The organism is Saccharopolyspora elongata (assembly GCF_004348985.1).
Lineage (GTDB): Bacteria > Actinomycetota > Actinomycetes > Mycobacteriales > Pseudonocardiaceae > Saccharopolyspora > Saccharopolyspora elongata.
In genome coordinates this window covers 115,344-287,420 of sequence record NZ_SMKW01000003.1, presented here as the reverse complement: position 1 = coordinate 287,420, position 172,077 = coordinate 115,344, and the positions used below count along the sequence as shown (strand labels likewise).

Annotated in this window: 161 protein-coding genes and 1 pseudogene (1 of these 162 cut by a window edge); 70 read left to right on the top strand and 92 right to left on the bottom strand. The window is 70.8% G+C overall.

Annotated elements, in window-relative coordinates; translation table 11 throughout:
* The first annotated feature begins 562 nt into the window (after positions 1 to 562).
* Positions 563 to 1,912: an HNH endonuclease signature motif containing protein gene (locus E1288_RS04370; protein WP_132481035.1), complete on the top strand. Its 1,350-nt coding sequence runs from the start codon at positions 563 to 565 to the stop codon at positions 1,910 to 1,912.
* Between the two features lie 391 nt (positions 1,913 to 2,303).
* Here the strand turns inward: E1288_RS04370 and E1288_RS04365 are convergent, their stop codons facing one another.
* The gene (locus E1288_RS04365) at positions 2,304 to 2,699 is read right to left on the bottom strand and encodes a hypothetical protein (RefSeq protein ID WP_132481032.1); all 396 of its coding nucleotides are present in this window, start codon (positions 2,697 to 2,699) and stop codon (positions 2,304 to 2,306) included.
* 150 nt (positions 2,700 to 2,849) lie between these two features.
* On the opposite strand from E1288_RS04365, the gene E1288_RS04360 reads away from it, so the two are divergent.
* Positions 2,850 to 3,431 carry a peroxidase-related enzyme gene (locus tag E1288_RS04360; RefSeq protein WP_132481029.1) on the top strand — a complete coding sequence of 194 codons (582 nt, stop codon included), beginning with the start codon at positions 2,850 to 2,852 and terminating at the stop codon, positions 3,429 to 3,431.
* A 6-nt stretch (positions 3,432 to 3,437) separates the two neighbouring features.
* Here the strand turns inward: E1288_RS04360 and E1288_RS04355 are convergent, their stop codons facing one another.
* Positions 3,438 to 3,932, bottom strand: a complete 495-nt coding sequence (locus E1288_RS04355; RefSeq protein ID WP_132481026.1) for a MarR family winged helix-turn-helix transcriptional regulator — start codon at positions 3,930 to 3,932, stop codon at positions 3,438 to 3,440.
* An 85-nt stretch (positions 3,933 to 4,017) separates the two neighbouring features.
* On the opposite strand from E1288_RS04355, the gene E1288_RS04350 reads away from it, so the two are divergent.
* The 3 genes from E1288_RS04350 (at position 4,018) to E1288_RS04340 (ending at position 7,679) form a co-directional block, all read left to right on the top strand.
* A complete protein-coding gene (locus E1288_RS04350; protein ID WP_132481023.1) occupies positions 4,018 to 4,752 on the top strand; it encodes an SDR family NAD(P)-dependent oxidoreductase in 735 nt (244 codons plus the stop codon).
* A 440-nt stretch (positions 4,753 to 5,192) separates the two neighbouring features.
* Positions 5,193 to 6,269, top strand: coding sequence for a tryptophan dimethylallyltransferase family protein (locus E1288_RS04345; protein ID WP_132481020.1), 1,077 nt, complete (start codon positions 5,193 to 5,195; stop codon positions 6,267 to 6,269).
* 33 nt (positions 6,270 to 6,302) lie between these two features.
* Positions 6,303 to 7,679 (top strand): tryptophanase, encoded by a 1,377-nt coding sequence (locus E1288_RS04340; RefSeq protein WP_132481017.1) that lies wholly within the window; start codon positions 6,303 to 6,305, stop codon positions 7,677 to 7,679.
* Positions 7,680 to 7,738: 59 nt separating this feature from the next.
* Here the strand turns inward: E1288_RS04340 and E1288_RS04335 are convergent, their stop codons facing one another.
* The 4 genes from E1288_RS04335 to E1288_RS04320 form a co-directional block, all read right to left on the bottom strand.
* Positions 7,739 to 8,281 carry a GTP-binding protein gene (locus E1288_RS04335; protein ID WP_408012912.1) on the bottom strand — a complete coding sequence of 181 codons (543 nt, stop codon included), beginning with the start codon at positions 8,279 to 8,281 and terminating at the stop codon, positions 7,739 to 7,741.
* Between the two features lie 85 nt (positions 8,282 to 8,366).
* Entirely contained in the window at positions 8,367 to 8,726 is a 360-nt protein-coding gene (locus E1288_RS04330) for a DUF742 domain-containing protein (RefSeq protein ID WP_093259859.1), read from the bottom strand.
* Positions 8,727 to 8,728: 2 nt separating this feature from the next.
* Positions 8,729 to 9,145 carry a roadblock/LC7 domain-containing protein gene (locus E1288_RS04325; protein WP_132481011.1) on the bottom strand — a complete coding sequence of 139 codons (417 nt, stop codon included), beginning with the start codon at positions 9,143 to 9,145 and terminating at the stop codon, positions 8,729 to 8,731.
* Between the two features lie 37 nt (positions 9,146 to 9,182).
* Positions 9,183 to 11,684, bottom strand: coding sequence for a sensor histidine kinase (locus tag E1288_RS04320; RefSeq protein ID WP_132481008.1), 2,502 nt, complete (start codon positions 11,682 to 11,684; stop codon positions 9,183 to 9,185).
* A gap of 479 nt (positions 11,685 to 12,163) precedes the next feature.
* Between E1288_RS04320 and E1288_RS04315 the strand changes: the two genes are divergently transcribed.
* Positions 12,164 to 12,994 (top strand): polysaccharide lyase, encoded by an 831-nt coding sequence (locus tag E1288_RS04315; protein WP_235883327.1) that lies wholly within the window; start codon positions 12,164 to 12,166, stop codon positions 12,992 to 12,994.
* A 27-nt stretch (positions 12,995 to 13,021) separates the two neighbouring features.
* On the opposite strand, the gene E1288_RS04310 is transcribed toward E1288_RS04315, so the two are convergent.
* Positions 13,022 to 14,161, bottom strand: coding sequence for a hypothetical protein (locus E1288_RS04310; protein ID WP_132481005.1), 1,140 nt, complete (start codon positions 14,159 to 14,161; stop codon positions 13,022 to 13,024).
* Positions 14,152 to 15,681, bottom strand: a complete 1,530-nt coding sequence (locus E1288_RS04305; RefSeq protein WP_132481002.1) for a sodium:solute symporter family protein — start codon at positions 15,679 to 15,681, stop codon at positions 14,152 to 14,154. Before E1288_RS04305 ends, E1288_RS04310 begins: the two co-directional genes overlap by 10 nt.
* 145 nt (positions 15,682 to 15,826) lie before the next feature.
* Here E1288_RS04305 and E1288_RS04300 point away from each other — a divergent pair, with 145 nt between their 5' ends.
* From E1288_RS04300 to E1288_RS04290, 3 genes are all read left to right on the top strand, one after another.
* Positions 15,827 to 16,615: an IclR family transcriptional regulator gene (locus E1288_RS04300; RefSeq protein ID WP_132481124.1), complete on the top strand. Its 789-nt coding sequence runs from the start codon at positions 15,827 to 15,829 to the stop codon at positions 16,613 to 16,615.
* 20 nt (positions 16,616 to 16,635) lie between these two features.
* Positions 16,636 to 17,433, top strand: a complete 798-nt coding sequence (locus E1288_RS04295; RefSeq protein WP_268951792.1) for an NAD-dependent epimerase/dehydratase family protein — start codon at positions 16,636 to 16,638, stop codon at positions 17,431 to 17,433.
* A gap of 135 nt (positions 17,434 to 17,568) precedes the next feature.
* On the top strand, positions 17,569 to 18,372 hold the full coding sequence (locus E1288_RS04290; RefSeq protein WP_132480999.1) for an IclR family transcriptional regulator: 804 nt from the start codon (positions 17,569 to 17,571) through the stop codon (positions 18,370 to 18,372).
* Between the two features lie 13 nt (positions 18,373 to 18,385).
* On the opposite strand, the gene E1288_RS04285 is transcribed toward E1288_RS04290, so the two are convergent.
* A complete protein-coding gene (locus E1288_RS04285) occupies positions 18,386 to 21,352 on the bottom strand; it encodes an AfsR/SARP family transcriptional regulator (protein ID WP_165967979.1) in 2,967 nt (988 codons plus the stop codon).
* A 154-nt stretch (positions 21,353 to 21,506) separates the two neighbouring features.
* Here E1288_RS04285 and E1288_RS04280 point away from each other — a divergent pair, with 154 nt between their 5' ends.
* The gene (locus E1288_RS04280; RefSeq protein ID WP_132480993.1) at positions 21,507 to 22,418 is read left to right on the top strand and encodes an endonuclease/exonuclease/phosphatase family protein; all 912 of its coding nucleotides are present in this window, start codon (positions 21,507 to 21,509) and stop codon (positions 22,416 to 22,418) included.
* Between the two features lie 92 nt (positions 22,419 to 22,510).
* Here the strand turns inward: E1288_RS04280 and E1288_RS04275 are convergent, their stop codons facing one another.
* The 3 genes from E1288_RS04275 to E1288_RS04265 are packed head-to-tail and all read right to left on the bottom strand — an operon-like array spanning position 22,511 to position 27,016.
* Complete coding sequence (locus E1288_RS04275) at positions 22,511 to 24,064, bottom strand: zinc-binding metallopeptidase family protein (RefSeq protein WP_132480990.1); 1,554 nt, start codon at positions 24,062 to 24,064, stop codon at positions 22,511 to 22,513.
* Entirely contained in the window at positions 24,061 to 25,674 is a 1,614-nt protein-coding gene (locus E1288_RS04270) for an amidohydrolase (protein ID WP_132480987.1), read from the bottom strand. Before E1288_RS04270 ends, E1288_RS04275 begins: the two co-directional genes overlap by 4 nt.
* A gap of 34 nt (positions 25,675 to 25,708) precedes the next feature.
* A complete protein-coding gene (locus tag E1288_RS04265; protein WP_132480984.1) occupies positions 25,709 to 27,016 on the bottom strand; it encodes an MFS transporter in 1,308 nt (435 codons plus the stop codon).
* Positions 27,017 to 27,137: 121 nt separating this feature from the next.
* Here E1288_RS04265 and E1288_RS04260 point away from each other — a divergent pair, with 121 nt between their 5' ends.
* Together E1288_RS04260 and E1288_RS04255 are read left to right on the top strand one after the other, a co-directional pair.
* The gene (locus E1288_RS04260; RefSeq protein WP_132480981.1) at positions 27,138 to 28,688 is read left to right on the top strand and encodes a PucR family transcriptional regulator; all 1,551 of its coding nucleotides are present in this window, start codon (positions 27,138 to 27,140) and stop codon (positions 28,686 to 28,688) included.
* Between the two features lie 60 nt (positions 28,689 to 28,748).
* Positions 28,749 to 29,513 (top strand): SDR family NAD(P)-dependent oxidoreductase, encoded by a 765-nt coding sequence (locus tag E1288_RS04255; protein WP_132480978.1) that lies wholly within the window; start codon positions 28,749 to 28,751, stop codon positions 29,511 to 29,513.
* A gap of 52 nt (positions 29,514 to 29,565) precedes the next feature.
* Here E1288_RS04255 and E1288_RS04250 read toward each other — a convergent pair whose 3' ends face one another.
* Positions 29,566 to 29,898: a LapA family protein gene (locus E1288_RS04250; RefSeq protein WP_235883326.1), complete on the bottom strand. Its 333-nt coding sequence runs from the start codon at positions 29,896 to 29,898 to the stop codon at positions 29,566 to 29,568.
* Between the two features lie 218 nt (positions 29,899 to 30,116).
* The gene (locus tag E1288_RS04245) at positions 30,117 to 30,428 is read right to left on the bottom strand and encodes a hypothetical protein (protein WP_132480972.1); all 312 of its coding nucleotides are present in this window, start codon (positions 30,426 to 30,428) and stop codon (positions 30,117 to 30,119) included.
* Between the two features lie 97 nt (positions 30,429 to 30,525).
* Between E1288_RS04245 and E1288_RS04240 the strand changes: the two genes are divergently transcribed.
* The gene (locus tag E1288_RS04240; protein WP_132480969.1) at positions 30,526 to 31,356 is read left to right on the top strand and encodes a helix-turn-helix domain-containing protein; all 831 of its coding nucleotides are present in this window, start codon (positions 30,526 to 30,528) and stop codon (positions 31,354 to 31,356) included.
* Between the two features lie 18 nt (positions 31,357 to 31,374).
* A complete protein-coding gene (locus E1288_RS04235) occupies positions 31,375 to 31,569 on the top strand; it encodes a DUF397 domain-containing protein (RefSeq protein ID WP_132480966.1) in 195 nt (64 codons plus the stop codon).
* Between the two features lie 59 nt (positions 31,570 to 31,628).
* Here the strand turns inward: E1288_RS04235 and E1288_RS04230 are convergent, their stop codons facing one another.
* From E1288_RS04230 to E1288_RS04220, 3 genes are all read right to left on the bottom strand, one after another.
* Positions 31,629 to 32,288 (bottom strand): hypothetical protein, encoded by a 660-nt coding sequence (locus E1288_RS04230; protein WP_132480963.1) that lies wholly within the window; start codon positions 32,286 to 32,288, stop codon positions 31,629 to 31,631.
* 156 nt (positions 32,289 to 32,444) lie between these two features.
* Positions 32,445 to 33,005, bottom strand: a complete 561-nt coding sequence (locus tag E1288_RS48560; protein WP_132480960.1) for a tetratricopeptide repeat protein — start codon at positions 33,003 to 33,005, stop codon at positions 32,445 to 32,447.
* A complete protein-coding gene (locus tag E1288_RS04220) occupies positions 33,006 to 34,640 on the bottom strand; it encodes an NB-ARC domain-containing protein (RefSeq protein ID WP_132480957.1) in 1,635 nt (544 codons plus the stop codon).
* A 281-nt stretch (positions 34,641 to 34,921) separates the two neighbouring features.
* On the opposite strand from E1288_RS04220, the gene E1288_RS04215 reads away from it, so the two are divergent.
* The gene (locus E1288_RS04215; RefSeq protein WP_132480954.1) at positions 34,922 to 36,481 is read left to right on the top strand and encodes a phosphodiester glycosidase family protein; all 1,560 of its coding nucleotides are present in this window, start codon (positions 34,922 to 34,924) and stop codon (positions 36,479 to 36,481) included.
* A 126-nt stretch (positions 36,482 to 36,607) separates the two neighbouring features.
* On the opposite strand, the gene E1288_RS04210 is transcribed toward E1288_RS04215, so the two are convergent.
* Complete coding sequence (locus E1288_RS04210; protein WP_132480951.1) at positions 36,608 to 37,630, bottom strand: Lrp/AsnC family transcriptional regulator; 1,023 nt, start codon at positions 37,628 to 37,630, stop codon at positions 36,608 to 36,610.
* Between the two features lie 159 nt (positions 37,631 to 37,789).
* Here E1288_RS04210 and E1288_RS04205 point away from each other — a divergent pair, with 159 nt between their 5' ends.
* Both E1288_RS04205 and E1288_RS04200 read left to right on the top strand, forming a co-directional pair.
* Positions 37,790 to 39,292: an AbgT family transporter gene (locus E1288_RS04205; protein WP_207954169.1), complete on the top strand. Its 1,503-nt coding sequence runs from the start codon at positions 37,790 to 37,792 to the stop codon at positions 39,290 to 39,292.
* A 29-nt stretch (positions 39,293 to 39,321) separates the two neighbouring features.
* Complete coding sequence (locus E1288_RS04200; protein ID WP_132480948.1) at positions 39,322 to 40,470, top strand: M20 family metallopeptidase; 1,149 nt, start codon at positions 39,322 to 39,324, stop codon at positions 40,468 to 40,470.
* 45 nt (positions 40,471 to 40,515) lie between these two features.
* Here the strand turns inward: E1288_RS04200 and E1288_RS04195 are convergent, their stop codons facing one another.
* Genes E1288_RS04195 through E1288_RS04185 form a run of 3 tightly spaced genes read right to left on the bottom strand, consistent with a single transcriptional unit; the run spans position 40,516 to position 43,365 of the window.
* A complete protein-coding gene (locus tag E1288_RS04195) occupies positions 40,516 to 41,304 on the bottom strand; it encodes a sugar phosphate isomerase/epimerase family protein (RefSeq protein ID WP_132480945.1) in 789 nt (262 codons plus the stop codon).
* Between the two features lie 7 nt (positions 41,305 to 41,311).
* Positions 41,312 to 42,235 (bottom strand): sugar phosphate isomerase/epimerase family protein, encoded by a 924-nt coding sequence (locus E1288_RS04190; protein WP_235883325.1) that lies wholly within the window; start codon positions 42,233 to 42,235, stop codon positions 41,312 to 41,314.
* Positions 42,235 to 43,365 (bottom strand): Gfo/Idh/MocA family protein, encoded by a 1,131-nt coding sequence (locus tag E1288_RS04185; RefSeq protein WP_132480942.1) that lies wholly within the window; start codon positions 43,363 to 43,365, stop codon positions 42,235 to 42,237. Before E1288_RS04185 ends, E1288_RS04190 begins: the two co-directional genes overlap by 1 nt.
* A 160-nt stretch (positions 43,366 to 43,525) precedes the next feature.
* On the opposite strand from E1288_RS04185, the gene E1288_RS04180 reads away from it, so the two are divergent.
* The 6 genes from E1288_RS04180 to E1288_RS04155 all read left to right on the top strand — a co-directional run bounded on the left by E1288_RS04180 (position 43,526) and on the right by E1288_RS04155 (position 50,010).
* Positions 43,526 to 44,761, top strand: coding sequence for an ROK family transcriptional regulator (locus tag E1288_RS04180; RefSeq protein ID WP_132480939.1), 1,236 nt, complete (start codon positions 43,526 to 43,528; stop codon positions 44,759 to 44,761).
* 131 nt (positions 44,762 to 44,892) lie between these two features.
* Positions 44,893 to 46,140, top strand: a complete 1,248-nt coding sequence (locus tag E1288_RS04175; protein WP_165967978.1) for an ABC transporter substrate-binding protein — start codon at positions 44,893 to 44,895, stop codon at positions 46,138 to 46,140.
* Positions 46,141 to 46,342: 202 nt separating this feature from the next.
* Positions 46,343 to 47,263, top strand: a complete 921-nt coding sequence (locus E1288_RS04170; protein ID WP_132480933.1) for a carbohydrate ABC transporter permease — start codon at positions 46,343 to 46,345, stop codon at positions 47,261 to 47,263.
* Positions 47,264 to 47,358: 95 nt separating this feature from the next.
* On the top strand, positions 47,359 to 48,156 hold the full coding sequence (locus E1288_RS04165; RefSeq protein WP_207954168.1) for a carbohydrate ABC transporter permease: 798 nt from the start codon (positions 47,359 to 47,361) through the stop codon (positions 48,154 to 48,156).
* Positions 48,157 to 48,184: 28 nt separating this feature from the next.
* The gene (locus E1288_RS04160; protein ID WP_132480927.1) at positions 48,185 to 49,270 is read left to right on the top strand and encodes a Gfo/Idh/MocA family protein; all 1,086 of its coding nucleotides are present in this window, start codon (positions 48,185 to 48,187) and stop codon (positions 49,268 to 49,270) included.
* Positions 49,267 to 50,010, top strand: a complete 744-nt coding sequence (locus E1288_RS04155; RefSeq protein WP_132480924.1) for a ThuA domain-containing protein — start codon at positions 49,267 to 49,269, stop codon at positions 50,008 to 50,010. The genes E1288_RS04160 and E1288_RS04155 overlap by 4 nt, the downstream gene beginning before the upstream one ends.
* Before the next feature lie 88 nt (positions 50,011 to 50,098).
* Here the strand turns inward: E1288_RS04155 and E1288_RS04150 are convergent, their stop codons facing one another.
* Positions 50,099 to 51,298, bottom strand: coding sequence for a helix-turn-helix domain-containing protein (locus E1288_RS04150; RefSeq protein ID WP_132480921.1), 1,200 nt, complete (start codon positions 51,296 to 51,298; stop codon positions 50,099 to 50,101).
* Positions 51,299 to 51,351: 53 nt separating this feature from the next.
* Here E1288_RS04150 and E1288_RS04145 point away from each other — a divergent pair, with 53 nt between their 5' ends.
* On the top strand, positions 51,352 to 51,621 hold the full coding sequence (locus tag E1288_RS04145; RefSeq protein WP_207954164.1) for a zinc finger protein: 270 nt from the start codon (positions 51,352 to 51,354) through the stop codon (positions 51,619 to 51,621).
* Positions 51,608 to 52,132, top strand: a complete 525-nt coding sequence (locus E1288_RS04140; protein WP_235883324.1) for a hypothetical protein — start codon at positions 51,608 to 51,610, stop codon at positions 52,130 to 52,132. The genes E1288_RS04145 and E1288_RS04140 overlap by 14 nt, the downstream gene beginning before the upstream one ends.
* Before the next feature lie 174 nt (positions 52,133 to 52,306).
* On the opposite strand, the gene E1288_RS04135 is transcribed toward E1288_RS04140, so the two are convergent.
* Both E1288_RS04135 and E1288_RS04130 read right to left on the bottom strand, forming a co-directional pair.
* Positions 52,307 to 53,329 (bottom strand): PQQ-dependent sugar dehydrogenase, encoded by a 1,023-nt coding sequence (locus tag E1288_RS04135; protein ID WP_207954163.1) that lies wholly within the window; start codon positions 53,327 to 53,329, stop codon positions 52,307 to 52,309.
* A 92-nt stretch (positions 53,330 to 53,421) separates the two neighbouring features.
* A complete protein-coding gene (locus tag E1288_RS04130) occupies positions 53,422 to 54,345 on the bottom strand; it encodes an oxygenase MpaB family protein (RefSeq protein ID WP_132480913.1) in 924 nt (307 codons plus the stop codon).
* 134 nt (positions 54,346 to 54,479) lie between these two features.
* Between E1288_RS04130 and E1288_RS04125 the strand changes: the two genes are divergently transcribed.
* Positions 54,480 to 55,055, top strand: a complete 576-nt coding sequence (locus E1288_RS04125) for a TetR/AcrR family transcriptional regulator (protein ID WP_132480909.1) — start codon at positions 54,480 to 54,482, stop codon at positions 55,053 to 55,055.
* Between the two features lie 67 nt (positions 55,056 to 55,122).
* Positions 55,123 to 55,881, top strand: coding sequence for an SDR family NAD(P)-dependent oxidoreductase (locus E1288_RS04120; RefSeq protein WP_132480906.1), 759 nt, complete (start codon positions 55,123 to 55,125; stop codon positions 55,879 to 55,881).
* A 71-nt stretch (positions 55,882 to 55,952) separates the two neighbouring features.
* On the opposite strand, the gene E1288_RS04115 is transcribed toward E1288_RS04120, so the two are convergent.
* The 7 genes from E1288_RS04115 to E1288_RS04085 all read right to left on the bottom strand — a co-directional run bounded on the left by E1288_RS04115 (position 55,953) and on the right by E1288_RS04085 (position 66,039).
* The gene (locus E1288_RS04115) at positions 55,953 to 57,266 is read right to left on the bottom strand and encodes a WXG100 family type VII secretion target (RefSeq protein WP_132480903.1); all 1,314 of its coding nucleotides are present in this window, start codon (positions 57,264 to 57,266) and stop codon (positions 55,953 to 55,955) included.
* A 30-nt stretch (positions 57,267 to 57,296) separates the two neighbouring features.
* On the bottom strand, positions 57,297 to 57,566 hold the full coding sequence (locus E1288_RS04110) for a hypothetical protein (RefSeq protein ID WP_132480899.1): 270 nt from the start codon (positions 57,564 to 57,566) through the stop codon (positions 57,297 to 57,299).
* Positions 57,566 to 57,919, bottom strand: coding sequence for an SAV_915 family protein (locus tag E1288_RS04105; protein WP_132480896.1), 354 nt, complete (start codon positions 57,917 to 57,919; stop codon positions 57,566 to 57,568). The genes E1288_RS04110 and E1288_RS04105 overlap by 1 nt, the downstream gene beginning before the upstream one ends.
* Before the next feature lie 168 nt (positions 57,920 to 58,087).
* Positions 58,088 to 59,311 carry a TIGR02679 family protein gene (locus E1288_RS04100; protein WP_132480894.1) on the bottom strand — a complete coding sequence of 408 codons (1,224 nt, stop codon included), beginning with the start codon at positions 59,309 to 59,311 and terminating at the stop codon, positions 58,088 to 58,090.
* On the bottom strand, positions 59,304 to 63,326 hold the full coding sequence (locus tag E1288_RS04095; RefSeq protein ID WP_132480891.1) for a TIGR02680 family protein: 4,023 nt from the start codon (positions 63,324 to 63,326) through the stop codon (positions 59,304 to 59,306). The genes E1288_RS04100 and E1288_RS04095 overlap by 8 nt, the downstream gene beginning before the upstream one ends.
* A complete protein-coding gene (locus E1288_RS04090; RefSeq protein WP_132480888.1) occupies positions 63,323 to 64,534 on the bottom strand; it encodes a TIGR02678 family protein in 1,212 nt (403 codons plus the stop codon). Before E1288_RS04090 ends, E1288_RS04095 begins: the two co-directional genes overlap by 4 nt.
* Entirely contained in the window at positions 64,531 to 66,039 is a 1,509-nt protein-coding gene (locus tag E1288_RS04085) for a TIGR02677 family protein (protein ID WP_132480885.1), read from the bottom strand. The genes E1288_RS04090 and E1288_RS04085 overlap by 4 nt, the downstream gene beginning before the upstream one ends.
* Before the next feature lie 226 nt (positions 66,040 to 66,265).
* Here E1288_RS04085 and E1288_RS04080 point away from each other — a divergent pair, with 226 nt between their 5' ends.
* The 4 genes from E1288_RS04080 to E1288_RS04065 all read left to right on the top strand — a co-directional run bounded on the left by E1288_RS04080 (position 66,266) and on the right by E1288_RS04065 (position 67,932).
* Complete coding sequence (locus E1288_RS04080; RefSeq protein WP_132480882.1) at positions 66,266 to 66,496, top strand: hypothetical protein; 231 nt, start codon at positions 66,266 to 66,268, stop codon at positions 66,494 to 66,496.
* A 68-nt stretch (positions 66,497 to 66,564) separates the two neighbouring features.
* Positions 66,565 to 66,846, top strand: a complete 282-nt coding sequence (locus E1288_RS04075; RefSeq protein WP_093259926.1) for a metal-sensitive transcriptional regulator — start codon at positions 66,565 to 66,567, stop codon at positions 66,844 to 66,846.
* A gap of 26 nt (positions 66,847 to 66,872) precedes the next feature.
* A complete protein-coding gene (locus E1288_RS04070) occupies positions 66,873 to 67,232 on the top strand; it encodes a hypothetical protein (RefSeq protein ID WP_132480879.1) in 360 nt (119 codons plus the stop codon).
* A 79-nt stretch (positions 67,233 to 67,311) separates the two neighbouring features.
* Positions 67,312 to 67,932 (top strand): DUF305 domain-containing protein, encoded by a 621-nt coding sequence (locus E1288_RS04065; RefSeq protein WP_132480876.1) that lies wholly within the window; start codon positions 67,312 to 67,314, stop codon positions 67,930 to 67,932.
* An 82-nt stretch (positions 67,933 to 68,014) separates the two neighbouring features.
* On the opposite strand, the gene E1288_RS04060 is transcribed toward E1288_RS04065, so the two are convergent.
* Positions 68,015 to 68,296 (bottom strand): metal-sensitive transcriptional regulator, encoded by a 282-nt coding sequence (locus E1288_RS04060; RefSeq protein WP_093259932.1) that lies wholly within the window; start codon positions 68,294 to 68,296, stop codon positions 68,015 to 68,017.
* 223 nt (positions 68,297 to 68,519) lie between these two features.
* On the opposite strand from E1288_RS04060, the gene E1288_RS04055 reads away from it, so the two are divergent.
* From E1288_RS04055 to E1288_RS04045, 3 genes are all read left to right on the top strand, one after another.
* Positions 68,520 to 68,804, top strand: coding sequence for a WhiB family transcriptional regulator (locus E1288_RS04055; RefSeq protein ID WP_132480873.1), 285 nt, complete (start codon positions 68,520 to 68,522; stop codon positions 68,802 to 68,804).
* Positions 68,805 to 69,188: 384 nt separating this feature from the next.
* Positions 69,189 to 70,400, top strand: coding sequence for a multidrug effflux MFS transporter (locus E1288_RS04050; protein WP_235883323.1), 1,212 nt, complete (start codon positions 69,189 to 69,191; stop codon positions 70,398 to 70,400).
* Positions 70,401 to 70,494: 94 nt separating this feature from the next.
* Positions 70,495 to 71,304, top strand: coding sequence for an SAM-dependent methyltransferase (locus E1288_RS04045; protein ID WP_132480870.1), 810 nt, complete (start codon positions 70,495 to 70,497; stop codon positions 71,302 to 71,304).
* Here the strand turns inward: E1288_RS04045 and E1288_RS04040 are convergent, their stop codons facing one another.
* From E1288_RS04040 to E1288_RS04020, 5 genes are read right to left on the bottom strand one after another with little or no spacing between them, the layout of a single operon-like run.
* Complete coding sequence (locus E1288_RS04040) at positions 71,305 to 72,867, bottom strand: N-acyl-D-amino-acid deacylase family protein (RefSeq protein WP_132480867.1); 1,563 nt, start codon at positions 72,865 to 72,867, stop codon at positions 71,305 to 71,307.
* A gap of 14 nt (positions 72,868 to 72,881) precedes the next feature.
* On the bottom strand, positions 72,882 to 74,315 hold the full coding sequence (locus tag E1288_RS04035; RefSeq protein WP_132480864.1) for a Na+/H+ antiporter NhaC family protein: 1,434 nt from the start codon (positions 74,313 to 74,315) through the stop codon (positions 72,882 to 72,884).
* Positions 74,312 to 75,430 (bottom strand): o-succinylbenzoate synthase, encoded by a 1,119-nt coding sequence (gene menC / locus E1288_RS04030; protein WP_132480861.1) that lies wholly within the window; start codon positions 75,428 to 75,430, stop codon positions 74,312 to 74,314. Before menC ends, E1288_RS04035 begins: the two co-directional genes overlap by 4 nt.
* Entirely contained in the window at positions 75,427 to 76,101 is a 675-nt protein-coding gene (locus E1288_RS04025) for a MurR/RpiR family transcriptional regulator (RefSeq protein ID WP_132480858.1), read from the bottom strand. Before E1288_RS04025 ends, menC begins: the two co-directional genes overlap by 4 nt.
* Positions 76,098 to 76,883, bottom strand: coding sequence for a GNAT family N-acetyltransferase (locus tag E1288_RS04020; RefSeq protein WP_132480855.1), 786 nt, complete (start codon positions 76,881 to 76,883; stop codon positions 76,098 to 76,100). Before E1288_RS04020 ends, E1288_RS04025 begins: the two co-directional genes overlap by 4 nt.
* 140 nt (positions 76,884 to 77,023) lie before the next feature.
* On the opposite strand from E1288_RS04020, the gene E1288_RS04015 reads away from it, so the two are divergent.
* Positions 77,024 to 78,157, top strand: coding sequence for a M20/M25/M40 family metallo-hydrolase (locus E1288_RS04015; RefSeq protein ID WP_235883322.1), 1,134 nt, complete (start codon positions 77,024 to 77,026; stop codon positions 78,155 to 78,157).
* Here E1288_RS04015 and E1288_RS49775 read toward each other — a convergent pair.
* From E1288_RS49775 to E1288_RS03990, 5 genes are all read right to left on the bottom strand, one after another.
* Entirely contained in the window at positions 78,144 to 78,467 is a 324-nt protein-coding gene (locus E1288_RS49775) for an SDR family oxidoreductase (protein ID WP_408012920.1), read from the bottom strand. The two genes, E1288_RS04015 and E1288_RS49775, sit on opposite strands and share 14 nt — an antisense overlap.
* A gap of 72 nt (positions 78,468 to 78,539) precedes the next feature.
* The gene (locus E1288_RS04005) at positions 78,540 to 79,322 is read right to left on the bottom strand and encodes an enoyl-CoA hydratase/isomerase family protein (protein WP_132480852.1); all 783 of its coding nucleotides are present in this window, start codon (positions 79,320 to 79,322) and stop codon (positions 78,540 to 78,542) included.
* Positions 79,319 to 80,497, bottom strand: coding sequence for a CaiB/BaiF CoA transferase family protein (locus E1288_RS04000; protein ID WP_132480849.1), 1,179 nt, complete (start codon positions 80,495 to 80,497; stop codon positions 79,319 to 79,321). The genes E1288_RS04005 and E1288_RS04000 overlap by 4 nt, the downstream gene beginning before the upstream one ends.
* A 30-nt stretch (positions 80,498 to 80,527) precedes the next feature.
* Positions 80,528 to 81,913, bottom strand: coding sequence for a class I adenylate-forming enzyme family protein (locus E1288_RS03995; protein ID WP_207954162.1), 1,386 nt, complete (start codon positions 81,911 to 81,913; stop codon positions 80,528 to 80,530).
* Positions 81,910 to 83,037: an ABC transporter substrate-binding protein gene (locus E1288_RS03990; protein ID WP_132480846.1), complete on the bottom strand. Its 1,128-nt coding sequence runs from the start codon at positions 83,035 to 83,037 to the stop codon at positions 81,910 to 81,912. Before E1288_RS03990 ends, E1288_RS03995 begins: the two co-directional genes overlap by 4 nt.
* A 97-nt stretch (positions 83,038 to 83,134) precedes the next feature.
* Here E1288_RS03990 and E1288_RS03985 point away from each other — a divergent pair, with 97 nt between their 5' ends.
* From E1288_RS03985 to E1288_RS03970, 4 genes are all read left to right on the top strand, one after another.
* The gene (locus E1288_RS03985; RefSeq protein ID WP_165967977.1) at positions 83,135 to 84,196 is read left to right on the top strand and encodes a LacI family DNA-binding transcriptional regulator; all 1,062 of its coding nucleotides are present in this window, start codon (positions 83,135 to 83,137) and stop codon (positions 84,194 to 84,196) included.
* On the top strand, positions 84,193 to 84,603 hold the full coding sequence (locus E1288_RS03980; protein WP_132480840.1) for a RidA family protein: 411 nt from the start codon (positions 84,193 to 84,195) through the stop codon (positions 84,601 to 84,603). The genes E1288_RS03985 and E1288_RS03980 overlap by 4 nt, the downstream gene beginning before the upstream one ends.
* A 121-nt stretch (positions 84,604 to 84,724) precedes the next feature.
* On the top strand, positions 84,725 to 85,075 hold the full coding sequence (locus tag E1288_RS03975) for a DUF6879 family protein (protein WP_207954170.1): 351 nt from the start codon (positions 84,725 to 84,727) through the stop codon (positions 85,073 to 85,075).
* A complete protein-coding gene (locus E1288_RS03970) occupies positions 85,062 to 85,916 on the top strand; it encodes a helix-turn-helix domain-containing protein (protein ID WP_132480837.1) in 855 nt (284 codons plus the stop codon). The genes E1288_RS03975 and E1288_RS03970 overlap by 14 nt, the downstream gene beginning before the upstream one ends.
* 74 nt (positions 85,917 to 85,990) lie before the next feature.
* On the opposite strand, the gene E1288_RS03965 is transcribed toward E1288_RS03970, so the two are convergent.
* A protein-coding gene (locus E1288_RS03965) for an IS3 family transposase (RefSeq protein WP_408012918.1) occupies positions 85,991 to 87,204 on the bottom strand; the annotation gives its coding sequence in 2 pieces (ribosomal slippage) (positions 85,991 to 86,901 and positions 86,901 to 87,204; 1,215 coding nt in all).
* Between the two features lie 65 nt (positions 87,205 to 87,269).
* On the opposite strand from E1288_RS03965, the gene E1288_RS03960 reads away from it, so the two are divergent.
* Both E1288_RS03960 and E1288_RS03955 read left to right on the top strand, forming a co-directional pair.
* The gene (locus tag E1288_RS03960) at positions 87,270 to 87,695 is read left to right on the top strand and encodes a hypothetical protein (RefSeq protein ID WP_235883321.1); all 426 of its coding nucleotides are present in this window, start codon (positions 87,270 to 87,272) and stop codon (positions 87,693 to 87,695) included.
* A gap of 126 nt (positions 87,696 to 87,821) precedes the next feature.
* Positions 87,822 to 89,018, top strand: a complete 1,197-nt coding sequence (locus tag E1288_RS03955) for a cytochrome P450 (RefSeq protein WP_207954161.1) — start codon at positions 87,822 to 87,824, stop codon at positions 89,016 to 89,018.
* Here the strand turns inward: E1288_RS03955 and E1288_RS03950 are convergent.
* Genes E1288_RS03950 through E1288_RS03930 form a run of 5 tightly spaced genes read right to left on the bottom strand, consistent with a single transcriptional unit; the run spans position 88,996 to position 94,261 of the window.
* On the bottom strand, positions 88,996 to 89,880 hold the full coding sequence (locus tag E1288_RS03950) for an NAD-dependent epimerase/dehydratase family protein (protein WP_132480831.1): 885 nt from the start codon (positions 89,878 to 89,880) through the stop codon (positions 88,996 to 88,998). The genes E1288_RS03955 and E1288_RS03950 overlap by 23 nt on opposite strands.
* Entirely contained in the window at positions 89,877 to 91,379 is a 1,503-nt protein-coding gene (locus tag E1288_RS03945) for a class I adenylate-forming enzyme family protein (RefSeq protein WP_132480828.1), read from the bottom strand. The genes E1288_RS03950 and E1288_RS03945 overlap by 4 nt, the downstream gene beginning before the upstream one ends.
* Positions 91,372 to 92,523, bottom strand: coding sequence for a cytochrome P450 (locus E1288_RS03940; protein ID WP_132480825.1), 1,152 nt, complete (start codon positions 92,521 to 92,523; stop codon positions 91,372 to 91,374). The genes E1288_RS03945 and E1288_RS03940 overlap by 8 nt, the downstream gene beginning before the upstream one ends.
* Entirely contained in the window at positions 92,520 to 93,266 is a 747-nt protein-coding gene (locus tag E1288_RS03935; RefSeq protein WP_132480822.1) for a glycosyltransferase, read from the bottom strand. The genes E1288_RS03940 and E1288_RS03935 overlap by 4 nt, the downstream gene beginning before the upstream one ends.
* Positions 93,263 to 94,261: a 3-oxoacyl-ACP synthase III family protein gene (locus tag E1288_RS03930; protein ID WP_132480819.1), complete on the bottom strand. Its 999-nt coding sequence runs from the start codon at positions 94,259 to 94,261 to the stop codon at positions 93,263 to 93,265. The genes E1288_RS03935 and E1288_RS03930 overlap by 4 nt, the downstream gene beginning before the upstream one ends.
* A 102-nt stretch (positions 94,262 to 94,363) precedes the next feature.
* Here E1288_RS03930 and E1288_RS03925 point away from each other — a divergent pair, with 102 nt between their 5' ends.
* Both E1288_RS03925 and E1288_RS03920 read left to right on the top strand, forming a co-directional pair.
* Positions 94,364 to 94,519 carry an alpha/beta hydrolase gene (locus tag E1288_RS03925; protein WP_235883320.1) on the top strand — a complete coding sequence of 52 codons (156 nt, stop codon included), beginning with the start codon at positions 94,364 to 94,366 and terminating at the stop codon, positions 94,517 to 94,519.
* Between the two features lie 74 nt (positions 94,520 to 94,593).
* A complete protein-coding gene (locus E1288_RS03920; protein ID WP_132480816.1) occupies positions 94,594 to 95,322 on the top strand; it encodes a FadR/GntR family transcriptional regulator in 729 nt (242 codons plus the stop codon).
* An 11-nt stretch (positions 95,323 to 95,333) separates the two neighbouring features.
* On the opposite strand, the gene E1288_RS03915 is transcribed toward E1288_RS03920, so the two are convergent.
* Positions 95,334 to 95,642, bottom strand: a complete 309-nt coding sequence (locus E1288_RS03915) for a hypothetical protein (RefSeq protein ID WP_132480813.1) — start codon at positions 95,640 to 95,642, stop codon at positions 95,334 to 95,336.
* Positions 95,643 to 95,906: 264 nt separating this feature from the next.
* Between E1288_RS03915 and E1288_RS03910 the strand changes: the two genes are divergently transcribed.
* The gene (locus tag E1288_RS03910; protein ID WP_132480810.1) at positions 95,907 to 96,212 is read left to right on the top strand and encodes a hypothetical protein; all 306 of its coding nucleotides are present in this window, start codon (positions 95,907 to 95,909) and stop codon (positions 96,210 to 96,212) included.
* A gap of 116 nt (positions 96,213 to 96,328) precedes the next feature.
* Entirely contained in the window at positions 96,329 to 97,159 is an 831-nt protein-coding gene (locus tag E1288_RS03905; protein ID WP_132480807.1) for a nitroreductase family protein, read from the top strand.
* A 3-nt stretch (positions 97,160 to 97,162) separates the two neighbouring features.
* On the opposite strand, the gene E1288_RS03900 is transcribed toward E1288_RS03905, so the two are convergent.
* Complete coding sequence (locus E1288_RS03900) at positions 97,163 to 97,384, bottom strand: hypothetical protein (RefSeq protein ID WP_132480804.1); 222 nt, start codon at positions 97,382 to 97,384, stop codon at positions 97,163 to 97,165.
* Positions 97,385 to 97,707: 323 nt separating this feature from the next.
* On the opposite strand from E1288_RS03900, the gene E1288_RS03895 reads away from it, so the two are divergent.
* Positions 97,708 to 98,892, top strand: coding sequence for an acyl-CoA dehydrogenase family protein (locus E1288_RS03895; protein WP_132480801.1), 1,185 nt, complete (start codon positions 97,708 to 97,710; stop codon positions 98,890 to 98,892).
* A 463-nt stretch (positions 98,893 to 99,355) separates the two neighbouring features.
* Here the strand turns inward: E1288_RS03895 and E1288_RS03890 are convergent, their stop codons facing one another.
* The 6 genes and pseudogenes from E1288_RS03890 to E1288_RS47860 form a co-directional block, all read right to left on the bottom strand.
* Positions 99,356 to 99,877, bottom strand: a complete 522-nt coding sequence (locus E1288_RS03890; RefSeq protein WP_132480798.1) for a flavin reductase family protein — start codon at positions 99,875 to 99,877, stop codon at positions 99,356 to 99,358.
* Positions 99,878 to 99,884: 7 nt separating this feature from the next.
* On the bottom strand, positions 99,885 to 100,232 hold the full coding sequence (locus E1288_RS03885) for a cupin domain-containing protein (RefSeq protein ID WP_132480795.1): 348 nt from the start codon (positions 100,230 to 100,232) through the stop codon (positions 99,885 to 99,887).
* Between the two features lie 234 nt (positions 100,233 to 100,466).
* Complete coding sequence (locus E1288_RS03880; RefSeq protein ID WP_328592436.1) at positions 100,467 to 100,856, bottom strand: 4-hydroxyphenylacetate 3-hydroxylase C-terminal domain-containing protein; 390 nt, start codon at positions 100,854 to 100,856, stop codon at positions 100,467 to 100,469.
* Between the two features lie 58 nt (positions 100,857 to 100,914).
* Positions 100,915 to 101,118, bottom strand: a pseudogene (locus E1288_RS50275) (GntR family transcriptional regulator); the annotation flags it as partial.
* On the bottom strand, positions 101,115 to 101,660 hold the full coding sequence (locus tag E1288_RS03870; protein ID WP_235883319.1) for an MFS transporter: 546 nt from the start codon (positions 101,658 to 101,660) through the stop codon (positions 101,115 to 101,117). The gene E1288_RS03870 and the pseudogene E1288_RS50275, both read right to left, overlap by 4 nt.
* Positions 101,661 to 101,736: 76 nt before the next feature.
* The gene (locus tag E1288_RS47860) at positions 101,737 to 102,537 is read right to left on the bottom strand and encodes an RNA-guided endonuclease InsQ/TnpB family protein (RefSeq protein WP_235883318.1); all 801 of its coding nucleotides are present in this window, start codon (positions 102,535 to 102,537) and stop codon (positions 101,737 to 101,739) included.
* A gap of 64 nt (positions 102,538 to 102,601) precedes the next feature.
* Between E1288_RS47860 and E1288_RS48550 the strand changes: the two genes are divergently transcribed.
* A complete protein-coding gene (locus E1288_RS48550; protein ID WP_235883317.1) occupies positions 102,602 to 102,817 on the top strand; it encodes a hypothetical protein in 216 nt (71 codons plus the stop codon).
* 291 nt (positions 102,818 to 103,108) lie between these two features.
* Here E1288_RS48550 and E1288_RS03860 read toward each other — a convergent pair whose 3' ends face one another.
* The 6 genes from E1288_RS03860 to E1288_RS03835 are packed head-to-tail and all read right to left on the bottom strand — an operon-like array spanning position 103,109 to position 118,097.
* Complete coding sequence (locus E1288_RS03860) at positions 103,109 to 105,055, bottom strand: hypothetical protein (RefSeq protein WP_132480789.1); 1,947 nt, start codon at positions 105,053 to 105,055, stop codon at positions 103,109 to 103,111.
* On the bottom strand, positions 105,052 to 107,229 hold the full coding sequence (locus E1288_RS03855) for a hypothetical protein (RefSeq protein WP_132480786.1): 2,178 nt from the start codon (positions 107,227 to 107,229) through the stop codon (positions 105,052 to 105,054). Before E1288_RS03855 ends, E1288_RS03860 begins: the two co-directional genes overlap by 4 nt.
* Positions 107,226 to 110,348 carry a tubulin-like doman-containing protein gene (locus E1288_RS03850; RefSeq protein WP_132480783.1) on the bottom strand — a complete coding sequence of 1,041 codons (3,123 nt, stop codon included), beginning with the start codon at positions 110,346 to 110,348 and terminating at the stop codon, positions 107,226 to 107,228. Before E1288_RS03850 ends, E1288_RS03855 begins: the two co-directional genes overlap by 4 nt.
* A gap of 15 nt (positions 110,349 to 110,363) precedes the next feature.
* A complete protein-coding gene (locus E1288_RS03845; protein WP_165967976.1) occupies positions 110,364 to 112,619 on the bottom strand; it encodes a vWA domain-containing protein in 2,256 nt (751 codons plus the stop codon).
* Positions 112,612 to 115,332, bottom strand: coding sequence for a CHAT domain-containing protein (locus E1288_RS03840; protein WP_165967975.1), 2,721 nt, complete (start codon positions 115,330 to 115,332; stop codon positions 112,612 to 112,614). Before E1288_RS03840 ends, E1288_RS03845 begins: the two co-directional genes overlap by 8 nt.
* The gene (locus E1288_RS03835; protein WP_132480774.1) at positions 115,329 to 118,097 is read right to left on the bottom strand and encodes an acyl carrier protein; all 2,769 of its coding nucleotides are present in this window, start codon (positions 118,095 to 118,097) and stop codon (positions 115,329 to 115,331) included. The genes E1288_RS03840 and E1288_RS03835 overlap by 4 nt, the downstream gene beginning before the upstream one ends.
* 302 nt (positions 118,098 to 118,399) lie before the next feature.
* On the opposite strand from E1288_RS03835, the gene E1288_RS03830 reads away from it, so the two are divergent.
* On the top strand, positions 118,400 to 119,182 hold the full coding sequence (locus E1288_RS03830; protein WP_132480771.1) for a hypothetical protein: 783 nt from the start codon (positions 118,400 to 118,402) through the stop codon (positions 119,180 to 119,182).
* On the top strand, positions 119,179 to 120,915 hold the full coding sequence (locus E1288_RS03825) for a hypothetical protein (RefSeq protein ID WP_132480768.1): 1,737 nt from the start codon (positions 119,179 to 119,181) through the stop codon (positions 120,913 to 120,915). The genes E1288_RS03830 and E1288_RS03825 overlap by 4 nt, the downstream gene beginning before the upstream one ends.
* A gap of 250 nt (positions 120,916 to 121,165) precedes the next feature.
* Here the strand turns inward: E1288_RS03825 and E1288_RS03820 are convergent, their stop codons facing one another.
* Positions 121,166 to 123,142, bottom strand: coding sequence for a hypothetical protein (locus E1288_RS03820; RefSeq protein WP_132480765.1), 1,977 nt, complete (start codon positions 123,140 to 123,142; stop codon positions 121,166 to 121,168).
* Positions 123,143 to 123,244: 102 nt separating this feature from the next.
* Here E1288_RS03820 and E1288_RS03815 point away from each other — a divergent pair, with 102 nt between their 5' ends.
* Together E1288_RS03815 and E1288_RS03810 are read left to right on the top strand one after the other, a co-directional pair.
* A complete protein-coding gene (locus tag E1288_RS03815) occupies positions 123,245 to 124,231 on the top strand; it encodes a hypothetical protein (RefSeq protein WP_132480762.1) in 987 nt (328 codons plus the stop codon).
* 46 nt (positions 124,232 to 124,277) lie between these two features.
* Positions 124,278 to 124,568 (top strand): hypothetical protein, encoded by a 291-nt coding sequence (locus tag E1288_RS03810; RefSeq protein WP_132480759.1) that lies wholly within the window; start codon positions 124,278 to 124,280, stop codon positions 124,566 to 124,568.
* 60 nt (positions 124,569 to 124,628) lie between these two features.
* Here the strand turns inward: E1288_RS03810 and E1288_RS03805 are convergent, their stop codons facing one another.
* Positions 124,629 to 124,946, bottom strand: a complete 318-nt coding sequence (locus E1288_RS03805; protein WP_132480756.1) for a DUF6191 domain-containing protein — start codon at positions 124,944 to 124,946, stop codon at positions 124,629 to 124,631.
* A gap of 44 nt (positions 124,947 to 124,990) precedes the next feature.
* Entirely contained in the window at positions 124,991 to 126,082 is a 1,092-nt protein-coding gene (locus E1288_RS03800; protein ID WP_132480753.1) for a hypothetical protein, read from the bottom strand.
* Positions 126,083 to 126,342: 260 nt separating this feature from the next.
* Between E1288_RS03800 and E1288_RS03795 the strand changes: the two genes are divergently transcribed.
* Entirely contained in the window at positions 126,343 to 127,311 is a 969-nt protein-coding gene (locus E1288_RS03795; RefSeq protein WP_235883316.1) for an NAD(+)/NADH kinase, read from the top strand.
* Between the two features lie 16 nt (positions 127,312 to 127,327).
* On the opposite strand, the gene E1288_RS03790 is transcribed toward E1288_RS03795, so the two are convergent.
* Positions 127,328 to 127,795, bottom strand: a complete 468-nt coding sequence (locus E1288_RS03790; RefSeq protein ID WP_132480750.1) for a DUF6194 family protein — start codon at positions 127,793 to 127,795, stop codon at positions 127,328 to 127,330.
* Between the two features lie 169 nt (positions 127,796 to 127,964).
* On the opposite strand from E1288_RS03790, the gene E1288_RS03785 reads away from it, so the two are divergent.
* Complete coding sequence (locus tag E1288_RS03785; protein WP_132480747.1) at positions 127,965 to 129,428, top strand: xylulokinase; 1,464 nt, start codon at positions 127,965 to 127,967, stop codon at positions 129,426 to 129,428.
* 80 nt (positions 129,429 to 129,508) lie between these two features.
* Entirely contained in the window at positions 129,509 to 129,859 is a 351-nt protein-coding gene (locus E1288_RS03780; RefSeq protein ID WP_132480744.1) for a DoxX family protein, read from the top strand.
* Positions 129,860 to 129,965: 106 nt separating this feature from the next.
* Here the strand turns inward: E1288_RS03780 and E1288_RS03775 are convergent, their stop codons facing one another.
* A complete protein-coding gene (locus E1288_RS03775; protein WP_132480741.1) occupies positions 129,966 to 130,415 on the bottom strand; it encodes a hypothetical protein in 450 nt (149 codons plus the stop codon).
* A gap of 135 nt (positions 130,416 to 130,550) precedes the next feature.
* Here E1288_RS03775 and E1288_RS03770 point away from each other — a divergent pair, with 135 nt between their 5' ends.
* The 3 genes from E1288_RS03770 (at position 130,551) to E1288_RS03760 (ending at position 132,451) form a co-directional block, all read left to right on the top strand.
* Positions 130,551 to 131,690, top strand: coding sequence for an AI-2E family transporter (locus tag E1288_RS03770; RefSeq protein WP_132480738.1), 1,140 nt, complete (start codon positions 130,551 to 130,553; stop codon positions 131,688 to 131,690).
* Positions 131,691 to 131,762: 72 nt separating this feature from the next.
* Positions 131,763 to 132,176, top strand: a complete 414-nt coding sequence (locus E1288_RS03765) for a phage holin family protein (RefSeq protein WP_132480735.1) — start codon at positions 131,763 to 131,765, stop codon at positions 132,174 to 132,176.
* Entirely contained in the window at positions 132,173 to 132,451 is a 279-nt protein-coding gene (locus tag E1288_RS03760) for a hypothetical protein (protein WP_132480732.1), read from the top strand. The genes E1288_RS03765 and E1288_RS03760 overlap by 4 nt, the downstream gene beginning before the upstream one ends.
* Positions 132,452 to 132,458: 7 nt before the next feature.
* Here E1288_RS03760 and E1288_RS03755 read toward each other — a convergent pair whose 3' ends face one another.
* Positions 132,459 to 132,644, bottom strand: coding sequence for a hypothetical protein (locus E1288_RS03755; protein WP_132480729.1), 186 nt, complete (start codon positions 132,642 to 132,644; stop codon positions 132,459 to 132,461).
* A 168-nt stretch (positions 132,645 to 132,812) separates the two neighbouring features.
* Between E1288_RS03755 and dgoD the strand changes: the two genes are divergently transcribed.
* Together dgoD and E1288_RS03745 are read left to right on the top strand one after the other, a co-directional pair.
* The gene (gene dgoD, locus E1288_RS03750) at positions 132,813 to 133,958 is read left to right on the top strand and encodes a galactonate dehydratase (RefSeq protein WP_132481088.1); all 1,146 of its coding nucleotides are present in this window, start codon (positions 132,813 to 132,815) and stop codon (positions 133,956 to 133,958) included.
* 292 nt (positions 133,959 to 134,250) lie between these two features.
* Complete coding sequence (locus E1288_RS03745; protein WP_132480726.1) at positions 134,251 to 134,547, top strand: hypothetical protein; 297 nt, start codon at positions 134,251 to 134,253, stop codon at positions 134,545 to 134,547.
* A 135-nt stretch (positions 134,548 to 134,682) separates the two neighbouring features.
* Here the strand turns inward: E1288_RS03745 and E1288_RS03740 are convergent, their stop codons facing one another.
* From E1288_RS03740 to E1288_RS03725, 4 genes are all read right to left on the bottom strand, one after another.
* Positions 134,683 to 135,741: an LLM class flavin-dependent oxidoreductase gene (locus tag E1288_RS03740; protein WP_132480723.1), complete on the bottom strand. Its 1,059-nt coding sequence runs from the start codon at positions 135,739 to 135,741 to the stop codon at positions 134,683 to 134,685.
* On the bottom strand, positions 135,741 to 136,259 hold the full coding sequence (locus tag E1288_RS03735; protein ID WP_132480720.1) for an SRPBCC family protein: 519 nt from the start codon (positions 136,257 to 136,259) through the stop codon (positions 135,741 to 135,743). The genes E1288_RS03740 and E1288_RS03735 overlap by 1 nt, the downstream gene beginning before the upstream one ends.
* A gap of 107 nt (positions 136,260 to 136,366) precedes the next feature.
* Positions 136,367 to 136,864, bottom strand: coding sequence for a winged helix-turn-helix transcriptional regulator (locus tag E1288_RS03730; protein WP_132480717.1), 498 nt, complete (start codon positions 136,862 to 136,864; stop codon positions 136,367 to 136,369).
* Between the two features lie 51 nt (positions 136,865 to 136,915).
* Positions 136,916 to 138,130 carry a helix-turn-helix domain-containing protein gene (locus E1288_RS03725; RefSeq protein WP_132480714.1) on the bottom strand — a complete coding sequence of 405 codons (1,215 nt, stop codon included), beginning with the start codon at positions 138,128 to 138,130 and terminating at the stop codon, positions 136,916 to 136,918.
* 312 nt (positions 138,131 to 138,442) lie between these two features.
* Here E1288_RS03725 and E1288_RS03720 point away from each other — a divergent pair, with 312 nt between their 5' ends.
* The 4 genes from E1288_RS03720 to lpdA all read left to right on the top strand — a co-directional run bounded on the left by E1288_RS03720 (position 138,443) and on the right by lpdA (position 143,450).
* Positions 138,443 to 139,408 carry a thiamine pyrophosphate-dependent dehydrogenase E1 component subunit alpha gene (locus E1288_RS03720; protein WP_132480711.1) on the top strand — a complete coding sequence of 322 codons (966 nt, stop codon included), beginning with the start codon at positions 138,443 to 138,445 and terminating at the stop codon, positions 139,406 to 139,408.
* A 13-nt stretch (positions 139,409 to 139,421) separates the two neighbouring features.
* A complete protein-coding gene (locus tag E1288_RS03715) occupies positions 139,422 to 140,453 on the top strand; it encodes an alpha-ketoacid dehydrogenase subunit beta (protein WP_132480708.1) in 1,032 nt (343 codons plus the stop codon).
* Between the two features lie 2 nt (positions 140,454 to 140,455).
* Positions 140,456 to 141,934 (top strand): 2-oxo acid dehydrogenase subunit E2, encoded by a 1,479-nt coding sequence (locus E1288_RS03710; RefSeq protein WP_132480705.1) that lies wholly within the window; start codon positions 140,456 to 140,458, stop codon positions 141,932 to 141,934.
* Positions 141,935 to 142,055: 121 nt separating this feature from the next.
* Positions 142,056 to 143,450 (top strand): dihydrolipoyl dehydrogenase, encoded by a 1,395-nt coding sequence (lpdA, locus tag E1288_RS03705; protein WP_132480702.1) that lies wholly within the window; start codon positions 142,056 to 142,058, stop codon positions 143,448 to 143,450.
* Positions 143,451 to 143,488: 38 nt separating this feature from the next.
* On the opposite strand, the gene E1288_RS03700 is transcribed toward lpdA, so the two are convergent.
* The 3 genes from E1288_RS03700 to E1288_RS03690 form a co-directional block, all read right to left on the bottom strand.
* Complete coding sequence (locus tag E1288_RS03700; protein ID WP_235883315.1) at positions 143,489 to 144,901, bottom strand: cytochrome P450; 1,413 nt, start codon at positions 144,899 to 144,901, stop codon at positions 143,489 to 143,491.
* A gap of 210 nt (positions 144,902 to 145,111) precedes the next feature.
* Complete coding sequence (locus E1288_RS03695) at positions 145,112 to 146,731, bottom strand: amidohydrolase (RefSeq protein WP_132480699.1); 1,620 nt, start codon at positions 146,729 to 146,731, stop codon at positions 145,112 to 145,114.
* Positions 146,732 to 146,878: 147 nt separating this feature from the next.
* Positions 146,879 to 147,433, bottom strand: a complete 555-nt coding sequence (locus E1288_RS03690) for an FxsA family protein (protein ID WP_132480696.1) — start codon at positions 147,431 to 147,433, stop codon at positions 146,879 to 146,881.
* Positions 147,434 to 147,554: 121 nt separating this feature from the next.
* Here E1288_RS03690 and E1288_RS03685 point away from each other — a divergent pair, with 121 nt between their 5' ends.
* Positions 147,555 to 148,634 (top strand): GDSL-type esterase/lipase family protein, encoded by a 1,080-nt coding sequence (locus E1288_RS03685; protein ID WP_132480694.1) that lies wholly within the window; start codon positions 147,555 to 147,557, stop codon positions 148,632 to 148,634.
* A 202-nt stretch (positions 148,635 to 148,836) separates the two neighbouring features.
* Here E1288_RS03685 and E1288_RS03680 read toward each other — a convergent pair whose 3' ends face one another.
* The 7 genes from E1288_RS03680 to E1288_RS03650 all read right to left on the bottom strand — a co-directional run bounded on the left by E1288_RS03680 (position 148,837) and on the right by E1288_RS03650 (position 154,558).
* Positions 148,837 to 149,307, bottom strand: coding sequence for an Lrp/AsnC family transcriptional regulator (locus E1288_RS03680; RefSeq protein WP_281247343.1), 471 nt, complete (start codon positions 149,305 to 149,307; stop codon positions 148,837 to 148,839).
* Entirely contained in the window at positions 149,304 to 150,446 is a 1,143-nt protein-coding gene (locus E1288_RS03675) for a M24 family metallopeptidase (RefSeq protein ID WP_132480691.1), read from the bottom strand. The genes E1288_RS03680 and E1288_RS03675 overlap by 4 nt, the downstream gene beginning before the upstream one ends.
* A 142-nt stretch (positions 150,447 to 150,588) precedes the next feature.
* Positions 150,589 to 150,861 (bottom strand): HPr family phosphocarrier protein, encoded by a 273-nt coding sequence (locus E1288_RS03670; protein ID WP_132480689.1) that lies wholly within the window; start codon positions 150,859 to 150,861, stop codon positions 150,589 to 150,591.
* Between the two features lie 85 nt (positions 150,862 to 150,946).
* The gene (locus E1288_RS03665; protein WP_132480686.1) at positions 150,947 to 152,410 is read right to left on the bottom strand and encodes a PTS fructose transporter subunit IIC; all 1,464 of its coding nucleotides are present in this window, start codon (positions 152,408 to 152,410) and stop codon (positions 150,947 to 150,949) included.
* Complete coding sequence (locus tag E1288_RS03660; RefSeq protein ID WP_132480683.1) at positions 152,407 to 152,859, bottom strand: PTS sugar transporter subunit IIA; 453 nt, start codon at positions 152,857 to 152,859, stop codon at positions 152,407 to 152,409. Before E1288_RS03660 ends, E1288_RS03665 begins: the two co-directional genes overlap by 4 nt.
* Entirely contained in the window at positions 152,856 to 153,800 is a 945-nt protein-coding gene (gene pfkB / locus E1288_RS03655; protein ID WP_132480680.1) for a 1-phosphofructokinase, read from the bottom strand. The genes E1288_RS03660 and pfkB overlap by 4 nt, the downstream gene beginning before the upstream one ends.
* On the bottom strand, positions 153,797 to 154,558 hold the full coding sequence (locus E1288_RS03650; protein ID WP_132480677.1) for a DeoR/GlpR family DNA-binding transcription regulator: 762 nt from the start codon (positions 154,556 to 154,558) through the stop codon (positions 153,797 to 153,799). The genes pfkB and E1288_RS03650 overlap by 4 nt, the downstream gene beginning before the upstream one ends.
* Before the next feature lie 110 nt (positions 154,559 to 154,668).
* Here E1288_RS03650 and E1288_RS03645 point away from each other — a divergent pair, with 110 nt between their 5' ends.
* The 4 genes from E1288_RS03645 (at position 154,669) to E1288_RS03625 (ending at position 159,740) form a co-directional block, all read left to right on the top strand.
* A complete protein-coding gene (locus E1288_RS03645; protein ID WP_132480674.1) occupies positions 154,669 to 156,306 on the top strand; it encodes a phosphoenolpyruvate--protein phosphotransferase in 1,638 nt (545 codons plus the stop codon).
* Positions 156,307 to 156,554: 248 nt separating this feature from the next.
* The gene (locus E1288_RS03640; RefSeq protein WP_132480671.1) at positions 156,555 to 157,394 is read left to right on the top strand and encodes an NAD(P)H-binding protein; all 840 of its coding nucleotides are present in this window, start codon (positions 156,555 to 156,557) and stop codon (positions 157,392 to 157,394) included.
* A 25-nt stretch (positions 157,395 to 157,419) separates the two neighbouring features.
* Positions 157,420 to 158,352 carry an alpha/beta fold hydrolase gene (locus E1288_RS03635; protein WP_132480668.1) on the top strand — a complete coding sequence of 311 codons (933 nt, stop codon included), beginning with the start codon at positions 157,420 to 157,422 and terminating at the stop codon, positions 158,350 to 158,352.
* 467 nt (positions 158,353 to 158,819) lie between these two features.
* Complete coding sequence (locus tag E1288_RS03625) at positions 158,820 to 159,740, top strand: 5'-3' exonuclease (protein WP_132481082.1); 921 nt, start codon at positions 158,820 to 158,822, stop codon at positions 159,738 to 159,740.
* 159 nt (positions 159,741 to 159,899) lie between these two features.
* Here the strand turns inward: E1288_RS03625 and E1288_RS03620 are convergent, their stop codons facing one another.
* From E1288_RS03620 to E1288_RS03575, 10 genes are all read right to left on the bottom strand, one after another.
* Positions 159,900 to 160,487, bottom strand: coding sequence for a TetR/AcrR family transcriptional regulator (locus tag E1288_RS03620; protein WP_235883314.1), 588 nt, complete (start codon positions 160,485 to 160,487; stop codon positions 159,900 to 159,902).
* A gap of 88 nt (positions 160,488 to 160,575) precedes the next feature.
* Positions 160,576 to 161,769: a GNAT family N-acetyltransferase gene (locus E1288_RS03615; RefSeq protein ID WP_132480665.1), complete on the bottom strand. Its 1,194-nt coding sequence runs from the start codon at positions 161,767 to 161,769 to the stop codon at positions 160,576 to 160,578.
* 43 nt (positions 161,770 to 161,812) lie between these two features.
* Positions 161,813 to 162,319 (bottom strand): DUF4333 domain-containing protein, encoded by a 507-nt coding sequence (locus E1288_RS03610; protein ID WP_235883313.1) that lies wholly within the window; start codon positions 162,317 to 162,319, stop codon positions 161,813 to 161,815.
* Positions 162,320 to 162,485: 166 nt separating this feature from the next.
* Positions 162,486 to 165,263 carry a DEAD/DEAH box helicase gene (locus tag E1288_RS03605; RefSeq protein WP_132480659.1) on the bottom strand — a complete coding sequence of 926 codons (2,778 nt, stop codon included), beginning with the start codon at positions 165,261 to 165,263 and terminating at the stop codon, positions 162,486 to 162,488.
* 146 nt (positions 165,264 to 165,409) lie between these two features.
* Complete coding sequence (locus E1288_RS03600; RefSeq protein WP_132480656.1) at positions 165,410 to 166,291, bottom strand: diacylglycerol/lipid kinase family protein; 882 nt, start codon at positions 166,289 to 166,291, stop codon at positions 165,410 to 165,412.
* A 118-nt stretch (positions 166,292 to 166,409) separates the two neighbouring features.
* Positions 166,410 to 167,366, bottom strand: coding sequence for a twin-arginine translocase subunit TatC (gene tatC, locus E1288_RS03595; RefSeq protein WP_165967974.1), 957 nt, complete (start codon positions 167,364 to 167,366; stop codon positions 166,410 to 166,412).
* Between the two features lie 20 nt (positions 167,367 to 167,386).
* On the bottom strand, positions 167,387 to 167,659 hold the full coding sequence (gene tatA, locus E1288_RS03590) for a Sec-independent protein translocase subunit TatA (protein WP_132480653.1): 273 nt from the start codon (positions 167,657 to 167,659) through the stop codon (positions 167,387 to 167,389).
* Positions 167,660 to 167,737: 78 nt separating this feature from the next.
* Positions 167,738 to 167,938: a bacteriophage holin gene (locus E1288_RS03585; protein WP_132480650.1), complete on the bottom strand. Its 201-nt coding sequence runs from the start codon at positions 167,936 to 167,938 to the stop codon at positions 167,738 to 167,740.
* 19 nt (positions 167,939 to 167,957) lie between these two features.
* Complete coding sequence (locus E1288_RS03580) at positions 167,958 to 168,929, bottom strand: helix-turn-helix transcriptional regulator (protein ID WP_132480647.1); 972 nt, start codon at positions 168,927 to 168,929, stop codon at positions 167,958 to 167,960.
* The gene (locus tag E1288_RS03575) at positions 168,926 to 169,909 is read right to left on the bottom strand and encodes a helix-turn-helix transcriptional regulator (protein ID WP_132480644.1); all 984 of its coding nucleotides are present in this window, start codon (positions 169,907 to 169,909) and stop codon (positions 168,926 to 168,928) included. The genes E1288_RS03580 and E1288_RS03575 overlap by 4 nt, the downstream gene beginning before the upstream one ends.
* Before the next feature lie 146 nt (positions 169,910 to 170,055).
* Between E1288_RS03575 and E1288_RS03570 the strand changes: the two genes are divergently transcribed.
* The gene (locus E1288_RS03570) at positions 170,056 to 171,690 is read left to right on the top strand and encodes an SMI1/KNR4 family protein (RefSeq protein ID WP_165967973.1); all 1,635 of its coding nucleotides are present in this window, start codon (positions 170,056 to 170,058) and stop codon (positions 171,688 to 171,690) included.
* A 78-nt stretch (positions 171,691 to 171,768) separates the two neighbouring features.
* A protein-coding gene (locus tag E1288_RS03565; RefSeq protein WP_132480637.1) for an SRPBCC family protein crosses the window boundary here: on the top strand, positions 171,769 to 172,077 show its 5' portion. 543 nt of this gene lie beyond the right edge of the window; 309 of the gene's 852 nt are visible here — the first part of the coding sequence; the start codon lies at positions 171,769 to 171,771; the stop codon falls past the right edge of the window.

The window sequence follows — 172,077 nt, the reverse complement described above, 5'->3', positions numbered from 1 at the left end:
TTGGGGGGGTGTTCGTGGGGCGGGATTTGGTGTTTTGCTGGGGTGTTGTTCGGGGTTGGGACCTTTAGAGGTTCCGTGTGCCTTTGGGGCCATCCCCGCGATGGGTGGATCGTGGGGGCTGCGCGCCGGAAGTCAAGCCCGGCCTGGCGGCCGCCCCTTCGGGGTTTCAGGCTTGACATCCGACCCGCAGCCCCAGAGCGGCTTTGTATCGCGGGGATGGCCCGGAGTGGGCTAGCGGATTGGCGGCTTGCGTTGCGGGGCGGCCGTTTTCGGGTCGGCCGGGGCTGGTGGGGTTTTGGTTTCGGGGTGATCCGTCGCAGGGAGTGGGCCGTTGTGGGGATGGCGCGATTTCGTGGGAAATCGACCGCTCGGAAGCCGGGCGCATGGCACGCATGGCCGATGGTGGCGCGGTGGGTTTCGTGGTGGATGAGGTCGCCTTCGGCGTGTCGTGACACTTTCCCTTGGCACGTCGTGGTTTTCGCCGCTTTCGGCGGGGTGTTTCACCTGATCAAGCGACCATAAAAACAGTGCGAACACAAGTTCGAACCAGGAGAATGGAGGTATGACACCGCTACTGAACACCCAGGACACGACTGTGCAGGCCATGCCCGCACAGTCAGCGGTGTCATGCACCGATGCCGAGCTCGCGGCCCGTATCCAAGAGCTAGAAACCGAGATGCGGATGCTGATGTGGGAACAGCTGCAATACATCGCCGAGGCCGACCACCGGGCAATTCACGCCGAGACCACCGCCCGATCGCTGCAAGTCTGGTTGCAGGGACTGCTCAACATCGACCCGCGTGACGCGAAAACGCGTGTCACAGTCGCCCGCAATATCGAGGACCGGCAAACCTTCCACGGCGAGCTCATGCCTCCTGACCTCCCCGACACCGCCGCCGCCCTGGCCGAGGGGGCGATCGGACTGGAGCACTCGCGTGTCATCGTCAACGGCATCCGGCGGTTGCCCGACTACGCCCACTGCCACCAGGTCACCGACGTCGAAACAACTCTCGCCGGGTACGCGCGGACAATGTCGCCGAGGGAACTGGAGAAACTCGCCGAACGCATCCGCTACCTGCTGGATCAGGACGGTGCCTACCGCGACGAGGAAGCCCAGCACGAAGCACGCGAGTTGCACTACGCGACCACCCGGGACGGCATGACTGTCATCAAGGCGAAGCTGGACCGGGAGACGGGTGCGAAGTTCGCCGCGCTCATGCAACCGCTGGCCGCGCCCCGGCCCGAGATCGATGGAGAGAAAGATCCCCGCACTGCGGGGCAGCGCAACGCCGATGGGTTCGCAGCGTTGCTGGATTTGGCGCTGGACCACGACGGGATGCCTCGTACCGGCGGGCAACGGCCGCAGATGACCATCGCCATCGACTTCGACGACCTCAAGCGAGGCTTGGAGGTCATCGGCGAGGACGGCATGCCCGGCACACTCAACACCGAACGCGCCATCACCGCCCACAACGCACGCCGCATCGCCTGCGACGCCGAAATCCTGCCCATCGTCCTCGACGGCCACAGCCTCCCACTGGACGTCGGCAGGACGAAACGCACCGCGCCCACTCACATTCGAGCCGCGTTGCTTCGGCGTGATGGCGTGTGCGCCTTCCCCGGGTGCGACCGCCCGCCAGGGACTCCGGAAGCGCACCACGTCGAGCACTGGGTCGACGGCGGTGCCACAGACCTCAACAACATGATCATGCTCTGCGCACACCACCACCGCACACTCCACAACCAACGCTGGGACATCACCATGCACGACGGACGACCCGAATTCATCCCACCGCCCACAGTGGACCCCAGACGAACACCCAGACCAGGCGGCACAGCACTGCCCACCCAACACCGCGAACACCTCCGGGAACTCATCCCCCCACCACGGGACCCGGCGGGCGAATCGTGACGCCTGAATGCAGTTCAGATCGTTCCGGGTGGCGCTTGAGGCTTACTAGAGCGTCACTCGAGCCAATGACGCCGAGAACAGCAACGGGCCGTCCAGCAGTCCTTAACGCTCCGCAATTCGAACATAGTGACGAGAAGATCAGAATGGCGTCCTGATCAATCCGAACCGTGGCCCTCTTGCAAGATCGGCCGACACTGTGGTCGTGACGATCTTGTCGCTCGCGCGCTTCTCCTTGATCAACGGCCGGTCATTCGTCACCGCATAGGAAAAAAGATCTCTACGGCCGTCCGGGACCAGCTTTGCGAGCCTCAAGCAGCACCGGCGCACTGCCGATGTTCAGCAACCTGGGCAGTGCTCGCCCGCGCCCTCGATGTGACTGGGCGGGTGGCGGTCAGCGGCGCGGGCCGGGACGGCCACCTGCGGGGCGCTGCTGCTGCCTGGACCCCTGACCTGCCGGGTTGCGGCGCGGTTGGTTGGCGACGCGCGTTGCGCTGTTTCGGGCCGTGCCTCCGCGCGGGGCTGCCGCGCGCTGGGGCGGGGCCTGGCGCGCCGGCCTGCGGGCGGGCTCTCGGGCGGGCTCGCGGCGGCGGGGCGGTTCGGGTTCCGGCTCACGTCGCGGGCGGTAGGACTTGCGGCGGCTGTTCACCCACAGGTCGAAGCCCACCAGCACCAGTGCGCCGATCAGCAGCATCAAGCCCAGCAGTGGCACTCCGATGAGCGTCGTCACGAGCGCCAGGACCAGCATCGGCACCACGGGGATCCAGACGAACCGATCGATCCGGCTCATGACCCCCGAAGAACCGCCGCGGTCCCCATCACGTGCCATCAAGACTCTCGCTTCCACTCTTCGCCCCTGGCCGGGGAAGTCTACCGGAGCCCGTCCGGCATCAGCCCCGACGCCATCGACTGCTCGCCGCCGCAGTAATACCGTGCCTGCATGGGCAAAGAGATCAGCAGGTTCGGGTCGGTTCGGTTGACAGACCTCCCCGAAGACCTCCGGGACCGGATCGGCGCCATCGCTGAGAAGTCCGGGTTCGTGCCCAACGTGTTCCTCGCGCTCGGCCACCGGCCCGCCGAGCTTCGCGCGTTCTGCGACTACCACGACGCGCTGATGGAACGCGACTCCAGCCTGTCGAAGGCCGAGCGGGAACTCGTCGTGGTGGCCACCTCGGCTGCCAACCACTGCACGTACTGCGTCGTCGCGCACGGCGCGATCCTCCGGGTGCGGGCGAAGGACGACCAGCTCGCGGACCTGGTGGCCGCGAACCCGTGGGGAGCGGCGCTGAGCGACCGGCAGCGAGCCATCGTCGACCTCGCCCTGTCCGTCGCGCAGGATTCGGCGCGCTTCGGCGAGCGCGAGCTCGCTGCGGCCCGCGCTGCGGGATTGTCCGACGACGAGATCTGGGACATCGGCGCGATCACCGCGTTCTTCGCCATGTCCAACCGGCTGGCGCACCTGATGGCGCTGCGCCCGAACGACGAATTCTTCCTGATGGGTCGCGTGCCCCGGGAGAAGTGAGTCGCCTCAGTCCCGGCTCATCTGGGCCAGCAGGTCGCGCAGCAGCCCCTCCAGCTGTCGCTGATCGTCCACCGGCATCCCGGCGAGCAGCTGCCGCTCCCGGCCGATCAGCACCTCGATGTTCCGTTCGATGACCTCGTGCCCACGCGGCGTCAGCTCGACCGTCACCGTCCGCTTGCCGGACGCCGACCGCTGCGACCGCACCAGGCCCGACTCCTCCGCCCTGGTCACACGCTGCGTGATCGCCCCTCCGCTGACCAGGCAGTTCTCCGCGATCTCGGCCGGGCTCAGCCGGTACGGCGATCCGGCGCGGCGCAGCGTGGCGAGCAGGTCGAGGATCGCGTTGTCGATGCCCAGCTCCGCCAGCACCCGGCGCCGCTCGTCGGTCAGCAGCTTGGCTATGCGCAGGATCCTGGCGACCACACCGATGGAGTCCACCGGCATGCCCGGGCGTTCTCGCGCCCACTGGTCGACGATCTCGTCCACGGCGTCGCTGCTCATGCACCCAGTCTAGATCGGTTGTCTTTAGGCCTAAAGAAGAGCTAGCATCGGGTCATTCTTTAGACCTAAAGAACTAGGAGGAAGCATGCCTCGCAATGCAGTGATCACCGGCGGTGGGACCGGGATCGGCCGCGCCGCCGCCTCCCGCCTGGTGGCCGCCGGCGATCAGGTCGTGCTGCTCGGACGACGCCCCGAGAAGCTCGCCGAGGCGGTCGCCGAACTCGGCGCGACCGCGCGGGCGGTGCCGGTCGACGCCACCGATCCGGCCGCCTTGCAGGCCGCGCTGGGCGAGCTCCCCGAGCGGGTCGACGTGCTGGTCAACGCCGCCGGCGGGAACACCGATCTCGTCGACGGCGCTCCGGCCGCGAACGACCTCAAGGCCGTTCGCGACTCGTGGTCGGCCAACTTCGAGGCGAACGTGCTCAGCGCCGTGCTCGTCACGCACGCCCTGCTGCCCCGGCTCGCCGACGACGCCCGCATCGTCAACCTGGGCTCCGTCACCGCGCGATCCGGGCAGGGCAGCTACGGCGCCGTCAAGGCCACATTGGAGCCCTGGACGTCCGAACTGGCCTTCCAGTTCGGCGCCCGCGGCATCACCGCCAACGTCGTCTCCCCTGGCCCGACCGAGGGCACCGACTTCTTCCGCGGCGGCGACTTCCCCGCCGCGCGCAGGGAGTTCGTCGCCTCGCGGTCCGCCGACGGCCGGCTCGGCCGCGTCGACGAGGTCGCCGCACTCATCGCATTCCTGGCCTCGCCCGAGGCCTCGCACATCACCGGTCAGGTCCTGCACGTCAGCGGCGGCATGCACCTCGGCCGGTGACACCGGCGGCCCCGGCGGGACGGGTCGACCGCCGGGGCCGACCCGGATTCCGGATTGCAATTGTCGAGATTGTCGACATTACGACAAATTCATTGTTGACTTGGCCAACCAAACGGGCGTGAACACGGTCTTCCAGAACGGTCAAGTCGAGATGAACTTCGAAATAGTTACCAGCCGTGGTTAACGGTAGTTCCAATTGGAGTCCCTAGCAGTTTCAATCTGCCTGGTGAACCTTAGTTTCATTACAAGTTGATCTCGGAGATGCGTCCGCGAGCTGCCGTAACGCTACGTATTCGCTTCGAGTTCCGCCAGGCGGATTGGGAGATGTGAAAGATCACCCTGCGAGGGGTGGCGAGCCTGGAACCGGCGTATTATCGTGACCGGCCGTCACTTGAATCCGAAACTTGTCGCATGACGAAATCGCACGGATCGGGGTTCCAATGCGCGCTGTCGATGCCACGCTGGGTGAAGTAGCCGGAAACCAGTTGCAGAACCTCTGTCGCATAGTGGGCATCGACGAGACCGATCCCGTCCGCTTACTCGGGGACGTCCTCTCCGCCACCCGGTCCAGACCGCTGTCCCAGCCTCCCCTGTGGCCGTCCGATGTGGCCGACGACAACACCCCCGTCGAGTTCTCCGTCCAGTTCGAGGACAACGGCTCGCGGCACCTCCGGATCCTCGCCGAGACCATCCCCGCCGCCCCCGGCCCCGCCGCGAACCTGCAGGCCGCCCGCGACCTGATCGACGCCCTGGCCGGCCGGTACGACCTGTCCCTGGACCGGCTGCACTCCGTGCAGGACCTCTTCTCCAGCGCCTCCCCGCAGGGCAAGTTCTCCTGGTGGTTCTCGCTGATCTTCACCCCCGACGGCGCGCCGAAGTTCAAGGTGTACTTCAACCCCGGCGTGTGCGGCGCGGAGTCGGCCCCGCACCTGGTGGAGGAGGCGTTCGCCCGCCTCGGCCTGCCCGAGGCCTACTCGACGATCAGCAAGTACGCGCTGCGACGCGGCGAGCTCGACCGCCTGACGTTCTTCGCCGTCGACCTGGACCACAGCCCGCAGTCGCGGGTGAAGCTCTACGTCAGCCAGCACGCCGCGCGGCCCGCCGACGCCGAGTTTGCCGCCTCCGCCGTGCCCTGCATCGACCCTGGGCTGGCGCGCGCCCTGTGCTCGGTGCTCGCCCCCGGCACCGAGGTCTTCACCGGCCGGCCGCTGATCTCGAGCTACTCCTTCGTCGAGGGAGACCACGAGAAGCCCAGCAACTACAGCCTCTACCTGCCGATCCGCGACTACGTGCCCAACGACGCCGTCGCGCGGGAACGGGTGCAGCAACATCTCCGCATGCACCGCATCGACCCGGCCGTGGTCGATGAGGTGATCGATGCGGTCACGGATCGGCGACTGGAGGACAACGCGGGCCTGCTCGCGCACGTGTCGCTCCGGCTGAGCCCGAACCGCACCGGGACCACCGTGTACGTCTCCTCCGAGGCGTACGGCGGGACGCCCCGGCGGGACCGGTAACCCACTCCGAATCCACTTAGGAGCAACGCGAACATGCCGCACCTCCGCCCATTCGTCGCCGCCGTCGTGCGGCCGATCCCGATCACCACTCGGGAACAGCGGATCCAAGAACTGGACCGCGCCGGGCACAACCCGTTCAACATCCAGGCCGACCGGGTCAGCATCGACCTGCTGTCCGACTCCGGCACCGGCGCGGTGTCGGTCGACCAGCAGGCCTGGGCTCAGCGGGCGGACGAGCGATACGCGGGTGCGGAGTCGTACTACCGGTTCCGCGAATCGGTGCGCGACATCGTGCCGTACCGGCACGTGCTGCCGGTGCACCAGGGCCGGGCCGCCGAGCGGGTGCTGTTCACCGCGCTGCTCGGCCCCGGCAAGATCAGCCTCAGCAACACCCACTTCGACACCACCCGGGCCAACGTGGAGCGGCTCGGCGCCGCGGCCTGGGACCTGCCCTGCCCGGAGGCGCAGGACCTCGACGCCGACCTGCCGTTCAAGGGCAACATCGACGTCGAGGCGGTGCGCAACGTCCTCGCCGGACCGGACGGCCACCGCGTCGGGCAGATCCTGGTCACCATCACCAACAACGGCGGCGGCGGGCAGCCGGTGTCGATGGCCAACCTGGAGGCGATCAGCGCGGTCGCCCGCACGCACGGCGTGCCGCTGATCCTGGACGCCGCCCGCTTCGCCGAGAACGCCTGGCTGGTCACCCAGCGGGAGCCCGGCTACGAGCAGTGGAGCCCGCGGGCCGTGGCGCGGCGCGCGTTCGAGCTCGCCGACGGCGCGGTGGCGAGCCTCAAGAAGGACGGCCTGTCGCCGGAAGGCGCGTTCATCGGCCTGCACGACACCGACCTGGCCGACCGCTGCGAGGTCGACATCATCGCCACCGAGGGCTTCCGCACCTACGGCGGCCTCACCGGCCACACCCTCGAGCAGCTCGCCCAGGGCCTGCGCGAGGTGCTGGACCCGCACTACCTCGCCGACCGCGAGCGGGAGGCCGCGTTCCTGGCCGACCGCGCGCGCGAAGTCGGGGTGGACACGGTGCGCCCGTCGGGCCTGCACGGCATCTACCTCAACGCGGGCCGCCTGCTGCCGCACCTGCAGCCGCGCCACTTCCCCGGCCACTCGCTGGCCTGCGCGCTGTACCGGGAGGGCGGGATCCGCGCCGCCGAGCTGGGTTCGCTGTACCTCGGCGAGCTGGACGCGAACAACGAGCTGGTCACCCCGGCGCCGTTCGAACTCGTCCGGCTGGCGCTGCCGCGCCGCGTCTACGACCACAGCCACCTGGAGTACGTGGCCGACATCCTCGCCGGGATCGCCAAGAACCCCGAGCGGGTGCCGGGCTACCGGATCAGCCACGCGCCGCAGGTGCTGCGACACTTCCGCTGCCGCACCGAACCGATCGCGGTCTGAACACCGAAAAAGGGGCGTGGCCGGGATCTTCCCGGCCACGCCCCTTTTTGCCGCACACCTCAGCCGACGTCCGCCGGCGCCCGGTCGATCGCGTGGCGCACCAGCGTGATCAGCGAGTTCTTCGCGAGCTCGCGGTCCCGGGCGTCGCAGATCACGATCGGGACCTCCGGCGGGATGACCAGCGCCTCGCGCACCTCCTCCGGCTCGTAGTGGTACGCGTCGTCGAAGATGTTGACCGCCACCACGAACGGGATGCCGCGCCGCTCGAAGAAGTCCACCGAGGCGAACGCCTCTTCCAGCTTCCGGGTGTCGACCAGCACGACGGCGCCGACCGCACCGAGCGCCAGGTCGTTCCACAGTGGCCAGAACCGGTTCTGGCCCGGCGCGCCGAACAGGTACAGCACGATCTCTTCCGAGATGGTGATGCGCCCGAAGTCCAGCGCGACCGTGGTGGTCTCCTTGCGCTCGACACCGGTGAGGTCGTCGACGCCTTCGCTGGCGACGGTCATCTCCTCTTCGGTGGTCAGCGGCGGAATCTCGCTCACCGCACCGACGAGGGTCGTCTTCCCCACCCCGAAACCGCCCGCGACCACCAGCTTCACGGGAATCGGCGCCGCGTTGGACTCGCCGCTGCGGTCGGACGACGAGCCGCCGTCTCTGTTCTGGGGTGACCGGCCTCCGGCCAATCTAGAGTCTGCAAAGCCCACGGTAAACCTGCTCCAAGATGTCTCGGCTGACTTCTGTACGAGGCGAGCGCACGAAGACGGCGCCATGGTCGAGCAGGTCGCCGCACAGGACCCGGACCACGCCCAACGGCTGGGTCAGCATGACGCTCAGCTCCGCCAGCGACACCGGACGCATGCACGCGTCCAGGATCAGCCGGTGCTCGGGGGCCAGCTCCAGCCTCGGTGCCTCCGGACGCGGCTCGGCGGTGATCACCTGCGTCGCCGTGTCGAGCCGCGTGTGCTTGCCGGGGGTGCGACCGCGCGTGATCGTGTATGGGCGGACTATCGGGCCCGCTTCATCGTCATACCACGCCTCGTCCACGGTCAGAACCTTTCCGCCGCCACGCCGCGAAGTTCCCGCGGAGCGGCCGACAAGAAGGTGCCAACCCGGGTGATCAGCCGGCCCATCTCGTAGGCCACCAGTTCGATGTCCGCCTCGGACGCGCTGAGCACGGCCAGGCAGGCGCCGTTGCCGGCGGCGGAGATGAACAGGAAGCCGCGCTCCATCTCGACGTGCGTCTGCGCCACCACGCCGCGGCCGAAGTCCTTGCTGACGCCCTTGCCGATGCTGCGCATGCTCGACGACGCGGCCGCCAGCTTGTCGGCGGAGTCGCGGTCCAGCCCGGCCGACTTGGCGATCACCAAGCCGTCGTTGGACAACACGACGGCGTGGTCCGCGCCGTGCACGCCCTGCACGAAGTCGTCCAGCAACCAACTCAGTTTCGAAGCTGTTTCGGTCATGCCCACCTCACACACACTTGCTTTTTGTCTGGTCTGCTCACGAGCGGTCGTCGGGCGTGTCGCCGAAGCCGCCTCGGAACGCCCGCCGGAAGCCCGCCAGCTTGCTCGGAGAGGCGACGATGGCCTGCTCCTCCTGGTCCGGGTCCTCCCGCAGCCCATCCGCGAGATGGGTCTGCGGCACGCGCTTGGGCAGCGGCGGACGACCGCCCGCGGCCCGCCGCCGTTCCGACGAAGGCATCGGGGCCGGGGCCGGAGTCGGCTCCGGCGGCAGGGGCTCGAACTGCGTCGTGGCTGGGTTCGCTTGCGGGATCGGCTCCGACACGGGCCACTCGTAAGTGGTTTCAGCCGGTTTCGGCTCCGGTGCCGAGGGCGCTTGGGTGGGCTGGTCGGTCATGACACCATTCCAGCTCAACTCCCGCGGCCGCGGCACCACCGCCGGTTCGGCGAGTTGGTGTTTGCCGCCACTGTTGGTGTGACCGCCACCACTCCCGTTGCCGTTCAGCGCGGCGTTCCCACCGTTGCTGGGCGGCGGGAACGCGCCGCCGCCGTTGCTGGTGGTGACCGCCGTGTCGGCCTCCAGGATGCGGTCGGGGAACAGCACCGTGGCACGGGTTCCGCCGTAGGCCGAGATGCCGAACTCCACGGCGATCTCGCGGCGGTGCGCCAGTCGCGCGGCGGTGAACAGGCCCAGCTGCTCGGCCTTGTTGTTCTCCAGCACCAGCCGGTCGAACTCCGGCGGCTCGGACATCATCGAGTTGGCCCGGTCGCGGGTCCCCGGGTCCATGCCGAGGCCCTGGTCGGCGATGTCGACGGCGACACCGCGCGCCACCGCGGTGGCGTCCACGTGCACCTGGGTGTTCGGCGGCGAGAACGCGGTCGCGTTGTCGATCAGCTCGGAGATCAGGTGGATCGCGTCGCCGACGGCGGCGCCGTTGACCATCACCTCCGGGACGTGCCCGATGACCACGCGCGAGTACTGGTCGATCTCGGAGACCGACGAGCGCAGCACGTCCATCAGCGCGACCGGCCGGCTCCACCGGCGGCCCGGCTGCTGGTCACCGAGGACCAGCAGGTTCTCGACCGTGCGCCGGGCGCGGGTGGTCGAGTTGTCCAGGTCGAACAGCTTCGCCAGCTGCGCGGAGTTCTCCTCGTTGCGCTCCAGCTGGTCGATGGTGCCGTGCATGTGCCGCAGCAACCGCTGGATTCGGTGCGCCATGCCGACGAACACCACTCGCGCGCCCTGCCGGGCCCGGGTTTCACCGACGGCCGCGGTGACCGCTTCCTCCTGGAACAGCTGGATAGCTTGCGCCACCTGGCCGACCTCGTCGGTGCCGTAGTGCGCCAGCGGGACCATCTCGGTCTCCACGTTGACGGACTCGCCGTCGCGCAGCCGGCGCACGACGTCGGGCAGCTTCTCGGCCATCGCCAGCGACTCGGTGCGCAGGTCCTGCAGCCGGGTCAGCAGCGCCTCGTCGACGACCGTGCGGTAGACGCGGCGGGCGAAGAGGAACGACACGACCGCGACGGCGAGGGCGGCGAGGCTGCCCCACAGCACGTTCCACAGCGTGGCCGTACCGCTGGCGACACCGCCCTGCGAAACCTCGTCGGCCTGCTTGAACACCAGGTCGGACATGCCGGCGCCGACCTCGTTGGTGATGCGCTGCCATTCGTCCGGCCGCACCGGCGGGTTGCCGCCCTTGAACGAGCCCCCGGCGATGATCCGGTTCTCGGCGTCGATCAGCTGCTTCCAAGCCGGGCTTTCGACCAGGCGCTGGTAGTCGGCCTGCACGCTGGGCAGGAGGCTGTTCGCGTTCACCGCCATCGTCGTGTGGTGGGCGTCGATGTAGCTCACCAGCAGGCGGTACTGGTCGGGCGTCAGCTCATTGGCGGTCATCGCGGGGCCGACCAGCGCCGCTTCCCGGGAGAACATGTCGGAGGCCCGGAACAGCGAGGTCGCGGCGAGACCGCCCTGCAGCGTTTCGGGGTCCGGCACGATCCGGGACTGGACGTCGAACAGGCCGGTGGCGGTGTCGAACAGCCCGTTGTAGAACTCGTTGATCTCGTTGGCCGAGGCCTGGCCACTGGAGATCCGGGCACGGAGGCCGGGCAGCCGTTCGAAGTAGCCGGTCAGCTGTCGCATCGGCTGCTGGACTTCCACCGGGGCCGAGTCGATGAGCGAACTGGCCTCCGCCTGCATCGCGGCCAGCGCCTCGTCGGTTTCCTTCTGCTGCGCGGCGAGTTCGGGGCCGCCGGTGCCGGGCCGCGTGATCACTTCGAGGCTGCGCAGGCGTTCCCGCTGCACGTGGTCCAGGGCCGTCACCGCGGGCAGCGACATCTGCCGGACGCTGGCGGCGACCTGCTGGGTGTAGATGGCCTCGAAGGCGAACAGCGAGCAGCCGAAGACCCAGAGGACGCCGACGACGACCCACGGGATGGCGACCGCCCACGTGAGCCGGGATCTGATCGAGGTGTCGGAGCGTTTCGCCCGGCGTCTCCTCGCTTCTCCAGGGGGTGCGAAAGACTCGTTTTGGGTTGTCACTTCCAAGCACTTTCCATCGTCTTGCCTCGCCCGCGCCCGGGCGAAGCGATCTGAACGTCGTGCGGACGCGTGTCATGGCGCAGTGGTATCGGCGGGGCGCTCCTCTCCACTTCCACGTCCGTGTCCCCCTGGTGCGAACGCACTGTATCGGATCAAGATCACTCGATCGAGATCGGATTCACGCGTTCTAACCGTAACTCCGAGCACATCGCGTATACATCGTGAAAGTTCACCGAACCGACCCTGTTCTGTAACCGGATCGGTGGCGGTTGTTGCTGGATCGGTCGAGCACGATGCCCTTCGCTGAGTCTCGCCAATGCCGCGATCACATTCTTGAACGGCACGGAAATTCGGGTCGGAAACTGTTGCCGGGCTTGACCGATCGCCCTTTTCTGGTGTCTGCTTTGCGATTGCCGGGGTTCTCCCGGCAGACCGCACCGCCGCCCGGTCGACGTCGAATCGGATGCGAGGTGTACGACGTGACCAAACGACGTGCTTTCCGGCGGACGAGCGGTCTCGCCGGGTTGTCGCTGGCGGCCGTGCTGGCGCTGGCCGCCCTGCCCGCGGCCGCGGCTCCCGGCGCCCCGGCGGCCGAGCCGTGGACCGGCGGATTCGCCGATTTCCCCGGCGATTCCTGGAAGCAGCAGTGGGGGTTCGTCGCCGAGGGCGACTGGGGCTTCGACCGGATGCAGCCGCAGGGCGAGGAACTCGACGTGTTCTACGGCAAGGGCTCGTCGGCGCCGTCGTGCGGTGACTGCCCGAGCGAAGGCGGCGGGCAGTTCTACACCGACTTCCGCTCGATCGGCCGCGACGACCTGGCCGACGCCGCGGTCCTGAACCTCAGCTACCAGGTGCGATTCCCCAGCGACTGGGACTTCGGCGAACGCGGCGGCAAGCTGCCCGGCCTCTACGGCGGGCCACCCGGCCAGGCCAGCGGCGGCCAGCACGGCGACGCGTGGTCGACCCGGTACATGTGGCGGATCCGCAGCGACGAGCCGAAGGCCACGGTGTACGTCTACGACCCGTCGCAGGGCGACGGCTACGGCAAGGACGTCGGGCTGGGCTCGTGGGCGTGGCAGGCCGACGGGCAGTGGCACACCGTGGAGCAGTCGGTGGACCGCAGCAGCGGCACCATCGCGATCCGGTACGACGGCCAGGAGGTGCTGCGCGAGCAGGGCATCCAGGACGTCGCCGGAATCCCGTTCTCGGGAATCTTCTTCTCCACGTTCTTCGGCGGCCACGACACTTCTTGGGGCCCGAGCCGGGATGTGCACGCGCAGTTCCGCGACTTCCGGGTGAGCGCCGGCTGATTCGCAATTCGCGCGGCAATTCCCGGCTCACGTCGGCCGGCCGTGCGCCTGCTCGACGGCTCGGCGCAGGTCCGGCCAGCGGGCGGGCCCGGCCAGCCCGAGGTGGTAGAGGTGCAGTTCGGTGGCGCCCGCCCGCCCCAGCTCCCGGACGTACCCGGCGATGTCGGGCACTTCGGGCCCGGCAGCCGTCACGTAGGCGCCGATGTCCACTGCGGCCGGTATCGATCCGGCCGTGGCGGCGACGTTCGCGACCGTCGGCGCGCCCGGCACCCAGCAGGGCAGCACGACGGCGTCGACGTCGTGGGCGGCCTGCGGGGTGAGCCCCGGCAGCGCTCCGGTCACCCACGGGTCGATCGCGCCGTGCAGCACCACGCGGCGGTCGCCGCCGATCTCCTTGAGCACGTCCTGCCGCAGCCGGTCGGTCGCCCGCTGCCGGGTCGACAGGAACGCCGCGCGGAGTTCGCCGGGCAGCCGGTCCTCGGTGGCGGTGAGGTCGCCTTCGGCGATGAGCCGCCGGACCTCCTCCCGCAGCAGCGCGCGGGCGGCCTCCGGCAGCACGTCGTGCTCGGCCCAGCCGGCGGCGCACGCGGCGCAGCAGCACACCGAAAGCAGCCGGGCCGTGGCGGGCGACCACACCGCGTCGGTCTTCTCGTGCTGGTGCTGGTGGATCGCGCCGAGCTGCCCGCACGCCTCCAGCACGACGGACCGGACATCCAGCTCCGCCAGGGATTCCGCGGTCAGCCGGGCGGCGAACGCCCGCACCTCCGCCTGCGCAGGGCACAACGCCCAGGGATAGATCTCCCCGAAGCAGTTCTGCACCGCGAACTCGGGAAACTCCGCGCCCAGCAAGGAGTTGTGCGTCAGCACCAGCCACGCGGCGGCCGGGATCCCGGCCGCCGCCAGCGCACGGATCGCGTCTCCGGCGCTGTCGGCGGAGTCGACCCAGTCGGCGGGCGCGGGGCGCAGCCTGCCCCACCCGTCGCGGATCGGCCGGTAGAGCGCCGCGTACCGTGCGGTGACGCTGGTGCCCTGCTTCGACCACGGCGTCGCGGCCCGCGCGCTGTGGTAGGACACCGCGACCGCAACCTCGTCGACGCCGAGATCCCGCACCCGGTCGGCGAATTCCGGCCCCACGTCCCACGGATAGGCGTAGCCCGTCACGTGCACGTCAGCCCACCTCCGCCAGCGCGTCCAGGCTGGACGGTCGCCGGTGCGGCCGCGGCCGACTCCTGGTCCAGGGCTTCGAGCATCTCGTCGACCCGCTCGGTGCGCTCCGAGGCGACCAGGCCCAGGCCGACGTACAGCGCCAGCGACACCAGGATCGGGGTGGCGACGGTGGCGGTGGGTCCGGCGTCGAGGCCGTAGTAGAGGACGCCGTAGGTGAGCAGCCCGCCGGCCCAGGACGCGATGGCCGCCCGCGAGCCGCACCGCCGGAACCACGGCAGCATGCCCAGCAGCAGCGGCACCGAGATCGGACCCATCAGCGCGGCGACCCAGGAGACCACGATGGACAGCACGCCGCCGAGGTGCTCAGCCTGGGTGGCCACGACCATGCTCAGCGCGATGAAGCCGAAGGTGGCGATGCGGCCGGTGCGCAACCGCTGGAACTCGTCGAACCCGCGCGCCTTCCGCCACAGCACCGGCAGCATGTCGCGGGTGATCACCGAGGAGATCGCGTTGGCGTCCGAGGCGACCATGGCCATGGTGTGGGAGAACATCCCGGCCAGCACCAGCCCGATCATGCCCGGCGGCAGCAGCGCTTGGGTCATCGCCGCGTACGAGGTCGTCGGGTCGGCGAGGTCCGGCACGAACAGCGGCGCGGCGAACATCGGGAACATCAGCACCAGCGGCCAGACCAGGTACAGGGCGGCGGAGAGCACCGCGCCGCGCCGGGCGGCGCGGGAGTCGGGCGCGGCCATGTAGCGCTGCGCCAGGTTCCACATCCCGCCGTTGTACTCCAGCGTCTTCACCAGCACGTACACCAGCAGGAACACCGTGGTGTACTGCCCGGTGACCGGCGAGGTGTGCCCCGCTGGCAGCCGGTCCCAGAGCGTCCACAACCCGGAGACGCCGCCGAGTTCGGCCAGCACCGCCCAGATCATCACGATCCCGGCCGCCGCCTGGATGACGAACTGGCCGAAGTCGGTCAGCGCGTCGGCCCACAGCCCGCCGGCCGTGCAGTACAGCAGGGTGACGGTGCCGGTGATGACGATGCCCCAGATCAGCGGCAGCCCGGCGAAGGAGTGCAGCAGCACCGCCACCGCGAACCACTTGGCCGCGACGTCGAAGACCTTCAGCGACGAGCCGCTCCAGGCCAGCACCTGCTGGGTGGGGATGTTGTAGCGGCGGGCCAGGAATTCCAGCGGCGACGCCACGCCGAAGCGGGCGCGCAGGCGGTTCCAGCGGGCCGCGAACAGCCACGACCCGATGGCCACACCGATGCCGATGCTGGCGAATCCCCAGAAGTAGACCGTGATGCCGTCGGTGTAGGCCACGCCCGCGTAGGCGACGAACAGCACGGCGCTGTAGCCGGACATGTGGTGCGAGATCCCGGCCAGCCACCAGGGCATCCGGCCGCCGGCGATGAAGAAGTCCTTGTCGGTCTTGACCCTGCGGTGCGACCACCAGCCGATGACCAGCATCAGGCCGAAGTAGCCGCACACCGTTGTCCAGTCGAGAGCATGCACTGGGCCGATCCTTCCGGCGTTCACATACTTGAATGGATACTGGGTTGTGAATTAATTCGACTATCGGAAATCTGCCGGAGGACGCTAGTATGACCGCGATCACATGTCAACCGGCGTCTGGGCGCTGCCCGGGGAGGAGGTCGGCATGCCGGCCCGCATCGCCACCGCGACGGACTCGGCCGGGGTGAAGTCGGCGCGACGCACCATCGAGCTGCTGGAAACCTTCGCCGGGCACGAATCCTGGCTGTCGCTAGCCGAACTGCACGCCCGCACCGGCATCCCGCGCTCCAGCCTCCACGGCTTGCTGCGCACCCTGCTGGAAACCGGCTGGCTGCAGGCCGACCGCACGGAAACCCGCTACCGGCTCGGCATCCGCACGCTGATCTGCGGCACCGCCTACCTCGACCGCGACCCGGTGGTGCCCTACGCGACCGAGGCGATGGAGCAGGTCCGCGAGCAGACCGGGTTCACCGCGCATTACGCGCGCCGCAACGGCAACGAGGTCGTCTACCTGGAAAGCCGGGAATCCCGGCGCTCGGTGCACCTGATCTCCCGCGTCGGCCGCACGCTGCCCGCGCACGCCACCGCCCTGGGCAAAGCACTGCTGGCCGAGCTGACCCGCGACGAGGTCGCCGCGCTCTGCGCCGGTCCGCTGGCCGCGCTCACCGCGAACACCATCGTCGAACTCCCTGCCCTGCACGCGGAATGCGCATTGATCCGCGACCGCGGCTTCGCCGCGGAACTGGAGGAGGGCACCACTGGGATCCGCTGCGTGGCCGCCGTGGTGCCCTACCGCATCCCCGGCACCGACGCGATGAGCTGCTCGATGCCCACCGACCAGGCCACCGACGCCGACGCCCGGCACGCCGCCGAGCTGCTGGTGCGCACCACCGCCGAACTCGGCCAGCGCCTGCGCCGGGCCGGAATCCGCTGAACGCAGAAGGGAAAGCCACGTTGCAGCAACGCATTCTGATCACCGGCGCGGCCGGGGTCGTCGGCACCATGATGCGGTCCCGGCTGCGCCGCGAGGGCCGAGTCCTGCGGCTGCTCGACCGCGAGCCGCTGCCGCCCGCGGAGCCCGGCGAAGCCGTCGAGCCGGTCACCGGAACGCTGACCGACCCGGACGTGATGGCCGCCGCCTGCGACGGCGTCGACGCGATCGTGCACCTCGGCGGCCACAGCCGGGAGAACTCGTGGGCGGAGACGCTCGCGGTGAACATCGACGGCACGCACACCGTGCTGGAAGCGGCCCGGAAAGCCGGTGTCGGCCGGGTGATCCTGGCCTCCAGCAACCACGCCGCCGGGTTCCGCCTGGTCGCCGACGCGGGACCGGACGGCCTGCCCGCGGATTCGCCCGCGCGGCCGGACACCTACTACGGCGTGAGCAAGGCCGCGATCGAGGCGCTGGGCAGCCTGTACCACTCCCGGTTCGGCATCGACGTGATCTGCATCCGCATCGGCGCCTGCTTCGAGCGCCCGTCGGACGTGCGCGCCCTGTCCCTGTGGCTCTCCCCCGACGACGCAGGCCGCCTCTTCGAGGCGTGCCTGGGCCATCCGTCGCCGGGCTACCGCGTGATCTGGGGCGTCTCGGCCAACACCCGCGGGGTCTGCTCCCTGGCCGAGGCGGAGGAACTGGGCTACCGCCCGCAGGACGACTCGGAGCGGTTCGCCGCGGGGGCCGCCCCGTCCGACCCCTCGGCCCGCTACCTGGGCGGCCCGTTCACCACCGCCGCCCTCGGCGAGCCGAACTGACCGCAGTTTCAATTGAAACTGTCGTCCTCGGTGCACCGGGACCGGCCGACTGCGTGAACAGTGTTCATGTATGCGAACGGGTCGTACGACTGACTAGGATCGTGGCGCTGCCGTGGAGCGAAGGAGGATGCCGCGATGCCTCAGCCGGCCGAAGTTTCCAGCGCGGCGGGCGGTACCGACGCCGCCGGCGTGAAGTCCGCCCGCCGCGCGATCGACCTGGTCGAGACCTTCGCCGCGCAACCGTCCTGGCTGTCGCTGTCCGATCTGCACGTCCAGACCGGATTCCCGCGCTCCAGCCTGCACGGGCTGCTGCGCACGCTGCTCGACGCGGGTTGGCTGGAGGCGGATTCCAGCAACACCCGGTACCGGCTCGGCGTCCGCGCGCTGATCTGCGGCACCGCCTACCTCGACCGCGACCCGGCGATCCGCTACGCCACCGAAGCGCTTGAAGAACTGCGCGAGCAGACGGGCTTCACCACGCATTACGCGCGCCTGATCGGAAACCAGGTGATCTACCTGGAAACCCGCGAGTCGGCGAACTCGACGTACCTGACGTCCAAGATCGGCCGCACGCTGCCCGCGCACGCCACCGCCCTGGGCAAGGCACTGCTGGCGGAGCTGACCCGCGAAGAGGTGGCCGAGCTCCTCCCCGACCCGCTCCCCGCGCTCACGCCGAACACCCTGGTGTCGCTGGACGACGTCCTCGAGGCGTGCGCGACGACGCAGGAACGCGGCTACGCGGCGGAAATCGGGGAGGGCACGCCCGGCATCCGCTGCGTGGCGGCGGTGGTGCCCTACCGGATCCCGGGCACGGACGCGATCAGCTGCTCGATGCCGATCGAGCAGACGACGGACGCGAAGGCGCGGAAGGTGGGCGAGCTCCTGGTGAAGGTCACCGCGCAGCTCGCCCAGCGCCTCCGCCGCGAAGGCATCCGCTGAACGGCGCGCTGCATCAGGTCCAAAACCGCTCGTCCACGCCGAGTTGGACGAACAGTTCGCTCGCCTGCACGCGGTGCCCGATGCCGTGCCGGCCGAGGGCTTCGAGGGTCTGGGCGAGTCCCCAATGCGCACGGGCCAACTGGTACGGGTCGCTGGCTGCAGCAAGCGCCGACTCGTGCTGTGCCAGCGCAGGGCGATGCTCCCCCAGCTGTCGGAGGGCCGCGCCGAGATCGTTGAGCACACCACTGTCCGATGCCGGGCTGCCCAGTTTCGAGATCAGGTCGAGGGTCTGGTCCACGAATCGCCGGGCTTCGCCGTCGTTCCCGGCATCGGCGTGAACCAGTGCGAGATTTCCCAGCGAGTCGATCTCCTGCCCCCGGTTGCCGATCTCCCTGCACAGCGCGATCGAGTCCTGACAATGCTCGATCGCTTCTTCGTACCTGCCGGTTCGCCCGCAGACGTTGCCGAGGGTGTCGTTGGCGGCGGCCGCACCGTACCGGTCACCGACCTGTCGGTAGAGCAGCAGCGCATGCCGGGTTTGCTGCTCGGACCGTTCGTAACGACCAAGCCTGGCGTTGACGATGCCCAAGGCGTTCAGCGAGTTGGCCTGCCCTGTGATGTCGCCGAGCTCCTCGGAAAGGCTTGCGGCGCGCAGCGAATTCTCGATGGCTTCGGTGTAGCGCCCGCGAAGCACGCACGCGATGCCGAGGTTGCCGAGCGCGTTGGCTTCGCCACGACGGCTATCCGCGAGGCGCCACAGCGGCAATGCGCGCTGGAGGTGATCGATCGCTTCGTCGAGGCGTCCCGTCACCGTGAACCCGGTTGCCAGGTTGGTTTGCGTCTCGGCCCGGAGCTCGGCGGGCACCGAATCACCGGCGTTGTCCAGCACCAGCCGATGCGTGCTGATCCAGTCCGCGAAGTGGCCCCTCAGCAGGAAGAAACGCCCGAGGGCCTGGGCGAGTTCGGCTGCGTGCGGCGGCCACCCGCTGGTGCACGCCATCTCGATTGCGGCCACCAGGTTGCGGTGCTCGGTTTCAAGCCAGTCCATCGCCGCGTCGAGGTCGACGAGTTCGGGCAGCGGTGCCGTCGAGGCCGCGGCAGCACCCCTGAATCGACGCCTATTCGGGTGTACCAGGTCCATCGCGGCGTGGGCGGCGTGCACGTACCAGTTCATGAGCCGCGTCAACGCCGGTCGGGTTCGCCCCTGATCTGCGCCGTCGGTGGCGAAGGCGCGGACCAGGTCGTGCATCCGGAATCGGCCAGGCGATCGCTGCTGCACCAGGTGCGCTGTCTCCAACTCCCTCAACAGCAACCGCGTCCGGGAAATCGGCGCAGCGGCAAGGGCCGCGGCGGCCGGCAAACCGATGTCGCCGCCCGGGGACGCACCGATCAACCGGAACAGCGATGCCGCCTCGGTGCGCACCGCCTGGAACGACCAGGAGAACACCGCTCTCAGGTTGGTGGCGACCTCACCGGCGTCCAGCGCATCCAGGCGTTCCGAGGTGTCCCGCAGCTCCGCGGCGAGGACCGACAAGGGAAAATCCGGATTGGCGTCCGCACGAGCGGCGACGATGCAGACGGCGAGCGGGAGCCCGCCGCAGGCCCGCAGCAGCTCGGCGACGGAATCGGGTTCGGCGGCGACCCGTTCCCTGCCGATGTGGTCGGCCAGCAGATCCATTGCTTCCGCGTCGGCGAGGACGTCGAGGTCGAGCACGTGCGCGCCGCGCGTGCGCAGACCGGTCATCTTGTGCCTGCTGGTAACCACTACCGCGCAAGCGGGGCTGCTCGGCAGCAACGGCTCGACCTGCGCCGTATCGCGAGCGTTGTCCAGCACGACCAGCAGCCGCTTGGTGGCCACCAGACTTCGGTACAACCCCACCTGGGCCTCGAAATCCACCGGTACGGCGGCTGAATCCACACCGAGGGCATCAAGGAATCCGCGCAGCACCGTCGACGGCGGCATGGGTTCGCCGCTCGGGTCGAACCCGCGCAGGTTCACGTAGAGCTGCCCGTCCGGGTACCGGTCGGTGTTCTGGTGCGCCCAGTGCAGCGCGAGACAGGTCTTGCCCGCGCCACCGATCGCCGAGATCACCGCGATGGCACCGTGATCGGGCCGGGATTCCACCGTCTTCGTGAGCCACCGGAGCTCGTCGGCGCGGCCGGTGAAGAGTCTCAGCGGCGGGGGAAGCTGGCGAGGGGCAGGTGGATGCGCGTGCTCTGCCGAAGATTCGACCGGCGGCGCTGCGAGATCCGGGTCGCCAGTCAGGATCTGCTGGTGCAGGCGTCGCAGCGCCGGACCGGGGTCGGCGCCGAGCTCCTCGGCGAGCAGCCGGGTCTGCTCGAAGCACTCCAGGGCCGTGGCCTGGCGGCCGCACCGGTACAAGGCGCGCATGAACTGGCCGATCACCCGCTCGTCCAGCGGATACCTGGCGGCCCTCGCCAACAACTCGGCGAGCATCTCGTCGTGCTGCCCCAAGCGGAGTGCGACGTCGGCGCGATCGAGTTCGGCCAACAACCGCTGCTGGTGGAGCGCCTCCCGCTGGGCGTTGTACCAAGGCGTGTCCAGCTCGCCGAAGGCTTGGCCACGCCACAAGCCGAGCGCGCGGTCCAGCGAGCCGAGTGCCTGCCGGTCATCGGAATCCTCGCGGGCTTCGGCGACGAGTTGGTGGAACAGGTGCAGGTCCACCGATCCGGGGTCGATGGTGAGGACGTATCCGCCGGCACGTGCGCTGAAAGACACGCCTTCGACACCGGCCAAAGCACGTCTGAGCCGCGACAGGTAGCTGTACAAGGTCTCGCGGCCCCGGCGTGGCGGCTCGTCTCCCCAGACCCGATCCACCAGCTGCTCGGCCGACACCGGCTTGCCGGCGTCGACGAGCAGGGCCGCCAGCACCGATCGCTGCCGGGCATGCCCGGAATCAACAGGCACGCCATCGACGACCACGCCTATCTCGCCGAGCACGCGGAACTCCACCGTCACCGCGACCCCCAATGGCAGACCGGCCGGACAACTTGTATATCGGCACCGACCAGCACATTCAAGGTCGCTCGCAAGGTTCCCCCAGGCCCGGCCGAGCACCGTTACCTGTACGGCGTAATCGCCGAACCACGAAACTGCGGGGAAGGAAAGTCCGATGCGAAACGGCAGACGAAGCAAGGCGAGGCTGGCGATGGTGGCCGTGGCGACGAGCGCGCTGTCCATGGTCGCGCTGAGCGGGGTCGCGCCCGCGGCGGAGTCCGCAGGCGGCAAGATCAACAAGTACCGCGTCATGACCTGGAATTCCCACGGGCAAGACTGGTCCAACCCTGAGATGATCGCCGGCGTGATCAAGGAGCTCAAGCCGCAGGTCATCGCGCTTCAGGAAACTTGCCTGAACGATGTGGCCGAGGCCCAGAAGATCCTGAAATCACAGAAATTGGCGTACTACATCTCCTATGGCCCGAATGTCCCGAACTACGCCTGTGGCCATGGACCTTTAAACCATGGTATGGCAATCCTGTCCGCTGCCGAGGTCACCGAAGAGCGCAACGTGGAATACCCCTACGACGAAGGCCCCACGGAAAAGCGCGGCTACCAGATGCTCACCACCACGATCGCAGACAAGAAGGTCCGGGTGTTCAACACCCATCTGACGGCCAGCGAGAAGGGCGGTACGGACGATTGGCTGCGGAACGATCAGGCCAAGCGGTTGGCGCGAGAGGCCGGCCGACACGACCGGGCGCTGGTGCTCGGGGACTTCAACGCAGAGCCGTGGTCGGCGTACGGAAAGAACCGCCCGATGCGCCACATGTTCAATGCGGGCTTCAAAGACGCCGACCGCGACTGCCGGCCGGCGAAACGCAAGGCGGAAGAGGCTCCGAGCAACCACCACACCAGTGCGGAGCCGGACGGCGCGTGCCTGGCAACACTGGTCAACAATGAGGCGAACCCGCCAGCGATCAGGAAGTTCGACTACATCCTCCTGCGCGGTCTCACCAACAAGAACATCCAGCTGCACACCTCGCATCCGACCGACCACCGGATCTTCGTCACCGATGTGAAGTGACCGAACCGGCGAGGCGCTGTTGGTTTGGCGCGAACGGCCTGTTCGCCTCGATAGACGAGGTGAACAGGCCGTTCGCTTCACCCACCGTCCGCTCAGGTGCCCTGCCAGCCCGAGCCGCGGGCGGTCGTCACGTACTCCGGCCACGGGTAGTCGTGCGGGGCCTCGAAGTCCTTGGGCAGCAACGGTTCCGGGGACTCCGCGCGGCGCTCCTCGAACTCGGCCTTGGCCGCCGCCAGGACCTCCGGGCTGCGGGCCAGGTCCAGGAGCGTTCCGGCGATCGTCTTGGCCGCGCAGATGATCGTCGGGTCGATCGTCGCCGGGATGCCACCGAGGGCGTTCATCGCCCAGCTCGGCGTGGGGCGGCCGTCGATCGGGGCCAGCGCCGGGCGGGCGATGTAGAGGCGGGCCGTCGGGGCGTAGTGGGTCATCTCGACGTAGTCGTCGGACGTCCAGTTCCGTTGCGACGGCGGGATGTTCTCGCGCAGCAGGCGTTCCGCCTCGGTCGGTTCGACCAGCCGGGAGCACTCGGCGAGCAGCGGGTCCTCGGTCGGCTCGACGCCGAGCGAGCGCTGCACCTCGCGCGCCACCTCGACCGCCTCCGGGCCGTACTCCGGCGGCCCGACCTGCGCCAGGTTGCGGTAGGTCACCTCCGCCATCGCATGGTTGGCCAGGCCCGGCCGGTTCCGCGACACCCAGCGGGTTTCGAGGCCGCAGTGCGCCGTGCGGGCCGCGGCCTCCGCGTTCGCGTCGAGCACCCGCAGCACCTGCTCGGCCGTGGCGATGTCCGGGCAGCGCCAGGAGTACTGGATCTGGGCGATCCCCGCCGGGAGGTTGTCCGCGGTGGCGTTGCCCGCGCTCAGGATCGCCTCGGACAGCGACCAGCCGCCGAACGCCGGGGCCATCGAGTCCTGTGTGGACTTCGTCAGCGAGTACATCGTCATCAGCGCGGCGTTCGCGCCGGGCGCGCGGGCCGCCGAGTGGGACGCCGGGATCGGGCTGCCCGGGTCCGCGACGCCCCAGGTCTCCGGTTCGTCGCAGCGGAAGCTGTAGATGCGGCTGTAGTACGCGCCGCAGTGCGTGTCCCACCGGACCGTGTTGCACAGCGGCAGCATGTAGAACGGGTGGAAGCTGATGATCGCGTCCACGTCGTCGTAGTAGCCGCGCAGCCCGTGCACGACCTTGGAGCCCTGCACCTTCTCGGCCGGTTCTCCGGTGTAGCGGATCGTGCCGCCGATCCCGTTGCGCTGCATCGCTTCCTTCGCCGCCAGGACGGCTCCCAGGGTGCTGATGCCCAACGCCGAGTGCGGGTCGGTGTGCCCGGGCGCGTGCGGGCTGACGCCGGACCGCGGTTCGGGGCGCGGCGCGCCTGCCTGGCAGTTGCCCGGCACCGCGTCGTACTCGGCGTAGGTCAGCAGCGTCGGGCCCGGGCCGTTGCGCCAGGTCGCGGAGAACGCGGTGGGCATTCCGCCGCTGCCTTCCTCGACCTCGAAGCCCTCGCTCCGCAGCAGGTCCACGTACCAGGCCGCCGAGCGGTACTCCCGCCACGCGGGCTCGGCCAGCTCCCAGATCCGGCCGTGCCACTCGGACAGCCGGGACCGGTTGCGGTCCACCCAATCCCACGCGGTGGATTTCGCGGTGTCGCTCATGCCCGGTACGCCACCTCTCCGTCGAGGATCGTGCAGTGCGCGTCGACCTTCCGCAGGTCCTCGTCCGCCGTGGTGCGCAGGTCGTGGTCGAGCACGACGAGGTCGGCGAGCTTGCCCGGCGCGAGCGAACCGAGGCGGTCTTCCAGCCGCAGGGCGTAGGCGGCGTCCAGGGTGTGCGCGCGCAGCGCCTCGTCCAGGCTCATCGCCTGCGCGGCACCGATCTCGCCGCCCTCCCGGGTGCGGCGGCAGACCGCGTTGGCGATGGTCTCCATCGGGCGCAGGCTGGAGACGAACGAGTCGCTGGAGAGCACCGGCACCACTCCGGCGTCCAGCTCCTCCCGGATCGGCTGCAACCGGTGCGCCCGCTCGGGGCCGAGGCGGCGCACGAAGTCGGTGCCGCTGTCGTAGAGGAAGTTCGGCTGGTTCACCGCCACCGCGCCGAGATCGGCGAGCATCCGCACCTGTTCGCGGGTCGGGTAGCCGCAGTGCTCGATGCGCGGCCGCGGGTCGTCGCCGGCCACCCGCACGGCCTCGACGAGCCCGTCGATGGTGTTCTGCATCGCGAGGTCGCCCTGCGTGTGCACCGCGACCTGCCAGCCCGCCGCCGACGCCCGGCGCAGCAGGTCGGTGAGCTGCTCGGGCTGCCAGTACGAGCTGCCGGTGAACTCGCCGCGCTCCCCGTACGGCTCGCGGAACAGCGCGGTGCCGCCGAGGAGGCTGCCGTCGGAGTAGAACTTCATCGCCCCGAGCCGCAGCCAGTCGTCGCCGAACGGGCCCGCGAGGCCGAGCGCGGTGAGGCCGTCGAGCTGGTGCGACAGCGGCATGCAGACGGTGCGCAGCGGCAGCGCACCCGCGGCCTTCGCCGCCCGGTAGACCAGCATCTCGCGCCGGGACACCTGCGGGTCGCACACCGTGGTGACCCCGGCGGACAGGTAGTTGTCGCGGGCATCGGCGAGCCAGCCGAGCAGCTGCTCGTGCGGCAGGTCGGTGTGGAAGTTGGGGCCGTGGCAGCCGATGTCGGCGGCCAGCGGCAGCAGCAGCTCCATCGCGCTGTCCAGCACCATCCCGGTCAGCCGGCCGCCCTCGTCGCGGACGAACGCGCCGCCAGCCGGGTCGGCCACATCGGTGGCGATGCCGCGCCACTTCAGCGCGGCGCTGTTGACGACCGCCTGGTGGCCGGAGACGTGGTAGATGATCACCGGGTGCTCGGTGGTCGCCTCGTCCAGCTGGGCCTGGGTGACCCGGCCCTCCGGGTACTTCGCGTCGTCCATGCCGAACGCCCGGATCCACTGGCCCGCCGGGGCGCTCGCGGCCGCCTTCGCGATCGCCGCCACCAGGTCGGCCGCGCTGGACACCCCGGGGCTGCGCACGTTCACCGCCGCCAGCGACTCCGCGGTGGACAGCAGGTGGTTGTGCGGGTCGATGAACCCGGGCACCACGGTCCGGCCGCCGGCGTCGAGCTCCATCGCGCCGGGTCCCGCCGCGGCGCGGACCTCGGATTCCGCGCCGCAGAGCAGGATCTTGCCGTCGCGGATGGCAACGGCCTCCGCGCGCGGCCGGCGCTCGTCCACGGTGCGGACGTCGGCGTGCGTGATGACCAAAGTGGACACGGTTGACCTTTCGAATCGTTCTGGAAGCTGCAATTCAGGCGCGCTGGGTGATGGCCGCCGGCTCGTCGTCGACCTGCCGGGCCTTGGCCGTGCAGGCGATCGCGACCAGGCACATCACCACCAGCAGCACCACCACCGGGATCGGGGTGCCGAACGCCGCCAGCAGCGCGGTGCAGGCGATCGGTGCCAAGCCGCCGAAGACCGCCCCGGCGATCTGGTAGGACAGCGAGATGCCGGTGTAGCGGACGCGCGGTTCGAACATCTCCGCCAGGATCTTGGGCAGCGGGCCGTAGGTGCCGGACATGCCGATGCGCATCACCAGCAGCAGCGCGACGATCAGCGCGACGTTCCCGCTGGGCACCACCAGGAACTGCGGTGCGGCCAGCACGGCCACCGCGATCAGCCCGCCGATCACGATCCGCCGGGCGCCGACGCGGTCGCCGAACCAGGCGGTGATCAGCGTCGCGACGATCTCCAGGAACGCCGCCGCGCTCAGCGCGTTGAGCATCGTCGTCTCGGACACGCCGATCTCGGGCGTGGTGGCGTAGGCGAGCAGGAACGTCGTGACGATGTAGTAGCCGCCGACGGCGACCGGCAGCGCGCCGATGCCCATCAGCACCGACCGCCACGAGGTCCGTAGAACCTCCTTGACCGGGGCCTCGTTCGAGGTGTCCTGCTCCCGCAGGGCCTCGGCGAACACCGGGGACTCCTCCACCCGGAGCCGGATCACCAGCCCCACCAGCACCAGCACTGCGGACGCCAGGAACGGGATCCGCCACGCCCAGCTCAGCAGCGCCTCCTCGCCGAAGGCCGACACGATGCTGAACGCGCCGGTGGCCAGCAGCGCCCCGGCGGAGTTGCCGATCTGCGGGAAGGATCCGAAGAAGGTCTTGCGGTGCTCCGGCGCGTGCTCGACCGCGATCAGCGCCGCGCCGCCCCACTCGCCGCCGACCGCGAGGCCCTGGATGAACCGCAGCACCACGAGCGCGATCGGCGCGAACGGCCCGATGGTGTCGTAGGTCGGCATCAGGCCCACCAGGAACGTCACCGCGCCCATGATCAACAGGGTCGTGACCAGCGCGGACTTGCGGCCGACGCGGTCACCGAAGTGCCCGAACACGATGCCGCCGAGCGGCCGGGCGAAGAATCCGACGGCCAGCACCGCGAACGAGGCCATCATGCCCACGAACGGGTCGGCATAGGTCGGGAAGAACAGCTTGCCGAGCACCAGCGAGGCGGCCGTGGCGTAGACGTAGAAGTCGTACCACTCGATGGTCGTGCCCACGAACGATGCGAACGCGGCCCTGACGGCCATTCGCGGCGAAGCGGTCGAATCGCTCATGAAGTCCTCCGTCGGCGCTGGGAGCGAGTGCAGCGACTGTAGGACCGCGGGCGGAAAAACGCCCTGGGCGAACCGTACACTTTCGCCGTCTGAGTTGGGCGATTCGCACAAGGGTTGATCTATGGCGCTGCGGATGGCGGATGTCCTGGGCCTGCCGGGACTGGACCTGCGCCTGCTGGCCGGGGCGGGCGGGCTGCACCGAGAGGTGCGCTGGGCGCACGTCATCGAGCTGACCGACCCAGTGCCGTGGCTGCGCGGCGGCGAGCTCGTGCTGACCGTCGGGCTCGGCCTGCCGGACGACCCCCAGGGCCAGCGCGACTACGTGCGGCGGCTGGCCGACGCGGGGTGCGCGGGCCTCGGCTTCCCGCCCGGCGAGATCCGGACGGAGCTGCCGCCCGCGGTCCTGCGGGCCGCAGATGAATGCGACTTCCCGGTGGTCGCGGCCGTCGAGAGCACGCCTTTCATCGCGATCACCGAAGCCGTCGCCCAGTGGTACGCCGACCACCGCTCCCGCCAGGAGCGGCAGGCACTCAAGGCGCAGGACGCGATGGCGCGGGCGGCGCTGCGCTCCGGGCCCGCCGGGATCGTGCGCGAGCTCGCCGCCGGAGCCGGTGGCGAGGTCCTGCTGCTCGACTCCGCCGGTCACGTACGCGCGGCGGAGCCGCCGGAGCGCCGCGACTGGCACGAGGCGGTGCGCGCGGCCGTGCGGCGCGGCACGCGCGGAGCGCTTGGAACGACCTTCGGCGACTGGGAGATCCACGTGGCGAGCACCGGCATCTCGGGCAGCCCGAGCGGCTGGCTCGCGGTGGCGTCCGCGCCGCCGGTCGCCGCGCACGTGCGGATCCTCGCCAACCACGCGGCCAACCTCGTCGGCGTCGGCGTCGAAGGCGTGCGCTCGGCGCGCGCGAAGACCCACCAGCAGCGCGCAGCGTTCTTCGCCGCCGCGCTGGAGGAGAACTCGGCGACGCTGTGGGACCGGCTGGAGGACGCCTGCCCACTGCCACCCCCGCCCTACGAGGTGGTGGCGCTGCGAGCCGGCGGCGCCGAGCCGCCGAAGCTTGCGCGCCTCGTGCTGGACACCCTCGCCGAGGTCATAGACGACCCGGCGCTGGAGGAACGGCTGGTGGTCTGCCCGCTGCCGGAGGCGCTGGTCGCCGTCCTCCCCGACGCAAAGCCCAGGACCGGCCGTGCGCTGGCCGAGCGGCTGACCGCGCGGGCCGGGCAGGTTCGCGCGGGAGCGGCGACCGCCCGGGACCGAACCGAGCTGCCCGCGACGATCTATCGCGCCACGAGTGCGATTTCCCGCTCCGAAGACGTCTACCGGCACGCCGACGAGCTCGCCGCGAGCGCCCTGTTCCAAGGCGTCTTCGACGGCCCGGCGGTCGACCGCTTCGTCGACTCCGCGCTGGAACCGTTGCGCCGCCAGGACGAACGCCGCCGCGCGGGCACCCCGAGCCTCGTGGACTGCGTGCGGACTTTCCTGGACGAAGGGCAGAATCTGGAGGCAGCGGCGCGAAAGCTCGACATCCACCGCAACACGCTTCGCTCCCGCCTGCGCACCGCCGAACGCGTCACGAACCGCTCCCTCGACCAACCCCAGGACCGCCTGGAGCTCTGGCTCGCGACCACTCTGGAACGTCCGGACGCGACGGCCGATTACCGCCAGACTTGATCCGCTTTCGCCGGAAGTATCGGGCTTGTCCGAGAAAACGGCGAAGCGATCGAGGAAGAGATGAACACGGCACGTTTCGAGTCCAAAGTGGTCTTGGTGACCGGGGCGACCTCAGGCATCGGCGAGGCCACGAGCCGGCGGCTGGCCGCCGAGGGCGCGGCGGTGGTCCTGGGCGCGCGAAGCAAGGACGTCGGCGAGCAGCTGGCGGCCGACATCCGCGGCACCGGGGGCCGGGCGCTGTTCGTGCCTACCGACGTGACGGTGGAGAGCGAGGTCGCGGCGCTGGTGCGCGCGGCGATGGAAGAGTTCGGCCGGCTGGACGGCGCGTTCAACAACGCGGGCGCTGTCAGCGCGTTCGGCGCGGTGCAGGACATCGACGACAACAGCTGGCGCGCGGAGATCGACCTCAACCTGAGCGGCGTGTTCTACGGGCTGAAGCACCAGGTTCCGGCGATCCTCTCGTCCGGTGGCGGCGCGATCGTCAACAACGCATCGAACCTGGGCGTGGTCGGCATGGGCAGCGTTTCGCCGTACACCGCGGCGAAGCACGGCGTCGTGGGCCTGACCAAGGCGGTCGCGCTGGAGAACGCCGCGCAGGGCATCCGCGTCAACGCGATCGCTTCCGGCGCGGTGGACACCCCGGCGTTCCGCAGCACCATGGGCGCGACTCCGGAAGGGGAAGCGCAGATCGCCGGCCTGCACCCGATCGGCCGGGTCTCCAAGCCCGAGGAGATCGCAGCGTTCGTCGCGTTCCTGCTCAGCGACGAGGCCAGCTTCATCACGGGCGCCAACCTGTCGATCGACGGCGGCTTCACCGCGCAGTGAGAAGACAGCCGTGGCCGGCGGCGGCCCCCCGCGCCGCCGACCACGGCCACCGTCATTCCGGCTTGCGCAGCCGGTGCTTGGCGGAGCGGCGCAGCTGCAGAATCCGGGCGGTGCCGACGAGAGCCACCAGCAGGGCACCCGCGAGCACCGCGAAGATCATCGCCACGCCGAGCGGCAGATTCCCCGCGAGCCACAGGAAGTGCACGGTCACGCTGTCGGAGTTCTGCACTATGAAGACGAGCAGGAACACCAGCACGATCACCGCGACGACAACGGAAACCCAGATCCCACCGGTCCGGGTCCGTTCCAACCGCTCCTCTTCCGGCCCGTGCCCAGCACCGCCGACGCCCTCGCCCTCGCCCTTGCCAACTCCGTTCTCAACCATGCGGATCATCATCAACGCCGGTCGGCCCGAAACCCCCCACGCGCGCCGCCCCATCCCCCGATCGAGTAAGCCCGAAAGCCGACCGTCGCAGCGCGTGACGCCCGTAGGCTTCGGCGGTGACGGCGGATCCGAGGAGAGCGGCCATGCCGAGAGTCCCTTCTGGGACGGGCCTCGCCGCGCCGGGGGAAATACTGCGGCGAGGCCGGACTGGGGGTTGATCAGAAGTCCCAGACAGTGGAGGGCGAGCCGCGCAGCCGGTATTCCGCGACGCAGCCGTCGCACTGGATCGTGATGCTAGCGGTTCTCGGTGTCTCGGGATACGGAGTGCCGAACGGGATCTTCACGCCTTCTCCGCACAGCGCAACGACTTCCGTACCGGCGGGCCAGCGGCCGGGCTTGTCGGTGATGCCGTGCCGAACCTTCGCGCCGGACGGCACGATCCAGTACACGACGTCGTCCCGCCGAGCCAACACAGAAGCCGCATCGAACTCCGCCCACCAGGCCACGCCAATCAGCCCCAATCCACCCATGATTCTGACACTGTCAAAGATATTCTTGACAGTGTCAGATCAACAGTCGATGGATCGGGTGAATGATCAACGGTTCGTTCGCGCATAAGGTGGCGGCATGTCAACTGCACGGCGGCGGCAGCTGGGGTCTTGGCTGACCAAACTTCGAAACCAAGCAGGCTGCAGCGTCGAAGACTCAGCCGAGCGCCTCGGCTGCTCGACATCGAAAATTCGCCATCTTGAGGCGGGACGGAGCAAGATCAAAAAGGTCGAGCTCACGAAGCTGCTCGACCTGTACGAGGCCAGCGACGAGGTCCGAGCCCAACTCGACGAGACGCGCAAGCAGGCCGAGGAACGCGGCTGGTGGTCGAGCTACCGTTTGCCCGAGTGGTTTGAGCCCTACGTCGAATTCGAGTCGACGGCCGTGGAGGTCGCAAACTTCGAACTCGACCTGATTCCTGGTTTGCTTCAGACAGAGGAATACGCACGCGAGATCCACCGAGCTGGGCGCTACGACACCGATCCCCGCGACATCGACCGACGTGTCAAAGCACGGATGACTCGACAGAACCGCCTCTCATCTGATCCGCCTCTGCAGCTGCGCGCAGTCGTCAGCGAGGCCGCCTTTCATCGTCAGGTCGGCGGCCCTGACGTGATGAAGGAACAGATCACGCACATCATCGAGCAATGCCAACGCCCGAACGTGATTCTCCAGCTGCTGCCCTACGAAGCTGGCGCACATGCATCGCCGAGTGGGACATTCGTCATCTTGTCCTTCCCTGACCAGGAAGAAAGCATCGGCTTCCTCGACACCCCGCTTGGCGGGCACACGGTCGACGACGAGGACGAGGTGTCGGCCCTGCGCTACCTGTTCGACGAGCTGAGGTCTGTCGCTCTGTCTGCTCCCGCATCACTCGACCGGCTACGTAGGCTGGTCCAAGCTGATTAGCAGGCGCGGGAGGACCAAATGGAGCTATTACCGACAAACTGGCGGACGTCGTCGCGCTCGAAGAGCGGTGGCCAGTGCGTCGAGGTCGGGAGGGTGGCGTTAGACGCGGCGGTGCGGGACAGCAAGGACCGCGCCGCCGGGTACTTCACCGCGACTCGCGCGCAGTGGTCGGCGTTCATCGCCGCAGTGAAGGACGACCGCTTCCCTCGTTGACCCCGATCGTGTCTGGGTGAGGGGCACTCTTAGCCAAGTAACTTGGTTAAGAGTGCCCCTCACTTGTTGAACAGCACCGAGCGAATCAGGTTCCAGAGCTCGAAGAGGACCATCAGGTCGACTATCGCCAGCGTCAGGTGAGCTCGGACCCAGTTCCGGCGGTCGCTTTCCTTGAGTAACTTGAAGATGCGGATGCTCTGGATCACGCTGCGCGGCGCGCAGGATGCGAGCCCGACCAGTGCTCCGACCGTGGCCAGGTCGCTGATCAGGCTCGTCACCTTGACTCCTGCCGCTTCCGCTCGGTCTGCGACCATCAGGGCCAGGAAGGTTCCGGCGAGGGTGCAGATCGCGGTTCGCGACAGCATCAGTTCGGTGAGCTGGCGAGTCGAACGCACTGCCGCCGTCGGTTGAGCGCGGGATGCGCCGAGCCACTGCGTGGCGCACAGGCCGCGCAGGATCAGCCAGATCGCGAAGAGACCGACTGCGAGAGCGCCGGTTTGGGCCCACGCCGGCGCTTGGTCCCGCGACCACGTCAGCCAGATCTCGGGCTTGATGACGGCGGAACAACCCAACGCCAGAACAAGAACGAGCCATGGCGGCTTCGGGCTGGACGAACGCTCGTCGGAAACCTCGACAGGCTCCGGAATCGACCGGGCCGGAACGGTGGTCGTCCGGCCGGCAGGGCCGCGCTTCTGCTTCTTCCGCTTGTTGTTCGCCACGTGCCCCGCTGTCCACCGGCCCCGATCTTTCCCGCGATCGAAACTACCAGCCGCGAGTGCTTGCTCTGGCTAGAATCAGGCACGCACTCACGAGCGATTTTCCCAGCGCTGCAACCGCACTTCGTCAGGTCGGGCCAGAAGAGGTTTCAGAGCACGCTAACCGGTTGCGCCTGGTCCCGATGTGGTGCCGTCGTCCAGCGTGTTGAGGTGAGTGCGAACGGTTTCGGCGTCAGGATGCCCGAGCTCTTCAAGAACGGCGAGTGCCGACTGCCAGGCTTTCCGAGCTTCCTCCACATCACCACTGGCGTATAGGGCCGCGCCGAGGTCGTTGAGGCTGGTCGCCTCACCCAACCGGTGCCCAACGCCGCGACAGTGCTCCACGGCCCGGCGGGAAGTACGTACCGCGTTGTCGATGTCTCCTACGCGGAGGTATGCGGATCCGAGGTAAGTTAACGCGTAGCCCCGCGAGAACTCATCGGCAATGATCTCGAGGGAGCGGTGCAGATGGGCGAACGCTGCGGTGAAGTCGCCGAGGTGGACCAACGCGCGCCCCAGCACGTAATCAGCTGTACCCGATTTTTTGACCTTCCCATCGGAGTTGTCCTCCATGCGTAGCGCATGGCGCGCGGAAGCCGCCGCGTCCGCGTAACGCCCCAACTCGTTGAAATTCGCCCCAAGTGCGGTATACGTAGTGGCTTCCCAGTGGCGCTCGTCCAACTAGGCGAACAATTTCGCGGCAGCTTGTTGGTTGTGAACAGCTGCATCGAACTCCCGATGGAAATAGTTTGCCGTAGCGAGGTCGACGAGTAGGCGCGCCTGTGCAGGGCGGTCTCCGCTTACCTTGGCGCCCTTGAGCCCAGCAGTACAGCTGATCTTCAACTCGTCGATCAGTCCACGCAGTTTGAACGGGTAGGTGGCTACGTGCGCTAACCAGGGGCCACGCGTCATTCCGAGTGCCACCGCCTGCCGGATGGTGGCCAGCACGCTGGTGTGCTCGGCATCCCACCAAGCTAGGGCTTCTTCGTAGGTGGTGAAGTTGCGGCGCAGATGCTCATCGGTGTGCTCCAGGTCAGGCAGCCATCGGATCGGTTCCAGTCGTTGACTGGCGGCGTGGGTGGTGTAGAGGTGGTGGTCGAGCAGGCGTTGTAACGCCGTCGTGCGTTCCTGCTCGCTGTCGTCGGTGTGTGCGCGCTCGCGCGCATAAGCACGCAGCAAGTCATGGAAAACGTAGCGGTCTCCCGCACGCCGGGTGAGCAGGTGTGCCCGAGAGAGCTCGGCCAGCATCCGCCGAACTCGGGGCTGGTCCACCCCGGCCAGAGCGGCAGCCGCCCCGGAACTGATGTCCGGCGAGTTGGGTAGTCCGAGCAAGCGGAACATCCGAGCGGCTTGCGGGGAAAGCGAGCGGTAGGACCACGAGAACACCGCCCGGATACCGGTTCTTCCGCCCACATCGAGAGCATCGAGCCGGGCGCGCTCGTCGCGCAGGTCGGCGGCGAGGTCGTCCAGTGGCACGTCGGGCTCGGCGGCGGCCTGTACAGCGACCAGCGTCAGCGCCAGCGGCAGCCCCGCACAATGCTCCAGCAGTGCCGCAGCCGCCTCCGGCTCATGGGCCAGGCGCTCGGCACCGAGATAGCTCGCCAACAACTGGCGACCTTCGTCGCGGGTGAACGTGGTCAGCGAGAGCCGCTGCGCCCCGTGATGGGCGACGAGCCCGTCCAGTCGCTGGCGGCTGGTGACGACTACAAGGCACCCGGACGAGCCTGGCAGCAGCGGCAGCACCTGCTCGGCATCGCGGGCGTTGTCCAGCACCAGCAGCATCCGCCGCCCATGCAACAGCGTGCGAAACTGCGCCGCGCGGGCATCTTCTGTGACGGGCACCGCCTCCGGAGCCATTCCCAGAGCGGTAAGAAACCCTGCCAAAGCCTCAGCTGGAACCATCGGCTCGGCGGCCGGGTCGAAGCCCCGCAGGTTGACGTAAAGCTCCCCGTCGGCGAACTGCTCCCGCTCCTGGTGAGCCCACTGCACCACCAATGTCGACTTACCCACCCCAGCGAGCCCATCAATAGTCGACACCAGGACGGTATGGTCGCTGCCAGCGCCCTTGAGCAGCGTGGTCAACGCGTCTTGTTCAACGGCGCGGTTGATGAAATACCGCACCGTCGCGGGCAACTGACGCGGCACCACACGTGAACCCGACCGACCGGCCGGGCCGTGAATGTGCACGTCTCCATGCACGTTCTGGGCCTGGACGACGTTCTCAGCGGCCGACGCGCTGTTGTGCGTGCCCTCGTGCGGAGATCCCACGCTGACCCTCTCGTGCATGCCGTTCCGGCGACCGAACTTACCAGTCATGAGTGCTCGCTCCGCTGAGAATCGGGCACGCGCTCACGACCGGTTTCCCCAGTGCTGCAACCGCACTTCGTCGTTCTGGTGGATCACGGCCGTTGCGGTCGTTGAGCTTGTGGTGTTGTTCTTGTCTCAAGTCGGTAGAACGCCCGGTCCTGTCCGTGCCGCTTCCCTCCGGGCGTTGGTTTCGTTGTTCGCGGGGCGTTCAGGGGAGATTCAGCAGGGCGATTCGCGTGCGTCGTCATCAGCCATTGAGGTGCATCGAGCGAGTACGGAGGGAGAACTCGATGTTCAAACCTGATGGGCGGTCGCTGGGCGCGGGATTGCTCGCGATGGCCCTGGTGGTGACCTGTCCTGGGACCGGTGTTGCCGACGGTGCCGCTCCAGATCCGGTACGGGATTGGAAACGCACCGACGTGTCTCCGGGAGTGACCCTGTACCAGGGGGAGGTGCGTGGCAGGGCCGGCTCCGACTTCTGGACCGTGACCGTACGATTCGCCACCCCGAACGGTCCTGAGCACCTGGCGGCCGAGGCCGATGCTCAGGCGCTGGCGGACGAGCTCCGCAGTGGCGGATTCGAGCCGAGGGTGGAGCGCGTCGACTGGACGTCCCTGGTCGATGTCGCCCCGGGAACGGTCGGGTGGCGGGTCCGGACCGGCGGATTCGGCGGCCGGGATCAGGCTGCGGAGCTGGAGCGGAAGGTGGACGAAGCGGGCTTCGACGGCATCGTCGAGTGGACCGGGGCGGACGCCCTGCCGGACACCGGCATCGCCCGCACCACCGTCGCGATCGTCGACCCGGCGCAGTTCGACGGCGAACTGGCCGCCGACTACGGGACGTCGGTCGCGGGCCGGGAGAAGCTGACCGACATGTCGGCGCGACGGGACGCGATCTTCGGCATCAACGCCGGATTCTTCGTGATGGAGGACAAGGACGGGATCCCGGGAGCCTCTGCGGGAATCGCGGCCTACAACGGTCAACTTCAGAGCGCGGCGACGAACGGCCGCGTCGGGCTGGTCCTCTCCGGAGACGGCTTGCGTCCGCGGATCTCGAAAATGTCCACGGCCATCATCGCGACCGCTCGCGGGCAGCGCCGCCTGGTAGACGGGATCAACCGCATCCCCGGCAAGATCCGCAACTGCGGCGGCGTCGGCGGTGACAGCCCGACCGAGCGGCCGCAGCACGACGTGACTTGCACGGACCCGGACGAACTCGTCCTCTTCACCGACGAGTTGGGAGCCCCGACCCCGGCAGGCAACGGCGTGGAAGCCGTTCGCGATCGAACCGGCCGGGTCACCGAGGTCCGCCCGTCAGGTGGGCTGGTTCCGGCCGGAGGCACAGTCGTGCAGGGAGTGGGCGAAGCGGCCCACTGGCTGTCCGCGAATGCGCGGCCGGGCGAACCGCTGCTGGTCGACCAGCAGATCCACGACGAGGCGGCTCGGCCCGTGCGCCTCGGGCCGAGCGACGACATCATCAACGGCGGGCCGGAGCTGGTCCGCAACGGTCAGGTCCGGGTCAACCTCCAGGAGGACGGGATCATCCACGACTCCCCGACCTTCGCCTACACCTGGGGGCTCAAGCGCAACCCGCGAAGCATCATCGGGGTCGATGAGCAAGGCCGGATCATCCTTGCCACGACCGAAGGCCGCATGCCCGGTTTCAGCGACGGATGGGGGTTGCAGGAAGCCGCCGAGTTCATCCGCTCCCTGGGCGCCGTCGACGCGATGGCGCTCGACGGCGGCGGCTCGGCTGGAATGGTCGTCAACGACAACATGGTGACGACACCCTCCGACGCGGCCGGTGAGCGCGCCATCGGCGACGCGTTGTTCCTGTTGCCTCGCCGCTGACCGTGACCGACGGGGCATCCGGGCAACTCGGATGCCCCGTTCCCTCATGGTCCAATTCGGACTGCCGCGGTCGCGCCGCACTGCCGGAAAGCCGGAAGCCTCGATCACCACGACGAGGCTCGAAAGTCAGGGGCGCGGTGGCAGGACGGCGTGCACTCGATCGCCGAGCAGCACGTCGTTGTCGCGGTCGATCCACTGGCGGCGCAGGACCGCGAGCGCCGTCGACATGTTGAGGCCGTTGATGCCCGGGAGCTCGCCGATGTCTTCGGTGACGAACCGGGACAGGTGGTCCTCGTCGCGGAACACCGCGTGATGGGTGATCGATGCCGGCCCTGCCGTCATCACCGTGAAGCGGCCGGACGGGTGTGCGCCCAGCGCTGCCAGCACCGCGGGGATGTGCTGCGGTTGGACGTCGAGGGTGATCAGCGCCGTGAGCGGGAAGCCGAGGACGGCCGGTTCGATCTCCACCCGGGGGCGGGCGGCACCCGCTTCCAGCACCGATTGGATCAGCCGGTACGCGGTCGACCGGCTGACGTCGAGTTCGCGGGCGGCTTGCGCCGCGGTGATCCGGCCGTCGTCGAAGAGCAGTCGCAGCGCGTTGAACTCGGCTTCGCCGAGCGGTCCGACGGTCTCCGGCGGCGAGCTGGGGTCGGCGTCGACGTGCCCGCGCAGTGCGGCGGTCTGCTCGTCGGTGAGCCGGTCGAGGTGCCACGCCACGGCCTGCCGCGCCGTGCGCAGCACGAGGTGCGACTCGATGGACGCGATGCCCGGTATGGCGGGCAGCGTCCGGGTCAGCAGGCGGCGCAGGTCGGTTCCCGCCAGCGGGTAGATGGTGCAGTGGATGTCCGCGTCGCCGCTGGTGATCAGGATGGACTGGGCCTCGGGGACCTGCTGGATCGCCGCCGCGACGCTGGAGGTCATGCCGGGCTCGCACTTGATCCACACCACGTAGGGGTTGGCCGTGAGGATCAGCGACCAGTGCACGGTGGAGATGAAGCGCAGCAGGCGGCTGTCCTGCAGCCGCTGGATCCGCCGGCCCGCCGTGCTGGCCGACGTGCCCAGGACCTCCGCGACGGCGTTCAGCGGCGCCCGGGGCGTGAGTTGCAGCGCGGCGACCAGATCGAGGTCCGCGTCATCCAGTGTTTGCAAAACCTCACCTCGCGTTGAACGTTCCACCCGTTTCCTTCGCCTACGTTGACACAAGCCTGCACCTGAATATTAGATGCGGGATCAAATCACCGTATTGCGAAGGCGGAGGGGCATTTGAGCGAGGTGACGACTCGACGACGTTCGGTGACGTCGTTGGTGATGCGCGTGCTCGACGTGGTGGACCGGGTCGGGAACAAGCTGCCGCATCCTTTCTGGCTCTTCGTGATCCTGAGCGCGGTGGTGGTGCTGGCGAGCTGGCTGCTGGCCGCGCTCGGCGTCTCCGCGATCTCCCCGGTGGACGGCAAGGAGGTCGGGGTCAAGAGCCTCGTCTCCGGCGCCGGGGTCCAGATGATGCTCGGCGACCTGATCAAGCACTTCGTGAACTTCCCGCCGCTCGGAATGATCGTGGTGGTCATGCTCGGCGTGGCCATCGCGGACAAGACCGGGCTGCTGGCGGCGATGATGCGGGCCGCGCTGGCCAGGGTGCCCGCCGGACTGGTCACCTTCTCCGTCGCGCTGACCTCGATGTTCGCGCACCTGGCGTCGGATGCCGCGTTCGTGGTGATGATCCCGCTCGGCATGATCGTGTTCCGGGCCGTGGGCCGCAGCCCGATCATCGGCGCGGTCGTGGCCTACGTCGCCGTCGGCGGCGCAAGCAGCATCAGTCCGGTGATCGAGGCGTCGGACGCGGTCTTCGCCGGCCTGACCACGTCGGCCGCGCACACCATCGACCCGGGCTACCTGGTCACCCCGGTGTCCAACTACTACTTCTCGGCGGCGTCCTCGCTGCTGCTGGCGGTCTCGATCACCGTGGTGACCGAACTCGTCGTCGCCCGCCGGGTCGCCGCGATGAACGCCGTCGAGCCGGAGCTGACCGATGTCGACGAGCTGCCCGACATGTCCCTGTCCGCCGCCGAGCGCACCGGGGTGCGGCGGGCACTGATCGCCGCGGCGCTCTTCCTCGCCGCGGTGGTGCTCGCCGTGCTGCCGAGCGGCTCGCCGCTGCGCGGTGAGGGCGGCTCCATCGTGGACTCCCCGCTGATGGAGAACGTCGCGGTGATCATGATGCTGTTCTTCATGGTCATCGGCACCGTCTACGGCCTGACGGTGAAGACCATCAGCTCGGCCAAGGACTTCCCGGAGCTGATGGGCCAGGGGCTGCGCGAACTGGTCCCGGTGCTGGTGTTGTTCTTCGCGGTCTCGCAGTTCCTCGCGTACTTCAAGTGGACCAACATCGGCCAGGTCATCGCGATCTCCGGCGCGGGCGTGCTGGACTCGATCGACGCGCCGCCCGTGGTGATCTTCGTGAGCGCGGTGCTGCTGATCAGCGCGCTGAACCTGCTGCTCACCAGTGGCTCGGCGATGTGGGCGCTGGTCGCCCCGGTGCTGGTGCCGATGCTGATGCTGCTGGACATCCACCCGGAGACCACCCAGGCCCTGTTCCGCGTCGCCGACGCGCCGACCAACAGCCTCACGCCGATGAGCCCGTACTTCGTCATCGCGCTCGGATTCATCCGCCGCTACCGCCCGTCCGCCGGGATCGGCACCCTGATGTCGCTCGTGCTGCCGCTGGCGCTCGTCAACCTGTGCGTCTGGGTCCTGATGTTCCTGGCCTGGTACGCGCTCGGCATCCCGCTCGGCCCCGGCGTTCCCGTCCGATGAACCACCCCCGACGCAGGAAGGCGCACGAATTGTCCGCGAAGCCGTTGTCCACTTGGTGCCGAGACCGGCTGGACGAGCTGCTCGGCGATGTGTCGATGCTGGTGCACCACGAGTCGCCTAGCAGCGAGAAAGCGTTGCTGGACAAGACAGCCGACTCGATCACGACGTGGCTGCGGGACCGGCTCGGCGCACCGTCCCGGCTCACGCGGCACGAACACGCCGAGCACGGCGACCTGCTGGAGGTGACCTACGCCGGCTCCACCGAAGCGCCCGTGCTCATGATCGGCCACTACGACACCGTCTGGCCCGCGGGAACTGTGGACGGGTGGCCGTTCGCCGTGCGGGAGGACGGGACGGCGACCGGGCCGGGCATCTACGACATGAAAACCGGCCTCGTCACCGGAGTCTGGGCGCTGCTGGCGCTGCGCGCGTTCGACCTGCCGTGCCCGACCGTCCGGTTCATGTTCAACGGCGACGAAGAACTCGGCAGCCCGATGTCCCGCCCCCACATCGAACGCGCGGCGCCGGACTGCTTGGCGACGCTGGTGCTGGAACCGGGCGTCGGCTGGGACGTCAAGGCGGAGCGCAAGGGTGTCGGGATCTTCACCGTCACCGCGCACGGCGTGGAGGCCCACTCCGGGAACAACGCCACCGACGGCGCCAGCGCGGTCCACGCGCTCGCCGAGATCATCCACCGGCTCGCCGGCGAAGCCGACCACGAGCGCGGCACCACGATCAACGTCGGCACGATGAGCGGCGGCACCGCCCGCAACGTCATCGCGGGCAGGGCGAGCTGCCTCATCGACATCCGGATCAGCGACCAGGCCGAGGCCGACCGGATCGACGCGGTCTTCGCCGGGCTCCGCGCCGGCGACCCGCGGGTACGGGTGGAGGTCGACGGGAAGTGGAGCCGCCCGCCCATGCGGCTCACCCCGGAGAGCAGGCGGCTGTTCGGCCTCGCCGACGAGGTCGCCGCGTCCGTGCGCGCGCCGCTCGAACCGATCAGCGTCGGAGGCGGCAGCGACGCGAACTTCGTTTCCGCACTTGGCCTTCCGGTGCTCGACGGCCTCGGCGCCAGCGGCGACGGCGCACACGCCCTGCACGAGCACGTGATCGTCGACGACATCCCGGACCGGGTCGCACTCGTCGCCGGACTGCTGCGCCGAATCGCCGAGTGAGCCGGTGCGGGCTTGGCGCTGGTGCCAAGCCCGCACCGGCCGCCACTAGGCCCAGCGGGAATGGCCCTCGTTCATCAGGATGTTGGCGTTGGTGGCGAGGAGCTCGAACGGATCCTGTTCGGTGGAGTCGATTTCGGCCACGTGCCAACGGATTCCCGATGCGCCGCGGAGCGCCGCGGCGATGTCGACCTTTCCGGTGCCGATCGGCGTCTGGGGCGCTCCGGGCAGGGCCGGGCCGTCCTTGAGGTGCACCGCGACCGCCCGGGGGCCCAGGGACGCCAGGACCGACGCCGGATCGGCACCCGCCGCGACAGCCCAGTAGACGTCGAGTTCCGCGAGCAGGTCGTCGCCCGCGCGGGACCAGAAGCGGTCGTAGCCCGTGGTGCCGTCCGGGAGTTCGGCCCATTCGAACCAGTGGTTGTGGTAGCCCAGGTGCAGGTCGGCCGCGACCGATTCTGCCGCCGAGCCCAGGGTTTCGGCGAGGGCGTCGACCCGGGCCGGGTCGGCGAACGTCTCCTCGCCGAAGCCCGGGACCAGGCGCGGGTGCGGGATGAACGCCGTGTCGGCGCCCAGGATCGCGCACTCCTCCACCAGTTCCGCCACGTCGCCTGGCAGCCCGGCGTGCACCGCCGACACCGCCAGGCCTGCCGCGTCGAGGGCGGCGCGCAGGGCGCGGGCCTCGGCCAGGCGATCGGCCGGCGGCTTCTCCGGGGCGCAGAGGCCGAACGGCTCGACGTAGCGGAAGCCGATCTCGGCCAACCGCGCCAGGGTCGCGTGCCGGTCGGTCGCCAGTCGTTCGCGGACGCTGTAGAGCTGCACGGAAAGCAAGGCCACCTCCGGCTCAGCCGACGATCAGCGGGCGCAGGGTCCGGTGCGCGATGTTCAGGCCCTGGGTGATGCGCTCGTCGTCGCCGCCCCACACCGGGTCCTCGTGCTCCACCGACAGCGTGCCCGTGAAGCCGTGCTCGTAGAGCCGGTCCACGACGCGCGCCCAGTCGACCTGGCCCAGGCCCGGCACCCGGTAGCGCCACCAGCCCATGTCCCAGGGGTTGCCGCCCTTGTCCACCTTGCCGAAGAAGCCGTAGCGCTGCCGCGCCGCCGGGTCCAGCTCCACGTCCTTGGCCTGGGCGTGCACGATGCGGTCGATGTAGGGCGCGATGGTCTCGACCGGGTCGATGCCGATCCACGTCAGGTGCGACGGATCCCAGTTCAGGTACAGGCCGAGGCCGAACATCCACTCCCACAGCTCCGGCGAGTACGCCAGGTTCCCGGGATATCCGTCCGGGTGCCAGCCCTCCATCACGCAGTTCTCGACGATGATCTTCACGTCGCGCTCGCCCGCGTACTCGACGATTTCCGGTAGCACCCGTTCCGCTTCGGCGAGGTTGTCGGCCACCGGCTTCGTCCAGTCGCGGCCCACGAACGTGCCGACGTAGGGCACACCGAGCGCCTGCGCCGCGTCGATCGCGTGCTTGAGGTGGGTGCGGATCTCCTCTCGCCGCGCCGGGTCCGGGTGGAGGTTGTTCTCGTAGTAGGCGAACGCCGACAACGTCAGGCCGTGCTTGTCGAACAGCGCGAGGGTCTCGTCGACCTCGCGCGGGCCGAAGTCGGCCACCGGCAGGTGCGCGGCCTCGAAGTCGCGGCCGCCGGTGCTCGGCCAGACGGCGACTTCCAGCGCCTCGTACCCGGCCTGCGCGGCCCAGCCGGCGATCCGGTCCAGCGTCCACTGTGGTAGACACGCGGTGAGCATTCCGAGCTGCATCATCACACCTTCGTCCAGGAACCGTTGTGGGCGGAGCGGAGGACGGCGTCGACCAGCCGGGCCGATCGCAGGCCGTCCTCGAACGTGGGCAGCCCCTCCGGGCTGCCGCCGTCGATCGCGGCGTAGGTGTCCGCGACGAACGCTTCGAAGCACTGCGCGTACCCCTGCGCGTGCCCGGCGGGCAGTTTCGACAACCGGCGCTGCTCGGGCGAACCGTGCTCGGGGTCGCGGACCAGGATGCGGTTGCCGTCCACGCCGCCGAGCCAGATCCGCTCGGGCTCCTCCTGGTCGAACACCGCGCTGCCCAGCGCGCCGTCCAGCTCGAACCACAGCCGGTTCTTCCGCCCCGCGGCGACCTGCGAGATCGTCGCCGAGCCGAGCACGCCGGCGGCGGTGCGCAGCAGCAGTGCGGCCGAATCCTCGGTGCGGACCTCGACCCGGTCGCCCGCGACCTCGGTGGGCCCGGCGAAGGTCGGCCCGGCCGCCGCCGGACGGGTCGGGACCACAATGGACAGTTCGGCGAGCACGTCCGTGAACGTCTCGCCGGAAACCCACTGGACCAGGTCGCACCAGTGCGACCCGATGTCGGCGAACGCCCGCGACGGCCCGCCGAGTTCCGGATCGACCCGCCAGCTCGACGCGTCCGGCGAGAGCATCCAGTCCTGCAGGTAGCTGCCGTGCAGCAGGTTCCAGGCGCCGAACTCGCCGGCCTGCCACCGCGCCCGGATCTCCCGCACCACCGGGTGGTAGCGGTAGACGAACGGAACCGACGCCACCAGGCCGCTCCCCGCCGCCGCGGCGGTCATCCGCTCGGCCTCCGCCGTCGAAATGCCCAGCGGCTTCTCGCAGATCACGTGCTTTCCGGCGCGCAGGGCGGCTTCCGCGAACGGCGCGTGCGTGGCGTTCGGCGTGCAGACGTGGACCACGTCGACGCGGTCGTCGGCCAGCACCTCGGCGAGGTCCTGGTACGCGGCCACGCCCCAGGCCGCCGCCACCTGCTTCGAACGCTGCGGGGACGACGCCAGTACGCCGACCACCTCGGCGCCCGCGAGGATCGCCGCGCGGCGGTGCACGTCGCCGATCATCCCGGCGCCCAGGATCGCCACGCCTCGCCCGGAAGGTGCAGGGCTCACGAGGAGCCTCCTTCGGTTGGAACTGTTGACAACTACGGGTGTCTCACGCCCGATTTTCGTCGCGGTTAAAACTAGATCGCAGGTTTTAAGTCGGCAATATCTGTGATTTATTTTCTTTTCGGTCATTAATCGAGCGCATGGCACGACGGGAGCAGTGACGATGGGGTGGGAACCGGTCCGGTTGGCGGTGCCGAGGACGTCCGGGCGGGCCGACGGCAACCTGGTGCACAGCGGGCTGGCCCGGCTGATCGCGTCGGGAGCAGCGGAAACGCGGGTCGAACTGGTGCGTGCCACCGGGCTCGCGCGGTCCACGGTCAACAGCCACCTCGACGCGTTGATCGCGGCCGGCGTGGTCGTCGAGCGCGGCCCGGTGGGCAGCGGCGGGCGCGGCCGGCCCGCGCACCGGCTGGCGATCGCGCCGCGCGCCGGGGTCGTGCTGGCCGCCGACGTCGGCGTGCACAGCACCCGTCTGGCGGTCGCCGATCTGGGACAGGACGTGCTCGCCGAGCGGCAGGTGGCGCTGGACATCGCCGACGGCCCGGAGCATTCGCTGGACGTGCTCACCAAGCACCTGCACGACCTGCTGGGCGACTGCGAGATCGCGCGGGACGAGGTGAAAGCGCTGGTGATGGGCCTGCCGGGGCCGGTCGATCCGCGGCTGGGCATGCCGGTGCGGCCGCCGATCATGCCCGGCTGGGACGGCTTCCCGGTCGGCGACGCGATGGCCGAGCGGTTCGCCTGCGCGGCGTCGGTGGACAACGACGTGAACCTGATGGCCCTCGGCGAGGCCCGCGCCCTCCCGCCGGAGGAATCTCCCCTGCTGTTCCTGAAGATCGGCACCGGCATCGGCGGCGGCATCGTGTCCGCCGGCGGGGAGCTGCACCGGGGCTCCGACGGCGCGGCGGGCGACATCGGGCACATCCGGGTGCCCGGCGCGGACGACGTGGTCTGCCAGTGCGGCAACGTCGGCTGCGTGGAGGCCGTCGCGTCGGCCGAGGCGGTGATCCGGGCGCTGCGCACCGAGGAAGGCGGCCCGCAGAGCACCGAGGACCTCGCGCGGCTGTTGCGCGACGGCGATGCGACGGCCGTGCGCCAGGTCCGCTCCGCGGCCGCGACGATCGGCGAGGTGGTGGCGATGCTGGTGCACTTCTACAACCCGAAGCGGATCGTCCTCGGTGGACTCATCACCGCCGCCGGCGACGACATGCTCGCCGGCATCCGCGGCGTCGTCTACCGGCGCGCGCTGCCGCTGGCCACCCGGAACCTGTCGCTGGTCAACAGCGCGCTCGGACGCTCCGCGGGGCTCGCGGGCGCGGTGGTGGCCGCGATCGAGGACGTGCTGTCGCCGGACGGGATCCACCGGCTGATGCTTGACACGCCGCATCCGCGCGGCTAACTATTTGAGCCGTCTCACGCCGCAGTTCTGCCCCGGAACCGGGACGCCGACGCGCGATCCCGATGTCCCGAACCGCGAAGCGGAGATGATCATCGATGAGGCTGAGAAGCGCCGCGTCCCAAGCAATCGCCGTGACCACCGTGCTCGCGCTCGCGGGCTGCGCGGGCGGATCGCCCGCCGGCCCGACCGCCGAGCAGGCGCCCGACGCGAAGGTCGTCGAACCGGCCGCCGCGCAGGGCGCCGCGGGCGAGGTGACCGCCTGCGGCATCCGGGACACCGGGGTGTTCAAGACGCTGACGGATTCCTTCAACGCCGGGGGAACCGGCGTCACCGCCCGCTACGTCGAGCTCGGCCAGGACACCGACGCCGCGCGGGCGCAGGCCATCCAGCGACTCGAAGGCGGCTCGTCCGAGTGCGACGTCTACCTGATGGACGTCACCTGGGTCAGCGAGTGGGCCGCGCAGGGCTGGGTGCAGGACCAGACCAAGCTGGTCGAGCAGCGCAAGGACGGCTTCATCCCGTCCACATTGGAAACCTCGCGCTACGCGGACCGCTACTGGGCCACGCCGTTCTACACCAACGCGGGCCTGGTGTTCTACCGCAACGACCGGGTACCGCCGCCGACCAGCTGGAAGCAGGTGTACGAGCAGGCGAAGCAGGACCCGCAGAACAAGGTCGAGATCCAGGCCAAGCAGTACGAGGGCCTCACGGTGAACTTCCTCGAAATGCTGTACTCCGCGGGCGGTTCCGTGCTCGACGAGAACGGCACCATCACCATCGACTCGCCGCAGACCCGCGCGGTGCTGAACCTGATGGCCGACGGCGTGCAATCCGGCGCCGTCGACCGCGCCTCGCTGACCTACGAGGAGGACGCCTCGCGGCGCGCCTACGAATCCGGCGCCGCCGGCCACCTCCGCCAGTGGCCCAGCGCGTACAAGCTGATCCAGCAGACCGCCTCCGGGCCGGCCACCGCCGTCGCGCCGCTGCCCGCGTTCGACGAGAACAGCAAGCCGTCGGCCGTGCTGGGCGGCTGGAACTGGGCCATCGCCGCCGCCTCCGACAACGTCGGCGGGGCCGTGGCGTTCATCGACCACGCCACCAGCCCGGATTTCCAGAAGACGATGGCCCTCAAGCACGCCCAGGCGCCCGTCTTGGCGAGCACCTACGACGACCCCGAGGTGCAGGCCGCGCTCCCGTTCATCACGCAGCTGAAGCAGTCCGTGATCAGCGCCAAGCCGCGGCCGAAGTCGCCGGTGTACGCGCAGATCTCGAAGGCCATCAACAGCAACGTCTACCCGGTGCTGGCCGGACAGGTCGACGTGGAGACGGCCGTGCAGAAGATGGCCGCGGACATCAAAACCGCCCAGGAAACCTTCTAGAAAGCATTTCAACAGTGGTTTGCATAGCGGTGCAGGTAGCGGAACCTCAGACGCCTTCTCGCTGTGGGATCCCCGACATCATGAATGCCAATTCACCACGTCGGGGCTGTCCTCGCGAGAAGACGCCTGAGAACCCGCGGCGGTGCCAGCTGAGTCCCACACCGCAAGCGGCTACCGCCGCTTGTAAGACAGATGAGGTGTCATGACCACCTTGACGAAGCCGAAGAAGCAGCGCGTCGACCACCAGCAGCGGCGCACCGCCGTGCTGATGGTCGCGCCCGCGCTGGTCGTCATGTTCCTGGTGGCGGCGGTCCCGATCGGCTACGCGATCTGGCTGTCGCTGAACGTCTACAGCGTGCGGCAGGCGGGCCTGTCGAAGTTCGTCGGCCTGGGCAACTACCTGGAGGCGCTGGTCTCCCCGGCCTGGTGGCACGCCTTCGGGCAGACGTTCCTGTTCGCGATCGTCTCGGTGGGCCTGGAAGTGGTGCTCGGGGTCGCGATGGCGCTGCTGCTCAACATGGCGTTCCGCGGCCGGGGCCTGCTCCGCTCCACGCTGCTCATCCCCTACGCCGTGCTCACCGTGGTCAGCGCCATCACCTGGCAGGCCATGTTCGAGTCGAACCTCGGCCTGGTGACCGGGATCCTGCGCGGGCTGGGGCTGCCCGGCGGCGACATGGTGTGGCTGGCCGAGCCGGGCTACGCCATGGCGGTGATCATCGTCGCCGACGTCTGGAAGACCGCGCCGTTCGTGGCGCTGCTCGTGCTGGCGGGCCTGCAGGTCATCCCCGCCGACGTCTACGAGGCCGCCGACCTCGACGGCGCGGGCCGGTGGCAGACGTTCTGGCACGTCACGCTGCCGCTGCTGCGCCCGGCGATCGCGCTCGCCGCGATCTTCCGGCTGCTGGACGCGCTGCGGATCTTCGACCTGCCGTTCGTGCTCACCAAGGGCGCCAACGGGACGCAGACGATGTCCATGCTCGCCTACCAGGAACTCCGCGAGGGCAGGCTGATCGGGCAGGGCTCGGCGCTGTCCATCCTGACGTTCTGCACCGTGATGGTGGTGTCACTGGTGTACATCCGCTTCGCCGGGGGCAACATCCGCGACGTCTCCAGGGAGGCCTGATGGCGATGGTCCTCGAAACCCCGAAACCCGCCCCACCGCGGCCCGCGCCCCGGCAGCGCGGGCGGGCGGACCGGAACCGGTTGCGGCCGGTGACGATGGTGTTCGTCGCGCTGGTCATGCTGGGCTCGCTGGTACCGTTCTACTGGCTGATCAACACGTCGCTGAAGACCGGCGCCGACCTGTCCTCGGGCAGCCTCTACCCCACCGATCCGTCGCTGCAGAACTACCTCGACGTCATCCACAACGGCAACTTCCTGACCGCGCTGGGGAATTCGGTGCTGGTCGGCATCGTCACCACGGCGCTGGCGCTGCTGTTCGCATCGTTCGCCGCGTACGCACTGGCGCGGCTGAAGCTGCCGCGCAAGGGCCTGATCCTGGGCCTCGTCCTGTCCGTCACCACGTTCCCGGTCATCGCGATCGCCGCGCCGATGTTCAAGATCTGGAGCGACATCGGCCTCTACGACACGCTGGCCGGGCTGATCATCCCGAAGCTCACCTTCGCGCTGCCGATGGCGATCTTCGTGCTCACCTCGTTCTTCCGCGAAATCCCGTTCGAGCTGGAGGAATCGGCGCTGATCGACGGGGCCACGCCGTTCCAGGCGTTCCGCAAGATCATCCTGCCGCTGGCGGTGCCGGGCCTGGCCACCACGGCGATCCTGGTGTTCATCTCGGTGTGGAACGAGTTCCTGCTCGCCGTCACGCTCACCTCCACCCCGGCGGCGCGGACGGTCCCGGTCGCCATCGCGTTCTTCGCCGGCACCAACGAGTTCGAGCAACCGATCGGCACCATCAGCGCGGCCTCGGTGCTCGTCACCATCCCGCTGCTGGTCGTGGTGCTGATCTTCCAGAAGCGCATCGTCGCCGGGCTCACCGCCGGCGCCATCAAGGGCTGAACCCACCTCTCACGAAGGAGTCCCGTTCATGAGCGACCCCACGCTTCGGGTCGGAGTCATCGGCATCGGCTGGGCCGGCCAGCAGGCGCTCGCCGCCTACCAGGCGCTCCCGGACGTCGAGATCGTGGCGATCGCCGGGCAGGAGGCGGACCTTCTCGCCTCGCTCGGCGAGCAGTACGGCGCGAAGCAACTGTTCGAGAGCTGGGAGAAGCTCATCGAGCTGCCGGGCCTGGACGCGGTCAGCATCGCCGTCCCGACCGTCCTGCACGCGCCGATCGCCATCGCCGCGCTGAAGCGCGGGCTGCACGTGCTCAGCGAGAAACCGCTGGCGCGCAACGGCGTCGAGGGCCAGCAGATGGTGGACGCCGCGCGCTCGGCCGGACGCGTGCTGGACATCGTGTTCAACCACCGGCTGCGCGGCGACATCCAGGCCCTCGGCGAGATCATCCACCGCGGCGACCTGGGCCGCCCGTACTACGCGAAGGCGTCCTGGATGCGGCGGCGCGGCATCCCGAAGCTGGGCAGCTGGTTCACCAACCAGGAGATGTCCGGCGGCGGCCCGCTGGCCGACATCGGCGTGCACGTGCTCGACTACTCGCTCTTCCTGCTCGGCGAGCCGCGCGTCACCTCGGTCAGCGCCGTCACCTACGCCGAGCTCGGGCACCGCGACATCGGCGAGATGAAGTGGAGCGCCAAGAGCGAGGCCGCCTCGAAGTTCGAGGTCGAGGACTTCGCGGCGGCGTTCCTCCGCCTGGAAGGCGGCGGCACGCTCGTGCTGGAGACCTCGTGGGCGGCGTTCCGGGACCCGCTCGACCTGATCGACTTCAGCGTCCTGGGCACCGACGGCGGCGCCGAGCTGCGGGCCGTCGGCGCGACCAAGGCCAAGGTCGGCGACCTGCGCGTGTACCGGGACGTCGACGGCGAGATCGCGGACTACACCCCGCCCGCCGAGCCGGGCCGCGCGCACGCCGGGGTCGTGGAGAACTTCGTCCGCGTACTGCGGAACCCGGAAGAGTGGGCCGCCAACGACGGTTCCACCGCCCTGAAGCGCGCCCGGGTGATCGACGCCTGCTACCAGTCCGCCGCCGAGAAGAAGGAGATCGTCGTCGAATGAGCCCGCTTCGCATCACCGTGTGGAACGAAGGCGTCCATGAGTCCACACAGGACCCCGCTGGGATGGCGGAATACTACCCCGGCGGCATCCACGGCGCGATCGCCGCCGGGATCGGCGAGCAGCTGCCGGACGCGACGGTGCGCACCGCGCTGCTCAGCGACCCGGAGCACGGGCTGCCCGAGGAAGTGCTGGCCGACACCGATGTGCTGCTGTGGTGGGGCCACAAGGCGCACGGGCAGGTCGACGACGAGGTGGTCGACCGGGTGCAGCGGCACGTGCTCAGCGGGATGGGCCTGCTGGTGCTGCACTCCGGGCACTTCTCCAAGATCTTCACCCGGTTGCTCGGCACCACCTGCTCGCTGAGCTGGCGCAACGCCGCCGAACGCGAGGTGGTGTGGACGGTCGACCCGACGCACCCGATCGCCGAAGGCGTGCCGAACCCGCTGGTGATCCCCGAGCAGGAGACCTACGGCGAGTTCTTCGACATCCCGGCGCCGGACGAGCTGATCTTCATCAGCTCCTTCACCGGCGGCGAGGTGTTCCGCTCCGGCGTGACGTTCAACCGGGGCCGCGGCCGGATCTTCTACTTCAGCCCCGGCGACGAGCGCTACCCGGTGTACAACCAGCCGGAGATCCGACGCGTCCTGGCCAACGGCATCCGCTGGGCGGCCCAGCCCGGAATCCCGCGCACGCCACCCAGCGTCTCCAACCCACCCCGCGACTGGTACCTCCCGGAGTAGATGAAGCGCGAAAGGCACCTTTCTCTAACGTACTTGGTGAAAGGTGCCTTTCACCTTGCTGCTTCCGAACCTCTTGCTTGGCATTGGCTCAGATCTGGATCCCGGCCCAGCGTGCAAATCCGGCGAGGGAAGTCGTGGCGCGTCGATCGGCGGTCGCGAGCGCGCGAACAGTCTCGCGCACGGACGGGTGCGTGCGGGTGTGGTGGGGCGAGACCCGGCGCGCCATGTTGAGTTCTCCGAGCGCTTTTTCCCGGTCGCCGTGCAGCATCCACGCACGCGCTTGGTCGATGTGGTGATGCCCCACGCGTTCCGGTCGTGTCGCATCCGCGACTGCTACGCGACTGGCGCGGGTCACGGCCTCGGTGCCGTCGTAACGCTCCACCGGTACCGCGCACCAGTGGATCACGACGTTGAGCTCGCTGGCATCGGTGTTGTAGTACGGGGCCGTCACCGCGCCCAGGGAGACTCTTGTTCGCGCTTCCCGGATGTGGTCGTCGGCGCGTTCGCCGTCACCGTTGCGCGCCGCCATGACCGCTGCGCGGAGATGCAGTTGCGCAGCGACGCCATGAACTGCGGCGTCGGGCCGTTGATCCTCGACGTGTTGCAAGGCGCGATCGAGCAACCGCAGTCCAGCCGCGTAATGGCCGTTCTGCAGGAAGTGCGTCGACCGGTGCCAGTCGGACACCGCGCTCCGAAGCGGGTCACCGGTCGCGGGCGCGAGCACCACATGTCGCTCGGAGGCGGTTGCGGCGATGTCCGGATGACCGAATCGCCCTCCAACGGTCGCGGCGAGCCGATACGCGTCGTGCAGCAGTGCGCGGTTCCGCTCACCCTGCCACGTCGTCGGTGATGTCTCGGCGACGTGCACGAAGAGATGGTGAAGCGCCTGCGGGAGAATCATCGCCAGTTCGGCGTATTTCTGCCCCTTGCGAAGGGACTCGGCTCGATCGAGTTGTTTCCGGATGCTCTCCGGGTTCAGGGCTGGATCCGCCGGTTGCGGGTCGTCGAAGCACTGAAGTGCTACCCGCAGCTCGGAGATCCCCGAAGTTTCGCTGTGGAACTCGGAAATGTTGTCGGCGACCTGCACGCCGTAGAGCTCGCGGACCTCGACGCCGAACGCCGACGCGCACGCGGCGACGAAGGCCGGGCTCGGCGGTGTCCTTCCCTGTTCGACCTTCTTGACCAAGCTGGTCGAGACGAAGATGCGCCCCGCCAGCTGCGCCTGGGTCCATCCGGCCAGCTTGCGGAGCCGACCAATCCTGGCCCCCGCTCCCGCATCCGCGTTCATACCGGCATTGTCCCTTCCTTGTCCCTCCAGATCACGAGTAACTCATAGTGTCGATGCTGTCACAGGAGGTGATTCCATTGTTGATGTACCGCCCACATCCGTTCAGCTGGCGACCGGGTGACGGCGCGCGGCACGCGACCGCTGATGAGCGCCCCGGTCACGGCTGGCCGGTGGGCACGCGGATCAGCACGTTGTGCGGCACGCAGGTTCTCTCCGACGAGTCGGTCGAGGCGTGGCTGTGGGTTACCTGCCCTCGCTGCAACGTCGAGGCGCACAAGCTCGCTGGGATTCCAATGCCGGGAGCGGGCGATGAACCGCGCTGAAGTTGATGAGCTGCTGCGCGAGCTACGCCGTCGTGGTGGAGTGTTCTACGCGTTCGGCCCGAAGGATGCCCCCGAGGTAGTCGCCCATGCGCACTTGTGGCCCACCTGCGCGGATGTTGTGATCCTGCGCGGAGAGGACGATGCGACGGCCTACCGGACGCCGACGATGCCGGGAGCGGATGTGTTCGCTCCTGTGCTGGTGTCGTGGCAGTACCACGCTACCGCCGCGTGGACGCTGCGTGCGGTACTGACGCTGCCGACTCCGGGCGATGTTCATGCGCCGATCGCAGTGCTGAAACCTGATCCGCTGTGCTTCCTGCCTCTTGATCTCCAGCGACCGGTCACCATTCGCCCGACGCCGCCCACCGAACCGCCACTGCCACGCCGCGCCGACGACGTCGAGCGACTGCTGCCGACTGCCGGAACCGTCGTACCTATCAACGATCAGGCTGCGATGACGCGGAATCCGGAGGTGCTACACCGAATCCAGCTCGGCTTGCAGCAGCTATAGACGGCCTGTGCCCCCACCAGCACGAACCTGCCCACCGTCAACCCCGAGGCGGTCGGGCACCAGATGGTCGGGCGGTGTGTCGCCCCCCAACACCGCCCGACCATCCCCGACGTGGCACCCGAATCCCTTGCGCTTGAAGGTGCCCTTCCTCTGGTCAGGCCCCTCGCCGCGTTTTCACGGGGTGATGCTGAGGATCTGGTCGTCGTCGGGGCCGGGGTCGCCGTTGTTGTCCTGGTTGGACGTGGTCACCCAGAGGGTGCCGTCCGGGGCCGCGACGGGCGTGCGCAGGCGGCCGTACTCGCCCTGGAACAGCGCCTTCGGCTCGCCCAAGGTGCCGTCGTCGGCGAGCGGGATCTGCCACAGGCGCTGGCCGCGCAGTGCCGCGACGTAGACGTTGCCCTGGTGGATGGCCAGGCCGCTGGGCGATGCCTCCGACGTCTTCCAGGTGACCAGCGGGTCCACGTACTCGTCGTTGCCGCAGGTGCCCTCGCACACCGGCCAGCCGTAGTTCTTGCCGCCCTCGATGCGGTTGACCTCGTCCCAGGTGTTCTGGCCCAGTTCCGCCGAGAACAGCCGCCCGGCCGAATCCCAGGCGAGACCCTGCGGGTTACGGTGGCCCATCGAGTAGACCACCGAGTCGCCGAACGGGTTGTCCGGCGCGGGTTTCCCATCGGTCGTCATGCGGAGGATCTTGCCGTTGAGCGAGTTCACGTCCTGCGCGTGGTCCGGGTCCTGGGCGTCGCCGGTGGTGGCGTAGAGCATTCCGTCCGGGCCGAAGGCCAGCCGGCCGCCGTTGTGGAACCGGTTCTTCTTGATGCCGGTCAGGATCGGCTGCGGTGCCTCGCCGAGGCGCAGCTTGGCGATCCGGTTGTCCTCGCTGGTGCTGTAGAAGACGAAGACCGTCTGGTCCGAGGCGAAGTCCGGCGACGCGGCGATGCCCATCAGGCCGCCCTCGCCGTCGGTCGGCTGGGAGTCCTCGATGCGCTGCACCTCGGTGACCTGTCCGTCCTTCAAGGACATGATCTGGCCGGTGTCGCGCTGGGTGAACAGCGCCGAGTTGTCGGGCAGAAACGCCAGGCCCCAGGGGATGTCGAGCCCGGTGGCGACCGGGGTGGCCTCGGCCGCCGAGGCGGTCGGCGGGAACACCAGCGCCGCTGCTGCGGCGCAGGCGATTAGCGCACTGGCACGACGGATCATCGCGCGGCCTCCTTCTGTCGGGGTGAGGCGGCGGATCACCAACAGCGATCCAAGCAAACCGCGACCACGCGCAATACCGCCGGGAGGAGGCATCAACCAATGGCCGGCGAGTAGTGCTTCGGGTCGTCGCGCCGGTCGGGCGGCGGGAGGTTGCGGGGCGGCGTTTCCACCAGCGGGGCATCGGCCGGGATCTCGCCGCGCTCGCGCCGCCATCCGGCGCGGGCGCGCGGGTGGTAGCGGAGGTCGAACGGGACCAGCTTCCAGGCGAGGCCCAGCGCGCGGCCGAGCGCCCGCAGCAGCCGTGCGTCGCGGGAAGTCCAGCGGTAGCCGAGCTTTTCGCGGATGGCAGGGTCGTAGACGCCGACGGTGAGCCAGACGAAGCCGCGGCTGATCAGGATCCGGGCGAGCCTCCACAGCGGATCCGGCAGCCACTTCATGGTGGGCGGCTTGCCGATGCGCGCGATGTCGAGCACGTCGCGGGTGGCCTTGTTGTCCTCCAACACGTTTCGGCACATGTGGTCCCAATAGCGCCGGAAGCTCGCCCAATCCGGCGGCACCGGGCGCATGCTCATGCCGTAGAGCCGGTACCACTGGACGCCTTCGGCGTAGACCTGCTCCTTCTGCGCCTCGGTGAGGGGCTTGCCGAAGTGCTCGTTGATCAGGATCGGCATCACCAGGAACGTCGAGTGCGCCCAGAAGTAGGTCTCGGGGTTCAGCGCGTGGTAGGGCCGGCCGTGCTTGTCGACGCCCTTGATCGTGTCGTGGTAGCCGCGCACCTGCCGGGCCGTTTCGCGGGCGCGCGGGCCGTCGTAGAGCACGCCGCCGATCGGGTACAGCGACCGGTAGAGCCGTTCCCAGCGTTCGTCGAAGAACCGCGAGTGCTCCTCGACGCCCGCGCCGAGCTGCGGGTGCATGTTCTGCATCGACCCGGCCCACAGCGCCAGCAGCAGCCCGCGCCAGTCGCCGAAGTAGCGCCACATCAGGGAATCGGGCCCCAGCGGGGTCGGCTCGGACATGGCGCTCCCTTCAAAACTGAGGACACCTGTATTCAAAATATGGCGACCCCTGCAGGCCGTCAATCGTCCCTTCCGGGCCCGAGGCCGCAGGCCATATTTGACTGATCGTTCTCGAACCGGGTAGCGTTCCGGCCGTGGCGAGGACCAAGGAATTCGATCCGGACGCGGCGCTCCAACGCGCACTGGAGCTGTTCTGGGAGCGCGGGTACGAGGCCACCTCCATGGCGGATCTCGTCGCACACCTGGGGATCGCGCGGGCGAGCATCTACGCCACCTACGGCGGCAAGCACGAGCTCTACCTGAAGGCCCTCGACCGGTACCTCCAGTTCCGGGACCCCAAGGTCGTGGAACGACTGTCGCAGCCGGGCCGGGCACTGCCCGCACTGCGCGAGCTGCTGGACTCCTACATCGCCGAGACGCTGGCCGACCGGCGCGGCTGCATGGTGGTCAACGCGGCGGTCGAACTGGCTCCGCACGACCGGCAGGTGGCGCGCGGCGTCCATTCGAGCTGGGACGTGCTGGAAACCTCCCTGACCTCGGCGCTGACCCGGGCCCGCGCGCAGGGCGAAGTCCCCGAGAGCTGCGATCCCCGCGCGGCGGCGCGACTCATCCTGGTCGTGCTGCAGGGAATCCGGGTGCTCGGCCGGACCGACCCCGACCCCGGGCGCCTGCGCGACGCCGCCGAGCAGGCACTGGCCTCGCTTCGCTGAACCTCCGGACGCGGAGCGGTTTCGCGCGTCCGGATTCAAGACCGATCGATCTGAAAAGAAGGACATCATGACATCCCGCTTCACCGGCAAGGTCGCCCTCATCACCGGCGGCGGCTCCGGAATCGGCCGGGCCGCGGCCCTGGCCTTCGCGCGCGAAGGCGCCACCGTCGTGGTCGCCGGGCGCAACCCGGAGCCGCTGGCCGAGACGGTCGAGCTCATCGAGGCGTCGGGCGGCCAGGGCAGCCCGGTCACCGCCGACGTGTCGGACTCCGACGACGTCGCGCGCCTCGTCGCGACGGCGGTGGAGCGCCACGGCGGCCTGCACGTGGCGTTCAACAACGCCGGCGTCCTCGCCACCGGTCCGGTCGCCGACTTCGACGAGCAGGACTGGGACAGGCTGATGGCCATCAACGTCACCGGGGTCTGGCTGTCGATGAAGCACGAGATCGCCCACATGCGCGAGCACGGCGGCGGGGCCATCGTCAACACCTCCTCCAACATCGGAGCGCACCGGCGACGCCCCGGAACGGGGGCGTACGCGGCGACCAAGGCGGCGGTGAGCGCGCTGACCCGCACGGCGGCGCTGGACCACATCGGCGAGGGCATCCGGATCAACGCCATCAGCCCCGGTCCGATCGAAACCACCATGTCCCTGCTGCCGGGCGAAACCGAGGCGGAGCGAACGGAGCGCGCGAAGACGACGCAACCCATCGGCCGGGTCGGCACGCTGGAGGAAGCGGCTGCGGCGGTGCTCTGGCTGGCCGCCCCCGAATCCGGCTTCACGGTGGGACACGACCTCGTCCTCGACGGCGGCGCCAGCGCCTAGCCAGCACGGGCCCGTGAGCACTTTGTGCTGCCATAGCAACACAAAGTGCTCACGGGCCGGCCGCGGTCAGCTCACAGGCCGAACACGCCCTTGGCCCCGTTCCAGGCGTCCTTGGCCTTGTCCTTGGCACCGTCCACGGCGTCGCCGGCCAGGTCCTTGGCGCCGTTCCACAGGTCGCCGGCGGCGTCCTTGGCGTGATCCGCGGCGTCGCCGACGTACGGAGCGGCCCACTTGATCCCGGCGTCGACCACGAACGCCGTGACCCCGCCCAGCACGATCGGCGCCACCACCCAGGTCGGCGGAAACGCCATCGCCACCGCCGTCGCGGCGAGCAGGCTGCCGCCGCCGGCCAGCACGCTGGTGGTCACGTGCCCCGGGTCCGTCGGATCCTGGGCGATGTCCCACCCGGTGAACGCCGTGGTCACCGCCAGTCCCAGCAGTGGCACGGACTTGACGACCTTGGGTGCGAAGTTGAGCGCGCTCGTCGGGGTGGCGAGATCCCCGACGGTCGTGGTCAGGATGAACCGGGCGTCGCGCAAGACCACCGCGAACTTGCCCTGGTCCTTGGCCAGGAGACCGCCGAAGAGCTCGTGCATTCGCCGCTTTTCGAGCACGTTCGCCAGCGCGGTGTCGAGCTTGGCCAGCAACGCCGAAGTCCGGGCCGCCTGCGCGGCCACCGGGTTCGCAGCGACCAGCGCAGCCCGCATCTCGGCCGAATCCGCCGCGGGGCCGAGGCGTTCCAGCGCCTCCTGGATCCGGAACCTCCTTCCGACGAGCCAGGTCGCGTACGCGCCGGGGGCGAAGTCCGCCCAGGTCATCCAGCTCTGGGCCTTCTTCTTCAGCTCGTCGAGCAACGTCGCCTGCGAGTCGTTCTCGGTCTGCCGCGCCTCGGCGGCGGTGTGCGCGCATTCCTCGTACGCCGCGCACTTGCCCGCGAAATCGGCCAGCGCCTGGTTGCCCGCGTCGAACGCCTGCCGTTCCGCCGTGCTGGGGCATCGCCCCTTCGGCAGCGGTGCGGGCGCCGACGGCGGCGGGCCAGGCGGCTCGCAGATGGTGGTCTCGGTCACCGGCAGGCCCGCCGCCAACGCCACCCCGCGCGCCTGGTCCATCCGCGCTCGAACGGTGTCCAGGTCCGTCGCGTGCGCCTCCATCGCCTGTGCGGCGCCTTCTAAGTTCCCCGACAAGCCGTCCACCTGGGGACCGGCCTGCGCCATCAGGCCGCGGAACGCGTCGGCGGCCGGGCCCGTCCAGCCCGCCTCCGACTGCCCGCCGGCCTTGCGGATGTCGGTGCCTGAGTTGTGCGCGGCCGCGGCCATCGCGCGGAGCCACTGCGCGCTCGCCCGGACGCTGCCGGGATCTCCCAACACATGCGTGTCGATCGGCATCGTCGCCGACCTCCCTTCCGTTCCGGCCGGTCAGGGCCGCTCGTCGACGAACTGCCCCTGATCGATCCCCACGTACTCGACGCCGCTGTGCGCGACCTGCTCCCCCGCGGCGACGAGCCCGCGCACGGCCCCGAGGGCGGACTGGCACAGCAGCGCCATCGCCGCGCACACCGCTTCGCTGCAGTCCCCGGCCTGCGGGACCGGTGGCACCGCGCCTGCGGTGTCCAGGGCGTCCGCGCTGGTCCGCAGCACGTTCGCGATCTGCTCCAACGTGGCCGGGTCGGCGGTGAACCCGCTCATCAGGCCGCCCCCCGTTCCCGGAGCTCGGCGGGCAGCGGCGCGTCCCAGATGACGAGGTCCGCGGCGCACCGGTGCCGGACCTCGTGCAGATCCCCGGTCCGGATGGCGATCCACGACTGTTGCTCGCCGCAGCATTCGGCGAGCAGCTCGGCCGAGGAGTAGACCAGCAGCGCGAGCCGGCCGTCGGGGAGTCGGCGCAGCGCCACTCCCGCCTCGGAGCGGTCGGCCGCGACCTGCTGCACCGGGACGTAGAGCCGCTCCGGCCCGTCCCCTGATTCCTGGCCGCTGTACTCCGGCCCGAGCACCGGCGGCGCGACCTGCGGCCGGTAGCTGTCCGTGCGACTGAACGACATGACGATCTCCTGTTCACGACATGCGAAATCACACCTGGAAAAGTGGAACCGACCGAATTCCCCACGCATCTCGGTCGCAAGGCAAGGACGGTTCCGACTCCCCGGCGGTTCCCGCCCCGCGCGGAGACTTCGCATTCGCGATCGCCGCCCGCCCTCGCAGGGCGAACGTCAGCAGTGCGGTCCGCGGAACGCGGCCAGATCGGTCAAGAGCTGTTCGGCGACATGTTCTTCCGACACCGTTGCGCGGTGCCCGCGCATGGCTTCTGACAGCTCCGGATCCCAGGGGGCGTCGGTGATGTTGCCGGGATCCGGGCGTCCGGGGCGAACCGCCGCGAGGTAGTCGGCCGCGGACATGGCCCACGGTTGCGCACCGGTGCGGGCGACGACGTGCGCGGCGATGCGCACTCCTTCGCCGTCGAAGTCGCCGTGATAGCGCACCTGCGCACCTGATTCGGCAAGCCGGCGCAGAAGGTGGATGGCGGCGCTGTTCGGCCAGCCCGATGTCGTGACCAGTGGTGGGCACTGCGACCGGAAGCGGGCGGTCGCCATCGCGACCATCGCCGGGTTCTCCACCACGTGCACCACTGTCGCGCCTCTCGGCGGGCCGAAGTCGCGGAGCTGGGCCAGCGTCACGACCGCCGCGTGCCCCGCGTCGGTCCACGCTTGCAGCGTGACCGAGAGCGGATCAGTCCCACCGGGCCGGAAACCGGCGGTGAGCACCGAGGTGGAAAGCGCGTCGCATTCCACTCCCGCGCGCTCCCAGCACGCTCGTCGCTCCTCTGCGTTCTGCGGCGGCGCCTCGTCGTGGATCGCCGCCAACGCCTTGAGGACCAGGGCCGACGTCCGGGTTCCGTCGTCGAGCGCGTGCGTGTCATCGCAGACGTCACCAGCCAATGTGGACAATGGGCGACCGTCCGAGGGCAATGCCGCCAGCACGGACAAAGCTTGCGCGATCACCTTCCGGGTCCGGGCCGCCGACCCGCCGATCAGGCCCCCGCGCCTGATTCCCGCCGCCCACCCGGCCAGAGCGGGCTCGGCACGGACAACGGGATGCTCATCGAGCCACACCCAGAGCTCGGCGCGGGCGTTGGTTGCCGCGAGGCGCGTTTCCGCACGGTTCTCCAATCGGCCGACGATGAGTTCGGCGATCTCCCTGGCCGTCAGCCCGGTGGCCGGTCCGAGCGCCTCGTCCAACGCCCGCACCGACACCGACGCATCCACTCCCGGCAGCCGGTCCAGGCCGAGCAGGTCGGCGAGCGCCGCGCTCTGGTCCGGTTCCAGCCCGCGCAACCGCACGCTGCTGACCGCTCGTCCCGAGGAGAACCGTTCCCACAGCACGCGCCACAACGGCGCGAGTTCCGGGATGTCGTAGCGGGCCCGCACATCAGGCATCGAGCGGCTCCTCGGCAGCGCGCAACTCGCGGCCGTCCCAGGTGAATCGGACGGTCGTCACCGCATCGTCGTCAGTGCCGGTGATGAGCTGGTGGATGGCGATGCCGGTCAGCTCCCGGTAGTCGCACCACTCGTGGTCGGAGGTCAGCACCAGGTCCAGGTCGAAGCCCACCAGCAGCTCCAGGAGTTGTCCGCGGTTGGTGCTGTCGACCCCGACGAACACCTCGTCCAGCAGGATCAACCGCGGCGCGAGTGGCGTGGACTGGTAGTGCGCGGCAGCCGCCGCGAACAGCGGGAGGTGCAGCACGATCGCCTTCTCGCCGCCGGAGAGAGCGCCGTGCAGGCGCTTGGTGACCGGCTGCCAGCCCTCGCCCCGGCCACGGTCCACCTTCACCACGAACTGGTGCCACGCGGTGTAGTCCAGCACCTGGAGCAGCTGCTGCTCCCAGCCGGTCGCGGTGTCGGTGGAACGGGCCTCGTCCACCCGCTCCCGGAAGAACCGGTGCAGCGCGTCGCGTTCCGGCTCCGCCAGCGTTGCCGGGTTGCGCAGGAGCAACTCGCGCGCCTCCCGGGTGCCCGCCGGCAACTGCTGATCGACCTGCCAGACGAGGCGAACCCGCACGTTGGACGCGGTGCGAACGCGTTCCAGCCGGTGGTTCATCGTGTCGACGAGCTCGTTGGCGGCCCGGATGCGTTCGGCGATGTGCCGCCTGGTGTCCCCGGTCAACGTCTGGTCGAACAGCTTCCGCTCGTCGGCGGTGATCTGCTCAGCGGTGCGCTCCCGGTCGGCCCGCAGCAGATTCAGCAGCGCCACCGCGCCGTGTCGCACGCCGTCCACCGTCGCGGTGAACAGGCTGATCTCCTCGCCCTGCTCCAGGTCCAGGTCGGCGCGGCCGGCCAACAGCGGCTGGGCATCGTGCACGGCCTGGGCAAGCCGTCCTTCGGCGTCGCGCACGTTCTTCGGCTCGTGGAGCACGCCGGAGAGCTGCTCGGCGAGCTTGCGCGCTGCGTCCAACGCGGACCGCTTGCCGTTGAGCGGCCCGGGATCGAGCTCGACGCGCGCGTCTTCCGGCAGGCTCCCCGCGACCTGCTCTCGGAACCGCTCCTCCGCGCCGTCCCGAGCCTCGGTCGCATCCGCCATCCTCGACTCGTCTTCGCGCTGCCGTTCGGCCAGCGTGCCGATGCGCTCGTCCAGCCGCCGCTCTGCTCCGCGCAACCGATCCCGCTCCGCGACGATTTCCTCGCCTTGCTTCCGAAGAGCGGCGAGGTCTTCGTCCAGCTTCCGGTACTCGGTTCCGACCGATTCCTCGACGGTGCGTAGCTTGATCGCGGCATTCTCGGCTTCCTGGCCGCGCTCGTCGGCGGTTTCCTTCGCGGCTGCGGCGTTGTCCGAGGATTCGTCCGCCCGATGCCCGGCGTCCCGCGCCTTTTCGGCAGCGGTGCGTGATTCCGCACGGCTGTCGAGCCAAAGGTCGGCAACGTCGCGCAGGTTCCGCACCGCGGCGTCGACGTCGACGAGCTTGTCCTCGCCGGTCGGCAGGCCGTGCGTAGCCGCTTCGCTGGTCAACTCGCGCCACGCCGCCGCGACCTCGTCCTCCCGGGACCGCCGGTCCTGCTCGGCGGCCGAAACCGCATCCCCGCGGGTCGCGCAAAGCAGTTCCGCTTTGGTGAGCTCGTTTTCGGCGGCATCGACTCCGTCGAAACCGGGCCGCTGCGCGAGCTCCGCGACGAGTGCTTCGCGGTGCTGCGCGACGTTCCGCAGCCGGTCGTCGACTTCGTCGACGCTGACCTTCAGAGCCTCGATCAGTTCGTCCAGCTCCGCGATGCGCCGACTGCGGGCGCGTTCCCGGGCGGCGGTGCCGATGAACTCCGCTTCCGACTTGTGCCAGCGACCGTGCACGCTGGCCAGCCGCCAGGTGCCGTCGCCGCCGATGGCCGCGGGATGGTTCGGTGCGGTGTCGCCGAAGGCGATCCCGGCCAGCAACCGCTGCACCCGGTCCGTGCTCACCGGGGACCTCTCGTCCACGACCAACAGATCGGCCAGGCAACGGCCGGGCGCGGACACCGAGAACAGCGTCTCGGCGAAGGTGTCCCGGTCAGGGGCGCTGAGCGTGCCCTTGGGCAGCACCCACGCGTCGAGCAACCCGGCGGCTTCCAGGCCGGCCTCTACGGCCGCGCGCACCGCATCCGGCACGTCCGCCCGGAACTCCAACAGCCTCCACAGCGGGGCGCCGTCCACGCTCGCCCGGTCCATGCCGCGAGTGTGCGGAGTGGGCGGTGGGCGATCAACGCGCCGCTCCAGCTCACCACGCTCCGCCGCGTGCCCGGCGATCTCGGCCAACAGCCCGGACCGGGTGGCGCGCAACTCGGTCTCGGCGATGGAACATCGTTCGAGCACAACGTTTTCCGCCTCGCGAACGACGTCGAGCAAGGCGGCGCGATCGGTCACCAACTCGGCGAGCCGTTCGGGATCTCGCATCACCAGCTGCCGACACGCCTGAGCCCATCGCACAAGCTCCGCCGCCAGCTCCCCGAGTCGCCGCTCCAACGCCTGCCGCGCCGCTGCCGCGTCGCTCTCCGCTGCGGCGAGCTGCTCCCGCGTCGCCTCCACCCATCGTTCCACGTTGCTGCGGTGCTCCACCGCTTCGCGGTGCGCGCCCGCTGCGCGCCGCACCTGCGCGACTTGCTTCGCCTTGCTGTCCACGGCGGCTCGCAGCAGCCTTCGGCCGCTCGCGGTGTCCGCGCTTCGCGCGATTTCCGTCAAGACCGCCGGCATGCCGGCTCGCTCCGCGGCTTGCCGCGCCTCGCCTGACCTGCGGTCCGTCTCCTGTTCTGCCATTTGCGCCTCGCGCGCGAGCTCCGCCGCGCGTTCGGCGTCCCGTATGGCCTGGTCGCGCAGGTTCGCCGCGTGTCTGGCGGCGTCGGCGGCGTGACGCTCGGCTGCTTCGACCGACTTCCGCAGTTGGGGCAGTCGGCTGCCTTCGCGGTATGCGGGCGAGTCGACGATTCCTTCGATGCGGGTGTCGGTCCGGCTTTTCTCCGCCGCCAGGGCGTTGTCCTGCTTGTTCACCTCCGCGAGTTCGGCCTTCGCCTTGGCATGTTCTTCGCGGCTTTCCCGGGCCTTGCGGGTAACCTCGGACATCTGCGACGTGGCGGTGATGAGTCCGGCCGCCGTGAACCGCAGGACGCGTTGGGCGTAGGTCTTCTGCCTAGTGGCAAGTTTTTCGGCCTCGGCGACCTCGCCGTCGAGGATCTTGAGTTCCTCGCGTTGCCGGTCGAGGCGTTCGAACCCTTCGGCGATTTCGGCGATGTCGGTGTGGTCCAGTGGTGGCAGGGCCTTGGAGAGCAGCGTGGACAGCACACTGGGGTCCAGCCGTTCTGACAGTTTCGGCGTGCGCAGCTGCAGCAACGCGGTGATCAGCGCGTCGTAGCGCTGTTCGCTCACTCCGGGGAAGAGCGCCTGCCGGACTGCGCGCCGGTAGTCGGCCGGTGAGCCGTACACCTCGCCGTCATCGCCGATCTCGGCCGCGAGATCACTCTTGATCAAGGGCCTGCCCGCGTCGTTGACCAGTCGCACGCCGCCCGGCAGGCCGACGCGCCGCGTGGTGGTGAAGTACGTGGACGTCACGTTCTTGGTGTTGGCGGTGGCCTGCAGTCGGGCACCGCAGCTGAACCAGGCCTGTTCGCCATCGATGACACGACCGAATTCCAGCCATACGTAGCCGACCCGGGTGCTTCCGGTGTTGCCCTCCCCCATCAGGTTCCAGTGCATCGTCCGGTCGCCGCTGCCGAACGTGGACAGCCGGTGCGGCCGCAGGCTGGCGTCGAACAGGTACGGCAGCAGCAGTTCGAGTGCCTTGGATTTGCCGGTGCCGTTGGGGCCGCGCAGCAGCAGCCGCCCCTGGTGGAACTCGAAGGTTTCCCCGTAGTAGCGCCAGATGTTGACGATCCCGGCGCGGGTCGGCCGCCAGCGCCGCTGGTTGTTCCGATCGGGATCGAGTTCGGTGACGGTCATCGGTGTCCTGCTTCGTCGGTCCGGATGCGCTCGACGGCGTAGCGGGCCGCCGCCGGTAGCGCGCGAATCGCTCCGTCGGCACGCCGCTCGGCCAGGCCGAAGGCGCGGAGGATCTCCACCGCGTCGTGGGCGAGTCGCTGGGTGCCACCGTCGGAGCGATATGCCCTGCCCCAGGAGCGGAACCGGTCGAGCAGTTCGGCAGCGGCGTGCGTCAGTTCGGCGGCCGGCAGCCAGTCTGCGGTCTCGTTGAGCTTGTCCAGTACCAGCAGCGCCGCAACCTTGGGGTGCGAGCTGTCGTCCGGGAACTTCGTGTCGGTCGCGATCGCGTCCGGGTCGATCACCAGGTAACCGTCGGAGCGTTCCTCCAGCACGCAACCCGCCTGCTGGACGCCGCGGGCGATGATTCGCCGGCCGGTCGGCGATGCGAGGTAGCCGAGCTGTGCCGTGGTCAGGTCCGCGCGGTACACAACCGGGTCGTCGATCAGACGCCGCATGATCGAATGCCGTAGCCACAGGTTGCGCTGGTTCTCCGACACGGCTGCGTCCGGGTCCGCGGCGTCGCCGTAGCGGGTTTCGGCCAGCAATGCGGCGATCTCCAGCTCGGCCAGTCTGGATGGTGGCACGGGCGCGGCCAGCAGTCGCACCAGCAGCGTTGTGTCGATCTGGTACAGCACCTTGGCGTCCGCGTGGTCCAGGTAGCTCTCGGTGCTGCCGTCCACCGGGCGGATCGCGCCGCAGCGCTCCAGCCACTTCAACGAGTCCACGTAGGCCGATCGCTCGTCGCGGCGGGTGGGGTCGAACGTCGGCAGCGCCGGCTCCGCGGCAGTCGCCTGCACCATCCGGTCCGCGAGCAGCCCGATCGTGGTCACCGGGGCGGCCAGCAGTTCCGCGGCAGCGACGCACAGCAGCGTGTAGCGGCGGCGGTCGAACGGTGCTCGTGAGGAGCGCAACCTGCGGACCGGGCGGGTCGGGTCCGGGCGGTCGGTGACCTTGCCGAGCCGCGCGTAGCCGAGCCTGGGCTCGACGAGCGCACGCCAGCCGCAGTAGTAGTCGAACCACTTCACGATCGGATCGCGCCGCCGCCGCACCAGGTCGAAGCCGTCCTCGTCGGCGGCGGCGGTGAGCAGCGGCCTGGCCAGCAGCAGGCGGATTCCTCGGGCGACCTCCTCGGTTTCCTGCTTGACGAGCTGGTTGTTGAGGTTGCTCACTGCGCCTCCTCAGCTCGCGATCGCGAGCCGGTGGTGCGAATGTCGATGACGAAGTCCGGCCCGTTGAACACTCCGTGTGGCGTGCGCACAGCGGCTGTGGCCGCGTCGTGCGGGCTGCGCAGCAGGATCTCCACACGCCCGTCGGAGGTCATCGCCCGCCGCACGCCGCTGCCGTCCTCGCGGGCGGTCAGGGCACGGCCGATCAGCTCCAGCAAGCGGTGGAAGCTGTCGCGGTCCAGCTCGCCGATGCCGGACAGCCGGATCGGGCCAGGGGTGGCCAGTTGCCGCCAGGCGACCTCCAGCTCGGCGCGCTGCTGCCGGGCCTGCTCACGCCGGAGTCGTCGCACCTCTTCGACGTCGCGGACCTTGCCGGTGCGAGCAACCCGTTCGGTTCGGCCGCTGCTGCGCAACAACGGCGATACCGGCACCGGTGGGGCCTGGGCCCAGCTTTCGCCGCTGGAGATCAGCTCGCCGTCGTCGTGCGCGAGGTGCGCGTGCCGGGCCGGCCACATCCCGAACGCGGCGTTGAACAACCGATGCGCTTCGTCTTCACTGCCGCTTGCGGCGAACCACCTCGCAAGGGCACGGAAGTCCGCCGCCGCACTGGTGGACCGCCGGCGCACGTCGCTCATCCGGTCCAGTGCCCGCAGCAGCTGGACGATCGCGCGCCGGGCGATGTCCTGCAGTTCGTCCACCCGTGGCACGGCATCGTCCACAGGCCGGAACCAGCCGCGCAGCCCGGCCCACTTCGCGGCGCGGTGCCGCAACCATTCCGCTTCTGGATCCGAGGTGCTCAGCTTCGGCAGCTCAGCGCCTGCCACCGCGTGCCGGTGCAGCGCGTCGACACCCAGCTCCTCGACCAGGCCGACAGCCTCCTGGATGGTGTGGCGTCGCTGGTCCAGGTTCGTCACGAACTCCTGCAGGTATCCGACGGTGGCGCGCTTGACCTCCTGGAAGGTCGCCAGGTCCGGCTGGTCCGCGCGCAGCAGCCGCTGCAGTTCGCTGTTGAACTGCTTGGTGTTGGTGCGCAGCGCGTCGAGATGGCCTTCGAGTTCCATCAGCGTCGTGTAGATACGGCGGTTCGACGCAACTTCCGAGCTCATGAGGCTGTGCAGTTCACCGAGCCGCTCGGCGATCGCATCCAGCACAGCAGTCTGCAACGCCCCGCTGGAAGCAAGCACGGACAGCGCGTGCTGCACGCCTTCGTACGCCGCCTCACCGCGTTTGGTGAGCAGGTACTGGAGGTTCTTGCGCTCGTAGTCCTCGGCTGTGGTGTAGTGCGCGGCGTGGTTCTGCACCACGTCAACCAGGCCCCACTGCCGCAGCCGGGACAGCGTCGCGTCGAGTTCTTCGTCGGAAACCGGCTCGAACCAGCCGACCGATCGCAGCCGGGCGTGCACGTCGTCGAAGGTCAGCGCGGTTTCCAACCGCTCATTGGCTTCGCCGAACGCGTAAAGCGCGGCGGTGTGCAGGTCAGCACGTTCGGTGGTGGTGAAAACGAACATCTCCCGCGGAATCCGCGGAAACGCAACCAATGCCCACCCCCGGCCTGACCGAATACCCCGTCCACGGTAGCGGGAGGCACAACCGCCGGGTGGACTCCCACCGGTCAAGATCGAGCCGCGGATCCGCGGCCTGGAGGCCCGGTCATGACCGTCCCCGCGCACGCAGCCGGACATATCGGGCCGCCTACACTCGCGGTGGCGGATGTCTGCAGGAAGGTGCCCCGGAGTGATCAACAAGAGTCGGCTCAGCGTGCTGCTGGTGCGCACGGCGCTTTTCTTCGTCGCCGCCGTGGTGCTCGGCTTCATCTACGAGTGGCCTGCGTTCGCCGTCATCGCCGCCGTGATGACCGGCGCCGCCACGCTGGTGCAGCTCGGCGGGGTGCTGTGGCTGCGGCGCACCGAGCGCCGCGACCCGGAGTCCGCCAAGGAGCCGGTCCGGACGGACGGCTTCCTCTGAGGCCACCTTGCCGACGCTACCCCCTGGGGGTATAACGGAGGTGTCGCCGAGGACCCGAGGAGGTCGCGATGCACGGCTACACCCAGAACAAGGACGACTACGCCAAGCGACTGCGCCGCATCGAGGGCCAGGTGCGCGGCCTGGCCCGGATGATCGACAACGACGAGTACTGCATCGACGTGCTGACCCAGGTCTCGGCGACCACCAAGGCCCTGCAGGCGGTGGCCCTGGGGCTGCTGGACGAACACCTCCAGCACTGCGTCGCCGAGGCGGTGGCCGACGGCGGCGGGCAGGCCGACGAGAAGATCCGCGAGGCCAGCGACGCGATCGCCCGGCTCGTCAGGTCCTGAAACCCAGCCCGGGTATGGTTGGTGTCGTGCAGGCGCGTTCAAGGCTGGTGCGGTGGGGACTCCTGGTGGTCCTCGCGCTCGGCGTGGTGCTGATGCACCACGTGCCCGCGCAGCACGACCAGCCACACCCGTCGGCCGCGGTAGCCATGCATTCCGCGACGCCCACCGAGCACGGCGAACCGCCCGCAGCACCGGACCACGGCCTGCTGCACCTGTGCCTGGCGATCGCCGCCGGGTTCATCGCGCTCCTGCTACCCCTCCTGCGCCGCATCGCGAGCGCCTCGGCGGAGAACCCGAAGCCGCTCGCGATCACGGCGTTCACCCGCTTCCGGCCGCCCACCCCGGTCCCCCGGCGGTTAGCGGTGTTGTGCGTGCTTCGGCGCTGATCGGCAGCTGAGCGGCCACGGATCCACGTGGCCTGCTTCCGCATGCCCTTTTCAGCTCACGAAAGACGAGGACAACACCATGAAGCGCACGCGCGTGCTCACCGCTGCCATCGGCGCGGTCGCGGCGGCGGCCGTCCTGGCCGGTTGCGGCGGCGGTGACGACATGAGCAACATGCCCGGCCACGGGGCGCCGACCAGCGCCACCCAGCCCGGGGCCGACCAGCAGGCGGCGAACAACGCGGCCGACGTCACGTTCGCGCAGGGCATGATCCCGCACCACGAGCAGGCGATCGAGATGTCCCGGCTGGTGCCGGAGCGGGCGCAGTCCGAGGAGGTCAAGAACCTCGCCCGGCAGATCGAGGCCGCGCAGGGCCCGGAGATCCAGACGCTCACCGGCTGGCTGCGCGACTGGGGCGCCCCGGAGTCCACGCCCGGCATGGACCACGGCGCCATGGGTCACGGCGACATGGGCGGCATGATGTCGGACACCGAGATGCAGCAGCTCGAACAGGCCCGCGGCGCGGAGTTCGACCGGCAGTTCCTGACGCTGATGATCAAGCACCACGAGGGCGCGGTCACCATGGCTCGGACCGAGCTCGACAGCGGCCGGTTCCCGGCCGCGAAGCAGATGGCGCAGCAGATCATCGACACCCAGCAAGCCGAGATCGACACCATGCGCGGCTTGCTCCCCCAGGGCTGACCACCCGCAGCGAGGGGCACCCGCGACCAGGTCGCGGGTGCCCCTCACCCACCACTCGACTTCGGCGCGGCGGTGGCGCGGGTCAGGACTTGACCAGCCGCGCGATCGCCTCGCTCGCCTCGCGCACCTTCTCGTCGGCGTTCTTCCCGCCCTCGGACAGCGCCTCGGCCACGCAGTGCTTGAGGTGCTCGTCCAGCAGCCGCAGCGACACCGCCTGCAGGCCCTTGGTGGCCGCGGAGATCTGCGTCAGGATGTCGATGCAGTACTTGTCCTCCTCGATCATCCGGGCCAAGCCGCGGACCTGCCCCTCGATGCGCGCCAAGCGCTTCAGGTAGTTGTCCTTGTCCCCGGTGTATCCGTGCATCTCCGCTCCCATCGCCGCCGGTCCGGACTAGAGAGTACCCCCGACCGGTAGCAGGGCGGACGGCTCGACGGGACCGTCCACTGTGCACATCCGACCCGTTGGCCGGGTACGCGAACGATCAAGTGAATCCCGCTCGATCTTCCCGGCGGCACGTGTGCCGGGGCGCCGACCTGGGTAGGGCGACTGAGTGCCGGCGAAAGCGAGATCACCGGAGGTGGTAGCAGTGGCCGCAACAGCTCGGTTGCCCAAACCGGTCAGCGAAGCCTGGCACTGGCAGCTCCAGGCCGCCTGCCGCGACGTCAAGGCGAGCAGGTTCTTCCACCCGGAGAACGAACGCGGCAGCGCCCGCGAGAACCGCGAACGGCGAGCGAAGCGCATCTGCCAGGACTGCCCGGTCATGCGGCAGTGCCGAGCCCATGCACTGAAGGCCCGCGAGCCCTACGGGGTCTGGGGCGGCTTGGGCGAACGCGAGCGGCGAGACCTCATCGCCAGCAGCCGAGCCGCCTAGCGAGGGCGATTTCGCGCGAAATCAGCGGTTCCCCCTTCGCCGATTTCGCGCGAAATCGCCGCCGGATCGATCCGGTGTTGCAGCACCGTTTCGCCCCTGGAAATTCATTTGACATTTTCCCGACCCGCATTCCAGTCCACAATGGATACTTAGCGGCTCTAACATAAATCGGTCGAAATCCGGCACGCGCCAACGAATTCCAGGACGACCACGACCCATGTAGCCCGCATCACAGCGAATTCGTCGCGACAGCGGGAACAAACGGATCGGCGTGATCGCTGAAGCCCGCGTCAGATTCCCTGAAATCTTCCGCGGTGAATTCGAAAGGCAATGATGGACAACGTTGCGGTGCAGAGCCCACCGGAGGCACACCGTGCGCGCCCGGTGACCGAAGAGCCGACCGGATTCGAGCGATTCCGGGTGATCCTCGTGCTGGGGGCGCTCATCGCCCTCGGCCCCCTGACCATCGACATGTACCTGCCGGCGCTGCCGGCGATCGGCAACGACCTGCAGGCCTCCGCGTCCACCGTGCAGCTCACCCTCACCGGCACTCTGCTCGGGCTCGGCTTCGGCCAGCTGCTGATCGGGCCGTTCTCCGACATCGTCGGCCGGCGAATCCCGCTGATCGCGGGCACGGCCGTGCACATCGCGGCGTCGGTGGCCTGCCTCTTCGCGCCGAACGTGGCGGTCCTGGGCGTCCTGCGCGCGCTCCAGGGCGTCGGCGCGGCGGCCACGATGGTCGTCGCGCTGGCCGTGGTGCGCGACCTGTTCACCGGGCGCACGGCGGCCACCGCGATGTCCCGCCTGATGCTGGTGATGGGCGTGGCGCCGATCCTCGCGCCGACGCTGGGCGGCGCCATCCTGCTGGCCGGGTCGTGGCGCGGCGTGTTCGGCGCGCTGGCGATCATCGGCGCGGGCCTGCTGGTCGTCGCCATCTTCGCGCTGAGGGAGACGCTGCCTCTGGAGCGCCGCCAGGTCGCGGAGTTCCGGCCGGTGCTGCGCACCTACCGGACGCTGCTCACCGACCGCGACTTCGTGCTGTTGGCGATCGTGGCGGCGCTGGCGATGTCGGCGCTGTTCTCCTACATCTCCGGCTCGTCGTTCGTGCTGCAGGAGCAGTTCGGCCTCAACCAGCAGGCGTTCGGGCTGGTCTTCGGCGTCGGCGCGGTGGCGCTCATCGGGGCGTCCCAGTTCAACGTCGTGCTGCTGAACCGGTACACGCCGAAGCAAATCGTCACCGGCGCGCTGGTGGCCGCGACCGTCGCCGGCCTGGTGCTCACGGCGCTGACCACCACCGGGACCGGCGGGCTGTACGGGTTCATCGTGCCGCTGTGGCTGGTGCTGGGGGCGATGGGCTTCGTGCTGCCGAACGCCCCGGCGCTCGCGCTGTCGCGGCACGGCGAGGCCGCCGGGACCGCCGCCGCGCTGCTCGGCGCCGGGCAGTTCGGCCTCGGCGCGCTGATCGCGCCGCTGGTCGGCGTCCTCGGCAACGACGGCCCGGCGATGGCGATCACCATGACCGGCGGCGCGGCGGTCGCCCTGGTGGCCCTCGGCGTCGTGGTCAAGCTCGACCGGCGTGCCGGAGCTGCGGCGTGATCTCCGCGGCCGCCCTTGGAGACAGGACATAACGGGCGGGGTTAGCATCACGGCTGGGCGGCGGATGGCGTCGCCCAGCCGTGAGGAGGACCGGATGCCGCAGACGCCGACCGAGCCGGAGAGCATCGACCTCGAGAAGCCCAACGCGGCCCGGGTCTACGACTACTACCTCGGCGGCAACCACAACTTCGCGATCGACCGCCAGATGGCCGAGGAGGCCATCCGGATGTGGCCGGAGCTGCCGCTGATCATGCAGGCCAACCGCGCCTTCCTGCGGCGGGCCGTGCAGCACTGCGCCGAGCAGGGCATCCGCCAGTTCCTCGACCTCGGCTCGGGCATCCCGACGGTGGGCAACGTGCACGAGGTCGCCCAGCAGGCGGCGCCGGGCGCCCGCGTGGTCTACGTGGACACCGATCCGGTCGCGGTGGCCTACAGCAAGAACCTGCTGCGGGACAGCCCGAACGCCTCGATCATCCGCGCGGACCTGTGCGACCCGGACGCGGTGCTCGACTCCCCCGAGGTCGCCGACCTGCTCGACCTCAGCCAACCGGTGGCGCTGATGATGGTCGCGGTGCTGCACTTCGTCGGCGACGAGGCCCGGCCGTACGAGATCGTCGCCAAGTACCGGGACGCGCTCGCGCCCGGCAGCTTCCTGGTCATCTCGCACGCCGCCCCGGAGGGCCGGCCCGACGTGGCGTCGTCCCACGCCGACCTCTACCGCCAGCGCACTGCGACCCCGATGACCATGCGCCCCAAGGCGGACGTCAAGGCGTTCTTCGAGGGCTTCGAGCTGCTGGAGCCGGGCGTGGTGCCGCTGCCGCTGTGGCGCCCGGCGGCCGAAGCGGACGTCGACGAACACCCGGAGCGCTTCACCGGCCTCGCCGGGGTCGGCCGCAAGCCCTGATCACGCCGGCGTCAGCACCGCTCCGCCGCGACGGCCGGTCGCGGTGCCGTCGAGCAGCGCCGGCACGCCGTTGACCAGCACCGTCGAGCAGCCCGTCGCCAGTCGCCACGGCTGCTCGAAGGTCGAGTTGTCGATGATCGCGCCGGGATCGAACACGGCGATGTCGGCGGCCTTGCCCGCCGCCAGCACGCCCCGGTCGGTCAGCCGGGCGCGGGAGGCGGGCAGGGCGGTCATCTTCCGCACCGCTTCCTCGATGGGCAGCACCCCGCGCTCGCGCACGTAGCGCCCGAGCACCCGCGCGTACGTGCCGAAGCTGCGTGGGTGCGGACGGCCCTCGCCCTGCTCGGACAGGGTCCAGCCGTCGCTGGCCACCGACACCCACGGGTGCCGGAGCACCGTTTCGACATCCGCCTCGCTCATCGCGTGGTTCACGATCGCCACGTTCGCCGCGTGCTCCTCCAGCACCCGCAGCGCCGCCTCGGCGGGATCGGTGCCCGCTCGGCGGCCGATCTCCGCGATCGACAACCCCATGTGCGGGCTTTCCGCACCGATCGGCAGGTCGGCGATGATCACGCCTTCCGGATCGATGTCGCGGCCGAACCTCGCGCGCAGCTCGGCGGCGATGCGTTCGCGGACGGTGGTGTCGGCGAGCCGCGCCAGGAGCGCGTCCTTGCCGCCGTCGACCGCCCACGCCGGCAGCCGGGACACCAGCGAGGTGCTGGAGGCGGTGTACGGGTAGACGTCGGCGGCGACGTCCACTCCCCGCTCGCGTGCCGCGTCGATGAGCGCGAGGGCTTCGACGACCTTGCCGTGGTTCTCCGGCCCCATCGCCTTGAGGTGCGAGATCTCCAGCCGCGCACCGGAAAGCTCCGCGGCCTCGATCGCTTCGCGCACCGCGTCGAGCAACGTCGCCGCCTCGTTGCGCATGTGCGTCGAGTACAGCAGGCCGGCCGACGCCGCCGCGGCGACCAGCGCGCGCACCTCGGCGGCGTCGGCGAACACCCCCGGCGCGTAGATCAGGCCGGTGGAGAAGCCCACGACTCCTTGCTGCGCGGCGGTTTTCACCAACGCGCACATCCGCGCCAGCTCGTCTTCGCCGGGCGCGCGGTCGACGTCGCCGAGCACCGCGAGGCGCACCGCGTTGTGCCCGACCTGGAGCCCGACGTTCAGGGCCGCGCCGTCGACGATCTCGCGGAAACCGGCCGCGTCGCGCCAGTTCCAGCTCAGCGCGCGGTCGTCGATGATGCTCGCCCGGCGGATCAGGTCCGGATCGGTGAACGGGAACGGCGAGTGCCCGCAGTTGCCGGTGATCAGCGTCGTGACGCCCTGGTGGATCTGCGTGGCGGCGCCGGGATGTCCTTCGAGGGTGTAGTCGGCGTGCGAGTGCAGGTCGATGAAGCCCGGCGCGACGACCTGCCCGGTGGCGTCGATCTCCCGCTTCCCGGCCAGCTTCGCGGTGCTGACCTCGGCGATCCGGTCGCCGACGACGCCCACGTTGCCGCGCCGTCGCGGCGTTCCGGTCCCGTCGACGACGTCGCCGCCGTTGATCACGATGTCGAACATGGAGCCTCTCCCGGTCAGCTGGTTTCGAAGAACAGGATCGCGGCGTACAGCAGGCAGCAAGGCACGAGCAGCGCGAAGCCGGTCAGCAGCGTGTTCTTCAGATTGGTGGAACGCGCCAGGCTCATCGCGCTGACCATGTTGGCGTTGGGGAACGGCCCGTAGGTGTCCGCCTTGGACGCGAACAGCAGCACCACGACCCAGGCGCCGGTGGTGACCCCGACGCTGGCCGCGAGCTCGCCGAAGACCTTGTCCAGCAACACCACCTGCGCGGCGGTGGCGCCGGGCACGCCGACCCAGCCGAGCGCGGCGATCACCAGCGCGAACACGAACGGCGGCAGGCCCTGCAGGTCGGCGCCGTAGGTGTCGAGGACGACCTGGAACGGCTGCAGCTCGTCGATCGCGGCGAACAGCACCGCCAGCAGCCAGAACAGCAGGAACACGTTCACCAGCCGCGCCGCGCCCCGGTACATCTGGGTGGCGATCTCCACCGGCCCGAGCCCGCCGGCCAGCCCGGCCACGATGCCCAGCACCGGCAGCGCGAGCAGCGGGAACGTGGTGCCCGCGCCCGAGACGATCGCGTACGCGACGCTGGCGACCAGGACGATGCCGAACGCCGCGGTCGCACGGCCGCTGCCGCGCACCGGCTTCTCGTCGGTGGCGCCGAGATCGGCCGCGTCGTACTCGTCGCCGGTGCCCTCGGTGCGCCGCTGCATCCACGGCACGATCAGCAACCCGGCGACCAGCGACAGCACCGCCAGCGGCCCCGCCCCGTACAGCAGGTACTGCAGGTAGCCGACCTCGGCCGCGCTCATGATGGCGACGTTGGAGCCGGCGAACGGCGCGAGCGCGAGGCCCGCGCAGCCGCCGATGAACATCATCGAGGCGGTCGCGGAGCGGGTGAAGCCGAGCCGGGCGACGATCGGCAGCAGCAGCGGAGCGGCGATGGCCAGCGCACCGGCGAGGGTGCCGAGGCTGGCGACGAGGATGAGGCAGGAGACCATCACGCCGAGCGTCGCGGCGGTGCGGCTGCGGTCGCCGACCACGCGCATCACGCCGCGCACGATGGTCGCCGCGATGCCGGTGCTGCGCAGGATCTCGCCGACCCCGGCGCCGAGCATGATCACCAGGCCGATCACGGTGACCTGCTCGCCGAGGGATTCGCCGAGCAGCTCGCCGACCGCGACGGGCGTCGGCAGCATGATCAGCAGCGCGGAGATCACCGCCACGACGGTCGCCACGATGATGTCCATGCCGATGAGCGCGAGCACCGCGTAGAGCACGATCGGCACCAAGCCCCACAGCGTCGGTGCCTGCGCGAACGGGCCGACGGCCGCGGACAGCACGAGCCCGGCGATGGCGCTGCAGGTGATGGTCAGGGACCGGACGCGAGACCGTCCGGCGGGGGCATCCGCGCCCGTCGAGGCGTCGGCACTGTCCACATTGCTCATGAGGACTGCTTTCTGTGGGTCTGGTGGCTGTGCTGGGCGATGAAGTCCTCGTCGACCTCGACGCCGAGCCCCGGGGTGGTGGGCACGGCGACGGCCCCGTGCTGCGCGACCAGCGGCGGGAACACCACGTCGCGGGCGTAGTACTTGTCGGATGCCGAAACGTCCGATGGCAGCGTGAAACCGGGCAGGCTGGACAGCGCGACGTTGGCGATGCGGCCGATGCCGAACTCGTGCATCCCGCCGCACCACACCGGCCAGCCCGCGTCGCGGGCCAGGTCGTGCGCGGCGACCGCAGTGGTCAGCCCGCCCATCCGGGACGCCTTGATGTTGAGGATCCGCCCGGCCCGCAGTGCGATCGCGGTGCGCAGATCGTCCAGGGTGTCGACGGATTCGTCAAGGCAGACGGGGGTTTCGATGCTCTCCTGCAGCTGCGCGGACGGCAGCAGCGCGCGCGGCGCGAACGGCTGCTCGATCATGGCGAGCTCGAAGTTGTCCAGCTCTCGCAGCAGCGCCCGGTGTTCCGGGATGTCGAGGTAGGCGCCGTTGGCGTCGACGTGCAGGTTCAGCGCCGGGAACGCGGCGCGGACCTGCTTCACCGGTTCGACGTCCCAGCCCGGCGCGATCTTCAGCTTCACCCGCGGGTACCCGGCGTCGACCTGCCGCTGCACCTGTTCGAGCAGCTCGTCGATGGTGCGCTCGATGCCCAGCGACACCCCGGCCACCACGGTTTCCCGTTCGCCGCCAAGCGCTTTCGCGAGCGGCACGCCCCGCATCCGGCTCCACAGCGCCCATCCGGCGGCGTCGACGCCGGCGGCTGCGAAGCGGTGCCCGCGCACCTTGCCGTAGAGCTCGCCGAGCCGGCCCGGGTGCTCGACCTCGCGGCCGAGGATGGCGGGCAGCAGGTATTCGGTGGCGATCAGCCAGCTGGTCTCGACGGTGTCGGGCGCGTAGAACGGGTCGGACGGCGAGGCGATCTCGCCCCAGCCCACCGCGCCGGTCTCATCGGTGAGCCGCACCAGGACGTGCTCCAGGTGGTCCTTGCGGTGCGAGCTGGTCTGGAAGCTGTGCTTCAGCGGAAGCCGAACGCGGTGCAGCGTCGCGCTGTCGATCTTCACGGGTTCTCCGATTCGGGGTTGTCGGCCTCGTCCAGGTAGATGCCCAGGGAGCGAGAGAAGCGGTCCCGCTCGCCGAGGCGGCGCTGGGCGCCCTTGGCGCTCGCGGTGGTCAGGGTGGCCAGCACGTGCGCGACGGCGGCGACGGCGGTCGGCGAGTCCGAATAGGACGCGCTCTCGGTGGGCACGACGATCACCGCGTCGGCGACGGCGGACAGCGGCGCGTCCTCGGCGTCGGTGACCACCACCAGCGCGCCGCCGGCGGCGGCGAACTGGCGGGCCACCTCGACGCTTTCGCGGCGGTAGCGGCGCAGCGAAAAGACGACCAGCACGTCGCTGGAGCGCACCTCGGTCAGCACGTCGATGGCCTGCACGATCCGGCCGTCGATGGTGGTCACGTTCGACAGCGACGCGCCCAGGTCGGCGGCCAGCAGGCACGCGTAGCCGAAGGACTTGCCCGCGCCCAGGATGAACCGGCGGCGGGCGCCGACCACCAGCGCGGCGGCCCGCTCCACCGATCCGTCGTGGCCGATCGACGCCATCGCCGCGTCCAGCGACCGGATCTCCTGCTCGACGACGCGCTGTTGCAGGACGGCCGCAGAGCGGCGCTGCACCCGCGCGTCGAAGCGCTGGCGAGGGCTGGCGAGGTCGCGGTTGGCGTTGCGGGCGGTCACGTTCGGCTCCGATCGTCGGTCGGTGGGGCGAACCAGTAAACCGAGGTCTCCGCGGAGACCTGGCGGCAGGACCGGGCGACGAGCCCCAGCGCCAGGAACTCGTGGAAACCCGCGCGGACCGCGGCACGCACCTCGGCGTCCTCGGCCGGGCCCAGCAGCGTCGGATCGGTCGGCAGCGCGAGCCAGCCGTGCGCGCCCCGCTGCTGCGGGCGGCCCCAGTCGGCGCGGGTGGCGGGCGGGTTCGGGCCGGTCGTCGCGGCCGGGGTGGGCGGCCGTTCGAGATCCCACTCGACGACCACCCGGTCCGAGCGCTCGTGCAGGTAGAAGTCGTCGACGTACCAGCGGCCGAGCGCGCCGAGGACGTCCAGGTTGAAGTGCGCGTTGCGGGAGATCAGCGGGTCGTAGGACCAGCGCATGAAGCGCATGCCGGTGTCGCGCGCGACGGCCGCCTGCGCCAGCTTCAGCCGGCGGCCCAGCCCGAGGCCCTGGCTCTCCGGTGCGACGACCGCGGCCTGCGAGTAGTGGTACATGCCTTCTCCGTCACCGCCTCGCATCCCGTAGGCGAAGCCGAGCAAGGTGCCGTCGGCGGCGACGGCGCCGACGGCGGAGCCGCCGTTGCGCAGCAGCCCGGTCAGCAGCGGCGGGCTCAGCCCGACGTCGGAATTCTGGTAACCGAAGACGCGCCGGTACAGCGCGGCGGCCTGCCGCTGCAGCTCGGCGGTGTCCAGGTTCTGCACGACGAAGTCGCCGGCCAGGACAGCCGATTCCGGTCCGCGCCCCACGACCCCTCCTCGCCCGGCGCATCGGGATGAACACCCGCTGCAACCGAACATATGAAACGTAACCCGGACAACATGAGCCGCTAAATCCGTTTTGTCAACAGGGTTGTCTCCCTGGTTCTCAAGTTATACGTTCCGTATCTGTGACTGATGCGTTGATCGATGCCCGGCCCGCCGACGCCGCGCGGATGCGCGACCGGCTGCACCGCTACGTCCGGCTGGAGACGCCGAGCGGGCAGACGCCCGCGCTCGACGCCCTTCTCGACCTGCTGGAGCAGCGCTACGCCGAGCTCGGCGCGCGCACCGAACGACGCGCGCACGCCACCGGCGCGAACCTGCTCGCGCACTTCCCCGGCACCGGCGGCAGGCAGGGCGAACGGCCGATCCTGTGCCTGGGCCACCACGACACGGTGTGGCCGGCCGGCACGCTCGACGGCGCGGTGCCGTGGCTGGAGCGCGACGGCCGGATCCACGGGCCGGGCGTCTACGACATGAAGGGCGGGCTCGTCGTCTTCGAAACCGCCCTGGAAATGCTCGCCCGGGCCGACCACCGGCCGATCACGATGATCGTGGTGGCCGACGAGGAGGTCGGGTCGCCATCGGCGCGCGAACTGATCGCCGAGCACTGCGCGAACGCGGTGGCGGCGCTCGGCTTCGAGCCGCCGCACCCGGATGGCGCGGTGAAGACCGCCCGCTGGGGCAGCACCCGCGCGCGCATCAGCGTGACCGGCCGGGAATCGCACGCGGCGCTGGCACCGGAGGACGGCGCTTCGGCGATCGAGGAGCTGATCGACCAGTTGCTGGCCGTGCGCCGGATCGCGGCGGCGCACCCGGACATGCTGTGCAACGTCGGCACCATCGCCGGCGGCGGCCGGACCAACGTGGTCCCGGGAGAGGCGTGGTGCGAGATCGGCATGCGCTTCACCGACACCTCGACCGAGCGCACCGTGCTGGCGGCCCTGCGCGACCTGAGCCCGATCCGCCCCGGCACCACCGTCGCCGCCGACATCCTCACCAGCCGTCCGGTGTGGACGGATCCGGGGCCCGGCGAACTCGCCGGAACGCTGGCCCGCGCGGCACGAGCGGTCGGGCAGGAAACCTCGGGCCGCCCGGCCTCGGGAGCGGCGGACACCAATCTGACGGGATCCCTCGGCGTCCCCAGCCTCGACGGCCTCGGCCCGGTCGGCCGCGGCGCCCACGCCCCGGACGAGCAGATCGTCGCGGCCTCCCTACCCGAGCGAGCGGCCCTAGTGGCCTCCCTGCTCACCCACCTGTGACCTGCGGGGTGTGCAATTTCAATGGAAATCGAAGGTCCGATTTCCATTGAAATTGCGGAAGTTGTCCACAACCTCCGGCATGTCGTGGCCCGACACACCGGAGGACCGCAAGTTCCATTGAAATCGAAGGTTCGATTTCAATGGAACTTGCGGAACCGGACACCCCGCACGTCCGCAGTAGGACGACACCGCTCCAGACGGCGAGGCGGGCTGTCAGGCCGCCGTCGACGAGGAGGGTCCTGCCGGTGATCCCGCTGGCCTCCGGCGACGCCCGGAAGGCGATCGCCGCGGCCACCTCCGCCGGCTCGATCAGCCGGCCGATCAGGTGCTGGGCGCCCCACTCCGCGAACGCCCGCTCCGTGTTGCCGCCGGCGGCGGTGACTCAGTGGCCGCGGAACACCGCCGATCGCTTCTCCAGGAACGCCGCTACGCCTTCCCGTGCATCATCGGTGGTGTAGAGCCAGGACAACACCTGCTGTTCGCAGGTCAGCGCGGCGGCCAGCCCGGTCTCCAGCCCGTCGTCGACCAGCCGCTTGCCCTCCCGCACCGCCAGCGGCGCCTGCCCGGCGATCGTCGTCGCCAGCTCCACCGCGCGCGGGACCAGCTCCTCCGGCTCCACCAACGCCGTGAGCAACCCGAGGCGTTGCGCCTCGTCGGGCTTCATCCGGCGACCGGTGAGCACCAGTTCCTTCGTGACGCGCGCTCCGACCGCCCGGGCCAGCCGCACCGTGCCGCCGCCACCGGGCAGCAGGCCGAGCGACACCTCCGGCAGGCCGAACCGGGCTGCGGTGGAGGCAACGATGAAGTCGCAGCACAGCGCCACCTCGAAGCCGCCGCCGAGCGCGTAGCCGTTGACCGCCGCGATCGTCGGCTGCGGCAGCGCGGCGAGCTGGTCGAACACGCCGCGCGAGAGCTTCTGGTAGTCGTCGAAGGCGGTGCGGGCGACGCCGGAGTACTCGTTGATGTCCGCCCCGGCGATGAACCCGCGCCCGGTGCCGGTGAGCACCAGCACCCGCACCTCGTCGTCCGAACGCAGGCGCACGAGGTACTCCCCCAGCGCCTCGACCATGCCGCGCGACAGCGCGCCGAGCGCGCTTTCCCGGTCGATGCGCAGCACTGCGACGCCGTCCTGCCGCGTTTCCACCAGGTTCTCGTGCACCTTCATGCCACGGCTCCGTCCGCGCGCAGCCGCTCGATCTGCTCGGCGCTGAGCACCTCGTCGAGAACGTCGCTGGTGTGCTCCCCCACCGCCGGCGGCGCGTAGCGCAGCTGCCACGGCGTCTCCGACAGCCGGATCGGGCAGCCGATCAGCTCGATGTCCCCGGCCTTCGCGTGCCGGGTGCGCACGATCAGGTCCGAGCCGTCGGCCCGCAGCTCGTCCACCGCCTCCTTCGTGCTGCGCACCCGTGCGCACCACACGCCCGCGGGCAGCAGCGCGTCCAGCCAGTCCTGTGTGGGCCGCTGCGCGGTGCGGGCTTCCAGGATCCGCTTGACCTCGTCGCGGTCCGCCCAGGCGTCCAGCTCCGCGACCTGCGGCGCGCCGAACAGCGGGCCGACCACGTCCAGCGGCGCCATCGCCACGGCCAGCCAGCCGTCCGCGGTTCGGTAGATCCCGAACGGCGCGTCCAGCCACGCCTGGCCGACGCCTTCGGTCGACCGGGAGAACTCCGCGCCCTGGTTGACCATCGACGAGATCTCCTGGCACTGCAAGGAGATCGCCGTCGAGTACAGGTCCACCTCGACGCGTTGGCCGACGCCGTGGCGCAGCCGGGCTACCAAGGCGGCGAGGATGCCGTTGGCCAGGTTCAACGCCGTGGCCGCGTCCACGATCGCGGTGCCGGCCGGGGTCGGCGGGTCGCCCGCCCGGCCGCCATTGGCGGCGAGCCCGGACATCGACTGGATCAGCAGGTCCTGGCCGGGCCGGTTCTCCCTGGCGTAGCGGGTGTCCTGGCCCCAGCCGGAGCCGGAGCAGTAGATGATGTCCGGATTGACGCGACGGAAGTCCTCGAAGCCGAGGCCGCGGCGGGCCAGCACGCCGGGCCGGAAGTTCTCCACCACCACGTCGCAGGTCCCGCCGATCTCCAGCAGCGCGTCGCGCACCGCATCGGAGCGCAGGTCCACCGCCACCGACCGCTTGTTGCGGTTCATCGCCAGGAACGCCGCCGAGTCGCCGCCGACGAGCTCGCCCTGCATGTGCAGGCCGCGCTCCCATTCGCCGTCGAGCCGCTCGACCTTGATGACGTCGGCGCCGAGGTCGGCCAGCAGCTGGGTGCCGTAGGGGCCGAGCATCATCTGGGTGAAGTCGAGGACGCGGATCCCCTGCAATGCCTGCTCCGGCATGACTTTCGCACCTGCCTTTCGGTTTCGGGGTCAGCTGAAGGCGGCGCGGAGCCGCTTGCGATCGGGCTTGCCGGTGCTGGTCTGCGGCAGCTCGGGCAGGAACACGACGCGCCGGGGTTTCTTGTACCCGGCGAGCCGCCGCGCGCAAGCCCGTCGAACGTCCTCTTCGGACACTTCGCTGCCCGGCCTGCGGACGACGGCGGCGGAAACGGCCTCGCCCCAGCGCGCGTCCGGCACGCCGAGCACGGCGACCTCGGCGACGCCGTCCAGCGCGGCGATGGCCTGCTCGACCTCCGCCGGGTGGACGTTGAAGCCGCCGGTCACGATCAGCTCGCTGCGCCGCCCGGCCAGGTGGACGCGTCCGGCGGCGTCCAGGTGGCCGAGATCACCGGTGCAGAACCAGCCGTCCCACAGCGCCTCGCCGCCCCAGTAGCCGGGCATGATCTGCGGCCCGCGAACGGCGATCTCACCATCCACGATGGACAGTTCCACCGAGTCCACCGGTCGCCCGATGGAGGAGAGCACCTGCGGGTCACCGGTGGCGTGGTCGGCCGCGGAGAGCACGGTCAGGGGCGCGAGCGCTTCACTCAGCCCGTAGAACTGGTACAGCACCGTCCCGAACGCCTGCTGCGCGCGGCGCATCGCCGGGACCGAGATCGGGGCCGCGCCGTAGACGACAGCGCGCAGGCTCGCCGGCCGGTCGACGACCTCGGCGAGCCGTTCGAGCATGGTCGGCACGAGCGTCACGGCGGTCACCCGGTGCCGCTCGATCGCCTCGACCGCCTCGACCGCGTCGAACCTGGTCAGCGGCACCGCCGCCGCGCCTGCCAGGGTGTAGGCGGAGCCGACGGAGCCGCTGAAGTGGCTCATCGGCGCGACGTGCAGCACGACGTCGTCCGGCCCGATCGGCGGCAGCTCCTGCCACATCGCCTCCACCATCGCGACCCACGCGCCGCTGGTCACCCGCGCGCCCTTGGGCCGTCCCGTGCTGCCCGAGGTGTACATCAGCGCGGCGAGCTCGTCCGGGTCGTGGCGCGGCTCGAAGTCGTCGGCCGGGCCGGCGAACAGCTCCGCGCCCGGCGCGATCACCCGGCGCCCCGGCACGTCGAGCTCGGTCACGATCGCGGCGGCAGCGCAGTCGTCGGCGATCGCGGCGATCTCGGCCGGGTGCAACCGGGTGCTCACCGCGACGCGCACGAATCCGCCCAGCCACAGCGCGTGTTCCAGCGCCAGCACCTCCGGCCGGTTGTCCAGCGCGATCAGCACCCGATCGCCCGGCCGCAGGCCGAGCCACCGCAACGCCGTCGCCGCGGCCCGGGCCTGGGCGCCCAGATCGCCGAAGGTCAGCGCGCCGATGGCAGGACGCGCGGCGAAGGTCCGGTGCGCGGCGGCGACCAGCTCGGCGAGCGTCGTCACGGCTCCAGCTCCGCATAAGTCGCCGCGCAGACCTCGTTGAACCGGCGCACGATCTCCCCGGCCGCCGTCCCGCGCCGGACCAGCGGGTGGATCTCCTCGGACGCCCGGCGGTGCACCACGGGGTAGGCGATGTGCCGGGGCCGCACGAAGGCCCGGTCCAGCGTCCGCAGCGTCGCGGAGTAGAACCCGCCCGACGCCGCGTCCACCGCCGGATCGGTCCACGCCGCCCGGTTGCCCGGCTGGCCACCTGCCGCCGCGTACGCGCCGCGCTGGCACTCCGGGCTGACGACGTGCGACAGGAACCGCGCCGCCGCAACGGGTTCCGCGCACTTCGCCGAGATCGCCAGACCGACGCCGCCGAGCAGCGATCCGGCCGGCACACCGTCCGGCGACGGGATGTCGGCGAAGCGGACCGCGTGGTCGCTCGCGTAGTTCACGTAGCCGAACACCATCGGCGAATAGGCCACGTCGCCGGCGGACATCGCGGTCAGCGCCTCGATCGGGTCGAGGTCCAGCGACCGCGCGTCGACCAGCGCCAGCAGGCCCAGCAGCCGCTCAGCGGCGGGCACCGCCACCTCCGGGTCGAGCCCGGCCCGGTCCAGCCAGCCGCTCCCCCCGATCTGCGAGCACAGCGTCAGCAGGCCGCAGAGCAGGTGCGTCGGGTTCGCGGGCAGCACCGCCTGGTGCCGGGGCAGCTCCTTCAGGCAGGCCGTCACGTCTTCCCAGGACGTCGGCACCGCGTCGAACGTTTCCGGTCGGTACGCCGAAACCTGGGCTGCGGAGTCCATCGCCACCGCCCACTGGCTGCCCGCCCAGGTGTAGCTCGCGAAGCTCGGGCCGGTGCTGTTCTCCCGCTGCTGCGCCAGGAACGGCTCCGGAAGCAGTTCTTCCAGCGGCACCAAGGCGGCATTGGCGTGCGCCTGGCCGACGTACGGGTGGTCCATCGCGATCAGGTCGTAGCGGGCGGCCAGCTCGACGATCGGCACGTCCTCGAACTCCCGCAGGGACCGCGAATCCCAGCTGATCCGCACCCCGGGATGCCGCCGCTCGTACGCGGCCGAAACCTCCCGCAGGCAGCCGACGCCGCGCTGGTGGCCCCACGCCATGCCGTGCAACACCGTCATCGAGCGGCCTCCTCGCGAGCCTCGGAGATCTCCCGATCTCCTCAGGGCGTCCGGAATGATCGGTAAATCGTTTTACCGTACCGGTATGCTTACCTCCGTGTCCGAGAGCTGTCAACCCGCCGATCCGCCGACACCGGTCACCGGCCGGGCCAAGATGAGCGACGTGGCCCGGATCGCCGGCGTCAGCCAGGCGGTGGTCTCGCGCCTGCTGCGCGGCGACGAAACGCTGCGGATCAGAGAGGAGACGCGCAACCGCGTCCTGGAGGTGGCGGCGCAGCTGCGGTACACGCCCAACGAGGTCGCGCGGGCGCTGCGCCGCGCCGAGTCGGGCATCCTCGGGATGGCGGTGCACGACACCAGCAACCCGGTGTACAGCGAGATCATGGCAGGCGCACAGGAGGAGGCCAGCGCCTCCGGCTACGCCCTGCTGCTCGCGGACGCCGACGAACTGGCCCGCAGCGACCGGACCTTCGAGCGCATCGTGCGGGGCAACCGCATCGACGGCCTCCTCCTGCAGCGCGGCAGCAGCACTGCGGACGAGACGATCGCCAAGATCGCGGCCACCCGGCTCCCGCTGCTGCTGGTCAACGACCGCACGCGTGGCGAGATCGGCAGCGTGGCGCTGGACGACGACGACGCGACCTACCTCGCCACGCGGCACCTGGTCGAGCTCGGGCACACCGCGATCGCGCATCTCAAGCTGGGCAACCCGAAGGCCCGCTCCGAAGCGCGCACGCGAGGCTGGCGGCGAGCGCTGCGCGAGGCCGGGCTACCGGACGGCTCGCAGCTGCGAGGCGGCCACACACCCGAGGAGGGCGCGGCGGCGCTACCCCGCCTGCTGGCCAGCGGAACGGCTCCGACGGGCGTCGTGGTGAGCAACGTGCTGGCGGCGGTGGGTGCCATGACGGCGGCGCGCGAAGCGGGCCTGCGAATCCCGGAAGACCTGTCCATAGTGGCCGTGCACGACGTGTTCTTCGCCCGGCACCTGTCGCCGCCGCTGACGGTGGTCCGCCTCCCGCTGCGCGAACTGGGCCGCCGCTCGGTGGCGGCGATCCTCCGCCAGCTCGAAGGTGCCCCGGCCCGCCACGAGATCATCACGGAACTGGCCCCGGAACTCATCGTCCGAGGCTCGACGGCCCCGAGGAGGAAGCAACCATGATCCAGCGCTGGAGCCCGGAAGGCGTGGCCCCGCCGATCGGGAGGTACAGCCACCTGGCCCGGGTACCGGACGGACATGAGTTCCTGATCATCTCGGGCCAGGTCGGAACGTCACCGGACGGCGAACTGGCGGGCCCGGACGCTGAAACGCAGACCCGCGCGGCGCTGGCCAACATAGAGAAGCTGCTGGCAGCGGCAGGTGCCACGCCACAGCACCTGGTGAAGCTGTTCGCGATGCTGTCGAGCACGGAGCACCTCACGGGCTACCGCAAGGCCCTGCAAGAGGCGCTGACCAGGTGGTACCCGAACGAAGACTGGCCGACGCACTCGCTGATAGTCGTAGCGGCGCTGGCAACCCCAGAACTAGCGGTAGAAGTCGAAGCCACAGCAGCAGTCCCGGAGCACTGACACGGGCGACTCCGGCCTCGCGATCCGCGCAGCTAGCACGACCGGGGGCAAGTTATGCAACATCGCGACTAGACCACGGTGGGAGCTTGATCCTCCCCGCCCGATCTCCAAGGCTGTGTCCATGAAGCTACGCAAGGTGTCAGGGTGTGCCGACAGCGATTGCCCGTCCGTCTACGTCTCCGACCGGGGCACGGAGTACCAGCGATACCAACTGGATTGGGTCATCCCCGGCAACATCGAAGCCGGGGAGGACGTCCGGATCCTGGACCTGACCGAACTGGACCTCGACCTGCCATCGCATGACTTCTGGTTGTTCGACGACTCGATGGTCGTCGACCTGAACTTCAACCCGGATGGAACGCTGCTGAACCGAGACCAACGGGAAGCCCCGGACCTGGCGCAGTACCGGGAGTGGCGAGACGCGGCGTTGGCCCATGCCGTGCCGTTGAGCGAGTGGAATGCTCGAACCTGAAACCGACCAGCAGCAGCGCAAGAACCTCGCGGACACGCTGAAGCAGCTACGCAAAGCGGCCGGACTCTCCGGGGAGAGGCTGGCCGCTCGCACCGCCATGTCCCAGTCGAAGATCAGCCGGATCGAATCCGGCCGAGTCCTGCCGACCGTTGCCGACGTGGAACGGATCATGAAGGCGCTGGACGTGCCACCTGGTGCACGGGAAGAACTCCTCTCGCTCACCCGTTCAGCGAACGTCGAGTACACCTCGCTAAGATCTGCCGCCCGGTTGGGAATCTGGCGCAGCCAAGCGGAGATCAAAGCCCTCGGGGAATCCTCCTCGACGATTCGGCAGTTCCTCCCTGCCATTCCTTCCGGGCTCATCCAGACACCCGAGTACGCCCGTGCCGTGCTCACGCCGGAGGTGGAGGGACGACCGGCCAGGGACGTGGACCGCGCCGTGCAGGCGAGGCTGGACAGCCAAGGCGCCTTGAACGATGAATCCCGCCGGTTTCACTTCCTGTTGACCGAGCAGGCCGTACGCGTGAAGCCTGCGGCCGAATCCGTCATGGTCGACCAGGTGCGGCACATGATCGCGGTGTCCAGGCGCCCGAATGTCGAGCTGTCCATCCTCCCCGGCCGCGCACTCATCGGGGCGGCACCGTTGAACGTCTTCGTGGTCTACGACGACCGGTTGGTGACTACCGAGATCTTCGCGGGGAAGGTGGTGCTGCGGGACTACCGCGATATCGCTTATCACCTGAACCTGTTCGAGCACTTCCGCGAGCGCGCCGCGTCCGGCGAAGGTGCGAGGGAGATCCTCGAATCGATCGCCGACGAGTTCATGCGAGTACGCGACTAGAATTCGACGGTGCATATCGCCGCCTTCTAGCGTCAGGACCATGGGGGCCTTGCCCCCGGATGTTGGACACGGGGTTATGCGGCTTCGGGCAGCGTAGCCGATGACGGGATCAGACTGTCCTCGTAGGCGATCGGGGATCGCTGACCGAGATAGGAATGACGACGGCGGGTGTTGTAGCGGTGCAGCCAGCCGAACGCGGCCAGCCGCGCGTCGCGTTCACTGTCCCACCACCGGGCGCCCTGAAGGGTTTCTCGCTTGAAGGCCGCGTTCAGGCTTTCGGCGGCGGCGTTGTCCGCGGAGCTTCCGACCGCGCCCATGGACTGGGTCACTCCGGCTTCCCGGCAAGCGTCGGCGAAGGCCCGAGAGGTGTACTGCGCCCCGTGATCGGCGTGAAAGATCGCGCCGGCCAGGCTGCCCCGGGTGCGTTCGGCGGCCCGCAGGGCGTCGATGACCAGCTCGGTGCGCATGTGATCGGCGATGGCCCAGCCGACCAGCCGGCGCGAGCACAGGTCCATCACGGTCGCCAGGTAGCAGAACGTCCCGTCGGCGATCGGCAGATAGGTGATGTCACCGACATAGTGGGTGTTCGGCGCCTCGGCGGTGAAGTCCCGCTGGATCAGATCAGGGGCCTTGGCCGCCGCGGGGTCGCCGATCGTGGTGCGGTGTCTGCGGCGCAGCCGCAGCCCGGAAAGCCCGATCCCGTGCATGACCCGGGCGACCCGCTTGTGGTTGACCAGATGCCCGGCTTCGCGCAGTTCGGCGGTGATGCGCGGGACACCGTAGGTGCCGCCCGATTCCTGGTGGACCACGCGGATGCGGGCCGCCAGCCGGTCATCGGCGGCACTGCGGGTGGCTCGGTCCGCCGCGGTGGCTTTCCAGTGGTAGAAGCTGGACCGCGCGACACCGATGACCTGGCACAACCGCTTCACGCCGTAACGGCGCTGGTGGTCGGCGACGAACTGGAAGCGGTTCACCAGCGCGTCTCCCCGGCGAAATACTTGGCCGCCTTGCGCAGGATCTCGCGTTCCTCTTCCAACTCGCGGACCCGCTTGCGCAGCGCGGCATTCTCACTCTCCAGCGTGCCGGAAGCCGGTGCGGCCGCTGAGGTTTCCGTGGTCTCGGTACGCGGTCCGGCGCCTCGTCGGTCATCGATCCGGATCCAGCTCCGCAGCGTCTCGGCGTTGACCCCGAGATCAGCGGCCACCGCGGCGATCGTCGTACCAGGGCGAGACCGGTAGAGCGCGACCGCTTCGGCTTTGAACTCCGGCGGATAGTGCTTCATGACCATCAGTACAGGACTCCAGTCCACCCGGACCATCAAGATCCAAGTGTGTCAGGTGTCCAACATCCGGGGTGAAGCCCCTGGCGCGTTCGACCGCCCCCGAAGGGGAATTCGCACTCGAACTGGACGACCTGCTCGGCGAGCTGCGCAGGCGAGGTTGGACGCTGATCCTCTGGGGGCCGCGGGAGGCGCCAGAACTGTACGCGGCCATGTATCACCGTGCCACCAGCGCGGACGTCCTCATCATCCGCGGCGAAAAGGACGCCAGCGCCTACCGCACACCGGTCGTCGGTGATTCTCCCGTGTTCTGCCCGCCAGTCGTGGCGTACCAGTACCACGCCGAGCCGACGTGGGCACTGCGGGCTGTTCTCAGCCTTCCGGCACCAGGAGAGCCAGGGGCGCCCATGGGCATGGAGAAACCGTCGCCCAAGTGCGCCATCCCGGCCGGCTTGCCCAAACCCGTTCTGATCCGCCCGCTGTCGCAGCTCGCGAACTAGATTTCATCGCCGATCAGACGCACTCCCCCGGCCACGGTCTCAACTCGCGCGGGTTGCCGGGCGTCGTGAGTGGTTTGGGCCGCTATGGCGGACCAAAGCGCTCACGACTCTGCGATAGTCGGCCGTGTGATCGATTTGCTTGGGCGTCGGGATGTTGCGCAGCGGCATGAGGCTCGGCTGCTTTGGGCCAGCCGGCCCGCGCTGTACCTGCTGCTTCGGCTCTCCTCTCGGGGCGGGCCGATCCGGCGGGTGCCCCGGCTCGGGTGGGTGGTCAACGATCCCGTCGTCGCTCGCCGGATCCTCAACGATGGTGCGCACTTCACGCTGCTCGGCGAGGGCGGCGTCGGGCATCTCTGGGCCCAGGTTCTCGGCGACTACGTCTACCGCATCTTCGACGGGCCCGGGCACGCCGACCTTCGCTCGCGGGCTCGAGACCTGTTCACCGACGCCACCGCCCGCCCACTGGTGCGGCGGGTCTTCGATCCGGCGTTGCAGCCCGCCGTGGAGCGGTTGCGGGCCGGTGAAGTCGTAGATCTCGCCGACCTGGCCCGGCTGCTGGTCGGGCGGATGATGGCCGATCTGCTCGGGCTCGACCTGCCGCCGGGGGACGAGCACTACCGCGCCGTGTTCGGCACCGGGGAGCGGTTGGCGAAGCTGGCGCTGGGCAGTGCCGCGTCGACCGAGCTGCCGCCCGAGGTCGTCGCGCAGGCCAAGCCGATCATCGCCGACCTCACCCGCAACGTGCCCGCGGCGTTCGCCGAGGCTCCCGCCGAGACGCTGCTGGGCCGCTGCCGGGAGCTGGGCCTGTCGCTGGAGGAAACCTCGGGGATCGCCGCGCTGCTCATGGTCGCCGGCACTGAAACGGCCGCCACCGCAATGGCCCGCACCGTCGCGCTGCTGCACGACACCGGCCAGCAGCACCAGCTGCGCGAGTCGCCCGAGCTGCTGCCCGACGCCGTGCGGGAGGGCCTGCGGGTGACCACGCCCGCGCCGCTGATCGGGCGCAGCGTCAGCAACGACGTGACCGTGGACGGGGCCGCGATGCGGGCCGGTGAGCGCGTGATGCTGCTGACCTACGTCGCCAACAACCGGGTCGGGCGCTTCGACATCAACCGGCCCTACGTGCCCGAGACCCGGCAGCTCTGGTTCGGCGCCGGGCGGCACCTCTGCCTCGGTGCCACGCTGGCCCGCGCGGAGATTTCCCACCTGCTGCAGGCGATCCTGGACGCCGGGCCGATCCGGGTGGTGTCCCGGCGGCCCGCTCGCGGCGTGCTGATCCCGTCCTACGCCGAGCTCGGCATCACCACCGCGCCGCCCCGGTGAACGACGTCGGCTCCGGCCGGTAGCCGAGGCCGCGGCGCGCCGCGGTGATGTCCATGGTGCGCTCGAACCCGAGGTGGCTCACCGCGTAGCGGCTCAGCTGGGCCAGCCCCGGTGGCCGCCAGGTGTTCTCGGCGATGGCCGCGAGGTTCCAGGCCAGGCGCACCGGGAGGTGGCGGACGCGCACCCGGAGCCCGCGCTCGCGGAACATCTCCCGCAACGCGTCTTCCAGGGCCACGGGCTCGGCGTCGGTGATGTTGTAGATGCCGGGTTTTCCGGTGCAGGCCAGCAGAACCGCGTTGGTGAGGTTGTCGATCGACGTCAGCGAATGCCGGGTGCGGCCGTCGCCGACGATCACCAGGTTGCGCCCCCGGATCGAATCGAGCAGCCGCGGCAGCAGCGTCGTGTCACCGGGCCCGTACACGGCGTGCGGGCGCAGCACGACGGTGTTGGGCCGGTAGGTGAGCAGCCGTTCGGCGGCGGCCTTGGATTCGCCGTAGGCGTTGAGGTATCGCGCGACCGGTGCCGCCGTCTCGTCGGCATCGACCGTCGCGGTGAACGGGTCGTAGACGCTCGCGGTCGAGATGTGCACCAGGCGCGCGCCGGGGAAGGTGTCCGCCACGTGCCGCGTACCGTCCACATTGGTCCGCCACATCTCAGCCGACGCCGTCTCGTCGGCGACCGCCGCGGCCGCGTGCACGACCGCGTCGACCTCGGGCGGGTCCGCGAGCGGACCGCTCGCGATGTCCCAGTGGCGCACGCCCGGTCGCCTGCCGAAGGCGTGCACCTCCCAGCCTTCGGCAACTGCGGCGCGGCACACGGCGGCGCCGACGAATCCGGTCGCGCCGGTCACCGCGATCCTCATCCGGCCACCATCTTCCGCAGCGCGTCCCGGTCCAGCTTCCGGGTCCGCCCGGACACCGGGAGCTCCGGCACCACCACGACCTCGTCCGGCAGCGCCGCCGCGTCGATGAGCCGCGGCAGCTCCGCCCGCACCGATTCCGCCAGTCCCGGCCGCGTTCCGGCCACGACGAGCACGATCCGCTCGTCGCCGATCTCGTCCGGCACCCCGATCATCGCCGCGCCCTCGACGTCCGGCAGCGCGGCGATCGACGGCTCGTACAGCCCGGGGTACACGTTGGTCTTGCCGCGCAGGATCATGTCCTTCTTCCGGCCGACCAGCACGATCGAACCGTTCTCGATGCGCGCCAGGTCGCCCGTCGCGTGCTCGGTCAACGGCGGCTGCCCGAGGTATCCGCGGCACATGTTCGGCCCGGAGACGAGCAGCTCGCCGTCGTCGGCAACGCGCGCGCGGACCCCGGGCAGCGGCTTGCCGAGCAGGTCGCCGTCGTGCGCGAGCTTCTCCTCTGCAGTGGCCACCGCGATGGGCAGGATCTCGGTCATCCCGTAGATCGCCAGGAACTCGGTGCCGGGAAGCGCGGCCTGGGCCCGGAGCAGCAGCGGCGGCAGCACCGGGGCGGCACCGAGCCACACCTGACGCAACGAGCCCGGCAGCGCCACCTCCCCCTGTTCGGCGGCGTCGAGCAGCGCGGCCAGATCCGCCGGGACGAAGAAGGTGTGCGTAGCTTCCGAAAGTCCGCTCGCCACCGAGGAAAGGTCCGCGGTGGGCGAGAAACCGAAGCGCGGCATCGTCCAATGTGCACCGGCCACCAGGCTCGGCAATCCGAGCAGGAACTGGTCGGTGTGCACCCGCACGCCGGGTGCGAGCGCGCAGCGCGTGGCCAGCACGTCCAGGGCTGCGCCGAGCGAACCCCGGGTGTGCACAACGGCTTTCGGGTCACTCGTGGTTCCGGCGGTGAACACCACGACGGCGTCCTGGTCCGGCGCGGGAGACCAGTCCGCCCACGGCTCGGCCGGTTTGGCCAGCGCTTTCGCCGACACGGCGCGCAGCGGGACGCCGGGCAGCCACGGGCCGGACCGCACGTGCCGGACCGGCAGCGACGAGTAGTCCGGCAGCAGCACGCCGCGACGCCGGGCCAGCGCCCGGCCGGGGCCGGGCGCGCTCGCCGCGTACAGCAGCGATTCCGCGGCCGCCCACGCGGGCCGGGCCAGGTCGAGCCTGCTGGCGAACAGTTCCGGACCGGAACCCGGATCGATGAACACCACGGTGCCGCCCGCCGCCACGGTCCCCAGGGCCAGCACGACGGCCTCCGGCCCGGGCCGGACCGAGAACAGCATCCGGTCGCCGGGACGAAATCCCTTGCTGTACAGCCGATCCGCGGTCGCCGTGACGCGCCGGGACAGGTTCGCGTACGTCAGCGTGCGGCCCGACGGCCCGGTCAGCGCCGGTGCGCCGCCGTACTGCCGGCCGGCGTCGAGGACTTGTGCAAGCAGGTCAGGCACGGCGCACCACCAAGCTCCGGTAGGCGGGGATCAGCACTCGGCGGGCGACCTTCCGGTCCACGACGGCCGCGCCGCCCGCGGCGAGCACGGTGTCCAGCACCGTCCGGATCTCCGCGCCGGCCAACGGCATTCCGAGGCAGAAGTGCGGGCCCGCCCCGAACCACAGCCGCTGCACCTCCGGCGGGTGCGGGCGATCCGGGTCGAAGCCGCCGAGGCCCTTGGCGGCGGAGATCGTTGCGATCACCACCCGGTCCCCCGGCCGCACCCGCACGTCGCCGATCGTCCGCTCGGCGGCGACGCTGCGCAGCATCACCGGCGACGGCACGGTGAACCGCAGGGCCTCCGACACCACGTCGTCGGCGCGCTCGGGCTCGGCGACCAATCGAGGCAGCCAGCCGGTGTCGTGCGCCAGGGCGATCAGACGCGGCACGTAAGAGACGAGCGTTTCGGTGCCGGTGAGCACGAAGGCCGCCACCGCGCCCAAAGCCTCCTGCTCGGACAGGCCGAGCTCGCGCATCCGGCCGGGAACCGATTCCGGGTCGCCGTGCGCGAACGCCTCGGCGGCGGGTCCGGTCAGCTCCGACAAGGCCTTCCGCCCGCGCGCCACCTGCGCCGGGGTGAGCCGCGAACGCCCCAGCCGCACCATCGACGTCACCGCCGTCGCCGCGGCGAAGGCCCGGGCGAAGTCCGCCCGGTCGGCCCGCAGGCCGACGAGCTCGCAGATCACCGCGCCGGCCAAGTCGCGCACCACGGGCACCAGGTCCACGGCGCGTCCCGCGGCCAGCTCCGCGCGCAGCGCCGCCATCGGCTTCGCCGCCACGCGCGCGCACAGCTGGTCGACGAAGCGCGGCGTGAACAGCCCGGACAGCTTCCGGCGCAGCCGGGCGTGGTCGTCGCCTTCCATGTTCAGCAGCACCGACGGCCCCACCACCGGCGTCCACAGGTCCGCCGGGGAACCCGGCCCGGTCTTGGTGAAGCCCTCGGTGTCGGTGAGCACCTGGCGGGCCGGCGCGGCTTCGCTGACCACCACGCCGACGCGCGGCACCCGCACCACCGGCCCGATCCGCCCGATGCCGCGCACCAGCGGGTACGCCAGCGGGTGCGCGCCGAGCTGCACCCGCCGCTCCCACCTCGCGGCGGTCACCTGATGTCCACCAGCTCCGGCCGGTAGCGGTGATCCGCGTACCAGGCGAGGGTTTTCAGCAACCCCCAGGCACGCACCCGCCGCACCGAGCCGCGCACCACGACGTCGCGCCGCAGGCCGTAGTCGGCGGTGAGCAGCCGCACGGCGTTGACCAGGGCGCGGTCCTCGTGCACGTCTTCGATCTTGGTGCGCGGGAATCCGCCGGCCTGCAAGTAAAGCTCGCCGGTGATGGCCATGTTGCAGCCCGGCGCCATCACGTACGGGCCCCGGTAGCGCGGATCGCGGTTGCCGGGCCGGATCTTGCCGAACGCGCTGGCCACCTCGACGGCACCGACCAGCAGCGACCGCTGCCAGGCGGGCACGTCCTCGTCGGTGCGCGGCAGCAGTTGCCCGGCCACCATGCGCAACCCCGACGCGAACGCCGCGTTGATCCGCCGGGTCCAGTCCGGCGCGGGCAGGCAGTCGGCGTCGGTGCGGGCCAGCCGGACCGCGCCCCGCTCCACCGCGAAGCGCATGCCGGTGTCGGCGGCCGCCCCGGTGCCCTTCTCCGGCTCGTGCACCAGGTGGACCCACGGGCGCGTGCGGCCGAAGTCCGCGACGACGTCCGCCGTGGCGTCCGTCGACCCGTTGTCCACCACGACCAGCTCGAAGTCCGAATCCCGTTGCGCGTCAAGCGCTTCCAGCGTCGCGGTGATGCCGGTCGCCTCGTTGTAGGCGGGCACCACCACCCACAGCCCGCTCACAGCCGGATCACCACGATTCCGAGGCTGACCCCGCCGGCCATGCCCACCAGCGCCACCAGATCCCCCGGCCCGCAGCGGCCGAGCTGCTGCGCGACGGCCAGCTGCAGCGGCAGGCTGGCGGAGGCGACGTTGCCGTGCTCGCGGATCGTCACCACCAGCTTGTCGGCGGGCACCCCGGCCCGCTCGGCGAAGACGTCCAGGTACGGCAGGGAAACCTGGTGCACGCACACGACGGCGAAGTCCTGCCAGCCGAGCCCGAGCCGCGCCAGCGTCTCGTCCAGCACGCCGGTGCCCAGCCGCAGGAACGCCGACTTCAGCCGCCCGCCGTCCATCGCGAAGTAGCTGTACTCGGGATCGCGCGGGTGCGCCGATCCCCCGCACGGCAGCGTGCCGACGTCCCACTGCGACGAATCGGCGCTGAACCCGCTGCCGAGCACCCCGGCGGGCCCGTCCGTCAGCAGCATCGCGGCGCCCGCATCGGAGAGCGTGTAGCCGGGGAAGGCGCGCAGGAACGTCCCGATGTCGGGCACGTTCCACCGGATCGCCCGGGACGGCGACTCGCCGCTGACCAGCAGCACCCGCCGGTACCGGCCCGCGCCGATCAGCGCGTCGGCGACCTCGATGCCGTTGAGCACGCTGTTGCAGGCGTTCTTGACGTCCATCACCGGGCAGCGCAGGCCCAGCTTGGCGGCCACGATGTGCGCGGTGGCGGGCTCGACCATGTCCTGGCTGGCAGAGGCGAACAGCAGCAGGTCGACGTCGTCGGCCGAGGTGCCTGTCTCGGCGAGCAGCTTGCGCGCCGCGGCCGCGGCCAGGTCGGAGGCCTGCTCCTCGTCGCCGAGCACGTGCCGCGACTCGATGCCGGTCAGCCGCCGGATGATCCCGGCCGGTGGCACGAACGCCGCGCTCTCCGCCGCGATCCGCCGCTCCACCGCCGCGGTGCCGACCTCCCGCTCCGGCAGGTGCACGGCAACCCCGGCCAAGTGCGCGCTCATGAAGTCGGTCCTTCCCTAAACCCGGGCGACCGTATAACGCCGAGCACGCATCGCTCCTGAGTAGGGCTACTCAACTCCGTCGAGTGACGCTTCGGCTACGACGTGGAGATCGGGACCGTCGGTGCCCGCTTCCCGCATTACCCGCGGGCGACGTTCGCCGCGGTCGACGTGACCGGGCACAACCTCCAGATCGACCAGCCCGAGCTGTTCAACGCGCTGATGTGGAACCGGCTCGACCGCGTCACCGCCGAATCCTGAGCAGGTCCACCGGGCGGACGACACGCCGAACGTAGACTCGTGGCCAGGAATGGTCTCGCGGAGGTGGATGGGGCATGTGGGAGCGGCTGTCACCGGGGTCGGTCGCCAACCAGGTCGAGCAGCAGATCACGCAGGCGATCGAATCGGGCCGGTACAGCCCGGGCGACCGGCTTCCGCCGGAGCGCGAGTTCGCCGAGCTGCTCGGGGTGAGCCGGCCGACGGTGCGCGAGGCGATCGGCGCGCTGAAGGCCAGGGGCGTGCTTCGGGTCGTGCACGGGCGCGGCGTCTTCATCGCCGAGCCCGAGACCGCCCGGGAACTCCGCGAGGCCCTGGCCACGCAACGGCATTCGATCAGCGAGCTGTTCGCGATGCGCGAGGTGCTCGAAGTCCCCGCCGCGGGGTGGGCCGCCGAGCGGCAGGATGCCGAGGCGCTGCAACGGGTTTCGAGCGTTCTGGAAAGCATGATCGAGGCCACCGAGCAGGTGCCGCGCGACTTCGAGCGCCTGCAGCAGCTCGACGAGGCGTTCCACCTGGCCATCGTGGAAGCGGCCGGCAACAAGTTCCTGCAGCAGACCCTCGGCGTCCTGCAGCAGATCCTGCACCAGGGCATGCAGACCACGCTGATGGTGCCCGGCAGGGTCGAGGCGGCCCGCGAAGACCACCAACGGATCCTCGACGCGCTGCTCGCGGGCGATTCCGAAGCGGCCCGCCAAGCCGCCCTGCACCACGTGCACTCAGCCCGCGCGACCGCCATGCAGCGCTTGGAGGAACGCGCCGAGAGCGAAGCGTCGACCGTGTCCTAGCTCGCGAACGGTCACTCGCGACAGGCTTCGGGGGCCGGTGGGGCCGCCCGGGCCCGATCCAGCAGGCTGTGCACGCCGGCCACGATGTCGGCGTCGCGATCGGCGAGCCAGGTCAGCATCGCGTGGTCGGCGCTGTCCAGGTCGACGCCGTTGAGCGGGGCGCGCAACAGCGCCAGGTTCACCGCGGTTCTGCGGGACCGGGCGTCCCGCAATCCTTGCACCTCTTCGCGCACCCACGGCCGGTCGGCGACCTGGACCAGTCGGCGCCCGCACGCTCCGGTCGGCCACGCATCCAGCGAATTGTTCACGACACCGTCCATGGCAGACTCTCCCGCGCGATTCGATGCGGCCACATTTCCGTGAGTACCACCGCTTCCGGAGGGTTCAAGGGGCGAAAGTCCCGCCGGACGGGTGCACTCCAGGTCGCGGTGATGCTGCCGCTTTCGCGCGCCGCTGACCACACCCCGGCCCGGCAAGATCCGGAACACTCCTGTTCATGCCGCGACTCCCGTGACCAAGGACCACCCATGTGGGTGATGTTGAAGGGTGCTGAACATCCGTTGCAGCGCTTAGACTTCCGCCCCGTGACTGCAGTACCGCACTCCTCGACCGAGGCAGCCCTGCGCGACGCGGTGGACACAGCACTGATCGACCTGCTCACCGCGCAGCACAATCCCGCCGACCGAGCCCACCGCGAGCTGGCCCGCGCGGTCGGTCTCCTCGACCAGCACCCGCACATCGAGATCCCCGCCGACGCCGCGAACGCGGTCCGCACCGCCGCCGATCGCCTGGCCCAGGGATCTCGCGACGACGCCCGAACCGCCCTGGTGACCGCCCGCAGCCAACTCGCCGCCCCCGGCTCCCGCCTGAACTCCCGCAACACCGGCTGAATCGCGGATCCGGCGCGGCATCCTCGTGATCCGCGTGGGTCGTTCGACCCTGCCCGTCTCCGGGCGGCTCTGGCAGCGTTGCCGTCGAGGAGTCGACATGCGACCGAGGAGTCGACATGCGACGGTTTCCCGCTGTTTTCGATCTCGTACCGGACCAGGTCGCGCAGGTCGTCCAGCTGGCCGGCCTCGCCCCCTCGCCGCGCAACAGCCAGCCGTGGCGGTTCCGGGTGCTGCCACACGTCATCGAACTGCACGCTGCTCCCTCCCAGCTGCTGCCTACCGGCGATCCCGGCGACCACGACCTGCGGCTGGCCTGCGGCGCGGCGCTGCTGAACCTCCGGCTCGCGCTGGCGCACGCCGGCGTCCTGCCGGTCGTGACGCTGCTGCCGCGACTGTCTTCCCCGACCGTGCTGGCGGAGATCCGCAGCGGCGGCCACCAGCGCCCCGACGCCGAGCAAATCGCTCTGTACGAGGCGATTCCGGAACGCCGCACGCAGCGGCGCCCGCTCCAGCCGACCGCCGTCGCGGCCTCGATCCAGCACGCCCTGCGGGTCGCGGCACGTGCCGAAGGCGCCTGGCTGCACCTCGTCCGGCCCGCCGAGCACGACGAGCTGGCGGGCTTGCTGCGCCGGCTGCAGGCCGACGCCGAACCCGCGCCGCTGCTGGCCGTGCTCTGCACACCGGGCAGCGGTGCGAAGAGCGAACTCGAAGCCGGGCAGGCCTGGCAGCGGGTGTGGCTGACCGCCACCGCGCGCGGGTTGGCCGCCACGCCGCTGCCGCTCGCGGAAGGCCAGGACATCCGCGACGCCCTGAGCAGGCTGCTCGGCGACACGCCCCATCCGCAGGCATGGCTGCTGATCGGCTACGGCGAGCCGGCTCCGGCGACGCCGCGCCGGGACCCCGGCGAACTGCTCATCGACGCGGTCCCGAACTCCGGCCACCGCTGACCGTCACTGCGGAACCGGCTCGGGCCGCGGCAGTTCGTCGCGGCGCACCCCCCGTCTGAGCCGGTCGGCCAGTTCGTCCAGGAACCAGTCCAGCACCGACTCCGCCGCCTCTACGTCGGCGATCGCGCCCCGGCCCAATGCCTCCTTGCGCGCCCGCCCGGCAATCCGGATCTCCTCGCACAACTGCTCGTACGGGAGGTCGCTGCACCTCGTAAGCAGATCCATTTCAGACCACTCCGTGGCCATCGAGCGACCGGGGACCCGCGCATGGCGAATCCCCGATCCCTCGCCCCCATTTTTTTGGTCCCCGAATTAGATCGGGGAAGTCTGCCGATCGACATCTTCGTGCGCACCTGTCCAAACCATATCGCCCGGCGCCACGTTTTTCCTCACCCATTCGGGGAAAGGTTGGAAATTCACCAGCGCAATGTAGGTAGCGGTCACAAATTGACGACGGCGGCCGGAGCCGGCACCGCAGGCCGGGACTGCGGCATAGGCTGCGGACCGGAACTTGATCACGGCAGGCCACTCGGCAAGGAGTCACGAGGATGACCACCGAAACCTCCGAGCTCTACATCAGCGACGAGTTCACCCCGCTCCGCCAACGGCTGGCCGCGCTCGGCCCGCTGTTGGCCGACAACGCCGACCGCAGCGACGAATCCGGCCGCCTCGCCGACGAGGTCGTGCGGGCCCTGCACGACTCCGGCGTGCTGAAGACCGGCATTCCGCGAGAACTCGGCGGCTACGAGTTCTCGCCCACCCAGCAACTGGAAACGGTCAGTCAACTGTCCTATCTGGACGCTTCGGTGGCCTGGACGTGCATGGCGCTGCAACTGGTGACCGGCACGACCGCGGCCTACGTCGCCCCCGACGCCGCGGCGGAGCTGTTCCCCGACGTCGCGGGCGGCCGGTTCGCGTTGATAGCAGGGCAGGGCACCAGACTCGGCACCGCGAAGCGGGTCGACGGCGGCTTCCGCGTCAGCGGCCGCTGGCAGTTCGCCTCCGGCATCGCGCTCGCCAGCCACATCCACGCCGGGGCCTGGTGCGCGGAAACCGAGCAGGCGCTGATCTGCACCTTCCCGAAGGAGCAGGCGACGCTGATCGACAACTGGGACGTGCTGGGCCTGCGCGCCACCGGGAGCATCGACTACACCTGCGAAGACGTGTTCGTGCCCGAGACGCACGTCTTCGACCCCGCCACCACGCGGGCCCACCACGGCGGCGCGGTCTACCGCATCGGCCTGGCCACCCTGTCCGGGATCTCGCACACCGGCTGGGCGATCGGCGTCGGCCGCCGGCTGCTCGACGAGCTCAAGGCCCTGGCCGCCGAGAAGACCGGTGCCCCGAACGCCGCGGTCGACACCCAGCAGTTCCACGCGGAGTACGCGACCGCGGAGAGCAGGCTGCGTTCCGCCCAGGCGTGGGCGAGGCAGGTCTGGGCCGACGTCGAGCAGACCCTGGCGAGCGGCGAAATGCCCAGCACCGAACAGGAAACCCTGGCCCGGCTGGCGCTGAACAACGCGACCTGGTCCGCCCACGCGGTCGGGCAGGCGGTCCACAAGTGGGCGGGCACCGCGGCGCTGCGACGTGGCCCGATCCAGCGGTTCCACCGGGACCTCGGCACCGGCACCCAGCACGTCACCTCCGGGGCCGTCGTCCTGCAGAACTGCGGCAGGTCGCTCAGCGGCCTGGCCCCGGGAGCCCGCTGGAACTTCCTGACCCTGGAGCCCTGAGCCGCAGCGGTGGGGTGACCCCGGGCGGCGAACGGTTGCGGACTCAACTTGTCCGGGCAACCATCGCCGGGTGGCCCGGGGGAAGGTGGTCGGTGGCCTGCTCCTCCGGAGGGATTTGGGGAGGCCGAAGGAGCAGGCCACCGGCGGGCGATCGCGGCACCGCGGCTGCATTGGGGGAGGACCGCGATCACTCCGGGCTAAGGTATGCCCGCGCGGCGCGTGCGGCGCGCCAGGCGTGCGGCCGTGCGCGGCCGCCCGCGCTCCCCGGCGCAAAGCGCTGAGCTGCTCAAATTGATCGAGCGGTGCCCAGCGGACCGCGCCGGATACCGGTCCGTTCCGGCCGTGGCCGCCGAGGCCCGCCCGGCGGCGGCGAACGGCGTTGGCCCAGCACAGCCCGGTCCTGTCACTCGACCGGGTAGTTCTCACGCGCAGTAGCCCGATCGGACTAGCAGAGGACCCGGGATCAGAACATCCAGGGCATCTCCTCGTGACCGAAGTCGTGGAAGTCGCCGAACCGACCGGAGTAGAACGCCAGACCGGCGCCCTCCCGGCAGCGGAGGTTCCGCACGAGCCCGTAGAAGACCCGGTGATCGCCGGCGTCGTGCGCGCTGTGCACGTCGCACTCGGCCTGCACCAGGGCGTCCTTGATCATCGGCAGCCCGAACTCGCCGTGCTCGCAGTTCATTCCCTCGAACCGCGCGCCACCGCGGGTGGCGAAGCGGCGGGCGATGGCCTCCTGGCGGGCCCCGAGGATCGAGACGGCGAACCGACCGGTCCCGGTGACCATGTCGGTGGTCCGCGAGCCCTCGGTGAGCGAGATCAGCAGGATCGCCGGGTCCAGGCAGATCGACGTCAGCGAGCTGATCGTCATGCCGCAGGCCTGGTCCCCGGCCCCGCTGGTCACGATCGCCACCCCGGTGGTGAAGCGGCCCATGCTGGTGCGCATGTCGACCGCGTTCGCCGCTTGGAAAGCTGGCAGGGACATGGCGGACCTACTTGTCGTAGTAGCGGACTTCGAAGGTGACGACGCCCTCGTCGGTGCGCCAGGGGCCGTGCGGCATCCCCGGCGGGCGGCAGGCGTACTGGCCCGCGGAGAACGTCTCGCCGAGCGTCAGGTCGGTGAACGAGCCCTCCAGGATGTACACCTCCTCCCAGAAGTCGTGCTTCTGCACGCCCATCGCCGTCGAGTCGGCGCCGGGCTCGTAGCGCAGGATCCGGGTGGCCACGCCGGACTCCGGGTCCCTGGCGAGGATCCGCTCGGTGATCTTCGGGTCGTCGCCGGGGCAGACGGTGAAGTCGACGTCGCTGACGGGGAAGAACTCGTACTCGGGCTTAGCCATGCTGACCTCTCAAAGCTTGCTGGTGGACTCGTTTTGCGTGGCGATGCGGGTGGCGGAACCTCAGACGCCGCCTGGCTGTGGGATCCCGTTCTTACGTATGTCCAATACGCGGCAAACGGGCTGTCCTCGCCAGACGACGTCTGAGAACCCGCGGCGGTGCCGGTTGCTTGGGTGGGCTAAGCGGCTGGCGCCGCTTCAAAGACAAAGAACAAAACGACATTCGCCAACAGGGCCTCAAACAGCTTCGATCTTGTAGGAACCCAGGAACTGCTCGACGTCCTCGAGCGCCTGCTCGTAGCCGTAGTTCCGGTAGCTGTAAACGCCTTTGACCACGAACGGCGCCCCGGCGTAGAACATCTCGTACTGCTGGTGCCGCCCGGCGAACTCGGATCCGACGATGTCCCAGGCCAGCTTGAAGAGCTTCACGCGCTCTTCCGAGGCCACGCCCGGGGACTGCACGTAGTGCTCGATGTCGGCGGCGGTCACCGGGCTCGTGAGATCGCGGACGCTCGACGGCAGCTGCAGCACGCCGCCGCCGACGAGGTCGCGGAGGATCGCCAGCACCCGCGGGTAGATCTCGGACTGCAACCCCATCGAGCCGTAGAGCGCGCGCTTGCCCGGCAGCCACTGCCCGGCTTCGTCGGGAGCGGCGGTGTACTCGGCGGCGAGTGAACGCTCCCTTGCGCGGCACCCGCCGGATGAAGCCCTCGGCCTGCAACCGGAGCAGGGCCTCCCGGACGGGGGTGCGCGAGATGCCGGACGCCTCCGCGACCTGCGCCTCGGTCAGGAACATCTCCTCGTCCCGGGGCAGCGTGATGATGGTGTTCTTGAGCCACTCGTAGGCCAGCTCGGGTGCCGTGGCCGCGGTGGTTCTCGTCGTGCTCATGAGATTTCCTCCGCCAGGTTCAGCGAACGCGCCGCCGGTTCTCCCTGCGCCGGCTCGGCCGCGCCGATCTCTGCCAGGTCGACCGACCGGGTTTCGGTGGCGATCAGCGACGCGCCGAGCGAGATGGCGCCCATCACCGCCAGGTAGGCGGCGATGGCGTAGCCGGTGCCGAACGCCGAGTGGAGGGCGATCGCGATGATCGGCGCCAGGGAACCGGCCAGGACCGACGCGAGGTTGCAGGCCAGCGAGACGCCCGAGTACCGGACCTCGGTCGGGAAGAGCTCCGAGAAGAAGGCGCCGATGACCGCGCTGTAGGCGCTGAAGATCAGCAGCCCGCCGACGACGGCGACGATGACGGCAGCTGGATTCCTGGTGTCCAGCAAGGCGAAGAAGGCGAACGCCCAGCCGATGGTGGCGATCGACGCTCCGATGTAGACGGGGCGGCGGCCGATGCGGTCGGCGAGGATCGCGAACAGCGGGATCGCCGGCAGCGCGACGACCATGCCCACCATCACGGCGTTGAGCCCGGTCGAGCGGTCCATCCCCTGGATCTGCGTGACTTGACGTCCTCCCCGCCTTGAAGGGCGGGGATTCCTTGATGTCATGGTTGCGGTGACATCAAGGCTGGTTCACGCGACCGGCTACCCGTTGTGGGATTGCCTTGCCCCGTTGCGGGACTGCGCGTGCTCTGTACTCCCTCGCGACCGCCCGCGCGGAAGCCCGCCTCACGCCGCATGGCGTGTTTCCGTCCGGCGGTGCAAAGTGCCCGATCGAGGATGGTGTGTGCGGCATTGCGGTCGGCGTGTTCGGTGTGCCCACAGTGTGTGCAGGCGAACAGCCGGCCACAGCCGGGCCGTGACTCGGGATCGATCGGTTGAGCCCAGCCTTCTGCTTGACGCCTCGGCCTGGTTGCTCGACGGTGCCGCGTGCCGAACGGACCATGTTGGACACCTTCAAATCCTCCACCGCGATCATGCCGTGGTTTTTGGCGAGATCATCGGTGAGTTTGTGGTTCCAGTCCGCCCGCCTGCGGGCCTGTCGCGCCTTCACCGCGCTGATCTGCGCGATGGTCTTGCGGAGCCTGTTGGAGTACCTTCCTCCGTTGTGTTTCTTCGCGAACGCCAGTTGCCGGGCCTTGCGTTGCTCCAAACCCTTGAGACGCTGGCGTTCTCCCGCGGTGAGAGTGTCGGGTCGCTGGCGTTCAGTGGTTTCGGCGGAGACGAACACCGAGCATGCGATGCCCACATCCACACCCGCTGCTGGCCCGGTGTTGATCGGCTGCTCGTCTGGTTCTTCAGCGTAGACGCCGAACGCAACATGCCACCCGAGCCCGTCCCGGCTCACCGTGGCACTGCGAACGGTTCCGCCCAGCGCACGGGACCAGCGGATCCGGACCCATCCGAGCTTGGGGAGCTTCACTTGCCCAACTCGGTGGGACACCCGACGCACCTGCACTCTGGCCAGGGAAGGTGATTCCTTGCCGATGTCCCTTGCGTTTGAACCGGGGGAAACCCGCAGGGTGGTTCGGGTTCCAGAAATTGTCGTATGCCGCGTCAAGCTGGCGAAGGATCTGCTGAGCACACTGCGCGGGCAGATCTTTCAACCAGACGTGTTCTTTGCGCGCATCGGTGAGGTCGGTGCACTGCTCGACCGCCCGCACTGTCAGCCGACGCTGATAGGCCCAGACACGTTGGGCTAGCGCGATGTTCCACACAGCCCGGCACGTGTGCGACCACGCGGTGAGCCGTTCCGCCTGCACCATGCTGGGGTACAAGCGGAACTTCACCGCCGTGTTCGCCTTCATCGGAGATCATCCTAGAGTGCCACGCTGACAGTCCTGACCGGAACGTACCGGTCTCAAGGCCGGTGGCGGTGCGTCCCTCCGCGCTAAAGGACAAGTAGAAGCCGTCGCGCTCCCTGGACGAACGCCAGCAGATCCTCACGATCCTCCAGCGACTCGTCCAGCCCCCGGCCGACCAGTAGCCGGGGCTCAGGCCCCGACCCGGCCGGCCGCCTCGCCCCCGATCATCCCGGCCATCGCGAGGATGGCGACCAGCGGCTCCAGCACCCGGACCGGCTCGAACCCGCGCGCGAACCGCTCCTCTCCCGGCGCGGCCTCGCTGCCGCTGGCCGACACGAAGTGCAAGGTGCACCGGTCGAAGACACTGAACGGCGCGAGCGCGGCGTGGTCGCCGCGGCCGTGCAAGAACGCGAAGGCCGAACTGCTCTCCACGTGCAGCAGCACGGGATCGACCGACGCGAGGGCTGCGTTGCGGTGCCGCAGCCAGTGGTCGATCGGCGGGAGGTAGCGCAGCCGGTCCGCCTTGGTCGCGACGATCGCCGTGGGCAGCCGCTCGAACTCCGGGATCGCCCGGAGCCGGGCCAGCGACATCTCGAACGCCTGGTCGCCGACGCGCTCGGGCACGGGTTCCAGCCCGTGCACGAAGATCAGGGCGCCGGTGCCGATCAGGAACCGCGCGAGCCGGGAATCGCCGACCGCCTGCAGGTCCTCGCCCGCCACGTCGAAGAGCACCAGCGGCCGGCTGCCTCCCGGCCCGCTGATCAGCAGGATCTCCGCCGGATCGGTCAGGCCCTCCGGCGTGCCCGGCAGCCGCTCGCCGCGTTCGGCCGCCGCCAGGACCTGCTTCCGGTAGCGGTCGTGGCGGTGCAGGTCCAGTGCGGTCGCCGTCAGCCCGTAGGGCGTCAGGCCGCCGCGGTCGACCACCTCCCGCAGCATCGCGGCGAGCAGGTGCGTCTTCCCCGCCGATGGGCGGCCGATCAGCGCCACGACCAGCGGCGGACCGTGGTCGAAGTACGTCGCGGGCAGGAAGTGCTCGGCGACGTCGTCGGACGGGTTCGGGCAGCGGCGGTAGGCGCTGAGGCTGCGGAAGTGCCGCTTCTGCGGGTCGAGCGAGGACGAGTCGTCCTTGACGAACCCGTCGTCCTCGTGGCGCCACAGCTCGTCGTCGGGCAGCGGCGGCGGATAGGAGTCGAGGCACACCGGGCAGCGGACGAGCACCGGTTGGTCGTCCACTTCGGACTTCGAGGCGCGCCGCCAGGGCAGCCAGGATCGTGCCGGGACGTTCTGCGACGCCTGCGCCGCGATCCGTTCCCGCTTGCGCCGCAACAGGTTCTTGTACGCCTCGACGCCCGGGACCAGGGCGCTGCCGGGCGCGAGGACCGGGACGTCCGTCTGCTCGCCGAGCCTGGTCAGCAGGTCCGCCGGCGTCGGGCGGAAGTCCGGCGGGTTGACGAAAACCCCGTCGAGCAGCGTGCTCAGCGCGCCGCCGTCCACAGAGAGGTCCGGGGCCCCGCGCCCGGTGTGCGGGTGCACGGTGCGCCAGAGCGCCAGCCCGGCGTCCCAGACGTCGTCGCGGACGTCGATGGGCCGGTCGTCGGCCGACCGGCGCTGCTCGCCGATCCCGGCGGCGTGCTCGAAGTCGACGAGTTGCACCGTCCTGGTCGCGGAATCCCACCGGAGCGCGCCGAGATCCACCCGCCCGTGGGCGATCCCGGCCACCGCGGCGAGGTGCAGCGCGCGCAGCAGGCCGGCCTGCAGCCGGTAGCGGTGCTGCGGCGCGAGCTCGGGCAACAGCCCCTCGACGGGCTCGCCGCGGTAGGGCTCGACGAGGACGAACGGCTCGGCGCCGTCCACGTCGTAGTACCACAGCCTCGGCAGCTCGGGCGGGTAGCTGTCGCGCGGGAACGTCAGGGCGAAGCGGTGCAGCGCCCGGATCTCGCGGTCCAGCGGGCCGAGCAAGCCCGGATAGCCGGAATCGTTGCGGGGCAACCACTTCTGCAGCAGCTGCGGACCGCCGTCCACGGACACCACGCGGGTGGGCAGGCCGCCGCCGGAGACGCCGGCATCGCCGACGACCGTCAGCCGGAGGGTGCGCGGCGTGCCGTCGACGGCGCGGCACCTGACCTCCGTCGTCACTGGAACACCCCCTCTCGGAGCGGGACGAGCCGCAGGGTGCCCGCGATCTCGGCGTCCCCGGTCCAGGTGACGGCAGGCCACGGATCCCCGTGCCTGCCAACGCGAACCGCCGCGGGCGCGAACCGGACGAGCTCCGCGCGATCGGCCAGCGCGCTGACCGCGCCGAGCTGCCGGGCGTGGCACAGCTGCGTCATCTCGGCGTCGACGTCGCAGCGGAGCGCGTCGCCGACCGGCGAGCCATCCCACAGCCGGGCGGCGAGTTCCGCGCGATGGGCGCGTTCGCGGGCGAAGGGCGGCGGCACGAGCAACCCGTACCGCCCCAAGTGTTCGCGGTAGGCGTCGAGCAGCCGCTCGGCCTCCCGCGCGTGTTCCTCGCGCGCCGCGGGCCGATCGGTCTCGATCCCGGCCCAGCACGGGCGGAGCGCGGCGATCGTCAGGTCGACCAGGTCGGTGACGACGACCTCGCACGCCTCCTGGTGGATGTCGCGGTCCGGCGGGCCGTCCGAACCGTTCTCGCCGGGCTTCCCGGGCGGACCGAGCAGGTCGGCCGCGCGCTCGGCGAGCGCGTCCCGGACCGCGGTCAGGCCGATCGAGACCTGGCGCAGCCCTTCGGCGAACAGCACGCGCCGGGCCGAAGGCCGCCACTCGGCCCGGATCACGCCGTCCACCAGCTGCGCGGTCCGGGCCAGCCGGTCCCGGACGCCGTCGAAGTCGAGCTCGCGCCGCCACTGCCGCACCGATCGCCGCCAGCCGACCCCCATCGTCCAGGCCGACAGCAACACCGAGAGCACTGCCGCGACCAGACCGAAGACGGCCGGGATTCCCGTGCCCGCAACGAGGAAGACCAGCAGCCAGCCACCGAACACCGGCAACCCCCAGAACAACGCGGCGGGCGGCGCGGCTTCGGCGAAGCCCTGCTCGCCGGTGGCGGTCGGTTGCCGCGCCTGCAGCAACAGACCGGCGGCGAACCAGGCCAGGGCCAGCAGCGGGACGAAGAACGCGGCTACGACGCCCAGCGCGGAGGTCCCCAGCGCCGCCAGGCCACCGGCCACCGCGGCCAGCGGCGCCGCCAGCGAAAGCGATGGCCACGTCGCGAGGCGCGGCACGGGACCGGCGAGCGGCGCGAGGGCCGCCAGCTCGGCGATGGCCGCCGCGCAACCCTGCGGTTCCTGGCCGACCCGCCCGGCGTCGAGGTCCGGCAGCAGGCACGCCACCGACCGGTACCGCCCGAGCCATTCCTCGACGAGCCGCCGCGTGCGGTCGCGGATGTCGCGCGGTCGCGCCGGAACCGGGCCGCGTACCCCGAGCCGCGTGACGACGTCCCGGTCGACGCGTTGTCCCCGCAGGTTCTCGTCGATGCGCTGCAACTGCTGGGTCGCCTTGTCGTGGAAGTCCTGCACCTCCGCCCGCGCCTCGGCGAGGGCCGGCCCGACGACCGGTCTCGGGCGCCGCTTCGGCAACGGAGCGAGGAAGTGGTCGACGCGGGTCAGCGCGTGGTCGGCCGCGTTGAGCGCCGTGACCGCGCGGGCATGCGCACCGGCCAGCTCGGCGCCGGGAACCAGGACGTCCTCGGCGGCATCGACCTCGATGGTTTCGCGCACCGCGGCGCGGAATTCGTCGCGCGGCAGCTCCCGGGAACCGACCCGGCCCGCGTCCGGATCGGTGAACCAGGCGATGGCCTCCTCCTGCGCCCGGCGCAGCTCGGCGTCGTGCAGGCTGGTCCGCTCCAGGGCCATGCCCGCGCTGGCCGTGCTGTAGGGCAGCGTGCTGACGGCCTTCACGACGGCGGCGAAGACCGCCGGGTCGGCGAGGGCGTCGATCAGCTGTCCCAGGCCGGAATGCCCGGTTCGGGCGACCGCGCGCACGAGGGGATCCGCCGGTCGCCACCGGATCCCCTCGGCGTGGCCGATCCAGACGGTCGCCGCGCGCTCGACGGGAGCCAGCGACGGCGCGGGCCGGATGCGCACCGCGCCGTCGGAGTTCCCGCCGTCGACGGCGACGCAGAGCACGCCCGAAACCGCCGGATTCCCGAGCAGCGCCTGGTAGAAGTCGTCGTGGTCGGCGGCGTTCTCCGCGTCGTCGAGCACCAGCACCGCGCCTTCGGCCTGCTCCGCGTCGCACTCGCCGTCGCGCAGGTCGACGACGAGGACGGGGTCGTCGCGGCGGGCGGTCACCGGTCGCCCGCCGGGGACTGGTAGTCGAAGTACTCGGTCATGTCCCGCAGGTTCGCGAACGGCGCCTGCACGCCGCGGAACGGCAGTCCCATCGCGGCGGGCAGGGTCCGCGTCCAGAACTCCTCGATCAGGTCGAGCTGCTCGCCCGCGCCGATCCCGGGCCGGTTGCGGATCTCGTCGAGCAGTTGCGCCTCCTTCTCCGGAAGTTGTTGGAACGCGGCGAAAAGCGGCGACGGCGGTGCGGGGTCGCGGTCCACGTTGCGCGGCTTGGTCGCGATCAGCTCTGCGGCGAGGGCGCGCTTGTTGCCGTTGTCGTTGCCGAGCACCCACTCCTCGTAGGCCTGCAGCAGGCTCCCCCACGACGAGAGCTCCCGGAACGGCGTCAGCTCCAGGGTCAGCGGCGTGGCGGCGGCGTTCCCGGGGTGGATCCGGATCCGCTGCGGGCTGCGGCCCTGACCGGGCGGGTCCACCTCCACGTTGCCGTTCCACATCGCGTTGAGGAAGCTCTGCAGGATCAGCGCGCGGTCGGCCGGGGTGGAGATCAGGTAGCCCGGGGCCCTGCCGAGGCGCTGCCTCCAGGCCAACCGGTCGTCGGGCCGCTCGTACCGCCGGGCCTCGGCCGCGAGCTGGATAGCCGCGCGCACCTCGGGCACCTCTGTGATGCCCATGCAGCTGCGGAAGAAGAAGACGACCAGCGAATCGGATTCGTTCGGCCGGAACTCGATCGACGGCGTGTGCACGGACTTCAGCAACTGGTTCTTCAGGAACGTCTCCACATCGCTGTCGGGTGCGCTGCCGGGGTAGGAGATGAGCACCTTCAGGTCGCCCTCCCCCGGCGGCGCGTACCCGCCGGGCACCAGCCCGGCCAGCTCCTTGCGGAAGTGCGCGACGGCTTCGTCGTCGACGGCCCGGTCGGCCCGGCCGACCGTCGCCATCAGCAGGTCGCGGATCGACGGGACGAGGGATCGTTCCCCGCCGCCGGGCCGGAAGCACTCCGAGACGGCGCCGCGAATCCGTTGGCGCACCAGGTGGACCGCCGCGTCGGGCCGCTCCCGGCCGACGCGGAAGGCGCCGGACCAGCCGTCCTCGCCGAGGATCAGCCCGACGACGTCGGCCGCCGTCGCGTTCGCGTCGAGCCGGTCGCGGAAGCGGTACTTCAGCGCGGCGTGAACCCGGGCGTAGAAGCCCTCCAGCCCGCCTTCGTCCGGAGGCTTCAGGTAGGACACCCCGAGCCGGGGCGCGTCGAGCTGCGCTGCGCGGTCGGAGAACTGCCGGTCGGCCGCGGCGATGTGGTCCGCGAACTCGTCGGTGATGGCGGCGAGCTGATCGCAGAACGAGCGCCAGCGCGGCTCCCAGACCCGCTCGTTCTTGCGCCACGCATCGTGCCACTGCTGCCGGACCCGCAACCGGTACCAGGCGTCCTGGTCCTCGACCGCCTCCTGGACGGTCGAGTCCATCCAGTGCAGCTTCCGCAGGCCGCGCCGCCGCTGCACGCTCTCGGGCTGCGGCGGGTGCAGTTCGAACTCACCCGGCGCCCGCCGGGATTCCTTGCGGTCGTTGAGGACCTTCTCGAAACCGCCCCGGTCCAGCTTCTCGGGGTAGCCCGGATCGCCGCGCATGACGCGCCGCAGCCGGAACGGGTCGACCGTGCGCGACAGCTCCTCCGCGGCCTTGATCGGGTCGAAGTCCCGGGCCACCCGGCCGAGGTGCGGGCCGAGCAGGCGCTCGTTCCGCTCCAGGCTCTCCTGCATGGTCCGCGCCCGGGCGTTCAGCGCCTGGATGATCGAGTCGTAGCCGACCGGGACGTCCTCGACGTCGGCGAAGGGCTCCAGCGGCGCGCAGGTGAGGAAGCCCTCCAGCCCGGCGGCGACGTCGAAGCGCTCGATGAGGTCGCGGTTGTGCACCCCGGCCCCGGTGGGCGGCTTCCGCATCTCCCGCACCGCCTCGGCGAGCAGCCGGGAGCTGACCACGTCCGCCAGCACCGCGAGCGGGATGTTCAGCGAGGCGACCGCCGATGTCGACACGCCGCGCCGCCCGATGCCGGTCTGGTCGAACGCCGAGCGGCCGACCGTGTCGTTGATGAAGCGGTCGGCGAAGGACTGATCGCCTTCCGATCCGGCGCCGATCAAGGTGGTGACCAGCGAGACCATCGACCGGACCAGGTCCTCGCCGCTCACCCCGTCCTTCGGGCGGCCGAACAGGAAAGCGGTCTGCACGGTGGCGGGCTGCAGGCTGATCGGGCGGGACTCGCCCGGGTACCAGACCGACAGCGGGCCACGGTCCTGCGCGCCTCTGAGGTCGTCCCCGGCCCCCTGCGCGTTCTGGTCGTCGACCAGGCGGAACAGGTCGACGAGCGCGGTGGCCGAGTTGAGCACGGCGGCGCGACCGCCGCCCATGCCCTCGTTGAAGGCGGACGGCATCAGCACCAAGGGGTAGACCCTGGCCTCGGTCCCCGCCTGCCGCAGGTGCTCGCCGATCAGGTGCAGGTAGTCGTAGAAGATGCCGCTGCCGGTGCCGCCGGCCACCGAGAAGGCGACGAACACGTCGACCTTGTTGGTCATCTTCCCGCCCAGCTCGTGCAGCACCGCGCCAGATGCCTTGATCCGCTGCATCGCCGCGGTCACGCCGTGCAGTACGGCGGCGGGTCCGTGGCCCTGGCGCATCGTCTCGAACAACACGGCCCGGCCGACCGTCGGCAGCTGGCCGGCGCCCGCGCTCAGCGGCGCCACCCGGGGGTCGGTGTCCGGTCCGGGCAGCCAGTCGATCCGCCCGTCCAGGGTGATCCGCATGGCCTGGGCGAGTTGCGCGCTGTTGTGGTGGTTCGGCGGCACGAGGTTCGCGATGAGGTGCGTGGTGTGCTGCGCGGCGGCGTGGTGGTCGGAGCTGGGCACCACGTTCGGCAGCACCTTGCTCAGCTCGTCGATGCTGAGGTCCGCGTAGGCGAACTGAAGGCAGGACGGCAGCTGGTAGGGCAGGTAGTCGTGCCCGCGCATGCGCGCGACGAGCTCGGTGCCGTCTGGGCCGCAGAGCGCCTCGCGAAGCACCCGCTCCAGCTCGCGGCCGACGCGGCATCCGGTGCCCCCGAGGCCGAGGAACAGCATCGGCTGGTGGATCTTCATGGTGAGGTCCTCACTTCAGAGGTCGTATGGGTCGTAGGACCGCTTCGGTCTCGCCGGAGTTCCACTGTGGACGGGCTTGCCCCGGGCAGGTTTCGCCCTGCGGCGCCGGGCAGGCCGGTCGTGGACGACCAGTTCCACGCCGTCGGCCAGTTCGAGCGAGCCACCCGGGGAGAGGCCGAGCGGTTGCCCCGCCGGGCCGGTCAGCACCGGCCTGCCCGCGGCCCGCCGCACCCGGTAGCGATCCCCGCCGGAACCGCCGGTGATGCGGGTGTCGGCGGCGCTTTCGCCGCGGTGGACGCCGAAGCGGAACTCCGTCCCGTGCTGGTGCGCCTTGACCGAGTTGCCGGTGGGCTGCCCGTGGCGGCGCAGCTCGACCCGGATGCCGCGGACGTCGCGCTCGGCGTTGCGCCGCCGCCTCCGCAGCAGGGTCGCCCCGACCGCCGCGACGACCGCGGCGAGGAGCAGGATCCAAAGCCACCAAAGGGTTTCCACTAGCGTCGGCGGTGCCACCACTTCGCGCTCGAACACCGGCTCGCGCAGCACCTCGCCGGTGGCCTCGTCCACCAGCCGGATGCGGCCCTGGTTCGAGCCCAGCGCCGTCGCCGGGTCGAAGGTGAGGGTGAAGCCCAGCCGCTGCGAGCCCGCCGCCGGCGGCACCACCAGCTTCTCCGGCGAGGCCCGCACCAGCGCGCCCTGGCTGAGGTCGGTCACCTCGAACCGGAGCGTCCGGGGCCGACCGGTCGCGTTGTTGACGTCGACGCTGCCGTTCAGCGAGGTTCCGGCGACGACTTCGCCGCCCGCGCCATCGAGGTTCAGCACGGTCTGCACTCCTCCCGATCCGGACGAGACCCGGGTGGGCATGATCTGGTGGTCACCGCTCACGCCGACCCCGGTGATGTCGGCGGCGAAGTCGAGCCGCCCCTTCGCGGTCGCGGGCACGACGATCCGGCCCCGGTATTCGCCGTCACCGTCCTCATCGGACAGTTCGACCGGCGGGATCGGCGCGAACCCGTCGCCGCTGAGTCCGGCGGTCAACGTCAGGCCCGTCAACTGCGCCGGGTCCTTGATCGCGGTCCTGGCGCCGCGCACCTGCATGAAGAACTCCACCGTCGACCCCGGGGCTGGGTTCTGCGGCGTGAAGTACGGCATCGCGCGGACCGCGCCCTGGAACACCGTCGTGGCGCCGACTTCCTGCGGCGGCACGCCCGGCGGCGAGGTCAGCCGCACGGTCCAGCGACCCGGGACCGGGTAGCGGATCCGCAACGCCTCGGCCTCGGTGTCCTGGCCGCTCAGCTCGAAGTAGGAGCCGCCGGGGTCCCCGGTGGCCGCCAGTTCGACCTTCGCGCCGTTCGGGTCGAGGTAGTCGACCCGGACCCGCCGGTCGCGCTTGAACACCAGGATGGTGCCTTCGCTGGCGATCGCCGGGACTTCCACCGGCAGGTCCACGGTCCCGCCGGAAGGCAGCTGCCCGGGGACCGGCTCCCCGACGCTCGTGCAGCGGGCCGCGCTGGACGCCCGCCCGATGGCGCCCCACAGGTCCGCGGATTCCTTGATCACCGTCGCGTGCGGCTTCTCGGTGCGCAGCCCGCAGCTGTGCTCCGCGGCCCCGGTGGCGAACCGGTCGAGCTGTGCGGGGTCGGCCTGGCCGAACCCCAGCGGCCACACGCTGACCCCGGCCTGCTTCAGCGAGTCCAGCACGCCGCGCAGCCGGAACCGCGCCTCGGCGTTGCGCTCGTCGTCGGTGGTGCCGTAGCCGGGGCTGTCGGTCACGTCCAGCACACCATCGGTCAACAGGTAAACGATCTTGGGCTGGTCTTCCCCACCCGGCGCGCTGAGGCTGCTCAGCGCCTGGCGCAGGGCCTCGACGTGGTCGGTGCCGTTGCCCTCGGCCGGGGTGCGCCGGTGGATCCCGCCGACGCATTCGGCGAGGGACTGCCGGTTCTGCGGCGAATCCGTCTTCGTCGGCGCGCAGATCGGGTCGACCGCCGACCGGCCGATCTCGTTCGCGCTGCCGAAGCCGAACACCGACACGGTGGAGTCCCGGGCGGGCTCGCCCTGGACGATCACCCGCGCGGCGTCGCGCTCGGCCGCGACGTCCTGCTCGGTCAGGCTCCCGGACTGGTCGACCAGCAGCACGATCTGCACCGGCTTCAGCGCGGGCGGCGCGTCCTGCGCCGACGCGGGCGGCATCGCGGTCAGCGGCATCGCGCCGGCCAGCAGCGCCGCTGCCCCGGCGATCCACCGCCCGGTTGCCGATCGCAATTCACGCATCCTTTCTCCCGAGGTGTCGAAGGACCGCGTCCCACCAGCGGGAAAGCGGCTCGTGCCAAACCTTCTGCGGGCCGACATCTCCGTAGAGCGTCCAAACCGCCCAGCGCGCCGGATGCCCGCTAGGGCCCGCGTGGTGCTTTTCGTGTTCCTCTTGCAGTGCACGAAAAAGCGCTATGTCGCGCGGGTGGCGGCGGAGGTTCTTCTCGAAGCTGTTCAGCACCCGGGCTGCCACATCGTCGAGCGCGTCCCATCGCGCGGCCACCACGGAGGACGCTCCGGCCAGGAACGCGGCGCGGACGAATCCGGTGCGCTCGTCGCGCCCGATGCGCTCGGCCATCCCGGACTCGCACGCGCCCAGCATCAGCGTGCCGGTGCCAACCAGGTTCATGGCCTGGAACTCGCGGGCGCTCAGCTCGCCGGATTCGCCCTCGGGCGCCAGGAGGAGGATCGAATCCCGGGCGGAATCCGGCTGGAACAGGCCGTGACCGTCGATGCGGACCTGGCGGTACCCGCCGGAGGCCAGCGCCTCGCGCAGGGCCGCCGGGGTCGCCGCGGCCCGGTCCAGCACCTTGCGGCCGGGCACCTCCTCGGCCGGTTCGAGCGCCTGCTCATCGACGGTGTCGGGGTCTGCCGCATTCGGTTGCACCAAAAGCATCTGACGGCCTCGCGTGCCGCGCTGGCCGCGAGCACGCCGACGCAGCGGCCGCCTGATGGACAGGCACGGAAGGTCGGACAGCGCGTACTCGCCGCCGAGCAGCTTCTCCGGCTCCCCGGGGCAGGGCAGCAGCGCGAACGGGACCTCCGCGAGATCACCACCGGCGACCACCGCGATCCGCTCAATGTGCTCGGGCAACTTTCCGAGCCGGCCGATCCCGAGCAGCCCCTCGACGGCGTTCAACTTCTCGTCGAAGATCGACCGCGCGGCCTTCCCGGGCGTGCGCAGCCGCCCCTCGAGCCGGACGCCGTAGCGCCAGCAGTCCTTCAGCTCGTCGATCGCGTTCGCGAGGCCGATCTTGGTCCTGCCGGGTTCTCCCGAGACCAACGTGTGCCGCACGTGCAACCCGAACGGCCCGCTGCGCCAGATGAACGCGTGGTGGACCCCGTCCGGGGTGGCGTGCAGCATCCAGATCAGCTGCTTGCGAGGAAGCCCGCGCACCGCCCGGCGGATCCAGCGCCACGCCCCGGCCAAGTCGCCGGTGCCGGGCAGGTCGCGCACCGGAGGCTCCTCGCCGGGCAGGATCCGGGGCAGGATCGCCGAACCCCTGGCGGCCTCCATCGCGATGACCGCCGCGGCCACCGCGTACTCCTCGCCGCGCTCGATCGCGCGGTCCGCCGCCTCGACCCGCTTGTCGAACTCCGTCGGGTTCGCCAGCAGCATCCGGATCCGGTTCTCGTCGTCCTCCTGCTTCGCCGCCAGCCCTTCCTCCAGCCCGTGCGCCTCGGCCCAGGCTGCCGCCGACCCCGCCAGGTGCTCCTCCCGGTGGGCGGCGTCCAGCTCGCGGAGCAGGTCGTGGGCGTCGCCCGTGCGCCGCAGCGCGCTGATCCGGTCGACCACCGGCGCATCCTGCGTCTCGGCGCTCTCCTGGAAGTGGCGGACCGCCTGCGCGGCGGTGGCCGGATCGTGGTCGAGCTTGGCGGTCGCGAATGCGATTTCGCCCGCGGCGAGGTGCCATTCGGCGACGTGCCACCCGGCGGGCTCGGGCGGCGCCTGCTCGGTGAGCAGCAACTGCTCCGCCTCGTCGAGCCGCTGCTTCGCCTCGACGCGCCGTTCGGCTTCGCCGGTTTCGGCGAGCCGCCAGGCGGTTTCGGCATAAGCCCGGGCGGCTTGCAGCAGATGTCCGCCCATTCCGATCACGCTGTAGCTGTCGGCGTCCGGATCGAGCCGTTGCGCGGCGCGCCGGTTCTCCTCCGGCTGCGCGGATTGCTTCGCCGCCTCGTAGAGATCCTTCATCAGCTCGGCGTCCACGGGAGCGTGCAGCAGGCGCAGCAGTCGGATCTCGGCGAAGAGAAAGGGAAACCGCAGCGCCGGATCCGGCAGCGCGTCGAGCGCCGGATCCAGTTCCGCGAGCGCCTTCTCGTACCACCCGCCTATTCGCAGCGCTTCCGAGCGAACCAACCTGGCCTGCGGCGAATCGTCGTCGCCGCGCACGGGTTCCGAAACTGCGCCGCGTTGCAGTTCGACCGCGCTGATGTCGAGCTCCACTGCGGCCACGGCTGCTTCGTCGCCCAGTTCCGCGAACGCCGCGCGAGCCTCACCGAGGTGGCCCAGCGCTCTGCCGGTGTCCTGTCGCTGCGCGGCGGCAAGGCCCCGAAGTCGGTGCAGCTGGGCTTCGCCCGCGCCCCGCATCGGCTGCTTGGCAGCGATCCGCGCGATCTCGTCGACCTCGGCGCCGATCCACGAGTCGTCGCCCAGCACCAGTCGCGTCTCGGCGCACAGCAACCGAAGTTGGAGGTTTTCCCAATCGCGGCCCAGGTATTCCTCGCAGCGCTCCAACGCGGTCGTGCCGTCGCCGAGGATGCGCAGCCGGCTCACGTGCTGCATGGCGAGCGTGGTCGTCAACTCCGCCGATTCCTCGGCGGCGAGCCGGACCGCCTCCCGGTACGCCAGATCCATCGCCCGCGCATCGCGCCTTGCGAACGCCTTCCGCGCCGCTTCGGTCTCCCGGGCCAACGGCGTGCCGTGGTCCACTACGAACTTCCGCGGTCCGGTCATGAGGCGCATTCCTCCGGAATCTTCGGCGGAATCCCGTCGTCCGGCCGGCACTGCGTGACGAACACGACCTGGAAAGCGGGCCTGATGAAAACCGGGGACCGACCGAACGGCCCGGATCCCCAGGCACCGCCGGCACCGGGCGGCAGGCCGAACACGATGTCCTGGTCGGGGTCGGGCGGAGCGCTGACGGAGCCCATGCCGAGCAACGACCAGGCCCGCTCATCCTCGGGGAACGGAACCAAGCCCGCTCGCACGGCGGCGTCCGCCTGCGCGAAGGGCACCGCGATCGGCTGCGCGATCTGAACGCTCACCAGATCATCGGGCTCGATCGCCCGGATCTGGTGCGTCGGCCGGTCGGTCGCGACGTAGACGGTCGCGGTGTCGGGCACCTGCCGCTGCAGCTCGCCGTACGTCATGATGAACGAATCCGGCACGGCCGCCAGCCGCGGCAGGTCGACGCCGGAAAGCTGCGCGGGCCGGTCGACGCCGAGGTAGGAGTGGCCGGGCAACTCCACGACGAAACCCGACGGCGGCGGCTCGGTGGTCTTGGTGACCCAGCCCTCGCCGAAGCGGTACCCGGTCCCGCCCGGCTCGGGGTAGCTGTAGAGGAAATCGGGCGCGTTCCGCAGCCCGTGTTCCGGGTCCTGGCGATCGCGCTCGACCAGCTCCCGGAACCGGCCGAGCAGACCTGGGCTCACGACGACGTCGGTCTGCCGCACCCGGCCGGCCTCCGGGTGCAGCACGGCCGCCGTGCCGAACGGCTGCCCCTGCACCTCGACGCCGGTGGACGTGCCGTGCTCGTTGGACCGGTACCCGACCTCGAAGCTGCGCGGGCCGTCCTCGCCCCGCAACCGCGCCTCGCCGAACGGGATCTCCCGGCGGGGCGGGCCTTCGGTCGCCACCGACGCACCGTCCGGACCGCGCCGGACGATCCGCGTCAGCCCCTCCGGCGACCCTTCGTCGCCGAGCTGCCTGATCCGGGCGGTTCCGGTGGCCGGGTCGACGTTGGTGGCGGCCGGGTCGATCGGCTCGGCCCGCCGCAACCCGGGCGGCAGCGGGTTGTCGGCAGGCATCCCACGCCGCTTCAGGGCTCCGCCGAGCGAGACCCCACCGTACACATTGGACAATCCGCAGTCGGTGAACGCGGCCGACGGAACGGTCAGCACCGACTCCGGCCGGCCGGGCAGCGACACGGAGGCGGGTCGGGCGCGCTCGCGCAGGTCGCCGTTCTGCTCGTGCCAGTCCGCGAACCGCAGGTCGGAGCGGATCTCGTTGTCCGGCATCCCCGGCAGGTCGTTCCCGCGCTGGGAAAGCCAGTCGAGCGCCCCGGACCAGCGCATCAGTTCTTCGAGTCGCCAGAACTCGGGCTCGTAGTCGGCGACGTCCGCGTAGTGCCGATCCCACCAGGCCGACGCGCGACCCATGCGGTAGGTGGGTTCGACCTCCCGCCCGTCCGGCCCGTTCGACCGCACGAACAGCCGGGTCGCCTGCGCGCCGACGTCGACGGCCTCCGTCCGGTAGCCGAACGCGCCGTCGGCCTGCCCCAGCCACAACCGGGCGGATTCCCGCGGCGGCGAACGCTCCCCCGCCGGCGGGCAAAGCCCGGGCGGGGTAGGCACTTCCGGGTTCGGCACGAACCCGGGAACCGCCCCGGAGGGCACCCCGGTGCCCACGCCGGCCACCCAGTCCTTCATCACCAGGTCGGAGTAGAAGGCCGTCATGCCCACCTCGGTGCCGGCGATTCCCCCGTCGTAGCGGGCCTCGTTGACGGCCGGGATCCCGCGCAGCACCTTGTACAGCGCCCAAAGCTGGGTCCGGTCCGCGGGCAGGCCCCGCGCGCGCAACTCATCGGCGGACGGACCGCCGCCGAACAGGTGCTCTTCGGCAAGCCGGGCGAGCTCAGGATCCAGGTTCCCACCGGCGACCTGACCGACCAGCTCGGTCGCCAGCTCGGGAATCGCGGCATGGATCTCGTCGACGCCCGAAATCCCCTTGGGATCCAAGGAGAATCCCGGCCCCGCTCCGTTCTCCGGTCGATAGGCGCGCTGGAGCACGGATACGTCCTCCAGGCTGACAGCGCCATCTGGCAGGTCCGGCCAGTCCCACCCGGCCGCCCAGACCTGGCCGCCCCGCACCTCCAGCCGCGAGAGGTGGTTGGTGTCGGCCAGGAAGTCCTCCAAGCCCGCCCGCTGGTCGACCGGCGCCTCGCGGTATCCGTTGGCCGCGCGGAACTCCCCGGTGGGGATCTTGGCCTGGGCGCGCAGCTCGACCTTCTGGTTCTCCGTGCGAATCCGGTACTCGTGCACCTGCACGTCGACCGGATCGGAACCCGCGTCGACGCGGTGCTGGTCGAGGAGGCGGCCCAGGGTTCGGGCCGCGTGCGGATCGTCCGCCGGGGCGAGCAGGTGCAGCGTCCGGCCGTCGAACAGCGAGCGGCCCGGGCCCACGGGCTGCTCGACGAGCCCGTCGAACAACGGATCCCGCAGCGGCGTCGTGTCGTGCATGGCATCGACGATGCGGTCCTGGTCCATGCCCAGCGACGACGCCAGCGCGAGCCTGACCCAATCGCGGATCTGTTCATCGGCCTCGGCCGGATCGAGCCCGGCCAGCCAGGGCGCGGACTTCGAGTACGAGACGAGGTGGACGCCCTCCTCGGTCGTACCTCCCGATCCCGCCGAGGAGCAGGCGTCGGTCACCAGCAGCGTGAGCACCATCAGCCACCCGGTGGCGGCGGTGCGCCACCGTCGGCGGGTCGGTTCGGTCATGGCTGCCTTCCGTGATCCGCGGTCCGCAACGGCCTGTGATCGTGCACTGACGGACGGGGAGGGGTCCCCGGCGTCGCGTCGCAAGATGGGCGCCGTTCGGGGGCGCGGCCGCCGCGGTCGAAGCGCCGCCCGTTCCGGTCGTCCGTCAGGGGTTGTCGTCAGAGCCACCACGCATGGCGTCTCTCCTTCCCGGTCCGGTCCGGCACGGTCCGCGGGGCGGCCGGGTTCGGCCTCCCGGGCCGGACAACCGGATGGCGAGCCGTCGCGGCGCGGCGGACACACAGCGAGCACGGAGGAAGCTCATGAGCGTCGTCACCTGGGACGGTCACCTGCGGATCGACCACGTCCCGGAGCGCGGCACGGTCGCCGTGACGCTGCTGACCACCGAGCCCACCTCGGAGGTGGAATTGCGCAGCGGACTCGTCGCCGGGTTCGCGACCTCCGACCCGGAAGGGCCGCCGACGTTCGTCTCGGTCGCGTTGCGGGACGACGGAATTCCGGACGACGTGGCGGAATTGCTGGGGCCGCGCGTGTCGGCGGCGGTCGCCGACGCGGTCGCCACGGGCGGTCGCGGCGGCTGGCTCGAACTCGACCTCGGCGAGGTGGACGGCCTCGCCGAGTCCTGGGCGCCGTACCGGGCGGCGGCGCTGAGCTCGGCGATCCCGGCGCCCCGGGGCACGTTGGGCGCCTGGGCGGGCGAGCTGTGGACGCGGCTCGACCTGGCGGGCTGGGCCGACGCCCTGCGCGGCCCGGAACTGCAGTTCAGATCCGGGAGAACCGGCGGCGAACGCGAGCCGGTCCAGTCGACCTGGCGGTTGCCCGACGAGCTCGCCGCCGCCGTCGGCGTGGATCCCGAGGTCACGTGGGAGATTCGACCGCGCGCTGGGGGTGCGGTCGAAATCGACCTGGGCGTTCGTCCCGCCGGCGGCGGGACGAACGCCGTGCTCCAGGCGAGCCTGGACGACGGCTCGCAGCAGTGGCAGACGTTCGAGCCGGACCCGTCCGGCGTCCTGCGCGCCCGGCTCGTCGTGCCCGGCGATCCGGTGGGCGTGCGGTTCCGCTCCGAGAGCCGGAGGTCGGCATGATTTCCCGCGACGAGCTGGTGGCGGCCGCCATCGAGGTGCTCAGCACGATCTACGCGAGCGACCTGCACACCCTGGCCGACAAGTTCGGTTCGCAGTCGGCGCTGCTCAACGCGGCCGTCGACCGGGCCTGGAAAGTGGCCGGGAAGCTGGCGAAAACCCCTGCTCCGGTCAACTCGGACGAGTGCGGCGTGCTCGTCGCGTCGTGCCTGACGTGGGGCCGCTGGCATTCCGGCGTGCACGGCAGCACCGGCAACGCGGTGGCGAAGTTCCGCCGCTACCGCAGGTTTCCCGCTCTGCCCTACGACATCCTGGTCCGGGTGGGCCGGGCCGACTCCGACGACGACCGCACCATCGCGCTGCTGGCCCGCACCGTGCGCGTCCGGCGGCTGATGGCCGACGTCCGCCCGGTCGGCGAACCGGAGCTGCTGCTCAACGTGGTCGTGCCGGCGATCGTCGAGGCGCTCGTGGAAACCCCCGGGCAGCAGGAGGTTCCCGACACCGACGCGGTGGGCGTCGTCCTCGACGTGCTGGAGCACGGGGCCCGGCTCAAGGCCGAATACCGGGCGGCGGGGCTACCGACCCCGAGCGCGGGAAACACGCTCCCGGTCAACGGGAACGCCGACTTCCTGATCCTCCTCGCCGCCTACCGGGTCGCCATCGCGGCGCGCCGGGGCCTGCTCGGCGCCGACCCGCTCGGCGAGTTGGCGAAAGCGGTGCCCGAGCTGGCGAGCATCCTGAACAGGGCGATGACGCGGCCCGCGGGTTCCGCGACGCGACGCGGGCCCGACGAAGCCGATGCGATGGTGGCGATCGACCAGTTCGCGGTGCACCTCGGCAGCGCCGGACCCGGCGGCCGCGCGGCGGTCAAGCGCGTCGGCGCCGTGCACCGCGTGCTGAACCACCGGCTCCGCCTCGACGAGAACTCCGACCAGGTGCCGGTCGACGACCTCGACCAGCGGCCGTCGCCCGGCGGGCGGGATCACGGCGACCGGCTCTCCGACGTCGAGCAGCTGGCCGCGTGGTTCATCGCGAACCTGTTCGCGGGCGCGGAACCGGCCGCCCGGGACCCGCTGCTGGCGTGGCTGCGCAGCAAGCACGACGAATACCCGAAGACCGGGAGCCTGCCGGTGCTCGTGCGCAGGCTGCGAGTCGCGACCGACCGGCTCACCCGCATGGCGCAGGAGGAACCCGACGAGCTCGCGACCGCAAGACCGCCCTGGCCGCAGGGGATCTCCCCGGCCCAGTTCAAGGACCTGACGGCAGAACTGGCCGCAGCCGCCGACCCGTCCGCCGTCGACGGCTGCACCCTGCCCGGCGTCCACCGGTTCGCGCTGGCCGCCTTCCCTCCACTGTGGTCGGATCGGCCGCGCGTCGTCAAAGCGCTCACCGGCAAGCTGGTGGCGGAGCTGACCCCGGGCGACAAGGAGGAGAGCACCGCCAAGGCCCGTGCCAAGGCCGCGATCATCGTCGGGCACGGGACACGGGCCCCGATGCAGTTCGTGGAGCGATCCACGCGGCCCCAGAACGAACCGTGCTGCCCGGGCACCGGCCGGAATGGCTCGCCCAGAGAACCCGTTGCGGCGGACGAGATCTGCCCGCACCGGCCGTGGGGCGAGACCGGCCTGGTGGAGAACTACCGCTCGCTTGGCGCAGCTGCGGACATCGCGCCGGACGCGGCACGGCGGCAGCTGGAGCGCTACCAAGGCCCCTGGGCCGAGCTGCTGCTCCGGTAATCGCCCTGCCGGACAACGGCTTTCAGATCCTGCCTGGAAGTGGTTGTGTTCTTTGTTTTTGAAGCGCCGAAGGCGCTTAGCCCACCTACGCAACTCGCACCGCCGCGGGTTCTCAGACGTCGTCTGGCGAGGACAGCCCCGATGCCGCGTATTGGTCATACATAAGTCGGGGATCCCGGAGTCCAGGCGGCGTCTGAGGTTCCGCCACCCGCACCGCCACGCAGAACGAGCCTGGAAACAGCCTCTGAATTCAGCCGATGGCGTCGATCCTGTGTCGGAGGTCGGCCAACAGCTCGTAGTGGCTGTAGCTGGCCACGTCGCCGCCGGTGACCCGCCGCACCCAGCCCTCGGCCACCGCGAGCAACCGCCCGGCCCGCTCTGCTTCGCCCGCCTCCGCCACCCCGGTCTCGACGGCCGCGAGCAGCGCGGGCACGGCGAGCAGGCAGAAGTGCGCCGCGGGTTCGGTCGCGCGGGCCAGCAGATCGGCGGTCTCCCGGTCGTCGAGCGCCTGGCGGATCCAGCCGTACCCGCGCTCGGCCCAACCGGCGGCCTTCTCGTGCTGCCCGGCTTCGGCGGCGCGCCTGCTCAGGGTCGTCGTCGCCCGGGTCGCGACCTGCAGCGACTGCCGCAGCGGCAGGAAGCTCTGCGTCCGCTTCCAGTACAGCTCGCGGGCGGGGATGACGGTGTCGGCGAACAGCTCGACGGCCGCGAGCAGATCGCTCTCGTCGTCGGGGTGGGACGCCAGGTAGGACGCGTAGTTGTGCAGGTGGTGCCCGACGGCCAGCCGGGAGTCCGGGTCGCCGGACCAGTCGCGGGTGATCTGCAGGATGCGCCGGTAGGCGGTCCAGGTGCGGCGCAGCCAGTCGTCGAGTTCCGCGGGCGCCGGCAGCTTCGCGTCGGGGTCGGCGGCGTTGGTCCGCCGCACGACGTTGATCTCGACGTTGGCCGACGAGATCGCCTCGGCCGCGGCGCCACGATCCACGACGCCTTCCTCGGCGAGCTCGATGCACCGCTCGACCTGAGCCATCAACTCCTCGACCGCGCCGCCCAGTTCGTTGCGCCGGTCGTGGCGCATCGTGTGCACGGTCATGTCGGCCGCGCGGCAGCGCGCGAGGACCGCCAGCGGATCGCCGGCCCCCAGGCACTCGGTCGCGAGCGCCGCCACCTCCGCGAGCAGCGGCACGATCGCCGCCCTGGTCCGCTCCCGCTCCTCGGCGTCGAACTGCACCCGCCGCAGCACGGTGAGCAGCCCGATCAGCACCGCCCGCCGCGCGAGCACCGGGAGCCCGGCCAGCTCGGCCGTCGCGGGGATGCGCGGCAGCACTCCCGGCCCGCTGCCCGGGGCGAGCAGGTGTCCGACCTGTTCCACGTAGCGGTCGACCTGCTCGGTGGGCGGCACGAGCGCCTCCACGACGAGCTGGCCGGGACAGCGTTCGCTCAGCCAAAGGTGGCTGGAACTGCGCCGCGTTCCGATGGCCATGAGCTCGCGCAACAGCCGGTCCACCACCTCGCCGGGCACGTCCGCACCGAGCAGCCGCGCGGTGCGGTCGGCCAGTTCGAGGTCGCGGGGCCGCGACGAGGTGCCCGCGCCGCCGTCGACGTGCGGCCCGCCGACCTCGCAGCGGGTGAGCGGCAGCTCGGCGGAACCGCCGGCGAGCGGCAGGAACCAGTCGACGAGCAGCTCGCGCTGGATGGTGCGGGCCCGGATCGCCGCGGCGACCAGGGCCGGTTGCGTCCGGAAGGCTTCGAGGACCAGCGCGGCCCACGCGGCGAGGCGCGATCGGGCCGGCAGCTCCGATCCGTCGGCGGCGACGAGCAGTCCCATCCCGGACTCGACCGCGCGGACGACCGGGTCCAGCAGCCGGTTCGTCGCGGTGAGCACGACCGCCGCCTTCGTGTCGGGCCCGAAGCGGTTCAGCGTGGCGTTCGGGATCTCGTTCGGCAGCGACCCGCCCGGGCCGGTCACGGCGACGCGGTCGACGATGGCCCACGAACCGGGTTCTGCCGCCGAGGCCGCGGCCGCGCGGCTGCGGGCCCGCAGCGGGGCTCCGCGCGCGATCTCCGACAACGTGATCTTGTTGTAGTCGGAGACCCAGGTCCGGGGGCCGAACGGGCCGTTCTCCCACGGCACGCCGAACAGCGGCGCGAGCTTGCGCGCGAGTCTCGCCGGGACGATCTCGGACCTCGCCTCCGGGATATCCGGCACCTCGGCGGGCAGCAGGCCCATTCACCCCTCCTCGACTCACGCGACATCCGCATCGTATGTCGCCCCATTTTAATCGAAAAAACCCGTTACGAGACTTTTTATGTTCTCGTAAAATTACGAGACATGACGACAGTGCTTCCAGACCTTCGCCCCGGCGGCGGCCGGTCGCAGCAGGCGGTCGGCATGCCCGAGCTGCTGCAGGTGATCTGGCACGAGACGCGCACGAGCCGCGCGGCGATCCACCGCGCCCGGCCCGACACCCGCTGCGACCTGCGGATCAGCGCTTCCGCCCCGGACCGGGAGCTGATCGGCACGATCCTGCTGGACGGCGACTGCGCCTGCCGCGACCTCCTCGTCGACATGCTCGTGGAATGCGACCGGCACCTGTCCGACCGGGCGGGCCTGCTCGGGAACCCGCTGGGTGCCGCGCGCGTGCACGTGCGCAAGAAGGCCGTGCACGACTGGATCCGGCGGCGCCGGACCGAGGTCGGCGCGCAGGCCCGGGTCGACCGGATCCGCACGTCGGCGCTGGCGCTCGGCCTGCCCGACGAGTTCCACCGCGCCCTGCTGGAATACCTGGCCGACGAGGCGGGCGTGATGGCGCCGCTGGACAGCGAGGACGCCCTGCACCGCAGGCTCGCCACCCGATGCGCGGCCGAGTTCGGCGGCGCGGCGGAGCACTACCGCGCGCGGGTCGCGGCCGGCATGACCCTCGTCGAGCGGCACTGCCGCTCCGGGACCCGGGTCAACGCGGGCACCGCAGCCGAGCCGGACAAGGTGACCTGGTGGGAGCGCTACATCGAGCGCCCGATGGGCCGCAGACCGCGACGCACCGACAAGCCGCTCGTCACCGCCGCCCCGGAGTGCGGCGACGGAACCCACCAGCCGCCCGAGCCGGCCAGTGCCGACGCCGCGGACTTCGACGCCCAGGTCGTCGCGGTCCTGGTCGCCGCCCTCCGCCGCCAGCCCGTCACCCCCGACGCGGCGCTGCGCGCCGGGCTCGACGACCTGGTCTCGCAGGGCCTGCTGCCGCAGCGGTGCGCCATCGAGCTGTGCTCCGACTGCAACCGCTTCGCCTTAGCAGCCAAGGAATTGTCCGCGCTGCGCTGACGCTTCGCCCCCTTCCCGAAGCATTCGAACGGCGAAAGGGGCGAAGATGCACCGAGGTCTGCCGCGGCTCTCCCGGCGGGAGGGCGGAAGGACCGTTCAGGGGCGGAGGGCGGTGGTCGTCCTGACGTTCACCGGGAACATCGGCACGATCTCCGCGGCGATCGGCGCGGCGGCGAACACGCCGATGCTGGTGCAGGTGCTGCTGGTGCTGGCATTCGCCGCGGCAGTGGGGCTGCTCGCCTACGGGGCGGGCCGCAGCCGGCACCGCGCCGGACCGGCGGCGCGTCGCGTCCTGCACCTGCGCATCGGGCGCGGCCGCGACGATCTGCCCGAATGACCCGCAGAACCCTTGTCCGGCAACACGATTCGCACTCCGAGGCCGGGACGGCCCGGCGGGCTACGCTTGCTCGCCCGGGCCGGCGCCCGGAACGTCGCGCCGCAGGATCACGATCCCGCGGTCCAGGTCGACGTCCTGGCTCGGCGGCGCGCCCTGGGCTTCGTCGTCGCGCATCATCGACATCGAGTCCCGGTGGTCCAGCTCCATCCGCTTCGTCCCGTAGAGGAAGGCCGTGACCTCGTCGACGTAAGCGCCTGCCAGCGGGGTGCCGGAGCGCTTCCGGCGCCGCTTCTGCAGCAGCTCGTACGCCCCGACCGCGACGACCAGCAGCACGCTGCCCGGGATGGTCCACAACAGCGCTGCCTCCACCGAGTCCACGCAACACGAACGATCCGGCAACGGCCCGTGTTCCCGCCGGTCGATCAGCTGCCCGCGAGATGCGCCGCCAGTTCGAGGTTCGCCACGGCCTCGGCGGGGGTGCGCCGGCCGTGCCCGCAGGCCGCCGCGACCCCCGCGACGCGCTGACCGAGCGCGGCCTCCGCCAGCGACAGCGCTTTCGCGGACAACTCGGGTTGCCGCTCGTCCACGCAACCGGCGATCACCTCGATGCCGCGAACGAGCCCGCGGAGCGGGGCGTAGGCGGCGGTGTCCGCCAGCGGCGGCTGGTCGCCGTGGGCCATCGGGATGTGGACGGCCGGCATCCGGCGGCCGAAGACGCGCAGGCGCGCGGCCAGCGCGTTGATCACCAGGACCGCCGGCCCGAGGTCCTCGGGGCCGAACAGCGACACGTGCCCGAGATCGCCGTGGCAGAGGTGCAACGTCCACCGCGCGCTGCTCGGCGCCGAAACGATCACGCGCGCGAGCTGGAACGCCAGCAGGTGCGCGAGCACCGGCCGCACCCGTTCCGGCGCGCGGTGCAGGGAGTAGAGGACCGCCGGGGATTCCAGCTGCAGCGCCACTTCGTCCGTCCCGTGGCGTTGCGCGACGGCGGCCACCTCGGCGGAGATCATCCGCTCGAAGAGCGGGAAGTACCGCAGCACCCGCGCCGGGGCGCCGAACGTGAACAGCGCGAGGTCCAGCGGCGATGGCACGCTGACCTGCACCGGCGGCAGCGACCCTGGACCGGTGTCCAGCTCCCGCCGGGACGCGACCGCCGGGGAGACCTCCGCCAGGCGGCCCAGCTCGACGTCCTCGACCGTCAGCCGGTGCCCCCGCCGCACCCGGTAGAGCGGCATGTCCGCGTAGCTCGCGCACTCTCCCGACCGGACCACCTCGAACGCGGGCACCTGCGCCCGCGACATCAGGAAGCGGACGATCCAGCGCGGATCGGCGTCGCACGGCACCGCGCTCAGCCGGGCACCGGCGGAGTGGTCGAGCACCCACCGCATCCGCGTCCGCGGGTCGGGATCGAGGCCGTTCGGCAGCGAACCCACCAGGTGCACGAAGCGCGGCGGGGCGGTTCGCAGGCCAGCGGCGGCGCGGGCCTGCGGTGCGGGATCGAGTCGCGAAGTCATCTGGGACCTCCGTGCGTTCTGCGCGGCGAGCGGCCGGCTCGGGAATGGTGATCGGCGACGATTGGGCCGTTGCGGCTGTGGCACGGTGCCCGGTTCACAACCGGGAGTGCCTCGAAGGTCGGCGGGAACGTCCGGTCCGGCACCGCTTGCGGGCGACCGGCTTCCGGCGAATCGTTGTGGTGGAACGATTCGATGATCGCATCGCGCCGCTCCGGGTGTCGGGCGCCGCCGGGGGAATCGGCCGCAAACCATCCGGTCCGGTGACGGGCACATCGACACCCCACGAGCGGGCGACGCACCACAGTGGACTGATCCACTTCATCATCTACAGTGGACGACTAGCCCGGACCGAAAGGCGGCTGGCCATGGGACTGATCGAGGCGGTCGGCCTGGTGCTGCACCCCGCGCGGCACCGCCCCGACGTGATCGGGACGATCGCGACCTGGGCGCGCGCCAGGGACATCGAGGTGCTCGGCACCCCGGCGGAAGTCGCCGGCTACGACCGGCCGATCACCGCCCTGCCGCCCGCGCAGCTGGCCCGGCGCTCGAATCTCCTCGTCAGCCTCGGCGGCGACGGCACCATGCTCCGGGCACTCCGCCTCGGCTGCGAACACCGGATCCCGGTGCTCGGCGTGAACCTCGGGCGGCTCGGCTTCCTCGCCGAGATCGACGTGCCCGAGCTGGACGAGGCGCTGTGCGCCATCGACGAGGACCGGTTCACCGTCGAGACCCGCTCCGGGCTGCGGATCAGCACCGCCGACCGCGAGGTGGTCGCGTTCAACGACATCGCGCTGGTGCGGGTGCCCGGCCACGGCATGGCCCTGGTCGAGGTGCAGGTGGAGAGGCACCCCTTCGTCAGCTACGCCGCGGACGCCGTCGTCGTCGCCACGCCCACCGGCTCGACCGCCTACAGCTTCTCCGCCGGTGGCCCGATCATCTCCCCCGGCGTCGAAGGCCTGCTGGTCACGCCGGTGGCGCCGCACTCGGTCTTCAACCGCGCGCTCTTCCTGTCGCACCGGGAGGAGCTCGCGCTGCGCGTCCTGCCCACCAGCAGCGAGCTGGGCGTGGAGGTGGACGGGCAGCTGGTCGCGCACCGGTCGGCGGGCACGGTCCTGGACATCACCGTCGAACCCGCCGCCGCCCGGGTGGTGCGGCTCGGCCGCACCACGTACTACCAGCGCGTGCAGCGCAAGCTCCACCTCACCGGCTCGGCGGCCGAAACCACCTGAGCCGCGCAGGCACCGGTCAGGACCTGGCCTTCCGGGCCTTCTGGTTGGCGTGCTTGCGGGCCGCGAAGCGGTGCGCCTCGTCGAGCAACCGCCGCACCTCGTCGGCGGTGTCCGGCCCCGGGTTCACCACGCACACCCAGTACTGGGAGGCGTAGTGCGGGTGCGGCATGACCTGGTCTCGCGCCGCGTAGTCGAACTCCGTGACGAGCACGCCGCTTTCGTCGCGAGTCGTGGGCGCCGGGCCGAACCTCTTCGTGTAGGTGTCCTTGGTCAGGCCGATGTTGATCCGGTACGCGCCCGGGTGGTCGAGGTCGGAGACCGCCTCGTAGTGGTCGCCGGTCACGATCGTCGCGAACGGCAGCCAGCGGTCGTCGGGGAGATCGCCGTCCGGGTCGTGGACGAAGAACGCGTCCCCGGCGTGCTCGACGGCTCGGACCCCGTCGAAGGTCTCCTCGATGTATCGCTTCGCGTCGGTGGCGTCCACCGGCAACCTCCTCGTTCTCACCGGTCTCGGTCCTTCAAGTTTCTCATTGAAGATGCTTTTGAGACTTTTCCAGGAAACCCAGAGCTCGATGCCGGAGAACCTTCAAATCGCAATTCATGACCCGCGGGTGCCGGACCGGGCCGCGCGGGGCCGGTGGTAGTTGTTGCTCATGCACGCACCGGAAGTGATGCTGGGGATCGACGTCGGGACGACGGCCGTCAAGGTCGCCGCCTTCGGCCTGGACGGGACGCCGGTCGCCGCGCACACCGCGGGCTACCCGATCGCCCGGCCGCGGCCGGGCTGGGCCGAGCAGGACCCGCTCGACTGGTGGCGCGGGTGCGAGGCCGGCATCCACGCCGTCCTCGCCGGGCTCCCGGCGGGCGCGGTGCGCTCCGTCGGCGTCGTCAGCCAGGTGAACACCCACGTCTTCGCCGACGAACAGCTGCGCCCGCTGGCGCCGGCGATCATCTGGCAGGACCAGCGCTGCGCCGAAATCGCCCGCGAGCTCGACGCGCGGTTCACCCCGGCGGAGAAGACCCGGATCTGGGGCGGGCCGATCGTGCTCGACGCGTCGTTCGTCGGGGCCCGCGCGGAGTGGTTCGCGCGCGCCGAACCGGCGAAGTGGGCCCGCACCCGGTGGGTGCTCAGCCCCAAGGACTTCGTGATCGCGAAGCTCACCGGCCGGCTGGCGACCGACCAGCTCTCCGGGGTCCGCGTGGCCGGCTCCGCCGGGTACCTCCCCGAAGCCGTGGGGGTCGTCGACGGGCTCGCCGAGAAGCTGCCGGAGATCCTCGAACCCGAGGCCCCGGTCGGTCGCGCGACCCATCCCGCGCTGGGCGCGGCCGAGGTCGCGGTCGCCACGATGGACGCGTTCAGCGCCGTCTTCGGCAGCCGCACGACCGAGGCCGGGCGCGGCATGGTGCTGTGCGGGACGTCGCTGGTGGTCGCGGGCGCGTCGCACGAGTCGGTGCCGGTCGGGGAAGTCGTCACGTTCCCGCCGCGGAACGGGCTTTTCGTGCACGCGGGGCCGACGCAGGCCGCGGGCGACGCGCTGCGCTGGTGGGGCGAGGTCGCGGGCCTGAGCATCGAGGAGGTGCTCGCCGCCGCGGCGACCGGAACCCCGGGAGTGGTCTTCACGCCGCACCTGATGGGCGAACGCGCCCCGCTGTGGGATTCCGACGTGCGCGGCAGCTTCTTCGGGCTGAGCTCGGCGACGTCGACGGCCGACATGTCCCTCGCGGTCCTGCAGGGCGTGGCGATGTCCGGCCGGCACGTGCTCGACGCGGTGGAGCGGGCCTGCGGAAACCCGCTGTCGTCCCTGACCTTCTCCGGCGGCGGCGCGCGAAGCGACCTGTGGACGCAGATCCACGCGGACGTCTTCCAGCGCCCCGTCGAGCGGCTGCGGGTGCACGACAGCGCCGTGCTCGGCGCGGCCCTGCTCGGCGCCGTCGGCGCGGGCATCTACCCGGACATCGAGACCGCGGCCGCCGAAACCGTCGCGGTGGACCGCGTCTTCGATCCCGCACCCGGCGCCGGCCGCCTGGCTCCCCTGTACGAGGCCTACCGCGGCTCGCACGCGGCCCTGCGCGATCTCCACGGCCACCTCGCGGAATGGCGAGCCGCGAACGCCTGAGGAACGAGCCTGTCACAACTCGGGGCGCTCCCACGTCCTATCGGCGAAAGCGCCCGTCCCCGATCGAACAGGGAGCGAACATGATCGAACCGTGGTGGCCGCTGGCCGTGCTGGCCGTCGTCCAGTTCGGCGATGCACTCCTGTGCATCAAGCCCGTCGCCTTCGTCCGCCAGTGCCTCGTCGACGTCGGCTTCCCCGAGCGGTTCTGGTGGCTGCTCCCGACGCTGAAGGTCGCGGCCACCGCGGGGCTGGTCATCGGCATCTGGTTCCGCCCGCTGGCGATCCTGACCTGCGCGGCCCTGGTGCTGTACTTCCTGATCGCGTTCACCTCGCACGTCCGCGCGAAGGACTTCGGCCGGAACCTGTTCCTCAACTGCACCGGCATGCTCGTCGCCTGCGGCGCGGTCCTGGTCTTCAGCATCGTCGCCTGACCACGCCCGGGGGCCGGCGCGGATCGACCACCGATCCGCGCCGGCGTGGAGTTGCGCGGCCCCGGCACCGGAAAAGCGTTGCCGCGCAACCGGATCACCGGGCGGCTCAGGCCCGTCGCAGTGCGTCCGCGTCCTCGAAGGTGAGCGCCTGGTAGATCGCGGAGAGCAGCTTGAACGCCTCGCCGTGGCCGGTGCTCCCGCCGCACGGCGCGCCCTCGTCCTCGCGATCGGCGCCGGTGGAAGGGCGGACGGACGTGGCCACGGACGCGATGATGCTGTTGCAGAGCGTCGCGAGCCTCCTGTGCTGCTCCTCCGGCGAGAGGGAAGCGAGCGCGCCGAAGAGCGCCTTGGTCGCCTCCCCGGGACCGAGGCCGCTTTCGTGTTCGGGGAACCGGATGTTGAACAGCGGAACTTCCTCGCCGGTCCGGAGCTTCGCCGGGTCCGGTTCCACGCGGAGCTGGCCGACGAGCTCGGTGAGCGTGATGCTCCCCGCCTCCACCGTCTCCCCCACGCTCGTTCGCAGAGCTTCCTCCAGGTTCGGAAGCTTGGGCGCCATCTCTTGCTCCTCGGGTAACGGCGTTCGCGGATCGGGTGCGCACACCCGGTCCGACCGTACGAACGCGGCACCGGCCACGCAGGCCGAAAGCGGACGCATTCCCTCCTCTGCCGGTGAAGATCACCGGCACGTTTGATGATCAGCACCGCGGGCCAACCACGGGAGGTGGACGGTTCGGGGCGGGGCGATGTCGCGGGAAAGGTTCCGCGCAGCCTGCGCATCGCCGCCGCCGTGGGGTGGCGGCTGCTGGTGCTGGTCGCCGTCGCCTGGGTGCTGTGGCAGATCTTCAGCCTGCTCTACGGCGAAGTCATGTCGGTGGCGGTGGCGGCACTGCTGGCCGCGCTGATGTCGCCGGCGGTGCGCTGGCTGGTCCGCAGAGGACTGAACCGCACGCTCGCGACCACCGTGGTGCTCGTCGGCGGGCTCGCCGCGCTCGGCGCCGTGCTGGCCGTGGTGATCAACACGCTGGTCGCGGGGCTGGCCGGGCTGAGCGACCAGCTCGTGGCCAGCTTCGAGCAGATCCACATCTGGCTGATCCGGGGGCCGCTGAGCCTGAGCCAGCAGGAGCTCGACCAGGTCTTCCAACAGCTTTCGGAGGCCCTGCGAATCGACCGGGGCGGCCTGCCGACAACCGCGCTGGCGACCACCGGCACCCTGCTGCGGTTCCTCGCCGGCGTGCTGCTCGGCCTGTTCACCCTGTTCTTCTTCCTCCGCGACGGCGACTCGATCTGGCGGTTCCTGGTGCGGGTCACGATGCCGCGCGCGATCCGGTTCCGGGTGCGCACCGCGGGCGAGGACGGGTTCACCACACTGGTCGCCTACATCCGCGCGACCGCGGCGGTGGCGTTCATGGATGCCGCCATGATCGGCATCGGCGCCACCGCGCTGGGCGTGCCGCTGCCGTTCGTGCTCGCAGTGCTGGTCTTCCTCGGCGCCTTCGTGCCCTACATCGGCGGGGTCGTCACCGGCAGCCTGGCGGTGCTGGTCGCGCTGGCCGCCAACGGCGTGATCACGGCGCTGATCCTGCTCGCCGTGGTCGTCTGCGTGATGCAGCTGGAAGGGCACGTGCTGCAGCCGCTGCTGCTCGGGCACGCCGTGCGGCTGCACCCGCTGGCCGTCGTGCTCAGCGTGACCGCCGGTTTCACCCTCGCCGGCGTCGGCGGCGCGGTCCTGGCGGTGCCGCTGGTCGCCACGGCGAACACCGTCATCCGCGCCCTTCACGAACAGGCGCGGACGCCCCCGGAACACGGCGGCAACGGCCACCACCAGCCGTGACGCAGGAATGACCACCGCGCGGAACGGGTACTGCCGGTGCACGCCCGAAGTTGTGTGGAGGGACGCCGAACGATGCATACCGAACCCGTGCACGCGCCGGACCTGTCGCAACGATCCACCGCGCGGCTCGTCCGCGACGTCGGCGAGCAGCTCGCGCGCCTGGTCCGCACCGAAGTGCGGCTGGCGCAGATCGAGTTGCGCAGCAAGGGCAAACAGGCAGGCATGGGGGCGGCGCTGATCAGCGCCGGAGGCGTGCTGGGACTGCTCGGCGGCGCCATGCTCATCGCGACCGTGGTGCTCGCGCTGGACATCGTGCTCCCGGCCTGGCTCGCCGCCCTCATCGTGGCGGTCGCGCTGCTGGCACTCGCAGGTGTCGCGGCGCTGGTGGGGCGATCGCGGCTGAAGCGCTCTTCGGGCGCGCTGCCGGAATCCCTGGAGTCGATCAAGCAGGACTACCGCGATCTGGGCGAGGCGCTCAAGCGATGACCAGACGTCGTGAGGAGGAGCAGGAGCGCGCCGGGCTCCGGGCCGAGCACGACCTGACCCTCCACGAACTGGGCAACACGCTCGACGAGCTCATGCGCCGCGCGGACATCCGCGGCCGGTCGAAACGGGCCCTGAGCGATGCCCTCGCATGCGCGGGCGAGCGCGCGGCTCGACTGATGCGCGGACCCGCGAAGCCCTTGCTGGCGATCGCACTCGTCGCCGGGGGCGTGCTCGCCTACGCGATGACCAGGATGCTCCGCAGGCCGGGGCGGTAGTGCCGGGTCAGATCCGGACGACGTCGGCGGAGACGAGGCCGGTCGTGCCGAGCTGGCGCCGCGGACGCCGGGTCCCCCACGGGCCGCGGATCGCGATCCGGTCGCTCGGCACCGGGCAGGCGCGGCGGCCTTCGACCGGCCGGTGAAGCACGACGTCGTTGCCGGACGTGGCGTGACTGGGCACAATCCTCACCCCGAGAATGGTGGTTGCGGCTCAAGAACGCAGCGGTCGGACAAGCGCTGCTTTAACCATTGTGCAACACGAGGCCGTTGTGGTAACGCCCGGCCCGCACACCCGACGCCATCAGGTGTTATGGACACGGAGAGCTACCGCGTGCAGCGGTCGCCGGAAGGCGGTTCGATGAAGATCGTTTCGTTGGAGACCTTTTCGGTCGCGCCCCGCTGGCTGTTCCTGGCCGTGCGCACCGACGAGGGCATCACCGGCTGGGGCGAGCCGGTCGTGGAGGGCCGCTCCGCGACGGTCGCCACCGCCGTCGAGGAACTCTCCGACCACCTCCTCGGCCAGGACCCGTTCCGCATCGAGGATCACTGGCAGGTCATGACCAGGGGCGGCTTCTACCGGGGCGGGCCCGTCCTGTCCAGCGCGGTGGCCGGCATCGACCAGGCGCTGTGGGACATCAAGGGCAAGGCTCTCGGCGTGCCCGTCCACGAGCTGCTCGGCGGCGCGGTGCGCGACCGCGTCCGCACCTACTCGTGGATCGCCGGCGACGAGCCGGACCGGGTCGCAGACCACGCCCGGGAACGCATGCAGGAGGGCTTCGACGCGGTCAAGATGAACGGCACCGGCAGGGTGCGCGCGCTGGAGTCCAAGGCCGAGCTCGACCTCCTGGTGGGGCGCGTCGCCGCGGTGCGGGAGGCGATCGGCGACCGCGCCGACATCGCCATCGACTTCCACGGCCGGGTCTCCCCCGCGCTCGCCCGCGAGGCCTGCCGGCTGCTGGAACCGCTGCACCCGCTGTTCGTGGAAGAACCGATCGTGCCGGAGCTGACCGCCGACTTCGGGCGGATCTGCGCGTCCACCACCGTGCCGATCGCCACCGGGGAGCGGCTGTACTCGCGGTGGGACTTCCGCGACGTGCTCGGCTCGGGCATCGCGGTCGCGCAGCCGGACCTGTCGCACGCGGGCGGGATCTCCGAGGTGCGCCGGATCGCGGCGATGGCGGAGGCGCACGGCGTGTCCCTGGCCCCGCACTGCCCGCTGGGTCCGATCGCTTTCGCGGCATCGCTGCAGATCGACTTCGCCTGCCCGAACGCGCTGATCCAGGAGACCAGCCTCGGCATCCACTACAACACCGGCTCGGACCTGCTGGACTACCTCGTCGACGCGAGCGTCTTCGACTTCCACGACAGCCACGTCGACCGGCTCACCGGACCGGGCCTGGGCATCGAGGTCGACGAGGCGGCGGTGCGCCGAGCCGCGGAAATCGGACAGCGCTGGCGAAACCCGTTGTGGCGAAACGAAGACGGCTCCCTAGCGGAGTGGTGACCGACCAGAACGGCAAGCCTTTTTCATTGCCGCAGAATCCGAAAAGCCGAATCATCCTCAGTGGACTGAACAACTCGCTCGCCCCGGAACTCGGATGGTCACGATGCCCCGACCGCGCCCTTTTCAGCGTCTGGGGGACAAGGCACGCAGCCCGAACGGGGCACGATCGACCACAGCCCGATACACGGCGGCCGGGGGTGACACACATTGGGGGCGCAGGCCCTGCTGGACACCCGGATGCAAGGCAAGTTCCCAGTCGCACCACCCTTTTCAAGCAATGAGGAGATTGAGAATGCGCACCACCGCCAAGCTCGCCCTTGCCGCCGCCGCATCCACCGGCCTCCTGCTGGGCGCCCAGGGTCTCGCCAGCGCCGACGAGAACCCCTTGTGGCAGCAGCCCCAGCAGCAGGAACAGCAGCAGCCGCAGCAGCAACAGCAGCCGCAGCAGCCGCAGCAGGAACAGCCGCAGCAGCAGCAGGGGAACGCCTGGAACGACACCAACCAGGGCTCCGGTTGGGGCGCCCAGAACGACGCCCAGCAGGACATCAGCCCGTCGGCTTGGGCGCTTTGGGGTGCCTGGACCAGCTGAGGGCAGTGACCTCGGCGTGATCACGACCTGATTCGCACCGGAAAACCTTCGAGGGGCGCCGCGCACCGGCGCCCCTCGAAGGCTGTCGAGCCGAAGAACGCGACCAGCGGGCGCTCGCGCAGTCGAAAACCGTTGTCAGGCAGCCGATTCCACCTCTCGGACCAGGTCGATCGCGCGGCCCAGCGTGGTCAGGCGTTCGTCGAGGGTTTCGCCCGCCGGGTAGAGCCGGACGGTGTCCACGCCGGCGTCCTGCCAGACGCGCAGCCGGTCACGGACCATCTCCTCGGTGCCGATCAGCGTCGTGCCGAGCACCATCTCGTCGGTGACCAGCGCCGCCGCGCCGTCGCGGTCACCGGCCTGCCACCGCTGGCGGACCTGCGCCGCCACCTCGGCCCAGCCCTGGCGGCTGTAGGCGTTGTTGTAGAAATTCGTGCCGGCCGAGCCCATCCCGCCCAGGGAGAAGGCCAGCTTCTTCTTGCGGTCGACCAGCATCCCGCGCAGTTCGTCCGCGTCGGCGGCGAAGGCGACCTCCGCGCCCTGGCAGACGTCGAGATCGGGCCGGGTCCGCCCGGCCTCGGCCAAGCCCGCGTCCAGGTGCGCGAAGTAGGCCTCGGTCGCGCCTTCGGGCACGAAGCTGGTGCCCAGCCACCCGTCGGCGATCCTGCCGGTCAGCCGGAGCATCCCGGGCGACAGCGTCGCCAGGTAGATCGGGATGTCGTGCTCCGCACGCGCCGACAGACGCATCGGCCGCGCATCGCCGCCGGGCAGCGGGATCTGGAACTGGCCACCGGAGAAGGAGATCTTCTCGCCGGACAGCGCCGCCCGGATGACCTCCACCGTCTCGCGCATCCGGGCCATCGGCTTCGCGAACGGCACCCCGTGCAGGCCCTCGATCACCTGCGGGCCCGACGGCCCCAGGCCCAGCATGAACCGGCCCGCCGACAGCTGCGACAGGGTGATCGCCGCCTGCGCGATGGCCACCGGGGTCCGGGTGCCGAGCTGGATGATCCCCGAGCCGAGCAGCAGGCGTTCGGTGCGCGCCGCCAGGTAACCAAGCGTCGACGGCGCGTCGGAACCCCACGCCTCCGCCACCCAGACGATGTCCAGGCCGAGCTTCTCCGCCTCCACCGCGAACTCGACCGGCTCCGTCCAGTCGGCGCCGCCCGATGCCTCGATCGACGTGGCCGTGCGCATCAGGAGTCCACCTTCCCCTCGGCGAGTTCCTTGATCGCGGCGAGGTTCGTGGCAATGGAGGTCTCGAACTCCCGCAACCGCACGAATACGATCTTCTGCTCCTTCTCCGGCATCTTGTCGATCGCCAGCGACAGCCCGGAACGGCCGGGGCCCAGCCGCACCCACTGCCGCAGCACCGCGCCGCCGTCGGCGGGCTCGACGGTGAACCGCCAGGTCGCACTCGGGTCGTCCGGATCCTCCACCGCCCAGGCGAAGACCCGCGCCGACTCGAACTCGACGATGTGGGAGGTCGTCGACCACTCGCCGAGTGCGGCGTGCTTGTTGTGGCCGACGAACTTGGCGCCCAGCGCCGGGCCGGTCGCCCCGTCCGCCCACTCCACCGACTGCAACTCCGCGCTCAGCCGCGGCATCAGCTCGATGTCGGACACCAGCTCCCACACCCGATCCGGCGGGGCGTCGATCCACGTCCGCAGCTCCACCGTCGGTCCGTCCGCATACCTCGCGCCCGTCCACTCCACCGGCCGACCTCCTCGTCGCTTCGACCCCTACCAGGGCGTTGAACACGAGAGTTGCTTAACAAGACTCGCATGTCAAGGGTCACAAGCGCGCGCTCCGGCGACTTGGTTCAGCGCGCGAACCGGCGCTGGACGTCCGGCCGCTCGGCGAGCTTGGGCGGATATCCCGGCCCCAGCCGCTTGCTCGTCTCCGCGGACTTCAACGGCTCGCCGCACACCGAACACACCACCTCGGCGTGGCAGTCGTGGCCGCAGCGGTCGTGGTGCATGGTCACCGGCGGCCCCTCCTCGCCCGCGAGCCACTTGTCGCCCCACCGCGACATCGCGGCGAGGACACCGAAGAAATCGCGCCCCTTCTCGGTCAGCACGTAGTCGTAGCGCACCGGGAAGCTGTCGTACTGCCGTTTCTCCAGCAGTCCTTCGTCCACCAGCCGCCGCAACCGCTCCGAAAGCGTGTTCCGGGCGATGCCCAGTTCCTGCTGGAACTCGTCGAACCGCTTGATCCCGTAGAACGCCTCGCGCAGCACCAGCGGAGTCCACCAGTCACCCAGCAGATCCATCGTCCGCGCGATCGAGCACGGCCACCGTGCGAAGGAAGTACGCCTCATGCCGGTGAGACTACAAGTCCCACGACGCAACCCACCTGCTGAGCGCGCCGGTCAGCGCAGCGCGGTCACCTCCAGGTCCGCCAGGAAGCGGTACGGCCGGTGGTCCAGCAGATCGCCGAACCGCTTGCGCAGCCGGGACATCTCCGCGCGCACCGTGATCGTCCGGGTCCGGTCCCCGAACAGCTGCCCGGCGAGCTCGGCGGCGGTCCGGCCCGCCCGGTTCTCGGCCAGGTCGAGCAAGATCTCCGCATGGCGCCCGCTGAGCCGGTACGTCCAGTTCCCGGAATTCCGGTGCACGGTCAGCGCGGCGCGACCCGACCGCCGCACGTCGACCACCACGCGGGCCGCCGACGGCGCGTCCGGCTCGCAGGGGCGCAGCAGGATTCCCTCCGGCAGCGGTTCGAGCGAGCAGGCGCCGAACGCCGGCAGCCACGCCTGCTGCGAATCCAGCCGATCCGGCAGCGCGATGCGGTCCAGCGGCGGCAGGCCGGTCGAGGCGGCCACCCAGCCGTTCGGGTCGACCACCAGGGCCTGCCCATCGATCTTCGCCAGCAGCGGCGCGGCCACGGCGCGCAGCCGGTCCAGGCTGGTGCGGTGCGCATCACGCAACTTCGCCTCCGCCAGCCCGGCCACCGCCCGGACCAGCGCGAGGGTGCTGGGATGCATGGTGCCAGCCGGCCCGCTGACGTCCACCGCGCCGAGCAGCCGTCCGTCGCGCGGGTCGCGGATCGGCGCGGCCGCGCAGGTCCACGCGTGGTGGCTGCGCACGTAGTGCTCGGCCGACCGGACCTGCACCGGCACGCCTTCGACCAGCGCCGTGCCGATGGCGTTCGTGCCCACCGCGTCCTCCAGCCAGCACGCGCCCTCGACGAACCCGAGGCGATCGGCCCGGCGGAACACCCCCGGCTGTCCGTCCCGCCACAGGACTCGTCCCTCGACGTCGACGACGACCACGATGTGCCCGGCGCTCTCGGCCGCCGGGACCAGGCCGCTGCGCAGCACCAGCAGCGCGTCCTCGGTGATGCCGCAGGTGACGCGGCGGCGCTCGACGTCACCTGCGGACACCGGCCGGCTCCCCGCGCCGTGGTCGGGGTCGATGCCCTGGCGGCGCGCGCGGTGCCAGGACTCGACGATCAGCTGCCTCGGCGAAACCGCCGGGCGGCAACCGCTCACCACGGCGTCGTGCGCGCGGGCGACCGCGCGGGCGTACTGCCGCGAATCCGCCCCCACGGGGAGCGCGGTCTCGTCGAGGCGATGGGTCCGCATGGCCAACTCCTGCCGCTCCCGCAACAACGCTGTGTTGCCCGCATCACGTCGCCATAGGAGACGACCGAGCCGGGCAGATGCGCAAGAGTTGCACGGGGTTGCATCCCGCGTCGAGGCCTTCGAGCCTCCGCGCGATCGATCCACAGAGGACGCGCCCTTGCCGAGAAGATCATTGCCACTGCGCGACATTCCGGATGCAACCTGCTGCAACGCTGGTCCGCGCTTCCGAAATCCGCTTACGTTTGCCGACCAAGAGCCACGGCGGGTCTGCACATCGCCAGGTCGCCGGACCGCACGCGGAAGAGGAGCGAGATGGCCTTGAACAAGCAAGAGCTGCTGCGCGCTTATCGAAGGATGTCCGAGATCCGCGCGTTCGAGGACCGCCTGCACGAGGAGAACGCCACCGGCGACATCCCCGGGTTCATCCACCTGTACTCCGGGCAGGAGGCGATCGCCGTCGGTGTGTGCGAGAACCTGCGGGACACCGACTACATCGGCTCCACGCACCGCGGCCACGGGCACTGCATCGCCAAGGGCTGCGACATCCGGGGAATGATGGCGGAGATCTTCGGCAAGGACGACGGCCTGTGCCACGGCAAGGGCGGGTCGATGCACATCGCCGACCTGTCGGTCGGCATGCTCGGCGCCAACGCGATCGTCGGCGGCGCGCCTTCGCTGGCGATCGGCGCCGCGTTGAGCGCCAAGACGCTGCGCAATGGCGGCATCGCCGCGTCGTTCACCGGCGACGGCGGCTCGAACCAGGGCACCACCTTCGAAGCCATGAACATGGCGGTGGTCCTCAGGCTGCCGATCATCTTCGTCATCGAGAACAACGGGTTCGGCGAAGCCACCGGCACCGAATACGCGGTCGGCGCGCCGGACATCGCCGCCCGGGCGGCCGCGTTCGGGATGCCCGCGGTGAAGGTCGACGGCACGGACTTCTTCGAGGTGCACGAGGCCACCCGGCAGGCCGCCGAGCGGGCCCGCGACGGCGGCGGGCCGACCACCATCGAGGCCCGGGCGAACCGCTTCTGGGGCCACTTCGAAGGCGACGCGCAGCTGTACCGGACCCCCGAGCAGGTTGCGGAGCTGCGCCGGACGCGGGATCCGCTGCAGATCTTCCGGGACCGGGTGGACCGGAAGAAGGCCACGGCGAGGGAGCTGGAGGCCATCGACGAGGAGTCCCGGGAGCTCGTCGGCGACGCCGTCGCCCGGGCCCGCGCCGCCGCGTACCCGCCGATCGAAAACCTGCTCACCGACGTCTACGTCTCGTACTGAAGGGCTGGCGACGATGACCACGTCAAAGAAGACGTACCGCGAGGCCGTGAAGGACGCCCTCTGCCAGGAGATGGAGCGCGACGAGACCGTTGTGCAGATCGGCGAGGACCTGCGCGGCGGCCACGCCGGCACCAACCCGGACCTGGAGACGAAGAAGGTCGAGGCGTTCGGCGGCGTCCTCGGCGTCACCAAGGGCCTGTGGACCCAGTTCGGTTCCGAGCGCGTCATCGACACGCCGATCACGGAGTCCGCGATCATCGGCATGGCGGCCGGGGCGGCGCTGACCGGCCTGCGGCCCGTGGCCGAGCTGATGTTCATGGACTTCTTCGGGGTCTGCTACGACGCGCTCTACAACCAGGCGGCGAAGTTCCGCTACATGTTCGGCGGCAAGGCGCGCACGCCGATGGTGATGCGCGGCATGATCGGCGCGGGGTTCTCCGCCGCCGCACAGCACTCGCAGTCGCCGTACAACGTGTTCGCCGCCGTGCCCGGCCTGAAGGTCGTGGTGCCGTCGAACGCCTACGACGCGAAGGGGCTGCTGATCCAGGCCATCCGGGACGACGACCCGGTCGTGTTCTGCGAGCACAAGACCCTCTACGACACCAAGGCCGAGGTGCCGGACGAGCCCTACGCGATCCCGTTCGGGGTGGCCAACTACACCCGGCAGGGCACGGACGTGACGGTGATCGCCCTGTCCGCCATGGTCGGCGCCGCCAACGACGCCGCCGACAGGCTGGCCGCGGAGGGCATCTCGGTCGAGGTCGTGGACCCGCGGACCGTCTCGCCGCTGGACGAGGAGGGCATCCTCGAATCGGTGGCCGCCACCGGCCGGGTGGTCGTCGTGGACGAGTCGGCGGCGCGCTGCGGTTTCGGCCACGACGTGGCCGCGCTCATCGCCACCAAGGCGTTCGACTCGCTGCGGGCACCAGTCGAGCTGGTGACGCCGCCGCACACGCCGGTGCCGTTCTCCCCCAAGCTGGAGAAGGCCTGGTTGCCGGACGCGGCCCGCATCGAAACCGCGATCCGCAGGCTGGTGGCGAACTGATCATGAGCGACATCAACCTGATCGAAGTGCCGAAGTGGGGCCTTTCCATGGAGGAGGGCACCATCACCAAGTGGCTGGTCGACGAGGGCGCCGGGTTCCGCAAGGGCGACGCGATCTGCGAGGTCGAGACCAGCAAGATCACCAACGAGATGGAGGCGCCCTTCGACGGGGTGCTGCGCCGCATCCTCGCGAAACCGGGCGAAACGCTGCCGGTGGGAGCCGCGATGGCGGTGTCGGCGGACGCCGGCGTCCCAGACTCGGCGATCGACGAGTACCTGGCGGCGAACGGCTCCCCCGCGCCGGAACCCGTTGCGGCAAAAGCAGTTCCGCCCTCCACAGAGGTGGCAGCACCGGCGCCGGTTCCGACGCCCGGCACGACCGTCATCCCGGATTCGCTGGCGGGCTCGACGAACGACGACGTCTTCGCGACGCCGCACGCGCTCAAGCTCGCGACGAAGCTCCGGGTCGACCTGGGCAAGGTGACCGGCACCGGCCGCATCGGCCGGATTTCGGTGGCCGACGTCCACGCCGCCATCCGCGCGGCGGGCGGCACGGTCGCAGAACCGGTCGCACCCCAGCGCAACGGCACTCCGGCACAGTCCGCACAGGACGACAGCGGGGTCAACGCCACCCCGGTGGCGCGGCGCCTCGCGGCGAGCCTCGGCATCAACCTGCACGACTGCCGGGCCACGGGTGCGCGCGGCCGGGTGTGCGTCGCGGACGTCCGCGAAGCGGAGCGGAAGTTCCTGCCCGCTGCTGACCCCGAGGTCCGCGAAGCCGCCCCGGCCGCTCCGGAATTCGAGATCGTTCCGCTCGATTCGATGCGCAAGGCCATCGGCCGGCGGCTGCAGGCCTCGAAGCAGAACTCCCCGCACTTCCGGCTGACCGCGGACCTGGAGATCGACGCGCTGCTCGCCCTGCGGAAGCAGATCAACGCCACGGTGCCGGCGGTCAAGCTCTCGGTGAACGACTTCATCGTCAAGGCGTGCGCGGCCGCGCTGCGCAAGGTCCCGGACGTCAACGTGCAGTTCGACGAGGAATCCCAAGCGGTGCTGCGGTATTCCGCAGCCGACATCTCCGTCGCAGTGGCGTTGCCCGCCGGCCTGATCACGCCCATCGTGCGCGGCGCCGACACCAAGTCCCTGGCCGACATCTCGGGCGAGGTGCACTCCCTGGTGACCAAGGCCAAGACCGGTCGGCTCCAGCCCGAGGAGTTCCAGGGCGGCACCTTCACGGTCTCCAACCTGGGCATGTTCGGGGTGCGTGAATTCGACGCGATCATCAACCCGCCGCAGGCGGCGATCCTCGCGGTCGGCTCCGGCGAGCAGCGCCCGTTCGTCGAGGACGGACAGGTCATCGCCCGGACGGTGCTGACGGTGACGCTCTCCTGCGACCACCGCGTGATCGACGGCGCACTCGGCGCGACGTTCCTGCGGGAGCTCAAGCGTTTCGTCGAATCACCGGCCCTGATGCTGGTCTAGTGCTGCGCAGCAGGGCGATTTCGCCCGGAATCAGCGGTCCTCGTGCGGACGGGGCGCCGATCTCGCGTGAAATCGCCGCATTCGATCGAGGTTCATGGACCCAGGACACGAGGAGAAAGCGATGGGCGAGAAGTACGACGTGCTCGTCGTCGGCGGCGGCCCCGGCGGCTACGTGGCGGCCATCCGCGCCGCCCAGCTCGGGCTGCGCACCGCCGTCGTCGAACGCGACCGGCTCGGCGGCATCTGCCTGAACTGGGGGTGCATCCCGACCAAGGCGCTGCTGCACGGCGCGGACGTCGCCCACACGCTGGCGAACCTACGACCGCTGGGGTTCACCGCGAGCGGCGTGGAGTTCGACATGACGCAGCTGGTGGCGTTCAGCCGCTCGGTTTCGGACCGCCTCGCCGGCGGCGTCGAATACCTGATGCGGAAGAACGGCATCGACGTCGTCAGCGGGGCCGCCCGGCTGGTCGGCAAGGGCGTGGTCGAGGTCGGCGGCGAGCACCCGGCGACGCTGCGCGCGGACCACGTGATCCTGGCGACCGGCGCGCGGCCCCGGGCGCTGCCCGGGGTGGTGCCCGACGGCGACCGGGTCTGGACGTACTTCGAGGCGCTGGTGCCCGCGGAAGTCCCGAAGTCCTTGCTCGTCATCGGCTCCGGCGCGATCGGGGTCGAATTCGCCAGCCTGTACAACGATCTCGGCAGCGAGGTCACGCTCGTCGAGATGGCCCAGCAGGTCATGCCCGCCGAGGACGCCGCGGTCGCCGAGCACGTGCGCAAGAAGTTCGAGAAGCGCGACATCCGGGTGCACACCGGCGCATCGGTGTCCGAGGTCGCCGTGGCGGCCGATCACGTGACCGCGACGCTGAACCTCGCCGACGGCGCGGCGGAGCGGCTCACCGCGGAGCGCGTCCTGGTCGCGGCGGGCGTCGAGGGCAACGTGACCGGGCTCGGACTCGAAGAGCTCGGGGTCGAGGTGGAACGCGGATTCGTCCGAACCGACGCTTGGTGCCGGACCAACGTGTTCGGCGTCTACGCGATCGGGGACGTGGCGGGCGCCCCGTGCCTCGCCCACAAGGCGAGCCACGAAGGCGTGGTGTGCGTCGAGAGGCTCGCCGGGGTCGAGCACGTGAAACCGCTGGATCCGGCCGGAATTCCGGGCTGCACCTACGCACGACCGCAGGTCGCCCGCCTCGGCCTGACCGAAGCCCAGGCCCGGGAGACCGGACGTCCCCTGCAGGTCGGCCGGTTCGATCTGCAGGCCTCCGGCAAGGCGATGGCCATCGGCGAGGCGGACGGCTTCGTCAAGACCATCTTCGACGCCGCCAGCGGCGAACTGCTGGGCGCGCACTTGGTCGGCCCGGACGTCACGGAACTGGTCCAGGGCTTCGGGATCGCCGGCTCGCTGGAGGCCACGGTCGACGATCTCGCCGAGGTCGTCTTCGCGCACCCGACCCTGTCGGAGGCCGTGCACGAATCGGTCCTGGCAGCCCTGGGCAGGCCGCTGAACGCGTGACAACTTCCGCGGGGCCCGGCACACCCGGGCTCCGCGGATCACGAGATGCGTTGCAGGCGGATCGGCAGGCCGTCGGTCGGCATCGGGCCGGTCCCGTAGCGCATCCGCGGCTCGTAACCGGCCGGGACGGTCCACCGGAACCGCAGCAGCAGCTGGTGCATGATCGCCTTGAGCTCCATGCCGCCGAAGTGCATCCCGATGCACTTGTGCACGCCGCCGCCGAACGGCGCCCACGCGTAGCGGTGCACCTTGTCCTCCCGGCGGTGCTCGGCGAAGCGCTCGGGATCGAACTCGTCCGGCGCGGGCCACCACTGCGGCATCCGCTGCGTCGCGTAGAGCTGGGCGACCACCCTGGTGCCCGCCGGGATGTAGTGGCCGAGGATCTCGGTGTCCGCGACCGCCTGCCGGAACAGCCCGCCCACCGGGGCGTTGAGCCGCATGACCTCCTTCAGCACCATGTCCAGCAGCGGGAGCCCCTCCGGATCGGGCCGGTCGATGGCCGGTTTCCCCAGCGCGCGGGCCTCGGCGCGGAGCCGCTCCTGCCACTCGGGATGCCTGCCGAGGTAGTAGGCCGCCATCGCGAGCGTGATCGTGCTGGTGTCGTGCGCCGCCATCAGCACGAAGATCATGTGGTTGACGACGTCGTCGTCGGAGTACCGCTCGCCGTCGTCGGTCTCGGCCCGGCACAGCACGCTGAACAGGTCGCTGCCCGTTCCGGCGCGTTTGGCGGGGATGCGCTCCCGGAAGTACTCCTCCAGCAACCGCCGCCCGCGCAGCCCGCGCGCCCAGGTGCCACCCGGCACGTCGGCGCGCACGATCGCCTGACCGCCGTGCACGGCCGCCACGAACGCCTCGGCGATCCGGTCCGCTTCGGCGCCGGGGCGTTCGCCGACGAACACCTCGGTGGCCAGGTCCAGCGTGAGCCGCTTCGCCGCGGTGTACACCGGGAACCGGTCGCCCGGCCGCCACCGCGCCAGGCCGCGCTCGATGGCCGGCGTCATCGCGCCGAGGTAGTCGGCGAGGCGTTCGCGGGTGAACGCCTGCTGCATGATCCGGCGGTGGTGCAGGTGCTCCTCGAAGTCCATGAGCATGACGCCGCGGCGGAAGAACGGGCCGATCAGGTAGTCGTAGAAACCCTCGTTGCCGAACGCCTTCTCGCGGTTGGCCGCCACGACCTCGACCGCGTCCGGCCCCATCACGGTGACCACCTCGGTGCCGAGCATCCCGCCCCACGACACCGGTCCGAACTCCGCGTACCGGCGGCGCGAGGCCTCCAGCAGATCGGTCAGCACGCTGATGGTGTGCCCGATGACGGGCAACCCGTAGTCGCCGAGCACCGGCTTCAGCCCCGAGCCGGGCGGCGGCGCGGCCAGCGGCCGGACCGGGGACGCGAGCCGCTCGGTGCGGGAAATAGCGGACTGCAGCTGCCTTTTGAGCGCATGGGCGATCACCGGCGCACCTCCCGACGGCGCGGAGCACCTCCATTCCACGGAAGCACAACACCGCCGGAAACCTCATCGGCCACCAGCCCGAACCCGCTACGCCGAACGGCCCGCCGCCTCCAGGCGCCGCGGCTCGGGATCGGATGACGATTTCGCGCGAAATCGGCACCCGGCAGGCGTGGAAAACGCCGATTTCGCGCGAAATCGCCGCGCCGCCGGTCAGACGAGTTCGTCGTCCTCGGAGGTCCGGGTGTAGATGGTTTCGCCGCGCAGGACCGTCCGCAGGCAGCGCGGCTGCGGCGCGCCCGGGGAGAGGTCGGGCAGGCCCGGCACTCCCGCTCGCGGATCGGTGGACCACCGCTGCACGCGCGAATCCGGTGCCGCCACAACGAGTTCCCCGGCATCCCACACCGCGTAGGTCGCGGGCGCGCCGGGCACCAACGTGCCCGTGATGCCGTCGTCGACGCCGGCGGCCCGCCAGCCGCCCCGGGTGTGCGCCGTGAACGCCGCCCGCTGCGAGATGCCGAAACCGGCGGTGCGGTGGTGCACCGCCGCCTGCACCGCGCGCCACGGATCGACCGGCGTCACCGGCGCGTCCGAGCCGAACGCCAGCAGCATGCCGTTGGCGGCGAGCTTCGAGAACGGGTTGAGCCGGGTGCCGCGCTCGACGCCGAGGCGCCGCGCGTACATGTCGCCGGGACCACCCCAAGCGGCGTCGAAGGACGGCTGGACGGACGCCACGACGCCGAACCTGCCCAGTTCCGCGGCCTGCTGCTCGTCGACCATCTCCAGGTGTTCCAGCCGGTGGCGCAGGCTCGCCAGCGCGGGCGCGCCCACGATCTCCGCCGCCTTGCGGAAACCGTCGCAGACCTCGGCCACCCCGGCGTCGCCGATCACGTGGAACCCGGCCTGGATCCCGGCCCGCGTGCACTCCACCAGGTGCTCGGCCACCGCGTGCGCGTCGAGGTAGAGCACGCCCGCCGTCGTCCGGTCGTCCGCGTAGGGCTCGCGCAGCGCCGCGGTGCGCGAACCGACCGCGCCGTCGACGAACAGGTCACCGGCCAGGCCGCGGACGCCGAGCTCGCGGGCCCGCTCCACCGCGCCCAGTTCGCCCCAGTAGCCGACGACCTCGGGCACCCCACCCTGCGCGGAAAGCGCCAGCAGGTCGGCCAGGTCATCGGCCCCGGAGATGTCCGGCCCGCCGCATTCGTGCACGCACGCCACGCCCTGCGAGGCGGCGTGCTGCAGGAAGGCCAGCTGCGCTTCCTTGCGCTGCGCGGCACCGAGAGCCTCCCGCGCGGCGCGGCGCACGTGGTGGTGCGCAACGCGCGTCAACGGACCGCGCTCGCTCCAGCCTTCGGCGTCGCGGGTCAGCGGCGCCCGGTCCACCAGCGTCGTGGACACCAGTGCGGAGTGCACGTCTATCCGGGACAGGTAAACCGGCGCGCCCGCCGCGGCGCGGTCGATCTCGTCGCGGGTCGGGGGCCGTCGCTCCGGCCACCACGTCTCGTCCCAGCCGTGGCCCCACACCAGCGTGCCCGGGTACTCGGCGACGTGATCCCGCAGTGCGTGCAGGAATTCCGTCAGCGACGCGCAACCGGTCAGGTCGAGGCCGTTGAGCAGCAGGCCGGTGGAGGTCGCGTGCACGTGCGCGTCGACGAAGGCAGGCGCCACGAACGCGCCTTCGAGGTCGATGACCTCGGCGTCGGGATGCAGCGCACGGCCGACCTCGTCGGCGCCGACCCACGCGATGGTGCCATCGGTCACGGCCATCGCGGTGGCACCGGCGTCGGCGGGCGAGTGGATCCGCCCGCCGAGCAACAACGTGGTCTCGGACATGTCCTTCGTGCTTCCCCGTTCCGGGTTTCCAACTGCGCAGGTCGAGATCGGCGAAGCGGGTCGTCGCACGCCCCCGGCGAACCCGGCCGCGATCGTTCTGGCGAGCTTACCCGCCGCCCGGGACCCGCCGACGGCACGCCGACCCGATCACCTGCGCGGGCTGCCGTCCGGCCGTTCTGCCTGCGCAGATCGTTGCGGCGGCAGCAACTCCGGCCCGGTCGCGGTCGGCTCGTCGTCCTCGGTGACCGAAACCACCTCGCCGTCGATGACGTCCTCGCCGGGCGCGGTCGCGCCCTGCCTGCGGTAGGCCCGCTGGGTGTGCAGCCACATCTGGTCCTGCATCGCCTTCGACCGCCGCTCCGCCGCGCGCAGCATCCGGTTGCGCAGCAGGGCGCGGGTCGGCGGGAACAGGCACAGCAGCCCGGCGATGTCGCTGATGAAACCGGGCATGATGATCAGGATCCCGGCGGCGGCGATGAGCACGCCGTCGGAGAGCTCCTTCTCCGGGGGCCTGCGCTGGCGCGCGGCTTCGCGGAACTCCTGCAGGGTGCGGCGGCCCTGCCAGCGCACCAGCCAGGTCCCCAGCACGGCGGCGGCGATCAGCAGGCCGATGGTGGGCAGCACCCCGATGGCCTGGCCGATGGCGACCAGCACGGCGATTTCGACCACACCGGCGACGAGGAGAAGAACGAGGATCGGCACGGCGCGGAGACCTCCTGTCGGTGGCAGTCACCAGGTTCAACGAACGAGGCCCCGCAAATGCTCCCAAAACCCGCAGAGGTGATGAACGCCCCCGGCCCTCGGCCCCATAGACTTCCACCCGATGCGGGCGCACAAGTCGAAAACAGCAATCCTCCTGCTGGTCAGCACGGTGCTGGCCCTCGCGGTGTTGATCAGCGACCAGTACCTGCCCGGACTGCCGCTGCAACCCAAGCAGCTCCCGGCCGCGGTCGTGACCCTCGGCGACAGCACGCTGTCCGGCGAGGGCGGCGGCCGGTACGAGGCGGGGACCAACGGCGAGCGGGACAACTGGTGCCACCGGTCGGCGGCCGCGCCGATCAACCAGCTCCGGCTCCCGCCGGAGGTGACCCGCATCAACCTGGCCTGCTCCGGCGCGCGGACCGACCTGGTCGGCGCGGACCCGGAACCCGGCCACGCCGAAGGCTCCCAGTCCCGAAGGCTGGCGGATTTGGCGCAGCAGTACCGGATCACCGACGTCGTGGTGCAGATCGGCGCCAACGACGACCCGGGCTTCACCGACGTCGTCAACCAGTGCGTGGAGGCCTGGGTGCGGCAGGCGCCGGAGGGGTGCGCGGCGTTGATGCGCACCGCGTGGCCGCAGCGGGTGGAGCAGATGAAGCCGAAGGTCCTGGGCGCGCTGAACGACATCCGCGCGGCGATGGACAGCGCGGGCTACACACCGAGCAGCTACTCGCTGATCGTGCAGTCCTACGCCTCGCCGGTGGGCCCCGGCGTCAAGCCCGAGCTGCAGGACCTGTCCGGTTGCCCGTTCCTGACCGGTGACCTGGAGTGGATCCGGGACACCGGGGTGCCGCAGCTGTCCGCCGGCCTGCAGGAGGTCGCGCGGCAGGCGAACGCCCGGTTCCTGGACCTGTCGCGGGCGGGCATCGGACACGAGGCGTGCACGGGCAACCCGAGGACCGCGGACGGCGAGTGGTTCACGAGGCTGACGGTCGACTGGGCGAGCCTGCAGGACGAGCAGCGCGCGGCGCACGCGATGCAGGAATCCTTCCACGCCAACGCCGCCGGGCACGCCCAGCTCGGCCGCTGCCTCGGCGAATTCATGGCCGCGGAAGACCCGGCGGCGCTGTGCTTACCGGACGAGCGCGGCAACCTCCGCGCGGTCCCGGAGCACGTCGCGGCCGCCCAAGCCCACCCCTGATCCCAGGCAACGACCGGATACGGCCCGGCCCAATTTTAGGCAAAATCGGAAACGCACCCACTCCCGGACCGCGGCGGGAAAGCTCCCAATTTCAGGCAAAATCGGGTGCTCACCATCGCGCCTGGGACCGGGGTCGCCTTGGAGAGCGCCCAATTTTAGGCAAAATTGGGCGCTCTCACTCGGTCTTTCGTGGCCGTGGCCGTCAGATCGCCGGGGGGCGGTGTTCGAACGGGGTGGACAGGACCACCGTCGTCCGGGTCGACACCTTCGCGGCCTCCCGGATCTGCCGCAGCAGTTCTTCCAGGCCCAGCGGCGAGGTCACCCGCACCTGCAGGATGTAGGACTCGTCGCCCGCCACCGAGTAGCACGACTCGATCTGCGGCAGGTGCTCCAGGCGCTGCGGGTAGTCGTCCGGCGCGGCCGGGTCGATCGGCGTCAGCGAGATGAACGCGGTCAGCGGCAACCCGATCTGGTCACCGTCCACTTTGGCCGTGTAGCCCTGCAGGGCGCCGCGCTGCTCCAGCCGGCGAACCCGTTGGTGCACCGCGGAAACGCTCAGCCCGACGCGCTCGGCCAGGTCGGTGAAGCTGCACCGGCCGTCCCGCGCCAGCTCGCGCAGGATGGCGCGGTCGGTGGCCTCCAGCCCGCCCGGGGTTGCGGATCTTTCGCTCACGCCGGCAGCACCACCAACTCGTGCGGCTGGTTGTTCACGCTCTCCACGCCGTCCTCGGTGACGATGACGATGTCCTCGATACGCGCGCCCCAGCGACCCGGCAGGTAGATGCCCGGCTCCACGCTGAAGGCGATGCCCGGCTCCAGCGGCGCGGCGTTGCCGCCGACGATGTAGGGCTCCTCGTGCACGTCCAGGCCGATGCCGTGCCCGGTGCGGTGCACGAAGTACTCGCCGAACCCCGCGGCGGCGATCGGCTCGCGGGCCGCGGCGTCGATCGACTCGGCGGTCGCGCCCGGCCGCACCGCCTCGACGGCGGCGCGCTGCGCGGCCTCCAGCACGGCGTAGGTCTCGCGGACGTCCGCCTGGGCGGGCTCGCCCACGCTGTAGGTGCGGGTGCAGTCGGAGTTGTAGCCCTCCGCGATCGGGCCGCCGATGTCGACGACGACCACGTCGCCGCGCTCGATCACCCGGTCCGACACGTCGTGGTGCGGGCTGGCGCCGTTCGGCCCCGAGCCGACGATGACGAACGCCACCTCGGTGTGGCCCTCTTCGATGATCGCGGCGGAGATGTCGGCGCCGACCTCGGCCTCGGTCCGGCCCGCCTTGAGGAACTCCGCCATCCGGGCGTGCACCCGGTCGATGGCGGCCCCGGCCTTGCGCAGCGCCTCGATCTCGGCGGCGTCCTTGCGCATCCGCAGCTCGCGCAGCACGGTCCCGGCCAGCACCTGCTCGGCGTCGGGCAGGGCGGCGCGCAGCGGGATGGTGTGCAGCGCGGGCATCACGTCGGCGACGGCCAGCCGGGACGGCTCGCCGCCGCGACGGGCCAGGTCGGCCACCATCGCGTGCGGGTCCTGACCGTCGACCCAGGTCACGACCTCGATGCCGAGCTCCGCCAGCGGGATGTCGGCGAAGCCGGGCTCCTCCAGCTTCGGCACGACCAGCGCGGGCCGGCCGTCGGCCGGGAGCACCAGGCAGGTCAGCCGCTCGTGCGACTCACCGCCCGCGCCGAGGAGGTAGCGCAGATCGGAACCGGGCGAGATCAGCAGCGCGTCGAGTTTCGCCGCGGCTGCGGTTTCGGCGGCCTTGGTGAGGCGGGCCGCGAGCACGGATGGATCCTGCTTGATCGAGACGGTGGCCATAGCTCCCAAGCCTAATCCCGGGGCGGCGACCCAACGCCCGGCCGGTCCGGTTCACGCCACCGGGGTCGTGAGTGCTTTGGCCCGCCATAGCGCTCCAAAGCACTCACGACCCCGCGAGCGGCGGAAATCGCGCCCCGACGGCTCAGGCCGGGGCCTTGTCCAGGTCCTGTTCGAGCAGGGCGACGAGCTCGTCCAGGGCGGCCTCGTCGCCCGAGAGCTCGACCTCCTCGCCGTGCTGGGCGCCCAGCGACATCAGGCCGAGCATGCTGCTCGCGTCTACCGGGTCACCGGCCACGTCGTCGACGACCTTGGCGATCGTGACGGGCGTGGCCTGCGCCGCCGCGGCCTTGGCGAGCAGCGCGGCGGGGCGGGCGTGCAGGCCGACCGAGGCGGCGATGCGGACTCGACGTTGCATTGCTGTTCCTCTCCGGATCCGGGGTTGGTTCGCGGTCGTGAGCGGAAATGGCTGCTATGGCGACCAGAACCGCTCACGACGGGTGTCAGGCCGGGGCGGCGGACGCGGCCTCGGGAGCCGGTTCCTCGGCGTCCTGGCGACCGAGTCGCTTGGCGAAAAGCACCGCCGCCGCCGCGACCACGACGCCGATGACGATCGCGGCCAGGTACATCAGCGGATTGCCCACCAGCGGCGTCACGAAGATCCCGCCGTGCGGGGCGCGCAGCGTGGCGCCGAAGGTCATCGACAGCGCGCCCGTGGTCGCCGAGCCGAGCACGATGGACGGGATCACCCGCAGCGGGTCGCCCGCCGCGAACGGGATCGCGCCCTCGGTGATGAACGACGCGCCGAGCAGCCAGGCGGCGCGACCGCTGGCCCGCTCGGCCGGGCTGAACAGCTTGCCGCGCACCGCCGAGGCCAGGGCCAGCGACAGCGGCGGGACCATGCCCGCGGCCATCACGGCAGCCATGATCTCCAGCGACGCCGTCGTGCCGATGCTCAGGCCGCCGACGGCGAAGGTGTAGGCGACCTTGTTGATCGGCCCGCCCATGTCGAAGGCGATCATCGCGCCGAGCAGGGCGCCCAGCAGCGCCGCGTTGGCGCCGGACAGGCCGGTGAGCCAGCCGGTGAGCGCCGTCATGGCCAGCGCGATCGGCTTGCCGAGCACCACGAACATCAGCCCGCCGACCACCAGCGAGCCCAGCAGCGGCAGCACCACCACCGGCATGATCCCGGCGATCCCGCGCGGCACCTTCACCTGCTTCAGCCCGGCGATCACGGCACCGGCCAGCAGGCCGGCGACGAGGCCGCCGAGGAAGCCCGCGCCGACGGTCACGGCCACCGCGCCGCCGACGAAGCCGGGGGCGATCGCGGGCCGGTCGGCGATGGCGAAGGCGATGAACCCGGCCAGCACCGGCACCAGGAACTCGAACGCCGTCGTGCCGATCTGGTTCGCCAGCGCCGCCCAGCTGAGCAGGCTCGCCGGGTCGAAGACCTCGGTGACCGGCGGCGCGTCGGTGATCTGGTAGCCGCCGAGCGCGAAGCTCAGCGCGATCAGCAGACCGCCGGCGGCCACGAACGGGATCATGTAGCTCACGCCGGTCATCAGCCACTGCCGCAGCCGGGTGCCGAAACCGGCGCCCGCGACGACCTTGCTGGCCAGTTCCGGCTCGGCGGCAGCGGCTTCCGGCTCGGCGGCCGGTTCCCGCTGTGCGGCGTCGGCGGCCTGGGTCAGCAGGCCCGCCGCGTCGTTGATGGCCTGCTTCACGGAGACCTCGACGACCGGCTTGCCCGCGAAGCGCTCCCGGTCCCGGACCCCCACGTCGGCGGCGAAGATCACCGCGTCGGCCGCGGCGATGTCCGCCGCCGACAGCGGCGTCGAGCCCGCCGAGCCCTGGGTCTCGACCAGCATCTCGTCCCCGGCGGCCTTGGCGGCCTGCTCCAGGGCCTCGGCCGCCATGTAGGTGTGCGCGATGCCGGTCGGGCAAGCGGTGACGGCTACGTACTTCACGGCGCGACCTCCTCGCGCACGTACTTCGCGAGCTCGGCCGCGTCGGTGGCGTCCAGCAGCGTCTGCTTGAACTCGGCGCGCACCAGGCGCCGGGCCAGCGCGGCGAGCACGGTCATGTGGTCGGCGCCGCCGCCTTCCGGCGCGGCGATGAGGAAGATGAGCTTCGCCGGGCCGTCTTCGGCGCCGAAGTCGACGCCGGCGGTGCTGCGACCGAAGGCCAGCGTCGGCGCGGTCACCGCCGAGGAGCGGCAGTGCGGGATGCCGATGCCGCCCTCCAGGCCGGTCGGCATCTGCTGTTCGCGGGCTTCGATGTCGGCCAGGAAACGGTCGATGTCCGTGACGCGACCCGCGGCGACGAGCCGCTCGGCGAGGTCGCGCACGACGGCCCGCCGGTCGGTGCCGGCCAGGTCCAGTTCGACGAGGTCCGAGGTGATCAGTTCGGTAGTCATGCCGCCACTCCGCTGAGGCTCACTGTCTTGTCCACTGCATCCATCCGCACCCGCAGCGGGTGGATGTCGTCCGGGCCGGGCATCCGGCTGCCCGCCAGCCCGACCGCCGCCGTCCCGTAGGCGACGGCGGTGCGCAGGGCGGCCGGCCCGATGCCGCCCGCCCGCAGGAATCCGGCGAGCATCGCGTCGCCCGCACCGACGGTGCTGCGCACCTCGGTCGCGGAGCTCGTGGCGTGCCAGGTGCCGGTCTCCGCGACCAGCACCGCACCCAGCTGCCCGAGGCTCACCAGCACGGTCGCCACGCCGCCGGCCCGCAGCCGGTGCGCGACGTCCAGCACGTCACCGAGGTCCCGCAGCGGGCCACCGGCCAGCTCCGCGAGTTCGGCGAGATTGGGTTTGACCAGGTCAGGCGCGGCCTGACAGGCCAGTTCGAGGGGATGTCCCGAGGTGTCGACGGCGACTCGCGCCCCGGCGCGCCGCGCCGCGGCGGCGATCCGGGCGTGCAGGTCGTCCGGGCAACCGGCGGGCAGGCTGCCGCAGGTCACCACCCAGCCCGCCCGGCCGGCCTGCTCGGCGGCGACGCGCTCCAGCGCCGCGACCTCGGCCGGCGTGAGTTCCGGGCCGGGCTCGTTGAACTTGCTCGTGGTGCCGTCGGCCTCCACCACCGCGATGTTGCTGCGGGTCGGGGCCTGCACCGGCACCTCCACCACCGGCACCGCCTCCGGCGCCAGCAGCTCGGCCAGCTGCGCGCCCGCCGCGCCCCCGGAGGGCAGCACGGCCAGCGTCGGCACCTCCGCCGCGGCCAGCGCGCGGGCCACGTTCACGCCCTTGCCACCCGGGTCCAGGCGGGTCCGGAGGGTGCGGTGCACCGCACCGGGCACCAGCCGGTCCACCTGGACGGTGCGGTCCAGGCTCGGGTTCGGCGTCACGGTCACGATCACGCCAGCACCACTTCCGCTTCGATCTGCTTCAGCTCGTCGAGCGCCGCCTCGTCGAGGCCCTCGTCGGTCACCAGGACGTCGATCTCGGACAGCTCGGCGAACCGGCTGAACTGGTCGTCGCCGTACTTGCTGTGGTCGGCCAGCAGCACCCGCTTGCGGCAGGCGCGCACCATCGCCGCCTTGACCGCGGATTCCGCCGGATCCGGGGTGGTGCAGCCGCGGGCGGCCGAGAAGCCGTTGGTGCCGAAGAATCCGACGTCGATGGTCAGGCCGCGCAGCACGTCGAGCGCCCAGGACTCCACCGTCGCCAGCGTGGTGCCGCGGATCCGGCCGCCGAGCAGGTGCAGGCTGTAGTTGTTGCGGGTGGCGAGCTGGTTGGCCACCGGCAGCGAGTTGGTGACGACAGTGAGCTCGCGGTCGGCGGGCAGCAGGCCGGCCAGCCGCGCGGTCGTGGTGCCCGCGTCGAACAGCACCGTGCCGCGGCTGGGCACGCGGTCCAGCGCGGCCCGCGCGATGCGTTCCTTCTCCCCCGCGTTGGTCTGGTCGCGCAGCGAGACGCCGGGTTCGAAGTCGAGCCGCTCGACCGGGATCGCGCCGCCGTAGACACGCCGCACCAGGCCTTGGCGTTCGAGCGCGGCGAGGTCGCGACGGATGGTCTCGGGTGCCACCTCGAACTCGGCCGCCGCGGCCGTGACGTCGATGCGCCCGTCGCGTCGTGCCCGCTGCGCCAGGAGCTGCTGGCGCTCCGCCCCGTACATGCCCGTTGTCCTCCGGTTAATGTTTGGTGTTGCCTGATTGTGCCCCTTGTTGCCATATTGTCAAGGCTTCGAGAACGCGAGGGAAACCTCCAGCACGATGGGAGTGGTCGATGTCCACGCTGCAGGGGGTCGGGGTCAGCCCCGGCAAGGCGGCAGGCCCGGTCCTGTGGGTTCGTGACCGGTTGCCCGATCCGGCGCCCGGTCCGGCGCCTGCCGATCCGGCGGCCGAGGCGGCGCGGATCCGCCCGGCCGCGGAAGCGGTGGCGCAGCGGCTGCTCGCCCGGTCGGAGGCTGCGACCGGCGAAGCGAAGGCGGTGCTGGAGATGACCGCCGCGATGGCCGCCGACCCGGCGCTGCTCGGCAACGCTGAGAAAGCGGTCGCGCAGCGGGGCCTGCCAGCACCGCGCGCGGTGTTCGAGGCGGCCGGGGAGTTCGCGGAGCTGCTGGCCGCCTCCGGCGGATACCTCGCCGAGCGGGTGCGGGACGTGCACGACGTCCGTGACCGGCTGGTCGCCGAGCTCACGGGCACCGCCCCGCCGGGCGTGCCCGAGCTGACCGCTCCGGCAGTGCTGGTGGCCCGCGATCTGGCCCCGGCCGACACCGCCGACCTGGATCCCGGCCTCGTGCTGGCACTGGTGACCGAGGAGGGCGGCCCGACCAGCCACACCGCGATTCTCGCGCGGGCACTGGGAATTCCGGCCGTAGTCGCCGTGCGCGGCGTGCTCGCGGCAACGGCGGCGGGAGCGCGCGTGGACGGCGCAGTGGGCACCGTCGAGCTGCTGGAGCACGCCGTCGCACCCGAGTCGGCCGACCGCGTCGGCGCGCGGTGGAACGGCTCCGGCAGCACCGCAGACGGGCACCCGGTCAAGCTCCTGGCCAACATCGGTTCCGCCGCCGACGCCCGGGCCGGAGTTGAGGCGGGCGCCGAAGGATCGGGCCTGTTCCGCACCGAGTTCTGCTTCCTGGACGCCGCGGTCGAACCCGACGCCGAAACCCAGCGGCAGGCGTACGCCGCCGCGCTGCGGCCGTTCGCGGGCAAGCCGGTCGTGGTTCGCACCCTGGACGCCGGGGCGGACAAACCCTTGCCGTTCCTCGACATCGCCGGCGAACCCAACCCCGCGCTCGGGGTGCGGGGTCTCCGGGTCGCCTTCGACCGGCCCGAGCTGCTGGACCGGCAGCTCACCGCCATCGTCGCCGCGGCCGCCGAGACCGGGGCGGTGGTGTCGGTGATGGCACCGATGGTCGCGACCGCGGGCGAGGCGGCGTGGTTCGCCGAGCGCGCCCGGGACGCGGGCGTCGAGCGCGTCGGCGTCATGGTCGAAACGCCCGCTGCCGCGCTCTGCGCCGACGAGATCCTGGACGTCGTGGACTTCGTCAGCATCGGCACCAACGACCTGGCGCAGTACACGTGCGCGGCGGACCGCATGACCGGCGCGCTGGCCGCCTTGAACGACCCATGGCAGCCCGCGTTGTTGCGCCTGATCGCCGGGCTCGGCCGGGCGGGCCGGGAGCGCGGCAAGCCGGTCGGCGTGTGCGGCGAAGCGGCGGCGGACCCGATGCTGGCCGGCGTCCTGGTGGGCCTCGGCGTCACCAGCCTGTCGATGACCGCGGCGGCGCTGGCGACCGTGGGCGCCGCGCTGGCCGAACGCGGCCTGCCCGACTGGCAGGAGGCCGCCCGGCAGGCCGTCGCGGCACCGGGCCCGGCCGAGGCGCGCAGCCGGGCCGGTCGCAGCCTCGAACGGGGCTGACCGACTGCGGCGAACGGCCCGTTCACCTCGCCGAAAGGCACGAACGGGCCGTTCGGTCGCACATTTTCGACCAATTCGCTTGACAAGAACAAATAATGCTGTCCGACTGAATGCGAATAGCCGCAGATCAGCAATTCGAGAATTTGTCAAATTTCCCTCATTGCCGATTCTGTGGTGTAGTTTGCGTGCACCACCGAGAAGTGGATTCGATTTGTGCCGAACAGGCACGCAAACCACGTGGAGCAGCCATGACCTTTCTGGTGACCGGTGCGACCGGCAGCGTCGGCAGGCACGTCGTCGAGCACCTGCGCAGCGCCGGCGCACAGGTGCGGATCATGACCAGGAATCCAGGCACCGCAGGGTTTTCCCCGGATGTGGAGGTGGTCCGCGGGGACCTCGGCGAGCCGGGGACGCTGGCGGCGGCGCTGGACGGCGTCGAGCGCGCGTACCTCTTCCCGCACGACGGCGCGGCGGATTTCGCGGAATTGGCGAAAAGCGCCGGAGTGCGGCGGATAGTCGTGCTGTCGTCGGCGTCCGCGGCGGCGGAGAACAAGCGCGCGCACAACGCCGATAGCCACACCTGGCACCGCGCGGTCGAACGCGCGGTGGAGGATTCCGGCATCGAATGCACCGCTGTCCGGCCGGGCGCATTCGCGGGCAACTCGCTGATCTGGGCGGGCGCCATCCAGGCGGGGACCGCGGTCCGCTCGGCGCACGGCAGCGCCACGCAGGCGCCGGTCCACGAGGCCGACATCGCCGCGGTGGCCGCGACCGCGCTGCTCGAAGACGGCCACGCCGGCGCGAAGTACGAGCTCAGCGGCCCGGCCGCGATCTCCATCGCCGACCAGGTGCGCACCATCGGCGAGGCGATCGGCCGGGACATCCCGTTCGAGGCGGTGACCGCCGAGCAGGAACGCGCGGAGCTGGCCGAGTTCATGCCCGAGGACGTGGTCGACATGCTGCTCGGCTACTGGGCCGAGTCGGTCGACCGCCCGGATCCGGTCCTGCCGACCGTCGAGCAGGTCACCGGCCGCCCGGCGCGCAGCTTCGCGCAGTGGGCGGCCGAGCACACCGCCGACTTCCGCTGATCCCGCGCCGCCGAGGAGGCCGACCTTGACCGAACGCCTGATCCGGGCGGGCGACGTGCGGTTGTGGAGCGAGGACCGCGGCGATCCCGCCGCCCCACCGGTGCTGCTGATCGCGGGCGACTGCCAGTCCGCGCTGTTCTGGCCCGAGGAGTTCGTCGCGGCGCTGGTCGCCGACGGGCTCCGCGTGATCCGCTACGACCACCGCGACACCGGGCGGTCCACCCACCTGGACTTCGCCACCCACCCGTACACCTTCGACGACCTCGCCGCCGACGCCCGCGCGGTGCTGGACGGCTGGGGGGTCGACGCGGCGCACGTCGTCGCGTTCTCGATGGGCGCCGGGCTCGCCCAGCTGATCGCCGTGGACCACCCGCGGCGCCTGCTGAGCCAGGCGCTGATCTGCACGCACGAGCTGGGCGTCGACCTGGCGGCCAACATCGCCCGCGCCGCCGCGGGCGAGGAGTCCCCGGACGGCCTCCCGGTCCCCACCCGGCGCCTGTTCGACGTGCTGGACCTGCACGAGCCCACGACCGGCCCGGCGGCGGAGCTCGACCTGCGGGTGGCCTCCTGGCGGATCTTCGCCGGCGACGAACTCCCCTTCGACCAGGCGGAGTTCCGGCGGCGCGAGCGGCGCGCCATGGACCACGCCGGGACCTGGCGGCCGAGCACCAACCACGGCCTGGTGTCGGAAGGACTGGTGACGCGCGGCCCGGAACTCGCGCGCGTCAGCACGCCGACGCTCGTGGTCCAGGCGCCGCTGGATCCGATCAGCCCGCCGCCGCACGGCCGCCACCTCGCCGGAGCGATTCCCGGTGCGCGGCTGGTCGAGATACCCGGCATGGGGCACGCGTTGCCGGGTGCCGTCCTGGCCCCGCTGGCGGCGGAGGTGCGCGCGCACATCCGCGGGTCGCACCCGGCAGGCCGCGCACATCCGCCGACGACGACGCGACAGACTTGACAGACACTTTTTCTTGAACCGGGGCATCCCCGCACGCTGCCGCATCGGCACACGCGCCTTGATGTCCTTGAGAGCTTTCGCGCGGGACTTCGCGAAATCCCGAATGATCTGCTGCTGCGGCACCGACGCACCGCAACGCAACCACTCATGCTCTCCACGCCAACCGGTCAAAAGCTTGTCCAGTCGCGCGGGCCCGCACCTCTCATCCGCCCTGTGCGCCTCACGAGAGGCGGCAACGGACTGGTTCCACACCCAGCGGCACCGGTCCCATTCCAGAAGCAGCGCTGTACGTGCGGTTGAGGACAGGCGAAGGCGGTAGGTGTACCGGGGCGTGTCCGCAACCACCGCTTGCCGCCATGAAGATCATAATAGATCTTGACCTATGTAGATCAACATCGGCCTGACGACCTCCCTCCTCTTTGAAAGCGGGGCATCCGCGTTACGTTGTTCCGGTGACTGGTCCCCTGATGCTCGTCGATTCGGCCGGGTTGTGGTTCCGCTCGTACTACGCCCTGCCGGACTCGCTGACCGCGCCGGACGGCACGCCGGTGAACTCGGTGCGCGGTTTCTGCGACATGCTCGCCAAGCTGATCACCGACCGGCGCCCGTCCCGGCTGGTGGCCTGCCTGGACAACGACTGGCGGCCGCAGTTCCGGGTCGACGCCCTGCCGTCCTACAAGGCGCACCGCGTCGCCGAGGACGATCCCGACGCCGAAGAGGTCCCGGATTCGCTGTCCCCGCAGGTTCCGGTGATCCTCGAAGTGCTCGACGCGGCGGGCATCGCCACCGCCGAAGCGGAGGGCTACGAGGCCGACGACGTCATCGGCGTGCTCGCCGATCGCGAGGAGAAGGACGCGGTGGAGGTCGTCACCGGCGACCGGGACCTGTTCCAGCTGGTGCGCGACCGGCCCACCTCGGTGCGGGTGATCTACGTCGGCGCGGGTCTGGCGAAGGCGCAGGACTACGGCCCCGCGGAGCTCGCCGATAAGTACGCCCTGTCGGCCGACCGCGCCGGGGACGACTACGCGGAAATGGCGGTGCTGCGCGGAGATCCGTCGGACGGGCTGCCCGGGGTGGCGGGCGTCGGCGAGAAGACTGCGGCGAAGCTGATCACCCAGTTCGGCTCGCTCGAAGCGCTGTTGGCGGCGGCGGCCGGCGGCGACTCCCGCCTGACGCCGCGAGTCCGCGGCAAGCTCGCGGACGCCGCCGACTACCTCTCGGCGGCCCCGTCGGTGGTCCGGGTGGCGCGCGACGCACCGGTGGTCATGGACCGCGCGGACGACGCGCTCCCGCAGCCCCCGGTGGACATCGACCGGCTGCGCGCGCTCCAGCAGACCTGGGGCCTGGGCGCGAGCATCGACCGCCTCATCGCCGCGCTCACCGCATAGCCGCAACGACCGAAGGGCGCCTTCCCCTTGCACAGCAAGGAGAAGGCACCCTTCGTCATTTTCAGTCCACTGTGGAGTTCTACTGGAAGTGACGGTCGACTTCGGTCGGGTCGTGCGCGCAGAACACGTCGATCCGATCGCGGTGGGCGGCCACGAGCATCACGCCTGCTCCGCCCGAACGCCCTCCAGCAGGTCGGCCAGCTGATCGCCCACCGTTCGCAGCGCCGCGACGTCCCGCTGGACCTTGCAGAGCAGGAGCGCGCCTTCGAGCATCGACAACGCGATCACCGCGAGCTCCTCCGCCCGCGCCACCGGAATCCCCCAGCCTGCGAACGCCGCCGCCAGACCCACCAGCCAGGTCCCGTACGCGCCGTCGCACGCCGACCTGACATCCGGGCTGTCCGCGCTCGCCTCCAGTGCCACGGTGGCCACCGGGCAACCCCTGCTGAAGTCCGATTCCTCCAGCGCCTGCGCGAAGTGCGCCATCATCGCCGCCACGGCTTCGCGCGGCCCGCTCGCCTCCGCCAGCACCGCGGCCAGCAGCTCGGCCACCTGCCGGCCGGACGCCTCGACGGCTTCGGCGGCGAGCTGCTGCTTGCCGCCCGGGAAGTGGAAGTACAGCGAGCCCCGAGGCGCCTCGGCCTCGGCGAGCACCTGGTTGACGCCGGTGGCGTGGTAACCCTGCCGCCGGAACAGCTCCATCGCGGTGTCGAGCATCTGCTGCTTCGTCTGCGCACCTTTCCTCACGCAGAAAATATGACACTCGGTCTACATATTTTCAAGCCGAACGCGCGAGCTTAGGGCCGCCGCGGCAACCCGAAGCACTCGCGCGCGGTCAGAAATTGGTGCCGCACCAAGGCGTTTCGACCGCGGCGAACAGCCGGTCCGCCGCGGCGACCGCCGCCGGGTCACGCGCCTCGATCCGGCCGGCCGCCACCAGCCCAGACGCCTTCTGGTCGCCCAGGTACAGCGCCGCGAGCGCCGCAACGTCCAGGACGAGCTGGGGTTCGTCGGAACACCGGTCCACGCCGTCCGGGCCGACCCGGTAACCGCCGTCGTTGTGCGGCAGGAACTCGTCCCGGACCTCGATCACCACCGGATCGGCCGGGCCGAAGGTCCGCGCCCGCAACGCTTCTAGCACGTCCACCAGCCGCAGCCACAGGTCGTCGTCGACGCTGGTGACGCGGCACTGGCGACGATCCGCCAGCCACCACTCCAGCGGCTCGTCCAGCGGCCGGCCGTGGCCCACCACCCGGTCCACGAGGTCGACGCCGAGCAGGAACCGCCACAGCTGGACCGCCGCCGTCGCGTTCGCCGACTTCAGGTCGTAGACCTGCAGCGCGTTGACGTCGTCGGCTTTCGTCGCCTCGTACAGGGCGAAACCGTCGTCCAGCCCGTCGCCGCCGGTGTGCACCGCGATCAGGACGCCGTCGCCGAGCCACGACCGCTGCCCCGCCCACCACGCGTCGTCCCGGCCGATCTGCCCCGGCCGGTCCTGGGCGCAGCGCTGGTAGATCGCGGGCAGGATCGGCGCCGCCTCGTCCTGGTCCAGCACCCGCACCCGGCCGCCGACCGGCGCGTCCTCCCGCAGCGCCGCCCGGCGGCGGTCGAGTTCCACCGTGCGGCTGCGGCTGACCACGCCGTAGCCGTACCGCTCGTAGATCACCGCTTCCGAGGCGTGCAGCATCGCCACCGCCTCGCCGCGCCGCCGTGCGTCTTCGAGCTGCTCCCGCATCAACGACGTGAGCACTCCGCGCCGGGTCCGGTCGGCGCGAACGCCGACCCCGGTCACCGCGCCGACCGGGAGCCTTCTCCCACCGGGCACCGTGACGACGTTCGTCGTCGCCATCGCCGTGCCCGCAAGCGCGCCGTCGACGAACGCACCCAGCACCCGCCCCGGCTCGTAGCGCCCGGAGTTCCGCTCCCACTCCTCGTCCTTCGACGGGCGCCACAGCAGGGCGCGGCGGAACAGATCGTGGGCTTCGCGGAACTCCGATTCGGCCAGGGGCCGCACTTCATGACCGGTCACGCCCACGATCTTCCCGGTCGGATCCGCCCGGGTCGACCGATTTTCACCTGGGGTGGCCGACCTCGTAGACGCCCTTCTCGTTCTTCACCGTCACGGTCACGGTCTTGGGCTGCGAATCGACGGTGACCTTGCAGTCGAAGCGGTGCCCGACGGCCACCCGCTGCCCGGCGGGGCAGCTGACCTGGCCGACCCCGGTCATGCCGTAGGAACTCCGCAGCGTCTGCGAAACGCCCTTCTCGACGCTGGCCGAGTCGAAGACCGGTTTCACGAACCAGCCCGGCGTGATGAAGCCGAGGACCAGCACCACGAGCGCGAGGATCACCACGATGATGCCGGCGGACACCCACGGCAGCGCCGAACGCTTCTTCTTCTTCGGCCCGAACTCGTCGAACTGGCCGAAGCCGCCCTGTTGCGGGAACTGGGCGCCGCCGGGCGGGTACGGCTGGCCGTAGCCGTACTGCTGCGGCGGTTGCTGCGGTGGCGGCGGTTGCGGCGGTCGCTGCGGCGCGAAACCACCCGGCTGCGGATAGCCCGGCGCCGCCGGCTGCATCCCAGGGCCCTGGGGTTGCGGCCCCCACTGGGGATAGCCCCCCGGCGGACCGTAAGGGGACGACATCTTCTACCTCCGGACGATTCTTCACCTGACCGACGTTCCCGACGCCAGGAAATCCAACCACAACCCACCGGCCGCCCGAATCGGCCGGGCGGCCGCCACGTCACACCGCGCCGGCGGCGACCACACCGCGCCGGATCGCGGCGACCGCCTTAGCCGCCGCCGAACCCACCGGGTCCGCCACGCCGACGACCTCGCGGACCTGGTCGAGCAGGTCGATGACCTGGCGGCACCAGCGCACGAAGTCGCCCGCCGACAGCTCGTGCCCGCTGGACTCGGCGGCGGTGAGCACCTTCTCCAGCGACTCGCCGCGCGCCCAGCGGAACACCGGCCAGGCGAAACCGGCGTCCGGCTCGCGCGTGCGGTCCAGCTTGTGCCGCCGCTCGTCGTCCTCCAGCTCCGCCCACAGCCGCCAGGTGGCGGCCAGCGCGTCGCTGACCGGGCCGGACGGCACCTGCGGCGCCAGGCCCTCCCGCCGCGACTCGTAGACCAGCGACGACACCACGGCCGCCAGCTCGGCCGGGCCCAGCCCGCGCCACGTCCCGACCCGCAGGCACTCGGCGGCCAGCAGGTCCGACTCGCTGTAGAGCCGGGACAGCCGCCGCCCGTGCTGGGTGACCTGGCCCTCCGACGAGCCCGCCACCGGCAGGTAGTCCCGTTCGGTCAGCAGCGCGACGATCCGGTCGAAGGACCTGGCCAGCGAGTGCGTGGTCGCGGCGACCTTGCGCCGCAGGTTCTCGTTCTCACCGCGCAGCCGCTCGTAGCGCTCGGCCCACCGGGCGTGGCCCTCGCGCTCGTCGCAGCCGTGGCACGGATGCGCCTTCAGTGCCCGCCGCAGCGTCGCCAGCTCCGCGTCGTCGGTCGCGTCGGAACGCCGCCTGCCGCGCCCGCCGGAGGCCTCGAGGCCGGTGTTGCGCAGCGAAGACGCCAGATCCCGGCGCGACCTCGGCGAGCGGGTGTCGACGTGCTTCGGCAGCTTCATCTTGCCCAGCGGCTCCACCGGCGAGGTGAAGTCGGCGACCGAAAGCCGCCCCGACCAGCGGTCCTCGGTGACCACCAGCGGCCGTGGCTCGCCCATCGGCTCCAGGCCCGGGTCGATCACCACCGCCAGCCCCGAGCGCCGCCCGGCGGGCACCGAGATGACGTCGCCCTTGCGCAGCTTCTCCAGCGACTTGGCCGCCTCCGCGCGCCGCGACTGCCGGTTCTGCCTGGCCAGGTGCTTCTCCCGTTCGGAAACGCGGCGGCGCAGGTCGAAGTACTCCTCGAAGTCGCCCAGGTGGCAGTGCATCGACTCGGCGTAGCCGGTGAGCGCCTCGCTGTTGCGGTCCACGCGCCGCGACAGCCCGACCACCGACCGGTCGGCCTGGAACTGCGCGAACGACTGCTCCAGCAGTTCCCGCGCGGCGTCCTGGCCGACGCGCTGCACGAGGTTGACGGCCATGTTGTAGCCGGGCCGGAACGACGAGCGCAGCGGGTACGTGCGGGTGGAGGCCAGCCCGGCGACCTGCTTCGGGTCGACGCCCGGCTGCCAGACGACCACCGCGTGGCCCTCGATGTCGATGCCGCGCCGCCCGGCCCGGCCGGTGAGCTGCGTGTACTCGCCGGGGCTGAGGTCCACGTGCGATTCGCCGTTGAACTTCACCAGCCGCTCCAGCACCACCGTGCGGGCGGGCATGTTGATGCCCAGCGCCAGCGTCTCGGTGGCGAACACGGCCTTGACCAGGCCGCGGACGAACAGCTCCTCGACGGTCTCCTTGAACGCCGGCAGCAGCCCCGCGTGGTGCGCGGCCAGCCCGCGCTCCAGCGCCTCCCGCCACTCCCAGAAGCCCAGCACCGCCAGGTCGCTCTCCGGCAGGTTGGCGGTGTGCTCGTCGATCACCTCGCGGATCTCGTCGATCTCCGCTTCGGTGGTCAGCCGCAGGCCCGCGCGCATGCACTGGGCGACGGCCTGGTCGCAGCCGTTGCGGCTGAAGATGAACACGATCGCGGGCAGCAGCCCGGCGGCGTCCAGGCTGGTCAGCATCTCCACCCGCGACGGCGGGGAGAACCGGGGCGGGCGCGGGCCCTTGCCCTTGGCGTTCGGCCCGCCGCGCCGGCCGCCGTAGGGCAGGTGCACGCGGGCGAGCTGCTGGGTGTGCCGAAGCAGGTTCGGGTTGATCTGCAGTTCCCGGTCCGCGGTCTCGCCGCCGAAGAGGTCGAACATCCGGGAGCCGACCTGCATGTGCTGCCACAGCGGCACCGGCCGGTGCTCGTCGACGACCACCGTGGTGTCGCCGCGCACCTCCTGCAGCCACTCGCCGAACTCCTCGGCGTTGCTCACCGTCGCCGACAGGCTCGCGACCTGCACGTACTCCGGCAGGTGCAGGATCACTTCCTCCCACACCGCGCCGCGGAAGCGGTCGGCGAGGTAGTGCACCTCGTCCATCACGACGTAACCGAGCTGGTCGAGGCTGCGGGAACCCGCGTAGAGCATGTTGCGCAGCACCTCGGTGGTCATCACGACCACCTGCGCCTCGCCGTTGATCGAGGTGTCGCCGGTCAGCAGCCCGACCGCGTCGCTACCGTGCCGCTCGCACAGGTCGGCGTACTTCTGGTTGGACAGCGCCTTGATCGGCGTGGTGTAGAAGCACTTCCGGCCCTCCTTGAGCGCGAGGTGCACGGCGAACTCGCCGACCACGGTCTTGCCGGCGCCCGTGGGCGCGCACACCAGGACGCCGCGCCCGGCCTCCAGGGCCTGGCAGGCGGTGTTCTGGAACGGGTCGAGTTCGAAGGACATCCCCCCGGCGAACTCCGCTAGCGCGGGATGCGCGCTGCGGCGGGTGTGCGCCGTGAAGGCGTCGGCCGGGGACAGCTTGGTGGGGTTGGAACGGCTGGCAGCCACACCCCAAGGTTTTCACATCACCCCGACCGCCGTCGCGGTTGGCTGATTCCAAGCTCATTTTGCGTGGCGGTGTGGGTAGCGGCCCCCCCTGCGGGAGCTACAGAGGCCTTCTCGCTGTGGGATCCCCGACATCATGAATGACCAGGTCACGAACCCACCACGGTGAGCGCGCCGGGGACGCAGCGCATGCTCAGCGGTAGGCGGGCCTGCGGTTCTCCGTCCGCGTAGGCCATCCAGCCGTTCTCGCCGCCCAGCCGCACGCGCTGCGCCCGCAGCGTGAGCACCGCCGGGTGCTCGACGTGCCGCCCGGTCCGCAGCGACGGCAGGATCCGCACCAGGTCGCGCCGGGCGACCTCGCCGACCACCGTCAGGTCGAGGAGCCCGTCGCGCGCGTCGGCGTCCGGGCAGACCGGGATGCCGCCGCCGTAGCAGGCGGTGTTGCCGACCGCGACGAGCGTCGCGATCAGCTCCGTCGTGCCCGCGTCGGTCTCCACCCGCAGCGGCATCGGCCGGAGGCCCAGCAACTCGCGCACCACCGCCAGGTCGTACCGGCGCTGTCCGCGCGGCCAGCGCATCCGGTTCGCCCGCGCGTTGACCCGCGAGTCGAATCCGGCGCACAGCACCGTCGCGAACCAGCCGCCGCCCGCGACCTTGCCGAGATCGATGCGGCGCCGCTCGCCCGTGCGCAACGCCTCCGCCACCGCCCGCGCCGCCGCGACCGGGTCGCGCGGCACGCCGAGCCCCCGGGCCAGGTCGTTGCCGGTCCCGGCCGGGATCAGGGCCAACGCCGTCGCCGACTCCGCGCACGCCTGCACCGCCAGGTGCGCGACGCCATCGCCACCCACCACCGCGAGCACATCGGCGCCGTCGGCCACCGCCCGCTTCGCGGCGTCGGCGGTGCCGCGGGCATCGGCGGCGAGCACTGTCTTCACGTCGCAGACGCCGCGAAGGTGGCCGACGAGTTCGCCGACCACCTTCGCGGAGAGTCCACCACCGGCAGCAGGGTTGATCACCAGGACGCAGCGCACGAGGCAAGATCCTTACCCACACGCCCCTGCCTTGGCCAGTGCCCCAGGTCCCCGTTGCTGAGCTGTGCCGCAATTTCCATTGAAATCAGAGGTTCGATTTCAATGGAAATTGCGGATCTCAGGTTGCGTCGTCGTGCTGCTTCGGGGTTGCGGACGGCGTGGTGTCCAGCTCGGAGGCCCGGAAGTCGACCTTCGACGCCTCGTCCGGGCTGAGCCCCGCCAGGCCCTGCCCCTCGAGCTTCTTGGCCCGGCGCTTGTCGTTGAACTTGCAGATCACCATCGCGACGGTGAACAGCACGCACAGCGCGGCCGACAGCGCCAGCATCGAGAACGGGTCCTGTCCCGGCGTGGCGATCGCGGCGAACACGAACAGCGCGAAGACCAGGCCCCGCCACCAGCTCTTCAGCTTGGCGTAGCTGACGATCCCGGCCAGGTTGAGCATCACCAGGATCAGCGGCAGCTCGAAGCTCACGCCGAAGATCACCAGCAGGAGCAGCATGAAGCTGATGTACTTGCCACCGGTGAGCGCCGTGAAGAACGCGTCCCCGCCGAACCCGGACATGAACCCCAGCGCGGTCGGCAGGATGTAGTAGGCGAGCACCGCGCCCGCGACGAACAGCACGGTCGCGCAGGCCACGAACAGCCGGGCGAACCTGCGCTCCTTGGAATACAGCCCGGGCGTGATGAACGCCCACAGCTGGTAGAGCCACACCGGGCTGAACAGCACCGCACCCACCGACACGCCGACCTTCAGTGTCAGCATGAAGATCTCGAACGGCTCGGTCTGCAGCAGCTGACACGTCCCGTTCGGGCTCAGCCGTTGGGTGACGGGCAGCTGGCAGTACGGCTCCAGCAGGACATCGCTGAGCGTGGGCAGCCCGTAAATCGAGTTGGAGAACCACCAGATCCCGAAGATCGCGCCGACCGTCACCGCCACCACGGCCACGCCCAACCGGTACCGCAGCTCGTAGAGGTGATCGACGAGCGTCATGGTGCCGTCGGGGTTGTGCCTGCGGCCCCACCGACGGCGACCTTTGCGGAACGGGTTCAGGCGCCCCAGTGCACTGGCACCCACCTTGTTGTTCCCGTCCTCAGTCAGTTCTTGGAGTCGTTGCGCTGCTTCTCGTCGACCGCGGACGTGACCGGGGGCGCGCTGGACTCACCGGCGGTCAGCTCCGGCTTCGGCTCCCGCTCGGACTTCTCCTTCTTGGCCGCTTCCTCGTCGGCCTTCATGCCGCGCGCCTCGGCCTTGAAGACGCGGGCCGACTGGCCGAGCGAACGGGCCATCTGCGGCAGCTTGGTGGCACCGAAGAGCAGCACCAAGACCAAGACGATGAGGATCAGTTCCCAGCCACCTGGCAAACCCATTCGTGTCCAACCTTTCGTGATGTCCCTGCAGGCGCAATGGTACGCAAGACGGGAGTCGACAAATAGGGCCGTTGCGCGTCACCGGTTGCGACGTTGGGCGAACGCCACCTTCAAACCGGCCACGCGAGCCTTCACCAGGCCGCTGCGGTCGTCGATGTCGTGGAACACCTGCCGCTGCACGGCTTTGAACCTGCGCAGCTCCCGGAACAACCGGACCAGCAGCAGCGCGAGCAGGACCAGGCCCACGACCAGCAGGACGAGACTCCACACGTACGGCACGTCGGTAACGGTATCCCGCTCAGGTGGACGGAAGGTGACGCGCCCGCGTCAACGCGTCTTCCGCACGTTGACGCACGTCACACGCCAGCTCGTCGGGGCTGAGCACCCGCGCCTGGCCGCCCAGGCCCAGCAGCAGCCGGGTCATCCACGACCGGTCCGAGTAGCGCATCCGCACCCTGGCCCGGCCCTGCGGCAGCTCGACGAGCTCGTCGACCGGGTAGTACTCGGCCACCCAGCGCGCGTCGGGCTCCAGCTCCACCTCGGCGACGAGCTGGTCCGGCGCCGGCCGGAACAGCCCCTCCGAGACGTCGGTCGGCTCGGCCTCCGACGGCGGCTGCGCGGCCTCGGCCAGCACCTCGACGTCGTCGATGCGGTCCAGCCGGAACATCCGCACCCCGGCCGCGCTGCGGCACCAGGCCTCCAGGTAGCTGCGCCCGTCGATGAGCAGCAGTCGCATCGGGTCGACGGTCCGCTCGCTGATCTCGTCGCGGGAGGCCGTGTAGTAGCGCATCCGCAGCGCGCGGCGACGCGTCGTCGCGTCCTGCACCGCCGACCGCACGCCCGGGCGCACCGCGCCTTCCCGGCCCTCCAGCCCGACCACGACGCCGGCCGGGCGAGCCTGCCCGACCGCGTTCTCCACCTTCGCCAGGGCGCGCTGCACCGCGTCGGTGTCCGCGATGCCCGGGGTGTCGGCCAGCGCCCGCAGCGCCACCAGCAGCGCCGTCGCCTCGGACGCGGTGAGCCGCAGCGGCCGCCGCATGCCCGCGTCGTAGGTGACGGTGATCGAGTCGCTCTCGAAGGACAGGTCGATCAGGTCGCCGGGCCCGTAGCCGGGCAGCCCGCACATCCAGAGCAGCTCCAGGTCCTTGCGCAGCTGCTGCTCGGTGACGCCGAAGTCGGCGGCGGCGTCGGCGATCGGGATGCCCGGCCGGCTCAGCAGGTACGGCACCAGCGCCAGCAGCCTGGGCAGCCGTTGGGTCGCGCTCGTCATCGGCCCTCCCCCACCTGGTCGACGACGTCCAGGTGGATCTCGTGCACCGTCTTGCGCAGCGTGTCCGGCTCCAGCACCACGACGTCCGGCCCGTACCCGGCGAGCCAGCTCGCCGCCGACTCCGGGTAGTTCAGGTCGATCTCCAGCACGTCGCCCTCGTCGCCGCCGAGCTCCATCCGGTCCACGACGGTCGCCCGGCGCCGCAGCCCCTGCGCACGGCCGGCCGCGGCCCATACCCGGGCCAGCGTGGCCGGTGGCGGCTCGCGGTGCTCGCCGGCGACGAACCGCAGCAGGTCGGTGTCCGGCGGGCGCTGCACCTGCCCGGTGGGCCCCACCGCCTTGGCCTGCCCCTGGATCCGGGACAGCCGGAAGCAACGCGGCGCCTGCCGGTCGCGGTCGTGCCCGACCAGGTACCAGCGGCCGCGCCAGGACACCACGCCCCACGGCTCGACGGTGCGGCGGTGCACGTCGGGGCTGCTCGGGCGCCGGTAGTCGAACTCCACCACCCGGCCCGCCTGCACCGCGGCCAGCAGCGGCGCGAACGCCGGCTCGCTGGTGCGCACCTTCGGCTCGACCGCCGCCGAGGAGCGCTCGTCGACGTCGACCCCGGCGGCGCGCAGCTTCAGCAGCGCGCCCCGGGCCGCCGAGGTGAACTCCGGGGAGTCCCACAGCCGCACCGCGAGGGCGACCGCGGCGGCCTCGTCGGGCTCCAGGTCGATGTCGCCGAGCTCGTAGTCGCGGCGGGCGATCCGGTAGCCGTCGGCGGCGTCGAAGGCGGAGTTGCGCCCGGTCTCCAGCGGGATGCCCAGGTCGCGCAGCTCGGCCTTGTCGCGTTCGAAGGTCCGGAAGAAGGCCTCGTCGGTGGGCGCGCCGGCATAACCCGGCACGATCGCCCGGATCCGCTCAGCGGTGAGGTACTGGCGCGTCGACAGCAGGCACAGCACCAGGTTCACCAAGCGTTCAGCACGCACAGTGGCCACTTCGAAAGCCTAGCCCCGCTGTATTCGATCATGTGTTTGGGTCCGGTGCGCGATGCGTCCAGCGGTGCAGCCGGGACCGATGTGGCGGCGGTGCGGTAAGAAGACTTGCCCCCGCACGCACCCCCGACCGGAAGCCGGAGCCGTCCTTGCCGACCGAGCACGATGCCGAGACGCTCGCGGCGCTGCGCGCGATCGCCGAACAGATCGCCGCCGCCGCGCCCCAGGGCTGGCGGCGCGCGGTGCTGCGCGGATTCGCCACGGGCGGAAGCGGTTCCGGTCATCACGGGTTCTGGTACGAGCCGGAGCCGCCCGGCGAGACCGGCGAGCTCGACCTGCACGAGGCGCTGTGCCGGGTGCACGAGCTGGAGCGGGCCGGGGACCGGCTGAGCATCGAGCTGGTGGTCCGCCCGAACGGCAGGTTCGAGGCGCTCACCAGCGAATCGCTGCGGCGCCCGACCCGGCCCGACCGCACGGGCTTCACCTACCTGCTGCGCCCCGGCGAACTGCCCGCCGAGCCCGCCGACTTCCAACCGGGGCCGGCGGACCCGACGCAGGCCGGCGACCCGCTACACGCGTTGGAGCTGCTGGACGGCTATCTCGCGCGGCGCGCCGAGATCCTCGACCGCCCCGAGCGGCTACCGCAACCGCTGGAAGCAGACGAGCGGGAGTTCCTCGAAGACCGGCTGCCGGTGCCGCTGCCCGCAGATCTGCGGGCGCTGTACGGCCGGATCAACGGCGACCGGCGCGCCGGCCTGCTGCACGGGCACGAATGGCTCGGGCTGAACAAGGTCGTCGCGCTGAGCGACCCGGCGGACCGCTGGTGGGCGGTGCGCGACTGGGAGCGGCTGCTGTTCCGGGAGCTCCGCTACGACTCCCGGCCGGCCGGTGCGGTGCGCCGGGCGGTGGACCGCCCCGGCTGGCTCCCGTTCGCGCACGACACTGGCGGCGCCTTCCTGGCGGTGGACATGGATCCCGGCCCCAACGGCCGGCCGGGACAGGTGATCCGCGTCGGCATGCGCCAGGACGACGGTCCGGTCTACGTCGCCGACTCGGTGACCAGCCTGCTCCAGCGCCACGTCGACGCGCTGGCGGACTACTCCTACCAGTACCGCGGCGGCGAGCTGCGGTTGTTCATGGCGGAGCAGCCGGAGCCCGCCGAAGGCCGCGAACTGCGGGTGGAGGGCGATTCGGCCCGGCTGCGCGACATTCCCCCGGCGGTCCAGCGGCTCGTCATCGCCAACACCGACCGGGTCGACCTGGCACCGCTGCGCGGGGCGCCGTCGCTGCTCGAAGTGGAGCTGATCGACTGCCTGGCCGCCGACCTCTCCGCGCTGCGCGGCACCCCGGTCGAGGTGCTGACCGCCGAGCTCGACGGCATCGATCTCGCGCCGCTGGCCGCGCACCCGACGCTGCGAGTGCTGCGGCTGACCACCGGCCGGCCGGTCGACCTGAGCCCGCTGCGCGACTGCCCTCGGCTGTACGGACTGGACCTGGCCCGGGCCGAGATCGGCGATGTGGCCGTGCTGACCGAATTGGACGGGGTGCGCCACCTCAGGCTCAACGAGCGCCAGTGGGACACGTTGCGGGAGACGGCGTCCCACCCGGCGGGCCTGGCCGCCGCCGAACTGAGCGGTTCGCCCGCGCTGCGCGACGCGGCCGCGTGGGCCGAAACCCTCGTCGACGAACCGGATCTCCGCTACACCCGGAGCCGCTGCGAGCCGCCGGCGGGCCCGCACACCTCGCTGTGGCGGCGGCTGCTGCTGCGCCTGCGGCGCCCCTGACGCCTTGACCGGATCACTATAGTATTCGTCAGCAACTTGGAGCGATCGCGTCCCCGCCGAACGACCGGGAGGCCGGGCATGGGAACCGACGACCGAGCCGCCGTGCCGCAGGGCGGGATCACCAGCGGGCACGTCGAAGTGCGGGTGCACTGCGCCGCGCCGCTGCCCCGGGTGTGGGCGGCGATCACCGAACCCGCGAACGTCGAGCAGTGGTTCGGCTACCTCGCCGGACCGTTGCGCGTCGGCGAGGAGAACCGCGTCGACTTCGGCGACGGGGACTTCTTCGTCCTGGTGCCGCGGCGGATCGAGCCGCCGGAGCTGGACTTCGAGTGGCGCTTCCTGGGCGTCGCCCGCCAGGAGCTGATCACCTGGCGGCTGGCGCCGACC

Excerpts from the sequence above, each read along its gene's own strand:
- E1288_RS04370 (WP_132481035.1), top strand. The coding sequence starts at position 563 with ATGACACCGCTACTGAACACCCAGGACACGACTGTGCAGGCCATGCCC.
- E1288_RS04365 (WP_132481032.1), bottom strand. The coding sequence starts at position 2,699 with ATGAGCCGGATCGATCGGTTCGTCTGGATCCCCGTGGTGCCGATGCTG.
- E1288_RS04360 (WP_132481029.1), top strand. The coding sequence starts at position 2,850 with ATGGGCAAAGAGATCAGCAGGTTCGGGTCGGTTCGGTTGACAGACCTC.
- E1288_RS04355 (WP_132481026.1), bottom strand. The coding sequence starts at position 3,932 with ATGAGCAGCGACGCCGTGGACGAGATCGTCGACCAGTGGGCGCGAGAA.
- E1288_RS04350 (WP_132481023.1), top strand. The coding sequence starts at position 4,018 with ATGCCTCGCAATGCAGTGATCACCGGCGGTGGGACCGGGATCGGCCGC.
- E1288_RS04345 (WP_132481020.1), top strand. The coding sequence starts at position 5,193 with ATGCGCGCTGTCGATGCCACGCTGGGTGAAGTAGCCGGAAACCAGTTG.
- E1288_RS04340 (WP_132481017.1), top strand. The coding sequence starts at position 6,303 with ATGCCGCACCTCCGCCCATTCGTCGCCGCCGTCGTGCGGCCGATCCCG.
- E1288_RS04325 (WP_132481011.1), bottom strand. The coding sequence starts at position 9,145 with ATGACCGAAACAGCTTCGAAACTGAGTTGGTTGCTGGACGACTTCGTG.
- E1288_RS04300 (WP_132481124.1), top strand. The coding sequence starts at position 15,827 with ATGCCGGCCCGCATCGCCACCGCGACGGACTCGGCCGGGGTGAAGTCG.
- E1288_RS04290 (WP_132480999.1), top strand. The coding sequence starts at position 17,569 with ATGCCTCAGCCGGCCGAAGTTTCCAGCGCGGCGGGCGGTACCGACGCC.
- E1288_RS04280 (WP_132480993.1), top strand. The coding sequence starts at position 21,507 with ATGCGAAACGGCAGACGAAGCAAGGCGAGGCTGGCGATGGTGGCCGTG.
- E1288_RS04275 (WP_132480990.1), bottom strand. The coding sequence starts at position 24,064 with ATGAGCGACACCGCGAAATCCACCGCGTGGGATTGGGTGGACCGCAAC.
- E1288_RS04265 (WP_132480984.1), bottom strand. The coding sequence starts at position 27,016 with ATGAGCGATTCGACCGCTTCGCCGCGAATGGCCGTCAGGGCCGCGTTC.
- E1288_RS04260 (WP_132480981.1), top strand. The coding sequence starts at position 27,138 with ATGGCGCTGCGGATGGCGGATGTCCTGGGCCTGCCGGGACTGGACCTG.
- E1288_RS04255 (WP_132480978.1), top strand. The coding sequence starts at position 28,749 with ATGAACACGGCACGTTTCGAGTCCAAAGTGGTCTTGGTGACCGGGGCG.
- E1288_RS04250 (WP_235883326.1), bottom strand. The coding sequence starts at position 29,898 with ATGGTTGAGAACGGAGTTGGCAAGGGCGAGGGCGAGGGCGTCGGCGGT.
- E1288_RS04245 (WP_132480972.1), bottom strand. The coding sequence starts at position 30,428 with ATGGGTGGATTGGGGCTGATTGGCGTGGCCTGGTGGGCGGAGTTCGAT.
- E1288_RS04240 (WP_132480969.1), top strand. The coding sequence starts at position 30,526 with ATGTCAACTGCACGGCGGCGGCAGCTGGGGTCTTGGCTGACCAAACTT.
- E1288_RS04235 (WP_132480966.1), top strand. The coding sequence starts at position 31,375 with ATGGAGCTATTACCGACAAACTGGCGGACGTCGTCGCGCTCGAAGAGC.
- E1288_RS04220 (WP_132480957.1), bottom strand. The coding sequence starts at position 34,640 with ATGACTGGTAAGTTCGGTCGCCGGAACGGCATGCACGAGAGGGTCAGC.
- E1288_RS04215 (WP_132480954.1), top strand. The coding sequence starts at position 34,922 with ATGTTCAAACCTGATGGGCGGTCGCTGGGCGCGGGATTGCTCGCGATG.
- E1288_RS04205 (WP_207954169.1), top strand. The coding sequence starts at position 37,790 with ATGCGCGTGCTCGACGTGGTGGACCGGGTCGGGAACAAGCTGCCGCAT.
- E1288_RS04190 (WP_235883325.1), bottom strand. The coding sequence starts at position 42,235 with ATGATGCAGCTCGGAATGCTCACCGCGTGTCTACCACAGTGGACGCTG.
- E1288_RS04180 (WP_132480939.1), top strand. The coding sequence starts at position 43,526 with ATGGGGTGGGAACCGGTCCGGTTGGCGGTGCCGAGGACGTCCGGGCGG.
- E1288_RS04170 (WP_132480933.1), top strand. The coding sequence starts at position 46,343 with ATGACCACCTTGACGAAGCCGAAGAAGCAGCGCGTCGACCACCAGCAG.
- E1288_RS04165 (WP_207954168.1), top strand. The coding sequence starts at position 47,359 with ATGGTGTTCGTCGCGCTGGTCATGCTGGGCTCGCTGGTACCGTTCTAC.
- E1288_RS04160 (WP_132480927.1), top strand. The coding sequence starts at position 48,185 with ATGAGCGACCCCACGCTTCGGGTCGGAGTCATCGGCATCGGCTGGGCC.
- E1288_RS04155 (WP_132480924.1), top strand. The coding sequence starts at position 49,267 with ATGAGCCCGCTTCGCATCACCGTGTGGAACGAAGGCGTCCATGAGTCC.
- E1288_RS04150 (WP_132480921.1), bottom strand. The coding sequence starts at position 51,298 with ATGAACGCGGATGCGGGAGCGGGGGCCAGGATTGGTCGGCTCCGCAAG.
- E1288_RS04145 (WP_207954164.1), top strand. The coding sequence starts at position 51,352 with ATGCTGTCACAGGAGGTGATTCCATTGTTGATGTACCGCCCACATCCG.
- E1288_RS04140 (WP_235883324.1), top strand. The coding sequence starts at position 51,608 with ATGAACCGCGCTGAAGTTGATGAGCTGCTGCGCGAGCTACGCCGTCGT.
- E1288_RS04135 (WP_207954163.1), bottom strand. The coding sequence starts at position 53,329 with ATGATCCGTCGTGCCAGTGCGCTAATCGCCTGCGCCGCAGCAGCGGCG.
- E1288_RS04130 (WP_132480913.1), bottom strand. The coding sequence starts at position 54,345 with ATGTCCGAGCCGACCCCGCTGGGGCCCGATTCCCTGATGTGGCGCTAC.
- E1288_RS04120 (WP_132480906.1), top strand. The coding sequence starts at position 55,123 with ATGACATCCCGCTTCACCGGCAAGGTCGCCCTCATCACCGGCGGCGGC.
- E1288_RS04115 (WP_132480903.1), bottom strand. The coding sequence starts at position 57,266 with ATGCCGATCGACACGCATGTGTTGGGAGATCCCGGCAGCGTCCGGGCG.
- E1288_RS04110 (WP_132480899.1), bottom strand. The coding sequence starts at position 57,566 with ATGAGCGGGTTCACCGCCGACCCGGCCACGTTGGAGCAGATCGCGAAC.
- E1288_RS04105 (WP_132480896.1), bottom strand. The coding sequence starts at position 57,919 with ATGTCGTTCAGTCGCACGGACAGCTACCGGCCGCAGGTCGCGCCGCCG.
- E1288_RS04100 (WP_132480894.1), bottom strand. The coding sequence starts at position 59,311 with ATGCCTGATGTGCGGGCCCGCTACGACATCCCGGAACTCGCGCCGTTG.
- E1288_RS04095 (WP_132480891.1), bottom strand. The coding sequence starts at position 63,326 with ATGACCGTCACCGAACTCGATCCCGATCGGAACAACCAGCGGCGCTGG.
- E1288_RS04085 (WP_132480885.1), bottom strand. The coding sequence starts at position 66,039 with ATGTTCGTTTTCACCACCACCGAACGTGCTGACCTGCACACCGCCGCG.
- E1288_RS04075 (WP_093259926.1), top strand. The coding sequence starts at position 66,565 with ATGCACGGCTACACCCAGAACAAGGACGACTACGCCAAGCGACTGCGC.
- E1288_RS04065 (WP_132480876.1), top strand. The coding sequence starts at position 67,312 with ATGAAGCGCACGCGCGTGCTCACCGCTGCCATCGGCGCGGTCGCGGCG.
- E1288_RS04060 (WP_093259932.1), bottom strand. The coding sequence starts at position 68,296 with ATGCACGGATACACCGGGGACAAGGACAACTACCTGAAGCGCTTGGCG.
- E1288_RS04045 (WP_132480870.1), top strand. The coding sequence starts at position 70,495 with ATGCCGCAGACGCCGACCGAGCCGGAGAGCATCGACCTCGAGAAGCCC.
- E1288_RS04040 (WP_132480867.1), bottom strand. The coding sequence starts at position 72,867 with ATGTTCGACATCGTGATCAACGGCGGCGACGTCGTCGACGGGACCGGA.
- E1288_RS04035 (WP_132480864.1), bottom strand. The coding sequence starts at position 74,315 with ATGAGCAATGTGGACAGTGCCGACGCCTCGACGGGCGCGGATGCCCCC.
- E1288_RS04005 (WP_132480852.1), bottom strand. The coding sequence starts at position 79,322 with ATGAAGGTGCACGAGAACCTGGTGGAAACGCGGCAGGACGGCGTCGCA.
- E1288_RS04000 (WP_132480849.1), bottom strand. The coding sequence starts at position 80,497 with ATGCCGGAGCAGGCATTGCAGGGGATCCGCGTCCTCGACTTCACCCAG.
- E1288_RS03990 (WP_132480846.1), bottom strand. The coding sequence starts at position 83,037 with ATGACGGTGTTGCACGGCATGGCGTGGGGCCACCAGCGCGGCGTCGGC.
- E1288_RS03980 (WP_132480840.1), top strand. The coding sequence starts at position 84,193 with ATGATCCAGCGCTGGAGCCCGGAAGGCGTGGCCCCGCCGATCGGGAGG.
- E1288_RS03975 (WP_207954170.1), top strand. The coding sequence starts at position 84,725 with ATGAAGCTACGCAAGGTGTCAGGGTGTGCCGACAGCGATTGCCCGTCC.
- E1288_RS03970 (WP_132480837.1), top strand. The coding sequence starts at position 85,062 with ATGCTCGAACCTGAAACCGACCAGCAGCAGCGCAAGAACCTCGCGGAC.
- E1288_RS03950 (WP_132480831.1), bottom strand. The coding sequence starts at position 89,880 with ATGAGGATCGCGGTGACCGGCGCGACCGGATTCGTCGGCGCCGCCGTG.
- E1288_RS03930 (WP_132480819.1), bottom strand. The coding sequence starts at position 94,261 with ATGAGCGCGCACTTGGCCGGGGTTGCCGTGCACCTGCCGGAGCGGGAG.
- E1288_RS03920 (WP_132480816.1), top strand. The coding sequence starts at position 94,594 with ATGTGGGAGCGGCTGTCACCGGGGTCGGTCGCCAACCAGGTCGAGCAG.
- E1288_RS03915 (WP_132480813.1), bottom strand. The coding sequence starts at position 95,642 with ATGGACGGTGTCGTGAACAATTCGCTGGATGCGTGGCCGACCGGAGCG.
- E1288_RS03905 (WP_132480807.1), top strand. The coding sequence starts at position 96,329 with ATGCGACGGTTTCCCGCTGTTTTCGATCTCGTACCGGACCAGGTCGCG.
- E1288_RS03900 (WP_132480804.1), bottom strand. The coding sequence starts at position 97,384 with ATGGATCTGCTTACGAGGTGCAGCGACCTCCCGTACGAGCAGTTGTGC.
- E1288_RS03895 (WP_132480801.1), top strand. The coding sequence starts at position 97,708 with ATGACCACCGAAACCTCCGAGCTCTACATCAGCGACGAGTTCACCCCG.
- E1288_RS03890 (WP_132480798.1), bottom strand. The coding sequence starts at position 99,877 with ATGTCCCTGCCAGCTTTCCAAGCGGCGAACGCGGTCGACATGCGCACC.
- E1288_RS03885 (WP_132480795.1), bottom strand. The coding sequence starts at position 100,232 with ATGGCTAAGCCCGAGTACGAGTTCTTCCCCGTCAGCGACGTCGACTTC.
- E1288_RS03870 (WP_235883319.1), bottom strand. The coding sequence starts at position 101,660 with ATGGACCGCTCGACCGGGCTCAACGCCGTGATGGTGGGCATGGTCGTC.
- E1288_RS48550 (WP_235883317.1), top strand. The coding sequence starts at position 102,602 with ATGTCCCTTGCGTTTGAACCGGGGGAAACCCGCAGGGTGGTTCGGGTT.
- E1288_RS03850 (WP_132480783.1), bottom strand. The coding sequence starts at position 110,348 with ATGAAGATCCACCAGCCGATGCTGTTCCTCGGCCTCGGGGGCACCGGA.
- E1288_RS03845 (WP_165967976.1), bottom strand. The coding sequence starts at position 112,619 with ATGCGTGAATTGCGATCGGCAACCGGGCGGTGGATCGCCGGGGCAGCG.
- E1288_RS03840 (WP_165967975.1), bottom strand. The coding sequence starts at position 115,332 with ATGACCGGACCGCGGAAGTTCGTAGTGGACCACGGCACGCCGTTGGCC.
- E1288_RS03835 (WP_132480774.1), bottom strand. The coding sequence starts at position 118,097 with ATGACCGAACCGACCCGCCGACGGTGGCGCACCGCCGCCACCGGGTGG.
- E1288_RS03830 (WP_132480771.1), top strand. The coding sequence starts at position 118,400 with ATGAGCGTCGTCACCTGGGACGGTCACCTGCGGATCGACCACGTCCCG.
- E1288_RS03825 (WP_132480768.1), top strand. The coding sequence starts at position 119,179 with ATGATTTCCCGCGACGAGCTGGTGGCGGCCGCCATCGAGGTGCTCAGC.
- E1288_RS03820 (WP_132480765.1), bottom strand. The coding sequence starts at position 123,142 with ATGGGCCTGCTGCCCGCCGAGGTGCCGGATATCCCGGAGGCGAGGTCC.
- E1288_RS03815 (WP_132480762.1), top strand. The coding sequence starts at position 123,245 with ATGACGACAGTGCTTCCAGACCTTCGCCCCGGCGGCGGCCGGTCGCAG.
- E1288_RS03810 (WP_132480759.1), top strand. The coding sequence starts at position 124,278 with ATGCACCGAGGTCTGCCGCGGCTCTCCCGGCGGGAGGGCGGAAGGACC.
- E1288_RS03800 (WP_132480753.1), bottom strand. The coding sequence starts at position 126,082 with ATGACTTCGCGACTCGATCCCGCACCGCAGGCCCGCGCCGCCGCTGGC.
- E1288_RS03785 (WP_132480747.1), top strand. The coding sequence starts at position 127,965 with ATGCACGCACCGGAAGTGATGCTGGGGATCGACGTCGGGACGACGGCC.
- E1288_RS03780 (WP_132480744.1), top strand. The coding sequence starts at position 129,509 with ATGATCGAACCGTGGTGGCCGCTGGCCGTGCTGGCCGTCGTCCAGTTC.
- E1288_RS03775 (WP_132480741.1), bottom strand. The coding sequence starts at position 130,415 with ATGGCGCCCAAGCTTCCGAACCTGGAGGAAGCTCTGCGAACGAGCGTG.
- E1288_RS03770 (WP_132480738.1), top strand. The coding sequence starts at position 130,551 with ATGATCAGCACCGCGGGCCAACCACGGGAGGTGGACGGTTCGGGGCGG.
- E1288_RS03765 (WP_132480735.1), top strand. The coding sequence starts at position 131,763 with ATGCATACCGAACCCGTGCACGCGCCGGACCTGTCGCAACGATCCACC.
- E1288_RS03760 (WP_132480732.1), top strand. The coding sequence starts at position 132,173 with ATGACCAGACGTCGTGAGGAGGAGCAGGAGCGCGCCGGGCTCCGGGCC.
- dgoD (WP_132481088.1), top strand. The coding sequence starts at position 132,813 with ATGAAGATCGTTTCGTTGGAGACCTTTTCGGTCGCGCCCCGCTGGCTG.
- E1288_RS03745 (WP_132480726.1), top strand. The coding sequence starts at position 134,251 with ATGCGCACCACCGCCAAGCTCGCCCTTGCCGCCGCCGCATCCACCGGC.
- E1288_RS03740 (WP_132480723.1), bottom strand. The coding sequence starts at position 135,741 with ATGCGCACGGCCACGTCGATCGAGGCATCGGGCGGCGCCGACTGGACG.
- E1288_RS03730 (WP_132480717.1), bottom strand. The coding sequence starts at position 136,864 with ATGAGGCGTACTTCCTTCGCACGGTGGCCGTGCTCGATCGCGCGGACG.
- E1288_RS03725 (WP_132480714.1), bottom strand. The coding sequence starts at position 138,130 with ATGCGGACCCATCGCCTCGACGAGACCGCGCTCCCCGTGGGGGCGGAT.
- E1288_RS03720 (WP_132480711.1), top strand. The coding sequence starts at position 138,443 with ATGGCCTTGAACAAGCAAGAGCTGCTGCGCGCTTATCGAAGGATGTCC.
- E1288_RS03715 (WP_132480708.1), top strand. The coding sequence starts at position 139,422 with ATGACCACGTCAAAGAAGACGTACCGCGAGGCCGTGAAGGACGCCCTC.
- E1288_RS03710 (WP_132480705.1), top strand. The coding sequence starts at position 140,456 with ATGAGCGACATCAACCTGATCGAAGTGCCGAAGTGGGGCCTTTCCATG.
- lpdA (WP_132480702.1), top strand. The coding sequence starts at position 142,056 with ATGGGCGAGAAGTACGACGTGCTCGTCGTCGGCGGCGGCCCCGGCGGC.
- E1288_RS03695 (WP_132480699.1), bottom strand. The coding sequence starts at position 146,731 with ATGTCCGAGACCACGTTGTTGCTCGGCGGGCGGATCCACTCGCCCGCC.
- E1288_RS03685 (WP_132480694.1), top strand. The coding sequence starts at position 147,555 with ATGCGGGCGCACAAGTCGAAAACAGCAATCCTCCTGCTGGTCAGCACG.
- E1288_RS03675 (WP_132480691.1), bottom strand. The coding sequence starts at position 150,446 with ATGGCCACCGTCTCGATCAAGCAGGATCCATCCGTGCTCGCGGCCCGC.
- E1288_RS03670 (WP_132480689.1), bottom strand. The coding sequence starts at position 150,861 with ATGCAACGTCGAGTCCGCATCGCCGCCTCGGTCGGCCTGCACGCCCGC.
- E1288_RS03660 (WP_132480683.1), bottom strand. The coding sequence starts at position 152,859 with ATGACTACCGAACTGATCACCTCGGACCTCGTCGAACTGGACCTGGCC.
- E1288_RS03650 (WP_132480677.1), bottom strand. The coding sequence starts at position 154,558 with ATGTACGGGGCGGAGCGCCAGCAGCTCCTGGCGCAGCGGGCACGACGC.
- E1288_RS03645 (WP_132480674.1), top strand. The coding sequence starts at position 154,669 with ATGTCCACGCTGCAGGGGGTCGGGGTCAGCCCCGGCAAGGCGGCAGGC.
- E1288_RS03640 (WP_132480671.1), top strand. The coding sequence starts at position 156,555 with ATGACCTTTCTGGTGACCGGTGCGACCGGCAGCGTCGGCAGGCACGTC.
- E1288_RS03625 (WP_132481082.1), top strand. The coding sequence starts at position 158,820 with ATGCTCGTCGATTCGGCCGGGTTGTGGTTCCGCTCGTACTACGCCCTG.
- E1288_RS03610 (WP_235883313.1), bottom strand. The coding sequence starts at position 162,319 with ATGCAGCCGGCGGCGCCGGGCTATCCGCAGCCGGGTGGTTTCGCGCCG.
- tatA (WP_132480653.1), bottom strand. The coding sequence starts at position 167,659 with ATGGGTTTGCCAGGTGGCTGGGAACTGATCCTCATCGTCTTGGTCTTG.
- E1288_RS03580 (WP_132480647.1), bottom strand. The coding sequence starts at position 168,929 with ATGACGAGCGCGACCCAACGGCTGCCCAGGCTGCTGGCGCTGGTGCCG.